This window comes from Clostridium sp. CTA-5 (assembly GCF_054768135.1).
On record NZ_BAAAAT010000001.1, the window covers coordinates 634,387 to 865,072 of the forward strand.

A 230,686-nucleotide genomic window follows, 5' to 3' on the forward strand; every position below is an offset into this window, starting at 1 on the left:
ACACATCTTACTTATTTACAGGAGATGCTGAAAGTTTATCAGAAGGTGAAATATTAGCTAAGCAATTAGACATAAGTGGAGATGTTCTTAAATTAGGACATCATGGAAGTCATTCATCAACTAGTCAAGCTTTTTTAGATAAAGTTAATCCAAAGTATGCAATAGTAAGCTGTGGCAAAGATAATGACTATGGCCATCCACATAAAGAAGCAATAGACAAATTAAATAAAAAAGGAATTGAAACTTTAAGAACAGATGTGAGTGGAACTATAATTTCTAGTTCTAATGGAAATGATATAACATTTAATGTTAATACAAACGGAACTAATACTGATACAGGAAATACAACTAATGATAATAAGACAGATACTAAAAGTAATACTGTTTGGGTAGCTAATAAAACAGCAAAAGTGTATCATAGCACTAAAGATTGTAGTAATATGAAATCACCAAGTGAAATGTCTTTAGAAGATGCTGAAGCAAAGGGATTAAGACCATGTAGCAAGTGTCATTAAATTAAAAAGCAGTAGGTAAAAAATAATTTTACTTACTGCTTTAATTTTATTGAATTTCGCAATTATCTAAACATACATCTACAAAACTTTGTCCACGTATTTTCCCTTTTATGGTGATAGTAGCACCTTTTTTTAACTTAGCTATTTGGTCTGATTGATTATTATTAGCAAAGTAACAATTAACACCAAGCATTGAACCTTTTTTACCATCACTTAAACAAATACAAGGTCTATCAGAAGTTATACTTATCTTTCTTATTTTACCTGTAACGATACCTATCTTTCCACTATATAAATTATCAGCATTAACTTCATTATCATTATAAGCTTTATATAATTCCTTAGATGTAATAGTAACTGTTTCGATTTCTTTTTCAGTTTCAGTAGATGTTCTTATATTATCTTTTTTTAATGATTCATCAGTATTTATAGTATCAATATTGTTAGTTTCAACAGTTGTATCAACAATATTAGGCTTATTAGTAGTTAAATAACATAATAAAGCTATTATTAAAAAACTTCCAAATGCTATTTCTTTAATATACCCTTTCATTTAATATCTCCCCCTATAACTATTATAGTTAAGTTATTCCAATAATTATTTATATAGGAACTAAACATCTTTATTATCTTTTTCTAATATTTTATTCACCTTTAATTAAGTATTTTATCTTTATTCCAATCTGATTTATTTTCATAATACTCTAATCCATTAGGTAATTTTTTTGATTTAACATTTTTTTCTGTTTTATTAATTAATCTTTGTATTATTTGATAAATATAATTTCCGTTATTAGTCATTATTATATAGTTTTTAGAACCAAACTGCATTTCTATTGCATCTGAATAAGGAATTACTGAAACAAGAGTATTTATATTGTGGCTGAATCCTTTTTCTCCTATAAAGATAACTCTTTTATTTGTTATATTTAATATTCCAATGTAATCTTCTGCAATATTTTTTCTTATAGGAATTCTTTTACTTCCAGAACTTCTATATGTAATCCCTTTAGCAATTCTAAAAGACATTCCAGCTCCTCCACCAGAGTATCCAACAACTTTATTTTTTATTTTTCTAAGTAATGCATTATCACAATAATGGCAAATTTCATTCTGCTTTAAAATTATATTTCCTTGTACCATAGGTAAAGGTTCATTATCTGCTAAATATAATATGTCTTGATTATTACTTAAAGTATTAGAATTGCTTTTTAAAGTATTAGTAATACCAATTAATAAACCTATAATAATACAGATTACTATAAATCCCATAGTTATCCACCTTTCGTATATATTGTAATTATTATTATATATTAATAAAATTTAATTGTAAAATATGTATAATAATATCTTATATGGATATGCTTAGGACAAGGGTAAAGTTGTATTAAAAACTAATAAATTATATAAGAATATTGATTTATTAAAAGATTGGGGTGTTCTTATGGAAAAGATACTAATAAGTCGTAATAGTTTAGCTGAAAGATGGGATTTTGAAAGTTCACAAAGTATTATAAATTATGAAAATGAAGGTATATTAACTAGAAATCCTAATATTAAGGCTCCAAGATATTATATGGAAGAAGTTTTAAAAATTGAAGCATTGAAAGAAGTAAATCCTTTATCACCGTTAGAAAGAAAACACTTAGAAAAAAGAATAGAAGAACTTGAAAAAGAGCTAAAGTTCTATAAAGAAAAAATTAATTCTATAAAAATGTTATTAATCTAGTATTTTTATTGAATAATATATGTAATTATTTTACAATATATTTAGGGTGATGTTATGGGAGTAAAGAATAAATTAAAAGAAATCAGAATGAGAGAATATTTAATGGCTCCAGGAGAATTTGCAAAATTTCTTGGCATGAGTATTAAAACATATAGTGGATGGGAAAATGAATACAGTAGACCAACATTAGAAAAAGCATTAGAAGTTGCAAATAAATTAAATAAAAATGTTAATGATATATGGTACTTAGAATAACTAGGTATCATATTTTTTGTATAATTTTCTTAAAATACAAAAATATTTTTTAAAATTAAGAAACTTTCTTACAAATGGAGCATATAGTATAGCATAGTAAGAAATAAGGAGTTAAAAAATATGCTACTAGGAATAGATTTGGGCAATTTTGGAGTAAATACATCTGAAAATGACTTCTTTTATAGTAGAATTTCAGATATTAGTAACTTTTCGGAGGAAAATAAAATTAATTATGAAGGCACTGACTTATATATAGGAGATGGGGAGTTTTCTACAGATTGGAATAAGAGTCAAAAGGAAAATACTTTGCCATTGCTTTTTTCAGCACTTGCTAGAAGCTCAAATGAAAATTTCTTTCAAATTGTTTTAGGATTACCAATACAGCAGTATAAAACTAACAAAGATGAATTTAAAAAGTACATTGAAGATAATAGAGGGAAGACAATAATATATAAAGGCATAAAAAGAGAAATTATTATATCAGATGTTCTTATAGCTCCAGAAGGTGCTGCAGCTTATTATAATTTGAGTATTGAACAGAAAAAGATAATAGGTAATAAACCTTTAATAATTGTTGATATTGGAGGAAGGACTACTGATGTGTGCTTATTTGAAAATAAAAAGATAAGGTTTGTTAAAACAATACCTGTAGGAATGTTAAATGTGTATAAGGATATTATAGATAATGTTAATACAACTTATACAGAAGATTATAAGTTAGAAGATGGTGAATTGATATTAAGAGAAGGCTTATTTCTTAGAGGAAAACAACAAGATATTACTTTTATAAAACCTATATTACAAAGACATTTTAATAGTATATATAAAGATTTACAATTAAATTTTAATACTTCTAAAGGGTATGTATTACTAACTGGTGGAGGAGGTATTACATTTAAGCAAGCATTTAAAAATAGATTAGAAAATTTAATTATTAGTAATGATCCTGTTTTTGATAATGCAAAAGGCTTTAAAAGATTGGGGGAATCAATATGGCAAGAAAAATAAGTGTAAGCTTTAAAGAGACTTCAAAAGATTTAAAATTGTACAATTATCTTAATTCTTTAGATGATAAATCAGCAGATATTAAAGAGTTATTGAGAAAGGCTTTAAAGGATGTAAAGATAGATGATGATGAAATAAAAGAAAATGTTGATGAAGATGTTAATATATTAGATTTTTAGGAAGTATGAAGATAATGAGTGTAAAAAATCTCTTGTATAAACAAGAGATTAGCATTGAGACCACAATAATAGTAAATAGCCAGCTATAATCCATGCCATAAAAATGACCTTCTTTCATGTGTTTTATTATAAGTATGTTCATAAAAATAAGTTTTATACATGAAGAGTATAATTAGGCTATTTAACTATCGCAACGCTTTGCTATAGTGTATGCATTACATTTTTAAAATAGAACTATTTAGGAGTAAATATATGATATTTTTATTAAAATTAATAATTGGAATTCTTATTGGGTGTCTTTTAGGCCGTAAAGATATAGAAAAAATAATAAATAATTTTAAGGAGTAATTATGGAGATTATAGGGTTTTATTATAATGAAAACAATAAGAACAAAGTTAACGAAATACAAATAGATGTAGATAAAGTATTGATGCAAACCACAATAACCTTAATAATGTTTAATGGTATGAGTATAGTTGCTTATGCTGGAACAATAACAGAAAGTGTACAACCTATTATAGATATATTTAAAGAACTAGCAGAACCAGTAAGTTATGGATTTATGATTAAAGGCTTTTTAAGCATAATGGCAGGAAGTGAACATGAAGGAAAAAAGACAATTAAATATGCTATTGGGGGATACATGGGTATACAATGGATTCCTAAAATATTTCAAATTATTAAATCAATTAATTTTTAGAGGTGCTGTATGGATTGGTTAATTAATAAAATAGGAGATTTTGCAGGTTGGATAACTAAAAGTGGATTAAGAGGAATAGGAAATTTAGGTGTAGAATGTACTGGACTATTTATAATAGTTGGGATTATGGGTTTATATATTACAATGTCTGGAAATAAAAAGTTGGGAACTAAAATAACTTCTAGTGATATAATGATATATTTATTGTTAAAGGTATTATCTAATGTTTAATTTAGGAGAAAATATAATTACTGATTCTATAAAAACATTCAGAATTATTCCAGATTATGATATTAGCAATTTAGATAATAAATCTTTAGTAGATGTATTTACTAATATTTATAAAACACCTAAAGAAAGATTTAATATTAAAAACTTAACTTATTCATTACCAAAACAAATATATTTTGATATTGTATTTAAAAGAAAGCAAGCTTATTTTTACTTATCATGCACTAATGATTATTCAAGCCTTATAGAAAATAAAATGAATACTATTTGGAATAAAGCTGATATACGGGAAGTTAAAACAATAGGAAAATTTAAAAAAGAATATACAGAATGTTGTGAGCTTATACTTAAAGATTATAATTTTAAAAGTTTGTCTACAAACAAAAATGATTTATATCCATTAACTAATATGATGGGAATATTAAAAATGCTAGGAGAAAATGAACAGGTAAGAGTTAATATTGCTATTGAACCTATGAAAAGAATTGATTGGATAGCAGCTGCACAAGATGAATATAAACTTTATAATAAAGGTAAAATAGCTGACAATGAAATGACTAGTACAGAAAAGATAGCTAAATTGGGATTTATTGGAGTTGAAGCTTTAATAAACTTATATATAGATTATAAATTACTAATATTTGAGAGTATGTTAGGTTTAGTTGTACCTGAAAAAGAAGAATTAAGCAAAACGATTAATTTAAAAATAGATAGTATAGAAGCTATTAAGAAATATAATAAGTATGAAGGACTAAATTCTGATAGTATATATAAATTAACTTCTACAGCTTTTAAAACTAAAATATCTATTTTGTCTCAATCAAGAGATTCTAATAAAGCAAAGTTGAACATGTTATCAGTAGCAAATTCATATAAAGATTTAAATAGTGATAATAGCTTGGTACCTAAATTATTAAGTCAAAATGAGCAATCTAAATTATTCAAAGAAGTAATGAATGGATATAAAATACCCTCTAAAAATCTAATATTAAGTGATAAAGAAGTATGTAAGCTAATTGAATTACCTCAAAAAGATTTGCAAAGGGAGTATAAAATTAAAAGTATTGATACAAGAGAAGTTGATATACCTAAAGAATTACAAAATGGACTTGTAAGAATAGGTGTAGCAGAAAAACAAGGTAGAATTATAGATACCACATGGAGTACTGATAAAAATATAATGGCACTAGCAAAAATATTCATAGGCTGCCAAAATGCAGGAAAGACTACTGCTATAAAAAGAACGGTTAAAGAATGCCATAAGGCAGGATATAGTAATGTGGTAATTGATTATATAGAAAATTGTGATACAGCAAGAGAAATTATGGAGAATGTACCTGAAAAAGATAGAATAATTTTAGAACTAGGTAAAAAAGATTATGTACCAGCTATGGCTTATAATGAAGTCAGTAAATTAATAAAAGAAGATATGGATTCTTGGGATAGAATTAATTTAGCTAATCTTATTTCAGAACAGGTAGAGTATTTAATAAATGCTATTACAGATACAACCACAGGAGAGTTAACAGCTCCAATGTTAAGATATTTACATGCAGCAAGTATGATAACTTTTATAAAACCCGGTGCAAAAATAAATGATGTGTTTATAGTTCTTAGAAGATGGGATAAAAGAAATGAAGCAATAAGATATGCTAAATATAGTGGATGTTTTGAGAAAGATGATGATATATTCTTTGATTTAGAAGAGTTACATGAAAGAGATAAAGAAGGTAAAATAATAGGGACTAGAGAACATTTAATAAGTGGAATTCTTAACAGAATAGCTTTACTACAAAAGAATCCTTATATTAAAAGAATGTTAACTGCTGAAATAGATATGGAAGAAGATTTTACAAAATTTATAGAAGAGGGCAAAAGTATTTTTATATTAATTCCTCAAACTAAATTTCCTAATGTTACTATAAGAGATATCTTAACAACATTTTTTATATCTAGGTTATGGCTTACAGTTGAACTTAGAGAAAATAATAAAGATGCTAGGTTGTGTAATGTAATTTTTGATGAAGTACATCAAGTACCTACAACAGCAAGGTTTTTAAGTAATCATATAACAGAGTTTAGAAGGCATAGATTGGGATTAATAATAAGTTGTCATTTCCTTAAACAATTAAAAGACTTATTAGGCTCATTAAAAAGTAGTGGAGCTAGTTATATACTTATAGCAGGAACAGAGAAAGAAAATTTAGAGTATTTAAAACAAGAAATAGAACCTTTTACAGTAGAAGATGGACTTAAATTAAAACCATATACAAGTTTGAATATTATTAATTATGGAAACCAATATGCAAAATTTATAACTAGATTACCAGAAAAATAAGACCAGGAGTTATTATCCTGGTCCTTTTTGGTAGCTCCATCTTTTTATTTAAAATAATTTTTATTTAAGTTGTAAATATTAATAATGTCATTTAATATAGAATCAGAAGGAATTCTATGTCCATTTTCAAAGTTAGCTATGGTGGTAAGAGCTTTATTTATAGATTTACCAAATTGTAATTGAGTTAGTCCGTTATTAAGTCTTAATAGTTTTATCTTATCACCTATAGTTTGTGCTTGTAATATTGGATATAATGAACTGTTTAAGTTATATGTATACTTTTTGAATAATTCTTTAAATATTGCATTTTTGAATATACTGGACATGCAAGTTGCATTTTGGGACAACCTGCATGTCCAGTATCCAACAATACCACATTTTCAGCAAACTCTTTTAATGCATATTGCTGACAAACTTTAGTACTAAGTTTACCATAATTAACGTCTTCTTTAGGAATTTGTAAAACTACAACACCATCCTTATCTAATTTATTTTTAATTTCTTCTGATAGACTTTCTTTAGCAAGTTTACAAGAACCTGAAAATGCACCAAGTACATCATCATCTCTTTCACCTTGAATATCAGAAACACCACATCTTTCACTAATACTTATTCTAGGGCCAAAAGCAGGACATCTTAAGACACACATTGAGCATCCATTACCATAACGCAAACAATTTCCCATTGGTCCAGTTGTACCAGTAGTTTCAATAAATACATCTCCATCAATGTACGTATCATCACTTAAATATACACCATGAAGTTTATTACCATCAAATTTAACATCATTAACTCTACTTTCAGTTAATATTTTTATTCCTAATGATTCTAAATATCTTCTAACCTCTCCTTCAATAATATTTACATTATATAAAGTAGCATGCTTATGACCTGGAAATTCTATATTAGTATGAGTTGCTACTTTATCTGAAATTTTTATTAAATCACCACCACCTAAAGCAATAAGTTCTTCGGAAGCTGTATATCTTCCGTTGTTTCTCATTATTCCTCCAACATTCCCCAATCCAAGTAAAAGATCAGTTTTTTCAATTACAACAACTTCTGCTCCAGCTTTTCGGCTACTGATTGCTGCGGCGCACCCAGACCAACCTCCGCCAATAATAACAACCTTCATATAAATCTTCTCCCTTCAAATATACTTCTTGGATCAGACTGCTCTTTGCAGAATCTTTTTACTCTATGACCAGAAAATCTTGCAGTACAGGCGCCACAAACGCCTTCTCCACAACACATTTTAAAATTATTGCAACAAGATAATAAAACATCTGCTCTATTTAATTTATCTAGGTATTCTATAACGTTATAAGTTAAAATATCAGCACCAGCTATATGAATAAATTTAACCCCTTCCTTCAATGCATCTTTAATAATCACCTTACAATAATCTGATAATTTTCCAGCTTCTAATAAATTATAATCTTTAGATTTTATTGAATATTCTTCCAAAAGATTACTAGCAAAATTATCTTTAAATGGAGTTCTATCAATCACCACATTAACATCATTTTCTTGTGCAATTAATTTCCTTATTACAGGCATCATTGGAGCTACGCCTATTCCTCTTGCAAGTACTAATGATTTACCTCCTTTTTGAGCAAGTATATTTTTAATTCCAAATACACCATTCCAATAAGGTCCCCTAATCACTATGTTATCTTCTTCCTTAATATTTAAAATATTTTTAGTTTTTACACCTCTAATCTCTATTAATATTGTTATTATATTAGTCTCTATATTCGATTCCATAATGGAAATTGGAATATCAAAATAAGCATTTTCGTTTGTTCTAACAAATATATAACTACCAGGCTTAACTAAATCTAAAGCTAATTTATGAGGAGCTTCAAATTTAATCATAACAACTTCTTTATTAAAATTAGTTATTTCTTTAACGGCACAAGTATAACTTTTTCTGCCTTCTTTTGCCTTATTACCATTGTTAAATAATTCCTGATATATGCAAACCCCCTTCCAATTTAAGCAATCACAAAAACATTCTCCTTGTAACTGCGAACATAATAAACATTCTCCTGATTCAGCAAGCTTACATGGACAATATTCAGTTCCAGCATCGATGCAATCTATTGCTTCTTTTATCATTCTATCTCCTTCTGATAAAATTGCTCCTCAATAATAATTTATAATTTTGAAATTATTTTGATACAAATAATGTATGACAAAATTCTCTTATTTAGACTTAATAATTAAGAATGATAAACCTATATATATAGAAAATTATTATTAAATAATATATAATGTTAAATAAATATATTATATGGAGGGAAAGTATGTTAGTAATAATTTCTCCAGCTAAAACTCTGGATTTTAATAAAATAAATAAGAATTTACCAATAACAAAACCTGAATTTTTAAGAGAAGCTAAGATTTTAGTAAATGAATTGAAAAACTATGATTTATTTTCGCTATCAAAACTTATGAAAATAAGTGATAAATTAGCTACTTTAAATAAAGATAGATTTGAAAAATGGACTGATTCTTTAGAAAATTCAAGACAATGTTTAATTGCATTTAAAGGAGATGTATATAATGGTATAGATGTTGGAAGTTTTAATGAAGAAGATTTTTTTTATACAAATGAACATTTGAGAATATTATCTGGACTTTATGGAGTTCTAAATCCATTTGATGGGATAAATCCATATAGATTAGAAATGGGAATTAAACTTAAATTTAATAAATATAGAAACTTATACGACTATTGGGATAATAAATTAATAAAGAGAATAATAAAAGACATAGAAAAAACAGAAAATAATATATTAGTTAACCTTGCTTCTTATGAGTACTTTAAATCAATAGAAGATATAAAAAAATTAAATCCTACTATAAAAATAGTAACACCTATATTTAAAGAATATAAAAATGGTGAATATAAAATAATATCTATAAAAGCCAAAAGAGCAAGAGGTCTTATGACTGCATTTATAATGAAAAATAAAATTAATAATATAGATAATATTAAAAAATTTGATTTAGAGGGATATGAATTTAATGAAATTCTTTCAAATAATGAAGAGATAATTTTTACAAGGCATAATGAAAAATAATTAAATTCTAAAAATCAGGAAGTAAAAAATCTTCCTGATTTTTTATTATAATATGGAATAATATAAAAGAAGTTAATATTAATAACAAATAAAGTTCATACTAAATATTAATAAAATTAGTATGAAGACAATTATAGTGATAATTTATATAATAAAGAGTATAATATCAATAAATCAAAACTAGAATAATATATAATAAGCACTTATTTTAAAAATAAGTAGGTACTATAATTATTGAAATTATTATGTATAAGTTCCAATGAAGTTTATCTATTAATTAACAAGCATAGTGAAGAACTTATATAGAAAATTTAGTATATATATATGATTCTAATTGGATAGTACTAATACAGACATCTATTTTTTATAAAAATTATAGATGTGTTAACTTAATTAGAATATATACTATATGTTTTAAGGAGGATATATGTTAAGTAAAAAGTTAGCTCAAAATATAGTTGATAAGATGATGGAAGTTATACCATATAACGTAAATATAATGAATAACAAAGGGAGAATTATTGGAAGTGGAGATTCATCTAGGATAGGGAGCATACATGAGGGTGCTGTAGATGCTTTAGATACAAAAGAAACAGTTGAAATTTTTGAAAATCATCAATATACAAAGCCTGGAGTTAATATTCCTATATTTTTCAGAAATGAAGCTGTTGGAGTTATAGGAATAACTGGTTTACCAGAGATAGTTAGACCATTTGGACAACTTGTTAGCATTACAGCAGAACTTTTAATAAGTCAAGAATATTCAATAAATGAACATATTATAAAACAAAAATTAATAGAAGAATTTATATATGAATGGATAAATAATAAAGATTATAGTGAAGAATTTATTCAAAGAGGAAACTCTTTAGGAATTGATGTTGAGAATGAAAGAACAGTAGCTGTAATTCATCATGAAGATAAACAAGAAAAAAAAGTTAAATCTTTGATTAAAAAATTTTTAAAAGATGGTGAATATAGTATTCATATATCATCAAATAGAATTGCCTTAATATTATTTTATAATAATTATACAATTAACAGAATTAATAGTTTTAAAGAACAAGCAGAAAAATTATATATTAAAATAGGAGTTGGAAGATTTAATAAAACTATTATGTACTCTTTAATGGATGCTGTAAATTCTATTAATATAGGGAGTAAACTATATAATGAAAAAATAATATATGATTATAAAACTATAAAATTTTTTCACGAGGTAAATTCTTTATTAAATAGATATGATGGTGATAATATTATTAAAAAAATTTCAGATGAGGGAAATGACAAGGAACTTTTACAAACCTTTTTAACATATATGGAGATGAATGGTGAAAAAATCAAAGTTTCAGATGCTATACATATACATAGAAATACATTAAATTATAGATTAAATAAAATTGAAGAGTTAACTAATTTAAGATTTGATAATTATTTAGAATTATATCAATTAATAACAGCTTATATAAGATATAAATTAAATTCTTAGATATAAATATAAAGACTTTAAAATGATTTTTGTGCATTTGAACAATAATTTAGGTGTGAAATTCGTTTACAACATGATGAATTTATATCCTATATCATATAAAATAGTAAACGTTGTTAATGACAGTAAACGTATTAATTAGAAAACACATGATAGGGAGGATATAAATATGGAAGTTACAGTTACAGCATTAGGTGCCATAATTGCATTAACTATCGCAATTATATTAATTATTAAAAAAGTTCATCCAGCATATGGTTTAATACTTGGTGCTTTAATAGGTGGTCTTATAGGTGGTGCAGGCTTAACAGGCACTGTAAATTTAATGATGGCTGGAGCAAAAAATATGATGCCAGCAATATTAAGAATACTTACGGCAGGAGTTTTAGCAGGAGTTCTTATAAAATCAGGTGCAGCCGCTAAAATTGCAGAAACTATTGTAAGTAAAATTGGTGAATCTAAAGCATTGATAGCTTTAACTATAGCAACTATGGTTTTAACTATGGTAGGTGTATTTATTGATGTTGCAGTAATAACAGTTGCACCAATAGGTTTAGCTATAGCAAGTAGAGCAAAATTAAGTAAAACAGCAATTCTTATAGCAATGATAGGTGGAGGAAAAGCCGGTAATATAATGTCACCTAATCCAAATACTATTGCAGTATCTGATAATTTAGGAGTTTCATTAACTAATGTTATGATGGCAGGAATAATACCAGCTATATTTGGAGTTATTATTACTTGTATAATTGCAAAAAAATTAAAAGGTAAAGGAAGCTTTGTAAAAGAAGAAGAATTAACTCAAGAAGTAGAAGAAAAACCTAATTTTCTACCAGCAATTATTGGACCATTAGTTGCAATAATATTACTTATGTTAAGACCTATAGCAGGAATAGCGATAGATCCATTAATAGCACTTCCAGTTGGAGGAATATGTGGAGCATTAGCTATGGGAAAAGTTAAAAATATTAGTGAATATGCTACATTTGGTCTTGGAAAAATGAGTGGTGTTGCAATACTTTTAATTGGAACAGGAACACTTGCAGGAATAATATCAAATTCAGGATTAAAAGATGTAATAATTCAAGGAATTAATACACTAGGATTACCAAGCTTTGCTTTAGCACCAGTATCAGGAGTACTTATGGCTGCAGCAACAGCATCTACAACTTCAGGTTCAGCAGTTGCTAGTTCAGTTTTTGGAGCAACAGCTATAGAGCTTGGAATATCATCTCTAGCAACAGCAGCTATGATGCATGCAGGAGCAACTGTGTTAGACAGTTTACCACACGGAAGTTTCTTCCATGCAACTGGTGGTAGTATAAATATGGAGATGAAAGAAAGATTAAAGCTTATTCCTTATGAAGCCTTAGTTGGATTTACAATGACAATAGTGTCAACAATAGTATTTGGAATAATACTTTAATATATTCAAAGAAGAATTAATAAAAATCCCATTTAAATAATAGATAAGAATAAATGAAAAATTTTAGAATAGTAGAAGGAGTTAATGACATGAAGTTTGTGTTGGCACCAGATTCATTTAAGGAAAGTATGACATCTAAAGAGGTATGTGAAGCTATGGAAAGGGCTATTAAAAGGCTTATTCCAACTGCTGAGTGTATAAAAGTACCTATGGCCGATGGTGGAGAAGGAACAGTTGAAGCTTTAGTGGAATCAACAAATGGTAAGATATATAATTTAGAAGTTACAGGGCCTTTAGGTAATAAGGTTAAATCATATTTTGGTATTTTAGGAAATGGTACTACTGCGGTTATCGAAATGGCAACGGCTAGTGGAATACAATTAATTAAAAGAGAAGAAAGAAACCCATTAATAACTACAACTTATGGTACAGGAGAACTTATAAAAGCGGCTTTAGACAAAGGTGTTAAGCACATTCTTATAGGAATTGGGGGAAGTGCTACTAATGATGGTGGTGCTGGTATGATTCAAGCTTTAGGTGGAAGACTTTTAGACAAGAATGGAAAAGAAATTTCATTTGGTGGTGGAGCTTTAAAAAATATAGAAACTATAGATTTATCAAATTTAGATAATAGATTAAAAGATGTAACTATAGAAGTAGCTTGTGATGTAACAAATCCATTAGTAGGAGAAAAAGGTGCATCAGCTATCTTTGGACCACAAAAGGGTGCAACACCAGAAATGGTTAAAAAATTAGATGATAATTTAGTTCATTATGCAAATATAATAAAAAAATGTTTAGGAAAAGATATTGCACATGTTGAGGGTGCAGGGGCAGCAGGCGGACTTGGTGCAGCATTACTAGCATTTTTAAACGGTGAATTAAAAAGAGGAATTGATATTGTTATAGAACATACTAATTTATCTGAAAAAGTTAAAGGTGCAGATTATCTATTTACTGGGGAAGGAAGTATAGATGATCAAACTATATTTGGAAAAACTCCAATAGGGGTTGCTAAAGTAGCTAAAAAAGAAAATTTAAAAGTTATAGCCTTTGCCGGGCGAGTGGGCAAAGGGGTAGAAATTTTATATCCAGAAGGAATTGATGGAATATTTTGCATTTTAAATAAAGTAACTACATTAGATGAAGCTTTAGAATTTGGAGAATATAACTTAGAAAAATGTGTAGAAAATGTAGTTAGAGTAATTAATTTAAAATAAATGTATTTAAATATTTAAAAAGCAACTTAAATTTTATAGAAAAATTATAAACTATGAAGAATCCAGCACTTGAGATCATGCCAAGTGCTGGATTTTTATCCTTCAAGTATTTTTACATAAAAGTGTCTATTTTTAGGTCCATCAAATTCACAAAAATATATGCATTGCCATTGACCTAATATTAAATTTCCATCATTAAGAATGAATGAATGAGAAGCTCCCATAATAGAAGATTTTATATGAGAATGTGAATTTCCTTCAAAATGCCTATAATTCATATCATAAGTAGGAAAATTTGTTTCAAATCTATATATTAAATCGATAACGACATCAGGATCTGCATTTTCATTTATAGTAATTCCAGCTGTAGTATGGGGACAATAAACTAATACAATTCCATTTTTTATATTGCTAGACTCAATATCATTTTTTATGTAGGGAGTTATATCTACAAGTGTTTGTCTAAGATTTATTGATAAAGAATGAGTAAAAAAATTGCCCATAAAGAAACCTCCAATTAAAATTTTATGTATCCATATAAAAAAATTATATATATCAACAACAAAGATGAATTATTTTGTAAATAATATATATTATAGCATAAATTTACGAAAAAGAATATTTTATGACATAATTTAACAAAGAATAATTAAAGATATATTATTTGGTTTAAAATTATATTAATTTAAGCATATTTATATATTTTAGATGAATATTTTAATATAATTTAAAATTAATAAGGAAAGGCTATCATTTATTAATAGTAGTCATAATTTTTTAACTACATAAATAAGCATAGCTAATTACTAAATAGTTCGATAAAAATAGATTTATGTACATATTTTTGACAATTTATGATTTAATTATAAAAATTATTTAATTATTTTTAATAAATATCATTAAAGGAATTACATTTTAATATATAGAAATATATAATTTGTTAAGAATTTAGTAAGTGATTATTAGATTTAATTGAAATAGATTTAAGAAATAATTAGTTTAATATTTTATATAGGAGACAAGAGTATTAGTTCTAAGAATAATTTGATAAAATATAAATTATAGAACTATTATAGTATAAATATAGAAAAGTTAGGGAGAAAAATTGAAAATGGACATAATATGTGAAGTATGGACAAAAGATAAATATAATGAATTTATTTCTTATTTAAATGAACAAAGTGATAAAAAATATGCAGAATTTCATTCTAAACTAATAAAAGGTTCTTCAAAATTATTAGGAATAAGAGTACCTATTTTAAGAAAAATAGCTAAAGAAATAAGTAAGGGAAATTATAAAGAATTTTTAAAGTTTTGTGGGTCAGAATATTATGAAGAGGTAATGCTCGAAGGATTGGTAATAGGAGAAATAAAGGTTGACTATAATGAGTTTATAAATTTTGTAGATAATTTCATATGCAAAATAGATAATTGGGCAATTTGCGATAGTTTTTGTGGTGGGTTAAAGTTAGTAAAAAAATATAAAAAAGAATTTTGGATTCATTTAGATGAATATTTAAGTTCTGAAAATCCATGGAAGAAAAGAGTGGCTATTGTTATTATGCTTGGAAAATATTTAGATGAAGAATACTTAGAAAAGGTCTTAGAGCGTTGTAATAATATTAATAGTAATCACTATTATGTAAAAATGGGGATAGCCTGGTTAGTAGCAACTGCATATTGTAAATTCCCCCAAATAACTTATAATTATCTTTTAGAATGTTCTTTAGATGATTGGACATATAACAAAGCTATTCAAAAAGCCTGTGAATCATATAGAATAGAAAAAAGTCAAAAAGAAGATTTAAGAAAGATGAAAAGAAAATAAAAATTATATAAAATATTAATACTATGTTAAAACTTATATAAATTTTTAAAGATACATAATATTGAGTATGCTTGTCTGAATATTGTTTTTTAAAGGATTTCGAATATATATAAGGTGTTTTGCAGTTTGAATAGTTTACTTTTAGTAAAGTATAATTATTACCAGATATACTTATAAAAGTAAAATAAAATTATACTATGGATAATTTAGAGTGACTTAAGAATTAGGAGGGCAAAATGATGAATTTAAGAGAAAAAATGTGTTCTGGTAAGATGTATAATGACTATTCAGATGAATTAATTGAAGCAAGGAAAAGAGCAGTATTCTTAACTAATAAGTATAATCAAAGTTTTGGAAAACCAGAGGAAGAGAGAATAGAAATTTTAGATGAACTTTTAGAAAAACACGGAAAAAATACTCATTTTGAACCAGATTTTAGATGTGAGTTTGGTTTTAATATTACAGTAGGAGATAACTTTTTTGCAAATTTTGATTGCATTATTTTAGATTGTGCAAAAGTAACTATTGGAGACAATGTATTATTTGGACCAAGAGTTGGGATTTATTTAGCTAATCATGCATCGATAGCTGAAGAACGTAATGCGGGTGCTTGTTATGCAAAACCAGTAACTATAGGAAATAATGTTTGGGTTGGTGCTGGAGTTCATATAAATCAAGGTGTAACAATAGGTGATAACACTATAATTGGTTCTGGAAGTGTTGTTACTAAAGACATTCCAGCTAATGTTATTGCAGTTGGTAATCCATGTAAAGTATTAAGAGAGATTACAGAAGCGGATAGAACTGATTATTTAGAAACTTTATAAGCTATTAAAAATAGTGTTAGTACTATAATATGAAAAATTTAGTACTCTTTTTATATATTAAGTAAAGGGGCTATCTCAAAACATTTAAAGTTTTGAGATAGCTTTTTTATTAAATACCATATTTACCAGTGTTAGAATCTTTGAATATTGGGTATTTTGGAGGAATAAAAGTAAATACAGTAAATATAAATGCTAGGGCTAATAAGATAAATAATGATATAGAAAACATTCTATTAGATGAATTGATATTTTCATAGATATAAATGGATATTAGTTGAGAAAATGTTATTGATAAAAAAAATGAAAAAATATCCCATACAACTGAATGAATATTAAATCCTCCAGTACCAATATAATAAAAGCTAAGAATAAAGAATATAGCAGCTAAAATTGAAATTGTTAATGAAATTATATAGGTTTCTAAATTAAATTTATTAAATTTATTAAGTATACAACATTGAATTATTCCCCAGATAAGTATAGGATAAAATGCTAATTTTAAATGTTCCCACACACTTTCATTTACTGGAGAAATTATTCCTATCAAAGTCATATTTCCACTTAAAGCATAAATGAAATGAAATAAACAACCTAATAAGAATATAAAAGGTATACCAATAATAATCCAATTATTAAAATCAATGTTTTCCATAATTAATACTCCTTAAATATAATATCAAGATATTATATAGAATATTATGGAAAATTATTACTAGAATACTTTTTCATATAGAATATTATATTTTATTAAGTGAGTCTTCAATAACTAAAAATAATGATTTATTTTATTATTTAAAATAAAAAAATAGATATTATTTTACTTAAATTATATAATATATGGTGTTAAGAAAAGATTAAGGAATTGCTAATGTTTTAATAAGTAATGATGGTTTATAATGGAAGTGTACTATATGAAGTAATACACTTAATACAAGGAGGTAATTAGTATGAGAAAATCAACGTTAATAGTTGCTTTAGGAGTATTTATTGTTATAACAGGGCTACTTTGTATTAGTTCTGAAAATAAAGTATATCAAAAAGAAAAGTATTTTAATAATCTGACAGAAGTACTTCAGCAATTAGAAAATAATAAGCTTATAGTTTTTGATCAAAAAGGAGAAGAACAAGAAAGTAAACAATTTAGTGAATGCCTTTCTTTAAGAAAAAGAATTGCAGGTTCACAAATGAATTATGGAAGTATGAGTAATATAAAATTGCAGGAACTAACAGAAAAACAAAAAAAATCTATAGAGGACAATTATAAAAACTATATAAAAAATATTAAAAACTATGGAGAAAAAAAGAATATTGAGGCAGTTAGATTTACAGCAGATATTACACGTCCTAGATATAGTTATAAATCAGATATAGAACATTCAGATGTAGAATCTAAAGTAATAGATATGGTTTTTGTAGATGAAGGTGAAGGAACTGTAATAGATTATTTTATAGAATCTTCAATAGATGAAGATAACAATATAGAAGAGGGAAAGCATAATGTTAAGGGTTGATCCAAGGAGTAGTACTCCTATTTATGAACAAGTAGAACTTAGAATTAAAGAACTTATTTTAAAAGGGGCTTTGAAACAAGGAGAAAAATTACCTTCTGTAAGAGAATTATCGTCAATGTTAACTATAAATCCTAATACTATTAGTAAGGCTTATGGAGAACTTGAAAGGGATGGAATTATAGAAACATTAAGAGGAAAAGGTACATTTGTAACACAAAATTTTAAGGGAATCATAGATGAAAAAAGAATTACACATATAACAGAACAATTAAAAAATATAATTTTAGAAGCTAGTTATGTATCAGTAAGTAAAGATGAATTTATTTCTATAGTTGAAAAAATATTTAATGAACTAGGGGTGAAAAAAAGTGATTCAAGTAAATAATTTATCTTTTATAATAGATGAAAAAGAAATTTTAAAAGACGTAAACTTGCAAATAAAAGAGGGGAAAATATTTGGAATAATAGGTCCTAATGGTGTTGGTAAAACTACATTGCTTAGATGTCTTAGTGGAATCTATAAACCTACTAATGGACAAGTTATTTATGATGGAGAGTGTGTTCATGATAATCCTAATATAAAAGAAAGGATAGGGTTTGTATCAGATGAAAATATATTCTTTTATAGTTTTAAGGTAAGTGAACTTTTAAAATATTATAAATATTCATATAAAAATTTTGATAGAGATAGATTTGATGAATTAAATGAGATATTTAAAATACCATTAAATAAATTTATATTTCAATTATCTAAAGGAATGAAAATGAGACTATCATTAATGATTGCTTTTTCTATTAAAGCAAAGTATTTAATTTTAGATGAACCAACATCAGGTCTTGATGCAATAATAAAAAATAAACTTTTAAAAATATTTGTTGACGAGGTTGCAAAACACAATATAACTATAATAATAAGTTCTCATCATTTAGGAGAACTAGAGAGAATATGTGATGAAGTAGCTATTTTAGATGATGGAAAGGTATCATATGAAAATTCTATTGATGATATGAAAAAGAAAATTAAGAAAATACAAGTAGCATTTGATAAACCAACTTATGAAGAAGATTTAAATTTAAAGGGTATATTTAAAATTTCTAAGGTAGGAAGAGTATTTACGATTATAACTGATGATTTTGGAGAAGAATTTTTAGAAGCTTTAAATAAATTTAATCCTTTATTTATAGAAGAAATAGATTTGAGTTTAGAAGATATCTTTATTTACAAGGTGGATAAGGAGGATAATAATGAAAAAATATTTAAATAAGGCATTGCTTTATTATTGGTTTAATTCTACAAGAACAATGTTACTATTAGGAATGTTATTATGGGGATGTTTTGCAAATGGAATATTAAACAGCTTATATTATCATGCTATGAATAATTTATCAGGGTTAAATGGTAATAATTTTTGCACTGCTGGATTAGAACAATATTTTATTTTAGGAATAATCTTTTTAGGAATTTATTTTATGGCATCAGGAATAAATAAACGAAATACTAATATGTTTTTATCAAGTGGACCATATACAAAACAACAAATAAAATATAATGAATTAATTTGTTTTTTCATTACTTTAGGAATTTTTGTTCTAACATATATTTATATAGGAATAACATTTTATATTAGAAATAAAGAAAGATTAAGTATTTTAAACGGATATTCAACAATTTTAACTGTTGAGGTCATAAAGATCATTATATTTGGAATAATTGGAATACTATTTATGCTTATTATAGATTCACTGTTTTCAAATAACACAATAAGCGTAATATTTATGATGGTGTTTCCAATTTCTTTTATATGTTGTATATTACAACGAATAGATAGATATGTATTTATGTGGATTAACAATGTAGTACAAAAAGAATTTATTCCAAAAGATATACGAAATTCAAAGTTCCATGCTTTAATTGATGGCTGGGTTGATGTTAGCGAAATTAGAATGAGAAATGTGTTTATAGGAGCATGTATATTGTTGATAGTTGTAGGGATTTTACTTGTTATATTAAATATATGTCAAAGAAAGAATTCATTAGAAACTAATATTAAGTTTTTTGCATCTAAGTGGAGTGAAAAAGTAATAACAGTCTATTTAGCAGTAGTATCAGGTATCATTATAAATGGATTAATATTTAAAGATTATAGAGATAATCTTTATTATTATGGAGAACCTATTAAATTAGAAATAAAAAAATTCATTACGATATTAGGAACAGATATAGTGATATCTGCTGTATTAGGAATAATATCTTATATTATAATAAAAAAACTATTGAAAAAATTCTCATATTAATTTCAAACTGACTCCTAAATCTAAGTATATTTTATTTAAAAAATTTAAAGAACACAAAATATAAATTTTGAATAATATATACTAAACGAAAGAATAGGAGTTGGTAAACATGTCAAAGAAATGTTGTGACTGTTGTAAATGTTGTTGCAATCCATGCTGTGATCCATGTTGTAACCCATGCTGTGATCCTTGCTGTAATCCATGTTGTAACCCATGCTGCAATACAGGATTTGGTGGAGGTGCAGGATTTGGCGGTGGATTCTTATGGATATGGATAATATTACTTCTTTTCGGTGGCTTCGGCTGTGGAGGCTTTGGCGGAGGTTGTGGAGGCGGCAGAGGATTCTGGTAGACCACAATTCTATCGATTAGAATAATATAAGCATTATACTACAAAGTCACTTTGTTGTAAGGAATAGAGGCATTTAATGCCTCTATTTCGCTTATATAAAAAGCTTCTAGTTTTTAACAACAAACTAGAAGCTTTTTATATTAAATTATATTTTAAAGTTTATGTTTAATTTTATAAGTAAATTAGAAAATTATTTTTTATAGAGAATTATAAGTATTTTTTAATAATAATGCATCATTTTCCAAGATAGGACTTTCGCAAATTATGCATCCTTTAACATCATAATCTTTAAAAGCTTTTAAACAATCCTTATAATTAAAATCGCTTTCTAATAATGGAAGGTGGTTTCTTTCACCTTTTATACTATAAGCAATTCCTGAAATATGAACATGTAAATCATCAAGAGCTTCTCTTCCGAGATTCTCACCGATTTCTTCAAATATTCTTTTAAAATCATCATAATTTTTTAATGAACCATTATATCTTGCATGTATATGAGAGAAATCAATGCAAAGTTTACAAGTTTTAATATCTTTACATATTGATATTAATTCACTTAAATCTCCAAATTGTGTGCCTTTTCCTGTAGTTTCTAGTCTGTAATCAACTCCGAAATAAGGGAGCTTAGATAAGTTTTTTTTAATTTCATTTAATGTATTTTCCTTAGATGATTTTAAATAAAATCCAGGGTGAAATATTAAGCTTCTACCATTAACAGATTGCAGGGCTCTAGCACCATTTTCAATTCTTTCTAAAGATTTTTCTTTTTTTTCATCTTCTTCTGCATTTAAATTAATAAAATAAGAACCATGGGCTGAAAGGTATATATTATTTTTTTCTTTTGCCTGAATAATAGAACCTCTATTTTTATCAGTTACATTAATGCTTCTAACAAAAGGTAATTCCATTGCATCTAATCCAATATTATGCAAATATTCTATTCCTGTACTGTATGTAAATTTTTCACCTGTACCTAAAGGCAATCCAGATATTCCAAATAATAATTTATCCATATTTAATGTGTCCTTTCCTTGTAAAAATTAAAATCATTTTTTAATATCCATTAAAGTTAAAATTATGGTATAGTTATTAATGCGATATTAAAAAATTATATGTAAAAATAGCTTATAATAAGTTTATGATAAACTTAAAGCATAAAAACATAAAATTAATTAATAGATATATTTTAACTAAGTTAATACATTTATAATCTTTTATATAATTTTTATAAAAAATTATATTTTTAATTAACATTATTTAACTAGAAATATAGATATCATAAATTTTCTATATAAGTGCCTAATTATACTGGAAAGTTATAAAATTTATAAATATTCTAAGATTTATATTAATGAACAAACTTTATTTGGAACTTATATAAATCTTAAAATAATGTCTATGTTTTAAGTGAAAATTGATATTTAAAAAGATATCTAAAAGTATAAATATGTCATTATATTAACTTAAATTTATATAGATAATTATATTATAATACATAAGTTGATTAAAAGATATTAATTAATAAAAAATAATTATTATTTATTAGTATTTAATCAACTTTATATAAATATCAATAAGAGTTATGAAAAAACAATAAAAATAGCCTATGTTTTAAGTAAACATTGATTAATTAAATACTGATATTGCAATATAAAGATAACTAATTAAAAAAAGCAAAATATATTTTGGAGTGATTAAATTTATGGAAGAAAGATTACAAAAATACATGGCAAGTTGTGGAGTAGCATCAAGAAGAAAGTGTGAAGAAATAATTTTGAATGGAGAAGTTAAAGTTAATGGAATTTTAGTAAATGAACTTGGAATAAAAATTGATCCTTTAAAAGATAAGGTTGAATATAAAGGTAATATAATAACTAAAGAAGAAAGAAAAGTATATATAATGCTTAATAAACCAGAAGGTTATATAACTTCAGTTAAGGATGAAAAAGGAAGAAAGACAATTTTAGATTTAGTTCATGTTAAAGAGAGAATTTATCCTATTGGAAGATTAGATTATGATAGTTCAGGATTAATAATTTTAACTAATGATGGAGATATATACAATAAAATAATTCATCCAAGAGAAGAACTTATAAAAAAATATATAGCTATAGTAAAAGGAAAAGTATCATCAAGTGATATAGAAGCATTTAATACTGGAATAGATATTGGAGGATATAAAACAGCACCAGCTAATCTTAAAGTTTTAAATTATGATAAAGGACTTTCAACAATAGAAGTTTCAATTCATGAAGGAAAAAACAGACAAATAAGAAGAATGTGTGCTGCAATCAATCATGAAGTAATATCATTAAATAGAATTTCTATTGGAGATATAAAATTAAAATACTTAAAAAAAGGTGATTGGAGAGAATTAGATAAAGAGGAGCTAGAGTATATAAATAGATTATAGGAAATTAAAATACTCTAAAGATATCTAAATTCAATATTTTATATTTATAAAAGCATAAGATCTTATACATAGTTATATATGAAATGAAAGGGTTAAAATAAAAACTTGCATATTCCTAAAATTTATTTCTAAAAAACTACATATTCCTTGAATATATATCTATAAGATGATAGAATTTAACTTGGAATTATTCAATATATAATGATAGGGTGATAAATAAATGGATGATATAAATAATGAAGATACTAAAGACTTGATGAGGTTAATCCAAATTAAGTTTTCTAAATTAAGTAAAGGTCAAAAATTGATAGCTGAATATATATTAAAGAATTATGATAAAGCAGCGTTTATGACAGCAGCAAAACTTGGAGTAGCAGTAGGTGTATCAGAATCTACAGTTGTAAGATTTGCTAATGAATTAGGATTTTCAGGCTATCCTAAATTGCAAAAAGCTCTTCAAGAACTTATAAAAAATAAATTAACAACTGTTCAAAGGTTAGAACTTCAAAATGATTATTTTACTGATGGAGATGCCTTAAAGGGTGTTCTTAAATCAGATATGGAAAATATTAGAGCTACATTAGAAAAAATAAATCATAATGTTTTTGAAGATGTTGTTAAAAGTATATTTGAAGCAGATAAAATATATATAATTGGGCTTAGAAGTTCAACTGCTTTGGCTGAATTTTTAGGATTTTATTTAAATATAATTCTGCAAAATGTAAGGGTTGTTAGTTATGGAATATCAGATATTTTTGAGCAACTTATAAATATAGGAGAAAGAGACTTGATTATTGGTATAGGTTTTCCAAGATATGCAGCAAAAACAATTGATGTATTAGATTTTGCACAAGGTAGAGGAGCAAAAGTTGTTGCGTTAACAGATAGTTTACTGTCACCTTTAGCATCTAAATCAGATTATGCATTAATAGCTCAAAGTAATATGGCATCGTTTGTAGATTCTTTAGTAGCACCACTATCAGTAATAAATGCATTAATTATTGCAGTAGGAATGAGAGAAAAAGATGTGATATCTAATACATTTGGTAATCTAGAGCAGATATGGAAAGGATATAATGTATATTCATATAATAACAGAAATGTAGATGATGATTAATAAAAAGACCTTGAAGAATTTTCTTCAAGGTCTTTTTATTTTATATAATATCTTAATTAGAAATTATAATTTAAGAAAAGTATCAATTAATTATTATCTACATATGAAATTTATAAGTTTATGTTAAAATACTAATGATATTAATATAAAAATTATATGGAGTGAATATTATGGGAAACATTTTAATAATTGAAGATGAAAAAAGTGTATCAGAGGTTTTAAAGGCATATTTAGAGAAAGAAGGATATAATGTTTATTCTACTGAAAATGGGTTAGATGGAATTGAAATTTTTAGAAAAGAAAAAATTGATCTTGTGATTTTAGATTTAATGTTGCCAGATATTGATGGTGAGGAAGTATGTATAATACTTAGAAGAATATCTGATGTATATATTTTTATGTTAACTGCTAAAAGTACATTAAGTGATAAAATTGAGGGTTTAAATATTGGAGCAGATGAATATTTAACTAAACCATTGAGTCCAAGAGAACTTACTGCACGTGTAAATGCTTTGTTTAGAAGAATTAGTGAAAGTAATGATAATATTCTTTTTCTTGACGATGGTAAATTAACGATAGATAATGAAAAAAGAGTAGTTAAATTAAATATGGAGGAAGTAAGTTTAACTCCAAATGAATTTGATATATTATATGTTTTAGCTTCAAATAAAGGAAAAGTATTTTCAAGAGAAGCTATAATAGAAAGAGTATTCGGTATTGATTTTGATGGCTCAGATAGAATTATTGATGTACACATTAAGAATTTACGTAAAAAGATTGAAGAGGACAGTAAATCTCCAAGATACATAATTACTGTTACCAAAATTGGTTATAAGTTTGGTGATGAAATATGAAGCAAAATGTTAGAGAACGCTTAAGTTTTATTTTAATTTTTTGCTCTGTAGTTTCAGTACTTTTATCAGCTTTAATTATAAATATGATAATAACAAACACTTTTAATAAATATATGAAGGATATACAAACTAAAAGAAACACAAGATTGGTAGAATATTTTCAACAAGTTTATAGAAGTGATGGTAGTTGGAATAAAACTTCAGGGGAAGAAATGATGCACGAAGCATATATGAGTAATTATTGTTTAACTCTTTTAGATGAAAATAAAAAAGTTGTTTGGCAGATGAATCATGAAGATATACAATATAAAAATCATATGAAAATAAACGGTAAAGAAGAAACAGGAGTTTATACATCTAATACTTTTGATATAAATGTCAATGAAAAAACAGTGGGATATATTATAGTTGGTCAATACTCACCTGTTTTACTTTCTCAAGAAGATATAAGTTTTAAGGGACAGATTAATAAGGGAATTGTATTTAGTGGTATATTAACTTTAGTAATAGTATCAGTGATAAGTTTGATTTTATCAAAGCAATTTTCTGAACCTATAAAATCAGTTGCAAAAACTTCTGTAAGTTTATCAAAAGGAAATTATAACTCAAGATCAAATATAAAAAGTAGCATTGAAGAAATTAGAAACTTAACTGAGAGCATAAATTCTTTAGGTGATAAGTTAAATAGTCAAGATTTACTAAGAAAGAGGCTTATTGCAGATATATCTCATGAAATAAGAACTCCTTTAAATGTACTTCAGAATAATTTAGAAGCAATGATAGATGGTATTATACCTATAACTACTGATAAGCTTATTAACTTAAATGATGAAATAGTGAGATTTGGTAAACTTTTAAATAACCTAAATGAACTAAAACAAATTGAATCTGATGAAATATCACTTAATTTAGGTTTGGTTAATATAGATCAGCTACTTTTAACAGTAATAGACGATTTTTCAATTGCAGCAACAGAAAAAAATATAGAATTACTTATAAATAAAGATGAAAGCAAAAATTTCATAGTATTAGGTGATTATGATAAATTAAAACAAGTATTTATAAATCTTATTTCTAATGCAATTAAATTTAATAATGTAGATGGAACTGTATGGATTAATGTTAGTAGTGACATAAATTTTGTTAGAATTGAAATTAAGGATAATGGTATTGGTATTAAAAAAGAAGATTTGCCATATGTTTTTGAAAGGATGTATCGAGGAGATAAGAGTAGACATAAAATTGAAGGCAACGGAGTTGGTCTTACAATTGTAAAAAAAATACTAACATTGCATGCTGCAACTATTGATGTAGAAAGTAAAGAAAATATAGGAACCAAATTTATAGTATGTATAAAGAAAAATAATGAAATCATATAATACATTATAAAATAATATAATGTTGATAATAAAAAATAAATTCTAATTTTAGTAGTTATCAAAAATAGCACAGAAAAAATCTGTGCTATTTTTAATATAAACATAAAATCTTCACAACTTTTTATTATAATTCATTTCATAAGATGGAATTTTAATTAAAACATATTGGTGAAATAAAAATTATATAAGAGGTGAGATAGTATGACTATTAAAAGAGAAATAATTAAAGTTTATAATATGACATGTACTTCATGTGAAAGTAGAATAGAAAAAGCATTAAAGAAGGTTGATGGCGTTGTAAATGTAATGGTTAGTTATAGTTCTCAGCAAGTAATTGTTGAATATGATAACGTACTTTGTACTAAAGAACAATTAAATGAAGCTATTAATAAAGCAGGGTATAGTACTAAAAATTCAAACACTATTAAAATTACAGGTTTTTTAGTTATAGCTGCAGCTGTTTTACTCCTTGGTAATTCAACAGCCGGCTTTGATATGAATGCTAAGCTAAACAATGCATCTTATATAGTATTATTTATTGTGGGCATGCTTACTTCTATACATTGTGTTGGTATGTGTGGAGGTATAATGCTTACACAAAGCTTATCTAAAAATAGTATTGTAAATGAAAAGCAGAATAAATTTAAAATTTTAATGCCTTCAATTCTATATAATGCAGGAAGAGTAACCTCATATACCATCATAGGTGGCATTGTAGGGGCTTTAGGTTCTGTATTATCATTATCACTTAATGTAAAAGCTGGACTTCAAATATTTGCAGGATTATTTATGATAATAATGGGATTAAATATGACTGGTTTCTCTTTATTTAGAAAATTTAATATTAAATTGCCATGGTCTTCATGCAAAATAAAAAATAAATCTAAATCATCATTTTTAGTTGGTATGTTAAATGGATTAATGCCTTGTGGACCACTTCAAACAATGCAGCTTTATGCATTAGGTACTGGTAGTGCTATAAGTGGCGCTATATCGATGTTTTTATTTTCTTTGGGAACAGTTCCTTTAATGCTAGTATTTGGAGCTATATCAGGTTTCTTAAGTAAGGGTTATACAAAACAACTTTTAAAGTTTAGTGGAATTTTAGTAGTAATACTTGGATTAATAATGGGAAACAGAGGTCTTGCTCTTGCAGGAGTTGGAGTGTCTAATGTTAATACAGTATCACAAAGTATTTCAAGCGCTAAGGGTAATGCATCTGAAGCCAATATAGGCAAAGCAACTATTGAAAATGGAGTTCAAGTGATTAGGATGAATGTGAATAATAGTGGTTATGCTCCTAATGCTTTTTATGTTCAAGAAGGTATACCTGTTAAGTGGATTATTACAGGAAGTCAAATAACTTCTTGTAATAATGCAATAGTAGTTCCATCTTTAAATATACAAAAAACTTTAAAGGCTGGTGAAAATATAATAGAATTTACTCCAAAAGATGGTGACATAAACTTTAGCTGTTGGATGGGAATGATTAGAGGAGTAATAAAAGTAACAAATAATATTGATTCTGTAGATACTTCTAAGGAAGATTCATCAATTCTAGCTCCAAGTAGTGGAATGAGTTGCTGTGCTGGTGGAACAACAGGTTCTACAGCTCAACAAAAAACAAGTATATATGGTGATGATTTAAGCAAAGTTTCTACTGATAGATTAATTAAAAAGGCTAATATTTCAGGGAATATACAAAGTCTAAATATTAAGGGAATGGGTTATGACTTTGAGCCGCTTGCAATAGTATTACAAAATGGAATAAAAACAAAACTATCTATAGATCTTAACTCATTTGATAATCCAGATGGTAATTTTATAATATTAAATGCAGATAGTGGTGAGCAGATAACTTCATTTACAGGTAAAAAAGGTATTGTTAATGTTGAATTTAATATAGATAAAGTTGGAACTTATGTTATTGTTAAAGATAATATAGCAATGTTTGGAATTGAAGTTACAGATTCGTTAAAAACTATAAATTTAGAAGATGTTCGTAAAAAATTAATAAGCTAATAAATATTCATGTGTTCTACATATTTTATTATTATATTTTAAGATAAATTAATTAGTTTCATAGTAGGAAAGGATATTAATATTATGAAAGAAATTTTTAGCTTTGGACCAATACATATATATTTTTTTGGACTGATGATAGTAATATCTGTACTTGTAGGTAGTGCATTTGCAATTAAACATGGAAAAAAAAGAGGAATAAGTGAAGATATAATGATTAACTTAATTACTATAGTGGTTATATTTGGAGTATTAGGAGCCCGATTATTTTATATTCTCTTTTATAATCCATTATTATATTTTAGCCATCTAGCAGAAATAATTAAGATAAATGAAGGTGGGCTTTCTATTCATGGGGGAATTATTTCAGCAATAGCAGCAGGATATTTGTATTCAACTAAAAGTAAAATATCATTTTTTAAGATTGCAGATATTATAGTTATTTGGATAGCATTAGCACAAGGTATTGGTAGAATAGGTTGTGATGTATTTGGTAAGTCTATGACTAATATAATGATATGGGGTATTAATTATAATGGACAAATACTTCATCCAGTACAGGTATACGAATTTATATTAGACTATATATTATTTATAATTCTTTGGAGAAGAAGTTATAAGCAAAAATTTGAAGGAGAATTATTTATAATTTATTTAATTTCATTTGCTATAATAAGAAGTATTGTAGAATTCTTTAGGATAAATCCTGTTATATGGGGACCATTTTCAATTTCACATTTATTGAGTGTTATTTTAATTATTATTGGACTAATGTTTTATAAGGTTTTATCTAAAAGAGAAATAAAATACACTAGTATTTATATAGATAATAAATTGAAATTAACAACTACAATAGTATATTTGGTTGCTTTAATAGTAGTATCTATTAGTATATTTTATTTTGTACAAAGTTAATAATATAAAAATAAAAGTAGTGGAGTTATGAACAATCTTAAATATAAGATATAGGGAATGAGGTTATATAATTTTAATAAAGGATTTGTTGAAGGTTATCATAAAATAGACTTTTAACATAATATAGTGAGATTTCAATGAAATCTCACTATATACCTATATTATACTATTTTTAGTTTGCAACAATTTTTGTTTTAAATATGAAACCATTAATAATTATATTTTTGTGCTGCCATTAATAATGATTTTTTTTCATTTTGTAAATTTTCAGCAATAACATCTTCAAGTAATAAATTTAAGATTTCACCAATTTTTTTACCAGCAGGAATACCAATAGCAATTAAATCTTTACCATTAATGTTCAAGTCTTTTAGTGTTGTACAAGTATTTTCTCTAACTACTTCATTAAGAATTTCTTGAATAAGGTCAATTTCTTTTAAACGGGTTATTACTTTATCAGGTGTTTGTGCTAAAATATCAGCTCTTTTTACTGAAAGTAGCCTTTCAAATTGAGCTATATTACCGTCTAATTTTGATAAAATTTTTCTAATACTCTTTTTTCTTGGTTCAATAATAATGTCATGATATTTTATTAATTCTATAATGTTTTTTATGTCATTTTTATCAAGTGATTCTGCATTTGTTAACTTCATTCTTTTGAAAATTTCAGATGCAATTTTAGCAGATTCATTTGCGTGACCGTAAAAATGACCAATTCCTTGTCTATCAATACTGTAGCAATATGGCTTTGCAATATCATGAAAGAACATAGTTAATTTTAATATTAATCCATCTACGTTATTAATTGCAATAAGAGTATGTTTCCAAACATCGTAACAATGATAAGGATTATTTTGTTTAAATCCAATCATAGTTTTCATTTCAGGAACAATGCATAATATAATTTCTCGAAATTCATCAAGTATGTTCATTATATTTTTGCCTTGAAGCATTTTTATAAATTCTACTGCAATTCTTTCTTGGGAAATATTTCCTAAAAGTTCTTTGTTTTTAAACATTGCTGTTTTTGTAGATTCTTCTACTCTAAAACCTAAATTAGATGCAAATCTAATACCTCTTAAAATTCTTAGAGCATCTTCCTTTAAGCGTTTATTAGGATCTCCAACACATCTAATAATTTTATGTTGAATATCAGATATACCATTAAAAGGATCTATGATTCCAACGGACTCATTAAAAAAAATAGCATTTTGTGTGTAATCTCGTCTACTTAAATCTTCCACTAAATTTCTTGTAAAGTCTACAGTATCAGGTCTACGACCATCTGAGTAGATTCCATCTATCCTATAAGTTGTGACTTCTATTTCTTCATTATTTATAAAAACAACTACTGTTCCATGTTTTAAGCCTACAGTAAGTTGTTTAAAGTTCTGAAATACTGTTTGGATTTCATCTGGTGTAGCGGATGTGCAAATATCCCAGTCGTGAGGTATTTTATCCATAATAGCATCACGGGTACATCCTCCAACAACACCAGCTTCAAAACCTGCATCTATCAACATTTTTAATACTAAAGCAGGATTCTTAGGTATATTAATTTTTAGTGTCATCTGTATTTATCCTCCTAATATAATCTTGTATGTATATTTATTAAATAATATAAAAAATTTCTAATTAATTAATAGATAGTATATTTTTAATTATATTTTATAAATAAATAAATTAAAATTGTTTAATTATTTTAATTTAAGTTTTAGTTTATAATAAATTTTTCTTATAAAAGGAATTATTTATAAATTTAGTTATAGAATATTCTAATTAAAATAACAAAAAATATTATTGAAAATAGTGAAGATAAAATATTTTAAGCTCTAGTTGAAATAACATCAGCTAAAGTTTAAAATATAGCTGATATTAAAAAAATAAGAACATAAATGTATAAAAAAATATAGTTTATAGTATAAAGTAATTTAGTTATTATAACATATGGATTTAATTAGTTGTTAATTATAAATAAAAGAAAGAGGTATAAATTATGGAAAAAGTAATTAATTATATGGAAATTTGGGTTAAAGAGCATATGGAACAACAATTAAAAAAAAGTGACGTATGCAAATGTGAAAGATGTCAGAGAGATATTTATGCACTTGCACTTAATAATTTAAAACCTTATTATGTTGTGACAAATAAAGGTGGAGTAATGGCTAAATTAAATACTATGTATCAACAATTTGAAACAGATATAACAATAGAAGTTGAAAAGGCTATTGAAATAGTAAAAAAATCTCCTAGACATGATGATGCTAAAGATTATTAAAGATATAATGTTGTGTTTTAAGGAACTCATTCTTATACTGCAATATTAACACTATTTTAAAAGATATCCAAATATGAAAAGACAAATAAGCTGATTTAAGATTATTTAAATATAATTTTAAGTTAGCTTTTTCTTTCGAAATTCTTAATAATTTGAAGAAGTGTTTTGTAAGATTTGTATTTTAATATAAATATAGGGCAAATTCAAAAGCCTAAAAGGATTATATTTTCTATCAACTAATAAAATATGGTAAAATTAACATGAATTTTAGATTATTAAGGAGGAAAAAATGAAAAATTACAATATTTTAGTTGTTGATGATGATAAAGCAATAACTGAAGCGATAGAAGTATATTTAGTTAACGAAGGTTATAAAATTTTTAAGGCTTATGATGGTATACAAGCATTAAAAATTATAGATGAGCATGATATACACCTTGTTATATTAGATATAATGATGCCTAATATGAATGGAACTAGAACAACTGTTAAGATAAGAGAAGAAAAACAGATTCCGATAATAATGCTTTCAGCAAAATCTGAGGATACAGATAAAATATTAGGTTTAAATTTAGGTGCAGATGATTATATAACTAAACCATTTAATCCATTAGAACTTATAGCAAGGGTTAACTCTCAGATAAGAAGATATACTCAATTTTCTCCTTTAAAAGAGGATAATAATATACTTACAGTAGGGGGGATAGAATTAAACAAGGAAAGTAAAGAGGTATTTGTAGATGGTGAAAATGTAAGGTTAACACCATTAGAGTTTAAGATTTTGACTCTTCTTATGGACAATCCTAATAGAGTTTTTTCTATTGAAGAGATTTATGAAAGAGTTTGGAATGAACCTGCGTATAATAATGTTGATACAGTTACTGTTCATATAAGAAGAATAAGAGAAAAGATAGAAATAAATCCTAAAGAACCAAGATATTTGAAGGTGGTGTGGGGAATTGGATACAAAATTGAAAAATAATAAGAAATTTAAAAGTGCTAAATTATTAGTTTTACTTTTATGTAGTGTTATGTTGCCTTTTTTTATAGGGAAATCATATAATTTTATTATATCTCAACAAAATAAGTATACTGAAGAATTTTTAGTAGATGCTATGACTCAGGTATCTCTTTCAGCAAACGATATGAATTATTATATTAATCAATCGGATGGGAGTTTAAAAGAGGAAGCTATACAGAATCAAATAAAATACTTAGAGAATGTTGATAAGGGCAATTTAAAAGATGTTGATAATGAAATTAAAGCTTGTATGAATGTAGAAGATAATGAATATTATAATGGATTATTAGATAGAAAAAATGAATTAGAAGAGAAACTTAAACAAGGTGATGAAAAATATAGAGAAGATGGAATAAAGGAGATACAAGATTATTTAGAAGATAAATATGCAAATCTTGCAGAAAATCCAAATATAGAATATTATATAGAAAAAAATGATGATGAAGAACCTATAACAAACATTAAAGGTAAATCAAAAGATGAAATTATAAATGATACTAAAAATAATTATAAGTATTATATGATGTTTTTGAAAATTAATCATAAAGTTCCAGAAGAAATTAATGTTTCAAATAATTTAACAAAATCTCTTCATGATACAAATAATTTTTATGGATTGCAGAATCTTTATAATAATAAACAAGTTATTGTTAGGATATCAAATCCTTTGAAAAGTAGTGATAGCATATCTAATGCAATTAATGAAAAAGATAAAAATAATTTTATTGGATATATTTTTTGGGGGTTAACTTTAATAGATATACTTATAATTTTTATTTTAATATTAAAGTATAGAAAAAGCTTGTATCTAATATTAAAAGATAATTTTATAATAAGATGTTACCAAAAATTATTTATTGAGATAAGATGTCTGTTTATTTTAATAACTATAGGATGTTTTAATGTATTAAAAGACAGAGTAATAGACATGTTTTATGGAATTTATTTTATAGATTTTTGGGCAATATTTTTAATAACTATTCTTTTAGTATACTTGGTTTTATCAGATATAAGAAGTTTGTATTTGTTAAAGGAAGAGCGAAATATAAGAGATTATCTTTGTAAGAAATCTATACTTTATAAAGTAAAAGATTTAATGAAAGAAAGTTTTTTGATAAAATCAACTTCTTCAAGATTAATAATATCAATAATAGTATTTGTAACGTATGTTGTTATAATATTCATGCAAGCATATTCAATGGGTGACTATGGATGGCCAAAGTGGTATAGGCCATATGAAATTTTATATTTAACACCGAGCATTCTATTTACACTATTTATAATAGGATATTTATTCTTAATTGCAAGAAATATTAATAGAATAAAAATTGGTACAGATAATATATTAAAAGGAAATTATAATAATAAAATTGATGTAAAGGGAGCAATAATTCTTAAAGATATAGCAAATAATATTGTGAATATAGAACAAGGATTGAATAAAGCTGTAGATAAGGCAGTTAAAAGTGAAAAAATGAAGGGAGAATTAATTACTAATGTATCACATGATTTAAAAACCCCATTAACTTCTATAATTAATTATGTAGATCTATTAGATAAAGAAAATGTTTCAGAAGAAGATAAAACTAAATATTTAGAAATTCTTAAAGAAAGATCATTAAGACTAAAAGTTCTAATAGAAGATTTGTTCGAAGCTTCAAAAGCGGCATCTGGAACTTTAGAATTAGATATGGAAAATTTAAATCCAGTAGCGCTTATTAGACAAACCATAGGTGAATTTGAGAATGAAATAGAAAAATCTAAATTACAATTTATAAAAAATATACCTGACCAAAAACTTTCTGTATATGCTGATGGAAAAAAGACATTTAGGATATTTCAAAATTTAATATCCAATATACTTAAGTATTCTATGAAAGGATCTAGAGTGTATATTGAGGTATTTGAAGAGGACGAATATATATTAATAATATTTAAAAATATATCAGAGTATCAAGTTAATTTCACTGAAGAAGAGATATTAGAAAGATTTAAAAGAGGAGATAGTTCAAGAAGCACAGAAGGATCAGGTCTTGGATTATCAATAGCAAAAAGTTTAGTGGAATTACAAGGTGGAGAATTTACTATTACTATTGATGGAGATTTATTTAAGGTTTCAGTAAGATTGAAGAAATCTTAAATTATAGAAGATTTTAAATAAAATTAATTGATATAGTTATATACTCATAAAATTGTTATAATAAAAGGCTATCTGAAATACACAAAAATGTTTTTTAGATAGTCTTTGTGTATTTATTATATTTTAAGTGAATATTTATATTGTATTATAATGGTAAATCAGCATGGAAGTTTAATTTCTATAATATTTGCTTTTAGTAGATTTATTTTAAGACAGTAATTTAAAAATATGATAATATAATAATGACTATATCATAAAAAATCACTAAGACGGCTCTGAAAAAGTCTATTTTTACACATATTTAATTTTTTTATAGTTATGTGTAAAAATTAATTAATATTTAATGGTTTTAAGAATATAGCGCATAAGTTTTATATAAATTAAATAATAGGAGATAAGGATAATAATGGAGAAAAAAATGATACTAATAATATGTCTTGTATTATTGATAATTATAATTTTACTTATATTTGCAGGAAATTATTTTTATAATTTTTCACTTAATCCCAATACATCAAAAGATAGAATATTTGATAACAATAAAAATAAGGGAAGTGAAATTGTTAAGAAAGATGAGACTAGTGGAGAGGATAAAGAAGATGAAGAATGGCTTTTCAATACATCAAATTATAGTGATATATATATAAAATCATTTGACGGGTTAAAACTTCATGGATATCAAATATTATGTAGAGATTTTTCTTATAAATGGGCTATTGTTGTTCATGGATATACTGGTGAAGGTATTAGAATGGGAAGTAGAGCAAAGGCATTTTATGAAATGGGATATAATATCATAATACCTGATTTAAGAGCGCATGGTAAAAGTGAAGGTAATTATATTGGAATGGGATGGCATGATAGAAAAGATATTATTGAGTGGATTAATTACACAATAAAGCAAAATAAAGAATGTAAAATTTTATTATATGGTATTTCTATGGGAGCAAGTACTGTCATGATGACATCCGGTGAAGAACTCCCAATCAATGTTAAAGCTATAATAGAAGATTGCGGGTATACATCAGCTTGGGATGAATTTTCGTACCAATTAAAAAGTATGTTTAAATTACCTAAATTCCCAGTAATGCATGCTTCAAGTATTATTACTAAAATGAGATCAGGATATTTTTTGAAAGAAGCTTCAGCTATAAAGCAAGTAAGTAAATCAAAGACACCTATACTATTTATTCATGGTGAGGAAGATAAATTTGTACCATATTTTATGTTAGATAAGGTATATAATGCAGCAAAGTGTGAAAAAGAAATGTTAATAGTAAAAGAAGCAGGTCATTGTAAGGCTCATAAAGTTAATCCAGATTTATATTGGAATACTATAAAGAAGTTTATAGATAAATATATTAACTAAAAAATTAAATTTTTATTTTTAGAAATTTGGCTATGTTTTAAGTTAGATTAATATTAACTTAAGACATAGCCTTTTATTTATACTGTGATATTCTATAATTTATGTATATTTATTGCCATCGGGCCTTTTTCACCTTCTTGTACATCAAAGGTTACATTTTCTCCTTCATGAAGACCTTTTTCAGGGCCACTTTTTTTGATTTGTGAATGATGTGCAAAAACATCATCTCCAGCATCACATGAAATAAATCCATATCCTTTTTCCATATCAAACCACTTGACTACTCCTGTTCTACTAGACATACATATCTCTCCTTAAATGAAATTTTCAAAGATAGTATTTGTAAAAAACATCATTTTTATTAATTTAAGATGATTGTTACTTACATATTTTAAGTATTAAACGGATTAAACTTAATAGCACCATTATATTCATAAGAATAAATTTGTTTTAAATGTCCGATATAATTTGTCCATTGAATATTATTACTTTCTTTTAAAAACATTTATATTAAAATAATTGCAAATGATACTATAACATACTTAAGTATGCGATGTAAATAATTCAAAAATTGTATGATAAAAATATACTAAATCAAAATATTTTATAAAAAGGTTATAAAAATAATAAATTTTAAAAACCTATTTGCAAAATATGGACTAATTATGTATACTATTATTTACAATATAATACAAGAATTTCTTATAATTTAGATGGGTACTTTGAATTTTTATACTGAGTTATACTTTTTTATATATTTTTAAAAAAATAAATTTAATTATATTAAAAATTACTAAAAACTTGGTTTAAAAAAATAGTCTAGGAATTATTTTTAAAAAATATTATAAGCATGATACATGTATTTAATTTATATATGTTGCAAATTTAAATTTTCAAAAAAAGAATATATAGTTCTTTAATTTATTGAACAGTTATTATTGCAATATATATCCTATATATTAATTAATTTTAAATAAAAATAGAAATTGAAAAATCTAAATTTTTACTTATAGTAAGGGGTTAGGCAAATGTTAAAAACAATAAAAAACAAATTAATTTTTTTAGTAATTACCTTTGTAATTACTATTATATTTATGGGGATTTATTCTATAAAGGTTTTAGATAGTGTAAATCAAAAATCAACTTATATTTCACAGAATTTTGTTCCAGGAATTATATATTCGGAAGGAATAAATACAATGACATCAGACTTTAGATTGATGGAATATAATCATATTCTTAGTAAAGATATCGAGAACATGACGCAAAAAGAAAAAGAGATGAAAGAAAAAAATGAAGAAATACAAAAGTATTTAACACTTTATTCAAGTACTGTAGAAAATGAAAAAGACAATAAATTATTTAACACTGTTGTAGAACAGTGGAATAAATATTTGGAATTAAATAAGAAAGTAACTAGTTTAAGTAGAGAACTTAAAAGTGATGAAGCGATGAATATAATGCTTACAGAATCAAGGGAAACCTTTAATAAAGCTTCATCTTCTTTATTAGAATTAGTTAAATTAAATCAAGAAATGGTTAAAGATGCTAGCTTAGAGGGAGACAAACAGTATGAGAAGACTGTGAAGATAAATATTATTATAATAGTATTCTTAGGGACATTAAGCATAGTTATAGGAGGTCTTATAATTAAGTCAATAAGAAGATCTTTAAATATTTTAAAGGAAGAGTTAAATGCTTTATCAGAAAGAGGCGGAGATTTAACTCAAGAAATAAAAGTGGATTCAGAAGATGAAATAAATGATCTTGCTAAAAGTTTAAATAAGTTTATAAAAAATTTAAAGGATATTATTGGAACGGTTAATAAAAGTTCAGACGAGATTGAAAGTGTTGTAGATGTTATAAAAGATAATGTTATAAATTTAAATTCTGATATAGAAGGGGTTTCATCAACTACGGAAGAACTTGCAGCTAGCATGGAAGAGACAGCAGCTTCTGCTGAAGAAATGTTAGCAACATCTCAAGAGATAGAAGAAGCCATTTATTCTATTGCACAAAAATCTCAAGATGGTGCACTTAAAGCAGGTGAAATAAATCAAAGAGCAGAGGATACAAAAATAAATGTACAAGCTTCTCAGAAAAAAACAAATGAAATATTTAAAGATACAAAAGCAGAACTTGAAGAGGCTATAAAATCATCAAAAGTTGTTGAAGAAATAAATGTACTTTCTGAATCAATAATGCAAATAACGTCACAAACTAATCTTCTTGCACTTAATGCTGCTATAGAAGCTGCAAGAGCAGGAGAAGCAGGAAAAGGATTTTCGGTTGTTGCTGAAGAAATAAGAAAACTTGCAGAACAATCAAAGGAAACAGTAATAGAAATACAAAATATAACAGGAAAAGTAATAGAATCAGTCAACAATCTTTCAAATAGTTCAAATAATTTATTGAAATTTATGTCTGTAGAAGTAGATTCTGACTATAGAAATATGTTAGATGTAGCAAAGATGTATAGCAAAGATGGTGAATTTATTGATAATCTTGTAACGGAATTTAGTTCAAATTCAGAAGAACTTTTAGCATCTATACAGGATGTAATTAGAACGATAGATGGAGTTACTAAAGCAGCTAATGAAGGCGCTGGAGGTACTACAAATATTTCAAGTAATATATTAGAAGTTAATGATAAATCAACTCATGTATTAGAACAGGCATTAAAGTCAAAAGAAAGCGCTCAAAAATTAAAGAAAGAAATTTCTAAATTTAAAATTTAGAAATTGTTATAAAATCAAAATTTTATTCTTAATTGTGAATTTAATAATGCTGAAAGTTAGAGTATATCTAGCTTTCAGCATTTTTAATTTTATAATTTTTTATGTAATAAACAGGTAGATTATTTGTAAGTCAAGTATTATATAAATCCTATAACGTATATAAAGAATATAATTTAACTATTATGTCAGGAATTTATATAGAAAAAATTTTTAATATGTGTTTCTAAGAAGATAATATTAATACATATATTGGTTTTTTATAAAAGTTATAAATAAAAAGAAAATATATTTGCCTGCCAGATTCTTATCACATACGTTTGAAAATCTAGATGCATAAAAAGCCGATGACTCCACAGTTTAATTGACAATTTTTTATGTAAAATTAATAAATATAAAAATATGATTCATACAAACCCTTTTTTGTATATATATTTGTAGTAAGACAAATTTAAAAATAATAGAGTAGTATGTTTGTTTTACATTATACTATATGAACAAATTTAGCTAATGGGTTTATTAATGAACTTGATTCTTTACTTAATACAAAACATATAACGCATCTTTAGTCTATTATTTTATATGTCTAAGAATATTAAAAAAGTAGGGTGTTTTTATGGATGAAAAAACTAATAGTTTATATTTGATTTTACAAGAAGAAAAAACTAATATAGAAAATTTTAAAAATATGATTAAGATAAAGGGTGAATTAACAAATAGAATTTCTATAGTTACAAGTGAATTACTAGATATAAAAAATGACCTGAATGTTCTAGAGAAAAACATTGAAGATGAATTAGTGAAAATAGAAACTATAGAAAATAAGATAAGCGAAATTACAAAAACAGAAATTATAAATAAGGCTAATATACTTGTTAAAATATTAGAACATAATTTACCAAAGGATATTAAAGGTGAGATATTATATGATAGTAAACAAGGCGAATATGAGCAAGTAATAAATCTAACTAAGGATAATAATATAATTGGAGAAATATGTATATATAGTAAAGATTACAATGAATTAAAAATAAAGGTGAAACTTTGGGAGCCAGTAAATAAAGAAGAAGAGTTTACAATAAAACAAAAATATAGAATATATAAGATTATATCATTTATTCATACTAATCTAAGTTATGATGAATAGACATAGTTATCCCTGTGTAAACGATACAAAGAAAAGATCAATAACTGTAAAAGTTATACCTAGTATCTTAATTGTAAAAAATTAGGTATAACTTTTATTGTTAAAATAATTTTATATTAAATTTTAAATTTGGATATTTGGTTATTTAATTGTTCTACACTTCCTTGCGATTTTATTACTTCTTCCATAATTATATTAGATTTTTCATTTATATTTGCTACTTTTTGAGCAATATTTGAAGTTCCATCTGCACCTTCATTTGAAGCCATAGATACATGTCCAATTGTATCCGTTACTTGTTGAAGTGAAGCTAAAAGTTCTTCAGAAGTAGAACTAAATTCTAGTACAAGATTACTTACAAATTCAGCATCTTTGCTATATTCACCTGCCACATTTAACATTTCATTATAATCACTTTGTACATCTTTAGAGACAAAGTTTAATAATTCATTAGAACTAGAGGATAAATCATCAACTGATACTACAACTTTTTGAGTTATATTTTGTATTTCAATAACTGTATTTTTACACTCTTCAGCAAGAGTTCTTATCTCATCTGCAACAACTGCAAAACCACGTCCGGCTTCTCCAGCACGTGCAGCTTCTATAGCAGCATTTAAAGCTAAAAGATTTGTTTGGGTTGATATCTGCATTATTGATTCGGATAACACAGTGATTTGTTGTACTATTTTTGAATTCTCTATGGATATTTCTAATTTATCTTTAGTTTGTGAAAAAATGTTTAAACTTTTTTCTTGTGAGTTATTAACATTTAGTTTAGTATTTATCGCTCTCTTATTTATTTCAGAAGCTTCTATAGCACCTTCTTGGGCTTTTTTTGATATAGAATCAACAGCTTTTTCTATTTCATCTGCTGTTGCACTCATTTCTTGTGCTGATGCAGCAGTTTCTTCCATTCCGGCTGATAATTCTTCTGTAGTTGAGGATACATCTTCTATGTTTTGGTTTAAATTATTTATATTATCTGAAATTGTATTAACTATTGTTTTAATATTATTAGATTCATTTTTTACATTTCCAATTAAAATTTTTAATGAATTTTGCATATCAGTTATTGCATTTGAAATTTCGCCTATTTCATCTTTTCTTTTCATAAATTTTTCAGGAACATCCGTTGTAAAGTCACCTTTAGCTACACGTTTTAATTGTTTTATAGAAAAAGCTAATGGAACTGAAATAGATCTTGAAATAGTAAAAGTTACTCCATAACCAATACATACAATAATAAAAAATATTATTCCAAATAATTTTTTAGAAACATTAAAATCTTCACTATTTTGGTTATTGAGATCTTGTGCTAATTTACTATTATAAGTTGCAATTTCTTCTAAGTTTTTCTGAAATTCATTTTTATTATTTTCAACAATTTTAAATTCTTCTATGGCTTCTTGAATTTTTCCTTCTATTAGTAAGGTGATAGTTAAATCTCTACCTTGTATAAATTTTTCAAGATTACTTTCAATAATAGAAATTCTATCTAATTCATATTTATCATCAGCTATTTGCTTAAAGTCTTGCCAATTTTTATTAAAGATCTCTTGTCTACTTTTGATATCATTTATTTTTTCATTTTGTTTATCTTTATTTTGTGTATTTAATATTAAATAATATAAATCAGCTTCTATAGCTCTAGCTTGGTTTCTATTATCATTTAATAATTCAATACTTAATAAATTTTCTTTATACATTTTTGCCATTTCTTTATTTGATTTTGAAATATAATAATATCCAATGCCACTCATAATACTAATTAATAATAATGCTATTGCTGACAAAATTATTAATTTTAATCTTACTTTTAAATTATTCATTTATATTCTATATCCTCCTTTGAATGGTTTCGACATAATTATACATCACATACAAGGTTTTGCATATATATTATGAAAAATTAAATTACATATTAGATAATCACTTTATTAGAGAAAATATTACTAAAACATACAATAAAAAAATGAATGCTTGTGAATACTTGAAATTATAGTATTTCTTATTAAAGAAGAATAAATAATATAAAAATAATCAAAAATAATAGTTGACTATGAAAACGATATGCTATATTATATTGGTATAGACCAATTGGCATATACCAATTGGCATAGACCAATTAAAGGGCGTGAAGTAGTGAAAAAAATAGATAAAACTTTAAATATACCTTTACACATTCAATTATCTATGATTATTAGAGAAATGATAGAGTCCGGAGAACTGACGGAAGGGCATTATTTAATGCCAGAGAGAGAAATTTGTAAGATTCAAGATGTTAGTAGAATGACTGTAAATAAAGCTATATTAAATCTTGTAAATGAAGGTTTGCTAGATAGAAAACAGGGAAAAGGAACTTTTGTAGCTTATAAGAAGAAAAAATATAAATTTCAAAAATTATTAGGTTTCACTGAAGTAATGTCTCAAAAAGGATTTAAAGTAAAAAATAAAATTTTGAAATTTGAATTAAGTACTCAAAATCATAAAATAAGAGAACAATTGCAAGCAAAAGATGAAAATGAATTGATATATAGGATTGAAAGAGTAAGATATATTGATGGTGACCCTTTTGCGTTAGAAATAGTTTATATATTAAAGAATATGTGTAAAGACTTAACAGAAGAATTAGTTAAAGAAAATTCTTTATATAAATTGTATAGAGAAAGATATCATCATAAAACTAAAAGAGCGGAACAAGTTATACAACCAGTAATGGTAAATAAATATGAAGCTGAAGTTTTAAATCAAGATTTAAATTCACTAGCACTTAAAATAGATAGAGTAGTTTTTACAGATAAAGAAGAAATAATGGAATATACAAGTTCAATATTCTTAAGTGATAAACATGAATATGAAATAGTATTACACGAAAGTTAAAAATAAATTTTTATTATAAAAAGGGGTGAAATCTATGAAAGCTTTAGTAAATGGAAAAATAATAGTAAAAGATAAAATTTTAAGTAATAAAGTATTGGTTTTTGATAAGAAAATAATTGATATATGTGAAAACATTCCTAAAAATTGTGAAGTTATTGATGTTAAAGGAATGATTATATCTCCAGGGCTTATAGATATACACATACATGGTAGTTGTAATGCTGATACTATGGATAAATCAATAGAATCTATTAATACTATAGCTAATGGAATAAGTCAAAATGGAGTCACATCATTTTTACCAACTACTATGACTATGAGTAAAGAATATATATATGAAGCGCTTAATGTTTTAAGAGAATGCATGAATAAAGATAATGATGGTGCTAAAGTACTTGGTGCTCACATGGAGGGTCCTTTTATAAATGTTATTTATAAAGGTGCACAAAATGAAAAGTATGTATTAAAGCCAAGTTTTGAGTTTATAAAAGATTATATAGATGTTATAAAGATAATTTCATATGCTCCAGAATTAGATGAAGAGTTTAATTTTACAAAACAAGTAAAAAGAAATACTGATATTAAATTATCAATATGTCATACTAATGCAACTTATAAAGAAGCAGATGAAGCTATAAAACTTGGAGCATCTAATATAACACATTTGTTTAATGCAATGACAGGTTTAAATCATAGAGAACCAGGGGTAGTAGGAGTCGCACTTATAAGTGATACTTATTGTGAAATCATAGCAGATAAAATTCATGTAGATAAGAATTTATTTGAATTTGTATTAAATAACAAAGGAAAAGATAAAATAATTCTTATAACAGATAGCATGAGAGCTGGATGCATGAAAGATGGTAAATATGATCTTGGTGGACAAGATGTATATGTTAAGGATGGAGCTGCTAGATTAAAAGAAGGAAACTTAGCAGGAAGTGTTTTAACTTTAAATAAAGCAGTTTACAATTTCTTTGAAAATACGGATTTAGAAATTAATGAAGCTATATATATGGCATCATTAAATCCAGCAAAGTCTATAGGAATAGATGATAAAAAAGGAAGTTTAGAAATAGGAAAAGATGCTGATATAGCAGTATTTGATGAAAAAATGGATTGTTATCTTTCAATATCAGAAGGAAAATATATATTTAATAAATTAAATTAGAAGGAGTAAGATTATGAGAATATTAGTTTGTAAAAATTATGATGAAATGAGTAAGAAAGCAGCACAAATGATACTAAGTCAAGTAACATTGAAGCCTGATTCAATACTAGGGCTTGCAACAGGAAGTACACCAATTGGAATGTATAATGATTTGATTGACATGTATAAACATGGAATGATTGATTTTTCAGAAGTTAAAACTTTTAACTTAGATGAATATTATAAATTACCTGTAGATAATGATCAAAGCTATCATTATTTTATGGATGATAATTTATTTAATCACATAAATATTAACCGTGATAATATTAATATACCTAATGGTATGGCTGAAAATATAGAAGAAGAATGCATTAGATATGATGAAAAGATAAAAAAATCTAATGGAATAGACATACAAGTATTAGGTATAGGTAGAAATGCTCATATAGGTTTCAATGAACCAACTGTAAATTTTGAAAAAGGAACTTATGTTGTAGAGTTACAAGAATCTACTAGGATGGCAAATTCAAGATTTTTTAATAGTTTAGATGAAGTTCCTAAAAAAGCTATTACAATGGGAACAGGATCTATATTTGAAAGTAAAAAGATTATGCTTTTAGCATCAGGAAAAGAAAAAGCAAAAGCTATATATGATACAATTCATGGAAAAATAACTCCAGAAGTGCCAGCTTCAATACTTCAACTTCATAATGATGTGGTAGTAATATTAGATGAAGAAGCAGCTTCTTTATTAGATACAAAAGAGTATAAATCACTATAAAATTTAAATTTAAATTAGTGTTGATGTTGTAATAAGCATTGTAAGTAATAGAATTTATTTTAACATCTAAAATAAATTGTGTTTTAATCAAGTATATTAAAAAAAATTCCAATAACTAATTATATTGCAATATTAAAAAACAATCTCCAATATTAAATTTATTATATTATAACATCAACATTAAAACATAATTTTATAAACTAAGGAGGAAAATAATATGCTTAAATTTTTACAACGTATAGGTAAATCCCTAATGCTTCCTATAGCATGCTTACCGATCGCAGGAATTATGCTTAGAATTGGTCAACCAGATGTAATTAATGCTTTGAGTTTTATACCATTTTTAAAAACAATATTACCTTTCTTTGCTTCTGCTGGAGGAGCATTGTTTGATAATTTACCATTATTATTTGCTATCGGTGTTTCAGTAGGACTATCAGATGACCAAAATGGTGCATCAGGATTAGCTGGAGTTATTACTTATTTAACGTTAACTAATGTAACTAAGCAATATTGGAGTATGAACTATGCACCTGAAGTTGCTGCAACTTTAAAAATATCATTTTTAGGAGGTATACTTGCAGGTATTATAGGAGGACTTTCTTATAATAAGTTTAGAGGTATAAAGTTACCAGATTCTTTAGCATTCTTTGGAGGAAGAAGATTCGTCCCAATTATGGCAGGATTGATTGCATTTATAGTAGCAATACCGCTTGGTATGATTTGGCCTTCAATTCAAAGTGCTTTAAGTAGTGCATCAGCTGGAGTTGCAGGAATGGGAGCTATAGGTGTTGCATTATTTGGTATATTTAACCGTTTATTAATTCCAATAGGACTTCACCATGTTTTAAATTCTTTCTTCTGGTTCCAATTAGGAGAGTTTAATGGTGTTACAGGAGATTTAAGCAGATTTTTCCAAGGAGATCCAAATGCAGGACATTTTATGGCAGGATTTTTCCCAGTAATGATGTTTGGTATGCCAGCAATAGCTCTTGCAATATACTTTGCAGCTAAAAAAGAGAAGAAAAAAGAAGTTGCAGGAATGCTTATTTCATTAGCTCTTACAGCATTTTTAACGGGTGTTACTGAACCATTAGAATTCTTATTTATATTCTTATCACCAATTTTATTAATAGCACATGCTTTATTAACAGGTTTATCTTGTTTCCTAGTAGACACTATGGGAGTTTTACATGGGTTTACATTCTCAGCAGGATTTATAGATTACGCATTAAATTTTAATTTAGCAACTAAGCCATTATTAATATTGGCAATAGGATTGGTAATAGGTGCACTTTACTTTATAATATTCTTAACATTAATAAAAAAATTAAACTTACCAACTCCAGGTAGAGAAGAAGATGATGATGAAGAATTCACAGCAAATGAGTCTTTAAATTCGGGAAATGACAATGTTTATGCAAAATATATAGACTACTTAGGAGGAAAAGAAAATATATTAAAAGTTGATAATTGTGCAACACGTTTAAGATTAGAAGTAAAAGATTCAGCTTTAGTAGATGATAAAAAGTTAAAATCTATAGGAGCTAGAGGTGTAGTAAGATTAGATAAATCTAGTGTTCAAGTTATAGTAGGAACAAATGTAGAATTTGTTGCAGATGGAATTAAAGATTTAATGAGAAATAGATAAATAAAATTTTAATAGAAAAAATAAAGGAGTCATAATCAATTATGACTCCTTTATTTATTTAAGGCATAAAATTAAAACATAACATTAAAATAATAGAAATATAAAAATATTTTACAATAATTAAGTAAATGAATTAATGGTAAACAATAAAAATAATAGAAAAATATGTATTGATAAAAAATTTATAAGTTATAAAATAGAATTATAAGGGTATGAGGAGGGGGAATATGAAAAAGGTATTAAGCTTATTTTTAAGTATATTTATTTTAAGTACTTTATATGGATGTAAAAAACATAATAAGGAAGTACAATCATCTATTAATACTGCTTCTGAACAAAGTATTGATGAAAGTAAAGAAGCTAATGAAGAGACAAGTGATGAGGATGGAAAGGGAACAAAAGTACTTTCATCAGAAACAGTTGAAGCTACTAATGTAAGTAATGTAAGTAATAATTCTAATGAAAATATTAAAAAAGAGAGTACATTACCAAGGGCTGATTTTGATAAAATGCGTGAAGAAAATTTTGAACAAAGATACATATGTTTTCCAGAAGCAGAAGTTACTGAAATTGATAACCAAGGTAAATTATCAAGTAATGGTAGTCTGTTAATACTTGAAAAAACTGAGGATTCATATGGGATGTATATAGTAGAAGTAAAAGGGACTATTCCTATAAATGATAAGAATGGAAAACAGATAAAAGAAAATGATAAAATAAAAATAGATAATGCTCTGGTAACAAATAAATTAGTAGAAGATATTCCAGCAGTATCTGTTTCAGAAAATGATATAGAAATAATTAATTAAACTTATAATAACTCTTATTATAACCGTAGCATTTATAAAAAAGCTGAATACTATAAAACTATAAGGTATATCAAAAAATAACAATTCCATCTGTTAAGCCTATTTTCCATTACACTGCGTCAGCAGATTTGTCTAATAGCTCACTATGAAATGAATCTACTTTCTTGCCTAATGAAAAATAATCATGGATTTTGGACTTGTTATTTCCATTTATATGCCTAAAAGAAAACTCTATAGGAGGTAAAAAATGAACGGTTATGAACTAATAATGAGAGTTCAACAGAAAATGCAGGATCCTAAATTTGCAGAAAAGTTTAATAAGGCAGTAACAGAACTTAATAGTATACCAGGTCTTCAACAAGAAGTATTAAAAATAGCACAAATACAAGATGATAAAAAAAGAGAAAAAGCTATGGAAAAGTTACCAAGCAAGGCTAAAAAGTCAGTTAAAGAAATATTAAGACTGCTAGAATGTTAAAGAATATTTTAAATATAAAGTAGATAAGTTTATTTATTGATAAAAAAGAGTTTAACATGAATATAGATAAGCTGCTTAAATATCTACATAATTAAATTAGAATTTAAGCATAATTTATAAAATAATATTGATAGTGTATGTAAAGTTAATAGATATAAAATTAAATTTTTATAATACAAACAATCATTTAAAAATAACAGAATTTTAGAAAATACCCTATAGCATTAGATTAAAAATCTATTCTATAGGGTATTTTTTCATTATTTAGGAAATTATGTTTTTTAAAATCTATGAATAACTTAGATTATATTTTTGATTAAAGATTAAGCAATAAAACTTAAAGAACAAAAATAAAATATAGTCGTCTGCCAGATTTTTCTCACATATGTTCGAAAACCTAGATGCGTAAAAAAATCGACGGATCCACAGTCGCCTTGGAGAAATTTTCATGTTTTAGTAATCCGTATTATTTTAACAGTTTCTTTTGTATAGAATGATTAAAATTTTGGTTATATAGTGAATATATAGTATAATATACGATGGAATAAAATTAAGGCTCATTTAATTCATGCGCCTAAACTAAAGAGAAATAGGAGTATAAAAATGAATTATAAAACTCATATAAATGGAGGGATTTTAGCAAGTCTTTATATAACTTCTCAAGCACATAATGTTGAATTATTACATACAGCTATTTTCATAGGGGGATCAATGCTCGGTAGTCTACTTCCTGATATTGACCATAAAAGTAGTTATATTGGAAATAAAGCTAAACCAGTATCAAGAGTAATAAATAAATTAGCTGGTCATAGAAAATTATTTCATGCACCAATATTTTATTTGATTTTATATTTTATAGCAGATATTTTTATATTAAATAAGTTTGGAATTATTTTTAATAAAGGTTTGTTTTTAGGTATAATTTCACATTTGCTTTTAGACAGTTTTACTATAGGTGGATTACCATGGTTTTATCCAATTAGTAAAAAGAAATTTTCTTTAGGTAAAATAAAAACAAATAGTCAATTAGAATTCACTTTTTGTGGAATTTTAATCTTTGCAAATATATTAATATTATTAGATTTACTTAAGATAACATCTATATTTACATTTACTCAAGGATAGAATGTATCCTGCTGTATTAATAATGTAGATATATTTTTAATAGATTAAAGAATATTAAAGTATATTAATAAATATTATTATAAAAACAGTAAATATATATCAGATAGATTTTTATTATATATGTTTAGAATATATAAATTTATCTGATATACAGTTATTTTGACTATTTTACTGTATATTTTAAATAATTATAAGAGGAAGATATAAAATGGATAAAGAAAAAAACAAATTTTTTATATACATTCCGTTAATTGTATACTTAGTACTTATACCAACATATGTATATACTTATAATAAGTCTTCAAATATATTTTGGGTTGCATTTATAATAGAGAGAGCTTTTTCGTACTTTTATACTGAAAAAGTCACTAATTTATTAGATGATATAGAATATGAAAGTAAATCTGAACTTGGAGTAATAATTATAATACTTATTTTAATATTTATAGGTTTAGGTTTAATTATTTATATAGGTTTTAATTATCCAACATTATTTGTAATTTTAATTATAGGAGAAATAATGGATGCTATATTTAATAAGATAGCTGATATATTAACCGAAGATGAGAATATTGAAAAATTAAAATGATATAAAAGACAAATGGGCTGTCTCAAAAGAAGTTTTAAGTATTTGAGGCAGCTTTATATTAATCTATTTATGAAATCTATTCTATAATTTAACAATATTTAAAAACTAGTCTTAAATAAAATTTTCGATGTATATGGTTGTTATGCTATAATAAACTGTACAATGCAAAAAATAGAACTTTTTTAAAATTTATATTTCATATTATAGAATCTTTAAAAATATTATTAGAAAAGTTCTTTTGAGAAAAGGAGAAAAGAATGAGTAAAATTCTTGTATTAGCTGAAAAGCCTTCAGTGGGTAGAGATTTAGCGAGAGTATTAAAATGTACTCAAAATAAAGGTGGATATATTGAAGGAAATAAATATGTAGTTACGTGGGCATTAGGTCATTTAGTTACATTACTTGATCCTGAAGGATATGGAGATAAATATAAAAAATGGAGCATGGAAACACTTCCTATGTTGCCTAAAAATATGAAGCTTACAGTTATTAAAAAGACAGGAAAGCAATTTAGTGAAGTTAAAAAGCAAATGCTTAGAAATGATATTAGTGAATTAGTTATTGCAACAGACTCTGGAAGAGAGGGAGAACTTGTTGCAAGATGGATTATAGATAAGGTAGGGTTTAAAAAACCTTTAAAAAGATTATGGATATCATCTCAAACAGATAAAGCAATTTTAGATGGATTTAAGAATTTAAAGCCAGGTTCTGCTTATGATAATTTATATAAGGCAGCCCAAGGAAGAGCAGAAGCAGATTGGCTTGTTGGACTTAATGTAACAAGAGCATTAACTTGCAAATATAATGCTCAATTATCAGCAGGAAGAGTTCAATCACCAACTTTAGCCATGATTGTTCAAAGAGAAGAAGAAATAAGTAATTTTAAACCTAAGGATTATTATACTATAATAGCTAAAAATAATAATTTATCTATGGAATGGGTAAATAATGATAATAGTAATAGAACTTTTAATGAAGAAATAGCTAAAAAAATAGTAACAAGTTTAAGAGGAAAAGATGGAGGAGTTTCTGAAATAACTCAAAGTAATAAGAAACAATATGCTCCAGCTTTATATGATTTAACAGAGCTTCAAAGAGATGCAAATAGAATATTTGGATATTCAGCAAAACAAACATTATCAATAATGCAAAGACTTTATGAAAATTATAAAATTTTAACATATCCAAGAACGGATTCAAGATATATTACAAAAGATATAGTTCCAACTTTAAAAGAGAGATTAAAAGCAATTTCAGTAGGTAATTATATGGCTGCTGCAAGTCAAATCTTAAAGGGGAATATACATGCAAATAAAAGTTTTGTTGATGATTCTAAGGTGTCAGACCATCATGCTATAATTCCAACAGAACAAAAAGTATCTTTAGGTATGCTTAGCAAAGAAGAAAAAAATATATATGACTTAGTTATAAAAAGATTCTTAAGTGTATTATTACCACCTTTTGAATATATTCAAACTTCAGTTAATATTAAAGTAGGAAATGAGAATTTTAGAGCTAAAGGAAAAGTTATAAAATCTAAAGGTTGGAAGATGGTTTATGATAGAGAAAATGATATTGAAGAGATAAATGAAGAAGGTACATTAAAAGAACAAGTACTTCCTAACTTATCAAAGGGGGATACCTTAAAGATAAACTCTTTAGAGATTAAAAATCATAAAACTAAAGCACCAGCAAGGTTTAATGAGGGTACATTACTTTCTGCTATGGAAAATCCTCAAAAATATATTAAAGTAGATAAAGAATCTGCAAAAACATTAGGAGAAACAGGTGGACTTGGAACAGTTGCAACAAGAGCTGATATCATTGAAAAACTATTTAATTCATTTGTAATAGAGAAAAAAGGTAAGGATATATATCCAACTTCTAAAGGTAAGCAACTTATAGATTTAGTTCCTAAAGATTTAAAATCACCACTTCTTACAGCTAAATGGGAAAAATCATTAGATGATATAAGTAAAGGAAAAGAAAATGTACATAATTTCATTTCAAATATGAGAAATTATGCAACTGCATTAGTTCAAGATGTTAAATTTAGTAATGATAAATATGTTCATGATAACATGACAGGTAAAAAATGTCCTCAGTGTGGTAAATACATGTTAGAAGTTAAAGGCAAAAATGGTGTAATGAATGTATGCCAAGATAGAGAATGTGGTTATAGAGAAAGTGTATCAAGAATCACAAATGCTAGATGTCCAGAATGTAAGAAAAAATTAGAATTAAGAGGTCATGGAGAAGGTCAAATATATGTTTGCCCAGGATCTAATTGTAATTTTAGAGAAAAAGCATCTCAATTTAAAAAGAGATTTAGTAAAACAGGAAAAGTAGATAAAAGAGAAGTTAATAATATAATGAAAAAAATGAAAAAAGAAGCAGAAGAATTTAATGATAATCCATTTGCAGCACTTTTAAAAGATTTTAAATAAATTTTGAAATAACATTATAGTATAGACTATTGATAGAGGAAGTTGTATTAAGAGAACTTTAAATGTCAGTTTATATTAATAGTTACTTAAAATAAGCTATAAAAACTATAACTGTATCTAAAAATATAAAATTTTAGATACAGTTATTATTTTTGCAATATTTATTAATTAAATGAATATTTTATAATATAAATAAGTTTTTATTTTAAGTGCTTAAATTTTTCTTTATTTAAGAATTATAAATAAATATCTATAGTAATACATTAAATTTTATTTTAAAAAAATTACAAGACGTGTATTAAAATGTAAATTATATAAAGTAGATATATAATTTATATTAGCATTAGTGTTATAGAGATTAATCATAATATTTAAATAGATTTAGAGTTTCTTTAGCAATTTTGGAGGCAAGTGTATTGAAAATCTTAAATTCAAACACTAAAAAAATTAATAGTAAAAAACTTACTAAAGATTATAATATTTATACTCCTGACATAGTTAAAAAATATAAAGCTACGTTTAAAGTTTTACTTAAAATGACTGATGATAGAAATCATACTTTATATATAATGTATGGAAAGGTGAAAAAGTGGTATGAAGATGAAAAAAATTTAAATATTGTTATGGAAAAAATTCATATTAAAACAAAGCTTGGATCATATTTAAGTGGTGGCTGTGGTATTGAAGCATCTCTTTTAGCTAATTTAACTGCAAGTGGGATTTTTGCGTATTCTATAAAATATATAAAAAATTTCACTCCTTTAGCATTGATTTTTTATTTAAGTGGGGTAACTCTTTATGGAGTTACTGTATTGTGGAGAGAAGATAATCAAGTGGAAATGTATAATATGTTTTTAGAAGTATTAAATGAACTAGAAAATAATATATAAACAATAAATTTTTTTAAAATGTAATTAAATAATAAAATAAAAGAAAGGTAACATTGAGTTTATCAATGTTACCTTTGTATACTATTAAATAAATTTTACATTGCTCTAGTAGGGAAAATGGCATCTAAGATACCAATAACTATTGCTGATAATATAGCGCCCATTATAGACACACTCATATTAGGAACAAAAAATTGAGTTAGATATATTATTATAGCAGCAACAAAGAAACCTTTAATTCCTTTTCCAAAAGGAGATGCATCAATACCCATCAATAGTTCTATTACATAGTCTAAAACACTTATTACTACTGCAGCTAGTAACATAGACCATAATCCATTAATGCTAAACCCTGGAGTTAGAAATGATGTTATTGATAAAATAATTGCAACCAATACCATCCTTCCAAACCATTTTAAGATACTACCATTGTGTGAATGTTCTCTTGAGTGATATTCTTTATGCACCATTGTAAAGTACCTCCTTTAAAATAAGTTTTACATGAACATAATATATCATGAACATATTATTATTGTGCTCATATTTTTTATTATTATAATCAAATATATTAATAAAACTAGTTTTTTAATTGGAAGTAATGCTAATTCATTCTTACATTTTAATTTTTAAAATATAATAAAGGAAGCTTTATTTTATGTAATATATTAGTAAGGATTTATGCGAATAAAACTATATTTTCTACACAAAATACTATTGTAGAAAGGATGTGTTTAATATGTATAGACCTAAAAGATGTTGTAGTGAAGAAGAAAAAAATGTTAAGCGTTATAGTGGAGAAGGATATCATGAAATTGGAATGGCTTCAGATCATTCAATGTCAGATTTAGCATCTAATCCTCTAACTGAAAATTATCATGTTAAAGGATTTAATGATGTGGCAGGGAAACGGTCTGATTCTAATTAATAAAAATAAATAATATAAAATTATTTATTTAATCTGAAAACATATAACATGTTGCTGATTTTTAATTTGATTTAATGTTAATATTCAACAACTAGTTTTTCTTAAGTAAAATTTCTTCAAAAATATTTTACACAATTTATTTGTGCAGAGAGGAAGTGTTTCTTATGAATAATGGAAATTTAAATTGTTGTCATAGAACTAAGAATCAAAATCAGGAAGCAAAGACAACTTCAAAAAAATCAGCAGTATGTAATGATTGGATATCAGGACAACCAAATTATGATGTCAAAGAAGCAAGTAAAAAACATGAAAAAACTGCTACTAATAACCAATGGTAATTTTGTTCTAAAGGAAAACATCTATATTTAGAATATAAGTTTTAAACTTACTCCTTTCAAAAATAATAAATATTAAACTTTTTATATAATATATCAAATAAAACTTTTTATATCAGATAAATATTATTTTCGACCTAGAAGTAAATACTTTATAGGCATTTAATTATATCTGAACTTTCAAATGGTTATATGATTAATATTTTAACTTTTAAAAGTTAAAATATTAAAAATAATACTTATTGAATAAAAAAGGTAATATTGTTAAATAAATAATTTAATAATATAGTTTGATGCTAAATATAATAAAGTAAATTTATTATTTTGGAAACCTCTAGAGGCAATAAATATATTGTTTCTAGAGGTTTTTTATTTGGTTAAAAGTTATAAAATTTTTAATTATAAATTAAAGTATATAAAAATTTATTTTTATAAGATTATTTACTTTGGGAAAATTTTTAGTATGATATAATTCTAATATATCTAAAATATATAAATTTTAATAAAGTTTGTTTATTAGTATAAATTTTAAAATATTTATAAATAACAAGACTTATTAGTACAATGATGAACTTATATAGAAAATTTATGATATATATGATTATAAGTAGATATTATTAATTAAAGATATACTTTACTATATAAATTATTAAAAGATTATAAATGTATTAATTTAATTAGAACATATATATTAAAAAAATCACTAAAAATATTGGATTTAATAAAGTTAACTTAAATTAAATTTTATAATTAAAGTTAACAAATAGGAGCAGAAAATGATAAAAGATTTAAATAGTATTTTAAATAATGTTATATATTTAGACATTGAAACTACAGGACTAGATGGAGAAAGTTGTGAGATAATAGAAATTGGTGCTGTTAAAATTAAAGATTCTACTATTACAACATATAATACTCTTATAAAGCCAAAAGAAAGGGTTCCTATAAGCATTTATAAGCTTTGTATTGGTTTAAATGAAGATGATTTATTAGCTGCTAGAAGTTTAGAAGAGATAAAGAGAGAGGTAGTAGAATTTTTAGAAGATTTACCATTAATATGTCATAACGGAGGCTTTGAAAAGAAGTTTTTATCTTATCATATTCCAGAAATTAAAAATAGAATAATGGATTCTATGGAACTTGCTACTATTTTAGAACCTTGGAGAAAGGAATATAATTTAGATTATTTAATTAAAAATGTAACTAATTTAGATAAAAACGAACTTCATAGAGGTCTTGAAGATTCAATAGATACTTTAAAAGTTGTAAATGCCCTTCTTTGTAGACAATGGGTTAGGGAAGAAAATACAAAATCTAAAAAGCAATTATATAATATTATTAATAAAGAATATGAATTTTTAAAATCTTGGGAATGGAAAGAACACCTATTAAAACCGATTTTATTTAATCCAGAGGAATATTCATATGTAAATTATGAAGAAGAGAAAAAAGATGAAATTAAATTAAATAAGATAAAAATAGATTATGATAAGTTTGAAGAATTATTGATAAATGAAGATATATGGAATAATGGTGGAGATTTTGGATATCAGTATAGAGAAGATCAGAAGAACTTTTCAAAAAAAATCAGAGAAAATATTGAAAATGAAGAAAAAATATTTATAGAGGCTCCAACAGGTAGTGGAAAAACATTTGCATATTTACTTATAGCATTAACAAAAGCGTATATAAATAAGAAAAATAAAAAACTAAATGATGCAAGTTACTTTATTTCAACAAATACAAAAGAACTTCAAAATCAACTTATTGATAAAGATATACCCATGTTACTTAAAAAATTAGGTCTATATGGGAAATTGAACTATGGAGCCATGAAGGGTAAAGGTAACTATATTTGTATAGATAGATTAAATAAATGTGATCAATTAAAGGAGAGTAAAGAAGGAAATCTTACAGATTTATTTTTAAGAAGATTATGTTCAGAAGGAAAGTATGGAGATATAGAAAATATAAGTTTTTGGGCATATAATCATTATGAAATTGAAAAATATTTAAAGTTAATAAACTGTGACAATGATTCATGTAATTTAGATAGATGTACAAAATTATGTTATCTAAGAAAAAGATATAACGAACTTCCTAATGAAAATATAACAGTAATTAACCATTCTTTATTAGCATGTTATCCATATTCTGAAAAAAAGAAGATAAATCATTTAATAATTGATGAGGCACATAATCTTATGGAGAAATGTTATGATTTCTTTTGTGAAGAATTTTCATCCTTTGATTTTATAGAATTATTAAATCAAATAGAAAAAGGACATCCAAGTATTTATATGCAACTTAGAAATTTAAATGCTGAATTTGGATATAGAGAGACTATAGAATTAGATAAATTAAAATATTTAGTAGAAGATATTAATACTAATATACTTATTTTAATAAATGAATTTAGAAGGATGAATCTTGTTGAAGGAAAATATAATTTTGTTACTGAGTTCTTCTTACCTAGAGAGGAATTAAAAGTTTCAATGGAAGCTTTATCTATGCAAATATCAAATTTAAAAGAAAGTATATATAGATTATATAAGATTTTAAATGATTATGTTAAAAATATTACACTAGAAGATGAAACTAATGGTGATAAGGATTATAAAAATTTATCAGAATACATAAAAAAGATAAAAGATACTTTTGATATATGTGATAAATTTTTAGAAAAGAGCACATTTTATGCAAAAGAACTTGAAATAGAAGTAGATTACAATGGATTTATAATAAGAAATATACCTTTAAATGTGGGAGAATTAGTTAATGAGCATATGTTAAAAGAAGTTAAAAGTACTACTTTTGTATCCGCAACATTAAGAATAGAAAACTCCTTTGAAAAGATAAAAAAACATTTAGGCCAGGAAAATTCAGAAGATTTTATAATTCCTCCAACATTTAATTTAAAGCAAAGAACTAAAATATTTGCATTAAATGATATTGGATCGTATGATAGTCCAAATTATATAAAGAATATTGCTGAATTTATATTTAATACAGCTAAAAAGTTAAATGGACATATTCTTGTATTATTTAATAGTAATCAAAGAAAACAAGAGGTATTTGAAGAATTAGATTTATTAACTAGGGGTACTAAAATAGAAGTTCATACTAATAGAAAGGCGATTCCAGCTTTAAATGACAAAAATAGAATAGTTATAATCTTAGGAGGACAAGGATTTTTTGAGGGTATAGATATTGCTGGAGAAGGATTAACTTGTGTAATGCTTGATAAACTCCCTAATCGAAGTATAGAATATCCTATTTTAAAGGCGATAACTACTTATCAGAATAAAAAATATCAGGATGTTAATTACCCACAATTATGTATAAAACTTAAACAAATATATGGAAGACTAATTAGAAGTAATTTTGATTATGGTTATTTTATAATATTAGATCCAGGTAAAAATCCAAATACAATAAGAAATATAGAAAGAGATCTTGGAGGACCGGACATTCAAATAGCAGGGTGTAACAGAGTACTAGGTTATATGGATTATGATTATGGAATTTGGAAAAAGTATAATTTGAGTTTGCTTTTAAAAGATATAAAAAGTAATGAAAAAGATATAGAAAAATATTTTAATAATGAAGCTAAAAAGCATAAAATGTTTTGGGAATTTTTAGGCGTAAAAGATAATCAATGTTATTTTAGAAATATAAATTATAATTTAAAATCTAAACTATAGTCTATTAAGATTACTTTACATTAGAGAATAATTTTAATATATGAAGTTAAATTTTTTAGATTTAAATATGTTAAAATTATAATAGTTTTTAATAAGATATTATATTGAAACATGAATATAATTAGGGTATATTTAATTTCAAAATATATAAGTTTCATTAAAATTTATTCATTTATATAAATGCATCAAGGGCTTACATGGAAAATTTACTATATATATATTTTTTTTAGAAAAGTATTTAAAAAGAAAATAATTGTCTTATAAAAATAATTAAAACTGATAAAAAAACTATATAATTATTAAATAATAAATATTAAAATTGATATCTACATATAAAAATTGCAAAAAAAATTATATGTTTGAATAAATAGTTTTTATGTGATATAATTTCAACAACCATACAAAAGACTCGTATATTTCCGATAATATGGTTGGAAAGTTTCTACCTGCTAGCCGTAAATTAGCAGACTACGGGGTATTGTTATAATTTTAGATGTAATTATTTATCTAGAAATGCAACACCTCAATTATTATAATTGAGGTGTTTTTTTTATTCTTTAATAAATTACAAAAGTTAAAAGTTTAGCATAGCTATTTTGTTCCTTATAAAGTAGTTAGAGGTATTTATCAATAATTACGATGTCTTAAGTATGAGTATACAGTTACGAAGGGGGATAAAAAATTATGCAATTAACTAAAAGTGAAGAATATGGATTAAATAATAAAATCCATGTAGAAGATCAAGATGATATACAATTACTTTATGGCATCGATGATAAGCCAAGCTTAACTATGCAAATTTTATTAGGATTACAAAATATATTTGCAGCATTTGGGGGAATTATTGTAGTTCCATTAGTTATTTCGAGTGCATTAGGATTTGATTCAGCTACATCTACAGCACTTATGAGTGCAACAATTTTATCAGCAGGTTTAGCTACATTTATTCAGTCAAAAGGAATAGGACCAGTTGGAGCTAGAGTAGCATGCATAATGGGAACAGATTTTACGTTTGTAGCTCCTTCAATAGCAATTGGAAGTGTTTTTGGACTTCCAGGGATATTAGGTGCAACAATATTAGGAGCTTTTGTAGAAGTAATCTTAAGTTTTCTTATAAGACCATTAATGAAGCTATTTCCACCATTAGTTACAGGTACTGTTGTGTCTTTAATAGGACTAACATTACTTCCGGTATCTATGGATTGGGCAGCAGGAGGAGTAGGTTCACCTGAGTATGGAAGTTTGATTAATATTGCAATAGCAATGATTGTAATGTTTGTTACTTTAATTTTAAATAGATATGGAAAAGGATTAATAAGTAGTGCTTCGATTTTAATTGGAATGATAGTAGGTTATATTATATGTGTTCCTTTTGGAATGATAGATATGACTTCAGTTAAAGAAGCAAGTTTCTTATCATTTCCTAAGATATTTTCATATGGAGCAGTTTTTGATTGGAAGGTAGTAGTACCGTTTATACCTGCATATTGTGTTGCAACTATAGGAACCGTTGGATGTTTAAAAGCCATAGGCGAAGTCTCAAGAACTAATATGGATGATAAGAAAATTGGTGCTGGTGTTTTATCAGATGGTGTTGGAAGTATGCTAGCAGGTGTACTTGGAACATTTCCTAATACTTCGTTTAGTCAAAATGTTGGATTAATACCTTTGACTAAAGTAGCTAGTAGACATGTTGCTGTAATGGCAGGGATTATGTTAATGATTTTAGGATTTTTCCCTAAATTTGCAGCTCTTATAAATATAATGCCACAACCTGTTTTAGGTGGAGTTGGTATAGTTATGTTTGGTACTGTGGCAGCATCAGGAATAAAAACTTTAAGCAAAGTAAAATTAAATAATCGTAATTTATTAATAGTTGCAACATCGCTTGGACTAGGAGTTGGAATTACATTTAGACCAGAATTTATAGGACAATTGCCTGAAGGATTAAAAATGTTATTTGCATCAGGAATTTCAACAGGAACAATTGTAGCTTTAATTTTAAATTTAATATTAAAAGAAGAAAAAAGTGAGGTAGAATAGAAACATGGAAAGCTTACATAAACGTATATTAGAAGAAGGAAAAGCATTATCAGAAAATGTATTAAAGGTTGATTCATTTTTAAATCATCAAGTAGATCCTGATTTAATGTACGAAATGGGAACATATTTTAAAAAATATTTTGAAGAACATAAAATAACAAAAATATTTACAATAGAAAGTTCAGGTATAGCACCAGCTGTTATGACAGCGATGCAAATGAACTTACCTATGGTTATATTAAAGAAGCAAGGTTCTAAAATATTAAAAAGTGATGTATATCAAACAACAGTACATTCATTCACTAAAGATATGAATTATGAATTAACACTGCAAAAAAAATACATAAATGAAGATGATAATATATTAATTATAGATGACTTTTTAGCTAATGGAGAAGCTGCTTTAGGTGCAGCTAGATTAGTTGAAGGAGCAGGGGCAAAAGTTGGAGGAATCGGAATTGTAATAGAAAAATCATTCCAACCAGGACCACAATTATTAAAAGAAAAAGGATATGATGTATATTCTTTAGCAAGAATAGCCAAGCTTGGTAAAGGAAACATAGAATTTGTAAAATAATAAGTGGTATTATTGTTAGATAAAGTACATAAATAAAAAATATATAAACACAGAAGACTATCTCAAATTCATAAATATGTTATTGAGATAGTTTCTTTTTATTATACGATGAGTTTAAGCACAATCAAAAAAATAACAAGTCCATCTGCCAGCCTATTTTCCATCATCCTGCGTCAGTAAAATGCCATAATAGGCCCGCTATAATGGCACTTCACTTGCTTGCCTGATGAAAAATATTCATGGCAGTTTTTGACGTGTTATTTATTTTTATGTGCCTTAGAAAAGTTATAAATTATGTTTTAATTACAGTGAATTTTTAATTTAAATGACATAAGAAAATTAGTTTAAAAACAATTTTAATCTGCTAACCTTAATACAGATATTTATTTTCTAAAAAATTAGGCAAATAGAATAAAGTAATAGATGAACATAATTGTTTATATTTTTTTGAATATATCTTAAATAAAAATAATAAAACATATTAACTTAATTAGAAAATATATATTAAATTAGAAAAAGTAACTATTTTATGATAGTATGTTACTTGGAATTAAAGGAATTAAAATTTAACTACACAGGATAAGGGGGAGGAATAATGACAACTACAAAGTATTTTAACAGTATGATAAAAGATAAAGCTTTTATTAGTAAAACTATAGCAATTGCAATTCCAGTAATGTTACAAGCTTTACTTAATACAACTTTAAATCTTGTGGATACTATGATGATTGGGCAATTAGGGGAAAGTACTATTGCAGCTGTAGGACTTGCAAATAAAGTGTTTTTTGTATTTACATTATTATTATTTGGAATTGTAAGCGGATCTTCAATATTAACAGCTCAATATTGGGGAAAAAAAGACATAGTAAATATAAGAAGAGTTTTAGGGATGTCTTTAATTATTGGATTAGTAGGTTCAATTATATTTGTTGTTCCTAGTTTAATATGTCCAGAAATGGTTATGAGAATTTTTACACCAAGTGGATCTACAATAGAGACAGGAGCTGCATATTTATCAATTGTTGCACTTAGTTATCCTTTAACAGCAGTAACAAATGCGTATATATCACTTTTAAGAGCTGTAAACAAAGTGAAAGCACCAGTTGTAATAAGTTTATTTTCAATTAGTATTAATGTAATATTAAATTATACGTTAATATTTGGACATTTTGGAGTATCAGCCTTAGGTGTTAGAGGTGCCGCAATTGCAACATTAATTGCTAGAATTTTTGAATGTATATCTATTTTATTAGTAGTTTATTTAAATAATGGACCAGCTGCTGCTAAGTTAAAAGAACTTATAGCATTTAATAAACAATTTGTAAAGATGTTCTTTATTACTGTATCTCCAGTAATTGCAAACGAATTTATATGGGGATTGGGTGTTACTATGTATTCTCTAGTATATGGAAGAATGGGAGATGGAGCAGTTGCAGCTATTACTATTACACAAACAGTTGAACAAATAACAGTTGTTATGTTCCAAGGGATTAGTGCGGCTACAGCGGTTATATTGGGAAATGAATTAGGTGCAAATAAATTAGAAAAAGCTGAAAAGCATGCAAAATACCTTATTACATTACAATTTATGTTTACAATAATGGTAGGAATAATATGCTTTTTTAGTAGATGGCCATTAATCAAATTGTTTACTGTCAGTGATTTAGTAGCAATAGATATAAGTAAATGTTTAATAGTATTCATACTTTATTTACCATTTAAAATGTTTAATTTAGTAAATATAACAGGAATTTTAAGAAGTGGGGGAGATACTAAAGCTGCATTATTTTTAGATTTTACAGGAGTATGGTTTATAGGTATACCATTAACATATTTAGGTGGAATAGTATTTGGATTACCTATATATTGGGTATATGTATTAGTTTTAGCAGAAGAAATATATAAATTTGTTTTAGGAACTAAAAGATATAAACAGAAAAAATGGGTTAGAAACATTGTTGATGTATAAACTTATATGATAAAGAAAAATTGTGTTTTAAATAGAATAGTAATATTTTAGTATAAAAAGGTTTCTAAGTTTTAATTAAAGTTTTCTCTTTAACTTGAACTTAGAAACCTTTTATTTATAATAAACTTTATCATTTACTTTAAAAATCCAGTAATACTCAATAACATGATTATTATGATAGCAGGTGCAAATAATAGTGCTATTATCCACCGCCCTAGTTTACTTGCAAAATTAACAGTAGTTCCAATACCATTTCGTTTATCTACAGATGCAGAAGGATTATCTGGATTATAATAGAAAATTCCTAATTTCCAATGCTTAGGATCATTATTTTTATTCATTTATAATGCACCTCCATTATATTTATAAAACTTAATAAAACTGTGTTTATGTTCTTTTTAAGTTGAATATTTTTTATTATTCTAAAGTTATTTTTTCCATATATTCACGATTAAAACTATTATTAAGCACTTTATATGTTTTATAAAAATCACTATCATTATAAATAATTAAGTATTCTTTACCAAGCGTATAAATAGATAAATTATTTTTACCACTTTCATAAATACATATTTCATAAGAACCTTTAGTTCTATTTTTTGATGTATCTCCAGAATATTCAATAAGTTCTACATTTGAAAGATGAGATAAAATACCTTCTATCTTATTTTTATCTTCAATATAATTTTCAGTTCTAGAATTAATACCTCTAATATAAAGTTTGTTTATATTTTCTTTATGACAATGAACAGAGAAAATATTATCAAGAGTTATGTTTTTAGGATGAAAGTAATATAGTAAAAAAATTGTTGAAATAATTATTAATATAAATATACTATACTTTTTAAAATTTTTCATAGGGGATCTCCTTATATAAGAAATTTTGAGTTTATTTAATTATATCAATTTAATTCCATTAATAAAATAATTTTACTATTATTATTCGTTGTTTCACTATTTTAAAATATTGTTTATAGTGATAATAAGCAGTAATTAAGTATATTAATTAAGATTAATACAGAAAATAAGTTTTAGATGTAATTGTAATTTTATTTATATAATATTACGAACTTTATTAAAAAATAAAAAATGATTCTACAATATATTTAGATTAGATATCTAAATATATATTTTATATTAAAGTATTGATATAATAAGTATTAAATAATATATAATTATCTATAAAATTACATAAATAATATTATAAATAACGAATATTAAGTGTTAAATTGCTTGGAATGTGCTATAATTTGTATATTATTATTTAATTAAACATAATATTGGTTTAATAATGATTTAAACTATAATTTTTATATTTAGTTTATTTTTAATTATAAATTATATGGATAACTAAATTAAAAAGCGTTAAAGGAGTGTATTTTATTGGGGAAAAAATTTAAAAGAGTGTTAGTTGCTAATAGAGGAGAAATTGCGATAAGAATTTTTAGGGCTTGTCATGAACTTGGAATAAGAACAGTAGCAATATATTCAGAAGAAGACAAACGTGCTCTTTTTAGAACTAAAGCTCACGAAGCTTATCAAATTGGTAAAAACAAAGGTCCTGTTGAGGCTTATTTAAATATTGATGAAATTATAAGTCTTGCATTAAAGAAAAATGTTGATGCAATACATCCAGGGTATGGTTTTTTATCAGAAAATGCTGAATTCGCAAGAAGATGTGAACAGGCAGGTATAGAGTTTATAGGGCCAACATCAGACATGATGGAGCAACTAGGAGATAAGATTAAATCAAAAATAGTAGCTAAAAATGTTGGAGTTCCAGTAATACCAGGAATTGAAAAACCAATAACATGTGAGGAAGAAGCAAAAAATGTTGCAAATATGTGTGGTTATCCTGTTATGATAAAAGCTGCTGCTGGTGGTGGTGGTAGAGGAATGAGAATTGTAAGAAAAGAAGAAGAACTTATTGAAGCTTTTAAAAATGCTAAAAATGAAGCTAAAAAAGCTTTTGGTATAGATGATATGTTTATAGAAAAGTACATAGAAGGACCAAAACATATTGAAATTCAAATTCTCGGAGATAAACATGGAAACATAGTTCATCTTTATGAAAGAGATTGTTCTATTCAAAGAAGACATCAAAAGGTTATAGAAATTAGTCCTGCTTTATCTTTAACACAAGAAAAAAGAGAAGAAATATGTCAAGATGCATTAAAAATAGCTAAACATGTAAATTATAGAAATGCAGGAACTTTAGAATTTCTAGTAGATATGCATGGAAATCATTACTTTATAGAAATGAATCCAAGGGTACAAGTAGAACATACAATTACTGAAATGACTACTGGAATAGATATAGTTCAAAGTCAAATTTTAATAGCACAAGGATATGAATTAAATTCTAAAGAAATAGGAATATATTCTCAAGAAGATATAAAGCCAAGAGGGTACGCTATTCAATGCAGAATAACAACTGAAGACCCATCAAATAATTTTTCTCCAGATACAGGAAAGATAGATGTGTATAGAACTTCATCTGGATTTGGAATAAGACTTGATGGAGGAAATGGATTTAGTGGAGCTATAATTAGTCCATATTATGATAGCTTACTTGTTAAAACAACTTCATATTCTAGAACTTTTGAAGATGCAGTTAGAAAATCTATACGTGCTATTAAAGAGACAACTATTACAGGAGTTAAAACAAATGTAGATTTTTTAATAAATGTATTAAATAATGAACAATTTAAAAAAGGTGAATGTGATACTAATTTTATATCAGAAAATCCTCAATTGTTTGATATAAGTCCAAGAACTGATTCAGAATATAGAATTTTAAAATTTACTGGAGAGAAAATAGTAAATGAAACTAAGGGAATAAAAAAAGAATATGATGTTCCTGTAATTCCTAAAATAGAAACATTAGACGGATTATTTGGAACAAAACAAATATTAGATTCAGAAGGTCCAGAAGGCGTTGTGAAATGGATTAAAAAGCAAAATAAGTTATTACTTACTGACACTACTATGAGAGATGCACAACAATCTTTAATGGCAACTCGTGTTAGAAGTAGAGATATGATAAATATTGCAAAAGCAACAGCTAAATATGGAAATGATTTATTCTCACTTGAAATGTGGGGTGGAGCTACATTTGACACTTCATATAGATTTTTAAAAGAATGTCCATGGAAGAGGCTTGAAGAATTAAGAAAAAGAATACCTAATGTTATGTTCCAAATGCTTATTAGAGGAGCAAATGCTGTAGGATATAAAAATTATCCAGATAATGTTATAAGAGAATTTATAAAAGAATCTGCAAATAGTGGAATAGATATATTTAGAATATTTGATTCACTTAATTGGCTAAAGGGAATAGAAGTATCATTAGATGAGGTATTAAAGTGCAATAAAGTAGCAGAGGTTGCTTTATGCTATACAGGAGATATTTTAGATACTAATAGAGATAAATATACACTTAAATATTATGTAGATAAGGCTAAAGAAATTGAAAAGATGGGTGCTCATATTTTAGCTATAAAAGATATGTCAGCATTACTTAAACCTTATGCAGCTAAAAAGCTTATAAAAGCTTTAAAAGATGAAATTTCAATACCAATTCATCTTCATACACATGATACTACTGGTAATGGTGTGGCAACAGTATTAATGGCAGCAGATGCAGGTGTTGATATTATTGATACAACTTTTAATAGTATGTCAGGACTTACAAGTCAACCAGCTTTAAATTCAATTGTTGCTGCTCTTGGAAATACAGATAGAGATACTGGTATTGATTTAGGCGGAATTCAAAGATTATCTGATTATTGGGATGCTGTAAGACCAGTTTATAGCCAATTTGAATCAGATTTAAAATCAGGAAGTGCTGAAATTTATAAATTTGAAATACCAGGTGGACAATATTCAAATTTAAAACCACAAGTTGAAAGTTTTGGACTTGGACATAGATTCAATGATGTTAAAAAGATGTATAAAAAAGTAAATGACATGCTTGGAGATATAATAAAAGTTACTCCTTCATCAAAGATGGTTGGGGATATGGCTATATTCATGGTGCAAAATGATTTAACACCAGAAAATATATACGAAAAAGCGCAAAGTTTGGCTTTCCCAGATTCAATAGTATCATATTTTAAAGGTATGATGGGTCAACCAGAAGGTGGATTTCCTGAAAAACTTCAAAAACTTGTTTTAAAAGGGGAAGAACCTATAACTGTTAGACCTGGAGAATTATTACCATCAGAAGATTTTGATAAGATTGAAAAGTATTTAAAGGAAAAATACAAATATACTCCATCAAAGAAAGATTTATTAAGCTATGCTCTATATCCAGAAGTATTTGAAGAATTTATAAACTTTGTATTAGAATATGGAGATGTAAGCCGTGTAGGAAGTGATGTATTCTTCCATGGATTATCAGAAGGTGAAACAAGTGAAATTGAAGTTGCTGAAGGTAAAACAATGATTGTCCAATTAATAGAAATAGGTAAGTTAGACAATGAAGGATACAGAACTTTAGATTTTGAAATAAATGGAAATAGAAGAGAAATTAAAATAAAAGATAAGACTGAAAGAGCTACAAGTGCTTTAAGTTTAGATAGTGCATCTAAAATGGCTGATCCTTCAAATAAATTAGATATAGGTGCAAGTATACCAGGTAATATTATTAAGATACTTGTTAAAGAAGGCCAAGAAGTTAAAGAAGGTGAAAGTTTAGTTATTATAGAAGCTATGAAAATGGAAACCAATATTGTAGCTACTGCTAATACTACTGTTGAAAGTATCTTAGTAAAAGAAGGTCAACAAGTTAAAACAGGAGAATTATTAGTAAAATTAAAATAATTCTCATATATAGTAAAATTTTTATATATAAGTTCTATGCTATATTTATATGAATGAACAAATTTTGATAAAACTTATATATTTAAAATAGTAAAAGAGCTATCTCAAAAAACATATTAATTATGTATTTGAGATAGCTTTTAATTTGATACATTTTAATTTAAAGTTTATAACTATAATTTATATTCAATTTTAAATATTCATAACACTACTTTAAATTTTGTAAAAAATTACAATATTTAAAAATTATAAAAAATGGTACAATTTAAATGTAAATATTTACAAGGGAGGGGTATGTATATGAATAGAAATAAGAATTTTATAGCAAGTATATTGGTAATAATGTTCATGTTTACAATGATTCAAATACCAATTAACAAAGTACAAGCTAGTGAAACAGATGACACAGTTTATCTAAAGATAAGATATAACAGAGTGGATAGAGATTATAATGACTGGAATGTATGGTATTGGGAAAAAGACAAAGAAGGGAAAATGGCTAGTTTTAGTGGAGAAGACATTGATGGAAAATTTGCAGTTATAAAAGCTAATAAAAAAATGAATCAATTGTTTTTTATTATTAGAAAAGGCAATTGGGATGATAAAGCTACTGGCGATGAGGTGATAGATTTAAATAATGGTGATAGAGAAATTATTATAAATCAACAAAAAAAAGGAGTTAATAGAGAAGATAAAGAACTTAACAGACATTATAAAAATATAAAATTAAATTTACATTATTGTAGAAATGATAAAAATTATGATTCATGGGATGTATGGTCTTGGTGTGATGAAAATGATGCAAAAGGCTATGAATTTACTAAAGAAGATGAGTATGGTAAAGTAGCAAAAATTAATAAATCAAATGAAAATAATAAAAAGGAGATATCTTTTATAATCAGAAAAGGTGGAGATGAATGGCAAGCTAAGGATATAGATAAAGATAGAAGTATAGATCTTGCATATGCAAATAATAAGGGAGAGATAAATGCATATATCATTGAAGGTGATGAAAATGTTTATATGAGTATTGATGATCAAACTAGAAATAGAATAACTTCTTTAAAAATTGATTCAATTAATGAGATTAATTTTAAATTAAATGCTGAAAATTTTAATACTGATGATTTTATTTTAAAAGAAAATGGTATCGTTATCAGTAAGGATTTATATTCTGCTGATCTTGATAAAAGTGGATTAAAAGGTAGCATTAAACTCAAAAAAAATATAGATTTAAAAAAGATATATTCTTTGGAGATTCCTGGTTATGGGATGAAAAATGCTGATTTAAGAAAAGTATATGGAAGTAATGAATTTGAAAGTTTATATTCATATGATGGAAATTTAGGAGCAATTTATAATAATGACGAAACAAATTTTATTTTATGGGCACCAACAGCAAGTGATGTAAAAGTAGTCTTTTACGGAAAAGATGGAAATTTATATTATTCGCCTGCTGAAAAAACATTAGATATGGTTAAAGGTGAAAATGGAATTTGGACAGCTAAAGAAAGTGGAGATTTAGATGGTGTTTATTATAATTATTTAGTAACTATCAATGGAAAAGAAAATGAGGTTACAGATCCTTATGCAAAAGCAGTTGGAGTGAATGGAAATAGAGGAATGGTAATTAACTTAGGGTCAACAAATCCATCAGGATGGGAAAAGGATAGAAGACCAGAACTTAAAAATCCAACAGATGCTACAATTTATGAAATGCATATCAGAGATTTATCTATAGATGAAAATTCAGGAATTAATTTAGAATATAGAGGTAAATATAAAGGGGTTTGGCAAGATGGAACAACAATTCCAGATGGAGATATTAAAACAGGAGTTGCTCATTTAAAAGAATTAGGAGTGAATACTGTTCAATTAATGCCAAGTTTTGATTATACATCAGTAGATGAAACTAAGCTTAATATACCACAATTTAATTGGGGGTATGACCCACAGAATTATAATGTTCCAGAGGGTTCATATTCATCTAATCCTTATGATGGTAGAATTAGAATAAAAGAGTTTAAAGAAATGGTAAATGAACTTCATAAACAAGGTATAAGAGTTATTATGGATGTGGTTTATAATCATACTGATTCGAGCCAAAATTCAGTACTTAATTTAGCTGTACCAGATTACTATTATCGTCAAGATTCAGAAGGAAATTTTTCTAATGGTTCTGGTTGTCGTAGTGAGGTGGCATCAGATCGTTCAATGGCTAGAAAACTTATTATCGATTCAGTTAAATATTGGGTAAAAGAATATCATATTGATGGATTTAGATTTGACTTGATGGCAAATCATGATATTGAAACAATGAAACAAATAAGACAAGAATTGGACAAGATTGATAAAAATATATTAATATATGGTGAAGGTTGGGCTGCTGGTCCATGTGCATTACCAGAGGAGAAACAAGCATTAAAAATTAATGCATCTGAATTTGGGAAAATGCAAATAGGTATGTTTAGTGATGATATAAGAGATGGATTAAAAGGAAATGTATTTAATGATACTGAACCAGCATTTGTTAATGGACAACCAGGGTTTGAAGAATGGGTGAAATTTGGAATAGTTGGTTCTACTAGACATGATGATATAGATTATAGTAAAGTGAGATATTCAAAAAAGCCATGGGCAAATGAACCTTATCAAGCAATAAATTATGTATCATGTCATGATGACTTAACTTTATGGGATAGATTACAAACTGTTGAACCTAATAAATCAGATAAAGAATTACAAAATATGAATAAGATAGCAGCAGCAGTAGTGTTTACATCACAAGGTATTCCATTTATTCAAGCAGGAGAAGAATTTGCTAGAACAAAAGTTAATGAAGATGGAAGTCTTAATAAAAATAGTTATACTTCTTCAGATGATATTAATAAATTAGATTGGAATAGAATTGAAAAATATAGAAATTTATATGAATATTATAAAGGTTTAATTGAATTAAGAGCATCACATAAGGCATTTAGAATGGGTAAAACTGAAGATATTCAACAAAATCTTAAGTTTTTAGAAAAAGGAAAAGATTTTGAAGAAGATAATGTTGTTGCATATACTTTAGATGGTAAAGCGGTAGAAGATAAATGGGAAAACATTGCGGTTATATTTAATTCAAATTCAAAACCAGTTAAAGTAAACTTACCAGATAATAATTGGACAATTGTAGTGAATAAAGATAAAGCAGGAATAGAAGAGCTAGGTAAAATAGAAGGTGGAAAAATAATTGTGCCAGCAAACACATCTTATGTACTTGTTGATACAAAAAGTTATGAAGAAAAATAATTTAAAATAATTAAATAAAAAATATGTGAAGAGATTGCATTAAAATATAAATTTTAAAATCAAATGTATCTGCTTCACATATTTTTATGTATTTTTTAGGGTAAATATGAAAAATAGCTAATCATTATATACTCGTTTTCACAAGCTTTTCATAGGTATATCTTAAGATATGCACTCAAATAAATATATAAATTGACACTTAATAAAGTTTGATTTATTCTTAGGTTGTATATGTGTTTTAAGCCAAGAATAAATAATAGTTTAAAATATATATAAATATTAAAAAAGATTTTTCTATATGTTATAAAGGGGATGATAGGATGAAAAACATATTTTTTTATCAAACAGATATTGGTGAAATAGGGATTGCTGAAAATGGCAATGCTATCACAAATCTATATTTTGAAAGAATAGATTTAAAAGATAATTTTAACTTAAGTGAAACGAAACTTATAAAAGAAGCATACTCTCAATTGAAAAGTTATCTTTTAGGAGATAGAAAAGACTTCGCATTACCACTTCAACTTGAAGGAACTGATTTTATGATGAAGGTTTGGAGTTCACTAACTCTCATCCCATATGGTGAGACTTGTACATATGGAGAAGTCGCAAAATCTATTGGTAATGAAAAGGCATCAAGAGCAGTAGGACTTGCAAATAATAGAAATCCAATTCCTATTTTCATTCCTTGTCATAGAGTAATTGGAGCAAATGGTAAATTAGTTGGATATTCAGGAGGAATAGATATAAAAAAATATCTTTTAAATTTAGAAAAAGTAATTTAAAAGATATTTTTTAAAATTATAGATTTATGTTGTTTTGTAAAACTAATAGGGAATATTATAGTTTTATAAATTCAGGTTTCATTTTATTAAATCTACAGACATATTTAAATCCAATTTCTCTAAGAACATCATGAACATATGGAAATTCAGTTGCAATTTGAGAAGTAATATGAGAATCAGATCCAACAGTAATGATTTCTCCACCTAAATGCTTGTACATTTTAAGTATGTTTGTAGAAGGTGTTAAATCAGGTAATTTGTATTTAAATGAAGAGGTATTAAGTTCAATACCTTTACCATTTTCAATAACCTTTTTTAATATTGATTCTAAATAGTCGTTAAATAAACTATCATCTAAAATAGTATCATAATTTCCATATCTTTTAATTAAATCAACATGTCCTAAAACTGAGTAGTCTGTAAAAGAATTAACAATATTTAATAGAGTTTTATAATATCCTTCATATACTTCAAATTGAGTTTTACCTTTATGAAAATCTCCAGTACATAATTCAAATCTATCTATTGTATGTATTGAGCCAATAACAAAGTCTAAGTCGTGTTCACGAATTTCTTTAGAACATTGTTCTAAAATATGACTTTGAAGTCCCATTTCGATACCCTTTTTTATAGAAATTTTATTGGAATATTTATTTTTATAGAATTCTAATTCCTCTAAATATTTGTCATAATCAATTTTTACATTAGGATTTCCAAGCACATCATAATCTATGTGATCGGTAAAACAAATTTCTTTAAGTCCTAATTCTATTGATTTTTTTATCATGTCTATCATGGGTGTAGTTGAATCTGCTGAATAATGACAATGCATATGGTAGTCAGAGTAAAACATATACAACCCCTCCTTTAAGTATAATTTATATATTAATTATACTCTGTATAATTTTAATGTCCACAATAAGGGCAAAGTCTTAAGTTATATGTATATATTTTAAGTAAATTTAACATATATAATATAGATGTATTATATATATTAATTTCTTTAATGTGCCTTAAAATATAATTTATGTTATAATGTTCAAGTAAATTTAACATAATGATTAAAAGGAGGAGATAATATGTTCACTAAGGATGAACTTTTAGTTATTGAAGATGCATTAAGAATTGCAGATGAAGAATATATAAGATTATTAGATGAAAATAAAAATAATAAGAATAGAATGGTTGCTTACAACAGAAAACAAAAGAAGTTATGGTTAGTTCAAAATAAACTTAAAAAACTTTTAAAAGAGCAATAATAAAATTAGGCATATGAAACAAAATAATAGTTTAAAGAATGGGTGTATATTTTGCGTAAGATAAGGAAAGAAGCTCAGTTAATAGCAGACTATTGGCTAAATTTGCTAACGCAAAATAGATGAGCATACGAGTATATTATTTTCTGAATATGTCTTAATTTAAAAGTATAAATTTAAAATAACAAAAAATTGCTATTGAAATATTCAATTTTTTTTGTTAATATAATTAAAATTATAAGTAGCCGCTACCGCAAATAAAAAAGAAATGAGGGTACTTATTATGTTATTTAAAAATATTACAATTGTTAATGAAAATTATGATGTTATTAAAGATACCAATGTATTAGTTGAAGGAAATCAGGTTAAGTATATTGGATCAGAAATACCTAAAGATTATAATGGTGAGATATACGATGGAAAAAATAAAGTAGCAATGCCAGGTTTTTTTAACACTCATTGCCATGTTCCTATGACATTACTTAGAGGATATGGAGAAGGGTTGCCATTACAACGTTGGCTACAAGAGAAAATATTTCCATTTGAAGCTTTACTTACTGATGAAGATTGTTATTGGGGAACTTTATTAGGAATTAGTGAAATGATTAAAAGTGGAGTTGTATCATTTACTGATATGTATTCTCGTCTTGAAACTTTAGTACAAGCTATTGAAGAAACAGGTATAAAAGCTAATATTTCAAATTCATATCTTAAATTTGATGATAACGAAGATTATTTTAAGGATAGATCATATAAAGATACTGAATTTATTAGAAATTATGTAAAAACATCTGTGCATGATCGTATCCGAGGAGATGTTTCTATTCATGCTGAGTATACTTCAACAGAAAAAGTAGTTAGACAGATTTCTGAATATTGTAATGAAGCTAATATGAATATGCATATTCATCTTTCAGAAACAGCAAAAGAACAACAAGCTTGTAAAGAAAGACATGGTTTAACACCAGCAGAATATTTCTTTAAATGTGGAACATTTAAAAGTAAAACAACAGCAGCTCATTGTGTTTTCTTAGAAGGTGATGATTTTAATATACTTAAAGAAAATGGAGTTACAGTATCACATTGTCCAACAAGTAATTTAAAACTTGGAAGTGGTATAGCACCAATAAAAACAATGTTAGAGCATGATATTAATGTTACTATTGGAACAGATGGTGCAGCAAGTAATAATAATCTTAATATGTTAGAGGAAGTTAATCTTGCAGCATTATTACACAAAGGAGCTAATAATGATCCATTATTTTTAGGACAAAAAGATATATTAAAAATTTCTTGCTTAAATGGTGCAGTATCACAAGGTAGAGAAGATTGTGGATGCATTAAGGTTGGCAATAGAGCAGATATTATTATATATGATTTTGATAAACCTCATATGCAACCAGCATTTGATGTATTAGCAAACATATTTTATTCTGCACAAGCAAGTGATATATGTTTATCAATGATAGATGGTAATGTTGTATATAAAAATGGTATTTTTACTAACATAGATATGGAAAAAGTTTATTATAATGTAAATAGAATAAAAGATGAGAAACTTAAGTTATTAAAATTATAGTTTAAAATCATGTATTTATTAAATATAATATTTATATTAAGTTTTTATAGTACGATTTAACATTATTAATAATAAATAAAACAAATTTGGCGGTAGCGAGAAAGACTAAATATAATCATTAAAATGTGTAATATTAACTTATATAAGTTCATAATAGGTTGAACGTTTCTACCAACTACCTTAATAGTTGATTATAAGTTAATCCTTTTACGGGATTACTATATTCAATTTTAGGGTAGTTGTTTTTTTGCATTTAAATTAACTATCAAGTATATAGTAAATTAGCCGTAAAATACTTCAAGATTGTATTTTAGAATAATGTTAATCTACAGTATATGATGTATTATTTTAAATATATATTATAAATAATACATGGGAAATAATAACTTTTACTTGACAAAAAAATGTTACTTAACTATAATTATAAATAATTTAATATATATCGCATAACTAAGATTTATAATTTATTATATTTCGGAGTATGAGATTTTCAATAAAAGCAATGAAAAGAACAAGTAGAGATTAGTTAAACCAAACAGAAAGTTACCGGTTGATGAGAGGTGCATGGATACTGATTTTGAATACATCTTAGAGCTTCAAGCTGAAAAGAAATTTTTCTAAGTAGGTGATGACGGTTCCCTGCACCCGTTATAGTGCTAAAGTATAACCAGATGTGGCGTACTTGAAGAGGTTAATTATGTGAGTGATTAATGAATTAGGGTGGTAACACGAGATATGCTCTCGTCCTTTATATATAAAGGATGAGAGTTTTTTTATTCTTTAAGAAATTATATTACTAAATAATATGAGGATAACTTCTAGAATATTTTAGAGTTATGATAAGTATTCCTAAAGAATAAAAAATAATCATATGCCGCACCATTCTTCCTGCAATATGTTTGGAAAGGGTGCATGGCTAAAAAATTGACATTCCATAGTCACTTAGCGATTTTTTATTGCATATTGAATCTTATAGAACTTGCTTATATAAAATTTAAAATATAAGGAGTTAAAAGATATGAAAAAAACAATTGATGAACAAATTAAAATTATATCAAAAGGAGCAGCAGATATTATAAGTGTTGATGAATTGAAAGAAAAACTTATAAAATCAGAAAAAGAAAATAAACCATTAATAATTAAGCTAGGATTAGATCCAAGTGCTCCGGATATACATTTAGGTCATGCTGTTGTTTTAAGAAAAATAAAACAAATGCAAGATTTAGGTCATAAGGCTGTTATTTTAATTGGGGATTTTACAGGTAAAATTGGAGATCCAACAGGTAAATCAAAAACAAGAAAACCGTTGACTCAAGAACAAGTTTTAGAAAATGCATTAACTTATCAAAAACAAATTTTAAAAGTATTGGATAAAGAAAAAACTGAAATTAGATTTAATAGTGAATGGTTATCAAAGTTAAGTTTTGAAGAAGTATTAAAGTTAGCTGCAACAACAACTGTTGCTAGAATGTTGGAAAGAGATGATTTTAAAAACCGTTACAGTAATAATGCACCTATTGGAATCCATGAATTTTTTTATCCACTAATGCAAGGATATGATTCTATTAAGTTAAAGGCTGATATAGAATTAGGAGGAACAGATCAAACATTTAATATTCTTATGGGAAGAACCCTTCAAAAAAATATAGGAATGGAGCAGCAAATAGCAATATTTATGCCAATACTAGAAGGTTTAGATGGGGTTGAAAAGATGAGTAAAAGTTTAGGTAATTATATTGGTGTAGATGAAAAAGCTGAGGTAATGTTTAAAAAGGTAATGGAAGTTCCAGATAATCTTATTATAAAATATTTTGAATTAGCAACAGATGAACACCCAGATAGAATTGAAGAAATAAAAAAAGAATTAGAAGAAGGCAAAAATCCAAGAGATATTAAGTTTGAATTAGCAAAAATTATTACCAACTTATATCATACAGATAAAGAAACTAAATATGCTATTGAATACTATGAACAAGTTTTTAAACAAGGAAGTTTACCTCAAATAGTACCGGAAGTAACAGTATCGTCAGAATGTAATACATTAAAGGATGCTGGAACGATTCTTGTAAAAAATAGAATAGTAGCTTCTAATAATGAATTTAGAAGATTAGTAAATCAAGGTGGTGTTCAAATCAATAACAAAAAGGTAACTGATTTTGATAATTCACAAATAGAAAACGAAGATATAATTAAAATTGGTAAAAAGAGGTTTGTTAAAATAATAAAGTTATAGTATATTATTTTACAGATTATAAGATTATATATAGTATAGATATCTATTAGTTATTAATCAAAGCATAATATAGATTTATTTTTGGATATATTGTAATATATATGTAATTAATTTATAGTTTAAATGTTATCTTTAATTATGATTTTTATATATAGAATTATATATACTATTTTATAATAGATATTAACTTTGAACTATAAAATCAACTTATAATTAAATATAAAAAATGGAGGGAATTTTATGTACGATAAAATAATGGAATCTGTAGATTACATAAAGAGCAAAGTAAATAGAGAGCCTAAAATTGCAGTAATATTAGGTTCAGGTTTAGGTGATTTAGTTAATGTAGTTGAAGATACTGAATATATATCTTATGAAGATATTCCTAATTTTCCTGTATCTACAGTAAAAGGTCATGAAGGAAAGTTAGCATTTGGTAAAATTAATGGCGTAGAAGTGTTATTAATGCAAGGAAGATTTCATTACTATGAAGGATATACAATGAAAGAAGTAACATATCCTATATATGTAATGAAAAAATTAGGAATCGAAAAGATTATTGTAACAAATGCTTGTGGTGGAATAAATACAGATTTTGAACCAGGAACATTAATGATTATAAACGATTTTATAAACCTTTTTGGAACAAACCCTTTAATAGGAGCAAATGATGAAAGATTAGGAACAAGATTCCCAGATATGTCAGAACCATATAAAATAGATCTTATCAATAAGGCTAAGAAGGTTGCAGACGAATTAGATATAAAATATAAAGAAGGCGTTTATGCAGGATTTATGGGGCCATATTATGAAACTGCTGCTGAAGTTAGAATGATAGGAAAACATGGAGCAGATGCTGTTGGTATGTCAACGGTACCAGAAACAATAGTAGCTAATTATTTAGGAATTGATGTGTTAGGAATAGCATGTATAACTAATATGGCAACAGGAATACAAAAAGTTAAACATTCACACCAAAGAGTTGTAGAAACAGCTCAAAAAGCTTCAGCAAATCTTTGCAAGTGGGTATCAAAAGTTATAGAAGTAATGTAGTATTATATGGCTTGATTTTTAGGATAAGGCATTGTAGAAAATACAATGCCTTATCCTAATTTTACGTTTTAAAATAAGTGATTTTTATTATATAGAATTTATAGATTTAAAGATTAGAAAGAATCTATATTAGGGATATTTTAAATACATAATTATAGAGTGGTGTAGTTATTTTTTATCTTAAATATTTATAATAAATAATTCTTGATATAAGTATCTTAATTACTATATTATTATAGGGAAGTATAAAATTTATATTACTATAATTAAGGAGCTTCTTATGGAATTAAAAAATGTAATTGATATTGCACTTACAGCAGGAGAAATATTGTTAGCTAATGGTGCTGAAACATATAGAATAGAAGAGACAGTGGTAAAAATATGTGAAGCTTATGGTTTTACAGGAGAATGTCTATCAATGTCAAATGGTCTTTTGTTATCAGTAGAACAATCAGGAGTTAATAAGCTTACTTCAATGAAAAAAGTAAACAAAAAGCATGTAGATTTGTATAGAATAGAACTAATAAATTCATTTTCAAGACAAATTTGTGAAAAGTCATTATCATATGAGGAAGCTAAAAAGATATTAGATAATATTAAAAAGGCTCCTACTTTTACTTTACCTGTAAGAATAATGGCAGTATGTATGACGGGATTTATTTATACACTCTTCTTTAATGGGTCTTTATTAGATGGAATCTCATCTATAATAATATGTTTAATTACATACGTAATACTTGAAAAGATTTCAGAATTGGGATTTTTTCAATTCTTGGAGTTTTATTTGGCAGGATTACTAATAGGAGGGGGGAGTATATTATCCGAAATGCTTATTAGTTCAATTAATAAACATAATGTAATTACAGGTGCAATAATGATACTTCTTCCAGGTGTTGTTTTAACAAATGGAATAAAAGATATTCTTTATGGTGACTTTTCATCTGGTGTTGCAAAATTTTTTGAAGCGATTATTGTTATTATAGCAGTGAGTGCAGGAATAGGTACATCATTAATTATTTATTTGAAAGGAATGTAATTTATATGTTGATAAAAATGACCATACTTGCATTTTTAGGTAGTGTATTTCCAGTTATATTATTTAATATTGATAGAAGAAAAATAATATGGACAGGAATTGCTGGTGCTTTTGGATGGATAGTTTATAGTATTGTTTTCCAGAAAACAGGGAGTCAGGTAATAAGTTCATTTTGGGGAGCTTTTGCTGTAAATATATATAGTGAATTTATGGCTCGTAAAAAAAAGACCCCAGCATCAATGTTTTATATACCAGGTATATTTCCATTAGTGCCAGGTATAACAGCATATAGTACTATAAGTTATATTGTTGAGAATAATTTTAATGATGCTTTAAATAAAGGTATACTTACATTATCAATAGGAGGTGCAATTGCATTTGGAATTATGTTATCATCTACTGTTGTTAGGTTTATATCAAAGTTAAAATTCAAGTGGTCAAGCAATTAATATTTAAAACTTATATGTATTAAAATAAATTTACTATATTAAAATACAATAAATATAAAGCTATCTCAAATAATATAAACATGTTTTTTGAGATAGCTTTTTTTAATTATAAACTATAAAAATTACTTTAAAACATAGTATATAAGTTCATAACTATACTGGAAAGTGATGTTTATTTATATTAATGAACAAACATTAGTGGAACTTATATAGTATAATTAATTTTGTATTAGTAAATTATAAATAATTTGTGCTGCTTCTGCATTGGTAACATTATTTTTAGGATTAAACTTGCCTTCATTATCTCCATTCATTATATTAAGTGCAAAACATATAGCAGCATAGCCTTTAAAGTTTTCATCAATCTCATCTTTAAATGGATTAACAAATACTTTTGAATGTAGTGCTATTTTTTCGTATTTTAAATATCTTACTATTAATTTAGCTATTTCTTGATTTGTAAGTAAGCTGTTTGGAGATTTTTCTTCTTCTTTAAGTATATTAGTGTTAATTAACATATCATAAAATTCATCATCATTATAAAAATTCTGAGTAGGTGAATATAAATATCTTAAAAAATTAATTTGTGTGATGTTATTATCAGGATTAAATTTTTCTCCTTTTAGATAATACCCATTGTCTAAAAGGTGTTTTATTGTTTTCTCACACCAATGTCCATTTATATCTGTATATTGTGGGATTTTAAAATCTTTATATATCTCACCATTAAAATCTAATCTGTTTCCGTTTATAGGATCAATAAGATAAAATCCATTTAAATCTATAAAATCATATGCTAAATAAATCTCATCATTATTATTAATAATGTATTTTAATCCGAAATTTTGATTAGCATTAACCTTATTAAAAGCTACTTCTTTATTTATAGCATTATTAATATCAGGAAAAGTGACATTATCATACCAGACGTTGTTATAATGGATAATATTACCTGAATTTTTATCAATTACAACTCTTAAAAAATTATCTACAAAAGCAATTCCATTTACTTGGCGAATAAAATCAAAAGAATATTGCTTAATATCATTAGATATATTATCTAATCTTAAATCTGTATTGGTATCATATTCTGTTTCAGAAAATTTATTAGTAGCTACTTCTTTTAAAAACTTTTCTGCAATATTTCTAGCTTCATACTTTGATAAATTTTTGTTTTGCAAATTGTCATTATAATATGAATTAAAAGCTAATAATTCACCAGATTTTGCATCTATTTCACCATAAGCATTGTCAGACATCATTTGCCATACATATTGATTAGATATATTGTTCTTATTTAAATAGCTATTAGTTAAGTTTATATTAGGTAAATATTTTTTTAAGATATTTTCAGCGTCCTCTTTTGTAATAATTCCCGAAATATCTTTTATAGCATCATTTTCTTCTTTTGTCAAAGTATCTAAAGTTTCATTAATATTATTTGCTTTCCCTTCTCTATAAAGTGGATTAATATTATTTTTATAAATAATGTCTCCAGACTTTGCATTAATCGCTAAGTTATTTGTATTATCTATAGAATATGCTGGAAATATATTTAGTTTATTTTGTTTATAATCATAATAAGAATGATATTTTAAATTAAGACCTATTTTTTCAATATAATCTTTTTTTGCTTGTTCATAATTAATAATATTATCTACAGAAGGATATTCAAAATTGCTTTTATCAGGTTTTGAGAAATTAAATAGTGTAACTTCATTAGTGTATTTATTTACGTTTATATTAACAAAAATAAAATCAGTTGGTAAATCATTTGCAAATTGTTTATATGTGAATGAATAATTATTATTTAATGTATCATTATCATGTGTATTAATTTTTTTCATAGAATTTGCATATGAAGGGAGTGCTTTTAATAGAAATTCTTCTGCTGAATGTTGAGCTTTTTCTTTAGTAATTTGTGAAATGCCTGTAAGAGTATCTTCATTACAAGATTTATAATAATTATATAAATTACCATTTTCGTCAATTGATACTGAGATATTTCCTTGCTTTCCTCCTTTTTCAGCCCAATTAAGTTCTAATAATTTAGTTGTTGTATCATCGTGGATTATAGAATGAGAAAAGGTTGTATAACTTTCAGGAATGTTTACTATACTTTTAGCTTTTTCGATAGCTTGTTCAAGATTTTTGCTATCATTTTCCGTTGCAAATGCTTTAGTAAAACTCATAGAAAATATTAGCGTTAAGGTTAAAATAAAACTTGTAAATTTTTTTAGTTTCATTGACAAACTCCTTTCTTACAAATAGTTAATAAAATTAAAAAATGAGGTTTGAGAAAAATTACAAAATTTAGTTAATATTATATTAACATTATTATAAGAATACTTCTACTAAAAATAAGTGTATAAATTCTAATAAGGAATATAAAATAATAGACTCAAAAGCGTTGTATATTCTATATAAGATAAGGAATTACTTTATTTAATCGAGATATAAGTTAAATTTATTGACACAATATTATTCAAAATGGATGAGTATATCAGTCTATTGCTTCTTTGAATATGCATAAACTTATGAATTTATATAAAAAATTAATAAAGACTATCTCAAATATATAAATAATTTTGAGATAGTCTATTTATAAGAATTTTAAAATTTACGTTCAAATATAGCTACTTTTTCTTCATCTTTAAAATCATCTATTGAAGATATATCAAGTTTTTCTAAAACATCATCAATAGTCTGACTATGAAGAGGGACTTTAATAGATGAATCATAAGCAAATTCATCAACTGCCGTTTTGCCCTGTGTAGGAGGTATAATAGCTTTAGGTCCACCTACACATCCACCAGGACAGCCCATACCTTCTATAAAATTAGCATCAACTTCATGTTTGAGAGCTTTTTCAAGAATTTCCTTACAATCTTTAACTCCATCAACCTTAATAGGTTTGAAATATTTAAATTTTTCAGGATAAAGTTCTTCTATAGTTTCAGAAACAGCAGTTGAAACACCACCAGTTCTTGCATATAAACGTCCACCACGTGATGCATATTCAATAGAAGGAATTCCTTCAAGCTCACTAGGGTTAATATCTAATGCTTTAAATATTTGATCAACTTCTTGGAACGTTAATACAAAATCTATTATTCCAGCTAAATCTTTTTCTTTTGCTTCGGCTTTTTTTGCAATGCATGGTCCAATAAAAACTACTTTAGCGTCTTTATTTAATTTTTTAATAATTCTTCCTGCAGCAATCATTGGAGATACTGAAGGGGAAAGATTAGGAACAAGATCTTTATAAACTTTTCTAAGCATTCCTACCCACATAGGGCAACAACATGAAGTAATCATTAAATCATTAGGACCATTGACATGCTTATCAAATTCTACAGATTCTTTTATTGTAAGAATATCAGCAGCAAAAGCTACTTCAATCATATCAGTAAACCCTAACTTTATAAAAGCAGCTCTTAATTGATCAATACTAACATCATCCCCAAATTGTCCAGAAATGGCAGGTGCTACAGCAGCAATAACAGTTTCATGTTCATTTATTAAATTCATTACAGGAATAAATTCAACTTTGTCTAGAATTCTTCCATTTTTACATGCATCTACGCAAATTCCACAATGTATACAACGATCTTCATCAATACAAGTTGATTTGTTTTTAGTATCATAATATATAGCATTAAAAGGACATGCTAATTGACAAGTAAATTTTTTATTTTTATCAGGATTACAATTAGAATTGCAACATTCAAGTTTTTCAATTATTCTTTTATTAACTGTATATTGTGTTATTGCTTTCTTTAAATTATAAACATAGTTATTATCAAATTTTATATCAACTCCACATAGTGATGTTATAATTGCAAATGTTTCTTGTGGAGATGTTTTATGACAAACCATTATACGCTTAAGTGTTTCATCAAAATCTCCATGATAATATGATTGAACTAATGTATCAAATAAATCAGAATATTTACTATTCATTAATATACCTCCAACTAAATCTAATAAAAAGATATTCTTTTAATTTATAATTAGTATGGATTAATTTATATAGAATAATACAATATTTACACTTATAACATTTAATTATTTATTATATTTTATTTAAAGTGGACGTTTGAAATTGAGATGGTCCCTTGCTAATCAGAATCTATATAAGGAATATCTTTGAAATATTATTTTCTTTTAAATTTATAATATAAATTTAAAATTTCTTATTGACTTTAACGTAACGTAAAAGATTATACTTAAATTAAGCTAGCAAAACAAACTAATGATTTGGAGGGGTAAGTTTGCTTAACATAGGAGAATTCTCAAGAATATGTTCAGTTACTACAAGAACATTAAGACATTATGACAATGTAGATTTAATAAAACCTAAAATGATTAATGAGGAAAATGGATATAGGTTGTATGATATATCTCAAATTAGAGACATGCTTCTTATTACTAGACTTAAAGAATATAATTTTTCTCTTGAAGAGATCAAGGAAATTATTTCAACTAATGATAAAAAATTTATACTTAATAAAATAACTGATAAGAGATTAGAAATAAAAAATACAATTGAGCAATTTAAATATATAGAAAAGCAGATAACAAAAGATATAACAAATTTAAAGAAGGGATTGGATGTTATGTCATTTATAGATAATATTGAAGTTAAATTAGTTGAAACTGAGGATATTAATATTCTTAATTCTAGACAAAGAATGAATGTAGAAGAATATTGTTATTATATTGGCAAACTATTTGAGATGGTATATTCTAAACGCTTTAAAGTGGTAGGATGTCCTATGTCAATATATCATGATAGTGAGTTTGATCCAGAAAATAATGATACAGAAGTAGCACTTCCTATAAAAGAAAGCAATGAATTTACTAGAATTTTAAATGGTGGACTTTGTGCTATGGCAACTCTTGTTGGAGCATATTCTAAACTTCCAGAAGCTTATGGAAAATTAACTGAATGGATTGATAAAAATGGATATGAATTTATTGATCCTCCATATGAAAAATATATAAAAGGACCGATGGACGGAGGTAATATTATTACAGAGATATACTTTCCAGTAAAAAAGAAGTAATTAAATAAATTTTAAAATAGCCTATTTCAAAAACACATTTATGTATTTGAAATAGACTATTTTTATTATATATTAGTTTCATTACTTTTACATAATAAATGGATTTATGATAAAATAATAATTGAATAAAAATAATGACAAGCTATTGATTTTTATAATGTATATGTTAACATAGCAATTGGAGAAAGAATTGGAAAAACTACCGTTTGTGAAGGTGATATGATGAGCGAAGTAAGAGATAGTGACAAAATATTTTTTGATGGTGAGCACATAAGTATACCTACAGAAAATATTGAGGAAAAATTGGATGAAGTACAAGAAATTTTAATGATTTATAGTTCTGCAATAAAAGAAATTAAGACTAAACTTGATATTTTGGATTATGAATTTAAAACTAGAAGAAAAAGAAATCCTATAGAATATATGAAGTCTAGAGTTAAATCTCCAAAAAGTATATTAGAAAAACTTAGACGTATGGAACTTGATGTAAATATTAAATCAGCAAGAGACAATTTAAATGATATAGCAGGAGTAAGAGTAGTGTGCTCATTTGTTAGTGATATATATGAACTTGCAGATATGTTAAAAGGTCAAGATGATATTAAACTTATTCAAGAAAAAGATTATATTAAAAATCCAAAACCGAATGGTTATAGAAGTTTACATTTAGTTTTAGAGGTACCTATATATTTTTCAGACCATGTAGAATATGTTAAAGTAGAAGTTCAAATAAGAACTATTGCAATGGATTTTTGGGCAAGCCTAGAACATAAATTGTATTACAAAAAAGGTGAAATAACACCTAAACATATAAGGGAAGATCTTAAAGAATGTGCAGACGTTATAGCTGCAACAGATTTAAAAATGCAAGAAATACAAAAAGAAGTAGAAAAATTATAATTTATTTAAAATATAGTGTAAAATAAATTAAAAATATCTTAACATTATTTGAACTAAAAAATATATGGTATAATTATACTTGGTTTCAAAACTTATATAATTAATGAAACTTATAAAAGATAAAAATATAAAATTATAGATAAAGTAAAAGAAATGAGGTTTTTTTATGAGTATTTTAGTTTTAGGTGGTGCAGGATATATAGGATCTCATGCAGTAAGCCAATTAATTGATAAAGAATATGATGTTGTAGTTGTAGATAATTTATTAACTGGACATGAAGATGCTATTAATAAAAAAGCAAGATTTTATAAAGGAGATATAAGAGATATCGAATTTTTAAGAGATGTTTTTAGAAGAGAAAAGTTTGAAGCGGTTATTCATTTTGCTGCAAATTCTTTAGTTGGAGAATCTATGACAGAACCAATTAAGTATTTTAATAATAATGTATATGGAACACAAATATTACTTCAAGTTATGAATGAATTTGATGTTAAAAATATAGTATTTTCATCAACAGCAGCAACTTATGGAGAACCTAAAAAAGTTCCAATAACTGAAGATATGGAAACTTGTCCAACAAATCCATATGGTGAAACAAAGCTTACTATGGAGAAAATAATGAAGTGGTGTGATAAAGCATATGGAACAAAATATGTATCGCTTCGTTACTTTAATGTTGCAGGGGCAATAGAAGGTGGATATATTGGAGAAGATCATAATCCTGAAACACACTTAATTCCAATAGTACTTCAAGTAGCATTAGGGAAAAGAGAGTTTATAACTATATATGGTGATGATTATGATACTGAAGATGGTACATGTGTAAGAGATTATATACATGTTGAAGATTTAATTGAAGCTCATATTTTAGCTATGAAGTATTTAATAGCTGGTGGAGAAAGCAATATTTTTAATTTGGGAAGTAGTCAAGGATTTTCAGTAAAAGAAATAATAGAAGCAGCAAGAAAAGTAACAAATCATCCTATTCCAGCTAAGATTGGAGAAAGAAGAGCGGGAGATCCAAGTAAATTAGTTGCATCATCAGATAAAGCTAGAAAAGTATTAGGTTGGAATCCAACTAGGACTAATATAACTAAAATAATAGAAGATGCATGGATGTGGCATAAAAATAATAAAGATGGATATGAAAAATAACATATCTTGCAATTAATAGCAATGTTTGATATAATTTTAACGGATTAAATTTAATATAGTCAGTTCGAAAGCCTCCTGACTTTAAATAAAACTACGGTTAATAAATAATAAATAATCAAGAGTTTTTTATATAAATTTATAAAAACTCTTATGTTTGTTGTGTTTTATTATCGTAGGATTTTTATCCTACGATTTTTTTCTTTAGGGAATTATAAAGAATCATATCAAAATATAGTTTGAGATAAAAAATATATAACCTAATGAATAAAAAAGAAAGTATATTTACATATACTTGAAACATAGTTTTGTTTATTTAAAGTAGTGTTTTTGAGAAAACTGATTGTAATGAATAATTTTAGGAGGAATTTTTAATGAAAAATGATAAAACAACAAAAAGACTGGTTAGAACAGCAATTATAGCAGCACTTTACGCAACATTAACTATTGCTTTAGCACCTATAAGCTATGGAAGTTTGCAATTTAGAATATCTGAAATTATGGTACTATTAGCATTTTTTGATCCTTTTTACATTGTGGGCCTTACACTTGGATGTTTTATTTCTAATATACTAGGACCTAATGGAATGCTTGACGTTATATTTGGAACTTTAGCAACATTTATTAGTGTTATATCAGTTTCTTTAACATCTGTATATATTAAAAATAATAAAATTTCATTAATTATAGCATCATTATGGCCAACTATATTTAATGGTTTAATTATAGGTTTTATGCTTAATCATCTATTTCAAATCCCATTACTGTTATCAATAGGAGAAGTAGCGATAGGAGAATTCGTTGTTGTAACTATATTAGGTATACCAGTATTTAAGTTAATAAACAATAAATATAAAAGTTTATTAGTGGTACAGGAAGCTTAATAAAAGAAAACTAGAATAATATATTCGTTGAGTAAATTCGAAAAATAAAATATAAAATGTCCTTTGGGGAAGTTCCAAAAATCAGATATAAAATTTCAATTATTACCTTTTAACTCTCACTTAAGAGCTATTTTTATTATCAAAATATATGAGAATTGAGTATTATAAATTGAGAAAGATATATAAGTCCCAATAAAGTTTGTTCATTAATATAAATCTTATAATATTTATAAATGTATTAACTTAATTAGAATATATATATATTAAAACATATTACTACTATTTGTTTTAGAAAAAATAAATAGTAGTAATAAAAAAATGTATAATACAAACAATAATAAAGAAGAAATAATAAATAATCAATTTATAAAACGTAATATACTTATATTGAGGTGATTATATGAATTTGTTAACTAAAAAAAGATTTAATAATATTAAACGGGAATTTATTAGTGGAGATTATGATTTACAAACAATAAGATGGTTAGTTGCTGAAATTAGAAATACAATATGGGATATTGATAAAGAAGAATTTGAAAAATTAATTAATATACCAATAAGTATATTAAAACAAGATGTATGTATTGAAGATTATGAATTGTGGCAAAAAGAAAATAAAAATTATCTTTTAAAAAATTTATCTAATTTTAAAGAAAAATATTTTTTAGATTTAAAAGCTAAAATATATCAAGAAAAATATTCTATTAAAGATATGCTAGAAACACTAGAATATATTAATGAAAATTTTAATGAATTAAAAGAAAAGTATCATGGAGAAATAGAAATACCTTTAAGAAATATAGAAATAGTTTTTAAAAACTTAAAGCTATTAAAAGAGGAAGAATTAATTTTAAATAAAGAATTATTTGTTCAACGTATAGAATATATATTGAGAGAAGTTTCGTAATATTATCAAATGGGGGTGTATTATAGAATGGTTTATCATTCTGATGCACTCTTTTTTATTATTATAAAAATCAGAATTAAAGTTATATAAAATTAATTTTAGATAATAATATACATAAAATAGCATTATTATAACACACTCAAAACTATTAAAGAAAATATTATTTAAAACGTATACAGGCGGCATTTGAAAAAATAATAGACCAGTATTCTAGCCTGTTTTGAGTGATACTGAGTCAGCAAATTTAGTTAATAGCGTCTTATTAACTGAACTTGATTCCTTGTCTGACACAGAATATACAACGCTTCTCGGGTCTATTATTTTACTTCATGTGTCTAATGTATTTTCAAAGAAGGTGTAAAATATAGTGAAAAAACGTATATTACATAATAAATTAATGAATATAAATTTTCCTATTTTAGCATTAGTATTAGTTTTAATTATAGGAATTTTAACACTATTTATAAATCCTATCATAGGTATGGCTGATAATGGAGATTTTTATAGAATTATAAATCAAAATGGTTTGTATAATTTAAATAAAAATGATAATGAAATATATTTAGGATATTTTATAAAAAATTATGGTATATATAAGTACAATAATGATTATGAAAATTTATTAACATCAACTCAATCAATATTTATAAAAATGGCAATTTTTTTAGATAAAATTTTTACTAGAAATTATATTTTTGATATTAGATTTATGTCAGCTATATTTTTAATAATTGAATCGATAGCAGTTTATTTATTAGTAAAAACATTAGTTAATAAGTTAGGTAATCCTAAAGATAAATTAATTATTACATTAGTTGTAATTTTAATATTTTGTGATACAGGATATATGTCATATTATAATTCTTTTTATGGTGAAGGCGTAAATATATGTTGTTTTTTATTAAGTATAGGACTTCTTATGTATATGATAGAATTTAATAAATTTACTTGGTATAATATAATATTTTTTGCTATTTCATCATTTTTATTTTTTGGAGCTAAACAACAATTAGCCCCTATGGGCATATTAATATCATTTATATTTATTATAATAGCAAGTTATAAAAATAATACTGGAATAAAAATATTAAGTGTTACTTTATCAGCTATATTTATAATAAGTTCTGTTATGTTTTATCGAAAGATTACTGGGGATTTTAAATATATAAATAATTACCATTCAATGAATAGAGGAATTTTATTAAATGAAGATAATGCGGAAGATATTTTAAAAAGATTTAATATAAATCCACAATATTCTTTATTAAAAGAAACTAATTTTTTTGAAGAGATAAGGTTAATAAATCCATATGATGAGTTTTTAACAGATGATTATTATAACAAATTTTCATTAGATAAAGTTTTAACATATTATATAACTAATCCAAAAGCATTCTTTAAAATGTTACAATTTGGATTTAACAATTCATATTCAATTAGACCTCAAGTTATTGGAAATTATGAAAAATCCCAAAATAAAGCTTTTGGAGAAAAATCTTATTTTTTTGCATTTTGGAGTACATTTAAAGAAAAATTTATACCTAAAAATATATTAGTTACGATTACTACAATAAGTATTTACTTATATATTTCTATATCAAGACTCATAAAAGGACGGAAAGCTAATAATAAAAAGTTAGTTTTTAAAGAAGAAGCTTATTTTTATATATTTTTAACAGGTTTATCTCAAATAATTATTTCAGTCATAGGGGCTGGAGATGCAGATTTAGCAAAACATGTATTTATGTATAATATGGCTTTTGATTTGATTTTTATATATATGTTTAGTTTGTTTTTGGAAAATAAAACAGAGAGTCATAAGGTGGTTTAAAAATGAATGAAGTAAATGTAAGAAAAAAAGTGGATTTTTTAATAACAATTTTAATAGCATATTTTTTTATAATTTGTATTAGTTTTAAGGTATTTCAAATCAATGAGAGTTCTGAAAATTATATTATGCTTACAGTTGTAATGATAATTGCAGTAATAAGTTATTATGTTAATGTTACACTTTCACTAATATTTACATTAATAATTGATTTTATTTATATGAGTTTTAAGCTATATTTAAGTGTTTCAAGCAATATTACCATTGAATTTATCACATATTATTGGGTTATAATAATTCCCATTACAGCGTTAATAGTTTCATTGCTTTCAAGAAACATATTATTATTACAAGATAAAGCGCAAACTTTAGAAGAAGAAAATTCAAGACTTGTAATGATTGATCAATATACAGGAATAAGAAACTATAGAGCTTTGATGACAGAATTACCGATTTATATAAATATAAGCAAGAGATATAAATTACCTTTAACATTGATTATGGTTAAAATTAAATTTGCAGATAAATTAAAAAGAATTTTAGGTAGAAAAGGATATATGGAATTAATGGTTAAGGCATGTAATGTTCTTACTAAGGGATTAAGAGAAGAAGATGTTAAATATATAATAAATGAAAGCACATTAGTTTTTATAACAATTACTGATGAAAATGGAGCTAAAATTGTTAAGAATAGATTTAGAGAAAATATAAATCAAATGGAATTTGTAGATTATTCATTATATAAGAATATAAAATTAGATATTCAGATAGGTTCATATACATTAAATGAATCTGTTACTGATTCTATGACATTATTGAGACTTGTAGAGAGGGAAGTTGAATATGATATACAAGAATAATCTATTAAAATGTACAGTACTGATTTTAACATTAGTTTTTATATCAATAAATAGTTTATGTTTTACAAATTTAGTTTATAGTGATGAATATAAAGGTAAAATATTAATTTTGTATGATTCATACAAGCAATATGGAAAGAAAGAAAATGTTTTGAATGATATAACTAAAATGGCCTTATCTACTGGTATGGAAGTTGATATTATTAAATTAAATGCTTATAGAGGAAAAGACTTATCAGAGTATGAAGGAATATTTATTTTACGTTCAACTAAAAACAATCTTAATAATTCTATAAAGAACAATTTATACAATTATAATAAACAAATTTTTTGGTTTGGAGAAAATTCAGAAATTAATTTCTTTAAAAATAACAGTATAAAATATATAGATAATTTAGAGTTTAGTGAAGAGAACTATAGAACACTATATAATTTAATTTATAATTCTTTTAAAGAAGAAGATTATTCCAAAAACAAAATGTATTTTTGCTTAGATGAAGTTACTCCTTTTAATGATTTAAACGTTTTAATAGAGGAAATAAATTATTTGAAGGAATGGGGGATACCATTCTTCATACAAGTAACTCCAGTATTTAAAAATAAAAAACTACCTGCTATGAATAGATTTGTGGAGGTTTTAAGATATGCACAGGTAAATGGAGGGGAAATTATTTTAACTATTCCATATTTAGATAAACAGAATATTGAAGGAAATATAATAACAAAAAAGATTGAAGAGGGATTTTTAACTTATATAGACTATTTGGTTTATCCAATAGCATTTAGTGTACATGATTATTGGTTATATAGAGAAGATTTAAAACCGTTATTAGAAAGTAGTAATACATTATTATTATCTTCAAGTAGTGATTTAAAAGTTTTAGATTTTGATAGCTATTCAATTTCAGATTATAAAAATATAATTCAAAAAGTTAGTTTTGATAATGATAAAAATGTATTTTTAAATGAATCAAGTAACAATGTAGCAATAAGTGTAAGTAGTAGATTGTCATTTGATGATTTTAAAAAAAGTGTAAGTATGTTAAAAAATAAGAATATAGATTTTAAAAGTACATATAGTATAAACAGTAATATAAAGATTGAAAATATAAGTATTACAAGTAATCAACAAGGAATGTTTTTAAATAATAAAAATGTTACGCAATCACGTTTTATTAGTAATAAAGAATACATATATGATATATTTGGAGAACAAAATGAAAATACTAATAAAACAAATATAAATTTAAGCTTAACTAATAAGATATTAGAAATAATTACATTTATTGTAGCAATAACTTTTATGATAATTGTTTTAATTAGTATCAAAATTGATAAGAGAAAATTCTTCAAGTAGGAGAAAGAAACATGAACGTATTTGATTATATGGCAATATATTCACTTATTGTAATATGGATAATAATTTTTATAAATATTATTTTAGTTATAGCTGGATATGTTTATTATTCTAAAATACATAATAAATATATGAAGGAAAAATTAAGCTATTATCCATTTGTATCTATTATGGTGCCTGCACATAATGAAGCTATTGTTATAAGAAAAACAGTAGAATCATTATTACATTTAGATTATCCTCATGATAAATATGAAATTATAATAATAAATGATAATTCAAGTGATAATTCAGCTGAAATTTTACAAAATATTAAAGAGAGTGTTCCAGATAGAAATTTGATAATAATAAATACAGATAATATAGTTGGAGGAAAAGGAAAATCCAATGCTCTTAATATTGGTCTTAGTAAAAGTAAGGGGGAGATACTAGCAATTTATGATGCTGATAATACTCCTGATTCTAAAGCAGTAAAGTATTTAGTAGAAACATTACTAGAAGATGAAAGCTTAGGTGCAGTTATTGGTAAATTTAGATGTAGAAATAAAAATAGAAACTTATTAACTAGTTTTATAAATATAGAAACACTAACATATCAATGGATGGCACAAGCAGGAAGATGGAATTTATTTAATTTATGTACTATTCCAGGAACTAACTTTGTTGTTAGAAGAAATATAATGGAAAGTATGGGAGGCTGGGATACAAAGGCAATAACAGAAGATACAGAAGTAAGTTTTAGAATTTATATGATGGGATATAAAATAAAATTTATGCCTCTTGCAGTGACATATGAACAAGAACCAGAAACATTAAATGTATGGTTTAAGCAAAGAAATAGATGGGCAAAAGGAAATACTTATGTTGTTATTAAAAATTTTAAATATTTATTTAAGAATGGTTTTGGTGTTACAAAGTTTGATATTTTATATTACACGATGATTTATTTCTTTTTTTTATCAGCTAGTGTTATCTCTGATGGGCTATTTATATTAGGTATTGGACAAATAATTCATATAAATATTAGCGGATATGGCTTTATATTATGGATTATGGCATATCTAGTATTTAATCTTTCTATAATGATAGCAATATCTACAGAAAAAGGAGAGTTGAATTTTAAAAACATATTTGTTATATCAATAATGTATTTTACTTACTGTAAATTATGGGCTATTGTTGCAGTAATGGGATTTTACAATTATATAAAAGATTTAGTATTAAAAAAAGAAACAAAGTGGTATAAGACTGAAAGGTTCTAATGAGGTGATATTAAAATGAGTAATCAAGGAAAAAGTACATATAAAATAAAACTTGTTTTAATTTTATTGATTATAGTTATTATAAACATTATACCTTTAAGAATAAAAGCAGACACTATTAAAAATTCAGATAATATAGAAAAAGAACTTAATATTAAAACGTATAATCTTGGTAATGATGTATCTTTTAAAGGGGTATTTTCAAGTCATAATTGGTATTTTAAGATTAATAAATGGTGGAATATAAATTCAGTCTATGCAGAAATTAAGCTTTCAGTAAATCAATTATTGGATAAAGATAGAGACGCATACATAGTAATTTCAGCTAATAATAGTCCATTTTATTCTCAAAAAATATATTATGATGACAAAAATGAAATTCAAAATATTAAAGTTAATATTCCTAAAGATATGATTGTTTATGGAAGCAATGAATTAAAGGTTGAGAGTTATTCAAGAATTTCAGATTTACCATGTGTCGATGATGTTAATACAGCTAATTGGATTACCATAAAAGGAGATTCTAATATAAGTGTAAATTTTAATAATATTATATCAGATAATAAAATATCTAATTTTCCATATCCTTATTTAAAAGACAATAATGAAGATAGTTCATCTACGTGTATAGTTATACCTAATGAATATACTGATGGGGAACTAAGTGCTGCATTACTTTTAAACTCTTATTTTGGGAAAATATATGACAATGGTGACTTTAATGGGAAGATATATAAGTATAATGATTTTATTAATGAGGGAATATATAATGGAGTTTATATTGGAAATTATGATAATATTCCAAAAGAAATAAGTTTATCAAGTGATGATAAAGATAGTTGTACCATAAAAGTCTTAAATTCACCATATACTAATAAGCAAAATATGAAGATGTTATTAGTAATATGTAATAATAATGATAATCTTACAAAGGGTATTAAAACTCTTATGAATAAAGAGTTAATTTATCAATTAAATAATGATTTTTTTATAGTTAATAAAAGTTTAGAAGAACAAGATAAGATTTTAGACGAAAGTGAAAAAATAACCTTTAAAGATATGGGTGTTAATGAAATTAATTTAAAAGGAGAGTTTAGAAGAAGTGCTACTTTAAATTATAGTTTACCTAAAAATAGAAAATTAAGTTCGGGTGATAAAGTGAAAATCTTTATGAGGTATTCTCAAAACCTAGATTTTGATAGGGCTCTAGTGACAATTTATATAAATGAAACACCTATAGGGAGTAAAAAACTTGAAAAAGAAAAATGTAATAATGATGAATTGGAATTAATTATACCAGACGATATTAAAGAAAGTAATTATATGAATTTAAAAATAGCTTTCGATTTAGAAATGTTTAATTCATATTGTGAAAAAAGACAAGGTGAAATACCATGGGCATTAGTGAATGGTGATTCTTATTTATATACAGGATTAAATAATATTACAAACTATTACTTTTCTACTTATGGTACTCCATTTATTAAAGATAGAATGTATAATGATGCATTAATAATATTACCAGATAATCTAACATCTGAAGACTTAACTGAAATAGGAAAAGTTTTTAGTTATTTAGGAAAAGATGTACATTATAATAATGGGAATTTAAAAGCTATAAGAAATTCAAATTTAAAAGGTGAAGAAAAAGAAAACAATATAATAATTTATGGAACACCTGAAAATAATATAATTATAAAAAATTTAAATAATTATTTATGGTTTAAATTTAACGATACATACTCAAAATTTTTATCAAATGAAAAATTAGTTTTAACTGATCCATTCTCAAGTAAGATTTCGATATTTCAATTAGATGTATCTCCATATAATTCTCAAAAAGCTATGCTTATGATAACTTCTCCAAATGAAAAAATATTGAGAGATTCGTTACAATACTTAAGTTCAGCGAGTAAAATTTATGAATTGAATGGAGATTCTGTAGTAATAGATGAATATGGTAATATAAAAACATATAAGATAAAAAAAGATATTGAGGCACCAACTTATAGTAAGGTAGCTTTATTAAAAGATAAAGATAAAGGTATTTTGATCATTATGGTATTATTTTTAATATTTGGAGTAATATCCGGTATTCTATATTATTTAAAATACAAATCTTTATCAAAAGGCAAACGACTAGTACAAAATAAAAACAATTTAAATAAAAGAATTATTTTTGAAAATACAAATTCTTATGAAAAAGATGATATAGAAAAAAATACAAGAGATCATTTCAATTAATAATACATAACTTCCAATAAAGTTTGTTCATTAATATAAATCTTAAAATATTTATAAATGATACTACTTACTATATATAGTGAGGAACTTATATAGAAAATTTATGCTATATATGATTCTAACTAGATATTGTTAATTAAAGATATAAAGATATAATTTTATATAAAAATTATATAAAAGATTATAAATGTAATAACTTAATTAGAACATATATATTATAAAGACAAAGAGAAAATAAATAATAAAAGATAATTTAAATTTAGAAGAAAAAATATAAATGAATATAAAAATAACACGAAAAAGAAGGAAAAAATAAATTGAAATGTTCATATTAAATTGACAAACACTGTTATAAATTATAGAATTAAAGTATTATTTTAGGAAATTTATAAATTAAACTTGGTTGTATTTTAAAACAGTTTTGATATTGTAGCATAAGAACGAAAATTCTTGTTTCAAGCATTTTATTGAATAGATAGTATCCTAGAGTTAATAAAGATTATATTTTTTTAGATAACGATTTCTAATCTTAAAATTAGAGAAATACTTTATATAAGGATAAAAGATTTGTTTATATTACAATATTGATATAACTTAAAATATAACTTTAAAATTAATATTAAATTATGAATGGAGAAGATAAGCATGAAAGCAATATTAACAGTAATTGGGGAAGACAAAGTAGGTATAATTTCTGGGGTTAGCACAACGTTAAAAGAATTTGATATTAACATATTAGATGTTAATCAAACTATAATGCAAGGATTTTTTACAATGATGATGATATTAGATTGTGAAAAAATGAATGCACAATTTGAAGAAGTGCACAAAGCATTAAGTTTAAAAGGAACTGAACTAGGTGTAGAAGTTAAGATTCAAAGAGAAGAAATCTTTAAATCAATGCATTCATTATAATTTTTGGGGGAAAACGTATGAATACTAATAAAATACTTGAAACAATAAAGATGATTGAAGAAGAAAAATTAGATGTAAGAACTATAACAATGGGAATTTCATTGTTAGATTGTATAGATCCTGATGGAGAAAAAGCTAGAATTAAAATATATGATAAAATTACAAAATCAGCAGAACATTTAGTAGAAGTAGGAAGACAAATAGAAGCAGAATTTGGAATTCCTATTGTTAATAAGAGAGTATCAATAACACCAATGTCTATAATTGCAGGAGCAAGTGGAGATACAAGTTATGTAAAATTTGCTCAAACTTTAGATAGAGCAGCACAAACATTAGGTATAGATTTTTTAGGTGGTTTTTCAGCTTTAGTACAAAAAGGATGTACAAAGGGAGATAAAATTTTAATTAGTTCAATTCCTGAAGCATTAGCTACTACAAAAAAGGTGTGTGCATCTGTTAATGTTGGATGCACTAAATCTGGTATAAATATGAATGCTGTTAGAGATATGGGAGAAATTATAAAACAAACTGCAGAATTAACTAAAGATGCTAAAGGATTTGGATGTGCTAAGTTAGTTGTATTTGCAAATGCAGTTGAAGATAATCCATTTATGGCGGGTGCTTTTCATGGTGTTGGAGAAGCGGAAAGGATTATAAATGTTGGAGTAAGTGGTCCTGGGGTTGTTAAAAGAGCTCTTGAAAAAGTTAGAGGAGAATCTTTTGATGTTGTAGCTGAAACAATTAAAAAGACTGCTTTTAAAATAACTAGAATGGGAGAGTTGGTAGCTAGAGAAGCATCAAAAAGGTTAGATGTACCTTTTGGTATAGTAGATTTATCTCTTGCTCCAACACCAGCAGTTGGAGATTCAGTTGCAGAAATTTTAGAAGAAATAGGTCTTGAAACAGTAGGAACTCATGGTACAATAGCAGCTTTAGCAATGCTTAATGATGCAGTTAAAAAAGGTGGAGTAATGGCTTGTAGTCATGTTGGAGGATTGAGTGGAGCATTCATACCAGTTTCAGAAGATGCAGGAATGATCGATGCTGTTCTTAAAGGTTCATTAAACTTAGAAAAATTAGAAGGAATGACATGTGTATGTTCTGTTGGTCTTGATATGATTGCAATTCCAGGGGATACTCCAGCTTCAACGATTTCAGCTATGATTGCAGATGAAGCAGCAATTGGTGTTATAAATAATAAGACCACGGCAGTAAGAATTATTCCAGCTCCAGGATGTAAAGTAGGAGACATGGTTGAATTTGGTGGACTTTTAGGTACAGCTCCTGTAATGAAAGTAAATAATAATTCATCAGAGTTATTTTCAAAAAGAGGTGGAAGAATTCCTGCTCCAATACATTCATTTAAGAACTAAATTATGTTTTGAAATTGTGTTAATATTGTAGTATAAAGTTCATGGAAAGAGGAATCTACTTTAAAACATATTCTATTATTAAAAGCCAATAATACTATATTAGGGTATTATTGGCTTTCTTAGATTTTATAATTTGATATTTTTAGTTTAAGGTACATTCAAAAAATAATAGACCAGTATGCTCGGCTATTTTGCATCAGCAAATTTAGCTAATAACTTGTTATTAACTGAACTTGTTTCTTTGTTTGACACAGAATATACAACGTTTCTTTAGTCTATTATTTTATTTCATGTGTCTAATTGAAAGTATTAATAATAGATAGGATTATAAGATTGTTTAAATAAAATAAGATATTATTAATATGAATATAGCCCCAAGTATTATAGATATAGAATTAAAATCAAAATTAATATTAAAGGAATCTTTATTTTTCAATAGTTCATTTTCTTTTTCAGTTACTTTTAAATTTGCTGTTCCAACATATTGAGCATTATTAGTTCCAAAAGCTTGCATTGAAAGCCCAAGAGGTTTACCACTTATAGACATTAAAATTACTAATATAATTACAAGTATTCCCTCAACAAAAAGAATATCTTTTAATAAAAAAGTAGTAAAAAGAGAGATTAAATATCCAATAAACATAATAACCAAGCCGCACAGTATTGAAGTAATAATAAAGATAATAAATTTTTTGAGAAAAGTAGAATTCATAAATATGCCCCCTTTTTTATAAATATATTAATTCTATTTTAAAGCGGAATCTTTATCTGAAAATTTACATTTAACTAAATAAACATAATTAAATTCGGTTAAAATTTCAGGATTATCTAAATATTCATTAGTAGAATATATTGACATACTACCAGTATCTTTAAATAGGTATGCTTGAAGAAGTATTTCTTTATCAGTACTAATTTTAACAGGATCTAAAAGTTTAGTGTATCCTTTTGAATATTTTGAATCAATTTCGAATTGATTATTAGTTTTGAAAGAGTAATTAGCTATATTTTCATCATCAGCAAATGAAAAATTCCATTGATAATTATCTGATGTATTAGTATTTATTGATATCTTCCCAGTGGGATTGTTTAATGAAAAACATGAATAATTATTTAAATTTAATTTCTCACCATTATTATATCCTTCAATCCAAATTGATAGGTTTTTTATTTTTTTGTCAATATTAAAATGAAAAATAGCATATTGATCTTGTCCAGAAATAAGTTTAGCAATGGTTTCTTCTTTTTTGTTTAAAGTATAAGGAGACAATTGGTTTGATGAAAAGATTGTATTTTTATTACAAGAAATAAAAATACAGCTAATTAACAAAGAAAGAATTAAAAAAGTTATTTTTCTCATAAGGTTCTCCTTTTATTTTGATAGATACTATTTATAATAAAAATTTACATATATAAAAAATAATAACTATTTTAAATTATAAATAATTTAAAACTTAAGATATTACAAAAATTAAATATAAATATAAGATTTAATAAATATCAAAAGTAGTAGATATATAAGTTTAGTATACCAATAATAGTATATTATTTCCATAAAGTAGAAATAGATATTTATAAGGGTTAAAAGCATTTTTTATTCTTTAGAAAATTATATTATTAAAGAATATAAGAATGACTTTTAGAATATCTTGTTTTAGAGTTATGATAAGTATCCCTAAAGAATAAAAAATAATCATATGCGGCACCATTATTCCTGCACTACGTTTGGAAAAGGTGCATGGCTAAAAAAAATCGACGCGCCACAGTCGCTTAGTGATTTTTTTGTTCTTAATAAAGCTATGGAACGGATAAATCTTGACGGTATTACTTAAAGAATATAAACTAGTATGAGGATTATGAAACTTAAAGATAAGATTAAGTAGGTGAAAGAATGGAAACAACAGAAAAAAAGTTTTTACCAATAAGCAAGAAAGATATGAAAGAAAGAGGTTGGGATGAATTAGATTTTATAATTGTGACAGCCGATGCATATATAGATCATCATAGTTTTGGTACTGCTATTATATCAAGAGTTTTAGAACATGAAGGATATAAAGTAGGAATAATAGCTCAACCTGATTGGAAGACACTTTATGATTTTCAAAGGTTAGGAAGACCTAAATATGCTTTCTTAGTTAATGCAGGAAATATGGACTCAATGGTTAATCATTATACTGTAAGTAAAAAACTTAGAGAAAAGGATTTTTATTCTCCAGGTGGAAAGATGGGATTAAGACCTGATAGATCAACTATAGTTTATTGTAATAAAATAAGAGAAGCGTATAAAGATATTGATATAGTAATTGGTGGAATTGAAGCCAGTCTTAGAAGATTTGCACATTATGATTATTGGAGTGATAAAGTTAGGAAATCTATGCTTATAGATAGTGGAGCAGATTTACTTATATATGGCATGGGAGAAAAGCAAGTTGTTGAAGTTGCTGAAAGCTTGAAAAATGGTGTGAGAGCAAAAGATATTACATATTTAAATGGTACTTGTTATGTCACTGAAACTTTAGATAATTTACAAGACTATATTGAAATACCTTCTTATAAAGATGTGTGTGCGGACAAGAAAAAATATGCTGAAGCAAGTAAAGTTCAATATCTGGAACAAGATCCTGTAAGGGGAAAAATTATTGTACAAAAACATGCTAATAAATATTTAGTTCAAAATAAACCACAGCTTCCACTAAATAGAGAAGAACTAGATGAAGTTTATGATTTGCCTTATATGAAAAACTATCATCCTATTTATGAAGGATTAGGAGGAATTGCAGCAATCGAAGAGGTTAAATTTAGTACAGTAAGTTCAAGGGGATGCTTTGGAAACTGTAATTTTTGTGCTATAACTTTTCATCAAGGAAGGATTGTTCAAAGTAGAAGTAAGGAATCAATATTAAAAGAGGTAGAGGAAATAACTAATCTTCCAGATTTTAAAGGATATATACATGATGTTGGTGGGCCTACAGCTAATTTTAGAAAACCGGCTTGTAGCAATCAATTAGCATTTGGAGCATGTAAGGCAAAAGAATGTTTATACCCATCTCCGTGTAAAAATATGGAGGTAGATCATAGTGAATATTTAGATTTACTAAGATCTATAAGAAAAATTCCTAAAGTTAAAAAAGCATTTGTACGTTCGGGACTTAGATACGATTATATAATGGCTGACAAAGACGATACATTTTTCAAAGAGTTAGTGGAGCATCATGTAAGTGGAAAATTAAAAGTTGCACCAGAACATGTATCTAAAGAAGCTTTAAAGTATATGGGGAAGCCATCAGGAGAAACTTATAATAAATTTACAGAAAAATTTTATAAAATAACTAAAAAGTTAGGTAAAAAGCAATTTATAGTTCCGTACCTTATGTCTAGTCATCCAGGAAGTACATTAAAAAGTGCAATAGAGCTTGCTGAATATTTAAGGGATATAAATTATCAACCAGAACAAGTTCAAGATTTTTATCCTACGCCAGGGACTTTGGCTACTACTATGTATTATACTGGATTAGATCCTTTAACAATGAAAGAAGTATATGTACCAAAAACTAAGCATGAAAAAGCAATGCAAAGAGCACTTCTTCAGTATAAAAATCCTAAGTATTATACATTGGTATATGAAGCATTAACAGAGTCAAATAGGACAGATTTAATTGGAAATGGTCCTAAGTGTCTTATAGTTGATAAATATAATACTAATAAATCACAATATAATAAAAATCAAGGTTTTAGAAACAAATCTTCTAAAAACAATGATAATGCTAATAAAAAGTATGTAAATAAAGATAAGTCTTATGGTAATTTACAAGAGAAAAGTAAAAATAATAAAAAACAAAAAGATAAGTCATTAAAGAACAAAGCAAAAAGGCGAAAATAACTGATATTTATATTAAGATAACTTTATTACATTATATTAAATTTATGTAATAAAGTTATTTTTATATATATAAATATAGAATATAATTATGTATAATATAGTTATAAATACAAAAATAGGTAACCGATTGCATATTGTTAAATAACAGTATAAATTAAAGTTTTAGATTTTTTATTACATGTATTTTAAGAAGTTGATAATTAAAAATTGACGATTAAAAGTTGTTTTGGTTATTTTCTATAAGTTTCTAACTATACTGAGAAGTTATGTTATTTATAAATATTTTAAGATTTATATTAATGAACAAACTTTATTAGAACTTATATATTAGTTATTTTAATTTAAGGGGGTAAATATGAAAAAAAGTAAAAGTATAAAAATGAATTTAATTAAAAATTTATCGTTAGGATTTGTGCTTATATTTGGAATTGCGTTTTTAGGAACTTTTTTAGTGGTTCAAAAGAATTTAACTCAAATAAAAGAAGAGAGCATGATAAGGATTATGAATGATGCGGCAACTATTATTCAACAGAAATTAAATACTAAACTTGTTATGGCGCGTTCAGTAGCAGCTGATAGTATAGTTTCTGATATGAACTTAACATTAGATCAGAAAAGTGAAGTTTTAAATAAATATGTTGGAAGCTTAAATATAAGATCTATAGGAATAGCCACAATTGATGGAAAATTAGTTACAACTGATAATTATTCAGAAAATATATCTAATAGGGATTATTTTAAAAAAGCTATAAATAATGAAACATATATAAGTTCTCCGTCATTTGTTAAAGGAACAAATGAACAAATAATTTTTGTTGCTGTGCCTTTAAAAAATGGACAAGATATAGTAGGTGTTTTGACATGTACATTTGAAAGCAATTTTTTATCAATGGATTTAAACAATTTAAAATATTTTAAAATGACAGGCAATTCTTATATTCTAGACAAAAATGGAACTATAATTGCTTCAGAAAAATTAGAGGATGTACACAATCAAAAAAATATATTAAAAGAATCAAAGGAAAATGAAGGTTTAAAAGAATTAGCATCAATACATCAAAGAATGATTAATGGAGAAACACAAGTAGAAAATTTTAAAGATGGAGAAGAAAAGTATATTGCATACACTCAATTACCTGGAACAGAAGGGTGGTCAATAGCATTAGAAGTAAGCGCTAATGATGTAAACAAAGAAAAAGATGTAATTATAACATTATTTATTATAGTATCAATAGTAGGAATAAGTGTACTTATATGTATAATCTTTGTGATAGGTGAATTACTAGGTAGAAGACTTAAAAAACTAAAGGGAAATATAGAGGTATTATCAAATGGTATATTTAATCAGACAATAGATTCAAAAGAACTTAGTAGAAATGATGAAATTGGAGATATCAATAGATCATTAAGTAAAACTAGAGAATCTATAAGGAATATGATTAAGCAGGTAAAAGATGATGTTATAGTTTTAAATAATCAATCACAATTGTTAGAAAATACTTCTACTCAAATAACATATGGAGCTAAAAATATTTCTCTTGCTATGCATGAATCAGCAAAAGCGAATACAAATCAATCAGGTGAAATATTAAAAATAAATGATGAAATGAGAGAATTTGGAGAAAATATAGATTATATGAATAATCATATTGAAAATGTTGCTGAAATGTCTTCTAACATAGAATCACAATTAGTTAAAAGTAGTGATAATATGTATGAATTAAATAGTTCATTAGATAATTTTGATAGTAGTTTTAATAATTTTAATAATGATATTACTAATATGAATGGTAAAATAGCATCTATTGAAAATATTACTACAACAATTAATTCAATAGCAGAGCAAACTAATCTATTAGCCTTAAATGCGGCTATTGAGGCTGCTAGAGCAGGCGATGCAGGTAAGGGATTTAGTGTTGTTGCAGATGAAATAAGGAAGCTTGCAGAGCAAAGTAAGGAATCAGTAAATGAGATTGGTATAATTGTTAAAAATGTTCTTAATGAATGTAAAAATATTATTTATTCAACTAATGATATGAATTTAGAGGTTTCTAATCAAAAAGATAAAATTAATAATACAATAAAATCATTTAATAGTATTTTAAATCTTTTAAGAGAAGTTACACCTAAAATTCAACAAATATCAGAAATATCTAGTAATAACAATACTAAAAAAGATCATATTTTAGAAGTAATACAATCTGTTACAGCTATATCACAACAATTAGCTGCTAGTACTGAAGAAGTAGATGCAACAGCAGAAGAATTTAATGTATCTAGCAAAGATATTAATACAGTTTCAGAAAGGTTAATAGAACTAATAGAAGAGTTAAATAAAGAAGTAGATAAATTTAGTATATAATAAAAAGCTGCTTTAGTTTGGTATAAAAATCAAGCAAGAGCAGCTTTTATTATATTACCAATAAGAATTTTATTATTGGTATTTTAAAAGTCAGATGTTAAAAATTTATAGACTTAAAGTTAGTTTGAAGAATTATATATAATAAGATTTTAATATTGAATAGTATTTCCTGTACTTTCAATACAGTTTTTAATTTGCTCAGATGTAGCGGGATTATTGTAAGCTACTTCAATACTACTACGTCCAAGATCAACACAAACTTTATTTACCCCTTCAATATTTTCAAGTGCATTTTTTACTTGAGTTTTAATATTTTCATTAGCTAGGCCATTAACAATATAATGATCTCTTTCCATATAAAATATCTCCCTTCATAAAAACTATAAATATAGTATGTTCAAAATCAAAGAATATATTTAAACTTTATTAGATATATAAGTTTTTATTGTAATATTATAATATTGTTTTTATTTAATAGCTGTAATTTTTTATATAGATGTATCAAAATATTAAAAATATGAAATAATAAAATTTATAAAAGTAAATAAAGGAGGAATATATATGAATAAAGATGATGTTATTTGTACATGTTTTAATGTTACTCTTAAAGATGTAGAGGATGCTATAAAAAATGGAGCCAAATCATTTGAGGAAGTCCAAGAGGCTACTAATATTGGTACTGGATGTGGAGCTTGTTTAGAAAATGCAGAAGAGATAGTAAATAACTTATTATCTAAGTAGAATTTTAAAAATAGTATTATAAGAATTTTTATTTTAAAGAGATTATCTCAAAAAGCATCTTTATATATTTGAGGTAATCTCTTTAAATTGTAGTAATGTATATAATATTATTCATATATTTTAGAAAAGATTTATGATTTAAAAATGGATAATTGAAAGTTTATTTGGTAACTTTTTAAGAATATATTGTACAATATTAAAATATGTCTTTGTTTTTAGCATTTAGAATGGTTATAATATAATTTATATTGAATAATTGATACAACAAATAAAATATGGTATAATTTTGAAAAATATATGCGTTATTAAGTAAAGGAATATAAAAATGATAAAAACAGTTATTATATTAGTAGTAATTATAACAATAATTTTTATACTATCATTAAGTAAAACTTTTAGCAGAGCTGATAAAAATGCTGAACGTATTTTTAAAGATTATAAAGATGATAAAGATAATATTTAAAATACTTACAAAAATATAAGAAATTAATTCGTGAATATTAGATAATGTGGAAAAATATTTTAAATTTATATATAATTATTATATAGGAAGGGGATGAAAACTATGAAGGTTGAATTTTGTGTCGCAGAGACTGGAGACATTGTATTTACAAAAGAATCTAAAGATTTACAACATATAATTGGTGTAATTACTCAAATTGGGACAGAAATTAGTCTATCCTTTAGTAAAGATGATTTCATCCATGGATATGTTGAAAATACAATGTATCAAGTCAATGCAGAAGAAAATGATGAAAGTTTGAGAATATATATTTCAAATGATTATAATTTGTACAAAAGTAAAAAAAGAATTTCACCTGAGCACCTTAGTGCAGTAAAATTAAATGATTAATATCATATAATAATAAAAATAAAAGGACTCTAAAAGATTAGAGTTCTTTTATTTTGGGTAATAAATTTTTCCTATAAGTTAATTTTTATGGTATTATATCTATATTGATTATTATATTAATAAGGCACAATCAAAAAAATAACAAGTCCACTTGCTAGCCTATTTTCCATCATGCTGCCTTTTCAAATTGACCTAATGGGCAACACTATGAGGAAAATTCTTATCCTTGCCTGATGAAAAATATACATCGCAACTTTTGATTTGTTATTTATTTTCATGTGCCTAAAGTAAAGGAGATAACCTATGAAGAAGTTAATTTCATGGAATGTGAATGGATTAAGAGCTTGTGTCAAAAAAGGCTTTTTAGATGTTTTAAAAGAAAGTGATGCTGATATATTTTGTATTCAAGAAAGTAAGCTTCAAGAAGGACAAATAGACTTAAAGTTAGATGGATATTATGATTATTGGAATTATGCAGAAAAAAAAGGATATTCAGGTACTGCAATTTTTACTAAAGAAAAGGCTTTAGATGTAAAATTAGGGATTGGAATAGAAGAACATGATAAAGAAGGAAGAGTAATCACATTAGAATATGAAGATTTTTATATGGTTAATGTTTATACTCCAAATTCCCAACAAAAATTAGCTAGAATTGATTATAGAATGAAATGGGAAGAAGCATTTAGAGAATATTTAAAAGAATTAGAAAATAGAAAACCAGTAATATTATGTGGAGATTTAAATGTAGCACATAATGAAATAGATTTAAAGAATCCCAAGAGTAATAGAAATAATGCAGGATTTAGTGATCAAGAACGAGAAAAAATAAGTAAACTTTTAGAGTCAGGATTTATAGATACGTATAGATATTTTTATCCAGATAAAGAAGGGGTATATTCTTGGTGGTCTTATAGATTTAATGCGAGAGAAAATAATGCAGGATGGAGAATAGACTATTTTTTAGTGTCTAAGAAATTAGAAGATAGATTAGTATCTGCAACTATACATACAGAAATAATGGGATCAGATCATTGTCCAGTTGAATTAGTAATTAAATAATAGTTTTAAAGGCAACTAGGAATATACTTTTAACACATAAGAAAAGGAGAATAAAACAATTATGAAAGAGCTTTTTAGAATAAAGGATTTAGTATTTTATAAGGAAGAATTTTTAGATAATATACAAGAGTTTGAAGATTTATTACCTATAATAAAGGAACTAAGTCCTTCTTTAAATTATGAAAGAATAGAAGTAGCAGGGTCAAACGAATGCTGTGAAGATACTAAAGAAAATGATTTTATAGAAATACATGGATATATAAATGCAGATGATGAGTTTATTACTAAGGAAGAATTAGAACAAACATCTACAGTAATTGATAATTTAAAATTAGATTTATTTGTTATAAGAATTTATAAATGTACTGCATGTAACAAGTGGATTATAGATATATTAGAATAGAATTTATATAATATATAAAATAAGGTGGAATTTTACTTGTTATAATTTTATAGTACAAATGAAAAATAGGGGGATATTATATGGAAATAAATAATAAAAGATTTAAATTACAGATAAAAAGTTTAATTCTTTTAATTATCTTCTGTTTACAGCTTATATGTATTTTTAATAAATCAACAGTTACAGCTTATTCAGCCGAAAACGAGAAAGTAGAATTTAATAAAATATTTATAGCAGAAGATGATTATGAAAAAGGCATGAAGGAAGTAGTAGAACCTTATCTAAATGATAAAAGAGAAGAAGGCTATTTGGAGATAGATGAAAATACAAAATTATATTATCAAAAGTACAAAGTAGAGAATTCAAAGGCAACGATTGTTATAAATCATGGCTTTGGTGAGTCTTTAGAAAAATATCGCGAAATTATTTATTATTTTTTAAATGAAGGTTATTCTGTATATGGACTTGAGGATAGAGGTCATGGAAGATCAGGATCATTAGGTATAGCGGATAAATCTCAGATAAATATAAAAGATTTTAATTGTTATGTTTCAGATTTAAAAAAATTTTTAAATGATATTGTTAAACCTGAAGCTGGCAAAGAAAAAATGTTTTTATTTGCTCACTCAATGGGAGGAGCTATTGGAAGTAAATTTTTAGAAGATTATCCTGATTATTTTGATGCAGCAATATTAAATGCACCAATGCTAGAAATAGATACAGGAAATGTTCCAGAATTTATAGCTAAATCTATTTCGTGGATATATACAACATTTTCTTTAGGAAATAAATATGCAGCTACCCAAGGGGCATATAACTCAGAAAATAATTTAGAAAAATCTTGTACAAGCTCTGATGCTAGATACCAATATTATTATGATATTGTATCTAACAATAAAGATTTTCAAAGAGGTGGAGCTTCTTACAATTGGCTTAGAACATCATTAAATGCTACAAAAGAAATAATAGAAAAAGAAAATGCGTCTAAAGTAGAAATACCAGTACTATTATTTCAAGCTGAAAAGGACACATACGTAAAACCAAGAGGACAAAATATATTTGCTCAGAATGCAAAAAACTGTAAAACTGTATTAAGTGTTGGATCAAAACATGAAATATACAGAGAAAAGGATAGTGTTTTAAAATCTTATTTAAATCAAGTTTTTAATTTTTATAATGACAATTTAAATTAAAAACTATAATAATGTTAAAACAATTTATATATGAATTAAATGGACTATTTTAAAGTTTTTTGAAATAGTTCATTTTATTTTACAAATAAGAGCATTATAGTTTAATATAAAAATAAAATAGAAAAATTATAGATATATTAAATTATTTATAAGAAATAGAAGTTCTTTTATATAAGATTTAGGAGAGAGTAAATAATGAAAAAAACAATAGGTGTTTTAGCTCATGTAGATGCTGGAAAAACAACATTTGCAGAACAAATATTATATCATACAGAGAGTATTAGACAGAGAGGAAGAGTTGATCATAAAAATGCTTTTTTAGATAGTCATAACATAGAGAAAGATAGAGGAATTACTGTATTTTCTGATCAAGCAATATTTAATTATAATGGTTCAACATATTATCTTATAGATACACCAGGACATGTAGATTTTTCTACTGAAATGGAGAGAGCAATAGAAGTGATGGATTATGGGATACTTATAATAAGTGCAGTTGAAGGCGTGCAAGCACATACTGAAACTGTTTGGGAACTTCTTAGAAAGTATAAGATACCTACAGTTTTCTTTATTAATAAAATCGATAGAGAAGGGGGAAGTGTAGAGAAAATTTTAAGAGATATTTCATTAAAATTAACCAAATCTAGTTGTTATATTGATGAATCATTTTCTAAAGATAATATGAGTAGTGAACTAATAGAATTTATTGCAGAAAGAGATGAAATACTATTAGATAAATATCTAGAAAATAATTTTGATATTGATTCATGGATTAACTCAATGAAAAGACAAATTAAAAATAATGAAATATTCCCTTGTTTTTGTGGATCTGCCCTTAAAGATATAGGAATAAAAGAGTTTATAAATGAATTAGATTTATTAACTTATACTAACTATGATGAGAAGCAAAATTTTTTAGGAAGAATATATAAGATAAGATATGATGAAAAAGGTGAAAAAGTAACTTATATAAAGGCATTAGCTGGAAGTATAAAAGTTAAAGAGAATTTATTACATTATTTTCATGAAGAGGAGAGGAATGAAAAGATTAATCAAATAAGAATATATAATGGAAATAAATTTATTCTACAGGAGGAAGCTTTTGCAGGAGATATTTTTGGAGTAACTGGATTAACTAAATTTAAGGTAGGTGATGGTTTAGGAGGCTTGCAGAAAAAAATTGACTATAAAATAGTACCTACATTAAAAGCAAAAGTTATATTTGATAATTCTCTTAGCAAAAAAGAGATTTTATCATTTTTTCAGATACTAGAAGAAGAGGATCCAGGATTAAATGTAAGTTTAGATGAAGATTTGCAAACAATAAATGTAAATATAATGGGTAAAATTCAATTAGAAGTCTTAAAGGATATAATAAAAGAAAGGTTTAAGTTTGATATTGAATTTGGAGAATGTGAAGTTTTATATAAAGAGACGATTTCAAATGTTGTTAATGGTTATGGACATTTTGAGCCTTTAAGACACTATGCAGAAGTAATTTTAAAAATAGAACCTGGTGAAAAAAATAGTGGTATAACTTTTAAAAATGAATGTCATGTGGATAATTTAGCTATATCATATCAAAATCTTATTAAGTCACATATATTTGAAAAAGAACATAAAGGGATTTTGACAGGTTCTAAATTGACTGATTTAAAAATTACTTTAATAAATGGAAGAGCTCATCTAAAGCATACAAGTGGTGGAGATTTTAGAGAAGCTACTTATAGAGCATTAAGGTATGGGTTAGAACAAGCAAATAACATATTATTAGAACCATTTTATAAATTTAAGATAACTGTTTCAACAGAGTATATAGGTAAAGTTTTATCTGATATTCAAAGATTAAATGGCACGTTTGAAACTCCTGAGCTATTAGATGATAAAAATATAATAATAGGAAAAGGACCAGTATCAACATTTATGAATTATCCACTAGAGTTAATAGCATTTACACATGGATTAGGAAATATTAATCTAATCTTTGATGGATATTATATTTGTCATAATACTGAAGAAATAATAAACAAGATAGCATATAACAAAAATTCTGATAGGAAGTATACATCAAGTTCAATATTTTGCTCAAAAGGTCAAGGATATATAGTAGAGTGGAAAGATGCTAAAAATCATATGCATTGCTTAAAATGATAATATAATACTTTAGTTAATTATGTTTTAAACAAATCCTGATATTGTTACTATAAGGAGTAATTAGTATTGAAATTTGTTTTTATTAAAAAGGCCATATTTTTAGATTTATAATTCTAAAAATATGGCCTTTAAATCTTATGTATACTACTTTTTATTTGAATAATGATAATATTTTAAATAAAATAGAATCATTATTTATGTTCATTGGTGGTGTAGTAGGAAATAATAAATATAATCGTATTATCCATACACCTATAAAAGTTGTACTGAGTATATAAATAAACTTTTTTGAATATTTAGTACAAAACATTGGAAATAATAGCACCAAAGGAAATAATGGATGGAAATAAAAAGCTTTATTTAAATCTCCTTTTATTAAATACTTAAATGCTCTTGTAATACCACATGTAGGACAGGGTATACCAATATAGTTATAAAATAGGCAAGCAGGTTTATTTGTATATTTACTTATCAGTATAACAATAATTCCAATAAGAATCATAATAAAAAAATTTCTTAAATAGATTTTAAAAGTGTTCATTAATATATTTTATGCATCTGGTAAAAGTTTATTAAAATCACTTTGAATAATCCATACAGGAATCATACTAAATCCAAATAAGCTAATAATTAAGTATAGAAGACTATTATCAGCAGCTAAAATTCCAGCACGTTGTTGTATCTCATACATTTTTTTACCCATTTTATAATTCCAGTATATCAAGTAAAGTCCACATGTTATTATTCCAAGAATTACTTCAGTTACACCAGATTGCTGTTCTTGTAAGTATTCAGATGTTTCATTGCTTAAAAATGCCATCCAAAATAAACTGTAAATACCACAAGTGATAAAAGATAGAAGTATCGATATTCCTACACTTCGTTTTTTAATCATAAAAAAATCCCCCTAAATTTAATAAAAATCAATTAAAATTATATGATAAAATGATGGAAATTTCAAATAAAATTAGATAAATAGATAATTATTTAAAAATTTTTCATATTAATTTTTAAAATTTTAACGTATACAAGCCTTTTAGTATATGAAAATATATAATATTATTATATAATACAATATGAAATATTTTTTAAATTTAGTATGGAGGAAAACAAATGAGAGCTGTTTATAAAAATCCAGGAGAATTAGCAACTTGTTTAAAGGATCTTGTAGATACATACTTAGAGGAACTTATATCTTATGATAACTTTGAAAGTAAAGTATCTAAAATAATTAAAGCAAATGGCGATAGTGTATATAAAAATGGACATATGCCTGTAAAGTTAGCTAATATATTAGGAGAAGAAAGGGTAGAGATTATTAATAAAATCTTTGAAGAAATGAAGTAATCTTAATTTTAATATAATTAGCAAAATAAAAATTTAATAATATAAATTAAACTATAAACTATCTTAAAGTAATTTAAATAATTATTTAAGATAGTTTTTTTAGCTAAACAGAAGTTTGATAAAAATAAATAATAAATTATAAAATAATACGAAATTCGCTAATAGTTAATTAAAATTTTGATTATTAGTGTTTTTTTTATTAAATTAAATACAAAGCAAATATAAATTGTAATATTATGTTGTATTGTAAAAATAAATATTATATACTTAATTAAAGGAATAAATGGGTTATTTTTCAAAATAAATATATTTTTAAATATAGCTAAAAATAAAAATATTTATATGACATAAAAATCTTCTTTAATTTAAAGAAGTTATTAGTGGGGGAATAAAATTATGGAAAATGAAAACGAATTTATTAATAAGGATAAATATTATAGCTTAGAAGATTTAGAAATGTTATTGGATAATATACCATATAAAGTATGGATTAAAGGAGAAGATGGAAGGCTTAAGTATGTTAATAAAGCTTTTGAAAATGTATTATCTTTGAATAAAGAGGAAATCATAAATAAGGAAAGTTCTGAATATTTTTCAAAGGAAGTAACTGATTATTTAAAAAAAAGAGACAGTGAAATTTTAAATAGTAAAACTGGAATATTAATAGAAGAGGATATAGTTTTAAGAGGAGAAAATAGGTTCTTTGAAACATATCTTTCTAGATTATATAAAGAAGGTAAAAAAAATATAAATTCTATTATGGGTATCTCTAGAGAAGTAACCTTAGATAAAAATATGATGTATGAAATTGGTAAGAATACATCTAATTTATTAAGTTGTAACTATAATAAAAAAGAAGATGATTTTGAAAATGATAATGGATTAAATAAAATAATTAATGATTTAAAAAAAAGATTAGAATGTGATGGAATTTCAGTATTTTTGAAAGATAAATACTCTAATAAATTAACATTAAAATTAAAATGTGGTACTGCTATGATTATAGAAGATAAATATACATTATATATAGATGAAAAAGTTAAACAAGAATTACTTTCAACAGATATATATAGTAAAGTAAGAAATATTAGAGAAAGTGATAGCTTTATAAAGTGGGAAAAATCCAATAAATTTAAATATGATGATAGTTACTATGGATATATAAGAGTGTATCCTATAAAATATGAGAATGAGTTATTAGGAGTATTAAATATATTTTATAATGATGAAAATATACCTAAATATAAGCAAGATGATTTTATTAAATTTACATGTGAAAAATTTGGCATGATAATTAAAAATAGAATTTTTTCCAAAGCATTGAAAAAAGAACTGGCTAAACGTAAAAAAAGTGAAAAAGAATTGAAATCCTTTTTAGAAATAGCAACAGATTTATGGGGGATTTTAGGAATAGATCAGAAATTAAAAGATGTATCTCAAAATTGCATAGAGAATCTTGGATGGAGTAAGGAAGAATTGTTAAATATGAATGCATTTAATATAGTGCATCCAGACGATAGAGAAAAAGCAATAAAATTAATAGATTATTCAAATGAATCTGGAAAAGGAGAATATTTAACTGTTAGAATCCTTTGTAAAAATGGAGAATATAAATTATTTCAATGGAATTGGAGTTGTATAGAAAAAGAAAAATTAGTTTATATAGTTGGAAAAGACATAAATGAGAAAAAAAGATTAGAAGAAGAGAAAAAAAAGTTAGAAAAGGCTATAGAAGTAGAAAACTTTAAAAATGATTTTTTTGCAAATGTATCACATGAATTTAAAACACCATTAAATATAATTTTAGCTACAGTTCAATTGATGAGTAATAAGGATATAAATATAATTGATAATAAATATAGTAGTGTTTCTAATAAATATATTCATGGAATTAAACAAAATGCATATAGATTATTAAGACTTGTAAATAATTTAATAGATATCACAAAAATCGATGGAGGATATTATACTTTAAATTTAGAAAATTATAATATAGTTACTTTAATTGAAGAGATAATATCATCTGTTACCGAATATATTGGAGGCAAAGGACGAAAGATAGTTTTCGATACAAATGAAGAGGAAATTATACTTGCTATAGATCCAGATAAAATTGAAACTATAATCTTAAATTTATTATCAAATGCAATAAAATATACGGATACTAATGGAACCATAGAAGTAAATGTAAAAGCTGACAGGAAAAATGAAAAAGTTATTATAAGTGTAAAAGACGATGGAATAGGTATACCTGAAAAGAATCTTGAAACAATTTTTGAACGTTTTAAACAATCAGAAAATATATTCACAAGAAGATGCGAAGGGAGTGGAATAGGATTAGCTTTAGTAAAATCATTAGTAGAAATGCATGGTGGTACAATCATGGCAAAAAACAATGCAACTAAAGGAGCAGAAATTATATTTAATATGCCAATCAAATTGACTAAATTATTTGGAAAAAATAATATATCGAATAGACTTTTAGAAGCTAAAATAGAAAGATGTAATGTAGAGTTTTCAGACATATATTCATTATAATATGTTAAATTATAGATGAAGATTAAGAATGTAATATAAATATTGCTTTAAAATATAACTAAAATAAAAATAACAGCAAAGAAGTTGTTTAGATTTCTTGCTGTTATTTTTTTAGCTATTTTAACAAATACGTTTATGTGTGTGACGTCTTTTTTTAGAAAAATTTATAAAGTAGTTGTATCCAGAAATCCAATAAGAGAGGAGACTAGGTTTATATGATAGAAGATGTTTTAGAAAATCATCAAAAAGGTTTAATTTAACTAAAATTTTAATAATATCTTTAGGATAAGGAGTACTTTTTTTATATGGTTCTCTAGGATCTATAATTTGTATCTTATTATTTTTACATACAAAGATATGAGCATTTCTGATATTCAATCGCTTAAACCCTAATTTTTTAAAATCTTCTATAAGGTCTATTATTTCACAAGATACATCATAAGATAATCCATGCTCTTTTAAAAATCCATGAAGGTTTTCACCTTCTACATATTCTCTTAAAACCATAGTTCCTGCAATAAATAAAACTTTTGGAAAGAATCTACTATCTTTAACTTTTTCCAAGATTTTAACCTCAGCATCAGCATTCTTTTTTTTATAAAAGACTTTTAATGCAAATCCTTCAGGAGTCAAATAAACGGTTCCTTCATGGCCGCTACCTAAAAATTCACATTCTTTTATATTTAAAACATATCTCATACTATCACTTTTTAAAATTGCTTATAAGATAGTATATGTAAATTCTGAAAGAAGTTCTATAAATTAAATTTATTTAATTAGTAAAATACTTAAATAGATTTTAAGAACTGTATAATACTTAAATGAATATCTTATTTATAAGGATATTATTAAAGTGAAATTTTTTATAATACAATTAAATTTGTAGACAACCTGAATGGAACGTAGAAACATACAGTTTGAGAAATGGATTTTTTGTAAATAAATAGAAGGTAGGGAGTTTTTATGACAAAAAAAGTATTGGTTACAGGTGCTGATGGATTTATTGGAAGTCATTTATGTGAGTTATTATTAGAAGAGGGATATAAGGTTAAGGCATTTATACATTATAACTCTTTTAACTCATGGGGATGGTTAGATGCTTTAGATAAAAATAAACAAAATGAAATAGAAATTTTTACAGGTGATATAAGAGATCCAAATGGAGTTAAAGAGTCTATGAAAGGCATAGAGGAGGTATTTCATTTAGCTGCTTTAATAGCCATTCCTTTTAGTTATTATTCACCAGATTCATATGTAGATACAAATATTAAAGGAACATTAAATGTATTACAGGCGGCAAGATATTTAGAAATTAAAAGGATATTAGTTACCTCAACATCCGAAGTTTATGGAACAGCTAAATATGTGCCTATAGATGAGGAGCATCCTTTTCAAGGACAATCTCCATATTCCGCAACTAAAATAGGAGCTGACAGAATTGCTGAATCTTTCTATAGAAGTTTTAATTTACCAATGACAATAGTAAGACCATTTAATACTTATGGACCTAGACAATCTGCTAGAGCTATTATTCCTACAATAATAACTCAATTATTATGTGGTAAAAAAGAAATTAAATTAGGCTCATTAACTCCAACTAGAGATTTCAATTATGTAAAAGATACAGCTAAAGGGTTTATTGAAATTTCTAAGTCTAAAAAAACTATAGGAGAAGAGATTAATATAGCAAGTGAGAAGGAAATTTCAATAAAACAATTAGCTGATGAATTAATTAGTCAAATAAATAAAGATGCAAAAATTATATCTGATGAACAACGGTTAAGACCAGAGAAAAGTGAAGTTAATAGATTGTTAGGTTCTAATAAAAAAATAAAAAGATTAACTAATTGGAAACCTGATTATACATTTGAAGAAGGAATTAAAGAAACTATTGAGTGGTTTAAGATACCAGAAAATTTAATGAAATATAAATCTAACATATATAATATATAGCTTGAAAGGATTGGAGATATGAAGAATTTTATACCTTTATCAGTACCGAATTTAAAAGGTAATGAGAAAAAGTATGTTTTAGATGCAATAAATAAGGAATGGGTATCAACGGGAGGAACATATATAAAAAAATTTGAAGAAGATATAGCTAAATATTTAAATGTTAGCGATGCAGTGGCATGTCAAAGTGGAACAGCAGGCATACATTTATCACTTATATTAAGTGGAGTTAGTAATGGTGACGAGGTAATTGTGCCAACATTAACTTTTATTGCAGCAGTAAATCCAGTTAAATATATTGGAGCAGAGCCAATATTTATGGATTGTGATGATATGTTAACTATGGATGCAGACAAGCTTGAAAGGTTTTGCAGAGAAGAATGTAATTTAATAGAAGGAAAATTAATTAATAGTAAATCTAAAAAACATATTAAAGCTATTGTTGTAGTTCATGTTTTTGGTAATATTGCTAATATGGAAAAGATAATGAATATAGCAACTAAGTATAATCTAAAAGTTATTGAAGATGCTACAGAAGCATTAGGATCTATGTTTATAAAGGGAAAATATGTAGGAAAATATGCAGGTACAATAGGAGATTTTGGTGTATATTCATTTAATGGTAATAAGATAATAACTACTGGTGGAGGTGGAATGATAGTTTCTAATAATAAGAAGCTTTTATCAAAAGCTAGATATTTATCTACTCAAGCAAAAGATGATTCACTATACTATATTCATAATGAAATAGGATATAACTATAGAATGACTAATTTGCAAGCAGCATTAGGGATAGCGCAACTAGAACAATTAGATAAGTTTATAAAGATAAAAAAAGAAAATTATGAATTATATAAATCTAAAATAAGTAACATTGAAAGTTTATATTTAATGGATTTTAGAAAAAATGTGTCACCAAATTATTGGTTTTATTCTTTATTAATAGATAATACTAAATATAAATTAAAAATAGATGAATTAATTGTATTTTTATTAGAAAGAGGAATTCAAACTAGACCTATTTGGAGACTTATACAAAATCAAAAACCTTATCAAAAATGTGAAATATATAAAGTAGAAAAGGCTAAAGATTATATAAATAAAGTTATAAATATTCCATGTAGTACTAATTTAGAAAAGAAAGATATTGATATTGTAGTTAAATGCTTAAATGATGGAAGCAATATTATAAGAAAAAATTAAGTTCTTGCGAAGGTGAGGTTATGGATAAAGAAATATTAGTTATTATTCCAGCTAGAGGTGGATCAAAAGGCGTATATAGAAAAAATTTAAGAAAATTAAAAGGGATACATTTAATAGGATATACTATTCTATCAGCTTTAAAGAGTAAATATATTAAACGTGTTGTTGTAAGTACTGAAGATAAGGAAATTGCTGAAATTTCTAAAATATATGGTGCGGAAATACCTTGTTTAAGACCTAATAAATTAGCAACAGATAACTCTCCTACTGTTGATAGTATTTTGCAAATGATTGATTATCTTGAAAAAAAACAAGGATATTATCCAGATTATATTTTATTACTTCAATGTACGTCGCCATTAAGAAATGAAAAACATATTGATGAAGCTATAGAAAAACTATTAAAAAGTAACTTTGATGGAATTGCTTCTATATGTGAGGCTGAAGTTAATCCTTATTGGACTAATATTTTTAAAGAAGAAAAGCTTGAGTATTTTATTAAAGAGGGAGAAAGAATTACAAGAAGACAAGATTTACCTAAAATTTATAGATATAATGGTGCTATTTTTTTAGTAAAAACTGAAATATTAAAGAAAGAAAAAACATTCGAAGTAGAGAATTTAACTGGATATATTATGGACAGAGAATGTTCCATAGATATAGATACAGAGATAGACTTTAAAATTGTTGAAGCAATAATGGATTTTAAAGAAATAAATGTAGAAAGGAGCTAAAAAATAGCTTTTCAAATAATTTAGTTTAAAGAATTTTTTGAGAGCAAAAGAAATTTATGAACAAGTTAAATTTACCTATAGGAGGAGAACTTTGGTTTGAAGATAAATTGCAGAATAAAAATATTAATAATGATATCAGTAATGAAGGCGTTCTATTAAGTGGTGGTAAGAGTGCAATTGAGTTTATATTAAATGATATTAATTTTAAAGAAAATGAAATACTTGCACTTCCATCATATTTATGTCCAACTATTATAGGATTTATAGAAAATATTGGAATAAGCTATGAGTTTTATGTGGTAAATGAAAAATTAGAATTGGAAATAGAAACTTTAAAAGAATTGATTATAAAATTTAATGTAAGAGCTGTATTTTTCATAGATTATTTTGGCTTTTATCAAAAAGAGAATGTACGTAGTTTTTTAAATAGTTTAAAATCACAAAAAATAATATTAATTGAAGATGCAGTTCAAAGCTTTTGGATTAAAAGACAACAGAGATTTATAGGAAATTATATTTTCAATAGCTACAGAAAGTTCTTACCAATAGATGGTTCTATAGTTTTATGTAATAAAAATATAGAGTTACAATCGGTTGAAGATAATTATTTTAATATTGTAGAACAAGCAAGGGAAAAGAAAAGAAAATTTATATCGGAAAGTGCTGGTGAAGAACAGGATTTTTTAAAGCTTTTTGATAGAGCACACAGAGAATACTATAAAAGAAAAAAGGTATATGGAATGAATCGGAGATATAAGGAGTTTTTAAATCATATTCCAGTAGAAAAACTAATTCAAAAAAGAAAAGAAAATTATAACTATCTATTTAGTAATCTTAAAAATATATCAGATATTGAGTTTATATATGATAATGAAGACTTAAATAATAGTATACCTTTAGCTTTTCCAATTTTTTTGATGAATCGTGATTATGTAAGAAAAGAACTTATGAAAAATCATATATATGCTCCTATTCATTGGGATTTAAGAGAAGAAAAATGGATAAATAATATTAAAACTTCTTTAAATATATCTAAAAATATATTGAGTTTACCAATTGATTGGAGATATGGAATAGAAAATATGGATTATTTAGTTAGAACTTTAAAGGCTATTTTAAGAGAAAACAAAGTTAGAATTAAATAAATGATGAGGTGAGTTCATATTGATAGAGGTTTTAGACACTTCAAGTAATAAATGGAATAGCTATATTAATAAGTTGCCACCACAATTTAGAGATATATATTTTACAAGTGAATATTATAAACTTTATGAAGCTAATGGAAATGGTTTTGGAAAATTATTTGTTTATAAAGATAAAGAGAATTTAGCAATATATCCATTTTTAATAAATGTTATAAGTGGATATGAATTAAATGATTCATATTATGATATAGAAACAGCTTACGGATATGGAGGACCAGTAGTAAATACCAGTGATAGCAATTTTGTTGGAAATTTTGAAAGAGCTTTTAAAGAATTTTGTTCTCAAAATAATATTATAGCAGAGTTTATAAGATTTCATCCCTTTTTAAATAATTATAAAATATTTATGGATAATATTAAAGTGTCTCATAATCGAATTACAAGTTATATAGATTTAAGCAAAGATATCGAGAAAATTTGGACAAGTGATATTACTTCAAAAAATAGAAATGTTATAAGAAAAGCAGAAAAATCAGCACTTAAGGTGAATTTTGATACTGATTTAAATAGTTTTAAAAAGTTATATAAAATAACTATGGATAATGTAAATGCTAGTTCTCAGTATTATTTTAGTGAAGAGTACTTTAGTGCTTTAAGTAGATTAAATAATGTATGTCTTAATGTTAAGTTAGAAAATGTTACAATAGCTAGTGCTGTGTTTTTAAAAGGATATCAAAATTTTCATTATCATTTATCGGGTAGTTTAAAAGAATATTTAAAATATTCACCTAATAATTTTTTATTATGGACAGCCATAAAGTATGCAAAGAGTAATGGATTTTGTAAATTTCATTTTGGCGGTGGACTAACTGATAGTTTAACTGATAATTTATATAAATTTAAGAAAAGCTTTTGTAAAAATACAGCTGATTTTTATATTGGTAAAAGAATTCATAACAAAGAAATCTACAATTGCTTAATAAATAAATGGGAAAATATCAATGGGAAAAAGGCTAAACTTTTTCTTCAATATAAGATGTGAAAAATCAACCTAAGATTTTTTATTATTTATGGTTAAAGTTGAATTTTAAAATACTAAACATTTAAACAAAGGTGTTTTCTATTAGATGGGAGTACTTAAAATAGTGAGAAGAACTGGAGGAAAATAAAAAAGTGAGAATATATTTAAATAATTTTAATATGGAAAATTTTAAAGAATTATATTCAATAAAGTGTGAAAAGGAAAATATATATTGGACAAACTATATTAATAAACCAGATGAAAAAAAGTTCTATAAATGGTGTTTAGATCAATTGAAGAATAAGAACAGACAGATATTTATTGCAAGAGACTTTAAGGATGATATTGCAGTAGGATATGGATATATTGATTTGAAAAAGGATAGTACAGAAATTTCTTATGCAATTTCATCCAAATTTATGGGACAAGGTCTAGGGAATAAAATTGTAAAATTATTAATTGAATATTGCATTAAAAATTATAAAACAATAAAAAAAATAGAAGCTTGGATTTTAGAAAATAATATTAAATCTAAAAAATGCATATTAAGAAACGGATTAAAAGAAACAGAAGAAAAAAGAGTAATATATTTTGAACCAACAGATAGCATTACAAGTATGATTAAGTTTGAATATTCATTTTCTTAGAAGATTAAACTAGGAGGTTAAAAATGTGTGCTGTTTAAAAAAAATAATATCAGGACAAAAACTTATATGTTGTGAAGTTATAAATATGGATGTTACTTTACCTAAAAGTGACTATATATTAATTACTGGAAAAGTTATTAGCCCATCTAAGGAACCTTTATGTAATGCAGCAATAACTGTATTTTCAATTGATGATAGATGCTCTCCAGCAGAAAAAAAGTATGTAGGTATAACCTTTAGTGACGAATATGGTAATTATGGAGTATCAATCTCAAGAAATTCGGAGGTTTCATATGAATTTAAAGCATATGGTTCTATATATGAATAATATACTTTTAAATTCAAAAATGTTGAGTAACTTATATAAGGGTAAATCATATAATATATTAGATAATAACGAATTAAATATTTAATTCGTTATTAGGTTTAATAAATTTAAATAACTCTAAATAGTTAATTTAATTAGCATTAAGCAATACCAAAGAATAAAATTTAAGGAGGATTTGTATATGGCAACTTATAAACCACTAGCAACAACAGTAACATCTAATGCTATTTTTAATGCTAATGGAGCTACTTTAAGAGAAACACTTGGTGCTACTGCTTGGAATCTAGCATTTATTTATGGTACAGCAATAGCCAAAAGCATTCAAATAGTAGGTTCAGCAAAAGTTTCAGCAACTATTGTATTATCAAATGCAGCTGTTTTAGGATGGTATTCAAATGTTGCAGGCTCAGAAGGAAATGCTGCAATACACGGCTTTGCAGGAGCAGCTGGTAGATATGGTATAACTGTTAATACTGGAAAACCAGTAACATTTAAATTCTATGCACATGGATAAAAATAGTTTAATGTAATATAAAAGGGAAGATACAGTATGATCATACTGTATCTTTCTGTAAATTTAGGGGGGTATAGATGAAAAAAAGTAAGTCATTAGATGGATATAATTTATATACAGTTAAAAAAGATTGTATTGAATATTATTTAGCAGATAATATAAATTATAAAAAAGATATTGATAAATTAATTGATAATTTAAACGGTCTTAAATTTGATTCATTTATAATTCTTTTTGGATTAGATAGTGGAGAATATTTAAAAGAGTTAGAACGTGTATTATGTGAGAAAAATAAGGTAATTATTTTTGAACCTAATGAATATATTTTTAATAAAAACAAAAATATTATATTAAATGATAATATAAGTATAATTTTATTTGATGAAAAAATCATATCAGCTATTCTTTCTACTGTAATTAATGGAGATAATTTTGATAATTTATATGTTCATGCTTTTGGTAATTATAAAGAAATATATAAAGACGAATATAAAAAATTAACTGATTCAATAGATTCAATATTTTACTCTATAAGTGGGAATATAACTTTGGCCTATAGATGTAAGGAGTCGTTTATGAGAAATTCGCTTCAAAATCTTAAGATTATCAAAGATTCAAGTCCTTTAAATTCTTATGTAGAAATCAATAAAAATATACCTGCAATTGTAGTATCTGCTGGACCTTCATTAGATAAAAATATACAAGATATGATTATAAATAAAGATAAGATAAAGAAATGTTTTGTTATAGCAAATAATAGAACATTTTCAGCATTAATTAAAAATGGAATAAAACCAGATTTAGTTGTAGTTATAGACCCAGCAGATGCAATGTATGACATGATGAAGGAATGTCTAAATGAAGATGTTCCGCTAGTATATTATGAATATACTAATAGGCATTTGACAAAAAAATACCAAGGTGAAAAAATATATGTTTCTAATCTTTTTTCAAAGATAATTCAAGAAATGAATAGATTTAGTGGATTATCTCAAGGCGGATCAGTAGCACATACTTGTTTAGCTATGGCTAATTTGTTAGGCTGTAATCCCATAATACTTGTTGGACAAGATTTAGCTTACACTTATGATAAACATCATTCTGATAAAGCAACTTTTAATGTAGATGATGTTATTAATAATAAATGGGCTGATAAATTTGTGGATGATGTTTTTGGAGATAAGGTTAGAACAACAACAACTCTTTGTGTTTTTAAAGATAGTATGGAATATCATATTGAACAATATAAAAATGTTAGAGATGTAGAATTTATAAATGCATCTTATGGTGCGGATATAAAGGGGGCTCCTCATAAGGAACTATTAGAAGTCTTTAATATGGATATTTTTAAGAAAAAAAAGAAAAAATTAAAACCAAATAAATGTATTGATTTAGATTATGAGAAGGTGATTAGCTCTATAATAGAGTATGTAGATACTTTTATTGAAAAGTCAGAACAAGGTATTGAACAATGTAGTATTTTAGCAAATATTAAAGAGGAAAAATCTTTAGTTAATATTGATGAAAATGATATAGATTTTCAAAGATTTTTATTTATATTAGATATAGTAGAAACTTTTGAATCATCTTTAGAAAGCTTCTATTTAGGCGGTTATTTTAACAAATTTATGTTTGCTATAAAAAGAGAGAGCTTTTCTATGCTTGCAAAAGATTATGATAAATTAACTTCAAATATGAAATATCAAGGTAAAGTATTTTTAAATTATTTTAAAAGAATGAATGAAATGCTTATAGAAGCAAAAAAAATAATACAAAATGAAGTTTCAAAATTTGAATAAATTCATATGATAATATTAGAGAAGTATTTAAATAGAGGAGGAACAGTATATGGCAGAGATAAAAATAGATGGTGAAATCTATAAGGAAATGAAAATTAAAAATTTAATAGTTGATGGTAAAGAGCAATGTGGATTTGTATTATCAGCTGATCAACTTGCAGGTAAAAGTGAATTACACGTAACTATAGAAGCGGAACCAGATATTGAAACTCCTAAAGAATTAGAACAATAAGTAGTGGATTTAATATAATGAAAAATAAAACTTCAATAGTTTTGTATGGCTATGAGTTAATGTGTGAAGAAAATTTAAATATTGATATAGTTATTACAAATAGAAAAGCAAGTATTGTTAAAGGAATTATATATAATGAAAAGCATGAACCAGCAGTTGGGGCAGTTATTGAGACAAAGGAATTCAATCCATACATTAAAAAGTATAGAATACTAGGATATTTTTTTACTAACAATAAAGGAGAATATGCATTTTTATTAAGACCAATTTATGGAATGTATTATGAATTTTCTATATATTCTCCTTTATATAGTTTATAGAGGGTGAAATATTTGAGTTCATATAAAGAAATATTAATAAGTCCAATGGAATTAAAAAATAGCACAATATTAAATAAAAGAATTATTATAAAAAAATCTACAGATGTTCTTGTAATGGGAACGGTATTAGATAGATTAAAAAGCCCCATAGTTAATGCTGTAATATCTATTAAAGAAATAAATAATAGATATTATCCGCCATTAATTAACTCATATGGATATATAATTACAAATACTAATGGAGAATATGCTGTTTTATTACCATCGAATTATAAAATTGATTATATATTAGATGTATATGAACCAATAATTAAAGATTAATTATAATATGTTCTAAGAATATGAGGTTATTATGAGAGAATTTAATTGTTGTCCAAATGTGTTACTTAGAGGGTGTGTGTACTATGAAGATATGACACCTGTTATAGATGCCTTAGTAATATTAGAAACAGTGTTATCAAAAAAAGAAACAATATATACGAATTATAAATCGCAAAATAAAGGTGATTTTTATTGTATTAGTAGTACAACAAATAGTTTTGGTGAATTTTGTTTTCCTATATTTGATATAAATCATTACTATAAAATAAAGATTTTTGAAAATAACCAGATAAAAAGTTTAGAAAGTAAGAAAGTCTTTATAGAAATATAGTATAAAAAGGAACTGATAATCAGTTTCTTTTTTCTCTATATAAATAACATTTTAATTGAAGAAGGGGAGTTCTTATGGATATAAGTAATCTTTTAGTAAATAAAAATATATCAATAAGACAAGGTATTAACACATTAGATAAAACAGGTAAAAAAATTATAGTAGTTGTCGAAGATAAGAAGTTAATTGGTGTAGTAACAGATGGTGATATTAGAAGATGGATATTAAAAAATGGGGATGTATCAATATCAATAGATAATATAATGAATAAGTCGCCAAAGTATTTATCAATAGAAAACAAAAATAGTGTTGAAAAATTAATGAAACAGTACAAAATTGAAGCAATTCCTATAATAAATAATGAGAATGAAGTTGTTGATATAATATTTTGGAATGATCTTTATGAAAATCAGTTTAGTTATTTTAAAACTAATAATATTCCAGTAATTATAATGGCAGGAGGGAAAGGAACTAGATTACAACCTTATACAAAAATTATTCCTAAAATGCTATTACCAATAGGAGATATTCCTATTATAGAAAGAATAATAGAGAAATTTTTAGGTTTTAATTTTAACAATTTTTATATAACAATTAATTATAAAAAAGATATAATTAAAGCATATTTTAGCAAAGAGGTTTCTTATAATATATCATTTATCGAAGAAAATAAACCACTAGGTACAGCTGGAAGTTTATTTTTATTAAAAGATACTATAAAAGATACTTTTTTTGTAAGTAATTGTGATATATTGGTTGATGCAAATTATTCTGACATATTAAAGTTTCATAAAAAATGTGAAAATAAAATTACTGTAATCACGGCATTAAAGAATTATGTTATACCATATGGTGTTTTTAATTTAAATGATGATGGAAGTATTAAATCTTTAGATGAAAAACCTAATTATGAATTTTTAGTGAATACAGGAATGTATATATTAGAGCCAGAAATTCTTCAATATATTGATGAAAACAGTTATTGTAATATGACAGAACTTATAGATAAATCTTTATCAAAAAATGATAAGGTGGGAATATATCCAGTAACTGATGGTGCATGGCTTGACATGGGTGAATTTGAATCTATGAAAAATATGGTTGATAAATTAAATGTTTAATCTAGAGAGAATTAGAAGAAGTTTTATAGAAACATTATTAGTAGTGTTTAATATAAAAAATATTACTGGAAATTAAAATTTCCAGTAATATTAAAACTAAATAAATAATTAAGAAATTATTAAGCCTATATGAATTCACAATTATTTTATTAAATGGTAAAATAATATATATTATTTGGAGGAATAATTATGAATAAAAATACTAAACGTATAATTGCATCAATAATTATAGTTAATACATTTAATATATTTATGCCACGAAGCTATTCTAATTTAATACATACTAAGACAGTATATGCAAGTGAAATAGATAATGATATTTCACTTGGATTAAAAGAGCCGTTTTTTATAGATGGAAATATGGCACAAGAGCTTAATATATTTCTTAGTCAAAGCTTTAGTGATAGAAATTTATATATTATAACTGTAAGTAAATCATTAAGTAAAGTTACACTTAAATGTACATCTAATAAAGAAAATTCAAAGATCACAATTGATGGACAAACAATAACAGAAAACAGTATTAAAAATGAGATATATGAAAAACAAGTTACTTTAGGTAAAAGCAAAAATGTATTTAATATAAGATTTGAAAATAAGAATGGCACTGTAAATAATTATAAAGCTGTTATATATCAGAAAGATGATATAAAACTTAACAAAACTGAAGATATTAAGTTGAAAAATATTATTTTAAACGATGGGGATATTGAATTTGAATTAGATAAAAATAAAAAAGATAATTACTATTATTTAGATTTAGATAACTCTATTAAAAATATTTCAATTAAAGTGGAACCAGAAAATGTTAAAGATATAGTAAGAATAAATGGTGTTATAATAGAACCAACATTTGAAAGAAAAATTTCTTTAGATTCAGAACTGAAAGAAATAGAAATAGAAGTTCAAGATTCTAAAAATATTAATCGTAGAAATACATATATTTTAAATGTACAACCTAAATATAATCAATGGTTTAATGAGGATGGAAATCTTTATAGATATGATTCAAATGGAAAACTTATTATGAATGATTGGTATATTGAAAAAACAAATTCAAATGAAAATTGGTATTACTTTGGGAATGACGGTACTGCTACTAAAGGATGGTTATATAATAATAATTGGTATCACTTTGGTGATGATGGTATTATGGAAAAAGGTTGGAAGTATATAAACGGAATTTGGTATTATTTTGATGAAAATGGTGAAATGAGAACAGGATGGTTAAAATATAATAATACTTGGTATTATCTACAATCATCAGGAGCAATGAAAATAGGATGGTTAAATGATAATGGAGTTTGGTATTACATGAGTTCATTAGGAGCGATGAAAATAGGATGGTTAAAAGATAAAGATAATACTTGGTATTATTTAAATACTCATGGAGAAATGGTTAAAAGCACTATTGTAGATGGTTATGTACTAGGTTCAAATGGGGCATATATAAAATAAGATTAATTTATTATTGATTAAAAAAACAATCAAGGATATAGAATAAATAGTGTAATATTTAAATATACTATTTATTCTATATTTTTTATTTAGTAAATAATTTTAATTTTTTTGCTTAGTTGCTATACTAATAAAAAGGAAGGCAAAGATAAGAGAAATAAGTGACCATATTCTTAAATCAGAATGTAAAGGAGAATTTAAGCATCCTATAACACCACCAATAATATAAAAGCAAGCAGACGCAATAGAGAAAGATTTAGATTTTCTATCTATAATACCAATTATTCCTCCTATTAGCATAAATAAGGCAAGGACAAATTCAACACCTCCATTAGTACCATTAAAAGTATCTTCAAGTCCTATGGCACATGATTGAAATGCAATAATTATAACAAATATGAGAGAAAGGGTTCCGAGTATTAATTTCAAAGTTTTCATAAAACACCTCTTCATATAATTTATCTAGAAATTTTATAAAAATTACTTAGCTTAATATTAAAATATATCTATACTGTAAAATATTATATTGAAGAGGTAAATGTACCATAAAATAATATAAATCATAATTTAAAAAATACATTTTATATTTTAAAATAGTTTTGATGTTGCAGTATAAAATTGATTTATAAAAATTGAAAAGTAAACTAGATTCATATATTTATTGATTAAATTAAAAAATAAAATATTGTAATTATATTATAATACTTAATTAAGTTATAAGAATAAGCACTATATGATAAAAATTATAAAGTATACTATATTAAATGACTTTGTATTATAATGATAAATATGTATAATTTATTAATTTAATTTTAAACAGGATAAAAAAACTATATATTATTAAAGATGTGATAAAGATTTAAGTTTACGGAGGAAAAATATGAAAAAAATAGAAGCGGTGTTGTTTGATATGGATGGAGTTATATTTGATACAGAAAGGATTTATTTGGAAATTTGGACAAGTGTTTTTAATAAATATGGGTATAAAATGACTAAAGATGTTTATGTAACTGTAATGGGAAGAGGGCGTGAAAATGTTATTAAGACTTTTATAGATATATATGGGAATGACTTGCCAATAATGAAAATGTATGATGAAAAAGATGAATTATTATTACAAATTATAGATGCAGGAGAAGTCCCTATAAAACCTGGTGCTATTGAAATAATCAAGTCTTTAAAGGAAAATGGATATAAGGTAGCTCTTGCAACTTCAGCTAAAAGAAATAGATTAGATAAACAATTGAAAATTGGTGATATTAAAGATATATTTGATGCAATAGTTTGTGGAGATGACGTAACAAATGCAAAACCAGATCCAGAGATATTTTTAGATGCGGCCCAAAAACTTTCTGTAAGTCCTAAAAAATGTATTGTTATAGAAGATTCACCTGCAGGGATAAAGGCAGCTTATAATGCTAATATGGTTGGTTTACATGTGGAAGATTTAAAAAAATCTGATGAAGAAATAAAGAAATATTGTAATAGAAGTTTTGGAAATTTATTTGAAATTAAAGAATATTTAAAAATATAGGTGGGGTCTCCACCTATATTTTTTTTATAAAATTATAAAAAATAAATTTTATTTTTCTAATACACTTACTAATGTATTATAAGAAAAATCTACTATTTCGGCACAACTAATTTTATTTGCTTTTAATTCCTTACATATTTCAGTAGTATAGTTTTCTTTAATTTTTGTTATAAATTCTTTAGAATAATTCCTAGCCATGTTATTTTCATTATTACTGTTTCTACCTTTTAAATAACCTATTACTAAAATTCCAGCATTTATAGCACCACAAAGACTTCCTACTGTTAATCCAGCTCCCATACCACTACCTAGTCCAAGTGGAATATTTTCATTAAAGTTTTCATTATATGATTTTATTAAAGATTCTGCACAATTATATCCTTGACTAAGATATTCTGACGGACGTGTCATAAAAATCGCTCCTTATAAAATTATTTTTATTATTGGCTATACTTTAAAATAGTATTTATATTATAGTACAAAGTTGATTAAAAGATAGACCAATACATTAATCTTATCATATTTTTAACATAAAAATAGGTGATTTTATCACATATTGTTAATAAAAAAAATAAAATAAACTTAAAATTATGTTAATATATAGATAAATTTATATTATATAAGTTCAAATAAAGTTTGTGTATTAATATAAATCTTAAAATATTATAAATCTTATAAATCTTATAATTCACCAGTAGAGTGAGAAAGTTATATAGAAAATCTATAATGTATATATAATTAACCAGATATTGTTAATTAAAGATATAGATGTATTAGCTTGATTAGAACTTATATTATAGTGAAAATAAAAAGAGAAAGAGTGAAATGAAATATGAAAGAAACAATAGAACGAATTAAAAAGTTTAGAGATGATAGAGAATGGAAACAATTCCACTCATTAGCTAATCTTTCTAAAGCAATTTCGATTGAATCTTCTGAAATTTTAGAAAATTTTTTATAGAATGAAGTAGATTATGATAAAGAAAATGTATTAGAAGAACTAGCTGATGTTATGATTTACTGTATATATATGGCAAATTATTTAAATGTTGATTTAGAAAAAATTATAAATAGTAAAATGAATAAAAACGAAAAGAAATATCCAATTGAAAAGTCTAAAGGGAACATGAAAAAATATACTGAATTATAAAAGTTAATAAAATACTAAAATTTATACATATTATCTTGTATGAAAAATACATATAAGATAATATGTATTTCACTAGTGATAATGTTGAAATTTATTTTATATATAAAAAATGTGTTATATATTTTTATTGTTATATTTAAATATAAAATAAAATATGAAAAATAAAAAAAGCAATACCTATTTTGTCGAACACATATACAAAGACAAGCATATACGTTATTATTTAAAGGAAAATATTAAAAAATATGGAAGGGGAATGTTATGTCAGAGAATAAAGATAAAAAGATTGTTTGGTATACTCTAGCTTTTATGGCTTTTTCAGCAGTCTGGGGTTTTGGTAATGTTGTTAATGGTTTTTCAGAATATAATGGTCTTAAAGCAATTGTTTCTTGGATCATAATTTTTGCCATTTATTTTGTACCTTATGCTTTAATGGTAGGAGAATTAGGATCAGCATTTAAAGATCATGGTGGTGGAGTAAGTTCATGGATTCATGAGACTATAGGACCTAAACTTGCATATTATGCTGGATGGACATATTGGGTAGTTCATATGCCTTATATTTCACAAAAACCTTCAAATGTCATGATAGCAACAAGTTGGGCTATTTTTCAAGATAAAAGGATTAGTTCAATGAATCCTAAAATTATGCAATTAATTTGCTTAATAATTTTTTTAGTTGGACTTTATATTGCGTCAAAGGGCTTAAATCCATTGAAAAAACTGGCAACGTTTGCAGGCACGTCAATGTTTGTAATGTCTATTTTATTTATTGTTTTAATGATAGCAGCACCAGCAATTACAGATGCACATTTAAATTCTATTGATTGGTCTGTTAAAACATTTATGCCAACCTTTGATACGAAATTTTTTACTAGTTTAGCTATTTTAGTATTTGCAGTTGGAGGATGTGAAAAAATATCACCTTATGTTAATCAGATGGAAAATCCAGAAAAAGGTTTTTCAAAAGGAATGATTGCCTTAGCAATTATGGTTGCTGTATGTGCAATTTTAGGTACAGTTTCACTTGGAATGATGTTTGATTCAAATAATGTACCTAAAGATTTAATGACAAATGGTGCATATTATGCATTTCAAAAGTTAGGTGAATATTATCATTTAGGAAATTTATTTGTAATTATATATGCAATTACAAACCTTATAGGGCAATTTTCAGTTTTAATTATATCAATTGATGCACCTTTACGTATGTTACTTGATAGTGCGGATAAACGTTTTATTCCTGAAAAAATGTTTATAAAAAATAAATATGGATCATATACAAATGGGAATAAACTTATTTTAATTATTGTTTCAATTTTAATAATAATACCAGCTTTTGGAATCGGAAGTGTAGATGAACTAGTAAAGTGGTTAGTAAAATTAAATGCTGTATGTATGCCTCTTCGTTATTTATGGGTGTTTGCCGCATATATTGCACTTAAAAAAGCAGGACAAAAGTTTAATAGAGAATATTATTTTGTAAAAAATGATATGCTAGGTATTATTCTAGGTGCATGGTGTTTTGCATTTACTGCTTTTGCATGTATTGGTGGTATGTATTCTACTGATTTGTTTAAATTATTACTTAATATTGTAACACCATTTATATTAATTAGTTTGGGGTTAATTATGCCTTATCTTGCAAAAAAGAATAATAAACAATAATTTAAGTTTAAATTTAATTAGAATTTATATTTTAAAAATTCATCACTTTTTAGTGATGAATTTTTGTATTATTTAGAGAATTATAAAAATTTAAATAACTGGATAACTTATATTAAAATGTATTTTATATAAAGTAAATATATATAATTTAAAAAATGATTTTATAATAAACAGATATTAATGCTAATATGTAATGTTTAATAGGAGGAAAGAAAATGGATTTTGGAAATCTTCAAAAAATAACAAACGGAAAAAGGAAATATGCAATAACACCATATATTCCAGGTGGATTTATTACTACAGATGCTATGCAGAAGATTGTTGATGTAGCCAAAAAATTTAATGGAGTAATAAAGATAACATCCGGACAAAGAATATTAATAACAAATCTTAAAGAAGAAGATTTGCCCAACATATGGGGGGAACTTGATATGGAACCAGCAGTAAAAAGTCAAAATTCAGTAAAGAATGTTGAGATGTGTCCAGCTGGCTTTTGTAAAAGATCAAAATATAATACGATTAGTACTGGAATGAAACTTTTAAATAAATATAAGTGGAAAGAAATGCCTTGCAGAACTAAGATAGGAGTGGCAGGTTGTAGAAATGCTTGTGGAAGTGTGTATAGCAAAGATGTTGGAGTGATTGCAGATAAAACTGGATTTATTGTAACAGCTGGAGGATCAGCTGGATATAATCCGAGAATGGCAGATATTATTGCTAGAGATTTAACAGAGAAGCAAGCATTAGAGTTAGTAGATAATATTTTTACATATTATAAAAAACATGCAGATGCTGGAGAAAAATTAGGTTTTTTTATTGATAGAATTGGATTGGGAAATTTTTTCAAAGAAGTAACTATATCTGTTATATAAAAGTTTATAAGTGATACATATTATAAAACATATAACATAATTAAACGTGTAAAAAATAAAATACAACTTAAAAATAAATATTTTACCTAAGGATTCCTTACTAATGATAATATCTATAATTTCTATTAATATAATAAAGCTATTGATTTAAATCAATAGCTTTATTATATTAAGACAAAATTAATTGAAATAATATTTCAAAATAAAATAGTTGAAAGTGAAATATTAATGACATATATTAAAAAACTTTTAATAAAAATGTATTAGATAAGTAATTGAAAATTGTTAAAGATAATACAAAATTTTGGTATGAAATTTATGGATATTACTATATAGAAAGGAGTTATTTATGAATTATAAAAGAATTGCAAAGGAAGTTTTAATTGCTGTAGGTGGAAGAGAGAATGTTTTGAGTAATGCAACTTGCATGACAAGACTTCGCATTAGTATTAAAGATTATTCGAAGGTCGATTTTGAAAGTATTAAGAAAATAGAAGGGGTTATGGGGATCGTCGAATCAGATAATTTACAAGTAGTATTTGGTCCAGGAAAAGTAACAAAAGTGGGGACAGAATTTTCTGAATTAACAGGTATTATGTTAGGAATTTCGGATGAAATAAAAGCAGAAGATCTTGCCAAAGTAAACAAATCATCAAATAAGTCAAAGCAAACACATCCATTACAAGTATTTTTAAGAAAAATTGCAAATATTTTTGTACCTTTACTTCCAGGAATAATTGCTGCAGGTTTAATAAATGGAATTACAAATGTTATAAATGTTTCTACTCATGGATCATTAAGTGGACAATGGTGGTATGAATGTATACGAACTATGGGATGGGCGCTTTTTTTCTATTTGCCTGTTCTTGTTGGAATGAATGCAGCTAAAGAATTTAAAGGCTCAGCAGTATTAGGAGCAATAGCAGGAGCTATGTCTATTTCAAATGCAGCTATGCCTTTATTAGCTAAATATGGAGATAACCAAGTGATTCTTCCTTTTACAAAATCAGTATTTAATCCATCAGCAGGTGGACTATTAGCAGCTCTTATTAGTGGTATGTTTTTTGCATTTTTAGAACGTAAAATTCGAAAAATAATACCAGATATACTTGAAACATTCCTTACACCATTATTAACAGTTATTTTTGGTGGCATAGTAACATTATTAGTCTTACAACCAGTAGGTGCAGGATTAACAGTGGGAATTTTTGGAGGATTGAATTTTATATATGAAAAATTAGGTGTAATTGGTGGGTATATATTATCAGCAGGATTTTTACCATTAGTAGCAGTTGGATTACATCAAGCATTGACTCCAATACATGCAATGTTAAATGACCCTAATGGAGCTACACAAGGAATAAATTATTTATTACCTATACTTATGATGGCTGGAGGAGGTCAAGTAGGTGCAGGATTTGCATTATATTTGAAAACAAAGAATAAACGTTTAAAACAATTAACTAGAGATTCATTACCAGTTGGAATATTAGGAATTGGTGAACCAATGATGTATGCAGTAACACTTCCACTTGGAAAACCATTTGTTACCGCATGCTTAGGTGCAGGAGTGGGCGGAATATTAGCTTCTTTATTTCATTTAGGCACAGTATCACAAGGTGTGTCTGGATTATTTGGATTGTTAATAGTTGTACCAGGAACTCAACTTTATTATATTATTGCTATGGTTGGGGCATATGTAGGTGGATTTATATTAACATATTTATTTGGTGTTGATGAAAAAAGAATTAATGAAATTTACGGAAAGTAAGTTTAACTTTTATTTAGAATGTTTTAGAGGATTTGAATTTAAAAGATTATATCTTAATAAGAAGAATAATGTGAATGTTAGAGTAAAATTACTACTTCGAAACATTTAAATTATATTGCTGGTAGAATTGAAGTTAGTTTTATTTGAATGTAAAACTATATTTTATATTCATACTGAAAAGAAATCTAGAATTTAGAGGGTTAAATTAGACTCTCTAAATTTTTTCTTTAGTATATTTAAGTTAATTTTATGTTAAGTTTTTTAAAAATAGTTTAAATTTTTATATAAATAGAATATACTTAAACTGTAATTTTTTAGTTTAACATGAAATACAAAGTATGTTTATATTTTATAAGGAGATGCTATAAAATGTTTAACTTTAACAAAAAAGAAGATAAATTTTACGTTTTACTCTCAAAAATGGGTAAATACACAAATAATGGAGGGATACTTTTAAGAGAAAGCTTAGAGGCTTTACATGATAAAGACACTCATGTAAAAAAAATTGAAGATTTAGAGCATAAAGGAGATCAATTAGTACATGATATAATTAAAGAATTAAATGAAGCATTTATAACGCCTATAGATAGGGAAGATATATATGCAATCGTTAAGGAAATGGATAATATATTAGATTCAATTAACTCAACTATACATAGATTTGTAATGTTTAATATTAATGAAGGCACAGAAGCGTGCAAATATTTAGCTGATAAGATAGTACAGGCCACTGAAGAAATTTTAGGGTTAATACAAGAACTTACTTTAATAGGAAATAAATCAAATAGTATAAATAAAAGATTAAAAAGAATAGATGAAATTGAAGATGAAGCTGATATTTTATTTAGAAAAACAGTAGAAAAATTATTTAAAGATGAAACAGATGCTTTGACTGTTATGAAATGGAAAGAAATATATCAAATTTTAGAAAATACTATTGATACATGTGAAAGAGTTGGAAACATTATAGAGGGAGTTGTCATGAAGAATGCATAGTACTATGGCTATAACAATATTTATAGTAATTTTGGTATTAATATTTGATTTTATAAATGGATTCCATGATACAGCTACAGCAGTTGCAACATCAATTAGTACAAGAGCACTTACACCTAAAAATGCTATACTAATATGTGCTATATTTAATTTTATAGGTGCATTTACAGGAACAGCAGTTGCTAAAACTGTAGGAGATAATATTGTAAGTCATACTTCTATACCTCAATGGGTTATAATGGGTGTATTACTTTCAGCTATAATATGGAATTTAATTACATGGTATTTCGGTATTCCAAGTAGTTCATCACATGCATTAATAGGAGCGTTAGTGGGTGGAGGGATAGCTTATACCTGTACATTGGATGTAGTTAACTGGTATAATTTATTTCATAGTGTAATATTATGGTTATTCATTTCTCCAGTTATAGGTTTTGTAGTAGGTTATATAATAATGATGTTACTTAATAAAATTTTAAGACCATTTAAACTTCATGTAGTAAATAAACTATTTTTAAAACTTCAAATCGTTGCAGGAGCATTTATGGCATTAAATCATGGTGGAAACGATGCTCAAAAATCTATGGGAATAATAACTATGTCTTTATTAAGTGGTGGATTTATTAGTACTTTTGATGTTCCTACATGGGTTATAGTGGCTTGTGCATTAGCTATGACACTTGGAACTTCACTAGGTGGAAAAAAGATTATAAAAACTATGGGAAGTGGAATGGCAAAGTTAACACCAGTAAATGGTTTTGCAGCTCAAACAGGTGCTGCGGCAGTAATATTATCTGCTACTTTGTTTCATGCACCAGTAAGTACAACACATATAATTTCAACAACAATAATGGGTGTTGGCGCATCTAAAAGAATGAAATCAGTAAAATGGGGAATTGCTAAGAATATAGTTTGGGCATGGGTTTTAACAATTCCAATAACAGCATTTATTGCAGCAATCATAGTATTTATAGGAAAGATATTTTTATAATTTAAAAATTGTACATAAGTAAAATCGATGTAAGTTAAATTTTCTATTTTAGTATAGAGGTTGATTTATATTGTAAATTTAAAAATAATTATTAAGAGTTAGTAGAATTTTAATAATTAAAATAAAAACCAAAAGTCATGTAATAGTATAGAAACTAATACATGACTTTTTATTTTAATTATCTTTTTTATTTGGAGTACCTAAAAGAAATCCAACACATCCTGAAACGAAGTCTCTCATTTGAGTTAAACTTGCTAAAGAAATTTGATTTAGATCAGTAAAATTTCTTGCTATTATTATTACAATTAATGAAATCACACCTATTATAGTAGCGATTATAATTTGTTGATTACTAGTTTCTTGCTCTGTTAAATTTTCATTTAAAGAATTTTTAAGATCTATTTTATCTTTAATTTCATTAGATGATTCTATATTGTTAGATGTGAATTCTATGCCGTTTTGAGGTATATTTAGTAAATTGGGGGAATTTGTATTATTTAAATTTGGAGTAGCTTCATTAGAAGTTGTATCATTTTTAAGAGTTGAATTTTTGTTATTTTCAGATTTTTTTATAAAGTTAGCACTTAAAAAATATCCAAAAATAGCTGCTGCTGTTGTTCTAATAACTACATCAATATTATTAGTATTTTTCGAAATCACTTCATTTGAAAATAAGTTATATATTAATTGCAACATAAGAATAGTCATAAATATTATAAGACATCTATCGATTAAAGCAATTTTTTTTAATGATTTTAATAGCTTACGAATCTTATTCATTGCTATTCACCTCTATAATAAAATAAATATATTATATTTATTTTATAAAATTTATCTTAAGTTTTAAAAATTTTCTTATTTAAATATATTTATTATATTTATTATATTAAGAGAATTTAAAAATTGTTACATATTTATAAAAAATGTTGAGGTTATGATACCAAATTGAAATATATAAGTTTTAATAAAGCTTGCGCATTAATATGAATCTTAAAATAGTTATAAATGTTATAACTGAACACTATAGTGAGGAATTTATATAAAAAATTTATGATATATATGTTTCTAACTATATATTGTTAATTAACGATGTAATTTTCTATAAAAATTGTATAAAAGATTATAAATGTATTAACTTAATTAGAATATATATTAATTCATATTTTAAAGCATAATAATTTTGATGTTGTTCCTAAAATACTGATACTATATAATAATATTACAGAATAATAAGTAAGATTATAGTTGGAAAGGGGATTATTATATGCCATTTATAGGTTCTAAAATAACTATGAAAATTTCAAAAGAAAAAGAAGAAAAAATAAAGAAAAGATTAGGTGAAACAATTGAACTAGTTCCAGGGAAAAGTGAAAGATTTTTAATGATTGGGTTTGAAGATAATTATTCACTTTATTTTGGAGGAGAAAAATTAGAAAAGGGTGCATTTATAGAAGTGAAAGTATTTGGAAAGGCAAGTAAAGAAACTTTTGCAATGCTAACTAGAGAAATTAGTAATATATATGAGGAAGAATTACAAATACCTAAGAATAAAATATATGTTAAATATGAGGAGGTTGAAAATTGGGGGTGGAATGGAAGCAATTTTTAATTGTGATATAGAAGTGAAAGCAAGAACTTATTTTTAGTTCTTGCTTTTTAATTAAGCTAATTTTTTTTATTACCATCTTATCCTTTACTATTATTTGTATAATATGGTATTATTAGTGTAATTAATTTAACATAATTTATTTTACTTTTGGACATGTTTGGAGTGTGTAAAAATGAATCAAGTTAATAGCTTAAAAGGTGAAAAATGGATTAAAATAAATGGAAAAAGAAAAATTCAATCTTTTCAAGACTCTTATGCTGATTTATTTGACATCAGTTTAGGAATAGTTTCTTTAGATGGAAAATCGTTGACAGTTTGGTCTAATTCATCATTGTTTTGTAATTATATTATAAAAAACAATAATGAACGATGTAATCAAGAAAAAAAGCATATGATAGATTATGTTTTAAAAAAGCATGAAACTATTAAATATACATGTTATATGAAAATCACATATTTTGCATGTCCTATATTTTACAATAATGAATTGGTTGCTATTTGTTTTGGGGGAGGAGTTTACTTAGAAGAAAATAAGCATTTGTTAAAAGGGGAAGTGATTAAGGATATTCCTATAATAAGTGAATCTAAGTTGAATGATATTATAACATTATTGGAAAATGTATTTAATCTTATAAATATAAAGAAGGATTTGGATATTTCAGGAAGTGAAAAAAAAGAAGAGTTTAATCAAGAACTATTTTTCTTAGAAAAAAAGTTAACATTAAGAGAAATTGAAGTTGTTAAACTAATTAATTTAGGAATGACAAATAAAGAAATCTGTATGAAGTTAAATATAAGTGAAAAAACAGTAAAGACCCATGTTACTAATATTTTAAGAAAATTAAAAATGAAGGACAGACTAGAAATAGTTATTTTTTGTAAAAATAATAGTATAAAATAACTGGAGGAATGGCATGTCTATTCGTAAGAAGTGTTTAATTTTTGTATCTATAGTAGTAATTGTACCTATGATTTTAATATTATTATTATCAAATATTATTTTAAATCATCAAATAGAAAAATCTGCTCAAGGATATTTAGAAAATGCTTTTATAATTGCGCACAATCAAATGATTAATCAGTTAAACGAAATGGAAAAGATAGCAGTTAAAACTACTAAATCTTTAGAATTTCAAGAAGAGATAAAAAAAGAAGATATTGATATTATAAATAGTAATATCAATGATATAAGAAATGTATACGATTATATAGATTTTTATATGATTTTTAATGCTAATAAAAGGATACTAATAAGTGAGCCTGATATTAAAAATCATGAAATTAATAGATTAAATGAGTTGATCAATAAAGCAGAGAGTACTCATAATACTATTACATCAGAAGAGGTTTTTGAAATTTCTGATTTGTTTGATATTAATTCTGAAGAATATAATAAATTAAAAATATTAATTGGAGAAAAAGATAATAAAAGTGAATACTTAACAAAGTGTTTAGTATCTATCACTGTTTCTCCTATTTATAATAATGAAAATAATCAATCTATAGGTTTTATAATTTTAGGAGCTGTAATAAATAATAATGAATATTTTCCTAAAATATATTCAAAAAGTATTCAAAATTCATATTTGTCTATTTCAATTGATGGGATTAGAATAGCTTCAAGTATACGTAGTCCTGAAAAAGAAAATTATGTTGGGACTTCAATACCTATATCTACAAAGGCTTTAGAAGGAGAGAAAAAAGCATATTATGGTAAGAAAGAAATTGGTGGAGAAGTTCATATGTTTTTAGATAAACCGATATTAAATTGTGATGGAAATAATGTTGCTATTTTGGGTGTTGGAATACCAGAATATAAATTTTCAATTATTATGAATACACAAACTAATATTATTATTTTAGTAAGTATATCTTGCCTAATTATTATGTTAATTATTTGTAGATATGCTTCAAGAGAAATTACTATACCAATTATTAAGGCAACAGAGTTAGCTAATCAAATATCACAAGGAAATAATGAAGTAATTATAGATGAGAAGTTTTTAGAAAATGATAATAGTGAAACAACAATTTTATTAAAAGCTTTTAATAAAATGGCAGATGATTTGAAAAATGCTGAAAATATAAGAATAAAATATTTGAATAAGCTAAAAAGTAAGCAAGTTGAACAACAAAAGTTATCTAGACAATTATATGTTTTAAATGAAAGTCTAGAGGAAAAAGTAAAATTACGTACTGAGAATTTACGTGAAGCGATAATTAGTTTAAAAAAAGCTGACAAAGTTAAATCTCTTTTTTTAGCAAATATGAGTCATGAGTTAAGGACACCTTTAAGTGCAATAATTACATGTTCTGAAATATTAAAAGAAGGAATTTTTGGTTCATTAAATGAAAAACAAGAGAGACATATAATAAATATTTTAAATAGTGGTAATCATTTATTACAGTTAATTAATGACGTATTAGACATATCAAAAATTGAAGCAGGTCAAATGACGCTTACTCTAGGAGAGTATTCTATTTCAGATGTAGTGATGGAAAGCTTTTCGATTCTAAAAACTTTAGCTTATCGTAAAAATATCAATGTAAGTATAAATATTAAACCTAATAATTTTAAGATTAAAGTTGATGCAAATAAATTAAAACAAATATTATATAATTTATTATCTAATGCTATTAAATTTACTTCAGAAAACGGGGAAGTAGAAGTAGAGTTAATTAAAAATACAGAATATATGAATCTTATAGTTAAGGATAATGGAATTGGAATAAAAAAAGAGGATCAAAAGAGAATATTCAATGAATTTGAGCAGGTAGATAATTCTTATGAAAGACAATATGGAGGAACTGGACTTGGATTACCATTAACAAAAAAAATAGTTGAAATGCATGGAGGTGAAATATTCTTAATAAGTGAGATAAATAAAGGAACAAAAGTTATAGTTACATTACCGATTAATATAGTGGAAAAAATAAATAAGAAAAATTAAACCGTTATAAATTTACTTTTGGGTTATAATGAAGTTTTCATATAATAACTAATATTAAAATTATTTGATTTATGGGGATGAAAATATGGACAAGGTATTAATTGTAGATGACAATAAACAAAATTGTGAAATAATTAAAGACTTAGTATCTACATGGGGATATGATGTATATGTAGCTTTTGAAGGATTTAAAGGATTTAAAGTAGCCTGTGATATTAGGCCAGATGTAATTCTTTTAGATGTTATGTTACCAGGAATGAATGGATTTGAAACTTGTAAAAAACTAAAAGAAAATCATATAACTCAAAACATTCCTATTATAATGTTAACAGTATTAAATGAAGTTGAAGATAAAATAAGAGGATTTAATGTTGGTGCAGATGTGTTTTTATCTAAACCTATTGTTTATCAAGAATTAAAAAACAGAGTAGAATGGGCAGTGAATTTTAAAAAGTTACTGAATAATATGGAGGAGGTAGACAGTGTAACTCAAAGTTTATTAAAAATTATAAAGTTAAAAGATAAAGATTTATATATACATTCATATAAGGTAAAGAACTATTGTGAAAAAGTTGGAAAAATTTTATTTTTAACAGATGAAGAAATGAAACATTTATTAATTGGAGCATATTTACATGATATAGGGAAAATTTTTTCAACAGTATCTTTTGAACATGTAGAAATAGGGGAAGAGATTCTTTCTACATTAAATATGTATGAATGGTTAAAAATTTTAATTAGAAACCATCATGAAAAAATGAATGGACAGGGGTTCCCAGATGGCTTGATTTCAAATCAAATGTCATTAGAGTTAAAAATTCTAATTACAGTAAATAGATTTCTACAGCTTTTGGAAAAGTTTAAGAATGAAGAATTTAGTATAAATGAACTAACTAAAGAATGTGAAATGGGATATTGGAGTAAAGAAGTCTTAAATGCTATAAAACAAGTTTTAGAAGATGAACGATTTATTAATAGTATAAACTATAATCAAAAAGTAAATAAAAAATGTCTTAAATAACTTTATGATTTTTGATTTTATAATTTATCTTTTAAAATTGTATCTAATAAAATAAGAATGTGTACAACCAAAGTTGTACACATTCTTATTTTATAGGTCTTAATTACAACTTTAGATTAATTATATCTTATTGGTAAGTTACATACATTTTAATATAAAAGAACAATTATTACGTATATAAAAAAGGAGGAGTGTTATTAGATGGATGCAAAAACAAAGTTAGCTGATATTTTGGCTGAAAAGGGATTACCAATTAATTTTCAATTTGGTGGAAAAGCTCCAGAAGAAATGATTGCACGTGAAATAGAAAAGGAACCAACACCTAGAGCTAAAAGATTAAGAGAGATTTATTATGATACATTATCTACTGCAAATACAGAATTCCCTTACTGGTATAACAGAAGGTGGAACGAATTAGAAGGTGAAGTTGATATTATTAGAAGAGCAGAAGCTCTTAAATGTGCTTTTTCACATTTAACCCCTAATATTATACCTGGTGAAAAATTAGTTATGCAAAAAACTAATTATTATAGAGGATCTTTTCCAATGCCTTGGCTTTCAGAAGGTTTCTTTGTAGCAAAGGAAGATGAATTATACAAGGAAGCATTAAATAGAGGAAGTGCAAGTTCAGGAGAATTAAGTAAATTTGGTACTGGTGGTGGAAATGTTACTAAAAGTTTTGGTAATGTAGTTTCTATAGCAGGTAAATTCGGAATGAGACAGGAAGAAATACCAGTATTGGTCAAACTTGCAAAAGAGTGGGTCAATAAATCTGTAGATGATCTAGGGCATAAATATGAACAAATGGTACCAGGATACCAAATAAAAGAAAATATAATGAAATCTTTAATTTGTATGTTTGATTCAGGATTTACATTACCACAAGGAAGAGAAGTAATAAATTATTACTATCCTCTACAATATGGTTTTGATGCTTTAATAGATATGGCTATAGAATGTAAGAAAAAAGTAGCTGGAAATGCTGATGGAGATGGGCTTATAGGAATGGACCGTCTATATTTTTATGAAGCAGTTAAAGTTACATTAGAGGGAATTCAAAATTGGATTTTAAATTATGAAAAATATGCAAGAGAATTAGCAGAAAATGAAAAGGATGAAAAGCAAAAGAATGAATATATTGAAATAGCTGAATGTCTTGAGTGGATTGCACATAAACAACCACGTACATTTAGAGAAGCGCTTCAACTAAGTTATATAATTCATATATCAGTACTTAATGAAGATGCCATTTCTGGTTTATCACCAGGAAGAGTAGGACAAGTATTATATCCATGGTTTAAACAAGATATTGAGGCAGGAAGGACAACAGAAAAAGAAGTACTAGAACTTCTTGAACTTCATAGAGTTAAATTTACATGTATAGACTGTTTCGCTTCAACAGGAGTTGTAGGAGGAGTTCTTTCAGGTAATACATTTAATAACTTAACTCTTGGAGGACTTAAAAAAGATGGAAGCTCAGCAGCAAATAGATTAGAATATCTAATAGTTGAAGCTGGTATAACATGTTCTACACCACAACCTACATTATCATGTTTTTATGATGAAAAATTAGAAGAGGAATTTTTATTAAAATGTATTGAATGTGATAAGACAGGCTCAGGATATCCTGCTTGGATGAATAATCGTGGAGCAATAGAATTTATGATGAATCAATATGGCGATGAAGGAATGACTATTAATGAAGCAAGAGCAGTGGCAATAGGTGGATGTCTTGAAACATCACCATGTACTTGGAAGGAACTCTCTTTAAATGGAGAAAAATATGATATTCCAGGTGGAGCAGGACAACCTACATCTGTTGGGGTTCATTTTATTGCAAATCCGAAAATATTAGAACTTGTCCTTACTAATGGAAAGGATTACAGAAATAACCTACAAGTATTCCCAGAGCATAACAAAAAACTTGAAACTTTTGAAGAATTAGTTGATCAGTTTAAAAAATATTATGAATTAACTTGTGATGTTCTTGCAAAAACAAATAATATACAACATGATATTTGGCGTAAGAAAAATATGTCTATTATGAATTCATTATTGAAACCTAATTGCCTAGATGTAGGACAACATATTGGAAATTTAGGTTATAAGTATAATGCAACATTTAATATAGAAAGTTGTGGAACTATTAACACAATAAATAGTTTAGCTTCACTAAAGAAACTTGTATATGATGAAAAGAAATATACTATTGATCAAATAAAAGAAGCAATGCTTAATAATTTTGGATTTAAAAAGGCAGACGAAATAGGAAGTTATTCATTAGCTGACCAAGAAAAGGCAGACACTAATTCTAAATATGATGATATTTATGGAGATTGCCTATTGGCACCTAAATATGGAAATGACGATCCATATGTTGATAGTATTTTAAAAGATTATGAAGAATGGTTCTGTAATATGTGCTATAACTATGAATCATTATATGGTAAGAAGATGTATGCTTGTCAAATTTCTGTTTCAACTCATGGAGCACAAGGGGCAGCAACATTAGCAACTGCCGATGGACGTTTAGCAGGAACAACTTATGCAGATGGATCAATGTCAGCTTATCCTGGAACAGATAAGAATGGACCATATGCATTGTTTACATCAGCTACCGTTTGGGATCATAGTATGTCTCAAAATTCTCAAATGAATTTAAAAGTTCATCCTAGTGCAATTAAAGGTATAGAAGGTTCTAAAAAACTTTTAGATTTAACACGTTCTTATATGAGGAAGGGTGGATATCACATTCAATATAACGTTGTGGACTCTAAAGTATTGAAGGATGCACAAGTAAAACCAGAAAATTATAGAGATTTAATGGTACGTGTTGCTGGATTCACACAATATTGGTGTGAAATTGGTAAGCCAATACAAGATGAAGTTATTTCAAGAACTGAGTATGAAGGGGTGTAATAAAATGGCAAATGAAAATATAAAACACAATGATTGTAAAAATTTTTGTTCAATAGATGTTGCAAAGGGAATTTGTAGATTATCAAATAAAATGATTTTTACCGACACACCAGTTTGCAATAATTTTAATGAGGCCTATAAGTGTAAAAATTGTTTGAATTTTAAAAATGTAGATAAGGATAACATGGGAACTTGTACAGGTTTAAAAATTGAATCTTGGACATTTGGAGATTTAAGTGCAGTTACTTGTGAAGGATATAAGTCAAATAAAAAATCTGATATAAAATAACAATTTAAAGATGAGTAAATAGAATTTGAAAATCAAAGAGGGTATGCTAATTTAAATAACATACTCTCTTATTAATTTAAAGGGGTTAAGAAGTATGCAAGAAAAAAATGCAAAACATTTAGGTCATATGGTCGTGCTAGCCTCTTGGTTAGCTGTATTTTGTTTATTTGGTTTTAGATCAACTTTTTCCATTTTACAAGTACCTATGTCAAAGAGCCTAGGGTGGCAATCATCACAATTAACTCTTGGATATTCTTTAATGATGACTGTATATGCAATTACTGCTTACTTTAGTGGAATGATAATTGATAAATGGGGAACAAAACCAGCATATGCAATAGGATCTGTATGTGCATGTCTTGGATTTTTTGTGACAAGTTTTGCACAAAGTTATTTAGGATATTTGATTCCTTATGCAATTTTTGCAGGTATTGGTACTGGTATGCTTTGGGTTTCTTCAACAGTATCTGTTCGTAAGTGGTACGTTGGAAAGTCTTACGGTAGTATGTGGGGCATTGCATTTATGGGAGCTCCAATGGCACAAGTAGTTTTAAGTCTACTTGTTAAACAAGTGCTTAAAACTACTGACTGGAGAGTTGCTATGAGAGGACTTGCAGTTGTTGTTCTTATTGCACTTGTAATTGCTGCAACTGTAGCAAAAAAGAATCCAGAAAACTACGATTTAGAGCCTTTTGGATTAGAATCAGTTAAAACAAGTGGAAAAAAAGATTCTGGAAAGATATGGTCAGTAAAAGAAGCATTTAGTATATTTCCTATTTGGGGGGCTATTTTAACATTCTTAGGAAGTATGCTTGGAGAATTTTTAATATGGACTCAAGTTGTTAAGTATTGGAATGTAGATGTGAAAATGTCATTAAGTACTGCAACTAATCTTTATATAGTTATAGGTATTGCAGGAATATTTACAATGCCTATTATGGGTAGAATAGCAGATAAAATGGTTGGAAAGTACAATAATAACGAAGCTAAAGCTAGAAAAGTTATGCTTATATTTGCCCCTGTTATTGGTATTCTAGCTTGTATATTCTTACTTATGAGTAAAAAATCTATTATATTTGGTGTGCTTGCATGTATTCTTTTTGCTATATATTGGGCAATAGAACCAGGTGGAGTAGCTGGTTATGCAGGTTCTATATATGGAAATAAAACTTTAGGAAAAATATGGGGACTTTCAACATTAATTGTAATGGCTATAGGGCCAGCAGTAGGAAGTTTTATGGGAGCGTATTTATATGATTTATCAGGAAGTTATTTTAATTCTATAATATTTGCGGGATGTTCATTTGTATTTTCAGCTATCATTGCAATTTTATTACCACTTTCAGCTAAAGGCAAATAATAAAATAGGAGTATTTATTGCATAAGCAAAGAAGGGAGGATGGGACTGTCTCAAAATAAAAAAAGATAAGTTTTAAATTAATATTTATATATAATATTTTTTGAGATGGCCCCAATATTTTATAATGAAAAATAAAGGACTTATTTTTGATATTCAAAGTTATTCAGTTCATGATGGACCGGGTTGTAGAACTACTTGTTTTATGAATGGATGCTTTTTAAAATGTGAGTGGTGTGCAAATCCAGAAAGTTGGACTGATAAAGAAAAGATTATGTTTGCAGAAGGAAAATGTAAGCATGATCAAGGATGCAATAGATGTGAAAAAGCATGCAATAGTAAATCAATTAGTTTTAATAAAGATGGAAAAATAAATATAAATTGGGAAGTTTGCAGAAACTGTACTACATTTGAATGTGCAAATGTATGTTATAATGAAGCATTAAGAATTTGTGGAAAATATTATACTGTAGATTCGTTATTAAAAATTTTAAATAGAGATAGAGGATTTTGGGGTGAAAATGGGGGCGTTACGTTTAGCGGTGGTGAACCTTTTTATCAAAGTGAGTTTTTAATTTCAATGTTAAAACAGTGTAAGGAAGCATATATAAACACAGCTATTGAAACTACAGCTTTTGTAGATACTGATATTTTTTTAGAAGGAATGAAATATGTGGACTTTGCGTTTATAGACATTAAACATATGGATAGAAAGAAACATAAAGAAAAAACAGGTGCATATAATGATTTAATTCTTAAAAATATAGAAGCTTTAGTTAATTCAAAGTGGAATGGAAGATTAGTTCTTAGAACTCCTATAATCTACAAGTTTAATGATAATGAAGAGAATGCTATAGCTACAGCAGATTTTATGAATAAACTAGGAATTTATGAAATCAACTTATTACCATTCCATAGAATGGGAGATTCAAAGTGGAATCAACTTGGGGAAAAGTATGCTTACAGTAAACAAGAGATAACCACTCAAGAAAAAATGGAAAGTCTTCAAGAGGTATTTTTGGATAGAAGAATAGCATGCTATATTGGGAGTGATACCACTTTTTAACTAATATAATAATTAAGTTTAAGTATTTTGTTCTGTTTAGGATGAAATACTTTTTATTATTTAAATTAGTTATAAAATTTAAATTAAGTATTAGAATTTTATAAAAGTTTAAGTTTAGTTAAAAATATTATATTAAGCATAAAACTCAAATAGGAAATGAAACAAAAGAGTGAAAAATTGTTTATAATAATGGTATACTATAACTTGGTCAATGGTTAGAAACAAAAGAAAACATATTATTTGACTATTAGAATATTTTTATGTAGGTTTTAAAAGAAAAATATATGAAAAATTTAATAGATCAATACGCTTTTTGGTTATTTTTATATAGGAGAAAATAGTAAGATGATAATTGTTATGAAATCAGAAGTTACAGAAGAAGAAGTAAAAAAAGTAAAATCATTAATTGAAAAAATCGGATTAAAAAGTAATTTATCTAAAGGTAGAACAAAATATGTATTAGGAATAATAGGAGATACATCGATAATAGATACTAAAAAAATACTAGCTTTTTCAGGAGTAGATAAAGTAATAAAAATTCAAGAACCTTTTAAGAAGGCTAATAAATTATTTAGGGCAGAAAATACTGTGATAAAAGTTCGAAATTCAATTATTGGAGGAAAAAATTTAGGAATAATAGCAGGTCCATGTTCTGTTGAAAGTGAAGAACAAATCGTTGAAATTGCAAAGAAGGTAAAAAATGCAGGAGCAAATCTCTTAAGAGGAGGAGCATTTAAGCCTAGAACTTCACCGTATAGCTTCCAAGGATTAGAACTTGATGGATTAAAATTATTAAAAACTGCAAAACAGGAAACAGGCCTTCCAATAGTGACTGAACTTATGTCTACAGATTACATAGATAAGTTTGTTGAGGATGTAGATGTTATACAAATAGGAGCTAGAAATATGCAAAATTTTGACTTATTAAAACAGGTTGGAAGAACTAAGACACCTATTTTATTAAAAAGGGGATTATCTGCAACAATAGAAGAATGGCTTATGTCAGCTGAATATATAATGTCTGAAGGAAATGAAAATGTAATTCTTTGTGAAAGAGGAATTAGAACATTTGAGACTTACACTAGAAATACGTTAGATTTACAAGCTATTCCTGTTATTAAAAAGTTATCTCATCTACCTATTATTATTGATCCAAGTCATGCTGGTGGATATGCTTACTTAGTAGAACCTATGGCTAAGGCTTCGGTTATAGCAGGTGCAGATGGACTTATGATAGAAGTTCATAATGATCCTAAAAATGCATTAAGTGATGGACAACAGTCAATTAAACCGGATGAATTTAAAATATTAATGAACAAAGTTAGATCTTTAGCTAAAATAGAAGGAAAAGAAATCTAATATATTTACATATATAATTTTATGATGAGCTTTATATTGTAGCATAAAGCTCATCATAAAATATTTACAATTCTGTAAAGACATAAAACGAAAGCTAAAAATACGTTTAGTGTATTCTATACGATATATATAAAGAGGTGTTATAAATGGCAAAGAAAAATAGTAGGAATAATGATTTATTAAAAGATACTAAAGGAACAACAAGTCCTAAGATTTATACATTGTTAGTTGATTTAGTAAATGAAGATAAAGAAAAATTGGCAGAAGATGTGTTGAAAATAGATTATTTAATAACGTATGCAAGTAATTGCATAAAAGATAAAGATTTTAGAGAAGCAAAAGATGTTTTAATTATGATAAAAACAAGAATAGATAAGTTAAAAGATGAAGGGGTAAATATCGAACATATAATTTATCTTTATGATAAATTAAAATCTAGATTATAAATGTATTAACTAGATTAGAATATATATAATAAATATTTAATTTTAATGCTATCACAGGAATAATAAAATTTGTGATAGCATAATTTATATTAAACCAATTATAAATATTAGTGATTCAATTGTTATAATTTATTAATTCATATTAAAAACATGCAAAACTAAGTTAAAATATTAACATAAAAATAAAAAAATAATTGTACAAATTTTCAGACTTTTGATATAATTAACTTAGAAGATGGAAAATACCACAAAAATAGGTTAAAAAAAGATTAAAAACGAATATTTTAAAGATGTTTTCTAAATTTTCAAAAAATATACTTGAAATTTTTGTTTATTATGGTAAAATCAAAATAATTAGGAATGTTATTATATTAACAAGCAATATATTCTCTAAAATAATATGGGGGTATATAGTAGATGAAAAATTTTAAAATTCCAGCAGAAATATTGTATGATGATGATGCAATACAATATTTAAAAGAATTAAGATCAAAAGGAGTATTTATAGTTACTGATAAAATTATGTATGATCTTGGAGTTACAGATAATGTAACTAATATACTTAAAGAAAATTCTATAAAATATGAAATTTTTACAGAAGTGCAACCAGAACCTACAATGGAAGTAGTCACACATGGATTTAAAAGATTTCTAGATTACGGGGGAGATACAATAATTGCAGTTGGAGGAGGGTCAGTAATAGATGCTTCGAAAGCTATGATATATTTTTTGAATGTTTTAAGACAAAAATCTCCTAATACTAATCAACCAAAGCCATTTTTTATAGCTATTCCAACAACAAGTGGGACAGGCTCAGAGGTTACATCATATGCAGTTATAACTGATGCTGAAACTCATACTAAAATACCATTAAAGAGTAATGAAATGTATGCGGATATAGCACTGCTTGATTGGAACTTTACTAAAACTGTACCACCTACAGTAACTGCAGATACAGCATTAGATGTATTAACTCATGCACTTGAGGCATATGTATCAGTAGGAGCTTCTGATTATACAGATGCTTTAGCTAAAAGTGCAATAGAAACTATATTTGAATATGGAGAAAAGGTATATAAAAATGGATTGGATCAAGAAAGTAGAATTAAAATTCATAATGCTTCTTGTATGGCAGGAATTGCATTTGAAAATGCAGGACTTGGAGTAAATCACAGTATAGCACATGCATTAGGAGCAACATTTAAAATAACTCATGGTAGAGCTAATGCAATACTACTACCATATGTTGTAGAATATAATTCTTGTTTATTTGATGAAAATGAATACTATGATTTTAAGACTGCTAAAAGGTATAGTGAGATAGCAAGACTTTTAAATTTACCGCATTCTGATTTTAAAGAAGGAGTAATTATGTTTGTAAAAGCATTAAAAGCATTGTTACAATCTGTAGATATACCAATAGCTATAAAAGATTTAGGTGTTGAAGAATATGCTTTTAAATCTGAACTAAAATCAATGTGTGAAACTGCAATGAAGGATATTTGTACAACAGGAAATCCTAGATTAGCAAGTGAAAAAGGATTAGAAAATGTTTTAATAAAAGCTTTCTATGGAAAATAATATTATTTATTACTAAGCAATATAATTTTTTTTGAAAATATTTGTTAAATAATTAACAGTAATAAAGTGATTATAATGCCATGTTAATTACTATAAAGTATAAAAAGATATTTTTTATTCAATATATTGTTAAAAATTCTAACAAATATAAACAATATGTGCTGAAAAATTATTATTCAAATATTTTTCAAAAAAATTTATATATTTATATTTAAATCAATTGTTCTTTTTTTAACAAAATATAGCGTAGCTTTAAATTATTAATGTACAAGCTAAATATATTGTTAAATTAATCAAGTATAAAATCACTAATACTAAAAGAGAAATTATTAGCTGTTAATTTTATTTAAATTCCTAGTTACATATACTAAAGCATTTATTAATTATCAACTTAAATGATAAACTGAGTTCTTAGTCTTAGATGGAATTTTTAAACCATCTGAAACTTAGAAATTTTTATCCAAGAAAAGATGTATTTATTATGCAGGTAATAATTATAGGATAAATTCTAAGGAGGAGATAAAATTTGAATGACCAGTTAATGAACATGATTATGTCAGAAGCATTAAAAAGTGAAAAAAATACAGTTGATAATAAAATATTTGAAAATACTAGAGTAGAATCAAACAATAAAATTAAAAGTAATTCTTCAGAAAATATAAAAAATAATAAATTTAAAATTGACAATCAGATCACTGAGTTTGTAGGAACTGCCCTAGGTGATACTATAGGACTTGTTATAGCAAATATTGATTGTTCTTTACTTAACAAAATGAATATTGAAAAGAAATATAAATCAATTGGAATAATAGGAGCAAGAACAGGTGCAGGTGCACAAATAATTTCAGCTGATGAGGCAGTTAAAGGTACTAATGTAGAAGTTATAAATATAGAACTTGCAAGAGATACAAAAGGTGGAGCTGGACATGGAATTTTAATTTTATTTGGTTCAGACGATATTTCTGATGTAAGACAAGCAGTTGAAATAACTTTAAATGATTTAAATAGGACTTTTGGAAATCTTTATATGAATGAATGTGGACATTTAGAATTTCAATATACTGCAAGAGCAAGTTATGCATGCCATAAAGCATTTAAAGCACCTATTGGAAAAGCATTTGGAATAATTGTAGGAGCTCCAGCTGCAATAGGACTTTTAATTAGTGATACAGCTTTAAAATCATCAAATGTTGAAATATTAGAATACTGGTCACCATCATATAAAACTAGTCATACTAACGAATGTGTTACAACTATTTATGGAGATTCAGAAGCTGTTAAGCAAGCTATGATATCTGCAAGGGAAATAGGAGTTAAACTTTTATCTAAAATGGGAAGTATACCTATTTCACAAACAGATCCATATATTTAATACACTTATTTAGAACCTAAAATTATAAGCTTAGATTAATTTATAAAAGTTATATAGGTAAATTTATAAGCTTTAAATTATACTTATTAAAATAAATATTAATCGTAAATAATTAAAGTTCTAACGTAATTAAAGGGGGTGATGAATCTGGAAAGTTTTGCTTTGGGACTTATTGAAACTGTTGGACTTGTAGCAGGGATAGAGGCTGCTGATATAGCTGTTAAATCATCTAATGTAGAACTTATTGGATATGAAAATTCAAAAGGTGGAACAGTTGTGGTTAAAGTTAGAGGAGATGTTGGTGCAGTAAAAGCTGCTGTTGAATCAGCTTGTACTTCAGCAAAAATGGTAAATAAAGTCTTAGGGACATCTATTATTCCTAGACCTAATAATCAACTTGAAAAGATGATATTTAATTATGATAATGTTGGATTAAATTCATTAAAAGAAAAAAATAATAAAAATTTAGATAATAAAAATTCAAAAAAAATAATTTTAGAAACAGATTCTAGAAAAGAATACAAAGAAGAAAAAACTAATAAGACGGAAGAAATAAGAACTTCAGAGTATGATTATCAAAAAATAGAATTAATTAAAGAAAAAAATAAAATAACGTGTAATTTGTGTATGGATCCAAAGTGCTCAAGAAAAAAAGGAGAGCCAAGGAATTCTTGTATACATTTTAATGATATTAAAAAATAAGAGGAGGATATTATTATGCATGATGCATTAGGAATGGTTGAAACAAAAGGATTGGTAGGGGCTATAGAAGCAGCAGATGCAATGGTGAAAAGTGCAAATGTAACATTAGTAGGATATGAAAAAATAGGTTCAGGATTAGTTACAGTAATGGTAAGAGGCGATGTTGGAGCAGTAAAAGCAGCAACAGACGCAGGAGCAGCAGCAGCACAAAAAGTTGGAGAAGTAGTATCAATTCATGTAATACCAAGACCACATATGGATACAGAAAAATTAATACCTAAAGTAAATGTTGAGTAATTAATTATCAAATCAAAAGATTAATTTTCCCGATTCAAGATAATATTTTATAAATAACTTATTCTTTAGTAAATCTTAAAGATAATTTTAAAATATTTTAATAAGTCATTAGTTAATAATAGAAAGTAAACACTAAAAATTATTAATAAATAAGGAGGATTTTTATATGAGAGATGCATTAGGAATGGTTGAAACAAAAGGATTGGTAGGGGCTATAGAAGCAGCAGATGCAATGGTGAAAAGTGCAAATGTAACATTAGTAGGATATGAAAAAATAGGTTCAGGATTAGTTACAGTAATGGTAAGAGGAGATGTCGGAGCAGTAAAAGCAGCAACAGACGCAGGAGCAGCAGCAGCACAAAAAGTTGGAGAAGTGGTGTCAATTCATGTAATACCAAGACCACACATGGATACAGAGAAAATTTTACCACAAGCTAATGCTTAATATAAGAAAGGGGTAGAGGTTTCACATGGTTCAAGTAGATATAGAAAAAATTGTACTAGCTGTTACAAATGCAGTACTAAAAGAATTGAATAAATATGATGATAGCTTAATACCCGTAGGAATCTCAAATAAACATATTCATCTTGGTCTAAGAGAACTCGAGGAGTTATTTGGAAAGGGATATAAACCTAGTATAAAGAAAGAATTAAAACAACCAGGACAATATGCTTATGATGAAACAGTTGAAGCAATTGGGCCAAAAGGATATTTTGAAAGAATAAGAGTACTTGGACCATTAAGAGAATCTACTCAATTAGAAGTTTCAATATCTGATGAGATCAAGCTGGGAATAGATGCTCCAATAAGACAATCAGGAAAACTTGAAGGTACTCCAGGAATATTATTAAGAGGTCCTAAAGGTGAAATTAAAATAGATAGTGGTGTAATTGTTGCTTCAAGACATATTCATTTATCTTCAGAGTATGCAAATAAGTATGGATATAGAGATGGAGAGATGGTAAGTGTAACAAGTTATGGTCCAAGAAAGTTAACTTTTCACAATGTAGTAATTAGAGTTTCGGATGATTTTGTTCCTGAGATGCACATTGATATTGAAGAAGCAAATGCTTCAGGATTAAAAAATGGAGACAGAATAAAAATAACCAAAGTTGAAGGGGTTTAGCTATGAGTTTATTTGATAAAAATGAGAAGTTAGATGTTTTCTATAATTTAATAAAGGATGAGCAATTCCGTGAATATAACAATAATATAAAAGTTGGAGTCGATTTAGGTACAGCAAATATTGTACTTTCTGTAGTTGATGAATTTGATAATCCAGTTGCAGGTGCATCATATTCAGCATCTGTTGTAAAAGATGGTCTAGTAGTAGATTACATTGGTGCAATAGAGATTGTTAGAAATTTAAAATCTAAAGTAGAGAAAATTTTAGGTAAAGAAATAAAGTATGCTTCAACAGCTATTCCACCAGGTACTTTAAATGGTAATGTAAAGGCAATAGCAAATGTCTTAGAGGCAGCAGATATAGAAGTAGTTAGTATAGTTGATGAACCAACAGCAGCAGCTGCAGTTCTTGGAATTACTGATGGTGCAGTTGTTGATGTTGGTGGGGGAACAACGGGAGTAAGTATTTTAAAAGATGGTAAGGTACTATATACTGCTGATGAGCCTACTGGAGGAACTCATATGAGTTTAGTTATTGCAGGAAATTATAATATATCTTTTGAAGAAGCAGAAAAAATTAAAAAGGATCCTAATAGAGAAAAGGATAATTTCTTGCTTGTAAAGCCTGTTATAGAAAAGATGGCTCATATAGTTAAAAGGCATTTAGAAGGATATGATGTTAAAAAAATATATGTTGTTGGAGGTGCTTGTAGCTTTAGTGAATTTGAAAATGTATTTAAAAAAGTTATAGGTATTAAAACAATAAAATCAAGTAGACCTTTGTTAGTTACACCTTTAGGTATTGCTGTTAGCTGCATTAAGTGAGGTGAAAAATTTGAATTTTGATGAACTTGTTAAGGTAGTTTTAAATGAAGTAATGAATCAAATAGGTGATAAAGCTACTTATAAAAATAGTAAAAAAGCAATTGTATTTTTTACAGGTACTTCTATTGGAATAGAAGAAAGTATTATTCAAATAAAAAAACTTAAATATCAAGGTATAAGTTTCAAGGCGGTTTTATCAGACGCAGCATTAAATATACTTGATATGAATATCATAAATGATATTTTTGGTGAAGGGAATATATATATTGATGGAAATCATAGTAACAATAAAAAATTATATGAAGAAGATTTTGAATTATTAATAGGGGCAAACTTAAGCATAAATTCTTTAGCTAAAATATCAAATGGCATTGGAGATACTTTACCTACAGCGCTTATATCAAAATGTATTTTAAATGGAACCCAAATTATAATTTCGAAAGATGCAATTGATTTAAAAATGTTAAATATAAATGGAAAAGTACCAATCTCATATATAAATATGATTAAAAGATATTTAGAGATGATTGAATCATATGGAATAGAATTATTAAATTCAAAAGATTTGTTTAATTTTGTAATTAATAATGAATCTGTAAGAAATATTTTAGAAAGTGATGAGGTTGATAATAAAATATCAATTAATAATTATATATATAAGTCTCAGTGTACTGATGCACAAGAAACATCTTTTGAATGTAAAATAAGTAAAAAAGTTATTTCTAGAGAGGATATTGTTTCAAATTCAGAAAGTAAAAATATTGTAGTTCCAAGTAATGCAATAATTACAGCACTTGCAAAAGAGTTAATTGATGAACTTGGAATACAAATTATAAAAAGGTAGGTACAAAAATATGTATTTAGCAAAAGTAGTTGGAGTAGTTGTTGCTACAACTAAAAATGAAGGACTAATAGGTAAAAAGATATTAGTGGTACAACCGTTAAATACAGATTATGATCCAGTAGGAGAGAGTGAAGTAGCAATAGACTCTGTTGGAGCAGGTTGTGGAGAAGTTGTATTGGTAACAAGCGGTGGATCAGCACGTCAGGTGTTTAATAATCAAGATACGCCTATAGATAAGGCAATTGTAGCTATCGTAGATAGCGTTGAGGCAAATAATTAATAAATAGAAAAGTAGGGGGAACGATTTAATGAATGATTTTAATATGATTGATATAGAAAGTATAGTTAAAAATGTTGTCAAAGAACTTACAGGAAATACTCAAGTTGCTACGTCAGTTGGAACAGAATCTACAGCTAAAAATCCAATTGCAGATATAGAAAAGAAAATAATGGACATTGCAAATTTGAATATGACTTCAGAAGGAGAGTTTGGTGTATTTGATGATATGAATGATGCTATTGAGCATGCATGGTTAGCAGAACAAGAGTACAGAAAAGTTGGGTTGGATAGGAGAACTCAAATAATTCAAGCGTTTAAAGATGAAGTTAGAAAAAATGTAGAAGAAATATCTAGAAGAACATTTGAAGAAACTGGTATGGGAAGATATGAAGATAAAGTACTTAAAAACAACCTTGCCTTGGATAAAACTCCTGGAGTAGAAGATCTTGAAGCAGGTGTTAAAACTGGTGATGGAGGATTAACTCTTTATGAAATGTCTCCATTTGGAGTTATAGGCGCTATTGCACCATCAACAAACCCAACAGAAACAATAATAAATAATGGTATATCTATGCTTGCAGCTGGAAATACGGTTGTATTTTCACCACATCCAGGAGCAAAAGATGTTTCAGTATTTATTATTCAACTTATTAATAAAGCAATAGAAAAAGTAAATGGACCTAAAAATCTTATTGTTACTGTTAAAAAGCCAAGTATTGAGAGTACAAATATAATGCTTAGCCATCCAAAGATTAATATGATTTGTGCTACTGGTGGTCCTGGTATAGTTAAAATAGCATTGTCAAGTGGTAAAAAAGCTATAGGTGCAGGTGCTGGTAATCCTCCAGTAGTAGTAGATGAAACTGCTGATATAGAAAAAGCAGCTGTTGATATAATAGATGGTTGCAGTTTTGATAATAATTTACCATGTATTTGTGAAAAAGAAGTAATAGTAGTTGATAAAGTAGCTGATTACTTAAAGATATGTATGTCAAAATACTGTGCTGTTGAAATAACTGATAAAAATGTAATTAAACAATTAGAAAAATTAGTATTAACTGAAAATGGAACTGTTAATAAGAAATTTGTTGGAAAAAATGCTGATTATATTATGAGTCATTTAGGTATTAATATAGATCCAAGCATAAGAGTAGTTTTTGCAGAAGTTGATAAAGATCATCCATTTGCAGTTGAAGAGCTTATGATGCCAATACTTCCTATAATTAGAGTCAGAAATATAGATGAAGCGATAGATTTAGGCGTTAAACTTGAACATGGAAACAGGCATACAGCTATAATGCACTCAAAGCATATAGATAACTTAAGTAAATTTGCTAAAGCTGTACAAACAACTATATTTGTTAAAAATGCACCTTCGTATGCAGGAATTGGTTACGGTGCAGAAGGACATGGAACATTTACTATTGCAGGACCAACAGGTGAAGGCTTAACATCTGCAAAAACATTTACAAGAAAAAGAAGATGTGTAATGGTAGATAATTTCTCTATTAAATAGAATTGGAGATGAGGTTTGTGGAAAAAAGCTTTTTAGATTTAATAAAAGATGGTGGGTTAATTGGCGCCGGTGGTGCAGGTTTTCCAACTCATGTGAAATTAAATGCTAAAGTAGAGTATGTTATTGTTAATGGTGCAGAATGTGAACCGTTACTTAAAGTGGATCAACAGTTAATGGATCAAAAAGCAAGTGAACTTTTATATGCATTAAATAAAATAGTAGATGAAACTGAGGCGAAAAAAGGGGTCGTTGCCTTAAAAGGAAAATATAAAGCTGCTATAAAGCATTTAAGTGAAAAAATTGGAGAATATCCAAAATTAGAGCTGTTTGAACTTGGTAATTTCTATCCAGCAGGTGATGAACAAGTCACCGTTTATGAAGTTACTAAAAGGGTTGTACCTGAGGGTGGTATTCCATTAAATGTTGGAGTTATAGTTATTAATGTTGAAACATTACTTAATGTATATAACGCACTTAAAGGAAAACCTGTTACAGATAAATATTTAACTATAACTGGCGAAGTTAAAAATCCTATTACAGTAAAAGTACCTATAGGAATTTCTGTAAGACAAGCTCTTGATTTAGCTGGAGGAACTTTAATAGATGATTTTGAAATTATTGATGGTGGTCCTATGATGGGCAAATTAATAGAAAACATAGATAGACCTATAAAGAAAAATACAAAAGGTTTAATAGTAATACCTAAAAATCATAATATAGTATTATCAAAGAAGAAAAATATTCAGTCTATGTTAAAGCAAGCAAGAGCAGCATGTTGTCATTGTTCTATGTGTACGGAAGTATGTCCAAGACACTTACTAGGACATAAAATGGAACCAGACAAAATGATGAGAATTGCAAGCTATGGAGGAACATGTAGCAAAGATATATTGCCAACTACAGCTTTTTTATGTAGTGAATGTGGACTTTGTGAACAGGTATGTGTTATGGGACTTCAACCATGGAAATTAAATAGCTTTTTTAAAGGCGAATTAGCTAAAAATGGAATAAAAAACCCTAACCATAATGCACCAGAAAAATCAGATGATTTTAGAGAGTATAGAAAATTTCCAGTTCATAAACTTAAACAAAGATTAAATATTGAACAATACGATGCTGAAGCGCCTATTCAAGAAAGTGAATATGACTTTTCAGAGGTTGTAATTTTAAGATCACAACATATAGGGGCTAAGACGGAACCAGTTGTTAAGGTTGGAGATAAGGTAGAAAAAGGAGATCTTATTGGAGATATTGCTAGTGATAAATTAGGAGCTAAAATCCATGCTAGTATAAGTGGAATAATAAAAGAAATTACAGATGATAGTATTGTTATATCTAGGTAAGATTTAATGGGAAGGAGAAAGAATGATGAAAAGATCTATTGGATTACTAGAATTTAAAAGTATAGCAAAAGGAATTCAAGCAGCCGACGAAATGGTTAAATCAGCAAATGTTGAATTGACATTATCAACCCCAATGTGCCCTGGAAAATATATAGTAATAATAGCAGGTGATGTAGGTGATGTAACAAATGCTGTAAATGTTGGTAGAGAAGTTGGACATAATTATCTTATAAGCGATTATATTATAGCAAGTGTACATGAAAAAGTATTCCCAGCAATAACAGCTACATCTGATCTAAATCAAATATCTTCAATAGGTATTATAGAAACTATATCTGCTGTTGCGTCTGTAATTGCAGGAGATACAGCTTTAAAAGCAGCAAATGTGGAATTGTTAGAAATAAGGATAGCAAGAGGTCTTGGTGGAAAAGGCTATACAATACTTACAGGAGAGGTATCAGCAGTTAAGGCCGCAGTAGAAGCAGCTGAAACTAAACTTGTAGAAAGTGGAGATATCATAGGTACAGTGGTATTACCATCTCCAGCAAAAGAATTAATTCAAACATTATTATAAGATAAACTTATAATTATATATAATGAAAAAGAATTAAAAAAATCAACCTTTAGAGTTGTAGAGATAGTGGTTGATTTTTTATAATATTCTTCTTTAAAATTAAATATTAGTATAACTTATATTTGAATATAAGTTAATAAAACAGAAAGACACTTTTTTATTAAAGAAAGTTATTTTTTACTTTATTAAATGCATAATCTAATGTACCATCTAAATTAGAATTGTTTTTTCCAGCCCCTTGTGCTAAAGTCTGACTTCCGCCACCTTTGCCATCTATAAGGCTTATTGCATCTTTTAATATTTCACCCATATTTAAAGTATTTAAATTTTTAGAACATGAAAATATAAGGTTTACTTTTTCATTAGAATGTATAGCAATAAGAGTAATTATATTTTCAAATTCAGTGAGCTTAGATACTAGATTGTTTACATATTTAATATTTTGGTTAGTATAAATGGATTTTATAATTTTAATCTCTCCAATTTTATAAGCATTTTCAATCATATCTTTAATTTCATATGTAGACAATTCAATTCTTAATTTTTTATTTTCTTCATTGGTTTCTTTTAGCTTATTACTTAAATTTTTTATTCCATTTATTGCTTCGTATTCATTACGATTTAAATATTTACATATTGAATTTGTAAATTCATCTTTTAAGAAGGAATCCTGTACAGCTTTTTCACCAGCTAAAAACTCAATTCTAGTACCTTGTTTATGTTTTTCATATTTTTTTATTTTTATAAGTCGTAAATCTAATGTAGAACTTGGATGAACTCCACAACAAGCGACCATATCCAAATCACCAATTTTTACGACTCTGATTTCTTCATTTGTATTAGGTAATTTTCTTCTAAGATTCATATTTTTTAGTTCTCTTTTTGTTGGAGTTAAAAATTCAACTTTTAAAGCTTCAGATATCACATTATTAGCAAATTTTTCACACTCTTTAATTTGTTCTTCTGTTAAACGTGCATTGAAGTCTATAGTACTAATTTCACTTCCATGATGTACAGCAATAGTGTTTATATTAAAAAGCTTAAAGATGCATGCTGATAAAATGTGTTGTGCTAAATGCTGATTCATACCATTAGATCTTCTTTTCCAATCTAAAGAGCATTTAACTTTATGTATTTTTATAGGTTTCTTTTCTAATACATGATATATAAGTCCATCTTTTTCATATACATCTAAAACTTCAATTTCTTCGATTTTTCCTAAATCACAATATTGACCTCCACCACCAGGGAAGAAAGCTGTTTTATCTAAAACAACATGAAATTTACCATTCAATTCTTTAATTTCTGCAATTTCTGCTGTAAAAGTTTTTAAATATTGATTTTCATAAAATAGTTTTTCCATTGTTATTTCTCCTAAAGATATCCGTGTAGTTTATGTTAAACGGATTGAATTATATTATTTGGCTGTGGTTTAATTCAGTTTTGATATTTGTTTATAAATACTATTTTAAATATATCTTTATATTTACTAATATCTTAAAAATATTATATCAGTTAATAACAATAAAGTAAGTAATTTAATAAATAAATTTAATAATTTATGCCAATACTAGTATTAGTTTGATAACTTTTAAAGTTTTAAACAAAAAGAATATTGAAAGAATGGTGAAAGTTTTGGATTTAATCTATTACACATTATTTAGTTTTGTTATTTATTCTTTTTTAGGCTGGATTATTGAAGAAGTTTATTGTTTTTATAAAAAACATAAATTCAAGGAAGATGGATTCTTAATAGGCCCTTTTAAACCTATGTATGGAATAGCTGTAAGTATTTTGGTGATATTTAAAAATTATTTTCACAATAATAGTATAATTATATTAATATTATGTTTATTAATTCCATCAATTGTAGAATATATCAGTGGAGATATTTTGCAGTCTATTTTTAATAAAAAATATTGGGATTATTCTAATCTTAAATACAATTTAAATGGATTAATAAGTATAAGATTTTCAATATATTGGGCTTTTTTAACGTTTTTTGGATTGAAATATTTTGAACCATTTATTAATAATATATATAATAGTTATAATAATATTTTTTATGTTATAATTCCAATTTTAATAATATATTTATTAATAGATTTTTATATAACTGTAAATACTTTATTAAAAATAAGTATTACTAAAAAACATAATAATATTTAATAAATATTACACAAACATAAAAAGGGGTAATAAGATAAGGACTATCTTTAAAAATAACTTTGATAATTTTAAGATAGTCCTATTTAGATTATTATAGTGATATTAATATTTTATTATTTAAAACCCTTTCTTTTTAGCATCAATTCCACTTTCATTTAATGCAGGTTTTTCTAAAGTAGTATTAAAGCTACTTTTAGCTGTTTGTCCTTGTGTTTTGTTACCATTTTTTAAATAATTTTTTTCTGAATATACCTTCTTATTTTGACTATGCAAAACCATCATCTCCTTAAAATTTAATATACTTATAGTATTATCAAAATTTTAATTATTAAAATGGTTATTTATACAATTACTTCAATAAGTAAGAAATTAATTATCACTATACTTTATCTAACAATATATAATATAGTAATATAGTTAAAAAACTAAATTTTTTGTAAACAATTAATAGGAGGTAATTTGGAAGAGAATATTATTTATAGTGAAACTTATATTATAAAAATGATATTAATTATAATAAGACATGCTGAGATATTAGAAAATATCTATTGTAAAGAAGATATGGATAATAAAACGTTAATAAAAATAGAATCATTTAAATCACTATTAAATAATACTGGCAAGATAATACTAAAATCTCATATGTCAAATTGTATAGAGCAATTAGTTAGAGATAATAATCAGGACTCTATTACAAAACTTAATGATGTAATGGAGAGGATTTTAAAATAATTATTATATTTTTAGTTTATAAAAGAGTTAACTTGATATGACTTTTAATGTCTTTTAAGTTAACTTTTTTTATTTTTAAATATTATAAAAATTTTAACTTTTAGATTTAATTATCACATTGTAAACTTTTTATGTCAATTTATAGAATTTTATATTTTTCTTTAGAAAATCTTTCGATTTTTTTGAAGCTTATTTTTAATTAGTAAATATATAATTTTACTATAGTCAAAGAAGTAATACATTTAATAACCAAATAAATTAAATACATTATATAAAATTACTTTATTTATATATGGACTCTATAAATAAGATATATATGAATAGATTTAGCGATATATTTACAAATTTTGTACATTCATCATTTAAAGTTTTGTTTGGTATTATTTTTATAGTTAGTTTTGGAATGATATTTGTACAGTTAATTAGTTTTAATATTAGTGTAGTAGTTTTCTTCATTGTAGTGATTGTATCACTATTTATTGGTTATAAAGTAATAAATATAAATATGGGTTTAAATAAGGTAGTATTGTTAATTTTAGTTATTAAATTTATACTTAGAGTATTGTGGCAATTAAAATAAAGAGATAAATTTATTTTATATAATATTTTGTGGGTATGGATTTCTTTATTCAATTATTGAGTCACAATCTAGATATTCATACAGTATATGTTGGGTATTTATAATATTAAGATTGAATGGTATTGATATTATTAAAAGGAGGTTTGTTGTAAAAATAGAGAAAGAAAAAAGATATATTAAATACAAAAGATGGTTGCAAAAGAATTTTGCATACAAATAATTTATAAATTATTACACTTTAATTAGGTATTATAAATTATAAAAATTAAGTAAGGGTGTTTAAATAATAATGAATTTATATAATATTTTAATTGTAGAAGATGAAAAAGAGATAGCAGATGCTATTGAAATATATTTAAATAATCAAGGATACAACGTTTTTAAAGCACACAATGGTATAGAAGGTTTAGAAATTATAGATAAAGAGGAACTACATTTAGCAATTGTAGACATAATGATGCCAAAAATGGATGGAATTAAGATGACTATGAAGCTTAGAGAAAACTATGATTTCCCAGTTATCATGCTTTCAGCAAAATCAGAAGAAATTGATAAAATAATGGGACTTAATATAGGGGCAGATGATTATGTTGCAAAGCCATTTAATCCAATGGAACTTTTAGCAAGAGTTAATTCTCAACTTAGAAGGTATTCTAAATATTTGAATCTTATAAATAAATCTGAAAATAATAATACGTTTATAATAGGTGGACTTGAATTAAATACTGAAACTAAAGAAGTTATGGTGGATGGAAATTTATTGAAATTCACTCCTATAGAATTTAAAATATTACATTTACTTATAAAAAATCCTGGAAGAGTTTTTCCGGCAGAAGAAATATATGAGCAAGTTTGGAATGAAAATGCTATTAATACTGATACTGTTATGGTACATGTAAGAAATATAAGAGAAAAAATAGAACTAGATCCTAAAAATCCCAAATATTTAAAGGTGGTGTGGGGTGTTGGATACAAAATTGAAAAACTATAAAAAACCTTATTTTATAAATATAATAGCAATAATAATATTAATTATAACTTCCACAATAATAATATCTACTTATCCAAAAATAAAAAATATTTGTAGTAGAGGTATATCTTCTCCTTATGAAAATGAAGGTCTTTTAACTGGTATGTATCAAGGTAACTTTGTATTGTATAAAGATGTTTTAGAAAGAGAACAAGGAGAAAATTTAAGTTATGGAACAGCATATCTTAAATCTAATAAAACTGATAATTATGACAAAGTAATTAACGAGATAAATTCTGAATTAGGATCTTGGGATGAATATTTAAATGAAGCTCTTAAAAATTTAGATTATTTAGTGTTGGATAAAGAAGAAAATATTATAAGAACAAATACGAAAAATGATTTAACTATATTATTAAATGAAAATTTAAAAAATGATGATATTAAAGCTTTGGAGAACAAATATGATTTTTATATTATTATACAATTCAATAATGATGGATTATTAACAATAAAAAAAGTTTATGGAATTGATGAATTTGAAATAAAAAAGATATTTTCAAATTTTAATTTTAAATCTTATTTTAATTATTCAAATGATATTCAATTTAATACAATAAAGAATACTATTTTTGTTTATGGAATACCTAAGGAGCTAGAATATAAAGATAATATAAGTTTAATAAGAGGATGTGCAGCAAATCTAGAGTGGGAAAAACTAGTATCAATTTCAAAAATAATATTAAGTTTTATTTTAGCAATAGCATTATTAATTCCTTATAAAAAAGGTAAAGATGTATTTGGAATTAAAATATTTTTTAAAATTCCATTTGAAATTAATCTTTTTATATTGGGATGGGCTGGTGTAATTTCAGTTTTTTATTCAAGCGCTATTATTTTGCAAACATTGCAAGGTACTCTTTGTAGAGGGTGGATGATATCAGAGATAAGCTCGGAATTTGATTGGTTTTTAAGAATTATAGTAAACATAATTGTATGGTCACTTATAATCTATTTTATATTTATAGATTGCATGCTTTTAAAACACATATTAAATATTGGAATAGTAAAATATTTTAAAGAAAATTTATTTATTATTAAGGCTTTCAAAGTATTAAAGAATAGAATAAATAATTTTATTGAAGGTATAGAAAATATAGATTTAACTGATAAATCAAATAAATTTATTATTAAAATACTTGGAGTTAATTTTATTATACTTTTGGTGAGTTGTTCTATGTGGATATTTGGAATAGTACCGTGTATTATATATACTTTAATATTATTTTTTATATTTAGAAAATATTTAGACAATATTAAGAGGAAATATGGAGTACTTCTGGGTGCTGCGAATAAAATTGCAGAAGGAAACTTGGATATTGAAATAAATGAAGATTTAGGCTTCTTTAATCCTTTCAAACAACAAATAGAAAAAATACAACAGGGATTTAAAAAGGCTGTTGATGAAGAAGTTAAAAGTCAAAAGATGAAAACTGATCTTATATCAAATGTATCTCATGATTTAAAAACACCTCTTACATCAATAATAACTTATATTGATTTATTAAAAAATAAAAATATAGCTGAAGAGGATAGGCAATCTTATATTAATACATTAGATAAAAAATCACAAAGATTAAAATTTTTAATTGAAGATTTATTTGAGGTAAGTAAAGCAACAAGTGGAAATATTAACTTAAATTTAGTTAATGTAGATATAGTAGAACTAATGAGACAAACAGAGATTGAATTAGAAGATAAAATAAAGAAATCTGAATTGATTTTTAGAAATAATTTTCCGGAAAATAAAGTTATATTAAATCTAGATAGTCAAAAAACATTTAGGATTTTTGAGAATCTTATAAACAATATAATTAAATATGCGATGAAAAATTCTAGAGTATATATAGATATTTTAGAAAAAGAAGATAGTGTAGAAATTATATTAAAGAATATGTCTTCTGTAGAAATTGATTTTAATGCAAAAGATATATCTGAAAGATTTGTAAGAGGAGATAAATCACGTAATACAGATGGATCAGGACTCGGTCTTGCAATAGCAAAAAGTTTTGTTGAAATTCAAGGTGGAAGTTTTGATATTAATGTTGATGGTGATTTATTTAAAGTAATAATTGAATTTAAGAAATAAATAATTAAAAGAATAAGATAAGGAAAACAATTGTTAAATTTTAAATTATCTTATTAAAGATAATTCTAAATTAAAATACCTGGATTAGTTCAGGTATTTTTTTTGTTTTTATTTTGGAATTTATTCTATATTATGAATTACAAAAAAGTAGTCTTTAGAAAATCTTTAGAAAGCTTTTAGGATTGCCATTACTTTTATTATAATTTTCTTATAAAATATTGTGTATTATAAAAGTGCAACTTATAAGGGGATAATTACTATATTTGTTATTATATTTTAACCACATAATCAATAATATATAAGCTTATTTATCATATGAGAATTAATAATTAAAAACAATAAATATAAAAGATTAAAAATTATTAATTTAGCATTTTACTAAGATATATGTTTTTGTACTAGATATTAAATTGAAAGGATAATAGAATTATGAAAATTTCATTTAAAAATTTAAATATGACTTACCAAACAAGTAAAAAGGTATTGCAGGATATTTCTTTAGAAATGGAAAGGCCAAGCCTTATTGGTCTTTTGGGTCCTAATGGAGCAGGAAAATCAACTCTTATGAAACTACTTGTAGCAGGACTAATACCAACTAGTGGAGAGATTCTTATAGATAATGTACCTTTGCTTAAAAATGAAAAAAAGTTAAAGACACGCTTAGGATATTTGCCTCAATCATTTGGACTTTATGACGAGCTTACAGTATGGCAATTCCTTGATTATATAGCAGCACTTAAAGGAATAAAGAATAGAAAAAAGATTATTAATGATGTAATTAAAAAAACTAATCTGATAGAAAAAAGGAAAGCACGTATTTCTACTTTATCTGGTGGTCAAAGACAACGTGTAGGTATTGCTCAAGCATTTATAGGAAATCCAGAAGTATTAATTTTTGATGAACCAACCGTTGGACTTGATCCAGAAGAACGTATCAATTTCCGTAATTTATTTTCTAAAACTGCACAGGATAAGATTGTCTTATTATCTACTCATATAATTGAAGATGTACAATCAGTTTGTGATAAATTGATTGTTATTAATCATGGTCATATTCTATTTACAGGTACACCAGAGGAATTAATTGCTCTAGCTCATAATCATGTTGGGGTATTTGAAGAAAAAATAACAGTAAGCACTTATTTTAAGGAGAAAGCAGAAAAAACTACTAATCATGAATATAAGGTCACAGCTAGAGTTAATACATCTCGAGGAATTACCTGCCGTATTGTAGCAAAAATTTTACCAGCTTTTGTACAAGTTGTAGAACCTACTCTTGAAGATGCTTATATGTATCTTATTATGATGGATGAGGTGAAATAATCATGGGATTTTGTCTTTATTTAAAGGTTGAATTGAATCGTATTTTTCACTCAAAAACTGTTAAATTAATTATTTTACTTACTATGATTTGCCCAATGTCAGGATATAAGATATATAAAACTACAGAATTTTCAACTTTATCTGGTGATTTAATTGGAAATCCATGTGTTGCTGGAGCACTTGAAGGGGGAATTTTATTTGCATTTTTAACCTTATTAGAATTTAATCGTGTACGCAAGCATCAGATTGGAGTGTTAATGGATAGCATTGCATCACCTTTAATTATGAATATAGTAAGATTAATTTCACTAGCAATAGTCGCTATTGTTAGTGTTACTGTTACAACAATAGCATATTTTCCATATACATTTTTGAAAATGAGGAATATTTTTAGTTCATATACTTACTTTAATAGTTTTTTTTTATTGATGTTACCTTCAATTCTTCTATCAATTTTAGTAGCTTCTGCATTTTATCAAATTTTTTATCGTGTAGATCTTAGTATGGTAGCATTTATTACTTTTATGTTTATAAGTTTCAGTAAATGGTTTGATGAGAACAACATTTTACATTGGATAAAACCATCTGTACCAGAACTTTCAGATGATTTCAGTAATGCAATGGTATTTCGGTTAATGCAACATAATCGTTTATTTTGGTTTTTGTTATTGGGTGGATTTTGGTTAATTGGGTTACTGTGTGTTCGCCAGTATGGAAAAGGATTATTGTGGTCAATTATACGTAATTTAAGAAAAGTTTATATTCCATTCTTAGCTGTGACACTAATCAGCAATGGATGTTATGCTTACAAAAATCAACCATATGTTTATTATGAAGACTCTGAAGTTGATGATTCAGAGTGGATAAATAGACAACTCGAATTATCAAATACTGATGCTGAAATTTCATTTGATACTAGTAAAGGGAGCCTTTCAGGAAAGGCAACTTACTCTCTTCAAAATCTAAGTAGTAGTGAGCAAGAATGCAAACTTAGAATGAGGCAAGGATATACTCTTCATACTATTATAGTAAATGGGAAAAAGGTTTTATTTAAAGATTCAAATATTAGTGATGCGAGGGATATTACGTTTATCTTACCCGATGATAAGGAAATTAAAGTTTTTATAGAATATGAAGGTATGCCTAAAATTGATAAAGAGTTCAGTGATAAGCTAGTTGATACTACTAATATCAGTGATAAATATATAGATTTGCCTAGTTATAAACTTTTTCCAGGACTCAGAGTTGCAAAAAGCAAGGATAATACTCAGATCACAGCTAAGATTACTATGCCTGATGGTCTTATACCAGTTGTGGACCCAGCTCAAAAGGTAAATGACGATCTAGTAGCAAATAAAACTGGTGATACAGTGAAGCTACTCTCTGAGGATGGAAATAATAAAACATGGTTTATTCATGTTGATGGTACATCTTTTTCTTTAATGGCTGGGGATTATGTCATGAAGAAGTTGGGAAACCAATATATGCCAATAGAATTCTACTATAGCAGTAAATTTGAGAATAATATGAAAAATATGAATGCTGAAAAGATGATGAAAGATACAGTTGATTATTGTACTGCTCATTATGGTAAACTTTATAATACTTCTGAAACTAGCCCACTTAAAATAGTACAAAACACAGCATTCTTTAATGGTGGAATGGCGTTACCAAATTTTAGTACTATGTCAGAAACTTATTTTAGTGATGAAAATCTAAGTGATAAATCAAAGGGAGCATCTAGAGGTGAAGTGCTGTCTCATGAAATTACTCATCAATGGTGGGGACCAAAATGTAGAGATTCTGGAGAAGCACTTACTGTATATACTACTTATCGAGTGATGAAAGAAAAATATGGGGAAGAATATGTTCAAAAAAATTATGTGGATCAATGGAAGAAGCATATAAAAGACCAAAATAGTAATTTTTATATTAGACATCCTGAATATTTAGACATACTACCAGAAAAATATGCCACCGAGATTTTAAAGGGTGATAGAGTTATAGATCAATACTCTAAAAAGCCACTTCAAATTTTGAAAGCATCTCAATTGGTTGGGGGTGAAGATAATTTAGATAAAATTTTAGCTAATCTATATAAGAAAATAGAAAAAGAGAGTATTGCATGGCAAGATTTTTTAGATGCTTGTGGCCTTAAAGAGGAGGATTTGAATGTTGATGAGCTTATTTAAATATGAACTTAAACGATTGCTTTTAAATAAATTTTTTTTAGGAATATTAATTATCTCTGCTTTATACAGTCATCAAGTTATGTGTGGAGATATTATTCTTGGAGTTGCAAATACTGCACCATTTTCTGGATGGAGCTATGGAGTATACCTTGGTAAAATATTACCAATTTTACTTATTGCATAGCTCTTTTTTATATCTTTTCTTTATTCAAAACAAGAAAAAAAAGTACAAGTTTTAACTAAAGCAACTCCTATTGATCCATTTAAGTTTCAAATGTTACGCTATGGAACTATTATTATAGCTTTTATTTTAATTTCTCTTGTACCGATTGGATATAGTCTTTGGTTTTACAAAATAAATTTTCATTTTACTAACTTTGGAAGTTTTATATTTCCAACAATTATAACACTGCTACCAGCAATGTTGTTTGTATTTGGATTAGGAACGATTGGTGGGAGATATCATCAAGGAATAATTTTTGTACTAATGGTAGTTATGATACTTATAAACTATGTTTCACTACCATATGCAGTTGATTTATTTGGAGGAAATTTCTATTCTAATTATCCAGTATCTTTAGATATAGTGGAGCCAGCTTTTTCACTACCTAAAAATGTACTAATTGGGAAACTTGTATATGTACTAGTTGGAATTATGATGATATTAATAAGTATTATTTCAAAGAAGCAAAACAAATGTTAAATTATTAAAAAACAACAGAGATTGCGATTCGTAATCTCTGTTGTTTTACTCTTTTTTATTATTTATTTTTTAAACTTCATTAATTTCCTAGTAATATTTTTATTAGATACTATTTAACTACTAATTAAGATAATTATAATAGTATTAGGATAAGAAAAGTGGAGGAAACTTGAAAGGATTTCTGATTATAAGCCATTTAAATTCCTATGGGAATAATGTAAAAATGAATGTGATAATAAAATTTAAATGTGGTTTAACTTAGTATGTATTAAAACAATTGTTATTAAAGATTTTAATTTTTGTTTAAATATAAACGTTAGTGTGCAATACCTTTATAAACTAAAAAACACAATAAAAAAAGCAATAACTATCAATAACATATCACAAAACAATATATAAAGTTAAAACACTTTTGTATAATATTATAAAAGATAAATAAGTAACAAAGTAAAATTTAGATATATTTTAAAGAATACAAAATATATCTAAAAGTTAAAAAACAAAATAGTTATAGTATAATTTTATAAATCAATATTTAACTATAAAAATACATTATTGTGTTAGATTTTTATTAATTAGATTTTAAAAATTAGATGTATAAACATTAACGCTTATATCTTTGAGTTTGTAGTTTTTTATTAGTAAGATAATATAATTATAAATAATCATATTATCTTACTAATAAAACTATATTATTGTATAATTAAGATGTATAATTAATATAGGTTACAATGAAATAATAATTATTACTTTGTAAATAGATTAGGAGGTATTTAGTGATGAAAGGAACAGTTGTTGCAACATGGATGAGAACTAATAGAAAACTATTTGGAGATTCAACTGTTGATAAAGCAATGGATCATGTTGGATGGGGAAGTAATAAAATATTTTCACCTATTGAAAACATTAATGATCAAGAAGTAAAAAAAATAATATCATATATAGCTAAGGAACAAAATATGGAAGTTGGTATGCTTTGGAGAAAAATAGGACAAGACAATATACAATCATTTAGTAAAGATTATCCAGCATTTTTTAGACATGATAATGTATATTCATTTTTAAAATCTATGTTTGATGTTCATGTAGTAATGACAAAAAAATTTAAGGGAGCAAAACCACCTTTAGTTTTAATTGAGCCTATATCAAATAAGGAAGCTATATTTAGTTATAGTTCTTCTAGGGGAATGTTTGATTATTTTCTTGGGATGCTAGAAGGATCTTGCCAGTATTTTGGTGAAAAAGTAGAAAAAGAAGAATTATTAAGAACCAATACTGAACTAAAGATTAAGCTTACTTTTGAGAAAGATATATATTATAATAAAAAATACTTTTTTAATAATTTACTTTCCTTTGGATTTATTAAAAATTTTGGATTAAAAGCAGGAATATTTACGTTTTTAATATCAGCAATAGTTATGATACCTATGTTAGGTATAGATAATATATTTAAAGCATTAATTGGAAGTATTGTATCTGGTATAGGAACATTTTGTGGTGTTTCACTAATGATGTCTCCTACTAATTTAATAAAAGAAGAAATTAGTAGAATTATAAATAATCAATACAATATTGATGGACAAGTTACAACAAATGATTTTTTTGAAGATATATATAGTTTACTTAAAAGTCACAAAAAAGTTATACAAGCAGATTTTGTTGGATTTAAAGGTGTTACAGATGAAATGAACACTTTTGTAAATAATATAAATATAATTTCTGACTCAATGAATCATACATCTAATGAAATAGGAGGAGTTGTTGAACAGGTTGCAAATGGTGCTGTTATGCAAGCACAAAATACAGATAATGCAGTACAAGCACTTAATGGAAATATTCAAGCGTTAAAACTTATAGTAGAAAATGAAAATACTAATAAATCGCAACTTGAAGATGCAATGGAAAAGATAAATAATAGTTATGAAAATGTAGAGAATACTAGTAAAAGTATTTTAAAGTCTTTAGATACATTTAACGAAGTTAAAGACAAAGGTACACGTCTTGAAGGAAAAGCAAAAAATATAACTAGTATAGTTTCTATAGTTTCAGGAATATCCGAACAAACGAATTTACTTGCTTTAAATGCTTCTATTGAAGCAGCAAGAGCAGGAGAACAGGGAAAGGGGTTTGCTGTTGTAGCTGAATCAATAAGAAAGTTAGCTGAACAGTCAAAAGATGCAGTAGAAGAAATAAACTCTAATTTAAAACAATTTGTAGAAGAAATCAAATCCTTAGTAGAAGATATAGAAGTTCAATATAATTTATTAGAAAAACAAACAGATAGTTTAGGTATTGTCAGAAACATAAGTTTTGAAGCAAATAAATCTGTGCAAAGTGTAGCTATTTCTATGATAGAAACTATAAATAAGTTAAATACTGAAGCACATTCTATATCTAATGTTTATGATAGTATAGAGTCACTCGCTGCTATTGCTCAAGAGAATTCAGCATCTTCGGAAGAAGTAAGTGCTAATGTAATAAATTATACTAATGAAATAAAGAAACTTATAGATAATATATATGATTTTAAAGGAATTACTGAAACATTTAAAAATGATTTAGAAAAATACAAAATTTAATTTTCTAGAAAATAATATATTTTAAATACCACAAATTTAGAGATAATTTTGTGGTATTTTTATTAAATTTACTTATATTCTATAATTAGTATAAGTTTATATTGACATTGTTTAATTATATTGTTAAAATTATTAAAAAAGAATAGCTTATCAAGAGTGGTGGAGGGACTGGCCCTATGAAGCCCAGCAACCTACTTTAATTTAGTAGTTAAATTTAATTATTGCTAGTTTAGTAATAATTATCATTTTTATGTTTAAAATTATTTAAATTAAAAGCGTGGTGCCAAATCCTGTTAGATAAGAAGTTTAATATAATATATGAATATATAAATATATAAATAAAGCTTCACTATGGGTTGAGGCTTTTCTTTTTTGCTTAAAATTAATAATATAGGGAGAGTGTCGATGAAAAAAGAAGTAAGTATAAAAGCACTATTACCATTATTGGTATTTTTAATAGTGTATGTTGGAGTATCTTTGTTAGCTGGAGATATGTATGCAGTATCAGTAATAATTCCTTTTCTAGCATCAGCAATAACAGCATTAATGATGAATAAAGGAAAGAACTTAAATGAGAAATTAGAGATATTTTGTAAAGGTGCAGGAGATAATAATGTTATTCTAATGATATTAATATTCATACTCGCGGGAGCATTTGCTCAGGTTGCAAAAGATATGGGCGCGGTAGATTCAACTGTAAATCTAGGATTATCAATATTACCAAGCAATTTATTAATTGTTGGATTATTTTTAATTGCATGTTTTATAGCGCTTTCAGTTGGAACTTCTATGGGAACTATAGTTGCATTAGTTCCAATTGCTGTTGGTATAGCAGATAAAACTGGGGTAACAGTAGCAATTGCAGTAGGAGCTGTTGTTAGTGGAGCTATGTTTGGAGATAATCTATCAATAATTTCTGATACTACTATAGCTGCAACAAGAACCCAAGGATGTGAAATGAAGGACAAGTTTAAAATGAATTTTAGAATTGTACTTCCAGCGGCAATAGTAACGGCGATACTTTTTGGAATAGTAACAAGAAGTGCATCAGTTATTGATGTAGAAAAATTAGATTATAGTATAATTAAAATTATACCATACATTGCAGTTATAACATCATCATTAATGGGACTAAATGTTATGATTGTATTATTTGGTGGAATATTTATTGCGGGAACTATTGGATTTGTTTATGGTAGTTTTGACGTTATAGAATTTTGTAGATCAATTTCTACAGGGATATCTGGAATGAGTGAATTAATAATTATATCTTTATTAATAGCAGGAACAATAGCTTTAATTAAAGAAAATGGTGGAATAGAATATATATTGACAAAGGGATTAAAGAGATTTAAAAATAAAAGAAGTGCAGAGTTTGGCATAGCTACCTTAGTAAGTTTAGTAGATATATGTACTGCAAACAATACTATAGCAATAGTAACTGTAGGACCAATAGCTAAAAATATTTCGGATGAATTTGATTTAGAACCTAAAAGAGTTGCAGGAATAATGGATATGTTTTCTTGTGTTTTTCAAGGAATAATTCCATATGGAGCTCAATTAATTTCAGCTGCAGGCTTAGCAGCAATATCACCTTTTGCTATAATGCAATATTTATTTTATCCTTATCTAATGGGTGTATGTGCAATAATATCAATATTATGGTATCACAGAAACGAGTCTGAAAATTTAACATTAAAAGAAGAAATATCTTAATTTCAAAAATATATAATGTACAGCTAGTAAGCAAGAGTAGATTCTTAAGCTTACTAGCTTTTTTAGTGTGGATATAGAGCAGAATTTAAATAACGTATTATCTTTTTAATAAGTTAAATTATAATTTTTTTAGTATAAATAATTTATTTGTTAATACATATGAGTAGTTAATATAGTACTTTTTTTAGTAATTAAGTTATAATTATACTTATAAACTAAATTTGATATAAATTTATCTTGTAATATATTTAAGAAAGGAGTATTTAGTATTTTAGTTTTATTTAGATATGAAATACTAAAGATAATTTATGAATATAAAAAAAGTAAAAGGAAATACATTTTGTATAGATACAGGAATGACAAATATTCCTTTTTACAAAATTACTGAAGAGAAGATAATTATGTTAGACTCAGGATGGATAAAAGAAAGAGAAGGTATTGATGAAATTTTGAGTGAAAACAATTTTAAAGTGGAGAGTATATTATGTACTCATGCTCATATTGATCATATAGGTAATAATGCATATTTAAAAGAAAAATACAATTGCATTATTTCTATGCCAGCATATGAAGCTCTTGTATGTACGTCTAATGTTAATTTAAAGCTTTATTATAATAGTCCAACATTACTAAAAGCGGAGAAACATTTTGGACATATGGTTTGTAAAACTGATATTACAATTTCTAATGAAATGAATGAAATTTGTATTAATGATGTTAAATTTAAAATTATTCATACTCCAGGTCATAGTCCAGAACATATATGTATTATAACTCCTGATAATGTAGCGTATTTAGGAGATGCGCTTATAAGTTACGAAGTTATGAAAAGTGCAAAAATGCCATATGCGCTTATATTAAGCGAGGATTTAAAAAGTAAAGAAAAACTTTATAAGCTTAAATGTAATGATTACATAGTATCACATAAAGGAATATATAAACATAATAAAGTTAAAAAACTTATAAGTGATAATATAGATTTTTATGAAAATAGAGCAAAAAGTATATACAAACTTATATATGGAAAAATGACATTTGAAGAAATTTTTAAAACAGTAGTTAAAAAATTTAATATTCCAGTAAGAACACAATATAAGTATTTTATATTGGAAAGGATGCTTAAATCATATGTTGAATATTTAAATGAAAGAGGGTATTTAGAACTTAATATTGAAGATGGTTTTCTTAAATACTCAAAATCTATAAAAGAACAAGAGAGCTAGAGAATATCAAATTAAAATTCTTTTTATAATAGGACTAGTTGTTTATTAAATATATTCAATTAATGATTGTATTATATAAAAATCAAAAAAGTTAGTAAGCAAGATCAATTTCCCAAGTTTACTAACTTTTATTGTGGAGGCACCACCCAGATTTGAACTGGGGAATAAAGGTTTTGCAGACCTCTGCCTTACCGCTTGGCTATAGTGCCATATAATTATATTCAAATAATATAATGTAATTTCTCTATATAATTATAGTAGTAATTTTATAAAAAATTGTTACAAAAATATTAACTAAGTTTTTTATATATTTTTAAACGTCAATAATATATATTTTAAAAATAACTTTTAATCTTAACTTTACATTCTATAGAATAAAAAATAAAATATATTTATAATAAATTAAAAATTAAATACATATTCTAAAACATAACCTATTTTTTATATATTTAAATTAGAGTAGGTTAATGTGAGAGTGGGTGATTATGATTAAGAAACTTATAATAATAAATGGAACTATGGGAGTTGGAAAAACTACTGTAAGTAAAAGTTTATATAAAGCTTTGCCTAATTCAGCTTGGCTTGATGGGGATTGGTGTTGGATGATTAATCCTTTTACTGTAAATGAAGAAAATAAAGAAATGGTTATAAAAAATATATCTTATATGTTAAATAGTTTTTTAGCAAATTCATCTATTCAATATATAGTGTTTAACTGGGTTATTGATACTGATGAAATTATGAAATTAATATTAGACAATTTGGTTAGCAAATCATTTTACCTATACAAAATAACTTTGATATGTTCTAAGAATGAACTTATAAGAAGAGTTGGGTTAGATATATTAGATGGAAAAAGGGAAAAAGATAGTATCAATAGAAGTTTAGAGAGATTAATGTTATATTCTAAAATGAATACAATCAAATTAGATACTACATCAAAAAATATAAATACAATTGTAAATGAAATTAAAAGTTTAATAGAATAAGTGTATAAAAGTGCAAATTTATATTGTACTTTTATACACTTATTTGTTTATCGAACTTCTTTTCCAAATGGCATTAGTGATAATTTAGCAAGTTTTAAAGATTGAGCAGCAAATGGTATTCCGATTATTGTAATACATAAGAAAAATGCACTTATAAGATTAGCTATACAAAGGGCTAGTCCTCCAAATATAATCCATAATATATTTAACAGAAAACTTGTAGCACTATTATCTATTTCTACAATTTCTTTTCCAAAAGGAGCAAGCTGTAATCCAGCCATTTTAAAACATTGAAGACCAATAGGAATACCTACTATAGTTATGCACCAAATGATTCCTGTAAAGAACCATCCAATAGCATTAATAAAGCCTCCAAAAATAAACCAAATAATATTTCCTAAACAACTCATTAATAATACCTCAAATCTATTTATATATTTTTCTAGTATATTATACTAAAATTTTATAAAAATAGTATCTTAAATTATATTATTTAAGGTTAACTTAAACATTTAATTAGGTTTAATAAAGGTGAAAATAGATTATATAAGCTAAACGACTTTCCAATTAGAAATTAGAAAGTCGTTTAGCTTAATTTTTATTATTTTCATCATATAAATGGCAAGCAACTTTATGAACATTGTCTAACTCAATAAATTTAGGTTCGCATTCTTTGCAAATATTCATACATTTTGGACATCGTGTGTGAAATCTACATCCATTTGGTGGATTTATAGGACTTGGAACATCACCAGATAATATAATTCTTTCTTTTTTTATTTCAGGATTAGGAATTGGTATAGCTGATAAGAGTGCTTTAGTATATGGATGAAGAGGAGTAGAATAAAGAGAATTTACATCTCCAATCTCAACCAATTTACCAAGATACATGACTCCAACTCTATTACTAATGTGTTTAACTACATTTAATCCATGTGCTATGAATAAATACGTGAATCCTAATTTATGTTGCAAATCAGATAATAGATTTAATATTTGTGCTTGAATAGAAACATCTAATGCAGAAACGGCTTCATCACAAACTATAAGTTTTGGATTAACAGAAATAGCACGAGCAATTCCAACCCTTTGCCTTTGTCCACCACTAAATTCATGAGGATATCTATCTTTATGATATGGAGCAAGCCCAACATATTCTAGAAGTTCATTAACTCTTTTTTCAAGTTCTTGACCATTTGCAATATTATTGACTTTCATAGGTTCTTTTATTATATCTCCAATTTTCATTCTTGGATTCAATGATGCATATGGATCTTGAAATATTATTTGAATATTTTTGCTTATATCTTTTCTATTCTTTTTTCTTATTTCATTGATATCTTTTCCTTCGAATAATATTTCTCCAGAAGTAGAATCTAATAAGTTAACAAGAAGTCTTCCCATAGTAGACTTACCACATCCAGATTCCCCAACTATTCCTAAAGTTTCACCTTTATATATATCAAATGATACATCATCTACGGCCTTAACATATTGTGGATTTTGAAAAAATCCTGAAGAAGCAATAGGAAAAAACTTTTTTAAGTTTTTAATTTCCATTAATTTATCCATTGGCTTTTTCCTCCTTCTTTTTATATAATAAGCAACGAACTTTTCTATCTTCTAATGAGATTAAAGGTGGTTCTATATGAGTACATTTATCAAAACAATTTGGACATCTATCTCTAAAACTACATCCAGTTGGAAGCTCTAGGGGATTAGGAACAGTGCCAGGTATAATAAACAATCTTTCAACATCATCATCTATTTTAGGAATAGAGTTCAGCAGTCCTTTTGTATAAGGATGCTTTGGATCTTTAAAGATATTCTTTACTGAAGCTGTTTCAACGACTTTTCCACAGTACATAACAACCACCTTATCAGCAATTTCGGCAACAACACCTAAGTCATGTGTTATAAGCAATATTGAAGTGCCAAGTTTTTCTTTTAATTTTATCATCAATTCTAAAATTTGAGCTTGTATTGTAACATCTAGTGCTGTTGTAGGTTCATCTGCAATTAAAAGTTCAGGATTACAACTTAATGCCATAGCTATCATAACCCTCTGTCTCATGCCACCACTTAACTGATGAGGATAATTATTAATTCTTGTTTCAGGTGATGGAATACCAACAAGATTAAGCATTTCAATAGCTCTTTCTCTAGCTTGTTTTTTAGTACATTTCTCATGTCTAATAATTGCTTCAGTAATTTGTTTCCCAATTGTAAAAACAGGATTTAAAGATGTCATAGGTTCTTGAAATATCATAGATATTTGTTTTCCACGTAAACTTTGGAGTTGTTTTTCAGATTTTTTTAATAAATTTTCAGATTTAAAGAGTATTTCACCAGAAATTTTTATTTTAGCATTTTTAGAATGAAGTCCCATTATAGAAAGGGAAGTGACGCTTTTACCACTACCAGATTCCCCAACTATAGCAACCACTTCTCCTTTATCTATATTAAAATCAACACCATCTACTGCAACTACAGTTCCTTTTTTTGTTATAAATTCTGTCTTTAAATTCTTTATATCAAGTAACATTTAAATCAATCCTCCCTATGAATTTAGCTTAGGATCTAGAGCATCTCTTAATCCATCACCAAATAAATTAAATGCAAGAACTGTAAAAGTTATTGCAAGACCAGGAAATAAAATTATATGAGGAGCATTATAAAAATAACTTCTACCAGCACCTAGCATTGTTCCCCATTCGGCAAGGGGAGGTTCAACACCAAGTCCAAGGAATCCAAGTGCAGATGTTTCTAATATTGCAGTAGAAATACCTAGTGTAGCACGAACAATTATTGGAGATAAAATATTAGGAAGTATGTGTTTAAAAATTATAATAAAATCATTATTTCCTATAGCTTTAGCTGCTTGCACGTATTCACTATTACGTACAGATAAAACACATCCTCTAATTATACGTGCATATTCAGGAATAGTAACTATACTTATTGCAATAATAGCCTTTTCGAGACCTTTACCTAAAGCACTCATAAAAGCAATTGCTAAAAGTAGAGAAGGGAAGGCAAGTATTATATCCATTATTCTCATTAGAATCATATCAATTTTTCCACCAAAATAGCCGCAAATTGATCCAACGAGTATTCCAATAGATAATGCTATAGAGACTGAGATAAGACCTACTTTTAATGAAATTTTAGTTCCATCAATTACTCTGCTAAAAATATCTCTTCCTTGTTCATCAGTGCCGAAAAAGTGAGAAAGTGACGGTGCTTGAAGTGAATTTGATATTTCCCCATTATAAGGATTATATGGCATTAAAAGTTTGCCGAATATAGCAATAAAAATTATTAAGATAATAAAAATTAGTCCCGCAAGAGCAGCACGATTAGAGATAAGGAGTGCTATAAAATTTTTAAATCTATTAAAATTAGTATTTTTTACCAACTCTACTTCGGCTAAAGGAGTAGAGTTTTGTTGTGCTAAATTATTATCCATAACAATTTAACCTCCTTCTAAGAATATTTTATACGGGGATCGATATAAGAATAAAGCAAATCAACTAATAGATTTACAAGAACAAATATTATTGCCATTATAATTACAGCTCCTTGTACAACTGGATAATCAGCTTTTAAGATAGCATCAATTGTATAACTTCCTATTCCAGGCCATGAAAATACTGTTTCTGTTAAAACTGCACCACCAAGAAGGGAACCAAGTTGCAATCCTATTACAGTAGAAATTGGAATCAAGGCATTTCTAAGTCCATGACGTATAATAACTATATTTTCAATAAGCCCTTTAGATCGTGCAGTTCTTATATAGTCTTGTCCTAAGACTTCAAGCATAGTAGAACGAGTCATACGGGCAATTATAGCTGTTGAGTATGAAGAGAGTGCTATTACAGGAAGCATCATGTGCTTTAAAGAATCTAAAAATGAATTTATATTGCCTGTTATTAGACTATCTAGGAGATATAAGCCTGTAATCCTTGTAGGTTCTATTCCGATAGTAGCACGCCCAGAAACAGGTAGTAAGTGTAAATTTACAGAAAATATCACTATTAAAATTAAGCCAAGCCAGAATATAGGCATTGAAACACCAATTAAAGAACCACCCATACAAATATAATCTAGAATTGAGTTTTGCTTTACAGCAGAAAAAATTCCAAGTGTTATCCCAATTAATGAAGCTACAATTATTGAAACAATAGCGAGTTCAATAGTAGCTGGAAATCTAGAAAAGATTTCTTTTGAAACTGATGTTTTAGTAATAAGAGAATCACCCAAATTTCCTTGTATTAGTCCTTTCATAAAATCAAGGTATTGAATATATAAAGCATTGTCTAATCCTAATTGTTTTCTTAAAGCCAAAATTTGTTCTTGAGAGGCATGTTGTCCTAAAATAATTGATGTAGGATCAGAACTAAAAACATGCATTACTAAAAATACTAATAAAGAAACTCCAAAAAGCACCGGTATAAGCAGCAATATTCTTTTAAATATATATTTAATCATAAATTCACCTCTTTTAAATGTTAAATTATAGGGTTCCTATTTTATGTGGAACCCTTAGAAATATTGTTAAAATTTTATTGTTTATCTACGTTTTTGAAGAATACAGTACCTGTTGGATGAATACTAAAATTTTTTATTTTTGAAGAAGAAGCAGCCATTTGTTTTGCATAAGAAATAGGAACCCATGGAGCATCTTTAGCAAGTAAATCTTGAAGTTCACCATAAATAGAATTTCGTTGATCACCATTTGGAGTTTTCTTAGCTTTTAATAAAAATTCATCAACTTTAGGATTTGAATATCTAGCAACATTTAAACTACCAGCAATTTCTTTACTATCAAGTAATGACATAAAGTTATCAGCATCACCGTTATCACCATTCCAGCCATAAAATACTATATCACCCTCACCTTGCTGAGTTTTACTTTTATATTCAGTCCATTGATATACGTCAATAGTAGCATTAATACCAACTTTACTTAAATAATTTTGAATTGCTTCAGCAAGCTTTTGTCCACCAACTGAATTATATGGTCTTGGGTTTGAATAAGTAATCATTTTTATATTAAGATTTTCTTGTCCTAATTCTTTAAGCATAGTAACAGCTTTATCAGGATTATATTCATATGCATCTATATTTTTAAATCCAGGTATGAAACTTGGAAGTTGAGTTTTTGCAACGTCTGCATATCCTTGGTAAAGATGCTCAACTAATTCATTGCGATTAATAGCATATGATAAAGCTTCTCTTAATTTAGCATTATTAAAAGGTGCTCTTTCACAATTGAATGCCATATAATTTATATTCATGCCAGGTTCATTAATTATATTTAAATTTTTTTCTTGTAATTTAGTAACATCATTTGGATCTAACCCATCCATAGCATCTATTGAACCAGTCATAAGTTCACTGGCTCTCACTGAATTTTCTTTTGTTATTTTTATTACTACCTTATCTAACTTTGCTTTATCTCCCCAGTAATCATTATTTCTTTCAAGTGTAACTTTTTCACCCTTTTCCCAAGAAACAAATTTGAAAGGACCTGTGCCAACAGGATTTTGATTTAAATTACCATTATTATCTTCAAGTGCTTTAGGACTTACAATCGGTGCAGCAAGTGCCATAGCAAGATTTGATAAGAATGGAGTATTAGGTTCATTAAGTGTGAATTTAACAGTATTTTCATCTAGTGCTTCAACTTTATTAACTCCTGCAAATGTAAATGATGCATATGGCATATCGTCGGTTCTATTTGGAGGTAATTGACGAGTTACTGATTTAACTACAGAATCAGCATTGAAGTCAGTTTGATCATGAAATTTGACACCTTTCCTTAGATGAAAGGTATATTGAGTACCATCATCACTGATATCCCAACTTTCTGCTAAACAAGGTTCAATATTTGTATTATTATCTCCGTATTTAACTAATCCTTCATAAATATTACATATAACTTTAGCAGATTCACCATCATCAACAAAAGCAGGATCAAGGCCCCTAGGATCTGCCCCTTGCGCAAAAATAAATGTTTTGTTACCAGTTGAACTTTGAGAATTTGAAGTTTGTCCACCACATCCAACAAGAAAAGTAGCAGATAGTAGTGCTGATAAAATAAGTGATAATATTCTTTTTTTCATAAAATAGCCCCCTAATTAGTTTTTATATTAAATTTATAAAATAAAAATTATAGCAAATTAGAATTCTATAATTTAATTCATTTTAATTACCTCAAGTTTTGATTGTTATATCAATACAAAAAATACTTTATTTTCCTGTTGATAATTTTAAAATATTATAACATTAATTTGTAAAAAAGTATATGTTTTTAAGATAAATTAATACCAATTAATATAAAAAAATATAAAATATATAAGAAAAAATTAAATAAATTATTAATATAACAATTAGTATATTTGATATATTGTATATTTTTATAGATTATCAATAAAAACAATAAACGTTAGTGTAGCATACCTTAAAAATAAACACACAAAAAAGCACAAAAAAGAAATAACAAAAAAATCACACAATAAAATAAAATATAACAAAATTTATAACACATATATTTATTTTATGACATAATATTTCAAATTAATGCAAGTTTTTGTTATAATAGAATTATAATTTAAAAATTATATATTATTTAAATTTTCTATAAGATAAGCAAGTGTTAAAATATTAAACATAATTTAATATTTTAACTAAGGAGAATCTATAAATTGTAGAAATAAAAATCATGTAAAAACGTTATGAATGCTAACTATTGGATAAAAATTAATAATTTTAGGAGATAGAAAAATATGAGATTAGTTCCAATTGAATGTGTAAGACCAAATACAATGCTAGGAAAAACATTATATGATCTAGAAGGTAGAGTTTTATTAAAATCAGGGGTAATGTTAGGGGAAAGAGTTATTTCAAAAATAAGAGAACTTAATATCTTATCATTATATATAATTGATGAATACAGTTCAGATGAAATCGAAGATATTATTAAACCAGAATTAAGACAAAAAGCAATTATAACTATAAAAAAAGCTTTTTCAGATATAAATAAATTTACAGTTGCGGATAAGTATTCCAAAAAAGAGGAAAAGTATTATGAAAATATCGGCAATATGACAGAAGATTTAATTGATGAAATATTAAATAATAAAGAAGTAACTTTATCTTTAGTAGATATAAGAAGTATGGATAATTATATTTATGCTCATTCAGTAAATGTTGCTATAATATCACTTATTCTTGGAATAAAGTTAAAACTTCCTAAAAGTAAATTAAAAGCGCTTTGTATGGGGGCCTTATTGCATGATATTGGAAAATCATTTATTCCAAAAGAAATTTTAAATAAAAATGATAAATTTACATTAGAAGAAATTGAGGTTATAAAAAAACATAGTAATTTAGGTTATAGATATTTATCTGATTCTTATAATTTAAGTGCAAATAGTAAAATGATAGTACTTCAACATCATGAAAGAGTAGATGGAAAAGGGTATCCTGATAACTTATCAGGTGATAAATTAAATACTTTAAGTAAAATTGTAAGCATTGCAAATACATATGATTACTTATCAACGGATAGTCCTAATAGAAGAGCTATGGTTCCAAGTGATGTTTTAGAGTATTTAATGTCTAATGCTGGAATCATATTTGATTATGATATGGTGAATATTTTTTGTAAAATAGTAGTTCCATTTACCAAAGGGACACTAGTTACTCTTAGTAATGATGATACAGCAATAGTAGAGGAAAATACACCAAATCTCCCATTAAGACCAACTATAAAAATACTAGATAGTAGTGATAAAAATAGAATAGGAATTAAAATTAATCTTGTTAATGATCCTTCACTTGTAATAAACAAAATATGTTATCAATTAGACTAAAATAGTTTTATTTAAATAAAAAGATAACTTCTATAAAAATAGAAGTTATCTTTTTTTACTTTATCAAAATATACTAAAGCTGTAAATCTGTATTGTAACAATATAGATTTTATTAGAATATATTATAATGACACAAATGATAAAAAGGAGGAAAACATTAATGGGAAAAGCAATTTTAAAAGCTAATACAGGTGGGGTAGGTCCATTACCAGTGTTAACAACACAATTAATAAAGGATTTACCAGTAACAAGCGTTACTATAGATACTTCAAAGTTGAGCGATCCTTCAGTACTTTTAACTTTTACTTCACAAATAAATATGACAGCAGAACTTAATGTTAATTTAGTGTTTACTGTTAAAAAGTATGTAGAAAATGGATCAGAACAAACAGTTGGAGGTTCTTGGGTATTTTCATCAATAGCAGAAGTATTTGAAGCAGAAACATTTGCATTCCAATTCTATGATATAGCTGCTAATCCAGGGAAATTCACTTATACTGTTCAAATTTCTTCAAATTCATTTATAGGAGTTGCAGCAGGATTAACTATAAGCAATGCTACTTTAAGCGTCTTGGCAGTAGATCAAGATTAGATTAAAAAAATATATTTATTTAAATAAAGCAAAAGATAAAAAGGAGGATGAACAAATTTGAGCTCTTTATGTTGTGGAAGAAATCAAAAAGAAAGAGACTTTGAAAGATGTTTACAGGAAATTATGAATGAATCACCTTCTAATGAAAGAAGATGTAGAGCAAAAGAAAATAATATTGTTTTAAGCGCTAATACTGGTGGAGTAGGTCCATTACCAGTATTAACAACACCATTAATAAAAGATTTACCAGTAGCAAGTGTTACTATAGATACTTCAAAGCTAAAAGATCCTTCAGTACTTTTAACTTTTACTTCACAAATAAATATGACAGCAGAACTTAATGTTAACTTAGTGTTTACTGTTAAAAAGTATGTAGAAAATGGATCAGAACAAACAGTTGGAGGCTCTTGGGTATTTTCATCAATAGCAGAAATATTAGAAGCAGAAACATTTGCATTTCAATTCTATGAGGGGAATTCTAATCCAGGAAAATTCACTTATACTGTTCAAGTTTCTTCAAATTCATTTGTAGGAGTTGCAGCAGGTCTTAGTATAACAAATGCTACTTTAAGCATTTTAGCTGTAGATGAAATTTAAAAGTATAATATAAATTATATTATAAATGATCTGCCACAAAATTTATTGCTTTGCTTAAGACATAATATATAATAGTTTTGGGGCAGTGACTTTATATTCAAAATAAATTAAAACATAAACAATTTCATATGAAAGATTTAATTTGTTAACTTAATTTAGGAAAAAATAATAATGAAATCATTAAAATATTAATGTAAATATTTTAATGATTTCATTTTTATAAAAAATTATAACTAATAATGTACTCTTATTAACCAAAATTTAATTTTTTTATTACTCCATCCTAAATCCCAAGGAACGTTATTTCTATCAGTATTATGACAAGTGACTAAAGTATATCCTTTTGAATCAGCTCCGGTAACAACAGAAATATGTGTTATATCTCCTTTTTTCTCATAAGCTACAATATCACCTGGAAGAAGTTTATAAGATAATTTATATACTTTCTCATAACTTCCTCTTGCTATAACAGAAGCCCTTCCACTATTCAAAATATAGTGAGTAAATTTATCTGCATTTACCCATGATCCTGTAGCACTACCTTTTTCATAATTCCAAGCAGAATTTTTTTTAAATTTTCCACCTTCATGTAATATTTGTGAAGCAAAATTTGCACAATCGCCTCCTTCACAATTAAAATTTTTATATTTTTTATTATATTTAAATTCATTTTCTTCATTGTTTGATAAACCACAGAAATTTTCAGCATATTCTAATGCATTTTTTCTTCGTTCACTAATATTCGAAAAGTCCCTACTAGGTTGTAATCTGATAAATTCTTTTATATCATCTACTTTAATATTTTCTAAGTTTAAAGAATCTGCAAAAGGGTCTGTATACCATTCTTTTATTATTTTCAATTCATCATTTTTATTAATTACTTGTAAGCAGTGATATGTTCCTATTTTTGAAGTATTAATTAAATCAGGTTGATCTGGATAAATATATTTATACTCTGTACTACAAAGTATGTTAAAAGATGATATGTTTTCACCAACTCTAGACTTTGTAATTTTAGTTTTAGGTATTATATTTATGAATTTAACACCTTGTTTTTCAGCCCAATTATTTATATACTTTATTTTTCTTTCTTCATACTCATAAGCCCATTGACCCAATTTTCCATCAGTATTATATATATTTTTTAGACATTCTAAATCTTGTGTTAATATTGCTTTACTTTTAATTTTAAAAACATTTTCTACATAATTTTTAATTTCATCATCACTAATTGTATAGGCTGAAACTTTTTTACAACTGTAAGTATTAGTACATAAACATATTATTATAAGTATAACAATACGTATAGTTATTACTGAGGCTCTTTTTAATTTAAATAACCACATAATTACTACCTCTTTCTAAACGAATATTATTTTTAATTTAATGCTTTTTCAATAATATCAATATAATTTTTAGTGGATTCCTCTTGAATAGGAGCACCTTCATACCACTTACTATCATTATTTGAATTGGTAAAATATCTAGCTTTTAATATTATTTCTGGTCTATATTCAAAATGTAAAATATCAAAATGTCCCCATTTACCACCCCAAACAAAATTATTTTTTTCAAATGCATTTACTAATTCTTTAGGATATTCTGAGACTCTTTTTGAACCTTCTTCTTGAGAACACCATTTCCAATAATCTTTTCTATCACTCTTTAAATCAATTGCGATACCATAAGAATGTGGACTTAACCTTCCAGTACCAGCAATAACTCTATAATTATAGGTTCCACTGGCAGGATAGAGTATTGCGGCTACATCACCTCTACTTTTCGAAAGTGGTATAAGTTCTTTAAATACCTCTTCTAAAGATGCATTAGCATTATTTTTTTTATTAAATTGATAATTAGTATATCCATATTTTAGACGAGTTAAATTTTCTTCTATAGACTTTCTAGAGCTTCCATAAATCTCACCCAAAAGTTCATAATTTCTAGCTCTTCCTGGATCAAAAGTTTTTTCCATAACATGAGTATTTTTTTCAAGAGGATAATATTGTTCTAACATATCTTGAAGATCTGGATTTTCTAATTTTTGTTCGTGGGTTTTATTTAATTTATCATCATATAAGATTTTCTTACCAGATTTCATAATTATATATACTTTATCATTATCCTTCTTTTCTACTCCTACTATATCTTCTGGATAAGCTAACATAAGAGTTAAAACATCTTGTTTCATTTCTGTAAGATAATTTTTATTATCATCTGCATTTGATATAACAGATATATTGAAAATAACTAAAAAGCATATTATAAAAATATTTAATTTTTTTATCATTATCTTCATCACCACCATTTAAAACTATATGTACATATAGTTTATCCAAACAAACATTGAATATGTGTTTTGAAAGTAGAGACTATATATTAAAGATAATAAGAATTTTAGAATTAATATTATAAAATAAAGGATATTATCTATAAATTCTTGTAAAAAAAGTTTGAATTAATTACTTAACAATATATAATATTGTTATTGTATATAAACATGTTTTTTAGATTCAGATAATAAATTTTTAGTTTATTTAAAATTTATAATATAAACTTCTTATATACAGTGAACTAAATTTATATAAATTTCAAAAAGCAATTTTGGTGTTAACTATTATATAAATTAGCTTTTAAAATAAATGATAAGGTGTGAAGAAATGGAAGAGTTAAAAAAATCAATTAATGAAATTGCAGAGCAAAAGATAATAAAGCTAGTAATTAGCAATAAATTTAATAAAGGTGTTGAATATAATAAAATAACATTTACATTAAAGGAAAATAGTAAGAAAGAATATTACCAAATAGAGAAGTATACTGATAAACAAGTATTTCATGAAAATATTGATATAAATATGTTTGAAAATAAACTTTTAGACTATGTAGGTTCTAATTATAAACAAGTTTCAGCATGGTCAGATACATATACTTTTGAGCTCAAAATATCTAAAAAAGGTAAAGTTCATTTAGGTAAAAAGAAGAGTGATAATGCAAAGCTTGTTAATAAAAACCATAATAAAGAAAAAAATTATATTCTTAAAGAGGGTATGCTAATTCAACCTCTTATTGATTTAGGTGTCTTCAGTAAAGAAGGTAAGGTTATTAATTCAAAATATGATAAGTATAAACAGATTAATAGATTTGTAGAGATTATAGATGATGAAATCAAAAAAAATGAATATAAAGAACTGACTATATTAGATTTTGGATGTGGAAAATCATATTTAACATTTGTATTATATTATTATTTTGTAGAAATTAAAAAAATTAATGTAAAAATGATAGGTTTAGATCTTAAATCAGATGTCATTAGAAAATGTAATGAAATAGCTAAAAGATATAATTATGAAAACTTACATTTTGAACTAGGGGATATAAATGGATTCAAATATAATAATAAAGTTGACATGGTAATTACATTACATGCATGTGATACAGCAACAGATTATGCTTTATATAATGCAATAAAGTGGAACACTAAAATGATTTTTTCAGTTCCTTGTTGTCAACATGAATTTAATAGTCAAATGAAATCTGAAAAGTTATCCATATTAACAAATTATGGAATAGTTCAAGAAAGAATAGCAGCACTTATGACTGATTCAGTTCGTGCAAATCTTTTAGAATGTGTGGGATATAAAACGCAACTTCTAGAATTTATAGACATAGCACATTCACCTAAAAATATATTAATTAGAGCATCAAAAGCTAAAATATCTAAGGATAAAAGAGAACAATCTTTAGATCAGGTTAAGAATTTAATAAATGAGTTTAAATTTAATCCAACATTATTTAACTTATTAAAAAAAGATAATTTAATAGAATAATGATACTTTAAACAAATAAACGTCTATCTCCTAGCTGAAGTTTGACTTCAATTAATGGATAGACGTTTTATATTAAAGTATAACACTACTTTGAAACATAGTTAATATTAATAGGTTGATAGAGATATTTTTAAGCTATTCTTTTTTAGACATTTTAAGAAGGTCACTGTTTAAGTAAATCTATTTTATTTTACAAATTTAACAATTCCTTCTTTTCTAGGATTAGCTTTTATTTTATCAACAGGATAACCAAGAGAAGCCATTCCCCAGACAATATGATTTTTTGGAATACCAAATTCATTTAACACTTCTCTAACTTCTTTTTCATCACATATTGATTTTAATTGATTAATCCAGCATGAACCTATTCCAAGAGCATTAGCCATTAAAAAAATGTTCTCTAATGCACATGAACAATCAGCTAAACCATTAGTATTATCTTTATCATTAGATAGCATTATAAGAGTAGGTGGATTATAAAAGTTATAATTTTCATCTTTATTTAAAGCAGTCCTAACTACTTTAGCTAAATTTTCAATTTTATCTTTATTTTGGACTACGGTAAACTGCCAGCTTTGTAAGTTCATTCCACTTGGAGCATATATGCCAGCTTGTAGTATTTGATCTATTTCAACATCTGTTATTTGTTGATCTTTAAACTTCCTAACGCTTCTTCTAGTTAAAATATTTTGTAATATTTCATTCATTCTTATCACTCCTTTAATTAGTAATCTGTGTTAATATAAAAATTTTATCACAGGTATATTCTTTAAACAATGAATAGAAATTATTAAAAATTTTTAATTTCAAAACTATTATATGTTATATGAAAATTTTATAGTAATAGAAAATCAATTATGACTCATCTATATAATAAATAGTATTATTTAATTTGAAGGTTTAAAAATTAATGTTATAATAAAGTATCTTAATAAGATGTAATTACTAAATAAAATAGGAAAAGTGAGAAGAGCAAATGAAATTTGAAAAACTAGAAAAAACAATAAATAAACTAGATGCTGATATTGAGGCACTAAGAAGAGTTAAACATTATTTATCAAATGTAGACGAAATTAATGAAATTTCAGATCTTTTAAATAAGGAAAGACAAGTATATGCAGATGAATTATATTCAGAAGATTCAATAGCTTATAATGAATGTTGTGAAAAAATAAGGGAATTATTAGATGAAAATTTAGGTAAGAATGAACAAATAGAATTATTAGAATTTATAAAAGAAAAACATGGAAGAAAATCGCCTAATGTTAGTAAAAAAAGTCATGGACTTAACGCTTGGCTTAAATTTCTTGATATTGAATGTAAGTGGATTGAAAACTCAGAAACCGATTGGTCAGTATTAATAATAACTGGAATTGGACTACATAATCAAAAATAATATCTTAATTATAGTATTAAAATATTAATGATAGTTTAATACTATAAGCTAAAATCTAAAAGCTAATAATATCAATAGTATTATTAGCTTTTAGATTTAGATATAGTAAAGTTTTATTTTTGACTTTGCACATTACTATCAATAAGTTGTAAATCATTTTCTCTTATTATATCAGTTAATAAATCAGCATATATATTATTTCCGTTTTTATCTTGCTTTGTACTGTATCCTGCATTCTTAATTGACTCAGCTTGTTCTATATACTGAGAAGAGTTAAAAACACCATGTTCTTTATAACGTTTATTATTTAAAATAAATTTACCATAATCATCTAAAGAGTCTGTTTTATTTTGATAGCTTCTAAAAGTATCTTTTATAACGGAGTCATAATATTCGGATGTAGTCATAGTTATACTTTTTCCTTTCCAACTACTATCAGCTTTTATTCCAAATAAATTATTTGCTTCAATACTAAGATCTGATTTTCCCCAATTGGATTCTAAAATTGCTTGGGATATTGTAATTGACGGAAGAATTCCATACTTATTATACAATTCAATAGCTTTTGGGGAAAGTTCATCAATAAACTTTCTAGAAGATGAATCCTTGTTTAAATTATTAGGTACTAATCCTATAGATTTCAATTGTTCTAGATATTTATAAGTTTGCTTTTTTTGAGAATCAGTAAATGATAAGTTCTTGAGCATATTTTCTAAACTTATGAGTTTATATTTATTTCCTTTACTATCTTTTTCTAAGAATGTTTGTCCTAATTTTATCACATCTTGATCAGTTGTCTTTGAAATATTTTTATCATATCTAACATAGTCAATTGCGACTAGATATTTCCAATTAACTTGTAATTTCCCTTTACTCACATTATCAGCTGAATTTATATAACGTTTCATTTCTGTATAATTTAATTTTATATTATCATCTTTATGAAAATAATATAATAATGTAAATCCAATACATATAAGAATAAGTAGCAAAAATATAATTTTTAATGTTTTTATTATTGCTTTTTGCACTTTTTCATATATTGTATTTTTCCTTTTGTTAGTTAACATTATGTTTCATACCGCCTTTTTTTATTTTTATATATAAATTTATAATTTTTTATCAAATTAATTAAAGTTTGCACTAAAAGTAACGAATTATATTAATAATAACATATTTTTTTGTTTATTTTATAATATTGCAATAATATTAAGGTTTTTTTAAGCAATAACAATTGAGTTGCGTTAAACCAAGGACAACTTACTCAGTTTAACGGAGTAAAAACATATTATTAAAATATTTATTAATTTGTTATATTTTGATAATTAATCGGGAAATATACTCATATAATTAAAAAAAGTGTGTTAAAACAAGATTTTTGACGAATAGATTAAACAAACAGGAGGAATAATATGAACATTTTCAAGAAAAAATCAGTAAATCAAATACTGGAAGGTATACATAAGACTGGTCTTAAAAAGAATCTTAGAGCTAAAGATATTGCGGCATTTGGTATTGGTGCTGTAGTAGGTGTAGGAATATTTGTTGCTACAGGGGAAGGTGCACATTTAGCAGGACCAGCGGTAATAATTTCATTTATTATAGCAGGTATAGTAGCTTGTCTTTGTGGATTATGTTATTGTGAACTTTCAACTATGTTTCCAGTTGCAGGAAGTACATATTCTTATGCGTATATAGTATTTGGTGAAATAGTTGCAATGATAATTGGATGGTGCCTAACAGCAGAATACTTAGTTGCTTGTAGTGCCATTGCATCAGGATGGTCAGGCACATTTGTTGGAATATTAAAATCTATAGGGATAACACTGCCAATAGAATTTACTGCATCTCCAAGTAAAGGTGGAATAGTAGATTTACCAGCTATATTAATAATAGTATTAATAACTTTTATTTTATATTATGGTATGAAAGAAAGTGCAAAAATTAATAATATAATTGTAGGAATAAAAATAGCTATAATTATTATATTTGTGCTTCTTGGAGTATCTCATATAAATTTCTCTAACTATACTCCTTTTGTTCCACTTGGAGTTAAAGGTATTTTTGCTGCAACAGCTACTATATTTTTCTCTTATATAGGTTTTGATGCAATATCAACAGCTGCAGAAGAAGCTGAAAATCCTAATAGAGATATCCCATTAGGACTTATAATCTGCTTAGTAGTAGTTACAATACTTTATGTTTCAGTTGCGTTCGTACTTACAGGAATGATTCCATATAAAGAAATAATATCAGAAAATGCAGTACCAGGTGCTTTAGCAAGTGTAGGTATAAATTGGGGTGCAGCATTAGTAGGAACAGGAGCAGTTCTTGGAATGATTTCTACTTTAATGGTTATGCTTTATGGTCAAGTTAGAATATTTATGGTTATGTCAAGAGATGGACTTTTACCAAATTTATTTTCAAAAGTACATCCTACACATAAAACGCCATACCTATCAACTATAATAACAGGAAGTATAGCAGCAATTATAGCTGGATTCTTACCACTAGATTTTATTGTAGAATTTTTAAGTATAGGAACATTATTAGGTTTTACAGTAGTATCTGCTGCTGTTATAGTGCTTAGAAAAACTATGCCGAATTTTAAAAGAATATTTAGAACTCCTGGAGTACCATTTACTCCAATAATATCTATAATATGTTGTATAGCTTTATTAAGTAGATTAAAATTAAAAACTTGGATAGGTTTTTCAGTTTGGCTTATTATAGGCCTTTTAGTATACTTTATTTATGGAAGAAAAAACAGTGTACTTCAAAATGAAGAAAATTCAGAGGAATAAGAAAGTATCTTATTAAAGTTAAATGAATTATAAAAATTAATATAAATTAAAGACTTATAATTAACTGATTATAAGTCTTTAATTTTGTTTAAATATTTAAATTAAATAAAATAAGTTATTAACTTGAGAATATAAGTTTTTATAGAATTTTAAATCTATAAATATTTAACTACTATTCCATATAAAATAAAAACGACTATTGAAATAAAATTTAATTTTTTAAAATTAATATTGAAATATTATTTCATGAATGTTAATATTAATACATGGAATGAAAACGTAATCAAAAGAAAAGTTGATATGGAGGAGAAAGATATGAATAAATTAAAATTGAAAAATTTAATAACTGAAAGTAGAAATGAACATACTAAGGATATAGATAAAGTATCAACCTTAGAAATGGTAAAAAAAATAAATAATGAAGATAAGAAAGTAGCAGAAGCTGTGCAGAAAGAACTTCCTCAAATAGCAGAAGCCATAGATTTTATAGTTCAAAAAATGCATAAAGGAGGACGTTTAATTTATATAGGTGCAGGAACATCAGGAAGACTTGGAATCTTAGATGCATCAGAATGTCCACCTACATATGGAGTTTCAGAAGAATTAGTACAAGCTATTATAGCTGGCGGGAAAGAAGCTATATTTAGAGCAAAGGAAGGTGCAGAAGATTCAAAAGAATTAGCAGTAGAAGATTTAAAAAATAAGAATATAACAGAGAATGATACAATAGTAGGACTTGCAGCATCAGGAAGAACTCCATATGTTATAGGAGGGATAGAATATGCAAATAAAATAGGGGCATTAACAATTTCAGTTACTTGCAATGCTAATTCAGAAGTTGCAAAGGAAGCCAAAATATCAATAGCACCAGTAGTTGGACCAGAAGCTATAACAGGTTCAACTAGATTGAAATCAGGAACAGCTCAAAAATTAGTCTTAAATATGATATCAACAGGAGTTATGATAAAACTAGGTAAAGTATATGGAAATCTCATGGTAGATTTAAAATCAACAAATGAAAAATTAGTTGAAAGAGCTAAAGGAATAGTTTGTGAAGCAACAGGAATAACTATGGAAGAAGCAACAAAGATATTAAATGAAACAGACTTTGATGTTAAGTTATCAATATTTATGATATTGTCAAAACTTAATAAAGAAGAGGCAAAAATTAAATTAGCTGATAATAAAGGATATATAGCTGAAGCACTAAAGAAAATTTGAAAAATGTATGGAGGGGAACATTATGACAAATAAAGAAATTGCTCAAAATTTAGTAGAGTTAGTAGGTGGAAAAAATAATATAAAATCTGTTACTAATTGTATGACTCGTTGTAGATTAGAATTAAATGATTTTTCAAAGGTTAAAATAGAGGAAATTAAAAAATCTGAAGCAGCTATAGGAGTAGTTAAAGCTGAAGGGCAATTACAGGTTATTTATGGTCCAGGAAAAGTAAATAAAGTAACTGAAGAAGTAAATAAAATAGTAGATATAAATATAGTTATAGGAGAAGAAGCAGTATCAGAAACTAAGGCTAGATTACAAGAAAAAAATGATACTAAATTTAAAAATATACTTAAAAAATTAGGAAATATATTTATTCCACTTATACCGTTATTTGTAGCTTGTGGACTAGTATTAGCAGTTAATAATATAGCAGGGGTATATTGGGGAGATATATATAAAACAACAATATCAAGTCAAATAATAGGACTTATAGGTAATGGAGTATTCTCTATTTTATCAGTTTTAGTTGGTGTAAATGCAGCAAAAGAATTTGGCTCACAAATGCCTATGCTTGGTGGTGTATTAGGTGGAATTCTTTCATCAGCAACACTTGCAAAAATAACTCTTTTTGGAAAAGAATTAACTCCAGGACGTGGAGGAATTATTTCAGTAATATTAGTAGTAGTTTTAGCTTGTTTTATTGAAAAGGTTTGTAGGAAATTTGTGCCAGAGGTATTAGATTTATTTATCACACCATTAGTTACACTTACACTTTCAGCTTTAGCAGCATTATTTATACTTCAACCAATAGGAGGATTTATTTCAGATAGTATAGGAGTAGTAGTAGCACAAACAATAGCATCAGACAATATGATAATATCAGTTGTATCAGGAGCTGTATCAGGAGGTTTATTTTTACCACTAGTTATGACAGGAATGCATCAAGCATTAACACCAATACATGCAGATTTAATAACTAATGTTGGATATACTGTATTACTTCCTATATTAGCAACAGCGGGAATGGCACAAGTAGGCGCAACTATAGCAGTATTAAGAAAAACTAAAAATGAAAGATTAAAGAAAGTTTGTAAAAATGGATTAGTACCAGGATTTTTAGGAATAGGAGAACCGTTAATATATGGAGTAACACTGCCTCTTGGAAAACCTTTTCTTGGAGCTTGCCTTGGAGCGGCAGTAGGTGGAGCGGTAATGGCAATATTAAAGGTAGGAGCAGTTGCTTTAGGTGTATCAGGATTACCTTTAGCGTTACTAATCGCAAATTGTAAAATGGTAGTATTTTTAATAGGTGTGTTAGCATCATATATAAGTGGATATTTATTTACTAATATATTAGGTTTTCAAGATCCAGTAGAATAAAAAATTAAAAAGACCCGTTTGGGTCTTATTAATAATATATATTAATAATATATATTAATAATTTAAAGGATGATGTTTTTTATGTGTTATGGTTTTTCAGTTTATTTTGGTTTAGATAATACAAGAGAGGAAAATATAAAGTTATTAAAAGAAGCATATAAGCTTAAGTTTACAAGAATATTTACTTCACTTCATATACCAGAAGCTAATTATGATATATTAAAGTCAGAGATCAAGGAGTTTTTTAAAATAGCTAAAGAATACAATATGGATATAATAAGTGATATTTCTCCTAATACTTTTAAATTTTTAGGATTAGATAATATGGATTTAAAAGGTTTAAGTAATATAGGGGTTAAGACTATAAGAATAGATTTTGGGTATACAGAAGAAGAAATAGCTAAAATGAGTAAAAATATTTATGGAATTAAAATTCAGTTAAATGCATCAACAACAACTGAAGAATTTTTAAAAAAACTAGATAAATATTCACCTAATTACAATAATATAGATGCCCTACATAATTTTTATCCAAGAGTAGGTACAGGAATTTCAGAAAAATGCATGAAAGAGAAAAATGCTATTTTAAATCAAAGGGGAATTAAAGTTTCTGCTTTTGTACAATCAAATAATAAAAAAAGAGGACCATTAAAAGATGGATTACCAACATTAGAAGATCACAGAAGTATGGATGTAAGAGAGGCTGCAAATCATTTATTTGCATTAGGCAATCAATGCGTATTTATAGGAGATTCTCTTCCAAGTGAAAAGGAACTAAAAGATTTATCATCATTAAAACCAGATGCGATAGAACTTTTAATAAAACTAAAAGATTATAGTGATATAACTTTTAGATTATTAAAAGAAACGTATACTCAAAGAATAGATGAGGCACGAGATGCTATAAGAGCCAGTGAAAGTAGATTAATTATTAAAGATGAGAAAATAAAAGCGTTTAATACTGTAGATAAAAAATGTGGAGATATTACAATAGACAATGAAAATTATATGAGATATATGGGGGAGTTACAAATACTTAAAACAAATCAAAAAGGAGATTATAGAACGAATGTTGTAGCTTCTGTTTTAAAACGATATATTTATTTATTAAAATATATTGAGGGTGGAAAGAAATTTTATTTTACTATAGCAGACAGAGAAAATTAAAATTAATACAAAAATAAGAATTAAATAACTGTAAACTTAAAAATAGAGTAAATGCTCATTATAAAAGAAGCATATACTCTATTTTTTGTAGTGATTATTTATATATAATATGTTAAATTATATACGATTTTTCTTTTATAAGGTACTAATTTTAAAAATGTGTTAAAATAATAGGTAGATTATTATTATGAAGAAATACATAAAGGAGTTTTAATTTTAATGAATATAATTACATTAGAGAATATACATAAAAGTTATAGTGAAAAGATACTACTTAATAATATATCATTAGGTATTAATGAGGGTGATAAAATTGGACTTATAGGAATTAATGGTACAGGAAAATCAACCTTTTTAAAAGTTGTTGCTGGGAAAGATGAATTTTTTGATGGAAATATAACAAAAGGAAAAAATGTAAGAATAGAATATCTTTCACAAAATCCAGAGTTTAAAAGTGGAGCTACTGTATTAGAGCAAATTTTTAGAGGCGACACAAGAGAAATGAAACTTCTTATGGAATATGAAGATTTATTAGAAAAAATAAATTCTTGCAATAGTGAGGATTTTGAAGACTTAAATAATAAGCTTATAAAACTTCAAGGAGAAATTGATTCTCTTAATCTGTGGGATTTAGAAAGTGAAGCTAAAAGTATTTTAAATAAACTTGGCATATCTAATTATAATGAAAAAATTGATAATTTATCAGGTGGACAAAAAAAGAGGGTTGCGCTTGCATCTGCATTAATAACCCCATGTGAATTACTTATATTAGATGAGCCTACAAATCATTTAGATGCAAAATCTATAGAGTGGCTTGAAGAATTTCTGAATGCAAGAAAAGGCGCTCTTTTAATGATTACTCATGATAGATATTTTTTGGATAGAGTGGCTAACAGAATAATAGAATTAGATAGAGGAGACCTTTATTCATATCCAGGAAACTATACAGCTTTTTTAGAGAAAAAAGTTGAAAGACTTGAAACAGAGCAAGTTCAAGAAGAAAAAAGAGAAGCTTTAATAAGAAATGAATTAAAGTGGGTAAGAAGAGGAGCTAAAGCTAGAACAACTAAACAAAAAGCTAGACTTCAAAGATTTGACGAACTTGTAAATACTAAAAATATTGAGAGACAGGAAGATGTGCATATGTCTTTTGTTGGAACAAGACTTGGTAAAAAAGTAGTTGAATTATATGATGTATGTAAATCTTTTGGTGAAAAAGAAATTATTAAAGATTTTAATTATATATTTTTAAGAGATGACAGAATCGGAATAATTGGAGAGAATGGTGCAGGTAAAACTACATTAGTGAATTTAATTAGAGGGGTATTACCTTTAGATAGCGGAACAATAGAAATAGGTGATACTGTTAAAATAGGTTGCTTTGCTCAAGATAATTCTAATATGGATCATAGTTTAAGAGTTATTGACTATGTTAAAGAAGGTGGAGAATACATTCCAACTGAAGATGGGACTAAAATAACAGCATCTTCAATGTGTGAAAGATTTTTATTTGATAGTACAATGCAATATACACCGATTGAAAAATTATCTGGTGGAGAAAGAAGAAGACTTCATCTTTTAAGAGTTTTAATGGAATCTCCAAACTTTTTAATTTTAGATGAGCCCACTAATGATTTAGATATTGAAACATTAAAAATTTTAGAAGCATTTTTAGATGATTTTATTGGCGTTGTAATTGTTGTATCACATGATAGATATTTTTTAGATAGAATTTGTAATAAAATATTCTCTTATGAAGGGAATGGAAAGATTAAAGAATATAACGGAAATTATAGTGATTTCTTAATTGCAAAAGAAATTGAAAAGCTTGAAGATTTAAATAAAAATACAACATCTGATAAATCAAGTAATGGTTCCAAAAATCAAGGGAAAGAAAGAATTAAAAATAAAGATGATAGACCAAAGTTTACATTTAAGGAACAAAAAGAATTTGAAACTATAGATGATGATATTGCTAATCTTGAACAAAATATGGAAGATGTTGAAAAAGACCTAGAAAAAAATGCTACTAATTATGGAAAGCTTAATGAATTAATTAAAGAGAAAGAAAAAATTCAACAAGAATTAGATCATAAATATGAACGTTGGGAATATTTAAATGAAATAGCAGCAGCTATTGAGGAATATAACTTAAATAAAAATAAATAAATTTAAAGTTATTTATTTAAGTAAACTTTTAACAATTTAGGAGGATAAAATTATGGAGTTACATATGTATTTAAAAGGTAAAAAAGAACCTACAATATTTAAAGGTGATAGAATAGACGTTTTAGATATAGAACTTCAAGGTAAAAAGTATAAACAAGTTAGATATTTTAGAAAAGGATTTTCAAAGTCAGAATATATAGATACTTCTTTAGTAATTAGGTTTAAGGAAGTAAATAACTAAATTAATAAGTAGTATACAGTACTTGATAAATGTTTAAATTATAAAATTTATTAGGTACTGTAAATTATTATATTTTATTGTAGGTGATATCATTGATAAAACAAATTTTACTAGAAGGATTTAATAAGAGTATAAGTGGTAGAAATAGATTAAAAGCGGAAAACATATTAAAAAATGACTTGATAAAAGATATTAATGTAAATGTTGATAAACATATGATAGATATAGTATCTTCTGTTATCTCAGAAAGTCTTTTTAGTGAATATTCATGTAAAATAGAAATTGATAGTAAGACAAAAGAAGTTATAGGTACTTATTGTAGTTGCTTAGACTTTGAAAAAAAAGAATTTTCTAAGGACAATTACTGTTGTAAGCATTTAGTTGCTTCGTTTTATTATCTTTTAAATAAAATAGATAATGATGAAGATTTAAAGAAAAAGTTTATATTTTTAGAAGATACAAGTAATAAAGATGGTGAAATATTTTCTTCACCTACTAATAAAGGTCAGGATACTTTAGCATTATTGTTAGATTCTAATAAGGAAAAAGTAAAGTTTGAAGTAACATTAAATAGAAATAGTTGGTCTTCAAAACTTCAAGCTGAATTTAAGATAGGGCTTAAAAATCAAAGCAATAAAATGTATATTTTAAAAGATATAAATCAGTTTTTAACTTATATGTATAACAAAATGCCCATTAAGTATGGTAAAGAATTTATTTTTAATATAAGAAATCAAAATCTTTCTTTTGAGGATAGAAGATTAATTAAATTTCTATATAGAATTAATGAAATGGAAGGATTACAAAGCAGTTTTAGAAGAAGCCAAGACAAATTAATTAGTGGAAAAACATTAACGATTCCAGATATATTGGTTAAACCTTTTTTAGAAATAATAAAAAGCCATAGAATTTATCTTGGAGATGGATTTTTTTGTAGAATAATTGATTCGGAAATATTATATGAGGACATTCCTATTCCATTTTCGCTCTTAGAAAGGAATAATAATATTATATTAGAAGCACCAAATGGTATGCCGCAGGCGCTTACTCAAAATGAAGATGTATTTTTATATGGTACGTCAATTTATATACCATCTGTAGAGCAATGTGAAAGATTAAGTCCTTATCTTAAAGTATTTAATGCAACTTCAGGTATTACATTTAATAAAAGTGATGAAAAAAGAATATTAAAAGAATTAATACCGTCAATACAGCAGTTGACAAATGGATTAATATTATCTAAATCAATCAAAAATAAAGTAATAATAGCACCTGTTACATTCAAATTTTATTTTGATAAGGAAAGGGAAAATGTATATTTAACTTTAAAAGTATCTTATGCTGGACATGAATTTAATCATTTTGAAGAATTTAAAGATAAAGTTATATATAGAGATGCCCAAAAAGAAAAAGAAGTTTATGGGTTAATAAAGAGACTAGGGTTTGAAGAAATAGATAACAAGTTTATTTTTTTAAAAGATGATGATAGTATATTTAAATTTTTTAGATATGAAGTAGAAAAATTACAAGATTATGGTGAGGTATTTTATTCTGAGCGTTTTAAGGGTATAAAGAATATATCTAAATCAGATTTCAAAGGAGAAATTAGAAAAGGAAAATATGATTATTTTAATTTTGAATTTGTTTTAGGGGATATTTCTAAGGAAGAAACATCAAATATACTTCGAAGCTTTAGAGATAATTTAAAATATTATAAACTTGAAAATGGAGAATTTTTGGATTTAGAAGAGCAAAATTTAAAAGAAGCTTTAACACTATTAGATAATTTGCTTTTAGAAGAAACTTTAAATAATAATTTTATTGAGGTTAATAAAAATAGAGCTGTTTATTTAGAACAATATTTAGAAGATAAAGATTTGAGGTTCATAACTGGAAGAGATGAATTAAAAGAACTTAAAGAAAGACTAAAAAATATTAAAAATAAGGCGTTTCAACCTCCTTATGGTGTTCAAGCTACATTGCGTGAGTATCAAAAGGATGGATATAATTGGTTCAGAACACTTGATTATTTAGGATTTGGTGGAATACTTGGAGATGAAATGGGACTTGGTAAAACTCTTCAAGCAATAACATTTTTACTATCAAAATCCAATTCACATTCACTTATAGTAGCACCAACTTCATTAATATATAACTGGTTTAATGAGTTTAAAAAGTTTGCTCCTTCTATAAAAGTATGTATAGTAAATGGAAATAAAGAAGATAGAGAAAGTTTAATTAAATCTTATAATGATTATGATGTAATAATAACAACATATAATCTTTTAAAAAGGGATTTAGATCTTTATACAATGGAATTTAGTTATTGTATTTTAGATGAAGCTCAAAACATTAAAAATCCCTCTTCACAAAGTGCAAAAGCTGTAAAAACCATCAATGCTAATGGAAGATTTGCATTAACAGGTACTCCAATAGAAAATTCTTTAATGGAGCTTTGGTCAATATTTGATTTTATAATGCCAGGATATCTTTTTAATGAGAAGAGATTTACAACAAGATATTATAGAAGACTTGAAGAAGAAAAAGAAATATTGGAAGAACTTAATAGACTTGTAAAACCATTTATATTAAGAAGATATAAGAAAAATGTAATTAAAGAATTACCAGATAAAATCGAAAAGCGTTTATTAATACCATTAAGTGACGAACAAAAATTAGTTTATAAAACTTATTCTGATTATGCTAAAGACTTAATATCAAAAAAAGTAGAAGATGATGAGTTTAAAAATAGCAAAATAGAAATACTATCTTATATAACAAAACTAAGACAAATATGTTTAGATCCATCCATAGTAATGGAAAATTACTCAGGAGGAAGTGGCAAAATAGAAGCACTTATAGAATTATTAGATCAAAGTATTGGTGAAGGACATAAAATATTGGTATTCTCACAATTCACCTCTGTGCTTAAAAATATAGCTAACATCTTAAAGCAAAATAATATTTTATTTTCGTACTTAGATGGTTCAGTTTTATCTATTAATAGAATGAAAATGGTAGAGGAATTTAATGAAGGAGAAAATTCAGTATTTTTAGTATCATTAAAAGCAGGTGGTACAGGACTTAATTTAACTAGTGCTGATATAGTAATACACTTTGATCCTTGGTGGAATCCAGCTGTTGAAGATCAAGCTACAGATAGAGCACATAGAATAGGTCAACAAAATACTGTTGAAGTTATAAAACTTATATCTCAGGGAACTATAGAAGAAAAAATAGTTGAACTTCAAGATGTTAAAAGAGAACTTATTGATAAAATTTTAAGTGATGATTTAAGTGTAGGTTCATTAATAAGTACATTGAAAGAAGAAGAAATTTTAAGTTTGTTTAATTAGACATTTAAAAGTATCACTAAAGGTGGGTGACAGTATGCATGAATTAATGATCTATTTAAGAGAGATTAATACTATATCAATTATTTTAAGACTTACATTAGCAACAATTTGTGCTGGAATCATTGGTGCTGAAAGAGGTAGAAAAAATAGACCTGCTGGATTTAGAACACACATTTTAGTATGTATTGGAGCAACTATTATTATGATAACAAGTCAATATATGACTGATATACTTAAATTATCAGGTGACGCTAGTAGAATGGGAGCTCAAGTTATAAGTGGAATAGGTTTTTTAGGTGCAGGAACTATAATGGTTGTTGGTAAAAATCAAGTTAAAGGTCTTACAACAGCAGCAGGACTTTGGGCATGTGCTTGTATGGGGTTAGCAATAGGAATAGGCTTTTATGAAGGTGCAATTATATCATGTATATATTTGTTTGGAGTAGTAACAGGCCTACATAAACTAGACACTTATATGCAAACCCATTCTAAAACTATGGATATCTATGTGAAATTTGAAGATATTAGTGGGGTAGCTAATTTTATTTCTTCCGTTAAAAAAGATGGAACTAAGATATCAAATATTGAATTAAGAAAAACAATTGATGAGGAAAATAAAAAAATTATTGGTTTAATAATGACATTGAAACTTATTAAAAAGTGGGATCATATGGAATATATATTATCTCTTCATAATATTGATGGAGTTTGTTCTGTAGAAGAAATGATATAAACTTTTGTCAATAATAAAAGCTATGCGAGGCACTTACAGAAATGTAGGTGTCTTTTCTTTTTAGGATAGCATTTTATTTATTAATCTCTTTTTTAGATTAATAAATAAGAATAGTTATAAGATATTTTGTACACACTATTTTAAAAAGGAGTGTAACAATTATGAATGGAAATGCAGAACTTTTAAACTTTATATATCAAAATTCACAAATGGGAGTAGATACAATTAACAAATTAATAGAGTTAGTTGAAGATAAAAGTTTTAAAGAACATTTAAATGAAGAATTAAAAACTTATAAAGAAATACATATAAAAGCTAAGGAACTTCTTAATTTTAATGATTATCATGAAAAAGGTATAGGTACGGTTGAAAAGTTAAGAACTTACATTATGATTAATATTCAAACTTTAGCGAATAAGACACCATCTCATATTGCTGAAATGCTTATACTAGGAAGTAATATGGGGATTATAGATGCGATAAAAAATATTAGAAAATATAATGATGCTGAAAAAGATATCTTAAATTTAATGAAACAATTACAAGAGTTTGAAGAAAATAATGTAGAAAAATTAAAAATGTTTTTATAATAAAGTTTATATGGCACATTTTAGAAATATTTTAAATATAATATTTAAGAAGTTATTAATATTATAGGAGTATTATATTATATGCCAATTAAAAAGAAGATCATCATAGATAGAACAAAAAAAAATAAAAAAGATAATATTCTAATAGAAGTTGCTAAAGATCAAGAAATTGGAGAATTTATTAATGGTTTTGAGGTAATAAAACCAGTTAAAAGATACGGAAAATACTACGTATTAGTAAAAAATAAGTGATTATATCGACATAAAATAGAAATTATAATTAATTTATAATTTCTATTTTTTTATAAAAAATTCTAATTGTTAAATTTATAATATGATGTTAAAATAATTTTGGGTGGTATCTTATGGAACCTCACCAGAAATTTTTAATAATTAATAATATATAGCAACTCATATCTATAGGAATGAGATTGAAATTAGGATGTTGTATCACTATGGAGGTGATACTATTAGAGTAGGATTTATTGGCCCTGGGAAGGTAAGTGTATCTTTAGCGCGCTACTTTACTCATAAAGGGATAAAATTAACTGGCTTTTATGGAAAGAATGTTTTAAATACACAAGAAGCAGCTAATATTACTAAATCAAAGCTTTATTATAATTTAGAAGATCTTGTTAAAGAAAGTGACATATTATTTATTACAACACCTGATGACATCATTTCAACTATAGATAAACAGCTATCAAAATTTGATCTTAATAACAAATCTTTTTGCCACACGAGTGGTTCATTATCATCAAATATATTAATTAATGCAAAATGTTCTGGTGCATTAACCTATTCCATACACCCAATATTCGCATTTTCAAGTAAAAATACAGATTTAAAAGAGTTAGGAAATATATTTTTTTCAGTGGAAGGAGAAATAACAAATAAGGATTCAGAAATTATTAAACTTCTTACTAAGTTAGGTAATAAATATTTTATTAGATCATCTGACACTTCATCAATTTACCACTTAGCAAACGTTTTAGTTTCTAATTTGGTTTTGTCATTGTTAGAAATAGGTACTGAATACTTTATTAATTTAGGATTAAACGAAAAAGAAGCATTAGAAGCTATTTACCCTCTTGTTAAAGGTAATATTCAAAGTATTTTTGATAAAGGCTTTGTTAAATCTTTAACAGGGCCTGTGGTAAGAGGGGATGTTATGACAGTAAAAAATCATATCTTAATGATAAAAGAAGAACATAAAGATATTTATAAAGTACTATCTCTAAATTTATTAAAACTCACTTCATTGAAAGAATGTAGAGATTATTCTACTACAAATAACTCAGTAGATTTTTATGAAGAGAGTACATTAAACAATTTATTTAGTCATTCTAAAAAACACAAAGACATTTATGAAGTTTTAGGGGGAATAGAGTAATGAAAAACTCAATATCAACTTTTCAAAAATTAAAAAATGAAGGCAAAAAAATAAGTATGCTTACTGCATATGATTATTCAATGGCAAAAATTATTGATGAAAGTGGTGTTAACGGAATTTTAGTAGGGGATTCTCTGGGAATGGTTATAAAAGGTGAAGATGATACTTTATCTGTTACTGTTAATGAAATTATATACCATACAAAAGCAGTAAAAAAAGGTGCTAAAAAGGCAATGATAGTAAGTGATATGCCCTTTCTATCTTATCATATTTCAAATGAAAAAGCTGTTGAAAATGCGGGTAGAATGATTAAAGAAGGAGGGGCAAATGCAGTTAAACTTGAAGGAGGGGCAAATGTAATAAATCAGATTAAAGCTATCGTAGATGCTCAAATTCCAGTTATGGGGCATTTAGGATTAACTCCTCAATCAATTAATGCTTTTGGTGGATTTAAGATACAGGGAAAAAATGAAGGTGCTGCAAGAAAACTTATAGAAGATGCTAAATTGATTGAAAAAGCAGGTGCATTTGCAATTGTACTTGAATGTATTCCTAAAGAAGTAGCAGAACTTATAACAAAAGAGATATCTATTCCAACAATAGGGATAGGTGCTGGCAATAAGTGTGATGGACAAATTTTAGTTTATCAAGATATGCTCGGAATGTTTGATGATTTTGTTCCTAAATTTGTTAAGCAATATGCTAATGTAGGAAATACTATGAGAGAAGCAATAAGAGTTTATATTAGTGAAGTTGAAGAAGGCTCTTTCCCACAAGATAAACATAGCTTTAAAATAAATGAAACTGAATTAGAAAAATTATATTAATTAAAGGTGGTTAAATGCAATGTTATTAAAAGAAATTAAAGACCTTAGAAGTATAATCAAAGACTGGAAAAAGGATGGTTTAAAGATAGGCTATGTACCGACAATGGGATCTCTTCATGAAGGTCATCAAAGTTTAATTAAAAAAGCTGTATCTGAAAATGATAAGGTGGTTGTCAGTGTATTTGTAAACCCAACACAATTTGGTCCTAATGAGGATTATGAAAGTTATCCAAGAAATATAGATAAGGACTTAGAGATTTGTAAAAAATCTGGAGCAAGTATAGTATTTAATCCTAATAAAGAAGAAATGTATTTTAATAATAAATCAACAACAGTTTCTGTTTCAAAACTTACAAATGTACTTTGTGGAGCAAAAAGACCTGGGCATTTTGAGGGGGTTTGTTTAGTTCTCTCTAAGTTTTTTAATATAATTACTCCAGATAAAGCTTATTTTGGAGAAAAAGATGCTCAACAAATAGCTGTTGTAAAGAGAATAGTTAGAGACTTAAATATAGATATAGAAATAGTATCATGTCCTATAGTACGTGAAAAAGATGGACTAGCTAAAAGCTCTAGAAATGTATATCTTTCTAAGGAAGAAAGAAAAGCTGCATTAGTATTAAATAGAAGTCTTTCATTAGCTAAAGAAGAATTAAATCATGGTGAAAGAAATTCTAAAAGAATTAAAGATATTATAATAAATGAATTAAACAAAGAACCTTTAGCTAAAATAGACTATGTTGAAATAGTGGACAGTGAATCATTAGAGAATCTAGAAATAGTAAATACTAATGCTTTAATACCAATAGCAGTTTATATTGGTAAAACAAGATTAATAGATAATTTTACATTTAATATTTAGAGTATATAAAAGCACATAAAGGAAGGAATTTAAATATGATACTTACAATGTTAAAAGGAAAGATACACAGAGCAACAATAACACAAGCAGAATTAAATTATGTAGGAAGTATTACAATAGATAAAACCTTAATGGAACAAGCAAATATATTAGAAAATGAAAAAGTTCAAATTGTGGATATAAATAATGGAGCAAGACTTGAAACATATGTAATTCCAGGAAAAAGAGATTCAGGAGTTATTTGTTTAAATGGAGCTGCTGCAAGACTTGTACAACCTGGAGATAAAGTTATTATAATAGCGTATTGTCAAATGGATGAAGAAGAAGCTAAAAAACATAAACCTAAAGTTGTATTTATGAAAGATGATAATACAATAAAAGAAGTAACAAATTATGAATCTAATGAATAATTTATTGTAAGAACTCAAAATATATAATGGGTTTTAAAACCTACTGTAATTTATATTACTAATTAACCTCTATGACTTTGAAAAGGACTATCTCAAAAACGTATTTAGTTATTTGAGGTAGTCCTTTATTTAGCTTTTAAATAAATGTTAGTTTAAATTAGATTTTTGAGATGATTTTCATATAGTAAATTTTTGTTATAAAAGATTAAATAAAATCTTAGTTTTGCTTACTACTTCCCCCTATGATAAAATAAAACTGAATTTCTTATTTAAATAGAGTAATTAATTATTAATAAAGCGATTTATATATTATAATGAACAACTAATATAATTAATTCTTTATATTAAATACGTTATAAAATTTTAAAATAATCTTATTTAGTTAAGTAAGATTATTACTAAAGGAGGAAATTTATTATGGCTTTAACGCCAATGATGGTAGAATACATGAAAACTAAAGAAGAATATAGTGATTGTATTTTATTTTATAGATTAGGTGATTTTTATGAAATGTTCTTTGAAGACGCTATTACTGTTTCTCGTGAGCTTGAATTAGTACTTACAGGGAAAAGTTGTGGACTTGAAGAAAGGGCCCCTATGTGTGGAATACCTCATCATGCTGCAGCTGCTTATATTCCAAGGCTTATAAATAAAGGATATAAAGTCGCTATATGTGAGCAACTTGAAGATCCTAAGAAATCTAAAGGGATTGTTAAAAGAGGAGTTGTTAAAATAGTTACACCTGGTACTTTTATAGATGCTAATAGTACGTTAGAAAATGATAATACTTATTTAATGTCTCTATATATAAATGACGATAGAATAGGCATAGCTATTTCTGATATAAGTACTGGGGAATTTAAAGTAACTTCATTTGATAATATAAAGATAAGCTTATTAGATGAAATTTCAAAAGTAGCCCCTAAAGAAATTTTAGTAGACGAAACCTTAAGTGAGGAATTTATTGAAGATATAAAAGCAGTAAGTTCTGCACTTATATCAAAGAAAAATTTTAAGGAATTTTTAGTTAGCAAAGAAGAACTTATAGAACAATTTTCTGATATGGAAGTTGTTGGATTAACTGAAGAAAGAGAAATTACTAGTAGAGTATTACTTAAGTACATATACGAAACTCAAAAAATGAGTTTAACTAATATAAATTTATTAGAACAATATGAAATAGTAAACTACATGAGTATAGATGGTAATTCAAGAAGAAACTTAGAACTTACTGAAAGTATAAGGGAAAAAAGTAAAAAAGGTTCCCTTTTATGGGTACTTGATAAAAGTGCAACATCTATGGGTGGAAGAACTTTAAGAAAGTGGATAGAAGAACCTTTGATAATTAAATCTGAGATTGAAAAAAGATTAACAGGGGTTGAAGAGGTATTTAACTCAATAAGTTTTAATGAAGATTTAAGGAGTTCTCTTAAAGAAATATATGATATAGAAAGAATTGTTGGTAAAATATCTAACAGAAATGTAAATGCTAAGGATATGCTTTCTCTTAAAGCTTCTTTAGAAAGAATACCTTCTCTTAAAGAACTATTAAAATATGCTAATTCTGAACTTTTAAAGGAATATTTTAATGAATTAGATGAGTTATCTGATATCAAAGATTTATTAGAGAATTCTATTAAGGAAGATCCTTCTTTAAGTATAAAAGAAGGTAATATAATAAAAGATGGATATAACGAAGTTATTGATGAATTACGTCAAAGTAAACTTCATGGTAAAGAATGGATTGTAGCACTTGAAAATAGAGAACGAGAATTTACGGGAATCAAATCATTAAAGGTTGGATATAACAAAGTATTTGGATATTACATTGAAATTTCAAAATCTAATTACAGTTCTATTCCTGAGGGAAGATATATAAGGAAGCAGACTTTAGCTAATGCAGAAAGATATATAACTGAAGAACTAAAAGTAATGGAAGATAAAATTTTAGGTGCAGAAGAAAAACTTATAAATTTAGAATACGATTTATTTTCTGAAATTCGTGATAAAGTAGAAAACGAAATTGCAAGACTTAAAAAAAGTGCTAGAATAATATCAAGTTTAGATGGAATTTCTACGTTAGCATTAGTGGCACTTGAAAATGATTATGTTAAACCAGAAATTAATGAAGATGGATTAATTGACATACAAGAGGGACGTCATCCAGTTGTTGAAAAGGTAATTGGAAAAGGTGAGTTTGTTTCTAATAATACTACATTAAATCAAACAGATAAAGAACTTTTATTAATTACTGGTCCTAATATGGCAGGTAAATCAACTTATATGAGACAGGTTGCACTTATTACTCTAATGGCACAAATAGGTTCATTTGTACCAGCCTCTTCAGCTAATATATCAATATGTGATAAAATATTTACTAGAATAGGTGCATCTGATGATTTAGCAGGTGGTAAATCAACATTTATGGTAGAGATGTGGGAAGTGTCTAATATTTTAAAAAATGCAACATCTAAAAGTTTAGTATTATTAGATGAAGTAGGACGTGGAACTTCAACATATGATGGACTTTCAATAGCTTGGTCAGTTATTGAATATATAACAGGAAATAAAAACTTAAAATGCAAAACATTATTTGCAACTCATTATCATGAATTAACAAAGCTTGAAGGGGTTATACCAGGAGTTAAGAACTATTCTGTCGCTGTTAAGAAAATGAAAGATAGTGTGATCTTTTTAAGGAAGATTGTTGAAGGTGGTGCAGATGAATCTTATGGTATAGAGGTTGCAAAACTTGCAGGACTTCCAGATACGGTTATATATAGAGCTAGAGAAATTCTTAGTGGATTAGAAAAAGAAAATACATTTGATATTTCTGATATACACAATATATCAGAAATAGAAACTAATAAAAAAGAAATAGCTTGTGATTCTGTATATGAGAGAGAAGTTATAACTCCAATTACAAATGAAAAAATAGAGAATTCAAATTCAATTAAGGAAGAAGATTTTATTCACTTAGAAAATTCAAAAGATAATTTTAATAATAAGAATAAAAAGAAATCTAATTCAGATACTATACAACTTGACTTTGAATTTATGGAAAAAGAAGCACTTCTTAAAGAGCTAAGTAACGTTGATATATTAACATTAAATCCAATGGAAGCTATGAATATACTATATAAATTAGTTGGTGAAGCTAAGAAGCTTAATAATTAACGTTCTAAATTAAGTTTCAAAATAGCAGTAATTTTTTAGTATACAACTTGTAGGTTTTAATATAAAAATTTATCTTAGATTTTATATAAATAAACTAATGTATTTAGAGATTGTATAAAATATAAATGGAAGGAGGTTAATTATATGAAACGGATTAATATTTTAAATGAAGATACTGCAAATAAAATTGCAGCAGGTGAAGTTGTTGAAAGACCGTGTTCAGTTGTAAAAGAATTAGTTGAAAATTCTATAGATGCTAATTCTAAAAATATATTAATTGAAATAGAAGAAGGTGGAATTAATCTTATAAGAATAGTAGATGATGGAGATGGCATTTATAAAGATGATATATCTAAAGCTTTTTTACCTCATGCTACTAGCAAAATCAAAATATCAGAAGATATATATAGTATAAGTACTTTAGGGTTTAGGGGAGAGGCTCTTCCATCAATAGCTTCTGTATCTAAGGTTAATCTAAAATCAAAACAACAAACTGAAGAATATGGATATGAAATTTCAATTGAAGGTGGCAATTTTTCAGAAGTAACAGAATGTGGAATCAATAAAGGTACAATAATTGAAGTAAGCGATTTATTTTTTAATGTACCAGCGAGAAAGAAGTTTTTAAAAACAACCTCAAAGGAAGCTTCTTTAATTACAGATATTATAACCAGGATAGCATTATCTCATCCTAATATAAGTTTTAAATTATTTAATAATGGTAAGAAGGTACTTCATACTTATGGCAGTGGAAATCTTAAAGATGTTATAAGAACAATATATAATAAAAGTATATCTGATAACATAGTATATTTTGAAGATACTTCTGATCTTGTGACGATATATGGATATGTAGGTAAAGAAGAGATAGCAAGAGGATCTAGAAATAATCAAAGTATTTTTGTAAATAATAGATATATAAAAAATAGGCCTCTTGGAATTGCTATAGAACAAGCATTTAAATCTTTTTCAACTTCAAATAAATTTCCGTTCTTTATATTATTTGTTGAGATATATCCAGAATACATTGATGTTAATATACATCCAACAAAAGCAGAAATTAAATTTAATGATGAAAGATTTATTTTCAAAAAAATATTTGGTATAGTGCATAAAGCGTTAAAAGAAGAGATATTTGATACATTTGCTATTCCAGAAGAAAATGAGACTAAAACTAAAAAAAATGATTTAACTATTGAAGAGATAACTTTTAAGATAGAAGAAGAGAAGGAAAAAGTTCAAGCGAACAAATGTTCTTTTACTAATAAAACATCATTAGATATAGTGAATACCTCAATTAGAGAAAATAATAAAGAAATTTATCATGAAGATGAAGAAAAAACCATTTGTAATATTCCTATTGACTTAAAAAACGACCATAATGATTTAGAATTAGAAAATAATAAAAGGAACATGTGTTCTAAAGTGCAAAAAAGTACACTTATTAGTGAAGAATCTTTAATAATACCTGATAATAAAGAAAGTACATTAAGCACTTATAATACAATATCTAAGCATTGTGATAATATAAATACTGAAAATCATACACCAAATTTTGTAGAGGAAAATACAAATAGTTATATAACTAAATCTGATAATATAATAAGAACTCCTAAATTTCCTGCAATAAGAATAATTGGTCAATATAATAAAACTTATGTATTAGGAGAACATAATGGAACGTTATATATGATTGATCAACATGCGGCACATGAAAAGATATTATTTGAAAAATATCTAAAGGAGATAAGTGCTGGAGAAATTATAATACAACCATTAATGGTTCCAACACTTATTGATTTAAGCATTGATGATTATTCTTATTTTGAAGAAAACAAAGATGTATTTAAAAGTGCTGGGTTTACAATAGATGAGTTTGGTGGAACATCTATTGCATTAAAAGAAGTTCCTTATTTCTTAGGAAAGCTTAATCCTAAAAGTTTATTTTTAGATATAATAGATAATCTTAAAAATTTAGGAAGTGGAAAAACAACTGAAGTTAAGTATAATGCAATAGCAACTAAGGCTTGTAAGTCAGCTGTTAAAGGAAATGATTCTTTAGATGAGCTTGAAATGGCTAAATTAATTGAAGAACTACGATATATAGATGATCCATTTCACTGTCCACATGGAAGACCTACGATAGTTCAATTTACTAGTACAGATATAGATAAAAAATTTAGGCGTATAGTTTAAAGTTTATAATTAATTATAGAAGGAATGATTCAATGAAACAGAAGATACTAGTTCTAGGAGGGCCTACAGCTGTAGGAAAAACAGAACTTTCTATAAAACTTGCTGAGAAATTAAATGGTGAAATTATATCAGCGGATTCGATGCAAATATATAAGCAAATGGATATAGGTTCTGCTAAAGTTACAAAAGAAGAGATGAGAGATGTTAAGCATCATATGATAGATATAATCTCTCCAGAACAAGAGTTTTCAGTAGCTGATTTTAAAGAATTAGGAGAAAAATCACTAAATGAAATTATAACTAAAGGAAAGCTTCCAATGATAGTTGGAGGAACTGGACTTTATATAAACTCTTTAACTTGTAATGTAACATTTACTGAATCTGAAAAAGATGAAGAATATAGAACTCATTTAGAAAATCTAGCTAATGAGCATGGAAATAATTATATTCATGCTATGCTTAAAGAAATTGATCCTATAAGTTTTAATTCTATTCATCCTAATAATAGAAAAAGAGTTATAAGAGCGTTAGAAGTTTTTAAAACTACTGGAAAGCCATTTAGTTCATATAATGCTGGAGATGAATTCTATAGAACAGATTATGATGTATTTTATTATGTATTAACAATGGATAGGGAAAAACTTTATAATAGAATAAATCAAAGAGTTGATATTATGATAAATCAAGGATTGATAGATGAGTGCATAGAACTTAAAAAACTTGGATATACTTCAGATATGCAATCTATGCAAGGAATTGGATATAAAGAAATACTTTATTATCTAGAAGATAAAATATCTTTAGAAGAATCTATAAATTTAATAAAACAAGGCTCTAGAAATTATGCTAAAAGACAATTAACTTGGTTTAGAAGAGATCCAAGATGTATTTTCTTAGATAAAGATAAGTTATCAGATGAGGAAATATTAGCTAAAATTGTTGATGACATAAGTAATAAGTAGGGTTATAATATTGTTAAAGAAAAATAATAATGCAATGGAGGTAACTATAGTTTGATGAATAAGCAACAAAATAATTTACAAGATATTTTTTTAAATGGTGCAAGAAAAAATAAAATCCCTGTTGTAATATATCTTTCAAATGGATTTCAACTAAAAGGGTTTGTACAAGGCTTTGACAGTTTTACTGTTATTTTGGATTCAGATGGAAATCAAATGCTTATATATAAACATGCAATAACAACAGTAACTCCAGCTAAACCCATTTTATTTGTAGATAACGAAAGTTAGTAAATAGGCAATAATTTTGCCTATTTCTTTTTGACAAAATATAGTTACTTACACCTAGGAGGAGAATAAGACATATGTTAAAGAAAACAGAAGAATTCTTAATTAATAATTATAATGTTAATGAAGAGGCGTTCAAATTATATAAACAAGCTATCAAGGATACTGAAGAAATATTTATAGAATATGATCAAATAAGAGAGTATAATCAACTTAAGGTTTTAAAAGCATTTCAAGATGAAAGAATAAGTGATTCTCATTTTACTAATACAACTGGTTATGGAATTGATGATTTAGGAAGAGATGCATTAGACAGAGTATATGCTAGAATTTTTAAAGCTGAAGCTGGATTAGTTAGACCGCATTTCGTTAGTGGTACTCATGCTATTGGAGCAGCTATGATGGGAAATGTTAGACCAGGAGACAAAATACTATGTGTTTCTGGCATGCCTTATGATACATTGCTTGGAGTTCTAGGATTAACTGATAAGAAAAATATAGGTTCTTTAGATGAGTATGGAATACAAACGGATGTAATAGCATTAAATGAACAAGGGAAATTTAAATTTGATGAAATAAAAAATACATTAAAAAATGATAATACTATAAAATTAATACATATTCAAAGAAGTACAGGATATGCTTCAAGAAAATCATTTTTAGTTGAAGAAATAGAGGAAGTTATTAAACATATAAGAGAAATTAGAGAAGATGTAATAATATTTGTTGATAACTGTTATGGTGAATTCATAGAAAGTATTGAACCAACAGAAGTTGGAGCCGATCTTATGGCAGGTTCACTTATGAAAAATATAGGTGGTGGAATTGCACCAGGCGGTGGATATATAGTTGGGAAAAAAGATTATGTTGACCAAGCCGCTTATAGACTAACTGTTCCTGGAATAGGAGGGGAGTACGGTGCAACTTATGGCTTAATGAGAAGTTTATATCAAGGTTTATTCTCTGCACCTCATGTATCTATAGAAGCAGTTAAAACTGCTATATTTTGTGCAAGAGTAATGGAACTTGCAGGATTTAAAGGCTTTCCAGCTTCAACAGATAAAAGAACAGATATTATACAAGCTATCGAATTTGGCGATCCTAAAAAGTTAATTCAATTTTGTAATGGAATCCAAGCAGGATCACCTATTGATGCTTTTGCAGTATGCGAACCTTGGGCAATGCCAGGATATGATAGTGAAATAATCATGGCCGCTGGTGCATTTATTTCAGGTTCAACAATAGAATTATCAGCTGACGGTCCAATAAGAGAACCATATATTGCATATATCCAAGGTGGATTAAACTTTGATCATGGTAAAATAGGTGTTTTATTAGGATTAAGTAAAGTTTTAGATGTAAAATAATAAATATAGGGCTATCTCAAATCTAAGATGTTTTTGAGATAGCCTAGTTATGTGAGTTTATTAATATGCTCTAAATATTCCAACTAATTTTCCAAGAATTTTACAATCATCAACTATGATTGGAGCCATTGAATCATTTTCAGGCTGCAATCTAATATGATCAATTTCTTTATAAAATCTTTTAATAGTTGCTTCTTCATCTATTAATGCAACTACAATATCTCCATTTAATGCACTATTACAACTTTCTATAATAGCAAGATCATTATTTCTAATGCCTGCATTAACCATACTTTCACCAGATACTCTTAACATAAACAATTCATTATTATGCTTTATATAATCAAGTGGTATAGGGAAAGAATCTTCTATATTTTCTGTTGCAAGTATTGGCATACCAGCTGTTATTTTCCCAACGATAGGGATATTAATCATTTCTTTTTTTGAATTGGCAAGCTCTACTATCTCTAATGCTCTTGGTTTTGTTGGATCCCTTTTAATAAGTCCTTTTTTTTCTAATCTTTTAAGATGACCATGTACAGTTGAAGTTGATTTCAATGAAACAGCTTCACATATTTCTCTTACTGAAGGAGGATATCCTTTATTTTCTGTATATGTTTTTAAAAATTCGTATATTTCTGATTGCCTATCTTTACTCTCTATCATTGTTACGCTACACCTCTCTATCTTATAGCTATTATATCATAGCTTTTCTTATATAACAAACTTATGTTCTGTATTAAATTTATAAACTAAAATTTGCGTTAAATCAATGGTTTTGATATAATATAATGACGATTTCAGAATAGAAATAGAGGTGTTATAAATGAAAAATAAATATACTGACGATGATTATTGTGATATATATCAAAATAAATTATGTGATAATTGTGGTAAATGCTTAGAAATGGATGGTATAGATACTAAAGCGATAAAGATAGAAGATATTGCAAAAACAAAAGAAGAAAATAAAATATTAGAAGAAGAATTTTTAAATAATTTGAAATCATCTTTAGATGATGAACAATTAAAAGAATTTGAAGAAAGCAATGTTGATTTAAAAGCTTTATATTCTAAATTTATTGATTCAAAGGATTTTAATGTAAATGAAATTAAAACAAATGAAGAAGTGGAATATGAAGATGCTTTTGATCATATTGAATATTTAGATGATACTGATTTATTTGATGAAGAAAGTATAGATGAATTAACTGAGGAAGTATATCCAGGGGTTAGAAGATTTAAAAGCAAAAAATAATATTTATTAAAATATATAGATAAAAAGGTGAAATAAATTAAATTTATTTCACCTTTTTTATTTTCCAAAATTTTCTTTTAGTTTTCAGTATAAATATTATGTAAAATAATTAAAAGAATATTAAGAACAAACTAAGTATATATATAATTTTTAAACACAAACTATCATAGAACTATAATTAAAAGAAGGGGTGCTGATATGAAAAGAAAATCCGTTTTGGCATTAGCTTTACTAGTTATGTTATCATCTTCAACATTTATTAGTTGTAAAAATTCAACAACAGATAATATTAAAAATAATGCAGAAAAAACCAGTGAAGATGTTAAAAAAGTTGGAGAAGATGTAAAAGAAGGAGCTAAAAATGTAGGTGAAAATATCAAATATACTGCAGTTAACTTCAAAGATGATATAGTAAGTGCTGGCTATGAAATCAAAGAAGCTCTTGAAGGGAAAAAAGCTTATTTTACTGGAAATGAAACAGTATACAAACTTGGAAATGATTATGTTTATGTTTATGAATATGATTCTAGTGATAAACTAGATGCAGATATTAAAACTATATCAAAAGATGGTATGACGATAAATGGTAAAGCAATGAATTTTAAAACTAAACCTTATTATTTTAGAAAAGGGGATACACTTATAATATACGAAGGAAATGATTCTAAATATGTTGAGAATTTTAAAAAGCTTTATGGAAATCCAATAATATAGTACTATAAATTATTTATTAAGAAAGATTATTTTTATAGTATAAAGATGAGATTACTTTTTATTTAAAATCTATATTTATGAAATAAAGTATAAAATTAATTACAGTATAAATATTATGTAAAGTAATTTTAAAAAAGTATTATCTGCAGGAATAAATTAGGCTTTATTTCTGCAGATAATATTATCAAAGTTATAGTAGGAGAGTAGCACTATAATTTTGATAATGGATTTGATTTTACAGCTTCTCTCAATGTATCATCATCAACGTGAGTATAAATTTGAGTTGTTGATATATTTTCATGTCCTAAAATGTTTTGAAGGCTTCTTATATCTACTTGTCCATATTTATACATAAGGGTAGCGGCAGTGTGTCTTAATTTATGTGGGGTATATTTAGCATCTGTTAAACCGGCATTAGTTATATGTTTCTTTATCATTATTTCAACAGTTCTTTGATTTATAGGAGTATTTCTTGAGGATAAAAATAAGAATTTTTTATTTTCTAATAAAGCTTTAGAATCATCTCTAACTTGTTTATAATTATTTATTGCTTTTAAACAGGCTTCATTTAAATAAACAGTTCGTTCTTTATTTCCTTTACCTATAATAGTTAACGTATCATTTCTAATCCTATCTGTTTTTATACTGCATAATTCTGAAAGACGCATTCCACAATTTAAAAATAAAGTTAAAATGCAATAATCACGAGCATAATTTTTATTGCTTTTATCCAAAGATTCAAGCAAATGTAAGCTTTGTTCTAATGTAAGGTAAACAGGATGTCTTTTATTTATTTTAGGTGATTCAAGCTCAGTAGTTGGATTATCAGTTATTATTTTTGCTTTTCCCTGAAGAAATTTAAAAAAAGATTTTAACGTAGCTACCTTTCTAGCTCTAGCATAACTGCTATTTTCTCTATATTTTTCAACAAAAGACATAAAAGCATACAAATCTCTAAGCTTTATAGATTTTAAAAATTCATCGTCAATTGATGTTATATCTATTTCATCGAAATCTAGTTTTTCATTTTTTACCATTCCTTTATACAACATTATAAATCTAAAAAATATAGTCAAATCTTTTTTGTATGCACTAATTGTATTTTGTGATTTGTTTTTTATAGTTTCTAAATAATTTAAGAAATCTATAACTGAATCTGGTAGATCATTGTTTTTAAACATATTAATATCATAATTCATTTTTTGTCTCCATAATTGAAATATATTTAAATCTTATTATTATTTACAAGATTTAAATATATTATAACAATAAATGAATTTTTTATCAATTATTTCGGGAAATATACATTTCCCGAAATAATTTTACGCTTTTTTATTAATATTATATCCAAATTTTATATAAATTATACTATTTAATTGTTTTTAGCTTGATTATTACCTTCATTAAAATTAACTATTTTTTATTATATAGTAAATTAATTTATATTATATTTTATTTTGTAATTTCAATCTATTCTAACTGTTTATTAATTTAAGATTAAGTTTTATATATTAACAATCTATATATAACTTTGCATCAAAATATACTTTGAAATATCTTTTAAAACGATGTTTTGATTTGAATTATCAATAAAACTTATATAACTTAAACTTTTATAATATCCTAAAGTTTACTAAAAATTAACCCTAATTATTCCAAAACACCGATATCGATTTTGATGAATTTTTGAATTTAACTTTTAAAAAAAGCACATAAAACTACTTTTGAAACATATACAAATTTGCAAAATATAAACACATGGAAAATACTTTTTACCTATAAAATTCATAAAAAATCAAAAATTTGATTGAAAAAGCAATTATAATGTATAATTTATTTAAGAAGAATAAAATATCAATTAAATCTAAAATATGATTTATAATACTTTTTAATTCAAAGGAGGAAAAATTTATGGCTCAAACAAAAACTAATGCTATGAGAATTTTAGATACTAATAATATAACATATCAAACTTACAATTATGAAAATAAGGATGGTAAAATAGATGGTGTCGTAGTTGCACATAAAATAAATAAGGATGTTAATCAAGTTTTCAAAACTTTAGTAACACAAGGCCATTCCAAAGAATTTTATGTTTTTGTAATTCCAGTTGCCGAAGAATTGGATATGAAAAAAGCTAGTAAAGTTGCCAGTGAAAAAAATATAGAAATGATTCATGTTAAAGATATAAATAAAATAACAGGTTATATAAGGGGTGGCTGTTCTCCACTTGGTATGAAAAAACAATTCAAAACTTTTGTTCAAGAAGAAGCTTTATGTTTTGAAACAATAGTATTTAGTGGTGGTAAAATAGGTCATCAAATTGAGATGAATCCCAACGATCTTCAAAAAGTTATAAATTGTTCTTTTGAAGATATAATTAAGTAAATATTTATGCTCTAGTAGATTTATATTTGTAATTTTACATTGCTAATCTTATATAATATTTTTCTTAACAAGTATAAAAATAAAATTAAAAAATAAGACAGTATATAATTTTTAATATACCATCTTATTTTTTATTTACTCTACTCTACAATTTCTCCAATTAATGAGAACGAATTAGCTTTAGTAATTTTCACATTAACTAACTTCCCTACTAATTCTGTACATCCATCAAAATTTACTAATCTTGCATTCCTAGTTCTTCCTGTTAATTTATTCTCATCATTTTTACTTACACCTTCAACTAGAACTTCATAAATCTTACCTTCTGCCGCCTTATTTCCTTTTGCAATACATTCATTTACTACTTTAACTAATTTGTTGAATCTTTCATGTTTAACTTCTTCCGGTATTTGATTTTCCATCTTATCTGCTGGTGTATGATTTCTTCTTGAATATAAATATGTGAATGCTGCATCATATTGAATTTCTTTAACTAAATCTATAGTTTCTTCAACATCTTCTTCTGTTTCTCCTGGGAATCCAATTATTATATCAGTTGAAAATGTTACATCTGGAATTTCGTTTCTTATAGTTTTAGCTAATTCTAAATATTGTTCTCTTGTATAATTTCTATTCATTTCTTTAAGTAGTCTATTCGATCCGCTTTGTACAGGCAGATGAATTTGTTCGCAAATCTTATCACATTCTTTAATAGCTATAATTACATCTAAAGTTAAATCTTTAGGATGCGATGTCATAAATCTAATTCTTTCAAGCCCTTCAATTTTATTGATTCTTCTTAGAAGATCAGCAAAGGTAATTTCATTTTCTAATCCCTTACCATATGAGTTGACATTTTGACCTAATAAAGTTACTTCTTTATAACCTTTAGATACTAATTCTTTAATTTCATTTTCTATATCTTCCGGATTTCTACTTCTTTCTCTTCCTCTAACATATGGGACTATACAATATGTACAAAAATTATTACAACCGTACATTATAGTAACAAAGGCTTTCACACTACTCTTTCTATCTATAGGAAGACCTTCTACTATTTTTTCTTCTTTATTTAAAATTTCTTTAACTTGTACTCCTTCAGTTTGTACTCTATTCAAGTATTCTGGAAATTTATGCGAGTTATGTGTTCCAAAAATTATGTCAACGAAAGGAAATCTTTTTAGAATTTCATCAGCCATGCCTTTTTGTTGCATCATACAGCCACATATTCCGATAACTAATTCTGGATTCTTTTCTTTTAATTTTTTTAACATTCCAAGGTTACCATATACTTTATTTTCAGCATTTTCTCTAACACAACAAGTGTTAAATAATATTATTGAGGCTTCTTCTCTAACTTCAGTACTAGTATATCCTATTCTCTTTAACATTCCTGAAAGTTTTTCTGAATCTTCTTCATTCATTTGACAACCGAATGTAGTAATAAAGAAGGTTTTTTTAGTGTCTTTAATTTTACTTTTTTCATTTATATTAAAAGTCATTTTTGTTCCTCCAATTTTTTAATTCATCTTGTTGTATTATAACAAATATATTATATAAATTAAAGCTTATCAATGTTAATCATTATGTTTTTAATAAATTATTTTGTTAAATAGTTATATAAATTATATTTTTATAAAATTAAAAGTAGATTAAACAATAAGTTTAACCTACTTTTAAAAATAATTAATGAGATTGTAAGAAGTATTCATAACTTTCTATCTTATCCTCTCTATTAGTTTGTTTTAACCATTTATTATATTTATAAATATGTTCTTCTAAGATTTCTCTATTTATAAAGCCATTTCTATTTCTTCTTTCTGCATACATAGCAATTTTTATTAAATTTCCCAATAGCGCTTTCACCCTTTCTTAACTTAAGAATATAATAATGCTTTTTCTGTTTTTTGAAACTGTTTACATGTATAGTATATCTAATTTTTCGCTTTTAGTAAACCTATACAATTATTTATATTTTTTCAATGTATTACATTTCAGTCTATTTTTTTAACATACTCTACATAATGTCTTAACATTTATTATCTTATATTGTATAATCTTGTAAATAAAAAACATACAATTTTTAAAAATACATAAAGAGTAGCAAAACATACATATAATAAATTGCTACTCTTTAATTTTTAGTTTAGATAAAAACTAATATTCAGTTTTATGTTTAAATGATATTTTTAAAATTCAAAGCATTTTTTAGATTATTTATCAATTAATTTCCACTTAATCCTTCCATACTTGCAAAGTTTCCACTATACATAGTTACTATCTTTATATCGGTATCTGAAATCGGTACAATACTGTTTGGTGTTATACCGTTCTTGGTAATTATATAAACTTGTAATGTTATGTTATCTACATAGCAATCGTATTTATTAATTTTTTTGTGTTCAAGTTTAACATATTGAATAAATTCTAATTTACTATTAAAATGAATTTTTTCTCCATAAACTACGTTAGAACTATTATCCCAAATTATTTTACTTTCCATTAATAGTGTATCCCCCTAATTAAATATTGCTTATCTTTTTAAGTCTATTTACCCCAAGTTGTTATTTTCCCATACTCATCAAATCCTACTTTCTTGTATAATGATATTGCATTATAATTGTTAGAATCTACATTTATAGCCACTACATTTATATTTTCATTATAACATAAATACAGTAAGTACCTTATTAACATTTCTCCATAACCATTGCCTCTATATTCTTCTAATATGCCTACATTAACTATAGTATATAATCCATTCCGTAAAATAACCTGACCATATCCTACTGCTTTATTTTCTTCCATTACAAACACACATAAATTATCTATGTAGTAATCTTCTTGTTCTTCTAGTTTTATATCATATGGAACTAATGGAATTCTATCATTTTCATGAAAAACAGAATTTTGAATAAAACATCTTAGTTTTTCATCTTCTTTTTTAGTAAAATTTTTAAAGTTAAATTTATTTCCTAAATAAGATTTATGTTGATTTGATATTTTAATTTTCATCAATGAAGTTATTTTCAATTCTTTAAAACCTAATTTTTTCATTATTTCATAATTTAAATGATTATCCATTACATCAAATACTAATGGCTTATTTCTAAAGATTTCTATAATCTCTTCTTTTACTATATTAATATACGCGTCATTTATATAAAGTGCTAAAATTTTTGCTGTTGTATCTATAGGAGACTCTATCCATATATACCCTATATATTCGTCCTTATATTTAAATAACTTTACTTCTTTTCTTTTTAGATACTGAATAATAAATGATTGAGTATTATAGTCTTCAAAAAAATCTTTATTATATATATTTTCACTTTGCTTTTGTAGTTTTTTTAAGTGTTTTATATTCATTAATGATAATTTTTCTATTATAAGCATAAAAATTTCCTCACTTTTATAATAAGTAAAGTATATTATTTTTATTTATTATAGTCAATTTCAAATATACTAAAGAAGTTTTTTATTTACAAGTTAAACAAAAAAGAACCTCTATATAAATATATTTAGGTTCTTTTTCATTTAGTACAAAATTTAAATATCTTTTATACTTAAACTAACTCTTTTATTTTCTTCATCTACTTCTAAAATTTTAGCTTTAACTTCTTGCCCTACAGTTAAAACTTCTGATGGATGTTGAATTCTATTATGTGAAATTTTTGAAATATGAACTAAACCATCTACTCCTGGTTCTAACTCTATAAATGCGCCAAAATCATTTATTCTTACAACTTTACCTAATACAATAGATCCTTCTGGATATTTTTCTTTTGCGTTATCCCATGGTTTTGGAAGTAATTCTTTTCTGCTTAGAGACAGTTTTTTATTTTCTTTATCTAAATCAATAATTTTAACTTCAATAACTTGCCCTTTTGTTAGTATATCTTCAATGTTTTTAACATGATTCCATGATATTTGTGATAAATGTAATAAACCATCTATACCATTAACATCTAAAAATGCTCCAAATGAAGTAAATCTTTTAACTTCACCTTTAACTACATCTCCAATATTTAATGATTCCCATACTTTAGCTTCTTCTTCTGCTCTAACACCTTCTAATAAAACTCTTCTTGAGGCTATTACTTTTGTATGATTATCAACAGAATAATCTATTAGTTTAACCTCTAAAGTTTTATTAACATATTCTTCTTTATCTTTAGTAAATTTAGTATCAATTTGTGAAGCGGGTATAAATATTCTTACACCATTATAATATGCAACAAGTCCTTTTTCTCTGGCCTCTTTAATAGTTACATTAAAAGTTTTTCCTTCATTAAATAAAACTTCAAGTTCTTTATAAGCCTCTTCTTTTTCATATTCAAGTCTTGATAAAACAACATATCCATCAGAATTTTGTAATTTTATAACTTTTGCTTTTATTTTATCTCCCACATTAAGGTTTTCCACTATATTTGCAGGCTCCTCTTTTAATGTTAATTCATTAAAAGGAATAACCCCATCTATTTTATATCCTACTAATGAAACTATTATAGAATCATTAGTTTTTGAAAGAATTTCCCCTTCTACTTCATCACCAATTACAAACCTTCTATCAAGTTCATTCATTAATGATAATTGATCATCACAGTTAATATTTTGTTCGTTATTCATAATTTCAATTACCTCCTTAATAATCCAATCTGGTGTAGATGCACCAGCAGTTATTCCTATTCTATTTATATTATTTTTTATAAAATCTTTAGGTAACTCTTTAGCATTTTCTATGTGTATTGTATTTTCACAATTATTTTTAGAAATTTGATAAAGTTTAGTTGTATTTGAACTTTCTTTACCTCCAATAACTATCATACAATCTACTTCTTTTGAGACTTTATTTGTACTTCTTTGTCTGACTTCTGTAGCAGCACATATTGTATTAAAGGCTAATAATTCTTTAACTTTTGTAGAAAGATTTTTAATTAACCTTTCCCAATTTTCAACTTTTTCAGTTGTTTGAGATACCACACAAACCTTGTGAGGAATATCACCTTCTAATTCACCATTCTTAGAAATAATAGCTTTATTTTCACACCAACCATTTATACCTACAACCTCAGGATGATTAGAATCACCAAGTATTATTATAGTATACCCTAATTGTGAATATTTCTTTACTTTTTTTTGAATATTGGTTACAAAAGGACAAGTAGCATTTACAACTTTTAATTGAAGTTTGTTCAAAGAATTTATAACTTCCTCTGATACTCCATGAGATCTTATAACAATGATATCATCAGGATTTAAACTATTTATATTTTCTAACTCTATAGAATAGATATTATTTTGTTTTAATAAGTCCACTACATCATTATTATGTATTAAAGGGCCAAGTGTATAAATTTTTTTTCCTTCTTGTTTTTGTATTTTTAATGCTTCATCTACGGCTCTTTGTACTCCAAAACAAAAACCAGCATTTTTTGCTAAAATTATTTCACTCATTAATATATTCTCCTTAGCATTTTTATGCTTTGATTTTTTGTCTTATATAAGAATTGATTTTTTCTGTTACTTCAGATATATTAAGCCCTGTAGTATCAACTTCAATAGCATCATCTGCTTTTTTTAGTGGATCTACTTCTCTATGAGTATCTTTATAATCCCTATCTATAATATCTTTTAATATCTCATCATATGAACACTCAATATTTCTAAGTTGTAATTCCTTATATCTTCTATTTGCTCTTTCTTCTGGTGTAGCTGTTAAGAAAAATTTAAAGTTTGCGTTTTTCAGAACAACAGTTCCTATATCTCTTCCATCCATTATAACATCAAATTTATTAGACATATCTCTTTGAAGTTTAACAAGTTTAGCTCTTACTTCTGATATTGATGCATAAGAAGAAACTATATTGCTTATTTCAGGAAGAGTTATTTTATCCTGAATGTTTTCACCATTCAAAATTAAATCATCATTTTCAAAATGCATTTCCATAGTACTTATTAAATCACATATTTTATTAACATCACTTGAAACCAGCCCTTTTTCGTTAGCTTTTAATGCTACTGCTCTATACATTGCTCCAGTATTTATGTACATAAGATTAAATTCTTTACCTACTAATTTAGCTATTGTACTTTTACCTGCACCTGCTGGTCCATCTATTGCTACTGATATTCTCAAAATCTGTTCCTCTTTTCTAATTTTTATAAAATTTTTAATTTTAAAACCTTTAATACGATTATATAATTTTTTATTATCTCAAACAAGGTAATATTTTCTTAATTAATCATTAAACATTGTCACCTGCTATATATCCTGTTGATAATGCAATTTGAACATTATACCCTCCAGTAAAGGCATCAACATCTATAACTTCCCCAGCAAAAGAAAGATTATCAATAATTTTAGATTTCATTGTAGAAGGATCTATTTCTTTTGTACTTACCCCGCCTGCTGTAACAATTGCTTCAGCAATTGGTCTAAGATCTTTAATCTCTAATTCTATACCTTTTATAGTATCAACTAACTTTCTTCTTTCTTCTTTTGTAATTTCATTTACTTTTTTATCTTCAGAAATGCCTGTTAAATTAATAATAAAAGGAATTAACTTTTTAGGTAATAATTCGTCTAATGAATTTTTAAAATCTTTATTTAAATATTTTTTAAAATCTTTTTGTATTCTTTTATCAAGTTCTCCAATATTTAATGCTGGTTTTAAATCAATATAAATTTTGTAGGATTTATCACTATTTTTTATAAATCTACTTCCACTTAATATAAGTGGCCCAGATAAACCAAAGTGAGTAAATAACATCTCTCCAAAATTAGTATATACATTTTTACCATTTTCTTTTATTGTTACTTCAACATTTTTTAAAGATAATCCCATAAGTTCTTTAGTCACATGATCTTTTATTTCTATTGGAACCAATGATGGAACTAATTTAACTATTTTATGTCCTAGTTTTTTAGCAAATTCCTGTCCTTCTCCTCTTGAACCAGTTAAAGGATAGGATGCTCCACCAGTTGCGATAATAAAGTAATCCCCTTTAATTGTTTCTTCATTATTTATTTCAACACATATTATTTTATTATTTTTATATTTTATATCTGTTACCTTTGAGTTAAGTTTAATTTTCACATTAGATCTACTTAATGCATTAGATAATCCTCTAATTATATCTGAAGATTTATCAGATTCAGGAAATACTCTATCTCCTCTTTCAATCTTTAATTTGATACCTTCATTTTCAAAAAATTTCATTGTATCATCATTAGTGAAAGTATATAGTGAGCTGTAAAGAAAGTGAGGATTTCCAGGTATATAATCAAAAAAGTCAGATATATCCTTTGCATTAGTTACATTACATCTTCCTTTTCCAGTTATAAAAAGTTTTTTTCCTATTCTTTCATTACTATCTAATAATATTACTTCATGTTTTTTCCCAGCTGTTATTGCGGCCATCATTCCTGCTGGTCCAGCTCCAATAACAATAACTTTACTCATTAAAAAAATCAGCTCCTTAGTTTTTTTACTTAACATTAAACTTTCTTATGTTTAACTTATTCATATGTACATATTATTTAAATATTACCATATTAATTATATCAGATTTAATTATACATTATAAAATCTATATATTATATATAATTATCTACTCTGTTAATTAGTTATCTAAAGTTTTTATAATATACACACGTTATAAATCTAAAACATATGATTATATTTAAATTATAATTAATACTAAATAGTTTTCGAAAAAGAAAACATATATAAATGCTAGTATAAAATATATAGTTCCAAAGCTATACTACACTATTATATTTCATGATAAACATCTAATTATTACTTATCAATATATTCAAATCTATACTCTTGAGTGATACCTGGATACTTATTCTTATCAACTTTACTCATAAACATATCATAAGGTCTAATAAAAGTATTAAAATCTCCATATAGAGCCTTATACACCACAAATCTTTCTCTAGTTTCACTATGAATTGCGATATCAATAACTTCATATTCTTTTCCTTTAAAGTGTCTGTATCTACCTGTTTTAAATTCTCGCATGTTAAATTCTCCTTTTAAAAGTTTTATGATCAATTACAGTTATTATTTTATTTAATAATAACCCCTAATATTTTAGCGAGTTCCATAGCCTGTATTGGTGATACTATAGCACCGTTTAATTCTTTGCCTGTCAGTATAATTGAAGAAATATCACTGTCTGTAAAATCTATTCCTTTTAGTAGAGTATTAGTAAAATCCCCTAACACTAAATTGCAACTACTAAATGCTATTTTATTAAAATTACACTCAAAAAAACTTACATTATTCATGTTACATTTATCATAATTTATTAACTTCATTTTTGAATATGAAAAATTAGAATACGTACATAAACACTCCTTAAAAAGAACATTTTGTATGTTACATTCACTAAAATTACTTCCTGTTAATTTACAATTTTGAAATTCAACCCTATATATACTTCCTTCTGAAAAATCTATATTAGATAAATCACAATTTTTAAATACACAATCTAATAAATCTACACGTTTAAACAAACACTGGTCAAATACAACATTTTCGAAAATACACCCGTTAATCTCTACACGTTCTTCATTTATAGAATCTAATAAACAATTTTTTATTGAACTATTTAAAATCTCTTTTTCATTAACAATTAAGTCATGAAGATCTATATCTTTTTCTAGAAAACTTACTAATTTGGGTTTTACTAATTTATTTAAATCAGACATATTAATATACCTCTATTTCTCTATAATTTTTATATTAATTATAGTATCATACTTTTAATAAAGTTTAGTACATATATTTTCCACAAATTCAAAAATGCTATAATTATAAAATAAAGTATATGTATTAATTTCTAGATTGGAGAATAGATTTAGAAAGAAACTTTCTACTAAATGTAGATATGCTTGAGTGTATAAGAAGAGAAAGTGCTAAGATTATTTTTGCATCAAATTTTGGAGTATTAATATTTGATAAGTTATCTAAAATACATATGATGTATGCAGAAGATTATGAAACTGCTAATTTAATAGTTAATAAAATCCCTGATAATGTAAAAATATTAGTAGTACATCAAAAAGACTCTCTGGAATTGGTTTATAAAAAATTTAATTTTACTAATAAAATGATTTGTAATAATACAGTTTATATAAAAAAAGAAAAACTAAAAATCTTTAATCCTAATATTAAAATTAAATCTCTTAGCGAAAAGTATAAAGATATTATAACTAAAAATTATTCTAAGATTAATCTTATAAAAGAAACTTACATATATGAACGTTTAAAATCCAACACTATGTTTGGAGCTTTTATTGATAATAAATTGTGTGGATTTATAGGTACTCATGAAGAAGGTTCAATAGGTATGTTACAAGTTTTACCTGAGTATAGGGGCATTGGAATTGCTTCAGTGCTTCAAAGTGTAGCTACAAATAAAGCTTTAGATGA

Annotated in this window: 210 protein-coding genes, 1 tRNA gene, 2 pseudogenes, 3 riboswitches and 1 other annotated feature (2 of these 217 running past the window's edge); of the genes and pseudogenes, 163 read left to right on the top strand and 50 right to left on the bottom strand. The window is 25.8% G+C overall.

Features of this window, described 5'->3' with window-relative positions; genetic code table 11:
* Positions 1-515, top strand: the 3' portion of a protein-coding gene (locus ACYUET_RS02975; RefSeq protein WP_460277756.1) for a ComEC/Rec2 family competence protein. 562 nt of this gene lie to the left of the window's left edge; 515 of the gene's 1,077 nt are visible here — the last part of the coding sequence; its start codon lies off the left edge, out of view; its stop codon occupies positions 513-515.
* Positions 516-561: 46 nt separating this feature from the next.
* Here ACYUET_RS02975 and ACYUET_RS02980 read toward each other — a convergent pair whose 3' ends face one another.
* Both ACYUET_RS02980 and ACYUET_RS02985 read right to left on the bottom strand, forming a co-directional pair.
* Entirely contained in the window at positions 562-1,068 is a 507-nt protein-coding gene (locus ACYUET_RS02980) for an OB-fold protein (RefSeq protein ID WP_460277757.1), read from the bottom strand.
* Between the two features lie 101 nt (positions 1,069-1,169).
* A complete protein-coding gene (locus ACYUET_RS02985) occupies positions 1,170-1,787 on the bottom strand; it encodes a hypothetical protein (RefSeq protein ID WP_460277758.1) in 618 nt (205 codons plus the stop codon).
* 172 nt (positions 1,788-1,959) lie between these two features.
* Here ACYUET_RS02985 and ACYUET_RS02990 point away from each other — a divergent pair, with 172 nt between their 5' ends.
* The 7 genes from ACYUET_RS02990 to ACYUET_RS03020 all read left to right on the top strand — a co-directional run bounded on the left by ACYUET_RS02990 (position 1,960) and on the right by ACYUET_RS03020 (position 6,953).
* A complete protein-coding gene (locus tag ACYUET_RS02990) occupies positions 1,960-2,244 on the top strand; it encodes a transcription factor (RefSeq protein ID WP_460277759.1) in 285 nt (94 codons plus the stop codon).
* Positions 2,245-2,298: 54 nt separating this feature from the next.
* A complete protein-coding gene (locus ACYUET_RS02995) occupies positions 2,299-2,499 on the top strand; it encodes a helix-turn-helix transcriptional regulator (protein WP_003370645.1) in 201 nt (66 codons plus the stop codon).
* Positions 2,500-2,619: 120 nt separating this feature from the next.
* A complete protein-coding gene (locus ACYUET_RS03000) occupies positions 2,620-3,507 on the top strand; it encodes a ParM/StbA family protein (protein WP_460277760.1) in 888 nt (295 codons plus the stop codon).
* Entirely contained in the window at positions 3,492-3,683 is a 192-nt protein-coding gene (locus ACYUET_RS03005; protein ID WP_460277761.1) for a circadian clock-controlled protein, read from the top strand. Before ACYUET_RS03000 ends, ACYUET_RS03005 begins: the two co-directional genes overlap by 16 nt.
* Positions 3,684-4,033: 350 nt before the next feature.
* Positions 4,034-4,384 (top strand): hypothetical protein, encoded by a 351-nt coding sequence (locus tag ACYUET_RS03010; RefSeq protein WP_460277762.1) that lies wholly within the window; start codon positions 4,034-4,036, stop codon positions 4,382-4,384.
* Positions 4,385-4,393: 9 nt separating this feature from the next.
* The gene (locus ACYUET_RS03015; RefSeq protein WP_460277763.1) at positions 4,394-4,615 is read left to right on the top strand and encodes a hypothetical protein; all 222 of its coding nucleotides are present in this window, start codon (positions 4,394-4,396) and stop codon (positions 4,613-4,615) included.
* Positions 4,608-6,953: a hypothetical protein gene (locus ACYUET_RS03020; RefSeq protein ID WP_460277764.1), complete on the top strand. Its 2,346-nt coding sequence runs from the start codon at positions 4,608-4,610 to the stop codon at positions 6,951-6,953. Before ACYUET_RS03015 ends, ACYUET_RS03020 begins: the two co-directional genes overlap by 8 nt.
* A 44-nt stretch (positions 6,954-6,997) precedes the next feature.
* On the opposite strand, the gene ACYUET_RS03025 is transcribed toward ACYUET_RS03020, so the two are convergent.
* The 3 genes and pseudogenes from ACYUET_RS03025 to ACYUET_RS03035 all read right to left on the bottom strand — a co-directional run bounded on the left by ACYUET_RS03025 (position 6,998) and on the right by ACYUET_RS03035 (position 9,074).
* Positions 6,998-7,279, bottom strand: a complete 282-nt coding sequence (locus ACYUET_RS03025) for a helix-turn-helix domain-containing protein (protein ID WP_460277765.1) — start codon at positions 7,277-7,279, stop codon at positions 6,998-7,000.
* Positions 7,280-7,302: 23 nt separating this feature from the next.
* Positions 7,303-8,088 (bottom strand): annotated as a pseudogene (locus ACYUET_RS03030) (FAD-dependent oxidoreductase); the annotation flags it as partial.
* On the bottom strand, positions 8,085-9,074 hold the full coding sequence (locus ACYUET_RS03035; protein WP_460277766.1) for a sulfide/dihydroorotate dehydrogenase-like FAD/NAD-binding protein: 990 nt from the start codon (positions 9,072-9,074) through the stop codon (positions 8,085-8,087). The gene ACYUET_RS03035 and the pseudogene ACYUET_RS03030, both read right to left, overlap by 4 nt.
* 188 nt (positions 9,075-9,262) lie before the next feature.
* Between ACYUET_RS03035 and yaaA the strand changes: the two genes are divergently transcribed.
* The 4 genes from yaaA to ACYUET_RS03055 all read left to right on the top strand — a co-directional run bounded on the left by yaaA (position 9,263) and on the right by ACYUET_RS03055 (position 14,177).
* Positions 9,263-10,042 (top strand): peroxide stress protein YaaA, encoded by a 780-nt coding sequence (yaaA, locus tag ACYUET_RS03040; protein ID WP_460277767.1) that lies wholly within the window; start codon positions 9,263-9,265, stop codon positions 10,040-10,042.
* A gap of 427 nt (positions 10,043-10,469) precedes the next feature.
* Complete coding sequence (locus ACYUET_RS03045) at positions 10,470-11,531, top strand: sugar diacid recognition domain-containing protein (RefSeq protein WP_460277768.1); 1,062 nt, start codon at positions 10,470-10,472, stop codon at positions 11,529-11,531.
* A 169-nt stretch (positions 11,532-11,700) separates the two neighbouring features.
* Positions 11,701-12,957: a GntP family permease gene (locus tag ACYUET_RS03050; RefSeq protein ID WP_460277769.1), complete on the top strand. Its 1,257-nt coding sequence runs from the start codon at positions 11,701-11,703 to the stop codon at positions 12,955-12,957.
* 89 nt (positions 12,958-13,046) lie between these two features.
* Complete coding sequence (locus tag ACYUET_RS03055; RefSeq protein WP_460277770.1) at positions 13,047-14,177, top strand: glycerate kinase family protein; 1,131 nt, start codon at positions 13,047-13,049, stop codon at positions 14,175-14,177.
* Between the two features lie 95 nt (positions 14,178-14,272).
* Here the strand turns inward: ACYUET_RS03055 and ACYUET_RS03060 are convergent, their stop codons facing one another.
* A complete protein-coding gene (locus ACYUET_RS03060; protein WP_460277771.1) occupies positions 14,273-14,680 on the bottom strand; it encodes a secondary thiamine-phosphate synthase enzyme YjbQ in 408 nt (135 codons plus the stop codon).
* A gap of 608 nt (positions 14,681-15,288) precedes the next feature.
* Here ACYUET_RS03060 and ACYUET_RS03065 point away from each other — a divergent pair.
* Both ACYUET_RS03065 and ACYUET_RS03070 read left to right on the top strand, forming a co-directional pair.
* Positions 15,289-16,005: a DNA alkylation repair protein gene (locus ACYUET_RS03065; RefSeq protein ID WP_460277772.1), complete on the top strand. Its 717-nt coding sequence runs from the start codon at positions 15,289-15,291 to the stop codon at positions 16,003-16,005.
* A gap of 239 nt (positions 16,006-16,244) precedes the next feature.
* A complete protein-coding gene (locus tag ACYUET_RS03070) occupies positions 16,245-16,832 on the top strand; it encodes a sugar O-acetyltransferase (RefSeq protein ID WP_460278233.1) in 588 nt (195 codons plus the stop codon).
* A 109-nt stretch (positions 16,833-16,941) separates the two neighbouring features.
* Here the strand turns inward: ACYUET_RS03070 and ACYUET_RS03075 are convergent, their stop codons facing one another.
* Positions 16,942-17,484, bottom strand: a complete 543-nt coding sequence (locus ACYUET_RS03075; protein WP_460277773.1) for a DUF6512 family protein — start codon at positions 17,482-17,484, stop codon at positions 16,942-16,944.
* Between the two features lie 295 nt (positions 17,485-17,779).
* Here ACYUET_RS03075 and ACYUET_RS03080 point away from each other — a divergent pair, with 295 nt between their 5' ends.
* The 5 genes from ACYUET_RS03080 to ACYUET_RS03100 all read left to right on the top strand — a co-directional run bounded on the left by ACYUET_RS03080 (position 17,780) and on the right by ACYUET_RS03100 (position 20,990).
* Positions 17,780-18,343: a hypothetical protein gene (locus tag ACYUET_RS03080; RefSeq protein WP_460277774.1), complete on the top strand. Its 564-nt coding sequence runs from the start codon at positions 17,780-17,782 to the stop codon at positions 18,341-18,343.
* On the top strand, positions 18,330-18,728 hold the full coding sequence (locus ACYUET_RS03085; RefSeq protein WP_460277775.1) for a GntR family transcriptional regulator: 399 nt from the start codon (positions 18,330-18,332) through the stop codon (positions 18,726-18,728). Before ACYUET_RS03080 ends, ACYUET_RS03085 begins: the two co-directional genes overlap by 14 nt.
* On the top strand, positions 18,712-19,608 hold the full coding sequence (locus ACYUET_RS03090) for an ABC transporter ATP-binding protein (RefSeq protein WP_460277776.1): 897 nt from the start codon (positions 18,712-18,714) through the stop codon (positions 19,606-19,608). Before ACYUET_RS03085 ends, ACYUET_RS03090 begins: the two co-directional genes overlap by 17 nt.
* Positions 19,589-20,638 carry a hypothetical protein gene (locus ACYUET_RS03095; RefSeq protein WP_460277777.1) on the top strand — a complete coding sequence of 350 codons (1,050 nt, stop codon included), beginning with the start codon at positions 19,589-19,591 and terminating at the stop codon, positions 20,636-20,638. The genes ACYUET_RS03090 and ACYUET_RS03095 overlap by 20 nt, the downstream gene beginning before the upstream one ends.
* A gap of 109 nt (positions 20,639-20,747) precedes the next feature.
* Positions 20,748-20,990: a hypothetical protein gene (locus ACYUET_RS03100; RefSeq protein WP_460277778.1), complete on the top strand. Its 243-nt coding sequence runs from the start codon at positions 20,748-20,750 to the stop codon at positions 20,988-20,990.
* A 197-nt stretch (positions 20,991-21,187) separates the two neighbouring features.
* Here ACYUET_RS03100 and ACYUET_RS03105 read toward each other — a convergent pair whose 3' ends face one another.
* The gene (locus tag ACYUET_RS03105) at positions 21,188-22,003 is read right to left on the bottom strand and encodes a TIM barrel protein (protein ID WP_460277779.1); all 816 of its coding nucleotides are present in this window, start codon (positions 22,001-22,003) and stop codon (positions 21,188-21,190) included.
* Positions 22,004-22,692: 689 nt separating this feature from the next.
* On the opposite strand from ACYUET_RS03105, the gene ACYUET_RS03110 reads away from it, so the two are divergent.
* From ACYUET_RS03110 to lgt, 6 genes are all read left to right on the top strand, one after another.
* Positions 22,693-23,403: a pseudouridine synthase gene (locus tag ACYUET_RS03110; protein WP_460277780.1), complete on the top strand. Its 711-nt coding sequence runs from the start codon at positions 22,693-22,695 to the stop codon at positions 23,401-23,403.
* A gap of 220 nt (positions 23,404-23,623) precedes the next feature.
* Complete coding sequence (locus ACYUET_RS03115) at positions 23,624-24,520, top strand: MurR/RpiR family transcriptional regulator (protein ID WP_460277781.1); 897 nt, start codon at positions 23,624-23,626, stop codon at positions 24,518-24,520.
* A gap of 170 nt (positions 24,521-24,690) precedes the next feature.
* Positions 24,691-25,374, top strand: a complete 684-nt coding sequence (locus ACYUET_RS03120) for a response regulator transcription factor (protein ID WP_460277782.1) — start codon at positions 24,691-24,693, stop codon at positions 25,372-25,374.
* On the top strand, positions 25,371-26,753 hold the full coding sequence (locus ACYUET_RS03125; protein ID WP_460277783.1) for a sensor histidine kinase: 1,383 nt from the start codon (positions 25,371-25,373) through the stop codon (positions 26,751-26,753). Before ACYUET_RS03120 ends, ACYUET_RS03125 begins: the two co-directional genes overlap by 4 nt.
* A gap of 201 nt (positions 26,754-26,954) precedes the next feature.
* Entirely contained in the window at positions 26,955-28,775 is a 1,821-nt protein-coding gene (locus ACYUET_RS03130; protein ID WP_460277784.1) for an urease accessory protein UreH domain-containing protein, read from the top strand.
* Positions 28,776-28,859: 84 nt separating this feature from the next.
* The gene (gene lgt, locus ACYUET_RS03135) at positions 28,860-29,690 is read left to right on the top strand and encodes a prolipoprotein diacylglyceryl transferase (RefSeq protein ID WP_460277785.1); all 831 of its coding nucleotides are present in this window, start codon (positions 28,860-28,862) and stop codon (positions 29,688-29,690) included.
* A gap of 209 nt (positions 29,691-29,899) precedes the next feature.
* Here the strand turns inward: lgt and ACYUET_RS03140 are convergent, their stop codons facing one another.
* Positions 29,900-31,261 (bottom strand): CCA tRNA nucleotidyltransferase, encoded by a 1,362-nt coding sequence (locus ACYUET_RS03140; protein ID WP_460277786.1) that lies wholly within the window; start codon positions 31,259-31,261, stop codon positions 29,900-29,902.
* Positions 31,262-31,686: 425 nt separating this feature from the next.
* Between ACYUET_RS03140 and ACYUET_RS03145 the strand changes: the two genes are divergently transcribed.
* The 4 genes from ACYUET_RS03145 to ACYUET_RS03160 all read left to right on the top strand — a co-directional run bounded on the left by ACYUET_RS03145 (position 31,687) and on the right by ACYUET_RS03160 (position 36,498).
* Positions 31,687-31,968, top strand: coding sequence for a late competence development ComFB family protein (locus ACYUET_RS03145; RefSeq protein WP_460277787.1), 282 nt, complete (start codon positions 31,687-31,689; stop codon positions 31,966-31,968).
* Between the two features lie 289 nt (positions 31,969-32,257).
* A complete protein-coding gene (locus tag ACYUET_RS03150) occupies positions 32,258-32,950 on the top strand; it encodes a response regulator transcription factor (protein WP_460277788.1) in 693 nt (230 codons plus the stop codon).
* The gene (locus ACYUET_RS03155; RefSeq protein WP_460277789.1) at positions 32,928-35,129 is read left to right on the top strand and encodes a sensor histidine kinase; all 2,202 of its coding nucleotides are present in this window, start codon (positions 32,928-32,930) and stop codon (positions 35,127-35,129) included. Before ACYUET_RS03150 ends, ACYUET_RS03155 begins: the two co-directional genes overlap by 23 nt.
* A gap of 406 nt (positions 35,130-35,535) precedes the next feature.
* Entirely contained in the window at positions 35,536-36,498 is a 963-nt protein-coding gene (locus tag ACYUET_RS03160) for an alpha/beta hydrolase (protein WP_460277790.1), read from the top strand.
* Between the two features lie 92 nt (positions 36,499-36,590).
* Here the strand turns inward: ACYUET_RS03160 and ACYUET_RS03165 are convergent, their stop codons facing one another.
* Positions 36,591-36,800, bottom strand: a complete 210-nt coding sequence (locus ACYUET_RS03165; RefSeq protein ID WP_460277791.1) for a cold-shock protein — start codon at positions 36,798-36,800, stop codon at positions 36,591-36,593.
* Between the two features lie 726 nt (positions 36,801-37,526).
* Between ACYUET_RS03165 and ACYUET_RS03170 the strand changes: the two genes are divergently transcribed.
* Both ACYUET_RS03170 and ACYUET_RS03175 read left to right on the top strand, forming a co-directional pair.
* Positions 37,527-39,236 carry a methyl-accepting chemotaxis protein gene (locus ACYUET_RS03170; RefSeq protein ID WP_460277792.1) on the top strand — a complete coding sequence of 570 codons (1,710 nt, stop codon included), beginning with the start codon at positions 37,527-37,529 and terminating at the stop codon, positions 39,234-39,236.
* Positions 39,237-39,849: 613 nt separating this feature from the next.
* Positions 39,850-40,380, top strand: a complete 531-nt coding sequence (locus ACYUET_RS03175) for a hypothetical protein (protein ID WP_460277793.1) — start codon at positions 39,850-39,852, stop codon at positions 40,378-40,380.
* A gap of 116 nt (positions 40,381-40,496) precedes the next feature.
* Here the strand turns inward: ACYUET_RS03175 and ACYUET_RS03180 are convergent, their stop codons facing one another.
* Positions 40,497-42,212: a methyl-accepting chemotaxis protein gene (locus ACYUET_RS03180; protein ID WP_460277794.1), complete on the bottom strand. Its 1,716-nt coding sequence runs from the start codon at positions 42,210-42,212 to the stop codon at positions 40,497-40,499.
* A 313-nt stretch (positions 42,213-42,525) separates the two neighbouring features.
* On the opposite strand from ACYUET_RS03180, the gene ACYUET_RS03185 reads away from it, so the two are divergent.
* The 10 genes from ACYUET_RS03185 (at position 42,526) to ACYUET_RS03230 (ending at position 53,186) form a co-directional block, all read left to right on the top strand.
* Positions 42,526-43,263 carry a GntR family transcriptional regulator gene (locus ACYUET_RS03185; protein ID WP_460277795.1) on the top strand — a complete coding sequence of 246 codons (738 nt, stop codon included), beginning with the start codon at positions 42,526-42,528 and terminating at the stop codon, positions 43,261-43,263.
* Positions 43,264-43,297: 34 nt separating this feature from the next.
* Positions 43,298-44,434 carry an N-acetylglucosamine-6-phosphate deacetylase gene (gene nagA / locus ACYUET_RS03190; RefSeq protein WP_460277796.1) on the top strand — a complete coding sequence of 379 codons (1,137 nt, stop codon included), beginning with the start codon at positions 43,298-43,300 and terminating at the stop codon, positions 44,432-44,434.
* Positions 44,435-44,447: 13 nt separating this feature from the next.
* The gene (gene nagB, locus ACYUET_RS03195) at positions 44,448-45,197 is read left to right on the top strand and encodes a glucosamine-6-phosphate deaminase (protein WP_460277797.1); all 750 of its coding nucleotides are present in this window, start codon (positions 44,448-44,450) and stop codon (positions 45,195-45,197) included.
* Positions 45,198-45,414: 217 nt separating this feature from the next.
* On the top strand, positions 45,415-46,848 hold the full coding sequence (nagE, locus tag ACYUET_RS03200; protein WP_460277798.1) for an N-acetylglucosamine-specific PTS transporter subunit IIBC: 1,434 nt from the start codon (positions 45,415-45,417) through the stop codon (positions 46,846-46,848).
* A gap of 227 nt (positions 46,849-47,075) precedes the next feature.
* Positions 47,076-47,657, top strand: a complete 582-nt coding sequence (locus ACYUET_RS03205) for a hypothetical protein (RefSeq protein ID WP_460277799.1) — start codon at positions 47,076-47,078, stop codon at positions 47,655-47,657.
* 247 nt (positions 47,658-47,904) lie between these two features.
* Positions 47,905-48,135 (top strand): hypothetical protein, encoded by a 231-nt coding sequence (locus ACYUET_RS03210; protein WP_460277800.1) that lies wholly within the window; start codon positions 47,905-47,907, stop codon positions 48,133-48,135.
* A 603-nt stretch (positions 48,136-48,738) separates the two neighbouring features.
* Complete coding sequence (locus ACYUET_RS03215) at positions 48,739-49,260, top strand: metal-dependent hydrolase (protein ID WP_460277801.1); 522 nt, start codon at positions 48,739-48,741, stop codon at positions 49,258-49,260.
* Between the two features lie 208 nt (positions 49,261-49,468).
* Positions 49,469-49,849, top strand: coding sequence for a hypothetical protein (locus ACYUET_RS03220; RefSeq protein WP_460277802.1), 381 nt, complete (start codon positions 49,469-49,471; stop codon positions 49,847-49,849).
* A gap of 257 nt (positions 49,850-50,106) precedes the next feature.
* Positions 50,107-52,296 carry a DNA topoisomerase III gene (locus tag ACYUET_RS03225; protein ID WP_460277803.1) on the top strand — a complete coding sequence of 730 codons (2,190 nt, stop codon included), beginning with the start codon at positions 50,107-50,109 and terminating at the stop codon, positions 52,294-52,296.
* Between the two features lie 416 nt (positions 52,297-52,712).
* Positions 52,713-53,186 (top strand): hypothetical protein, encoded by a 474-nt coding sequence (locus tag ACYUET_RS03230; protein WP_460277804.1) that lies wholly within the window; start codon positions 52,713-52,715, stop codon positions 53,184-53,186.
* A gap of 95 nt (positions 53,187-53,281) precedes the next feature.
* On the opposite strand, the gene ACYUET_RS03235 is transcribed toward ACYUET_RS03230, so the two are convergent.
* On the bottom strand, positions 53,282-53,656 hold the full coding sequence (locus tag ACYUET_RS03235; RefSeq protein WP_460277805.1) for a phage holin family protein: 375 nt from the start codon (positions 53,654-53,656) through the stop codon (positions 53,282-53,284).
* A 266-nt stretch (positions 53,657-53,922) separates the two neighbouring features.
* Between ACYUET_RS03235 and ACYUET_RS03240 the strand changes: the two genes are divergently transcribed.
* The 6 genes from ACYUET_RS03240 to ACYUET_RS03265 all read left to right on the top strand — a co-directional run bounded on the left by ACYUET_RS03240 (position 53,923) and on the right by ACYUET_RS03265 (position 62,739).
* Entirely contained in the window at positions 53,923-54,111 is a 189-nt protein-coding gene (locus ACYUET_RS03240; RefSeq protein ID WP_460277806.1) for a hypothetical protein, read from the top strand.
* A gap of 164 nt (positions 54,112-54,275) precedes the next feature.
* Positions 54,276-54,449, top strand: a complete 174-nt coding sequence (locus tag ACYUET_RS03245) for a hypothetical protein (RefSeq protein WP_460277807.1) — start codon at positions 54,276-54,278, stop codon at positions 54,447-54,449.
* Between the two features lie 773 nt (positions 54,450-55,222).
* The gene (locus tag ACYUET_RS03250; protein WP_460277808.1) at positions 55,223-58,150 is read left to right on the top strand and encodes a helicase C-terminal domain-containing protein; all 2,928 of its coding nucleotides are present in this window, start codon (positions 55,223-55,225) and stop codon (positions 58,148-58,150) included.
* Positions 58,151-58,539: 389 nt separating this feature from the next.
* Positions 58,540-58,641, top strand: a riboswitch (purine riboswitch).
* Between the two features lie 193 nt (positions 58,642-58,834).
* Positions 58,835-60,193 (top strand): uracil-xanthine permease family protein, encoded by a 1,359-nt coding sequence (locus ACYUET_RS03255; protein WP_460277809.1) that lies wholly within the window; start codon positions 58,835-58,837, stop codon positions 60,191-60,193.
* A 4-nt stretch (positions 60,194-60,197) separates the two neighbouring features.
* Positions 60,198-60,770, top strand: a complete 573-nt coding sequence (locus tag ACYUET_RS03260) for a xanthine phosphoribosyltransferase (protein ID WP_460277810.1) — start codon at positions 60,198-60,200, stop codon at positions 60,768-60,770.
* Positions 60,771-61,365: 595 nt separating this feature from the next.
* Positions 61,366-62,739 (top strand): MATE family efflux transporter, encoded by a 1,374-nt coding sequence (locus ACYUET_RS03265; protein WP_460277811.1) that lies wholly within the window; start codon positions 61,366-61,368, stop codon positions 62,737-62,739.
* Between the two features lie 134 nt (positions 62,740-62,873).
* Here ACYUET_RS03265 and ACYUET_RS03270 read toward each other — a convergent pair whose 3' ends face one another.
* The gene (locus ACYUET_RS03270; RefSeq protein ID WP_460277812.1) at positions 62,874-63,080 is read right to left on the bottom strand and encodes a DUF5808 domain-containing protein; all 207 of its coding nucleotides are present in this window, start codon (positions 63,078-63,080) and stop codon (positions 62,874-62,876) included.
* A 76-nt stretch (positions 63,081-63,156) separates the two neighbouring features.
* Complete coding sequence (locus ACYUET_RS03275) at positions 63,157-63,597, bottom strand: hypothetical protein (RefSeq protein ID WP_460277813.1); 441 nt, start codon at positions 63,595-63,597, stop codon at positions 63,157-63,159.
* Between the two features lie 525 nt (positions 63,598-64,122).
* On the opposite strand from ACYUET_RS03275, the gene ACYUET_RS03280 reads away from it, so the two are divergent.
* The 3 genes from ACYUET_RS03280 (at position 64,123) to ACYUET_RS03290 (ending at position 71,642) form a co-directional block, all read left to right on the top strand.
* A complete protein-coding gene (locus ACYUET_RS03280; protein WP_460277814.1) occupies positions 64,123-67,563 on the top strand; it encodes a pyruvate carboxylase in 3,441 nt (1,146 codons plus the stop codon).
* A 300-nt stretch (positions 67,564-67,863) separates the two neighbouring features.
* A complete protein-coding gene (gene pulA, locus ACYUET_RS03285; RefSeq protein WP_460277815.1) occupies positions 67,864-70,857 on the top strand; it encodes a type I pullulanase in 2,994 nt (997 codons plus the stop codon).
* 320 nt (positions 70,858-71,177) lie between these two features.
* Positions 71,178-71,642, top strand: a complete 465-nt coding sequence (locus tag ACYUET_RS03290; protein WP_460277816.1) for a methylated-DNA--[protein]-cysteine S-methyltransferase — start codon at positions 71,178-71,180, stop codon at positions 71,640-71,642.
* A gap of 55 nt (positions 71,643-71,697) precedes the next feature.
* Here ACYUET_RS03290 and ACYUET_RS03295 read toward each other — a convergent pair whose 3' ends face one another.
* Complete coding sequence (locus tag ACYUET_RS03295) at positions 71,698-72,495, bottom strand: histidinol-phosphatase HisJ family protein (RefSeq protein ID WP_460277817.1); 798 nt, start codon at positions 72,493-72,495, stop codon at positions 71,698-71,700.
* A gap of 226 nt (positions 72,496-72,721) precedes the next feature.
* On the opposite strand from ACYUET_RS03295, the gene ACYUET_RS03300 reads away from it, so the two are divergent.
* The 6 genes from ACYUET_RS03300 to ACYUET_RS03325 all read left to right on the top strand — a co-directional run bounded on the left by ACYUET_RS03300 (position 72,722) and on the right by ACYUET_RS03325 (position 79,248).
* Positions 72,722-72,901, top strand: a complete 180-nt coding sequence (locus tag ACYUET_RS03300) for a hypothetical protein (RefSeq protein ID WP_460277818.1) — start codon at positions 72,722-72,724, stop codon at positions 72,899-72,901.
* 280 nt (positions 72,902-73,181) lie between these two features.
* A complete protein-coding gene (locus tag ACYUET_RS03305) occupies positions 73,182-74,477 on the top strand; it encodes an amidohydrolase (protein ID WP_460277819.1) in 1,296 nt (431 codons plus the stop codon).
* Between the two features lie 118 nt (positions 74,478-74,595).
* Positions 74,596-74,691, top strand: a riboswitch (purine riboswitch).
* Positions 74,692-74,970: 279 nt separating this feature from the next.
* Positions 74,971-75,229 (top strand) — a binding site (T-box leader).
* A gap of 266 nt (positions 75,230-75,495) precedes the next feature.
* Positions 75,496-76,710 carry a tyrosine--tRNA ligase gene (gene tyrS, locus ACYUET_RS03310; protein WP_460277820.1) on the top strand — a complete coding sequence of 405 codons (1,215 nt, stop codon included), beginning with the start codon at positions 75,496-75,498 and terminating at the stop codon, positions 76,708-76,710.
* Between the two features lie 240 nt (positions 76,711-76,950).
* Positions 76,951-77,763: a purine-nucleoside phosphorylase gene (locus tag ACYUET_RS03315; protein ID WP_460277821.1), complete on the top strand. Its 813-nt coding sequence runs from the start codon at positions 76,951-76,953 to the stop codon at positions 77,761-77,763.
* A gap of 280 nt (positions 77,764-78,043) precedes the next feature.
* Positions 78,044-78,799, top strand: a complete 756-nt coding sequence (locus ACYUET_RS03320; protein ID WP_460277822.1) for a threonine/serine exporter family protein — start codon at positions 78,044-78,046, stop codon at positions 78,797-78,799.
* 5 nt (positions 78,800-78,804) lie between these two features.
* Entirely contained in the window at positions 78,805-79,248 is a 444-nt protein-coding gene (locus ACYUET_RS03325; protein ID WP_460277823.1) for a threonine/serine exporter family protein, read from the top strand.
* Between the two features lie 218 nt (positions 79,249-79,466).
* Here ACYUET_RS03325 and ACYUET_RS03330 read toward each other — a convergent pair whose 3' ends face one another.
* Entirely contained in the window at positions 79,467-81,494 is a 2,028-nt protein-coding gene (locus tag ACYUET_RS03330) for a YcdB/YcdC domain-containing protein (RefSeq protein ID WP_460277824.1), read from the bottom strand.
* Between the two features lie 367 nt (positions 81,495-81,861).
* Positions 81,862-83,211 carry a [Fe-Fe] hydrogenase large subunit C-terminal domain-containing protein gene (locus ACYUET_RS03335; RefSeq protein ID WP_460277825.1) on the bottom strand — a complete coding sequence of 450 codons (1,350 nt, stop codon included), beginning with the start codon at positions 83,209-83,211 and terminating at the stop codon, positions 81,862-81,864.
* 311 nt (positions 83,212-83,522) lie between these two features.
* Here ACYUET_RS03335 and ACYUET_RS03340 point away from each other — a divergent pair, with 311 nt between their 5' ends.
* From ACYUET_RS03340 to ACYUET_RS03395, 12 genes are all read left to right on the top strand, one after another.
* On the top strand, positions 83,523-84,317 hold the full coding sequence (locus ACYUET_RS03340) for a MerR family transcriptional regulator (RefSeq protein ID WP_460277826.1): 795 nt from the start codon (positions 83,523-83,525) through the stop codon (positions 84,315-84,317).
* A gap of 222 nt (positions 84,318-84,539) precedes the next feature.
* Positions 84,540-85,217 (top strand): GTP pyrophosphokinase, encoded by a 678-nt coding sequence (locus ACYUET_RS03345; protein WP_460277827.1) that lies wholly within the window; start codon positions 84,540-84,542, stop codon positions 85,215-85,217.
* A gap of 166 nt (positions 85,218-85,383) precedes the next feature.
* Positions 85,384-86,373 (top strand): UDP-glucose 4-epimerase GalE, encoded by a 990-nt coding sequence (galE, locus tag ACYUET_RS03350; RefSeq protein ID WP_460277828.1) that lies wholly within the window; start codon positions 85,384-85,386, stop codon positions 86,371-86,373.
* A 371-nt stretch (positions 86,374-86,744) separates the two neighbouring features.
* On the top strand, positions 86,745-87,254 hold the full coding sequence (locus ACYUET_RS03355) for a QueT transporter family protein (protein WP_460277829.1): 510 nt from the start codon (positions 86,745-86,747) through the stop codon (positions 87,252-87,254).
* Between the two features lie 400 nt (positions 87,255-87,654).
* A complete protein-coding gene (locus ACYUET_RS03360; protein WP_460277830.1) occupies positions 87,655-88,161 on the top strand; it encodes a hypothetical protein in 507 nt (168 codons plus the stop codon).
* A 367-nt stretch (positions 88,162-88,528) separates the two neighbouring features.
* Positions 88,529-89,992, top strand: coding sequence for a glycan biosynthesis hexose transferase WsfD (gene wsfD / locus ACYUET_RS03365; RefSeq protein ID WP_460277831.1), 1,464 nt, complete (start codon positions 88,529-88,531; stop codon positions 89,990-89,992).
* A gap of 2 nt (positions 89,993-89,994) precedes the next feature.
* On the top strand, positions 89,995-90,849 hold the full coding sequence (locus tag ACYUET_RS03370) for a GGDEF domain-containing protein (RefSeq protein ID WP_460277832.1): 855 nt from the start codon (positions 89,995-89,997) through the stop codon (positions 90,847-90,849).
* Positions 90,833-92,206, top strand: coding sequence for a DUF2334 domain-containing protein (locus ACYUET_RS03375; RefSeq protein WP_460277833.1), 1,374 nt, complete (start codon positions 90,833-90,835; stop codon positions 92,204-92,206). Before ACYUET_RS03370 ends, ACYUET_RS03375 begins: the two co-directional genes overlap by 17 nt.
* A gap of 11 nt (positions 92,207-92,217) precedes the next feature.
* Positions 92,218-93,468, top strand: a complete 1,251-nt coding sequence (locus ACYUET_RS03380) for a glycosyltransferase family 2 protein (protein ID WP_460277834.1) — start codon at positions 92,218-92,220, stop codon at positions 93,466-93,468.
* A 15-nt stretch (positions 93,469-93,483) separates the two neighbouring features.
* A complete protein-coding gene (locus ACYUET_RS03385; RefSeq protein WP_460277835.1) occupies positions 93,484-95,712 on the top strand; it encodes a cellulose biosynthesis cyclic di-GMP-binding regulatory protein BcsB in 2,229 nt (742 codons plus the stop codon).
* Positions 95,713-96,357: 645 nt separating this feature from the next.
* Positions 96,358-96,627: an ACT domain-containing protein gene (locus ACYUET_RS03390; RefSeq protein WP_460277836.1), complete on the top strand. Its 270-nt coding sequence runs from the start codon at positions 96,358-96,360 to the stop codon at positions 96,625-96,627.
* A 17-nt stretch (positions 96,628-96,644) separates the two neighbouring features.
* Positions 96,645-98,000: a DUF711 family protein gene (locus tag ACYUET_RS03395; protein WP_460277837.1), complete on the top strand. Its 1,356-nt coding sequence runs from the start codon at positions 96,645-96,647 to the stop codon at positions 97,998-98,000.
* 337 nt (positions 98,001-98,337) lie between these two features.
* Here the strand turns inward: ACYUET_RS03395 and ACYUET_RS03400 are convergent, their stop codons facing one another.
* Both ACYUET_RS03400 and ACYUET_RS03405 read right to left on the bottom strand, forming a co-directional pair.
* Complete coding sequence (locus tag ACYUET_RS03400; RefSeq protein WP_460277838.1) at positions 98,338-98,712, bottom strand: hypothetical protein; 375 nt, start codon at positions 98,710-98,712, stop codon at positions 98,338-98,340.
* A 33-nt stretch (positions 98,713-98,745) separates the two neighbouring features.
* The gene (locus ACYUET_RS03405; protein WP_460277839.1) at positions 98,746-99,360 is read right to left on the bottom strand and encodes a hypothetical protein; all 615 of its coding nucleotides are present in this window, start codon (positions 99,358-99,360) and stop codon (positions 98,746-98,748) included.
* A gap of 531 nt (positions 99,361-99,891) precedes the next feature.
* Here ACYUET_RS03405 and ACYUET_RS03410 point away from each other — a divergent pair.
* Positions 99,892-101,880, top strand: a complete 1,989-nt coding sequence (locus ACYUET_RS03410) for a YgiQ family radical SAM protein (RefSeq protein WP_460277840.1) — start codon at positions 99,892-99,894, stop codon at positions 101,878-101,880.
* A gap of 355 nt (positions 101,881-102,235) precedes the next feature.
* Positions 102,236-104,242, top strand: coding sequence for a methyl-accepting chemotaxis protein (locus ACYUET_RS03415; RefSeq protein ID WP_460277841.1), 2,007 nt, complete (start codon positions 102,236-102,238; stop codon positions 104,240-104,242).
* A gap of 149 nt (positions 104,243-104,391) precedes the next feature.
* Here ACYUET_RS03415 and ACYUET_RS03420 read toward each other — a convergent pair whose 3' ends face one another.
* Complete coding sequence (locus ACYUET_RS03420) at positions 104,392-104,598, bottom strand: heavy-metal-associated domain-containing protein (RefSeq protein WP_460277842.1); 207 nt, start codon at positions 104,596-104,598, stop codon at positions 104,392-104,394.
* Between the two features lie 205 nt (positions 104,599-104,803).
* Between ACYUET_RS03420 and ACYUET_RS03425 the strand changes: the two genes are divergently transcribed.
* The 7 genes from ACYUET_RS03425 (at position 104,804) to ACYUET_RS03455 (ending at position 110,642) form a co-directional block, all read left to right on the top strand.
* Entirely contained in the window at positions 104,804-104,983 is a 180-nt protein-coding gene (locus ACYUET_RS03425; RefSeq protein WP_460277843.1) for a (2Fe-2S)-binding protein, read from the top strand.
* A gap of 325 nt (positions 104,984-105,308) precedes the next feature.
* A complete protein-coding gene (locus ACYUET_RS03430) occupies positions 105,309-105,446 on the top strand; it encodes a hypothetical protein (RefSeq protein ID WP_460277844.1) in 138 nt (45 codons plus the stop codon).
* 102 nt (positions 105,447-105,548) lie between these two features.
* Entirely contained in the window at positions 105,549-105,836 is a 288-nt protein-coding gene (locus ACYUET_RS03435) for a hypothetical protein (protein ID WP_460277845.1), read from the top strand.
* A gap of 303 nt (positions 105,837-106,139) precedes the next feature.
* Positions 106,140-106,895: an exodeoxyribonuclease III gene (locus ACYUET_RS03440; protein WP_460277846.1), complete on the top strand. Its 756-nt coding sequence runs from the start codon at positions 106,140-106,142 to the stop codon at positions 106,893-106,895.
* A gap of 61 nt (positions 106,896-106,956) precedes the next feature.
* A complete protein-coding gene (locus tag ACYUET_RS03445) occupies positions 106,957-107,298 on the top strand; it encodes a hypothetical protein (RefSeq protein ID WP_460277847.1) in 342 nt (113 codons plus the stop codon).
* 80 nt (positions 107,299-107,378) lie between these two features.
* Positions 107,379-108,491, top strand: a complete 1,113-nt coding sequence (locus ACYUET_RS03450) for an alpha/beta fold hydrolase (protein ID WP_460277848.1) — start codon at positions 107,379-107,381, stop codon at positions 108,489-108,491.
* Positions 108,492-108,686: 195 nt separating this feature from the next.
* Positions 108,687-110,642 (top strand): GTP-binding protein, encoded by a 1,956-nt coding sequence (locus tag ACYUET_RS03455; protein WP_460277849.1) that lies wholly within the window; start codon positions 108,687-108,689, stop codon positions 110,640-110,642.
* A 154-nt stretch (positions 110,643-110,796) separates the two neighbouring features.
* Here the strand turns inward: ACYUET_RS03455 and ACYUET_RS03460 are convergent, their stop codons facing one another.
* Positions 110,797-111,186: a DUF2752 domain-containing protein gene (locus ACYUET_RS03460; RefSeq protein ID WP_460277850.1), complete on the bottom strand. Its 390-nt coding sequence runs from the start codon at positions 111,184-111,186 to the stop codon at positions 110,797-110,799.
* Positions 111,187-111,195: 9 nt separating this feature from the next.
* Positions 111,196-111,540 (bottom strand): DUF4234 domain-containing protein, encoded by a 345-nt coding sequence (locus ACYUET_RS03465; RefSeq protein ID WP_460277851.1) that lies wholly within the window; start codon positions 111,538-111,540, stop codon positions 111,196-111,198.
* Positions 111,541-111,758: 218 nt separating this feature from the next.
* On the opposite strand from ACYUET_RS03465, the gene ACYUET_RS03470 reads away from it, so the two are divergent.
* Both ACYUET_RS03470 and ACYUET_RS03475 read left to right on the top strand, forming a co-directional pair.
* Positions 111,759-111,992 (top strand): TIGR04540 family protein, encoded by a 234-nt coding sequence (locus ACYUET_RS03470; protein WP_460277852.1) that lies wholly within the window; start codon positions 111,759-111,761, stop codon positions 111,990-111,992.
* Between the two features lie 396 nt (positions 111,993-112,388).
* The gene (locus tag ACYUET_RS03475) at positions 112,389-114,530 is read left to right on the top strand and encodes a PAS domain-containing sensor histidine kinase (RefSeq protein ID WP_460277853.1); all 2,142 of its coding nucleotides are present in this window, start codon (positions 112,389-112,391) and stop codon (positions 114,528-114,530) included.
* A 120-nt stretch (positions 114,531-114,650) separates the two neighbouring features.
* On the opposite strand, the gene ACYUET_RS03480 is transcribed toward ACYUET_RS03475, so the two are convergent.
* Complete coding sequence (locus ACYUET_RS03480; RefSeq protein WP_460277854.1) at positions 114,651-115,229, bottom strand: serine/threonine protein kinase; 579 nt, start codon at positions 115,227-115,229, stop codon at positions 114,651-114,653.
* A gap of 264 nt (positions 115,230-115,493) precedes the next feature.
* Here ACYUET_RS03480 and ACYUET_RS03485 point away from each other — a divergent pair, with 264 nt between their 5' ends.
* The 15 genes from ACYUET_RS03485 to ACYUET_RS03555 all read left to right on the top strand — a co-directional run bounded on the left by ACYUET_RS03485 (position 115,494) and on the right by ACYUET_RS03555 (position 127,657).
* Positions 115,494-116,483: an NAD-dependent 4,6-dehydratase LegB gene (locus ACYUET_RS03485; protein WP_460277855.1), complete on the top strand. Its 990-nt coding sequence runs from the start codon at positions 115,494-115,496 to the stop codon at positions 116,481-116,483.
* An 18-nt stretch (positions 116,484-116,501) separates the two neighbouring features.
* On the top strand, positions 116,502-117,686 hold the full coding sequence (locus ACYUET_RS03490) for a LegC family aminotransferase (protein WP_460277856.1): 1,185 nt from the start codon (positions 116,502-116,504) through the stop codon (positions 117,684-117,686).
* Between the two features lie 20 nt (positions 117,687-117,706).
* Positions 117,707-118,420 carry an acylneuraminate cytidylyltransferase family protein gene (locus ACYUET_RS03495; RefSeq protein ID WP_460277857.1) on the top strand — a complete coding sequence of 238 codons (714 nt, stop codon included), beginning with the start codon at positions 117,707-117,709 and terminating at the stop codon, positions 118,418-118,420.
* 56 nt (positions 118,421-118,476) lie between these two features.
* Positions 118,477-119,565 (top strand): DegT/DnrJ/EryC1/StrS family aminotransferase, encoded by a 1,089-nt coding sequence (locus ACYUET_RS03500; RefSeq protein WP_460277858.1) that lies wholly within the window; start codon positions 118,477-118,479, stop codon positions 119,563-119,565.
* 19 nt (positions 119,566-119,584) lie between these two features.
* Entirely contained in the window at positions 119,585-120,607 is a 1,023-nt protein-coding gene (locus tag ACYUET_RS03505; RefSeq protein ID WP_460277859.1) for a lipid II:glycine glycyltransferase FemX, read from the top strand.
* Between the two features lie 131 nt (positions 120,608-120,738).
* Positions 120,739-121,233: a GNAT family N-acetyltransferase gene (locus ACYUET_RS03510; protein ID WP_460277860.1), complete on the top strand. Its 495-nt coding sequence runs from the start codon at positions 120,739-120,741 to the stop codon at positions 121,231-121,233.
* Between the two features lie 25 nt (positions 121,234-121,258).
* Entirely contained in the window at positions 121,259-121,561 is a 303-nt protein-coding gene (locus ACYUET_RS03515) for a carboxypeptidase regulatory-like domain-containing protein (RefSeq protein WP_460277861.1), read from the top strand.
* A gap of 181 nt (positions 121,562-121,742) precedes the next feature.
* Positions 121,743-122,075: a hypothetical protein gene (locus tag ACYUET_RS03520; protein ID WP_460277862.1), complete on the top strand. Its 333-nt coding sequence runs from the start codon at positions 121,743-121,745 to the stop codon at positions 122,073-122,075.
* A gap of 77 nt (positions 122,076-122,152) precedes the next feature.
* Positions 122,153-123,874: a motility associated factor glycosyltransferase family protein gene (locus ACYUET_RS03525; protein ID WP_460277863.1), complete on the top strand. Its 1,722-nt coding sequence runs from the start codon at positions 122,153-122,155 to the stop codon at positions 123,872-123,874.
* 49 nt (positions 123,875-123,923) lie between these two features.
* Entirely contained in the window at positions 123,924-124,106 is a 183-nt protein-coding gene (locus ACYUET_RS03530; protein WP_460277864.1) for a hypothetical protein, read from the top strand.
* Between the two features lie 17 nt (positions 124,107-124,123).
* The gene (locus ACYUET_RS03535) at positions 124,124-124,426 is read left to right on the top strand and encodes a hypothetical protein (protein WP_460277865.1); all 303 of its coding nucleotides are present in this window, start codon (positions 124,124-124,126) and stop codon (positions 124,424-124,426) included.
* 12 nt (positions 124,427-124,438) lie between these two features.
* Entirely contained in the window at positions 124,439-124,747 is a 309-nt protein-coding gene (locus tag ACYUET_RS03540) for a peptidase associated/transthyretin-like domain-containing protein (protein WP_460277866.1), read from the top strand.
* Between the two features lie 31 nt (positions 124,748-124,778).
* Positions 124,779-125,078 carry a hypothetical protein gene (locus tag ACYUET_RS03545; RefSeq protein WP_460277867.1) on the top strand — a complete coding sequence of 100 codons (300 nt, stop codon included), beginning with the start codon at positions 124,779-124,781 and terminating at the stop codon, positions 125,076-125,078.
* A 74-nt stretch (positions 125,079-125,152) separates the two neighbouring features.
* Complete coding sequence (locus ACYUET_RS03550) at positions 125,153-126,199, top strand: nucleotidyltransferase family protein (protein ID WP_460277868.1); 1,047 nt, start codon at positions 125,153-125,155, stop codon at positions 126,197-126,199.
* Between the two features lie 189 nt (positions 126,200-126,388).
* Positions 126,389-127,657, top strand: coding sequence for a cadherin-like beta sandwich domain-containing protein (locus ACYUET_RS03555; RefSeq protein WP_460277869.1), 1,269 nt, complete (start codon positions 126,389-126,391; stop codon positions 127,655-127,657).
* Positions 127,658-127,759: 102 nt separating this feature from the next.
* Here the strand turns inward: ACYUET_RS03555 and ACYUET_RS03560 are convergent, their stop codons facing one another.
* Positions 127,760-128,095 (bottom strand): hypothetical protein, encoded by a 336-nt coding sequence (locus ACYUET_RS03560; protein ID WP_460277870.1) that lies wholly within the window; start codon positions 128,093-128,095, stop codon positions 127,760-127,762.
* Positions 128,096-128,537: 442 nt separating this feature from the next.
* Between ACYUET_RS03560 and ACYUET_RS03565 the strand changes: the two genes are divergently transcribed.
* Entirely contained in the window at positions 128,538-129,191 is a 654-nt protein-coding gene (locus ACYUET_RS03565; RefSeq protein WP_460277871.1) for an HAD family hydrolase, read from the top strand.
* A gap of 48 nt (positions 129,192-129,239) precedes the next feature.
* Here ACYUET_RS03565 and ACYUET_RS03570 read toward each other — a convergent pair whose 3' ends face one another.
* Positions 129,240-129,602, bottom strand: a complete 363-nt coding sequence (locus tag ACYUET_RS03570) for a C-GCAxxG-C-C family (seleno)protein (RefSeq protein WP_460277872.1) — start codon at positions 129,600-129,602, stop codon at positions 129,240-129,242.
* A gap of 421 nt (positions 129,603-130,023) precedes the next feature.
* On the opposite strand from ACYUET_RS03570, the pseudogene ACYUET_RS03575 reads away from it, so the two are divergent.
* The 6 genes and pseudogenes from ACYUET_RS03575 (at position 130,024) to ACYUET_RS03600 (ending at position 136,639) form a co-directional block, all read left to right on the top strand.
* Positions 130,024-130,341 (top strand): annotated as a pseudogene (locus ACYUET_RS03575) (nucleotide pyrophosphohydrolase).
* A 261-nt stretch (positions 130,342-130,602) separates the two neighbouring features.
* Complete coding sequence (locus ACYUET_RS03580; RefSeq protein ID WP_460277873.1) at positions 130,603-132,009, top strand: amino acid permease; 1,407 nt, start codon at positions 130,603-130,605, stop codon at positions 132,007-132,009.
* 215 nt (positions 132,010-132,224) lie between these two features.
* Positions 132,225-132,881, top strand: a complete 657-nt coding sequence (locus tag ACYUET_RS03585) for an NAD(P)/FAD-dependent oxidoreductase (protein WP_460277874.1) — start codon at positions 132,225-132,227, stop codon at positions 132,879-132,881.
* Positions 132,882-133,230: 349 nt separating this feature from the next.
* Positions 133,231-134,652: a PTS transporter subunit EIIC gene (locus ACYUET_RS03590; RefSeq protein WP_460277875.1), complete on the top strand. Its 1,422-nt coding sequence runs from the start codon at positions 133,231-133,233 to the stop codon at positions 134,650-134,652.
* A 369-nt stretch (positions 134,653-135,021) separates the two neighbouring features.
* Positions 135,022-135,648 carry a DUF47 domain-containing protein gene (locus ACYUET_RS03595; RefSeq protein ID WP_460277876.1) on the top strand — a complete coding sequence of 209 codons (627 nt, stop codon included), beginning with the start codon at positions 135,022-135,024 and terminating at the stop codon, positions 135,646-135,648.
* Positions 135,641-136,639 (top strand): inorganic phosphate transporter, encoded by a 999-nt coding sequence (locus ACYUET_RS03600; RefSeq protein ID WP_460277877.1) that lies wholly within the window; start codon positions 135,641-135,643, stop codon positions 136,637-136,639. The genes ACYUET_RS03595 and ACYUET_RS03600 overlap by 8 nt, the downstream gene beginning before the upstream one ends.
* A gap of 174 nt (positions 136,640-136,813) precedes the next feature.
* Here the strand turns inward: ACYUET_RS03600 and ACYUET_RS03605 are convergent, their stop codons facing one another.
* Positions 136,814-137,419, bottom strand: coding sequence for a hypothetical protein (locus tag ACYUET_RS03605; protein WP_460277878.1), 606 nt, complete (start codon positions 137,417-137,419; stop codon positions 136,814-136,816).
* A gap of 484 nt (positions 137,420-137,903) precedes the next feature.
* Here ACYUET_RS03605 and ACYUET_RS03610 point away from each other — a divergent pair, with 484 nt between their 5' ends.
* From ACYUET_RS03610 to ACYUET_RS03715, 22 genes are all read left to right on the top strand, one after another.
* Positions 137,904-138,248: a phenylpyruvate tautomerase MIF-related protein gene (locus ACYUET_RS03610; protein ID WP_460277879.1), complete on the top strand. Its 345-nt coding sequence runs from the start codon at positions 137,904-137,906 to the stop codon at positions 138,246-138,248.
* A gap of 172 nt (positions 138,249-138,420) precedes the next feature.
* Positions 138,421-139,149, top strand: coding sequence for a PocR ligand-binding domain-containing protein (locus ACYUET_RS03615; RefSeq protein WP_460277880.1), 729 nt, complete (start codon positions 138,421-138,423; stop codon positions 139,147-139,149).
* A 13-nt stretch (positions 139,150-139,162) separates the two neighbouring features.
* Complete coding sequence (locus tag ACYUET_RS03620; protein WP_460277881.1) at positions 139,163-141,199, top strand: ATP-binding protein; 2,037 nt, start codon at positions 139,163-139,165, stop codon at positions 141,197-141,199.
* Positions 141,200-141,284: 85 nt separating this feature from the next.
* Positions 141,285-142,220, top strand: coding sequence for a response regulator (locus tag ACYUET_RS03625; protein WP_460277882.1), 936 nt, complete (start codon positions 141,285-141,287; stop codon positions 142,218-142,220).
* Positions 142,221-142,421: 201 nt separating this feature from the next.
* Positions 142,422-145,139: a 4-hydroxyphenylacetate decarboxylase large subunit gene (gene hpdB, locus ACYUET_RS03630; protein WP_460277883.1), complete on the top strand. Its 2,718-nt coding sequence runs from the start codon at positions 142,422-142,424 to the stop codon at positions 145,137-145,139.
* A gap of 4 nt (positions 145,140-145,143) precedes the next feature.
* The gene (gene hpdC, locus ACYUET_RS03635) at positions 145,144-145,428 is read left to right on the top strand and encodes a 4-hydroxyphenylacetate decarboxylase small subunit (RefSeq protein WP_460277884.1); all 285 of its coding nucleotides are present in this window, start codon (positions 145,144-145,146) and stop codon (positions 145,426-145,428) included.
* Positions 145,429-145,522: 94 nt separating this feature from the next.
* On the top strand, positions 145,523-146,788 hold the full coding sequence (locus ACYUET_RS03640) for an MFS transporter (protein ID WP_460277885.1): 1,266 nt from the start codon (positions 145,523-145,525) through the stop codon (positions 146,786-146,788).
* Between the two features lie 121 nt (positions 146,789-146,909).
* On the top strand, positions 146,910-147,851 hold the full coding sequence (gene hpdA, locus ACYUET_RS03645; RefSeq protein WP_460278234.1) for a 4-hydroxyphenylacetate decarboxylase activase: 942 nt from the start codon (positions 146,910-146,912) through the stop codon (positions 147,849-147,851).
* A 345-nt stretch (positions 147,852-148,196) separates the two neighbouring features.
* Positions 148,197-149,210: a 3-deoxy-7-phosphoheptulonate synthase gene (aroF, locus tag ACYUET_RS03650; RefSeq protein ID WP_460277886.1), complete on the top strand. Its 1,014-nt coding sequence runs from the start codon at positions 148,197-148,199 to the stop codon at positions 149,208-149,210.
* A 146-nt stretch (positions 149,211-149,356) separates the two neighbouring features.
* Positions 149,357-149,656 (top strand): hypothetical protein, encoded by a 300-nt coding sequence (locus ACYUET_RS03655; RefSeq protein WP_460277887.1) that lies wholly within the window; start codon positions 149,357-149,359, stop codon positions 149,654-149,656.
* A 417-nt stretch (positions 149,657-150,073) separates the two neighbouring features.
* Entirely contained in the window at positions 150,074-151,237 is a 1,164-nt protein-coding gene (locus ACYUET_RS03660) for a 1-propanol dehydrogenase PduQ (RefSeq protein ID WP_460277888.1), read from the top strand.
* Positions 151,238-151,763: 526 nt separating this feature from the next.
* Positions 151,764-152,609, top strand: coding sequence for a propanediol utilization microcompartment protein PduB (pduB, locus tag ACYUET_RS03665; RefSeq protein ID WP_460277889.1), 846 nt, complete (start codon positions 151,764-151,766; stop codon positions 152,607-152,609).
* 141 nt (positions 152,610-152,750) lie between these two features.
* Complete coding sequence (locus ACYUET_RS03670; protein WP_460277890.1) at positions 152,751-153,311, top strand: BMC domain-containing protein; 561 nt, start codon at positions 152,751-152,753, stop codon at positions 153,309-153,311.
* A 12-nt stretch (positions 153,312-153,323) separates the two neighbouring features.
* Positions 153,324-153,608, top strand: a complete 285-nt coding sequence (gene pduA, locus ACYUET_RS03675; RefSeq protein WP_460278236.1) for a propanediol utilization microcompartment protein PduA — start codon at positions 153,324-153,326, stop codon at positions 153,606-153,608.
* 166 nt (positions 153,609-153,774) lie between these two features.
* Positions 153,775-154,053, top strand: a complete 279-nt coding sequence (gene pduA / locus ACYUET_RS03680) for a propanediol utilization microcompartment protein PduA (RefSeq protein ID WP_219778554.1) — start codon at positions 153,775-153,777, stop codon at positions 154,051-154,053.
* A gap of 25 nt (positions 154,054-154,078) precedes the next feature.
* The gene (locus ACYUET_RS03685; protein ID WP_460277891.1) at positions 154,079-154,735 is read left to right on the top strand and encodes a phosphate propanoyltransferase; all 657 of its coding nucleotides are present in this window, start codon (positions 154,079-154,081) and stop codon (positions 154,733-154,735) included.
* A gap of 2 nt (positions 154,736-154,737) precedes the next feature.
* Positions 154,738-155,559 (top strand): ethanolamine utilization protein EutJ, encoded by an 822-nt coding sequence (gene eutJ, locus ACYUET_RS03690; protein WP_460277892.1) that lies wholly within the window; start codon positions 154,738-154,740, stop codon positions 155,557-155,559.
* A 1-nt stretch (position 155,560) separates the two neighbouring features.
* Positions 155,561-156,403 carry a flavoprotein gene (locus ACYUET_RS03695; protein WP_460277893.1) on the top strand — a complete coding sequence of 281 codons (843 nt, stop codon included), beginning with the start codon at positions 155,561-155,563 and terminating at the stop codon, positions 156,401-156,403.
* 10 nt (positions 156,404-156,413) lie between these two features.
* On the top strand, positions 156,414-156,683 hold the full coding sequence (locus ACYUET_RS03700) for a EutN/CcmL family microcompartment protein (protein WP_460277894.1): 270 nt from the start codon (positions 156,414-156,416) through the stop codon (positions 156,681-156,683).
* Positions 156,684-156,711: 28 nt separating this feature from the next.
* Positions 156,712-158,199, top strand: a complete 1,488-nt coding sequence (locus tag ACYUET_RS03705; protein WP_460277895.1) for an aldehyde dehydrogenase family protein — start codon at positions 156,712-156,714, stop codon at positions 158,197-158,199.
* Positions 158,200-158,216: 17 nt separating this feature from the next.
* Positions 158,217-159,542 (top strand): 4Fe-4S dicluster domain-containing protein, encoded by a 1,326-nt coding sequence (locus ACYUET_RS03710; RefSeq protein ID WP_460277896.1) that lies wholly within the window; start codon positions 158,217-158,219, stop codon positions 159,540-159,542.
* A gap of 25 nt (positions 159,543-159,567) precedes the next feature.
* Entirely contained in the window at positions 159,568-160,116 is a 549-nt protein-coding gene (locus ACYUET_RS03715) for a BMC domain-containing protein (protein WP_460277897.1), read from the top strand.
* Between the two features lie 160 nt (positions 160,117-160,276).
* Here ACYUET_RS03715 and ACYUET_RS03720 read toward each other — a convergent pair whose 3' ends face one another.
* A complete protein-coding gene (locus ACYUET_RS03720; protein WP_460277898.1) occupies positions 160,277-161,479 on the bottom strand; it encodes an alanyl-tRNA editing protein in 1,203 nt (400 codons plus the stop codon).
* Positions 161,480-161,742: 263 nt separating this feature from the next.
* Between ACYUET_RS03720 and ACYUET_RS03725 the strand changes: the two genes are divergently transcribed.
* Complete coding sequence (locus ACYUET_RS03725) at positions 161,743-162,285, top strand: putative ABC transporter permease (RefSeq protein ID WP_460278237.1); 543 nt, start codon at positions 161,743-161,745, stop codon at positions 162,283-162,285.
* Positions 162,286-162,402: 117 nt separating this feature from the next.
* Here ACYUET_RS03725 and ACYUET_RS03730 read toward each other — a convergent pair whose 3' ends face one another.
* A complete protein-coding gene (locus tag ACYUET_RS03730) occupies positions 162,403-162,558 on the bottom strand; it encodes a hypothetical protein (RefSeq protein WP_460278241.1) in 156 nt (51 codons plus the stop codon).
* A 186-nt stretch (positions 162,559-162,744) separates the two neighbouring features.
* Between ACYUET_RS03730 and ACYUET_RS03735 the strand changes: the two genes are divergently transcribed.
* The 10 genes from ACYUET_RS03735 to ACYUET_RS03780 all read left to right on the top strand — a co-directional run bounded on the left by ACYUET_RS03735 (position 162,745) and on the right by ACYUET_RS03780 (position 176,452).
* Positions 162,745-163,017 carry a metal-sensing transcriptional repressor gene (locus ACYUET_RS03735; RefSeq protein ID WP_460277899.1) on the top strand — a complete coding sequence of 91 codons (273 nt, stop codon included), beginning with the start codon at positions 162,745-162,747 and terminating at the stop codon, positions 163,015-163,017.
* Between the two features lie 869 nt (positions 163,018-163,886).
* Positions 163,887-164,588 carry a response regulator transcription factor gene (locus ACYUET_RS03740; protein ID WP_460277900.1) on the top strand — a complete coding sequence of 234 codons (702 nt, stop codon included), beginning with the start codon at positions 163,887-163,889 and terminating at the stop codon, positions 164,586-164,588.
* Positions 164,560-166,716, top strand: a complete 2,157-nt coding sequence (locus ACYUET_RS03745; RefSeq protein WP_460277901.1) for a sensor histidine kinase — start codon at positions 164,560-164,562, stop codon at positions 166,714-166,716. The genes ACYUET_RS03740 and ACYUET_RS03745 overlap by 29 nt, the downstream gene beginning before the upstream one ends.
* 429 nt (positions 166,717-167,145) lie before the next feature.
* The gene (locus ACYUET_RS03750; protein ID WP_460277902.1) at positions 167,146-168,039 is read left to right on the top strand and encodes an ATP-binding cassette domain-containing protein; all 894 of its coding nucleotides are present in this window, start codon (positions 167,146-167,148) and stop codon (positions 168,037-168,039) included.
* 2 nt (positions 168,040-168,041) lie between these two features.
* Positions 168,042-170,231, top strand: coding sequence for a M1 aminopeptidase family protein (locus ACYUET_RS03755; protein ID WP_460277903.1), 2,190 nt, complete (start codon positions 168,042-168,044; stop codon positions 170,229-170,231).
* Positions 170,218-170,415: a hypothetical protein gene (locus ACYUET_RS03760; protein WP_460277904.1), complete on the top strand. Its 198-nt coding sequence runs from the start codon at positions 170,218-170,220 to the stop codon at positions 170,413-170,415. The genes ACYUET_RS03755 and ACYUET_RS03760 overlap by 14 nt, the downstream gene beginning before the upstream one ends.
* A 90-nt stretch (positions 170,416-170,505) precedes the next feature.
* The gene (locus tag ACYUET_RS03765) at positions 170,506-170,934 is read left to right on the top strand and encodes a hypothetical protein (protein ID WP_460277905.1); all 429 of its coding nucleotides are present in this window, start codon (positions 170,506-170,508) and stop codon (positions 170,932-170,934) included.
* 779 nt (positions 170,935-171,713) lie between these two features.
* Positions 171,714-173,513: a heme NO-binding domain-containing protein gene (locus ACYUET_RS03770; protein ID WP_460277906.1), complete on the top strand. Its 1,800-nt coding sequence runs from the start codon at positions 171,714-171,716 to the stop codon at positions 173,511-173,513.
* 144 nt (positions 173,514-173,657) lie between these two features.
* Positions 173,658-173,817, top strand: a riboswitch (SAM riboswitch).
* Between the two features lie 101 nt (positions 173,818-173,918).
* Positions 173,919-175,229, top strand: a complete 1,311-nt coding sequence (locus tag ACYUET_RS03775; RefSeq protein WP_460277907.1) for a Na+/H+ antiporter NhaC family protein — start codon at positions 173,919-173,921, stop codon at positions 175,227-175,229.
* Positions 175,230-175,537: 308 nt separating this feature from the next.
* Positions 175,538-176,452, top strand: a complete 915-nt coding sequence (locus ACYUET_RS03780; protein ID WP_460277908.1) for an MBL fold metallo-hydrolase — start codon at positions 175,538-175,540, stop codon at positions 176,450-176,452.
* A gap of 134 nt (positions 176,453-176,586) precedes the next feature.
* On the opposite strand, the gene ACYUET_RS03785 is transcribed toward ACYUET_RS03780, so the two are convergent.
* Positions 176,587-176,661, bottom strand: a tRNA-Cys gene (locus tag ACYUET_RS03785).
* 276 nt (positions 176,662-176,937) lie between these two features.
* Here ACYUET_RS03785 and ACYUET_RS03790 point away from each other — a divergent pair.
* Entirely contained in the window at positions 176,938-177,441 is a 504-nt protein-coding gene (locus ACYUET_RS03790; protein ID WP_460277909.1) for an AAA family ATPase, read from the top strand.
* Between the two features lie 47 nt (positions 177,442-177,488).
* Here the strand turns inward: ACYUET_RS03790 and ACYUET_RS03795 are convergent, their stop codons facing one another.
* From ACYUET_RS03795 to ACYUET_RS03820, 6 genes are all read right to left on the bottom strand, one after another.
* Positions 177,489-177,851 (bottom strand): YccF domain-containing protein, encoded by a 363-nt coding sequence (locus ACYUET_RS03795; RefSeq protein WP_460277910.1) that lies wholly within the window; start codon positions 177,849-177,851, stop codon positions 177,489-177,491.
* Positions 177,852-178,032: 181 nt separating this feature from the next.
* Positions 178,033-179,013: an ABC transporter ATP-binding protein gene (locus ACYUET_RS03800; RefSeq protein WP_460277911.1), complete on the bottom strand. Its 981-nt coding sequence runs from the start codon at positions 179,011-179,013 to the stop codon at positions 178,033-178,035.
* The gene (locus ACYUET_RS03805; protein ID WP_460277912.1) at positions 179,006-179,986 is read right to left on the bottom strand and encodes an ABC transporter ATP-binding protein; all 981 of its coding nucleotides are present in this window, start codon (positions 179,984-179,986) and stop codon (positions 179,006-179,008) included. The genes ACYUET_RS03800 and ACYUET_RS03805 overlap by 8 nt, the downstream gene beginning before the upstream one ends.
* 15 nt (positions 179,987-180,001) lie before the next feature.
* Positions 180,002-180,910: a nickel transporter permease gene (gene nikC, locus ACYUET_RS03810; RefSeq protein WP_460277913.1), complete on the bottom strand. Its 909-nt coding sequence runs from the start codon at positions 180,908-180,910 to the stop codon at positions 180,002-180,004.
* A gap of 17 nt (positions 180,911-180,927) precedes the next feature.
* Positions 180,928-181,932 carry an ABC transporter permease gene (locus ACYUET_RS03815; RefSeq protein ID WP_460277914.1) on the bottom strand — a complete coding sequence of 335 codons (1,005 nt, stop codon included), beginning with the start codon at positions 181,930-181,932 and terminating at the stop codon, positions 180,928-180,930.
* Positions 181,933-182,006: 74 nt separating this feature from the next.
* Complete coding sequence (locus ACYUET_RS03820; protein ID WP_460277915.1) at positions 182,007-183,569, bottom strand: ABC transporter substrate-binding protein; 1,563 nt, start codon at positions 183,567-183,569, stop codon at positions 182,007-182,009.
* Between the two features lie 663 nt (positions 183,570-184,232).
* Between ACYUET_RS03820 and ACYUET_RS03825 the strand changes: the two genes are divergently transcribed.
* The 3 genes from ACYUET_RS03825 (at position 184,233) to ACYUET_RS03835 (ending at position 186,510) form a co-directional block, all read left to right on the top strand.
* Entirely contained in the window at positions 184,233-185,321 is a 1,089-nt protein-coding gene (locus tag ACYUET_RS03825; RefSeq protein ID WP_460277916.1) for an HD-GYP domain-containing protein, read from the top strand.
* 160 nt (positions 185,322-185,481) lie between these two features.
* Positions 185,482-185,913 (top strand): DUF4489 domain-containing protein, encoded by a 432-nt coding sequence (locus ACYUET_RS03830; protein WP_460277917.1) that lies wholly within the window; start codon positions 185,482-185,484, stop codon positions 185,911-185,913.
* A gap of 57 nt (positions 185,914-185,970) precedes the next feature.
* Positions 185,971-186,510: a DUF4489 domain-containing protein gene (locus ACYUET_RS03835; protein ID WP_460277918.1), complete on the top strand. Its 540-nt coding sequence runs from the start codon at positions 185,971-185,973 to the stop codon at positions 186,508-186,510.
* A 233-nt stretch (positions 186,511-186,743) separates the two neighbouring features.
* On the opposite strand, the gene ACYUET_RS03840 is transcribed toward ACYUET_RS03835, so the two are convergent.
* Both ACYUET_RS03840 and ACYUET_RS03845 read right to left on the bottom strand, forming a co-directional pair.
* Positions 186,744-187,856, bottom strand: coding sequence for an amidase domain-containing protein (locus ACYUET_RS03840; protein WP_460277919.1), 1,113 nt, complete (start codon positions 187,854-187,856; stop codon positions 186,744-186,746).
* Positions 187,857-187,888: 32 nt separating this feature from the next.
* Positions 187,889-188,800, bottom strand: a complete 912-nt coding sequence (locus ACYUET_RS03845) for a M15 family metallopeptidase (protein ID WP_460277920.1) — start codon at positions 188,798-188,800, stop codon at positions 187,889-187,891.
* A gap of 370 nt (positions 188,801-189,170) precedes the next feature.
* Between ACYUET_RS03845 and ACYUET_RS03850 the strand changes: the two genes are divergently transcribed.
* Positions 189,171-190,337 (top strand): class I SAM-dependent methyltransferase, encoded by a 1,167-nt coding sequence (locus ACYUET_RS03850; RefSeq protein ID WP_460277921.1) that lies wholly within the window; start codon positions 189,171-189,173, stop codon positions 190,335-190,337.
* A 185-nt stretch (positions 190,338-190,522) separates the two neighbouring features.
* On the opposite strand, the gene ACYUET_RS03855 is transcribed toward ACYUET_RS03850, so the two are convergent.
* On the bottom strand, positions 190,523-191,044 hold the full coding sequence (locus ACYUET_RS03855; RefSeq protein ID WP_460277922.1) for a nitroreductase family protein: 522 nt from the start codon (positions 191,042-191,044) through the stop codon (positions 190,523-190,525).
* A 269-nt stretch (positions 191,045-191,313) separates the two neighbouring features.
* On the opposite strand from ACYUET_RS03855, the gene ACYUET_RS03860 reads away from it, so the two are divergent.
* Complete coding sequence (locus tag ACYUET_RS03860) at positions 191,314-191,733, top strand: hypothetical protein (protein WP_460277923.1); 420 nt, start codon at positions 191,314-191,316, stop codon at positions 191,731-191,733.
* Between the two features lie 113 nt (positions 191,734-191,846).
* Here the strand turns inward: ACYUET_RS03860 and ACYUET_RS03865 are convergent, their stop codons facing one another.
* Complete coding sequence (locus ACYUET_RS03865; protein WP_460277924.1) at positions 191,847-192,803, bottom strand: glycoside hydrolase family 73 protein; 957 nt, start codon at positions 192,801-192,803, stop codon at positions 191,847-191,849.
* Between the two features lie 342 nt (positions 192,804-193,145).
* Here ACYUET_RS03865 and ACYUET_RS03870 point away from each other — a divergent pair, with 342 nt between their 5' ends.
* The 19 genes from ACYUET_RS03870 to ACYUET_RS03960 all read left to right on the top strand — a co-directional run bounded on the left by ACYUET_RS03870 (position 193,146) and on the right by ACYUET_RS03960 (position 216,877).
* On the top strand, positions 193,146-194,537 hold the full coding sequence (locus ACYUET_RS03870) for an amino acid permease (RefSeq protein ID WP_460277925.1): 1,392 nt from the start codon (positions 193,146-193,148) through the stop codon (positions 194,535-194,537).
* Between the two features lie 315 nt (positions 194,538-194,852).
* A complete protein-coding gene (murQ, locus tag ACYUET_RS03875; protein ID WP_460277926.1) occupies positions 194,853-195,758 on the top strand; it encodes an N-acetylmuramic acid 6-phosphate etherase in 906 nt (301 codons plus the stop codon).
* A gap of 22 nt (positions 195,759-195,780) precedes the next feature.
* A complete protein-coding gene (locus ACYUET_RS03880) occupies positions 195,781-197,142 on the top strand; it encodes a PTS transporter subunit EIIC (RefSeq protein ID WP_460277927.1) in 1,362 nt (453 codons plus the stop codon).
* Between the two features lie 81 nt (positions 197,143-197,223).
* Positions 197,224-198,309 (top strand): DUF871 domain-containing protein, encoded by a 1,086-nt coding sequence (locus ACYUET_RS03885; RefSeq protein WP_460277928.1) that lies wholly within the window; start codon positions 197,224-197,226, stop codon positions 198,307-198,309.
* Between the two features lie 219 nt (positions 198,310-198,528).
* Positions 198,529-200,478 carry an ABC-F family ATP-binding cassette domain-containing protein gene (locus ACYUET_RS03890; RefSeq protein WP_460277929.1) on the top strand — a complete coding sequence of 650 codons (1,950 nt, stop codon included), beginning with the start codon at positions 198,529-198,531 and terminating at the stop codon, positions 200,476-200,478.
* Between the two features lie 52 nt (positions 200,479-200,530).
* Positions 200,531-200,719 carry a hypothetical protein gene (locus ACYUET_RS03895; RefSeq protein ID WP_460277930.1) on the top strand — a complete coding sequence of 63 codons (189 nt, stop codon included), beginning with the start codon at positions 200,531-200,533 and terminating at the stop codon, positions 200,717-200,719.
* 92 nt (positions 200,720-200,811) lie between these two features.
* Positions 200,812-204,075 (top strand): DEAD/DEAH box helicase, encoded by a 3,264-nt coding sequence (locus ACYUET_RS03900; RefSeq protein WP_460277931.1) that lies wholly within the window; start codon positions 200,812-200,814, stop codon positions 204,073-204,075.
* A 34-nt stretch (positions 204,076-204,109) separates the two neighbouring features.
* Positions 204,110-204,808, top strand: coding sequence for an MgtC/SapB family protein (locus ACYUET_RS03905; RefSeq protein WP_460277932.1), 699 nt, complete (start codon positions 204,110-204,112; stop codon positions 204,806-204,808).
* 161 nt (positions 204,809-204,969) lie between these two features.
* Positions 204,970-205,398, top strand: coding sequence for a hypothetical protein (locus tag ACYUET_RS03910; protein ID WP_460277933.1), 429 nt, complete (start codon positions 204,970-204,972; stop codon positions 205,396-205,398).
* A gap of 81 nt (positions 205,399-205,479) precedes the next feature.
* Positions 205,480-205,650: a hypothetical protein gene (locus tag ACYUET_RS03915; RefSeq protein WP_460277934.1), complete on the top strand. Its 171-nt coding sequence runs from the start codon at positions 205,480-205,482 to the stop codon at positions 205,648-205,650.
* A gap of 190 nt (positions 205,651-205,840) precedes the next feature.
* Positions 205,841-206,791: a Rossmann-like and DUF2520 domain-containing protein gene (locus ACYUET_RS03920; RefSeq protein WP_460277935.1), complete on the top strand. Its 951-nt coding sequence runs from the start codon at positions 205,841-205,843 to the stop codon at positions 206,789-206,791.
* Positions 206,791-207,618 (top strand): 3-methyl-2-oxobutanoate hydroxymethyltransferase, encoded by an 828-nt coding sequence (gene panB / locus ACYUET_RS03925; RefSeq protein ID WP_460277936.1) that lies wholly within the window; start codon positions 206,791-206,793, stop codon positions 207,616-207,618. Before ACYUET_RS03920 ends, panB begins: the two co-directional genes overlap by 1 nt.
* 19 nt (positions 207,619-207,637) lie before the next feature.
* Positions 207,638-208,480 carry a pantoate--beta-alanine ligase gene (panC, locus tag ACYUET_RS03930; RefSeq protein ID WP_460277937.1) on the top strand — a complete coding sequence of 281 codons (843 nt, stop codon included), beginning with the start codon at positions 207,638-207,640 and terminating at the stop codon, positions 208,478-208,480.
* A gap of 35 nt (positions 208,481-208,515) precedes the next feature.
* Positions 208,516-208,890 carry an aspartate 1-decarboxylase gene (gene panD, locus ACYUET_RS03935; RefSeq protein WP_460277938.1) on the top strand — a complete coding sequence of 125 codons (375 nt, stop codon included), beginning with the start codon at positions 208,516-208,518 and terminating at the stop codon, positions 208,888-208,890.
* A gap of 417 nt (positions 208,891-209,307) precedes the next feature.
* Positions 209,308-212,067 carry a DNA mismatch repair protein MutS gene (gene mutS / locus ACYUET_RS03940; protein WP_460277939.1) on the top strand — a complete coding sequence of 920 codons (2,760 nt, stop codon included), beginning with the start codon at positions 209,308-209,310 and terminating at the stop codon, positions 212,065-212,067.
* A 144-nt stretch (positions 212,068-212,211) separates the two neighbouring features.
* Positions 212,212-214,263: a DNA mismatch repair endonuclease MutL gene (mutL, locus tag ACYUET_RS03945; protein ID WP_460277940.1), complete on the top strand. Its 2,052-nt coding sequence runs from the start codon at positions 212,212-212,214 to the stop codon at positions 214,261-214,263.
* Between the two features lie 32 nt (positions 214,264-214,295).
* Complete coding sequence (miaA, locus tag ACYUET_RS03950; RefSeq protein WP_460277941.1) at positions 214,296-215,225, top strand: tRNA (adenosine(37)-N6)-dimethylallyltransferase MiaA; 930 nt, start codon at positions 214,296-214,298, stop codon at positions 215,223-215,225.
* A 54-nt stretch (positions 215,226-215,279) separates the two neighbouring features.
* Entirely contained in the window at positions 215,280-215,513 is a 234-nt protein-coding gene (gene hfq / locus ACYUET_RS03955; protein WP_460278238.1) for an RNA chaperone Hfq, read from the top strand.
* A 74-nt stretch (positions 215,514-215,587) separates the two neighbouring features.
* Positions 215,588-216,877: a methionine gamma-lyase family protein gene (locus tag ACYUET_RS03960; protein WP_460277942.1), complete on the top strand. Its 1,290-nt coding sequence runs from the start codon at positions 215,588-215,590 to the stop codon at positions 216,875-216,877.
* Between the two features lie 60 nt (positions 216,878-216,937).
* Here ACYUET_RS03960 and lexA read toward each other — a convergent pair whose 3' ends face one another.
* Positions 216,938-217,543 carry a transcriptional repressor LexA gene (gene lexA, locus ACYUET_RS03965; RefSeq protein WP_460277943.1) on the bottom strand — a complete coding sequence of 202 codons (606 nt, stop codon included), beginning with the start codon at positions 217,541-217,543 and terminating at the stop codon, positions 216,938-216,940.
* Between the two features lie 160 nt (positions 217,544-217,703).
* Between lexA and ACYUET_RS03970 the strand changes: the two genes are divergently transcribed.
* Both ACYUET_RS03970 and ACYUET_RS03975 read left to right on the top strand, forming a co-directional pair.
* Complete coding sequence (locus ACYUET_RS03970; RefSeq protein WP_460277944.1) at positions 217,704-218,135, top strand: hypothetical protein; 432 nt, start codon at positions 217,704-217,706, stop codon at positions 218,133-218,135.
* Positions 218,136-218,333: 198 nt separating this feature from the next.
* Positions 218,334-218,849: a YtxH domain-containing protein gene (locus ACYUET_RS03975; RefSeq protein ID WP_460277945.1), complete on the top strand. Its 516-nt coding sequence runs from the start codon at positions 218,334-218,336 to the stop codon at positions 218,847-218,849.
* 209 nt (positions 218,850-219,058) lie between these two features.
* On the opposite strand, the gene ACYUET_RS03980 is transcribed toward ACYUET_RS03975, so the two are convergent.
* Positions 219,059-220,048: a tyrosine recombinase XerC gene (locus tag ACYUET_RS03980; protein WP_460277946.1), complete on the bottom strand. Its 990-nt coding sequence runs from the start codon at positions 220,046-220,048 to the stop codon at positions 219,059-219,061.
* 712 nt (positions 220,049-220,760) lie between these two features.
* Here ACYUET_RS03980 and ybaK point away from each other — a divergent pair.
* Positions 220,761-221,237 (top strand): Cys-tRNA(Pro) deacylase, encoded by a 477-nt coding sequence (gene ybaK, locus ACYUET_RS03985; RefSeq protein ID WP_460277947.1) that lies wholly within the window; start codon positions 220,761-220,763, stop codon positions 221,235-221,237.
* 140 nt (positions 221,238-221,377) lie between these two features.
* Here ybaK and miaB read toward each other — a convergent pair whose 3' ends face one another.
* From miaB to ACYUET_RS04030, 9 genes are all read right to left on the bottom strand, one after another.
* Positions 221,378-222,739 carry a tRNA (N6-isopentenyl adenosine(37)-C2)-methylthiotransferase MiaB gene (gene miaB / locus ACYUET_RS03990; RefSeq protein ID WP_460277948.1) on the bottom strand — a complete coding sequence of 454 codons (1,362 nt, stop codon included), beginning with the start codon at positions 222,737-222,739 and terminating at the stop codon, positions 221,378-221,380.
* 184 nt (positions 222,740-222,923) lie between these two features.
* Positions 222,924-223,091, bottom strand: coding sequence for a hypothetical protein (locus ACYUET_RS03995; RefSeq protein WP_460277949.1), 168 nt, complete (start codon positions 223,089-223,091; stop codon positions 222,924-222,926).
* A gap of 370 nt (positions 223,092-223,461) precedes the next feature.
* Positions 223,462-223,740 carry a hypothetical protein gene (locus ACYUET_RS04000; RefSeq protein ID WP_460277950.1) on the bottom strand — a complete coding sequence of 93 codons (279 nt, stop codon included), beginning with the start codon at positions 223,738-223,740 and terminating at the stop codon, positions 223,462-223,464.
* Positions 223,741-223,784: 44 nt separating this feature from the next.
* Positions 223,785-224,633 (bottom strand): GNAT family N-acetyltransferase, encoded by an 849-nt coding sequence (locus ACYUET_RS04005; RefSeq protein WP_460277951.1) that lies wholly within the window; start codon positions 224,631-224,633, stop codon positions 223,785-223,787.
* Between the two features lie 153 nt (positions 224,634-224,786).
* On the bottom strand, positions 224,787-226,694 hold the full coding sequence (locus ACYUET_RS04010) for a bifunctional 4-hydroxy-3-methylbut-2-enyl diphosphate reductase/30S ribosomal protein S1 (RefSeq protein WP_460277952.1): 1,908 nt from the start codon (positions 226,692-226,694) through the stop codon (positions 224,787-224,789).
* Positions 226,695-226,716: 22 nt separating this feature from the next.
* Positions 226,717-227,376, bottom strand: a complete 660-nt coding sequence (gene cmk / locus ACYUET_RS04015; RefSeq protein ID WP_460277953.1) for a (d)CMP kinase — start codon at positions 227,374-227,376, stop codon at positions 226,717-226,719.
* A gap of 109 nt (positions 227,377-227,485) precedes the next feature.
* Positions 227,486-228,703 (bottom strand): BaiN/RdsA family NAD(P)/FAD-dependent oxidoreductase, encoded by a 1,218-nt coding sequence (locus ACYUET_RS04020; RefSeq protein WP_460277954.1) that lies wholly within the window; start codon positions 228,701-228,703, stop codon positions 227,486-227,488.
* Positions 228,704-229,042: 339 nt separating this feature from the next.
* The gene (locus tag ACYUET_RS04025) at positions 229,043-229,270 is read right to left on the bottom strand and encodes a DUF1653 domain-containing protein (protein WP_460277955.1); all 228 of its coding nucleotides are present in this window, start codon (positions 229,268-229,270) and stop codon (positions 229,043-229,045) included.
* Between the two features lie 47 nt (positions 229,271-229,317).
* The gene (locus tag ACYUET_RS04030; RefSeq protein ID WP_460277956.1) at positions 229,318-229,962 is read right to left on the bottom strand and encodes a pentapeptide repeat-containing protein; all 645 of its coding nucleotides are present in this window, start codon (positions 229,960-229,962) and stop codon (positions 229,318-229,320) included.
* A 179-nt stretch (positions 229,963-230,141) separates the two neighbouring features.
* Between ACYUET_RS04030 and ACYUET_RS04035 the strand changes: the two genes are divergently transcribed.
* On the top strand, positions 230,142-230,686 hold the 5' portion of the coding sequence (locus tag ACYUET_RS04035) for a GNAT family N-acetyltransferase (RefSeq protein ID WP_460277957.1). It continues 112 nt past the right edge of the window; 545 of the gene's 657 nt are visible here — the first part of the coding sequence; its start codon is at positions 230,142-230,144; its stop codon lies off the right edge, out of view.

What these genes read in the sequence shown, in the direction of transcription:
- ACYUET_RS03205 (WP_460277799.1), top strand. Translation starts at nt 47,076, where the DNA reads ATGAAAAAGGTATTAAGCTTATTTTTAAGTATATTTATTTTAAGTACT.
- murQ (WP_460277926.1), top strand. Translation starts at nt 194,853, where the DNA reads ATGAATAAATTAAAATTGAAAAATTTAATAACTGAAAGTAGAAATGAA.
- ACYUET_RS03535 (WP_460277865.1), top strand. Translation starts at nt 124,124, where the DNA reads ATGAAAAATAAAACTTCAATAGTTTTGTATGGCTATGAGTTAATGTGT.
- ACYUET_RS03475 (WP_460277853.1), top strand. Translation starts at nt 112,389, where the DNA reads ATGGAAAATGAAAACGAATTTATTAATAAGGATAAATATTATAGCTTA.
- ACYUET_RS03330 (WP_460277824.1), bottom strand. Translation starts at nt 81,494, where the DNA reads ATGAAACTAAAAAAATTTACAAGTTTTATTTTAACCTTAACGCTAATA.
- ACYUET_RS02980 (WP_460277757.1), bottom strand. Translation starts at nt 1,068, where the DNA reads ATGAAAGGGTATATTAAAGAAATAGCATTTGGAAGTTTTTTAATAATA.
- ACYUET_RS04010 (WP_460277952.1), bottom strand. Translation starts at nt 226,694, where the DNA reads ATGAGTGAAATAATTTTAGCAAAAAATGCTGGTTTTTGTTTTGGAGTA.
- ACYUET_RS03970 (WP_460277944.1), top strand. Translation starts at nt 217,704, where the DNA reads ATGAAAAATAAATATACTGACGATGATTATTGTGATATATATCAAAAT.
- lexA (WP_460277943.1), bottom strand. Translation starts at nt 217,543, where the DNA reads ATGATAGAGAGTAAAGATAGGCAATCAGAAATATACGAATTTTTAAAA.
- ACYUET_RS03915 (WP_460277934.1), top strand. Translation starts at nt 205,480, where the DNA reads ATGCCAATTAAAAAGAAGATCATCATAGATAGAACAAAAAAAAATAAA.
- ACYUET_RS03760 (WP_460277904.1), top strand. Translation starts at nt 170,218, where the DNA reads ATGAGCTTATTTAAATATGAACTTAAACGATTGCTTTTAAATAAATTT.
- ACYUET_RS03355 (WP_460277829.1), top strand. Translation starts at nt 86,745, where the DNA reads ATGAAAAATGATAAAACAACAAAAAGACTGGTTAGAACAGCAATTATA.
- ACYUET_RS03895 (WP_460277930.1), top strand. Translation starts at nt 200,531, where the DNA reads ATGGAGTTACATATGTATTTAAAAGGTAAAAAAGAACCTACAATATTT.
- ACYUET_RS03265 (WP_460277811.1), top strand. Translation starts at nt 61,366, where the DNA reads ATGACAACTACAAAGTATTTTAACAGTATGATAAAAGATAAAGCTTTT.
- ACYUET_RS03025 (WP_460277765.1), bottom strand. Translation starts at nt 7,279, where the DNA reads ATGTCCAGTATATTCAAAAATGCAATATTTAAAGAATTATTCAAAAAG.
- ACYUET_RS03225 (WP_460277803.1), top strand. Translation starts at nt 50,107, where the DNA reads ATGAGTAAAATTCTTGTATTAGCTGAAAAGCCTTCAGTGGGTAGAGAT.
- ACYUET_RS03075 (WP_460277773.1), bottom strand. Translation starts at nt 17,484, where the DNA reads ATGGAAAACATTGATTTTAATAATTGGATTATTATTGGTATACCTTTT.
- ACYUET_RS03070 (WP_460278233.1), top strand. Translation starts at nt 16,245, where the DNA reads ATGAATTTAAGAGAAAAAATGTGTTCTGGTAAGATGTATAATGACTAT.
- ACYUET_RS03820 (WP_460277915.1), bottom strand. Translation starts at nt 183,569, where the DNA reads ATGAAAAAAAGAATATTATCACTTATTTTATCAGCACTACTATCTGCT.
- ACYUET_RS03105 (WP_460277779.1), bottom strand. Translation starts at nt 22,003, where the DNA reads ATGGATAAATTATTATTTGGAATATCTGGATTGCCTTTAGGTACAGGT.
- ACYUET_RS03410 (WP_460277840.1), top strand. Translation starts at nt 99,892, where the DNA reads ATGGAAACAACAGAAAAAAAGTTTTTACCAATAAGCAAGAAAGATATG.
- ACYUET_RS03860 (WP_460277923.1), top strand. Translation starts at nt 191,314, where the DNA reads ATGAAATTTGAAAAACTAGAAAAAACAATAAATAAACTAGATGCTGAT.
- ACYUET_RS03045 (WP_460277768.1), top strand. Translation starts at nt 10,470, where the DNA reads ATGTTAAGTAAAAAGTTAGCTCAAAATATAGTTGATAAGATGATGGAA.
- miaA (WP_460277941.1), top strand. Translation starts at nt 214,296, where the DNA reads ATGAAACAGAAGATACTAGTTCTAGGAGGGCCTACAGCTGTAGGAAAA.
- ACYUET_RS03555 (WP_460277869.1), top strand. Translation starts at nt 126,389, where the DNA reads ATGAATAAAAATACTAAACGTATAATTGCATCAATAATTATAGTTAAT.
- tyrS (WP_460277820.1), top strand. Translation starts at nt 75,496, where the DNA reads ATGAAAAAAACAATTGATGAACAAATTAAAATTATATCAAAAGGAGCA.
- hpdC (WP_460277884.1), top strand. Translation starts at nt 145,144, where the DNA reads ATGGCAAATGAAAATATAAAACACAATGATTGTAAAAATTTTTGTTCA.
- ACYUET_RS03130 (WP_460277784.1), top strand. Translation starts at nt 26,955, where the DNA reads ATGACTATTAAAAGAGAAATAATTAAAGTTTATAATATGACATGTACT.
- ACYUET_RS03260 (WP_460277810.1), top strand. Translation starts at nt 60,198, where the DNA reads ATGGAAAGCTTACATAAACGTATATTAGAAGAAGGAAAAGCATTATCA.
- ACYUET_RS03660 (WP_460277888.1), top strand. Translation starts at nt 150,074, where the DNA reads ATGAAAAATTTTAAAATTCCAGCAGAAATATTGTATGATGATGATGCA.
- ACYUET_RS03125 (WP_460277783.1), top strand. Translation starts at nt 25,371, where the DNA reads ATGAAGCAAAATGTTAGAGAACGCTTAAGTTTTATTTTAATTTTTTGC.
- ACYUET_RS03795 (WP_460277910.1), bottom strand. Translation starts at nt 177,851, where the DNA reads ATGAGTTGTTTAGGAAATATTATTTGGTTTATTTTTGGAGGCTTTATT.
- galE (WP_460277828.1), top strand. Translation starts at nt 85,384, where the DNA reads ATGAGTATTTTAGTTTTAGGTGGTGCAGGATATATAGGATCTCATGCA.
- ACYUET_RS03570 (WP_460277872.1), bottom strand. Translation starts at nt 129,602, where the DNA reads ATGACACGTCCGTCAGAATATCTTAGTCAAGGATATAATTGTGCAGAA.
- ACYUET_RS03620 (WP_460277881.1), top strand. Translation starts at nt 139,163, where the DNA reads ATGTCTATTCGTAAGAAGTGTTTAATTTTTGTATCTATAGTAGTAATT.
- ACYUET_RS03445 (WP_460277847.1), top strand. Translation starts at nt 106,957, where the DNA reads ATGAAAGAGCTTTTTAGAATAAAGGATTTAGTATTTTATAAGGAAGAA.
- ACYUET_RS03380 (WP_460277834.1), top strand. Translation starts at nt 92,218, where the DNA reads ATGAACGTATTTGATTATATGGCAATATATTCACTTATTGTAATATGG.
- ACYUET_RS03530 (WP_460277864.1), top strand. Translation starts at nt 123,924, where the DNA reads ATGGCAGAGATAAAAATAGATGGTGAAATCTATAAGGAAATGAAAATT.
- ACYUET_RS03615 (WP_460277880.1), top strand. Translation starts at nt 138,421, where the DNA reads ATGAATCAAGTTAATAGCTTAAAAGGTGAAAAATGGATTAAAATAAAT.
- ACYUET_RS03590 (WP_460277875.1), top strand. Translation starts at nt 133,231, where the DNA reads ATGAATTATAAAAGAATTGCAAAGGAAGTTTTAATTGCTGTAGGTGGA.
- ACYUET_RS03865 (WP_460277924.1), bottom strand. Translation starts at nt 192,803, where the DNA reads ATGTTAACTAACAAAAGGAAAAATACAATATATGAAAAAGTGCAAAAA.
- ACYUET_RS03050 (WP_460277769.1), top strand. Translation starts at nt 11,701, where the DNA reads ATGGAAGTTACAGTTACAGCATTAGGTGCCATAATTGCATTAACTATC.
- panC (WP_460277937.1), top strand. Translation starts at nt 207,638, where the DNA reads ATGTTATTAAAAGAAATTAAAGACCTTAGAAGTATAATCAAAGACTGG.
- ACYUET_RS03255 (WP_460277809.1), top strand. Translation starts at nt 58,835, where the DNA reads ATGCAATTAACTAAAAGTGAAGAATATGGATTAAATAATAAAATCCAT.
- ACYUET_RS03455 (WP_460277849.1), top strand. Translation starts at nt 108,687, where the DNA reads ATGAAAAAAACAATAGGTGTTTTAGCTCATGTAGATGCTGGAAAAACA.
- ACYUET_RS03815 (WP_460277914.1), bottom strand. Translation starts at nt 181,932, where the DNA reads ATGATTAAATATATATTTAAAAGAATATTGCTGCTTATACCGGTGCTT.
- ACYUET_RS03390 (WP_460277836.1), top strand. Translation starts at nt 96,358, where the DNA reads ATGAAAGCAATATTAACAGTAATTGGGGAAGACAAAGTAGGTATAATT.
- hfq (WP_460278238.1), top strand. Translation starts at nt 215,280, where the DNA reads ATGAATAAGCAACAAAATAATTTACAAGATATTTTTTTAAATGGTGCA.
- ACYUET_RS04030 (WP_460277956.1), bottom strand. Translation starts at nt 229,962, where the DNA reads ATGTCTGATTTAAATAAATTAGTAAAACCCAAATTAGTAAGTTTTCTA.
- nagA (WP_460277796.1), top strand. Translation starts at nt 43,298, where the DNA reads ATGAAAGCTTTAGTAAATGGAAAAATAATAGTAAAAGATAAAATTTTA.
- ACYUET_RS03085 (WP_460277775.1), top strand. Translation starts at nt 18,330, where the DNA reads ATGTTAAGGGTTGATCCAAGGAGTAGTACTCCTATTTATGAACAAGTA.
- ACYUET_RS03020 (WP_460277764.1), top strand. Translation starts at nt 4,608, where the DNA reads ATGTTTAATTTAGGAGAAAATATAATTACTGATTCTATAAAAACATTC.
- mutL (WP_460277940.1), top strand. Translation starts at nt 212,212, where the DNA reads ATGAAACGGATTAATATTTTAAATGAAGATACTGCAAATAAAATTGCA.
- ACYUET_RS03490 (WP_460277856.1), top strand. Translation starts at nt 116,502, where the DNA reads ATGAAGAATTTTATACCTTTATCAGTACCGAATTTAAAAGGTAATGAG.
- ACYUET_RS02990 (WP_460277759.1), top strand. Translation starts at nt 1,960, where the DNA reads ATGGAAAAGATACTAATAAGTCGTAATAGTTTAGCTGAAAGATGGGAT.
- ACYUET_RS03545 (WP_460277867.1), top strand. Translation starts at nt 124,779, where the DNA reads ATGAGAGAATTTAATTGTTGTCCAAATGTGTTACTTAGAGGGTGTGTG.
- ACYUET_RS03625 (WP_460277882.1), top strand. Translation starts at nt 141,285, where the DNA reads ATGGACAAGGTATTAATTGTAGATGACAATAAACAAAATTGTGAAATA.
- miaB (WP_460277948.1), bottom strand. Translation starts at nt 222,739, where the DNA reads ATGACTTTTAATATAAATGAAAAAAGTAAAATTAAAGACACTAAAAAA.
- ACYUET_RS03755 (WP_460277903.1), top strand. Translation starts at nt 168,042, where the DNA reads ATGGGATTTTGTCTTTATTTAAAGGTTGAATTGAATCGTATTTTTCAC.
- ACYUET_RS03245 (WP_460277807.1), top strand. Translation starts at nt 54,276, where the DNA reads ATGAATAATGGAAATTTAAATTGTTGTCATAGAACTAAGAATCAAAAT.
- ACYUET_RS03550 (WP_460277868.1), top strand. Translation starts at nt 125,153, where the DNA reads ATGGATATAAGTAATCTTTTAGTAAATAAAAATATATCAATAAGACAA.
- ACYUET_RS03885 (WP_460277928.1), top strand. Translation starts at nt 197,224, where the DNA reads ATGTGTTATGGTTTTTCAGTTTATTTTGGTTTAGATAATACAAGAGAG.
- ACYUET_RS03485 (WP_460277855.1), top strand. Translation starts at nt 115,494, where the DNA reads ATGACAAAAAAAGTATTGGTTACAGGTGCTGATGGATTTATTGGAAGT.
- ACYUET_RS03100 (WP_460277778.1), top strand. Translation starts at nt 20,748, where the DNA reads ATGTCAAAGAAATGTTGTGACTGTTGTAAATGTTGTTGCAATCCATGC.
- ACYUET_RS03980 (WP_460277946.1), bottom strand. Translation starts at nt 220,048, where the DNA reads ATGAATTATGATATTAATATGTTTAAAAACAATGATCTACCAGATTCA.
- ACYUET_RS03110 (WP_460277780.1), top strand. Translation starts at nt 22,693, where the DNA reads ATGGAAGAAAGATTACAAAAATACATGGCAAGTTGTGGAGTAGCATCA.
- ACYUET_RS03890 (WP_460277929.1), top strand. Translation starts at nt 198,529, where the DNA reads ATGAATATAATTACATTAGAGAATATACATAAAAGTTATAGTGAAAAG.
- ACYUET_RS03805 (WP_460277912.1), bottom strand. Translation starts at nt 179,986, where the DNA reads ATGTTACTTGATATAAAGAATTTAAAGACAGAATTTATAACAAAAAAA.
- aroF (WP_460277886.1), top strand. Translation starts at nt 148,197, where the DNA reads ATGATAATTGTTATGAAATCAGAAGTTACAGAAGAAGAAGTAAAAAAA.
- ACYUET_RS03015 (WP_460277763.1), top strand. Translation starts at nt 4,394, where the DNA reads ATGGATTGGTTAATTAATAAAATAGGAGATTTTGCAGGTTGGATAACT.
- ACYUET_RS03405 (WP_460277839.1), bottom strand. Translation starts at nt 99,360, where the DNA reads ATGAGAAAAATAACTTTTTTAATTCTTTCTTTGTTAATTAGCTGTATT.
- ACYUET_RS03160 (WP_460277790.1), top strand. Translation starts at nt 35,536, where the DNA reads ATGGAGAAAAAAATGATACTAATAATATGTCTTGTATTATTGATAATT.
- ACYUET_RS03370 (WP_460277832.1), top strand. Translation starts at nt 89,995, where the DNA reads ATGAATGAAGTAAATGTAAGAAAAAAAGTGGATTTTTTAATAACAATT.
- ACYUET_RS04005 (WP_460277951.1), bottom strand. Translation starts at nt 224,633, where the DNA reads ATGCTTATAATAGAAAAATTATCATTAATGAATATAAAACACTTAAAA.
- ACYUET_RS03000 (WP_460277760.1), top strand. Translation starts at nt 2,620, where the DNA reads ATGCTACTAGGAATAGATTTGGGCAATTTTGGAGTAAATACATCTGAA.
- ACYUET_RS04020 (WP_460277954.1), bottom strand. Translation starts at nt 228,703, where the DNA reads ATGAGTAAAGTTATTGTTATTGGAGCTGGACCAGCAGGAATGATGGCC.
- ACYUET_RS03385 (WP_460277835.1), top strand. Translation starts at nt 93,484, where the DNA reads ATGAGTAATCAAGGAAAAAGTACATATAAAATAAAACTTGTTTTAATT.
- ACYUET_RS03005 (WP_460277761.1), top strand. Translation starts at nt 3,492, where the DNA reads ATGGCAAGAAAAATAAGTGTAAGCTTTAAAGAGACTTCAAAAGATTTA.
- ACYUET_RS03115 (WP_460277781.1), top strand. Translation starts at nt 23,624, where the DNA reads ATGGATGATATAAATAATGAAGATACTAAAGACTTGATGAGGTTAATC.
- ACYUET_RS03395 (WP_460277837.1), top strand. Translation starts at nt 96,645, where the DNA reads ATGAATACTAATAAAATACTTGAAACAATAAAGATGATTGAAGAAGAA.
- nagB (WP_460277797.1), top strand. Translation starts at nt 44,448, where the DNA reads ATGAGAATATTAGTTTGTAAAAATTATGATGAAATGAGTAAGAAAGCA.
- ACYUET_RS03080 (WP_460277774.1), top strand. Translation starts at nt 17,780, where the DNA reads ATGAGAAAATCAACGTTAATAGTTGCTTTAGGAGTATTTATTGTTATA.
- ACYUET_RS03765 (WP_460277905.1), top strand. Translation starts at nt 170,506, where the DNA reads ATGTTACGCTATGGAACTATTATTATAGCTTTTATTTTAATTTCTCTT.
- ACYUET_RS03250 (WP_460277808.1), top strand. Translation starts at nt 55,223, where the DNA reads ATGATAAAAGATTTAAATAGTATTTTAAATAATGTTATATATTTAGAC.
- ACYUET_RS04000 (WP_460277950.1), bottom strand. Translation starts at nt 223,740, where the DNA reads ATGGAAAGTAAAATAATTTGGGATAATAGTTCTAACGTAGTTTATGGA.
- ACYUET_RS03300 (WP_460277818.1), top strand. Translation starts at nt 72,722, where the DNA reads ATGTTCACTAAGGATGAACTTTTAGTTATTGAAGATGCATTAAGAATT.
- ACYUET_RS02995 (WP_003370645.1), top strand. Translation starts at nt 2,299, where the DNA reads ATGGGAGTAAAGAATAAATTAAAAGAAATCAGAATGAGAGAATATTTA.
- yaaA (WP_460277767.1), top strand. Translation starts at nt 9,263, where the DNA reads ATGTTAGTAATAATTTCTCCAGCTAAAACTCTGGATTTTAATAAAATA.
- lgt (WP_460277785.1), top strand. Translation starts at nt 28,860, where the DNA reads ATGAAAGAAATTTTTAGCTTTGGACCAATACATATATATTTTTTTGGA.
- ACYUET_RS03235 (WP_460277805.1), bottom strand. Translation starts at nt 53,656, where the DNA reads ATGGTGCATAAAGAATATCACTCAAGAGAACATTCACACAATGGTAGT.
- ACYUET_RS03140 (WP_460277786.1), bottom strand. Translation starts at nt 31,261, where the DNA reads ATGACACTAAAAATTAATATACCTAAGAATCCTGCTTTAGTATTAAAA.
- ACYUET_RS03430 (WP_460277844.1), top strand. Translation starts at nt 105,309, where the DNA reads ATGATAAAAACAGTTATTATATTAGTAGTAATTATAACAATAATTTTT.
- ACYUET_RS03775 (WP_460277907.1), top strand. Translation starts at nt 173,919, where the DNA reads ATGAAAAAAGAAGTAAGTATAAAAGCACTATTACCATTATTGGTATTT.
- ybaK (WP_460277947.1), top strand. Translation starts at nt 220,761, where the DNA reads ATGGCTCAAACAAAAACTAATGCTATGAGAATTTTAGATACTAATAAT.
- ACYUET_RS03460 (WP_460277850.1), bottom strand. Translation starts at nt 111,186, where the DNA reads ATGAACACTTTTAAAATCTATTTAAGAAATTTTTTTATTATGATTCTT.
- eutJ (WP_460277892.1), top strand. Translation starts at nt 154,738, where the DNA reads ATGAGTTTATTTGATAAAAATGAGAAGTTAGATGTTTTCTATAATTTA.
- hpdB (WP_460277883.1), top strand. Translation starts at nt 142,422, where the DNA reads ATGGATGCAAAAACAAAGTTAGCTGATATTTTGGCTGAAAAGGGATTA.
- ACYUET_RS03065 (WP_460277772.1), top strand. Translation starts at nt 15,289, where the DNA reads ATGGACATAATATGTGAAGTATGGACAAAAGATAAATATAATGAATTT.
- ACYUET_RS02985 (WP_460277758.1), bottom strand. Translation starts at nt 1,787, where the DNA reads ATGGGATTTATAGTAATCTGTATTATTATAGGTTTATTAATTGGTATT.
- panD (WP_460277938.1), top strand. Translation starts at nt 208,516, where the DNA reads ATGATACTTACAATGTTAAAAGGAAAGATACACAGAGCAACAATAACA.
- ACYUET_RS03400 (WP_460277838.1), bottom strand. Translation starts at nt 98,712, where the DNA reads ATGAATTCTACTTTTCTCAAAAAATTTATTATCTTTATTATTACTTCA.
- ACYUET_RS03295 (WP_460277817.1), bottom strand. Translation starts at nt 72,495, where the DNA reads ATGTTTTACTCTGACTACCATATGCATTGTCATTATTCAGCAGATTCA.
- ACYUET_RS03600 (WP_460277877.1), top strand. Translation starts at nt 135,641, where the DNA reads ATGCATAGTACTATGGCTATAACAATATTTATAGTAATTTTGGTATTA.
- ACYUET_RS03705 (WP_460277895.1), top strand. Translation starts at nt 156,712, where the DNA reads ATGAATGATTTTAATATGATTGATATAGAAAGTATAGTTAAAAATGTT.
- ACYUET_RS03220 (WP_460277802.1), top strand. Translation starts at nt 49,469, where the DNA reads ATGGATAAAGAAAAAAACAAATTTTTTATATACATTCCGTTAATTGTA.
- ACYUET_RS03305 (WP_460277819.1), top strand. Translation starts at nt 73,182, where the DNA reads ATGTTATTTAAAAATATTACAATTGTTAATGAAAATTATGATGTTATT.
- ACYUET_RS03595 (WP_460277876.1), top strand. Translation starts at nt 135,022, where the DNA reads ATGTTTAACTTTAACAAAAAAGAAGATAAATTTTACGTTTTACTCTCA.
- ACYUET_RS03290 (WP_460277816.1), top strand. Translation starts at nt 71,178, where the DNA reads ATGAAAAACATATTTTTTTATCAAACAGATATTGGTGAAATAGGGATT.
- ACYUET_RS03850 (WP_460277921.1), top strand. Translation starts at nt 189,171, where the DNA reads ATGGAAGAGTTAAAAAAATCAATTAATGAAATTGCAGAGCAAAAGATA.
- ACYUET_RS03750 (WP_460277902.1), top strand. Translation starts at nt 167,146, where the DNA reads ATGAAAATTTCATTTAAAAATTTAAATATGACTTACCAAACAAGTAAA.
- ACYUET_RS03640 (WP_460277885.1), top strand. Translation starts at nt 145,523, where the DNA reads ATGCAAGAAAAAAATGCAAAACATTTAGGTCATATGGTCGTGCTAGCC.
- ACYUET_RS03440 (WP_460277846.1), top strand. Translation starts at nt 106,140, where the DNA reads ATGAAGAAGTTAATTTCATGGAATGTGAATGGATTAAGAGCTTGTGTC.
- ACYUET_RS03565 (WP_460277871.1), top strand. Translation starts at nt 128,538, where the DNA reads ATGAAAAAAATAGAAGCGGTGTTGTTTGATATGGATGGAGTTATATTT.
- ACYUET_RS03495 (WP_460277857.1), top strand. Translation starts at nt 117,707, where the DNA reads ATGGATAAAGAAATATTAGTTATTATTCCAGCTAGAGGTGGATCAAAA.
- ACYUET_RS04025 (WP_460277955.1), bottom strand. Translation starts at nt 229,270, where the DNA reads ATGCGAGAATTTAAAACAGGTAGATACAGACACTTTAAAGGAAAAGAA.
- ACYUET_RS03320 (WP_460277822.1), top strand. Translation starts at nt 78,044, where the DNA reads ATGGAATTAAAAAATGTAATTGATATTGCACTTACAGCAGGAGAAATA.
- ACYUET_RS03360 (WP_460277830.1), top strand. Translation starts at nt 87,655, where the DNA reads ATGAATTTGTTAACTAAAAAAAGATTTAATAATATTAAACGGGAATTT.
- ACYUET_RS03465 (WP_460277851.1), bottom strand. Translation starts at nt 111,540, where the DNA reads ATGATTAAAAAACGAAGTGTAGGAATATCGATACTTCTATCTTTTATC.
- ACYUET_RS03500 (WP_460277858.1), top strand. Translation starts at nt 118,477, where the DNA reads ATGAACAAGTTAAATTTACCTATAGGAGGAGAACTTTGGTTTGAAGAT.
- ACYUET_RS03825 (WP_460277916.1), top strand. Translation starts at nt 184,233, where the DNA reads ATGAGATTAGTTCCAATTGAATGTGTAAGACCAAATACAATGCTAGGA.
- ACYUET_RS03175 (WP_460277793.1), top strand. Translation starts at nt 39,850, where the DNA reads ATGGATGAAAAAACTAATAGTTTATATTTGATTTTACAAGAAGAAAAA.
- ACYUET_RS03580 (WP_460277873.1), top strand. Translation starts at nt 130,603, where the DNA reads ATGTCAGAGAATAAAGATAAAAAGATTGTTTGGTATACTCTAGCTTTT.
- ACYUET_RS03960 (WP_460277942.1), top strand. Translation starts at nt 215,588, where the DNA reads ATGTTAAAGAAAACAGAAGAATTCTTAATTAATAATTATAATGTTAAT.
- ACYUET_RS03180 (WP_460277794.1), bottom strand. Translation starts at nt 42,212, where the DNA reads ATGAATAATTTAAAAGTAAGATTAAAATTAATAATTTTGTCAGCAATA.
- ACYUET_RS03830 (WP_460277917.1), top strand. Translation starts at nt 185,482, where the DNA reads ATGGGAAAAGCAATTTTAAAAGCTAATACAGGTGGGGTAGGTCCATTA.
- ACYUET_RS03420 (WP_460277842.1), bottom strand. Translation starts at nt 104,598, where the DNA reads ATGGAAAGAGATCATTATATTGTTAATGGCCTAGCTAATGAAAATATT.
- ACYUET_RS03010 (WP_460277762.1), top strand. Translation starts at nt 4,034, where the DNA reads ATGGAGATTATAGGGTTTTATTATAATGAAAACAATAAGAACAAAGTT.
- ACYUET_RS03870 (WP_460277925.1), top strand. Translation starts at nt 193,146, where the DNA reads ATGAACATTTTCAAGAAAAAATCAGTAAATCAAATACTGGAAGGTATA.
- ACYUET_RS03240 (WP_460277806.1), top strand. Translation starts at nt 53,923, where the DNA reads ATGTATAGACCTAAAAGATGTTGTAGTGAAGAAGAAAAAAATGTTAAG.
- ACYUET_RS03270 (WP_460277812.1), bottom strand. Translation starts at nt 63,080, where the DNA reads ATGAATAAAAATAATGATCCTAAGCATTGGAAATTAGGAATTTTCTAT.
- pulA (WP_460277815.1), top strand. Translation starts at nt 67,864, where the DNA reads ATGAATAGAAATAAGAATTTTATAGCAAGTATATTGGTAATAATGTTC.
- ACYUET_RS03840 (WP_460277919.1), bottom strand. Translation starts at nt 187,856, where the DNA reads ATGTGGTTATTTAAATTAAAAAGAGCCTCAGTAATAACTATACGTATT.
- ACYUET_RS03345 (WP_460277827.1), top strand. Translation starts at nt 84,540, where the DNA reads ATGAGCGAAGTAAGAGATAGTGACAAAATATTTTTTGATGGTGAGCAC.
- ACYUET_RS03685 (WP_460277891.1), top strand. Translation starts at nt 154,079, where the DNA reads ATGGTTCAAGTAGATATAGAAAAAATTGTACTAGCTGTTACAAATGCA.
- ACYUET_RS03525 (WP_460277863.1), top strand. Translation starts at nt 122,153, where the DNA reads ATGAAAAAAAGTAAGTCATTAGATGGATATAATTTATATACAGTTAAA.
- ACYUET_RS03910 (WP_460277933.1), top strand. Translation starts at nt 204,970, where the DNA reads ATGAATGGAAATGCAGAACTTTTAAACTTTATATATCAAAATTCACAA.
- ACYUET_RS03560 (WP_460277870.1), bottom strand. Translation starts at nt 128,095, where the DNA reads ATGAAAACTTTGAAATTAATACTCGGAACCCTTTCTCTCATATTTGTT.
- ACYUET_RS03315 (WP_460277821.1), top strand. Translation starts at nt 76,951, where the DNA reads ATGTACGATAAAATAATGGAATCTGTAGATTACATAAAGAGCAAAGTA.
- ACYUET_RS03425 (WP_460277843.1), top strand. Translation starts at nt 104,804, where the DNA reads ATGAATAAAGATGATGTTATTTGTACATGTTTTAATGTTACTCTTAAA.
- ACYUET_RS03605 (WP_460277878.1), bottom strand. Translation starts at nt 137,419, where the DNA reads ATGAATAAGATTCGTAAGCTATTAAAATCATTAAAAAAAATTGCTTTA.
- ACYUET_RS03975 (WP_460277945.1), top strand. Translation starts at nt 218,334, where the DNA reads ATGAAAAGAAAATCCGTTTTGGCATTAGCTTTACTAGTTATGTTATCA.
- ACYUET_RS03165 (WP_460277791.1), bottom strand. Translation starts at nt 36,800, where the DNA reads ATGTCTAGTAGAACAGGAGTAGTCAAGTGGTTTGATATGGAAAAAGGA.
- ACYUET_RS03855 (WP_460277922.1), bottom strand. Translation starts at nt 191,044, where the DNA reads ATGAATGAAATATTACAAAATATTTTAACTAGAAGAAGCGTTAGGAAG.
- ACYUET_RS03880 (WP_460277927.1), top strand. Translation starts at nt 195,781, where the DNA reads ATGACAAATAAAGAAATTGCTCAAAATTTAGTAGAGTTAGTAGGTGGA.
- ACYUET_RS03845 (WP_460277920.1), bottom strand. Translation starts at nt 188,800, where the DNA reads ATGATAAAAAAATTAAATATTTTTATAATATGCTTTTTAGTTATTTTC.
- ACYUET_RS03920 (WP_460277935.1), top strand. Translation starts at nt 205,841, where the DNA reads ATGTTGTATCACTATGGAGGTGATACTATTAGAGTAGGATTTATTGGC.
- ACYUET_RS03275 (WP_460277813.1), bottom strand. Translation starts at nt 63,597, where the DNA reads ATGAAAAATTTTAAAAAGTATAGTATATTTATATTAATAATTATTTCA.
- ACYUET_RS03770 (WP_460277906.1), top strand. Translation starts at nt 171,714, where the DNA reads ATGAAAGGAACAGTTGTTGCAACATGGATGAGAACTAATAGAAAACTA.
- mutS (WP_460277939.1), top strand. Translation starts at nt 209,308, where the DNA reads ATGGCTTTAACGCCAATGATGGTAGAATACATGAAAACTAAAGAAGAA.
- ACYUET_RS03520 (WP_460277862.1), top strand. Translation starts at nt 121,743, where the DNA reads ATGGCAACTTATAAACCACTAGCAACAACAGTAACATCTAATGCTATT.
- ACYUET_RS03060 (WP_460277771.1), bottom strand. Translation starts at nt 14,680, where the DNA reads ATGGGCAATTTTTTTACTCATTCTTTATCAATAAATCTTAGACAAACA.
- ACYUET_RS03325 (WP_460277823.1), top strand. Translation starts at nt 78,805, where the DNA reads ATGTTGATAAAAATGACCATACTTGCATTTTTAGGTAGTGTATTTCCA.
- nikC (WP_460277913.1), bottom strand. Translation starts at nt 180,910, where the DNA reads ATGGATAATAATTTAGCACAACAAAACTCTACTCCTTTAGCCGAAGTA.
- ACYUET_RS03150 (WP_460277788.1), top strand. Translation starts at nt 32,258, where the DNA reads ATGAAAAATTACAATATTTTAGTTGTTGATGATGATAAAGCAATAACT.
- ACYUET_RS03585 (WP_460277874.1), top strand. Translation starts at nt 132,225, where the DNA reads ATGGATTTTGGAAATCTTCAAAAAATAACAAACGGAAAAAGGAAATAT.
- nagE (WP_460277798.1), top strand. Translation starts at nt 45,415, where the DNA reads ATGCTTAAATTTTTACAACGTATAGGTAAATCCCTAATGCTTCCTATA.
- ACYUET_RS03450 (WP_460277848.1), top strand. Translation starts at nt 107,379, where the DNA reads ATGGAAATAAATAATAAAAGATTTAAATTACAGATAAAAAGTTTAATT.
- ACYUET_RS03415 (WP_460277841.1), top strand. Translation starts at nt 102,236, where the DNA reads ATGAAAAAAAGTAAAAGTATAAAAATGAATTTAATTAAAAATTTATCG.
- ACYUET_RS03480 (WP_460277854.1), bottom strand. Translation starts at nt 115,229, where the DNA reads ATGAGATATGTTTTAAATATAAAAGAATGTGAATTTTTAGGTAGCGGC.
- ACYUET_RS03715 (WP_460277897.1), top strand. Translation starts at nt 159,568, where the DNA reads ATGAAAAGATCTATTGGATTACTAGAATTTAAAAGTATAGCAAAAGGA.
- ACYUET_RS03780 (WP_460277908.1), top strand. Translation starts at nt 175,538, where the DNA reads ATGAATATAAAAAAAGTAAAAGGAAATACATTTTGTATAGATACAGGA.
- ACYUET_RS03210 (WP_460277800.1), top strand. Translation starts at nt 47,905, where the DNA reads ATGAACGGTTATGAACTAATAATGAGAGTTCAACAGAAAATGCAGGAT.
- ACYUET_RS03215 (WP_460277801.1), top strand. Translation starts at nt 48,739, where the DNA reads ATGAATTATAAAACTCATATAAATGGAGGGATTTTAGCAAGTCTTTAT.
- ACYUET_RS03610 (WP_460277879.1), top strand. Translation starts at nt 137,904, where the DNA reads ATGCCATTTATAGGTTCTAAAATAACTATGAAAATTTCAAAAGAAAAA.
- ACYUET_RS03670 (WP_460277890.1), top strand. Translation starts at nt 152,751, where the DNA reads ATGAATCTGGAAAGTTTTGCTTTGGGACTTATTGAAACTGTTGGACTT.
- ACYUET_RS03145 (WP_460277787.1), top strand. Translation starts at nt 31,687, where the DNA reads ATGGAAAAAGTAATTAATTATATGGAAATTTGGGTTAAAGAGCATATG.
- ACYUET_RS03335 (WP_460277825.1), bottom strand. Translation starts at nt 83,211, where the DNA reads ATGAATAGTAAATATTCTGATTTATTTGATACATTAGTTCAATCATAT.
- ACYUET_RS03120 (WP_460277782.1), top strand. Translation starts at nt 24,691, where the DNA reads ATGGGAAACATTTTAATAATTGAAGATGAAAAAAGTGTATCAGAGGTT.
- ACYUET_RS03055 (WP_460277770.1), top strand. Translation starts at nt 13,047, where the DNA reads ATGAAGTTTGTGTTGGCACCAGATTCATTTAAGGAAAGTATGACATCT.
- ACYUET_RS03470 (WP_460277852.1), top strand. Translation starts at nt 111,759, where the DNA reads ATGAGAGCTGTTTATAAAAATCCAGGAGAATTAGCAACTTGTTTAAAG.
- ACYUET_RS03790 (WP_460277909.1), top strand. Translation starts at nt 176,938, where the DNA reads ATGATTAAGAAACTTATAATAATAAATGGAACTATGGGAGTTGGAAAA.
- ACYUET_RS03740 (WP_460277900.1), top strand. Translation starts at nt 163,887, where the DNA reads ATGAATTTATATAATATTTTAATTGTAGAAGATGAAAAAGAGATAGCA.
- ACYUET_RS03905 (WP_460277932.1), top strand. Translation starts at nt 204,110, where the DNA reads ATGCATGAATTAATGATCTATTTAAGAGAGATTAATACTATATCAATT.
- panB (WP_460277936.1), top strand. Translation starts at nt 206,791, where the DNA reads ATGAAAAACTCAATATCAACTTTTCAAAAATTAAAAAATGAAGGCAAA.
- ACYUET_RS03170 (WP_460277792.1), top strand. Translation starts at nt 37,527, where the DNA reads ATGTTAAAAACAATAAAAAACAAATTAATTTTTTTAGTAATTACCTTT.
- ACYUET_RS03035 (WP_460277766.1), bottom strand. Translation starts at nt 9,074, where the DNA reads ATGATAAAAGAAGCAATAGATTGCATCGATGCTGGAACTGAATATTGT.
- ACYUET_RS03720 (WP_460277898.1), bottom strand. Translation starts at nt 161,479, where the DNA reads ATGGAAAAACTATTTTATGAAAATCAATATTTAAAAACTTTTACAGCA.
- ACYUET_RS03700 (WP_460277894.1), top strand. Translation starts at nt 156,414, where the DNA reads ATGTATTTAGCAAAAGTAGTTGGAGTAGTTGTTGCTACAACTAAAAAT.
- ACYUET_RS03095 (WP_460277777.1), top strand. Translation starts at nt 19,589, where the DNA reads ATGAAAAAATATTTAAATAAGGCATTGCTTTATTATTGGTTTAATTCT.
- ACYUET_RS03800 (WP_460277911.1), bottom strand. Translation starts at nt 179,013, where the DNA reads ATGGATAAATTAATGGAAATTAAAAACTTAAAAAAGTTTTTTCCTATT.
- pduA (WP_219778554.1), top strand. Translation starts at nt 153,775, where the DNA reads ATGAGAGATGCATTAGGAATGGTTGAAACAAAAGGATTGGTAGGGGCT.
- ACYUET_RS03375 (WP_460277833.1), top strand. Translation starts at nt 90,833, where the DNA reads ATGATATACAAGAATAATCTATTAAAATGTACAGTACTGATTTTAACA.
- ACYUET_RS03435 (WP_460277845.1), top strand. Translation starts at nt 105,549, where the DNA reads ATGAAGGTTGAATTTTGTGTCGCAGAGACTGGAGACATTGTATTTACA.
- ACYUET_RS03655 (WP_460277887.1), top strand. Translation starts at nt 149,357, where the DNA reads ATGGCAAAGAAAAATAGTAGGAATAATGATTTATTAAAAGATACTAAA.